Origin of the sequence: Flavobacterium sp. 11 (assembly GCF_002754315.1) — a bacterium.
GTDB lineage: Bacteria > Bacteroidota > Bacteroidia > Flavobacteriales > Flavobacteriaceae > Flavobacterium > Flavobacterium algoritolerans.
This window is the reverse complement of sequence record NZ_PEFE01000001.1, coordinates 2133844-2364529: the sequence shown is the minus strand read 5'-3', so window position 1 is coordinate 2364529 and position 230686 is coordinate 2133844. Positions and strand designations below refer to the sequence as shown.

Here is a 230686-nt window from a genome sequence, read left to right as displayed (position 1 = left end):
TCCACAATAGAGCCCAGCGGAAAAGTATTTTCCAATTGGCTTTATACGCAGAAAAAGATAAAAATGGATATCTCAACCTAAAACTTCAAAAAGCGGATGGTAGAAAGAAAGAAATCACCTCATTTACTTCTTTACAAGAAGGCAAAAATGCGTTGTTCAGAATAACTTCTCATTATAATTTGTGCCAAAAACTTACCGGTTTATATGTTTCTAAAACAAACTGTTTTCAGTACAGCATAAAAGAATGTGACGGGGCTTGCATTGGCGAGGTTTCTGCCGAAGAATATAACGCAAGAGTTCAGGGATTTATAGATAAAAACAGTTTCGAAAATCAAAATATGGTATTGGTTGACCGAGGAAGAACCATCAATGAGCGCAGCGCTGTTTTGATTGAAAACGGAATCTATAAAGGCTATGCTTTCTATGACTTAAATTATCAAATCAACAACATCGAAATTCTTAAAAACATTATCATCCCCATGCAAAACAATAGGGATGTACGCAATATTATTCAAGGTCATGTTCGAAAAAGCAAAACGTTGAAAATCGTAAAATTCTAATCGCATGCTAATAATTACAACATAATTATGCAAAGATTAAAGTCAAAATTTGACACTTTTAGACATAGAACCAATGTCGTAATTTACGGTACGAATACCGCTTCAGGAAGATTATTTGACCTTATTCTTTTAGGCGTTATTCTGTTGAGTGTTATTATAGTTATGCTCGAAACGGTCAAAGGTTTTGATACAAAATACCATTATGAACTCATAGTATTAGAATGGATTATAACCATTTTCTTCACCTTAGAATACCTTCTTAGAATTATATCGATCAAAAAGCCATTGAAATACATCTTTAGTTTTTATGGAATAATTGATTTGATAGCAACATTACCAATGTATTTCTCTTTATTTATTGTTGGAACCAGCGTTTTAACCGTTGTCAGAGCTTTACGATTGTTGCGATTATTTAAGATTTTAAAACATCCAAAATTCTCAAGTCAATCCACTCATCTAAAAGAAGCCTTAATTGCCAGCCGAGGAAAAATACTTATTTTCATTTATTTCATGTTAATCAGCAGCATCATAATAGGTTCTATAATGTACATCGTCGAAGGGAAAGAAGGTGGTTTCACCAGTATTCCCATCAGTATTTATTGGACCATCGTGACACTCACAACAGTAGGATATGGAGATATTTCGCCCATAACCCCGCTAGGACAGGCCATTGCCTCGATAGTAATGATTATGGGTTACGGCATCATTGCGGTTCCTACAGGAATTGTTTCAGCTGAATTTGCAAACAACAATCGCAAAAAAACAAGAGAAGAAAGAATTGATCCGTGTGCTAATTGTGGTACCGAGGGACATGAACATAATGCAAAATACTGCTATCATTGCGGTAAAGATTTAAAATAATATTAATTTGAAGCAATTCCAGCTGTACACTTTAACTCCTCGTTATTCCAGTTGTTTTTCTAAGGCATAAAAGGAGCTTATCCCGAGACTTCGGGAGTCGCTCTTTTACACCAAGAAAAACTAACTTTCATAACTCCGGGGTTTTCGTTTCCATCTGGGCTAAAAAACATGAAATACTTAATCACCATTATCGGACCCACAGCCATAGGCAAAACTTCCCTGAGTATTGTATTAGCTAATTATTTTAAATGTGATATTATTTCCTGTGACAGCAGACAGTTTTTCAAGGAAATGACCATTGGAACAGCTGTACCAAACAAAGCCGAATTAGCAGCGGCTACCCATCATTTTATACAAAACAAATCTGTATTCGAAAATTATACTGTTGGTGATTTCGAGAAAGAGGCTATTGCTAAACTTGACGAATTATTTTTGACCAATGATTACGCCATTTTAGTTGGTGGTTCCGGATTGTATGTTGATGCAATTTTAAAAGGTTTTGATGAATTTCCAGAAATAGACACTTCAGTCCGAACTGAAATAAATACGAATTATGAAAAACTGGGAATTGGATATTTGCAACAAAAACTCGAAGTTTTAGATCCAGATTATTATAAAAGCTTGACTATCGAAAATCCACAAACCTTGCAAAACCCACAACGAATGATGCGTTTCGTGGAAGTGTGCCTGGGTTCCGGAAAACCGTATTCTTCTTTTTTAAACCATAAAAAAAATAGCCGAAGCTTCACTCCTATTTTAATTGGTCTGGAAGCTGACAGAAAAATCATTTACAACCGAATCAATCAACGCGTTGATATTATGATGAATGAAGGACTTCAGGCTGAAGCAAAAACGTTATTCCCAAACAAAGAGTTGAATGCACTGCAAACCGTGGGTTACAGAGAATTATTCAGCTATTTTGACAGAGAAATTTCATTGGAATTTGCCATAGAAGAAATAAAGAAAAACACGCGAAGATTTTCAAAACGTCAATTGACTTGGTTCAAAAGAAATGAAAACACCAAATGGTTTGATTTTGAAACTCCGTATGAAACTATTGTAGATTACATCCATTCTGGAAAAAAAAATAAACAATAAATCTTATATCTAAGAATACAAATTCATAATTCATAATTCATAATTCATAATTATTTATATGCCTATCTCTCCAAATTTCACTTCAGTTTTAAGCAAAGATTGGGAAATCAATTTTACACAATGCGCGCCAAATGGATTTTTAAAATACACTGATTTGTGTAATATCTTGCAGTTAACTGCTGCTACACATTCAGAAACTGGCGGCATTAGTTTTACTGATATGCAGGAGTTTGACCAAGCATGGGTTTTGAGCAGAATGCGTGTTGAAATCACTAAATTACCAAAATGGGGAGATACTGTAACCGTAAAAACCTGGATCAATTCCTTGGAAAACTCCCGTTCAGTACGAGCGCTAGAAATGCATGTAAATGGAGAAAAAATTGTAGGTTCTGAGACTTTCTGGGCTGTATTTAACACTAAAAAACGTCGTCCGGAAGGATTGGCTTTGCCGTTTGAACATTTTGAATTATATCCCGAAAAAAGAGCTACGCTAGAGGGTTTTTCTAAAATCAATTTCAATCATGAGAAAGAAATAGTTTTCGAAAAAAGTGTGTTTTTATCTGATTTAGACATTGTGAATCATGTCAATAATGTCAAATATCTGGAATGGTGCTTGGATTTGGTTGATGAACAATTAATCTTGAAACAAAAAATTAAAAGTTTTGAGATGAATTTCTTAAAGGAATTATCACTAAAAGATAAAGTGATTATTCATGAAAGTATTTCTGAGAGCGAAACAGTTTTTAGCATTACAAAAGATGATAAGACGAGTTTTGCTTTACAATTGAACTGGAAATAAAAACGTCCTGTCGCTCCAAAAAAAAGCCTCAATTTCTTGAGGCTTATATCTATTTATTCTGCTACTTTATTCTTAACAACTAATCTGAATCCTTCTCCGTGGATGTTTAAAATTTCAACATCTTCATCAAGTTTCAAATATTTTCTCAACTTAGCGATGTACACATCCATACTTCTTGAAGTGAAATAGTTATCATCTCTCCAAATTTTTGTCAAGGCCAATTCTCTTGGCATCAAGTCATTTTCGTGAAGAATCAACATTTTCAATAATTCATTTTCTTTTGGAGATAATTTTATTGGTTCATCATTATTAAAAGTTAAAAAACGAAGTTTTGAATTCAAATGAAATTTACCAATATTAAATTCAAATTGTACTTGTTCTGCTTTAGTATCAGATGATTTTCTTTGGATTATTGCCTTGATTTTCATCAACAATACTTCAGAATCAAAAGGTTTATTCAAGTAATCGTCAGCACCTGCTTTATACCCTTTCAACACATCTTCTTTCATAGATTTAGCTGTCAAGAATATAATTGGCACTTCATTATTTTTTTCTCTGATTTCTTTTGCCAAAGTATAACCATCTTTGTAAGGCATCATTACATCCAGAATACATAAATCATAAGTATCCTTTTTGAATTTTTCGAATCCTTCCATTCCATTTTTGGCTAAAGTAACATCAAAATCATTTAGCATTAAATAATCTTTTAAAACTGCACCAAAATTAAGGTCATCTTCGACTAGAAGTATTTTTTTATTTACATTTTCCATATTCTAATTTATTAATGGTAATTTTATTATGAAGGTACTCCCTTTTCCCTTTTCACTTTCAACATATACTTGACCGTTATGGTCGTCAACAATTCTTTTTACGTAAGCTAATCCTAACCCGTGTCCTTTAACATTATGAATGTCTCCAGTATGTTCTCTATAGAATTTTTCGAAAATTCTTTTTTGAGCTATTTTACTCATTCCCAGACCACTATCTTTCACTTTAATAATGACCATATCTTTGATATTTTCAGTGAAAATTTCAATTTCAGGAACATTAGGCGAGTATTTTATCGCGTTTTCTAAAATATTCACAATGACATTGGTAAAATGAACATCATTGATTAAAACTGTGGTTCTAATGGCTTTAAAATGGCAGGTAATTGTTCCTTGCCTGTCTTCTAAAATCAAATTCACATGATCTATTGCATCTTCAATAATTTCATGAATATTATTTGATTCCTTAGTAATATCTAATTCTTTCTTTTCTAATTTAGAAATTCGAAGCACATTTTCTACTTGTGCATGCATGCGTTTATTTTCATCCTTAATCATTTGAAGGTATCGCAAAACCTTTTCTTTGTCATCTATTATTTTTGGATTTCTAATCGCATCCAAAGCTAAATTGATAGTTGCAATTGGCGTTTTAAATTCATGTGTCATATTATTAATGAAATCATTTTTGATTTCAGAAATTTGACGTTGACGAATCAATTGATTCAATGCACTTGTATACGCAATTAAAATAATCAGCGTAAAAACAATAGAAAGAACTGTTATACTAACGAGTTCTGACAATAAAAATTTCTTTTTGAGAGGAAATGTAACCAGCAATTGGTATTTACTATTTCCTTCATTATCTGTAAAAATAGGAATTGAATACGTAGCTTCTTTATCATATTTAAAGGCATTTGATTTAATTTTGGTTGCTAAATTATTGCTGTAAATACCAAACTCAAATCTTGTTTCAATACCATATTCTCCTAATTCTTTTTTAATCAGTTTCTGTAAAACATCACTGGTAACGCGTTCTTCGAGCGGCATTGCCGATAGAACATCCTTCGCAGAAATTTCAAAAAGAGCGTCATCCAAAATATCAAGGTTACCTGATTTTTCAATTCTAACATCAGGAATCAAACTTTGACTCACTCCTGATTTATCCATCGAATTATTGTTATAAACTTCAGTTACCCTTTTGGAACTAAAGCTTTTAAATTTTTCACTATCAAATTTTTTATCAAAGAACGTTGGTGAAATATTATAATCTTCAGAAATTATACTGTTAGAATATATAATTGTTTTATTTGTTCTTGGATTTTTTTGAACATAATAAAACTCTAATATATCATCCTTTTCAGGCACTTTTCCGGTGCTGTCTTTATAATGATTTATTTTATCATAAAAACTATATGTTTCTTGCTTTTGAATCTTATCTGCCACATTACCAATTACTTGCTTAACATGGAATTTAAACTGCTCATCATTGTTTTTGAATGAGGTATTAAACCAATACACTTGAACAAGAATTATCCCTATTAAGGAAAGGCTCATCAATAAAACAAGTAATCTAAAAAAAAGTTTATTCATCGAAACAAATTTAGTATTTTAACAATATATTAAATAATAGATTAACCAAACATTAACACCTATACCACATTTTGTTTAATCTTTAAAATTTTAAGAATTTTAACAACTTCTAATTTTGTAGTTTCCATAGAAGTATTTTCTATGATGAAATCGCTTTTTGAGATGCGTTGTTCATCAGTCCATTGTGCATTTATTCTTTTCAAAACAAGTTCGCGTGTCGTTTTATCACGTTCAACAACTCTCTGAATCCTTGATTCTATTGGCGCTGTGACAGTTATAATCAAATCGCAGTTTTTATAACTTCCACTTTCAAATAAAATTGCAGCTTCGTAAATAACATAAGGAGCTGCAGTATGTTGTAAAAGCCATTGCTCAAAATGTTTTTTTACAGCAGGATGAACAATATTGTTAAGTTTTTCTAATTTTTCGGGGTTATTAAAAACAATTTTGGCTAATTCTTCTCTGTTCAACTTCTCATTTTCAAAGACTTCATCCCCAAATACGTTTTTAATAGCGCTTATAATCTCTACAGATTGCATTATTTTTCTGGCTTCGTCATCAGCAATGTACACTGGAATGCCAAATGATTTAAAATAATTTGCAATGGTGGTTTTCCCACTTCCGATACCGCCAGTTAAACCAATTATTTTTGTCATATTAAACTTTGAAAAATAATTCAGGGAAAGCTTCTTGAGGTTTTTGCTTCAAAATGATAATTTTAAAAAAGGATACAATAAAACCAGTTCCGTAACCGTAAAATTGTTTCCAAACAGCTATCAATGATAAATACCCTATTTTTAAGCTCTTATTTTGATAAGAAGACACCAAAAACAGTACCAAAAAGTAAGCAAAATACAATTGAAGCAGTAAATCAAAATTAAAAATTAACATCAATAAAAAGGAAATAAAAAATCCAATTATAAATACCGAAGGAAAGAAAAAAGTAAGCTTATTGTATTTAGGATACCAACTATTTAGAATTGGTCGTGCTTTTCCAAATTTGTTTACTTGAGTCGAAAACTTATCCCAATCAATTCTTCTCTTGTGATATACAAATGCATTAGGAAACAGTTTAGTCTCAAAACCTAAATTCCACAGTCGAATTGACAAATCTGGATCTTCACCGGGATGAATATTTCCGAAACCTTTTGATGCTTCAAAAGCTTTGCGAGACAATCCCATATTAAAACTTCTAGGCTGAAACTTATCTATTTTTTCAGAACCACCTCTGATTCCTCCCGTGGTCAAAAAAGAAGTCATCGCAAAATTAATTGCTTTTTGTATATCCGAAAAACTGTCTAAAGCCTTATCTGGCCCACCAAAACAATCTACATAATTCTGTTTTAAAGCTTTATCAACCTCTGATAAATATTCTTTTGGAATAATACAATCCGAATCGAAAATGATAAAATAATCACCTCTGGCTTTTTTCATTCCGTAATTTCTGGAATCCCCAGGTCCAGAATTTTCTTTGTAGTAGTATGAAATATCCAATCTGTCACCATATTTTTGAGCTACATCTTTGCACACTATGGAAGAGCCATCTTCAATAAGAACAATTTCAAAAATTTCGTTAAACGTTGAATGAGACAAGCTCTCTAAAAGTTCATCAACTTCATCCGGGCGATTGTAAACTGGTATAATTAGGGAAAATAACATAAATTATGACTGTGGTATTAAAGATCTTTTTTTAGGCTCAAAAAATTTTAACAAATATAATCTTTATCCATAAAAAAACCATCAACTATTAATTGATGGTTTTATAAATATTTAATTTAGTAATTGGGATTAAGCAATACTTTCGATGTTTACCAGTTCGTTAGCATCTGCTTTATAATCTACTCCTGCAACGTCAAAGCCAAATAGATTGTAAAAATCTTTTCTGTATCCTTCTAAATCTCCTATTTCAGATAAATTTTCAGTTACAGCTTCAATCCATAATTTAGCTACTCTCTCTTGAACATCAGGACGCATTTCTAAATCGTCAATACGGATTCTTCCTTTTTCATCAACCGGAACTTCATTTCCAGTATATAATCTTTCTTGATACAAACGTTGAATTTGTTCGATACAACCTTCGTGAATTCCTTCTTCTTTCATTATTTTATACAACAAAGAAATATACAATGGAATAACCGGAATGGCCGAACTTGCTTGTGTAACCAATGCTTTATTTACCGAAACGAATGCTTTACCATCAATAGCAGCTAAACTGTCAGTGATAGCAAATGCTGTCGCTTCAAGATGATCTTTAGCACGACCAATTGTACCTTTTCTATAAACGGCTTCAGTCAATGATGGCCCAATATAAGAATAAGCAACAGTTGTAGCCCCTGGAGCCAGTAGATTTTGAGCTTTTAAAGCATCAATCCACATCGCCCAATCTTCACCACCCATTACGGCAATAGTATTTTCAATATCGTCACCACTACAAGGCTCAATTGAAATTTCTGAAACTTTACCAGAATGGAAATCAACTGTTTTATTGGTAAAAGTTCCTCCGATAGGTTTCAATACTGAGCGATGCAAAACTCCAGTAACCGGATGCATACGAACAGGAGAAGCCAAACTGTAGATTACTAAGTCTACTTGCCCTAAATCAGCTTTTATAAGATCTAAAGTTTGTTGCTTTACTTCATTTGAAAACGCATCTCCATTGATACTTTTTGCATATAAACCCGCTTTATGCGCTTCAGTTTCAAAAGCTGCAGAATTATACCAACCTGGAGAAGCTGTTTTACCTTCTGTTGGAGGTTTTTCAAAAAATACACCAATAGTTCCTGCATCAGAACCAAAAGCACTTGTAATTCTTGAAGCCAAACCAAATCCGGTTGAAGCTCCAATTACCAATACTTTTTTAGCCCCGTTTATAGGTCCTTTTGATTTAATATATTCTATTTGATTTTTAACATTTTGTTCGCATCCTTTTGGGTGAGATGTCGTACAAATAAATCCTCTCATTCTAGGTTCTATAATCATATTCTTGGTTATTCGTTTTTTATTTATTCGTGTAATCGTTTTATTGCTGCTACAAAAGACTTGCTTTTAAAGGAAACAAATATAAAGTAAAAAATTAGTTCAGCAAGGCTTTAGCATGATTTAAGGCCGAATCAGAAACAACAGTTCCAGATAACATTTGAGCAATTTCAACCAGTCTTTCCTCTCCATTTAACAACTTCAATTCAGACAGTGTGTCTTCGCCAACAGTTGATTTAAACACTTTGAAATGTGCATTTCCTTTTGCTGCAATTTGAGGTAAATGGGTAATGGCAAAAATTTGCATTTCCTGACTCATCTCTTTCATGATTTCCCCCATCCTAATGGCGATTTCTCCGGAAACACCAGTATCAATTTCATCAAAAATTAAGGTTGGTAATTTTGAATATTGTGCCAATATCGCCTTAACAGCAAGCATAATCCTTGACATTTCTCCACCGGAAGCCACTTTTTTCAATAAACCAAAATCAGTTCCTTTATTGGCCGAGAATAAAAACTGAAGCTCATCTTTTCCATTTTGAAAATAAGTTTCAGTAGTAGTAATATCAATATTAAAGCGAACATTTGGCATTCCCAAAGTTTCTAAAATGGTAATCAACTTTTGAGATAAAACTGGAATCGAATCTAATCTATTCGTATGAATTATAGTCGAAAAAGCATCTAATTCAACTGTTTTTTGTTCGATAGAAATCGTCAGTGCCGCAATTTCTTCTTCCATATTGCCTAATGCTAAAACTGAATTTTCCAGATTAGCTTGAATTTCCAGTAATTCCTCCACAGAGGAAACCTGATGTTTCTTTTGCAAATTAAAAATCACTTGCAATTTTTGACTGATTAAATCCAATTGCTCCGGATCATTAATCAGTTTCTCTGAACAGCGATTCATTTCATCTGAAATATCATCAAACTCAATTGTTAAGCTTGAAATTCTCTCTAACAAAGAATGATATTCCGTCGAAAAAGATGCAATTCTTTGCAATGAAGCCTTAATTTCATTCAAATTATGCATGACACCTATTTGCTCTTCATTGGCGATAGCCAAAGATTTATCAATAGATTCTTTTATAATCTCAACATTATTCAACTTCTCAAAATCAGCCTCAAGAGATTCTTGTTCACCAGCTTTCAATTGAGCCGCAACTAATTCATCCAATAAAAAAGTATTGTATTCTTGCTCTTTCTTAGATTCGCTTTGTCTTTTCAACAGCGAATTTAATTTGGATTTATCCGATTTATAACTTTTTAATAGAGATTGATATTCCAGAATTGTTTCTTTATTATTGGCAATTGCATCAATAATTTCGAACTGTACAGTTTCATCCGAAAGTTCTTGGGTTTGCTGTTGCGAATGAATATCAATCAAGAACAAGCTCAATTCCTGCAATTCCTGAAGATTCACAGGACTATCATTTATAAAAGCCCTGGATTTTCCCGAAGGAAGAATTTCTCTTCTAATTATGGTATCATTTTCATAATCTAAATCATTTTCTTCAAAAAAGGGAAGCAAATTATATTTAGAAATTTCGAAATGGGCTTCAATGACACACTTTTCTTCTTTATTTTTCAAAGAAGTTAAGTCGGCTCTTTTTCCTAAAACCAAACCTATTGCGCCTAATATTATCGATTTTCCAGCTCCGGTTTCTCCTGTAATTATTGAAAATCCTTTTGAAAAATCAATAGACAATTTTTCTATTAAGGCATAGTTTTTTATCGAAAGTGACGTTATCATTTACTATATTGTTTTGTGATGTGAGGCTGAATGAAACTAAAAATTGAAAATCAATTAATATTTCATCAGCATCCATTTACTTGAATTCAAAGGAGAAATTTTATTCAGATTATCGACTAAATCTGAGATTGTAATACTTGGTCCGCCAGAAAATATAGAAACTATTTCATCTGATTTAGCATCGAAAAAAACGCGGGTTAAAAATGCATTAGGTCTGGAAGCATTTAATTTAGTCAAATCGATTAATGATCCTTTTATTTTTTCTTTAGATGCTTTTAAATCCTGGTTCATTACATCTAAACCAGTATGATAATCAAGCATGGTTTGACGTATTTGTTTGAATGCCGGGGATAAAATATCATTTATCAAAAAGTAGCGATTTTGGTTTCCATCAGCTTGACTCCATCCTTTAGAACCGCCTTGTTGAGCGACATTTGAAATGTTTTGAGCTGTTTCAAAATAAGAATTTCCCGATTCAGAAACAAAAGTATCTGCATCCATTCCTAAAATCATATAACTGTAAAAAGCCAAAACTGAAACTAAATTAGAATCGAATGTAGTTGGGTTAAAAATTAGATTTTCAAACTCAGTATATCTAAAATTAAAGTCTTTATCGTTATAATTTAATACTGGAGAGGAATAAGAGGAATTAAAAATAGGTCTTGAAGATTGCACTTGAATAGTTGCAGTAAATTGGTCGGAATTGTTTGAAGAAACAGTAATATACATCGAACAATTAATTTTTTCATTCTGCTTTACAGCTTGTCCAGTCCAATCCGTTTTATTTACAAACTCACTTATAGAAGTTTGCAATGTTTTAAAAACCTGCTGATTTGTAACACTTAATTTTTGTGAATCAACCGTTACCGTACAGTTTAATTGTTGCGCTTGTGTAAGCCCAAAAGTAAAAAGCAGAAAAAAAATAATTATTTTATTCATCTGTAGATTTGTATTGTTTCTTAACGGTTAACAATAATTCAAAAATTGCATTTGTATTACAAATCCGTTACCCTATTTCATAAAATGTACTTTCACCTTTTCTAGAATATCATCAGCAACAGCTTCTTTCGATTTCAATTCCATTGGTTCAATATTGAAATACTTATCAATAAAGGTAACTTTATTCGTTGCTTTACCAAAACCAGCACCTTGATCTTGAAGCGAATTTAAAACAATCAAATCTAAGTTTTTTTTCTGAATTTTCAAGATTGCATTTTCAATTTCATTTTCTGTTTCTAAAGCAAAACCTATCAAAAACTGATTTTTCTTTTGTTCCCCCAAAGAAGCTAAAATATCCTTCGTTTTTTCGAGTTCTATTGTAAAATCATCAGCCGCTTTTTTTATTTTTTGATGCGCAACATTCTTGGGTTTGTAATCTGCAACGGCCGCAGCTGCAATCGCAACATCCACATCAGCATAAAACTGATGACAAGCCACATACATTTCTTCTGCAGACACAACATTAATCACATTGATCAATGGATTTGAAACTTTACAATTTGTAGGTCCCGAAACCAAAATCACCGAAGCACCCAGATTTGCAGCGCTAATCGCTATATCAAAACCCATTTTTCCCGAAGAATGATTTCCTATAAAACGCACAGGATCTATTGCTTCGTATGTGGGACCGGCAGTAATTAATATTTTTTTTCCTTTAAGAGGCAATTTACTGTTTAAATCTGCTTCCAGAAAAGCGATAATGTTTTCAGGTTCCGCCATTCTTCCTTCACCGGATAATCCGCTTGCCAATTCACCGCTTTCAGCAGGAATCATGACATTACCAAACTGAGTCAGAGAAGAAAAATTAGCAATAGTAGAAGGATGTTTGTACATGTCTAAATCCATTGCAGGAGCAAAATATACTGGACATTTTGCTGATAAATAAGCCGCAATCAGAAGATTATCACAAGTACCATTTGTCATTTTAGACAAAGTATTTGCAGTTGCTGGAGCAATAACCATCAAATCAGCCCAAAGCGCTAATTCAACATGATTATTCCATTTTTCGTTCTCGTCGTCTTGATTATAAAAACTGGAATGAACAGGATTTTTGGATAACGTAGATAACGTAAGAGGAGTTACAAAATCCTTAGAAGCAGGTGTCATTATCACTTGGACATGTGCACCTGCTTTTATGAAAAGTCGTACTAATGTGGCTGTTTTATAGGCTGCAATTCCACCAGAAACTCCAAGTAGAATTTTCTTACCGCTTAAAACTGACATAGTAACTATTATTTATTTGAATCTCTGTGGTAGATTTTTCCGTCTAACCATTCTTGAACTGCTAAAGCGTGTGGCTTAGGTAGTTTTTCGTAAAATTTTGAAACCTCAATTTGCTCTTTGTTTTCAAAAACTTCTTCAAGACTGTCATTATATGTAGCAAATTCTTCCAATTTCTCAGTCAATTCTTTTTTAATTTCAGAATTAATTTGGTTTGCTCTTTTAGCCATAATGGTTATCGCTTCATACACATTACCAGTAGGTTCTTCAATAACAGTTTTGTTGTATGTTATTGTATTTACTGGAGCATTCGTCTTCTTTAAATCCATGACTTTATTTATTAAATTGTTGTAAATCTTTGTCTATTCGAGCTAACATTTCGTTTGCTACTTGCTTGTATTTAGTATCCGCTTTAAATTTAATCAAGTTCAATTGAGCGGCTTTTGCAACATTTAATCGGTCTTCCATTTTTGATGGAATACTATTAATTGCCAATTGATAGGCTGAATCTAACTTGTAATATAAAGCATCTTCTTTGAATGGAGTTCCCGGATAATCTGCTACAAAATTGTCTAAAGCAACAATTGCTGATTTATAATCCGAAATCGTATTGTATCCTTTAGCATTCTCGAAAACCTTTTGTTCTATTTTCTCGCTCAAAACTTTTACAGTTGCATTTGCTTCTGCCAAGTACTGAGAATTAGGATTATTATCAATAAATGTTTGTAACTTATCTAATGCTTTAGTAGTATCCGTTTGATCTAAACTGTAAACTGGCGATAACATAGAATAGCTTTTTGCTCCCAAATAAGCTGCTTCTTCCAGTTTTTCACTTTTTGGATATCCTGAAACAAAACTCTCAAATTGATATCCTGCCAAGTAATATTGTTTTGTTTTGTAATACGATTGAGCAAACATATAAAACAATTTTTCAGCTTGAGGTTTCCCTCTGTACGCTGGAGCAATTTGTTCAAAAATACGAATCGCTTTAGAATATTTCTCTGCGTCGTATAATTTAGTGGCCATTTCAAATTTAACAGCGACATCTTCGGTTTTTAATGCTTTTTGGTATTCACTACAAGAACTGAATAAAGCTACAAGAAGCAATAGAGATATTATTTTTTTCATTTTTTTACTTTTTTTATGATTTCTTGGTTGAAACAACCCATAAAATCATACCGAAGTTTCGGTGGCAAATTTAGTTATTAATTTAGCGACTTCAAAATATATTTTTTGTTTAAAAAAAGACTCTTTTTTTATCCTTGTTTATTGACTTTTTTGACAAATTGATCAATTCTTTCTGCTAATGAATCATCTACTTTTACTAATGGTAAACGTACTGTGTTTTCTGAAATTCCCAGTGATAGAAACACTTGTTTGATTCCTGCTGGATTTCCTTGTTCAAAAATCATATCAATACAATCTGCTAAAAGGTATTGTGATTTGAATGCTTCGTCCACTTTACGATTCAATCCTAATCGAATCATTTCAGAAAATTCTTTAGGAAAACCTTGTCCAATTACAGATATAACGCCTGATCCTCCTGCTAAAACCATTGGCAAAGCGATCATATCATCTCCTGAAATTACCAGAAAATCTTTTGGTTTATCTTTCAGCAATTGCATCGCTTGAACAATATCACCGGCAGCTTCTTTTATGGCTACGACATTTTCAAAATCATTAGCCAAACGGATAACGGTTGAAGGCAACATATTGCTGGCTGTTCTTCCTGGAACATTATATAAAATAACTGGAATTGGTGATGCTTCGGCTACAGCTTTAAAATGCTGGTAAATACCTTCTTGTGTAGGTTTATTATAATACGGAGAAACCGATAATATTGCTGTAAATGCAGACAAATCTCTTGTTTTCAACTCTTCTACTACTCTTAAAGTATTGTTTCCTCCTACTCCAAGCACCAATGGCAAACTTCCATTATTAGCTTCGATTACGGTACTAATAACTAATTCTTTTTCTTCTGAAGACAATGTTGCATTTTCGGCAGTTGTACCCAAGACTACAAGATATTCAATTCCTCCGTCGATTGAAAAATTCACAATTCTTTTTAATGCTTCGGTGTCAATTGAAAAATCTTCTTTAAACGGGGTTACAAGAGCAACACCAGTACCTATTAATGATTGCATATTAGATTTATATTTTGTTTAATATTTTTAAATATTTGAATAGCTCACTTACAAAAAGTGTATAATTATCGACATCTGTTTTAATCATAAAATGATTTAGTCTTTTGTCTATTGATGAAAAACCAACTTTAAATTGCGCTTTTGAAATATGAGTGATTTTTAATAAAATTGCTTTTTCTATGTCGTAATAACTGATTAACAAATCAAATTTTTCAGTGACAAAATCATTTACTTCCGAAGAAGAAATTTCTCCATTCCAATTTAAATCTCCTGAATTAAATACAGGATATGTTCGCTCTACTGTTTTTTTAAGTTTATCTCTGTATACAATTGTTGTTATATTTTCTGGTGCAATTCCGTTTGCTATGAGCTGTTGAATTAATAATTCCGTTTCAGCAAAACGAGTGGCATCAACCAGTAAACCAATTGTTTTTACAACATTAACTGACTCAATATTTTTTAAATTTTGAAAGCTTTTTTTTAATGTTTTTTTTACAAAAAAATCCTTTATATAATTCAAAAACATATTACTTTTACTTGATTACAAAATTAATTAATTAAGTCGCATTTAAAATGGTAAATCTAAAAAAGTATAACGATGTTTCTAAACTTTTTGTTATATTCTTAACATTTTTTTTTGTTGCTTCCTGCAGCAAACAAAATTACTACGTTACTAAGATAGAAGGCAAACGAATTCCAATCACCGAAAAGGAAATTCAAGTCCCTCAAATTGAAAATTTTATCAAACCTTACAGAGAACACATCAATAAAGATTTAGACAGCGTTCTAGCGTATTGTCCGGAAACATTAGACAAAAGCACTGGGAAATGGCAAACTACAATTGGTAATTTGATGGCTGATGTTACTTTAATGAAAGGAAACACTGTGTTTCAAGCGAGAGAAAAAAAGAACATTGATATTTGCTTACTCAATAGCGGGGGAATTCGTTCCATACTTCCAAAAGGAAATGTAACAGCACGAACGGCTTTTGAAATTATGCCTTTTGAAAATAGTTTGGTTGTAATTGCTTTAAAAGGAGAGCAAATTCTTGAAATGGTCGATTATTTTATCGCCGAAAAAAAACCACATCCTCTCGCTGGAATAACTTTTACCATTGACAAAAATAATCTTCCAAAAAACATATTAGTACAAGGGAAACCTGTTCAAAAAGAGACTATTTATTACGTAGGAACCAATGATTATTTGTCTAATGGTGGTGACAATATGAATTTCTTTAAAAAAGGGGTTCAGAAATTTGATTTAGACTATAAACTACGAAATATTCTTATTGATTATTTTAAAGAAGTAGATACAATTCCTGTGATAAATGATGTTAGAATTACGGTTGAATAAGTAATTTGAATAACAAAATAGTTTTAGAAAACATAAAGCCCTAGCCCCGAGTGAAGTGAAAATCATTTTTTATCGTTTTTCTCGATAAAAAATATTGCAACGAAAAGCGGGAAATAGCTCCTGATTGCTTCGTTCCTCGCAATGGCAATTGGATTAAAAATAAATATAAAATGAAAAGAAGAGAATTTATAGAAAAAACAGCTGCGAGTTCAGCTTTACTAAGTTTAGGTTTATCATTAAGCAGCTTTGAATCTTCACAAAAAAGACATCTTACTATTTTACATACGAATGATGTGCACAGTTACATTGATCCATTTCCTGCGGATCATCCCAGAAATGCAAATATGGGTGGCGTGGCACGAAGAGCAGCCTTGATTGAAACGATTCGAAAAGAGAATCCAAATGTATTATTACTGGATGCAGGCGATATTTTTCAAGGAACGCCTTATTTTAATTATTATGGTGGAGAGTTAGAATTCAAGTTAATGAGCATGATGCAATATGATGCTTCTACGATAGGAAATCACGATTTTGATAACGGTGTTGAAGGTTTGCATGCGCAAATGCCACATGCTAAATTTGAGTTCCTATCTGCCAACTACGATTTTAAAAACACCGTGATGGATGGTTTTGTAAAACCGTATAAAATATTCAACAAAAATGGTATTAAAGTGGGTGTTTTTGGACTTGGAATAGAGCTTGAAGGATTAGTTGATAAAGGAATGTACAAAGAAACCGTTTACAACAATCCAGTCGAAACGGCTCAAGATATGGTTCGGATTTTAAAGAAAGAACAAAAGTGTGATTTAGTGATTTGCTTGTCGCATTTAGGCTATAAATACAGAGACGAACCCAATAAAATATGTGATTTGAAATTAGCGGAACTAACACAAGACATTGATTTGATTATTGGTGGACATACACATACTTTTCTAGAGAAACCTACTGTTGTAAAAAACCTTGCCGGTAAAGAAGTTCTTGTAAATCAAGTGGGTTGTTACGGTATAAATCTGGGAAGAATTGATTTTTATCTGGATAACGATAAAGCTAAAGCATTTGAAGGGAAATCGATTATTGTGTAACAGTAATCGATTCTTTTTTTGCATTTATCGCTTCTGCATCAATCACAAATCTATAAAAGGAATAATAGCTTGTGACATACAAAATCATTGCCAGTGGCCTGAAATATGTGGGTGGCAGATTAGACAAAAAGCATTTTTCAATAAAAACTGTAAAATAGAGCGCAGTAGATAATAATCCAAAAATAGCCAGCCAGGGCGAATTATTAGTGTCGTTCATGAAATAATTAGACAAAATAACACCGGCAAGAATCGATACTAAAATATTTTGACCTACCAAAGGATAATAACTGCCTTTTGGAATTTCATCCGAAATAGAAAGCAAATAGGAAAAAATAAAAACAAAAGGAATAATTGCTATTAGTATTGGTACAAAATCCTTAATCTTATTCAACTTTATAATATAAAATATAAGTAAAATTCGATGCGTAAAAATACCTATTAAGCCCAAAATCAAAAAAAGTATTGATTCAAAAAGAATGAAAATACTGGTAAGGAGTAAAAAAAATACGGTCATATAAAAAAGCACATTTCTTTCCTTAGAAGTGACCCAATAAAGATAAATTAGCATTATGGCTACCAAAGGTCTAAATGCAAACAGAATTACTTTGAATGAAAATAATTCTGCTAGAACTTCAATAATTGAAAAAGAAAACAGCAAACCAAGGATTGCATTTTCCTGTAAAAAATTATACTTTTTAGTCAGTAGCTGCATTAGCGTTATTAATTAGATTCATAAAATCATCTTCGGAGATTATTGGTATGTTCAACTTGGTTGCCTTATCTAATTTTGCAGGTCCCATATTATCTCCAGCAACAACATAATCCGTTTTTGCCGAAATAGAACTTCCCACTTTTCCTCCATTATCTTCGATTGCCTTTTTTAAATCATCTCTTGAAAATTTCTCAAAAACTCCTGAAACAACAAATGTTTTCCCAGAAAGTTTATTTGTGGCGTTAGGATTTATATGTTCAACAATTTCAAATTGAACACCAAAACTTTTTAGTCTTTCAATTATAATTCTATTTTCTTGATTTTCGAAAAAGTCAATTACACTTTGCGCAATTCGTTCTCCAATTTCGTCCACTAAAATCAAATCCATCAATGTAGCCTGACGCAATGCATCAATGTTTTTATAATGTTTGGCTAGTTTTTTGGCAACCGTTTCACCGACAAATCGAATTCCAATAGCGAACAAAACGCGCTCAAAAGGAATATTCTTTGAATTCTCTACACCTTTCACTAAATTTTCAGCAGATTTTTGAGCCATTCGTTCCAAAGGAAGAATTTGATCCACAGTCAGTTCATATAAATCGGCATAATTATGAACCAATCCATTATTAAAAAGCAAAGCAACAGTTTCGCCTCCTAAACCTTCAATATCCATTGCTTTTCGAGAAATATAATGCTGAATCCTTCCTATAATCTGCGGTGGACAACCATAAAAATTAGGACAATAATGATTTGCTTCGCCTTCGGTTCTCACTAATGCCGTATTACATTCCGGGCAATGCGTGATGTATTTTGTTGGTTCTGTATTTTCTGGACGCTTACTCAAATCAACAGCAATAATCTTAGGGATTATCTCCCCTCCTTTTTCTACAAAAACAGTATCTCCTACACGAATATCCAATTTCTCAATTTGATCAGCGTTATGTAAAGAAGCTCGTTTCACAATGGTTCCTGCTAATTGTACCGGTTCTAAGTTCGCCACAGGAGTAATGGAACCCGTTCGTCCTACTTGATACGAAATTGAATTTAATTGTGTAGAAACTTGTTCTGATTTGAATTTATAAGCAATTGCCCAACGCGGAGATTTGGCTGTAAAGCCCAATTCATCCTGATAGTGGAAAGAATTTACTTTTACCACAACACCATCCGTTTCATAGGGAAGGTCATGTCTGTGAATATCCCAATAATCTATAAACTCGAAAACTTCGGTTAAATTACTGGCTAATTTTGCTTCTTTTGGCACTTTGAAACCCCAATTTCTAGCCGTTTCCAATCCTTCAAACTGAGATTTGAAAGGAAGATTATTTCCAATTAAAAAATACAACAGGCAATCCAAAGGCCGTTTTGCAACTTCAGCACTATCCTGTAATTTTAAACTTCCCGAAGCTGTATTTCTGGGATTTGAATACGGTAATTCTCCAATTTCGATTAAATCCTGATTCATTTTTTCGAAACCGGCAAAAGGCAAAATGATCTCACCACGCACATCAAAAGTAGCAGGGAAATTCCCTTTTAATTTTAACGGAATGGATTTTATAGTTTTGATATTATTAGTCACATCGTCTCCTTGAAAACCATCTCCACGCGTTACCGCACGTTTTAATTTTCCGTTTTCGTAAGTAATACTAATAGATGCACCATCGTATTTTAGTTCACAAGTATATTCTAATGGAACATCTCCTAAAACTTTTTGAACACGTTTTTCCCAATCCATCAATTCTTCCTTAGAATAGGAATTATCAAGAGAATACATACGGTGTTCATGCGGAACGGTTTGGAAATTTTTTGTAATCGTACCTCCTACTCGTTGAGAAGGCGAATTTTCGTCAAAGTATTCCGGGTATTTATTTTCTAAATCCTGAAGTTGTTTTAATTTTAAATCAAATTCAAAATCGGAAATTGTGGGTGTATCTAACACATAATAATTATAGTTGTGCTGATTTAATTCTTCCCTTAATTTTTGAATCGTATTTTGAATATCCATAGAAAATAAAAATTGGCTATTTTAGTTTTGAAAAAGTGTACTAAAATAACCAATTAAAAATAAATAGCAATACAATTAGGATGCTATAATAGTATTTATTTGCTGGTATAAAAGGCCGTCGCTCAAAAACGAACCTTGCTGTATCAATTCAAAAATGGAAGCATTACGCTCATCCGTAAACTCTTTTTTCCCTACTTTCATTTCAATAGTATCCGTAAACATATTATCGCTAAGCCATTGCAATCCATCTTTAGTTAAAAAATCCACTTCAGGAACCAATGATTTTAAAACTATAGATTGAACATGGGTATCAAAACAATGAAAAAGGAAAATATGATTTTTAGAAAAATGTTCTAAATACGTTGCTTTCGAAAGAACTCCTTCCCAAATTAAATCAGAAAAAACGTCTAATTCTTGTTCGGCAACTTCTGGTTTTTCAGCTTTTATTTTATCCCACTCTGCTTTATCAATTGCTTGAGTTGCTAAAAAAGTACTGAATTCCTGATTCAATTCTTCAAATTGTTCTTTTGTCAATCTTGAGTATTTCATTATTGTATTTTAATATTTAACTTTTGTCTTAACTCTCTTTTGAAATTTTTAAATCAAAAAAAAGCCCTCTCAAATGAGAGGGCAAATTTAATCTATTTTTATCTTTTTTTTAGAAAATATATCTAACTCCAAACTGTGCTTGCCATCTTGACAATAAACTTGCATCATAGTTGAACGTTTTAGTTTGAGTTCCGTTAAAAGTGTATGTTGGTATTTTTGTAGTTTGATCTACAGATACACCAATTGGTTGAACACTTGTTGGTACTTGAACCAATCCCCAATCAGAATTAATCAAATTTCCTAAATTCAATACATCGATACTAAATTGAATAGTGTTTGTTTTAGTAGAAGCAGAAGAAACTTTAAAGTTATAATCTTGCATTACTTTAAGATCCCATTTCCCTCTCCATGGAGATAAAGCTCCGTAACGCTCTGCATACTGACCTCTTCTTTCATTCAAATAATCATCTTGACTGATAAATGCATCAAAAGCCGCTCCTTGTCCTGCTCCAGAAAAAGCCATAGCACTGATTTCAGCAGTTGTTGGAATATAAATCAAATCGTTTGTTCCTGACCCATCATTGTTGATGTCTCCACCATAAATATAGTTAAAACGACCTCCTTGAGCATATTCAAAGAAAGTAGATACAGTAGTCGCCCATTTGTCATTACCATATTTCCATTTTTTTGAAGCTACACCAATAAAACGGTGTGTATCTCCATATTTAGAATCAGATAAAACGGCATTATTTACGTTTCCTAAGGCTGGGTTAAAAGCGAAAGCATCACCTGTAATTTCCGCCTCAATTGAATTCACATCTTGAGATTTCAAATAGTTATACGCTAAACTTGCGAACAATCCGTTATCAAAATTCTTTTGTACTTTGATAGAAGAGTTAAATGCACTTCCTTTATCAGAATTTGTCATTACGTAAGCACTGTTACTTTGCTTATCAGAAGCATTGTCATAAATTAACCTGTTATCAACACCTGCAAGAGTTCCTGAAGGCGTTCTTAAACCCCAGTTTTGCACGTGAACTCCATTGATATCTTTGTTATAAGACATGTCAACAGTGACAATGTAATTGCTTTCAAATTTATGGTCAACACCTAAACTTGTTCTCCATACTTGCGGCCATTTATAATCTGGATCCATAATTTGGAAAAAACTATCATCAGCACCGCTCACTTGATTTCCTAACCAAACAAAAGGAATTCTTCCTGTAAAAATTCCGGTTCCTCCACGAATTTGTGTAGTTTTATTTCCATTAACGTCCCAGTTAAATCCAAGTCTTGGAGACCAAAGTAATTTATCACTTGGTAATTTTGTTGATATTAAAGGAACTTGATTTCCTGTTTCCGGGTCATAATACTGAGTCGCATTATTTCTCGTAGCACCATTATCTGTATCAATATACTTTTGAATCAAATCAGCTGTATTAAAATACAATGGTTTATCTGCTCTTAAACCAAAAGACAGTTTAAAATTATCGTTAACACTCCAGTCATCCTGCATGTAGAATGCAACTTGACCTACGTTTAATTCTGATAATTTCCATCCATTATCTTCTCCTACTCCAAAAGAGTTTTTAGCTTCAAATTGATTTTGCGCATAAAGTAAATTCTGAGCAATTATACTTGTTGCAAAAGGCTTAGCTGCATCAGCTAAAAATGCTGCTACATTTGAATATGGTGTATAAAAAGTTCCTGCATAACCATTAGGATTACCAAAATTATCATAACCAGCTAAGTTAAATGAATTCTGAAATTGAAATTTTTCAAATGATGCACCAAAAGTAAAAGAGTGATTCCCTACAGTATAATTTAAGTTATCTGTAATTTGAAAAACTTTTTGATCTAATGTATTATTGATAGAAAATGGCTCATGCCCTGCAATAATATAATTTGATCCTGCTCCGTCTTGAATATTAATTACTGGAGCCGGTGAAGAAAATGGATTTCTAAAGTCATCAAAATGCGTGTAACCAGCCTGTAATTTATTAGATACTTTTTCATTAATCTTAGAGTTCAACTCTAACAAGAAAGAACTCAATTTATTATTGATTTGATATCCTGAATTTTGAAATTGCAAAGTAGAAGCATTCGGACCTCTAAATCCTAAAGCTGACGGGTGAGCCGGTTTGTCTTTGGAAGCATCCAAAAAGTTATAAATAACGGCTAATTTATTATTATCATCAATATTCCAATCTAATTTTACAATTCCTTTTCTTGAATTTGAATTATGAGAGAAACCTTGATAAGCACCCGTATTATATCCTAATGAAGACAACGCATTTGAAACATTGATCAAATCTGTCTCTAAAACTCTTGATTCGTTAACACCTGTAACAGCATCACCGTTATTAGCCACAAAGTTTGACCCAAAATCACTTCTTTCGTCAATTTCAAAATTGGTAAAGAAGAATAATTTATTTTTAATAATTGGTCCACCAACACTAAAACCTGCTTGTGTTTGCTCTAATGAAGGCACAAATATCTTTTCTCCTTTTATTTTATTACCCGTCATGTCTTGATTTCTATAGAAAGCATAAGCTGTACCATGAAACTCATTTGAACCGGATTTAGTAACTGCATTCACAGAAGCTCCAGTAAAACCAGATAAAGTAACATCATAAGGAGCAGTCGCCACTTGAATTTGTTCGATTGCATCCAATGAAATTGGCTGAGAACCAGTTTGTCCACCAGGAGTTGCAGCATCTAATCCGAAAGGATTATTGAATATTGCACCATTTAATGAATAATTATTGTACTGATCATTTCTTCCTCCAAAAGAACCTCCACTTGCAGTTGGCTCTAAACGGGTAAAATCATCGGCTGATCTTGAAATAGAAGGTAATGCAGATAATTCTCTACGTCCAATTGTTGTTTCTGCACCAGTTCTTCCACTTTGAAAAACTTTATTTTTGGTTCCAACAACTTTTACTTCTTCTAATTTCTGACTTTCATCTTTTAAAAGAACATCTAAACTGAATACTTTACCTAAATCAAGGTAAACATCATTGAATTCTTCACTTTGATAACCTACAAAAGTTACTGTAATTTTATATGGACCACCAATTCTCATGTTCAAGATACTGAATCTTCCATCTTCATTCGATAAAGCGGAATACTTAGATCCTGTTGGAGTATGAACTGCCAATACTGTTGCTCCGGGAAGCGTCTCATTATTAGAACTTTTAACAATCCCTTTAATACTAGAAGTAGTCGTTTGCCCAATGACTGAGTAAAAACTACTAAAGATTAGTAATAATGTAATAATTTTTTTCATTTGTTTGAATATGTGTTATTTGTGGGTCAAAATTAGACAAAAAAAAAAATCACTCCTAAGAGTGATTTTTATATTTTATTAACAAAATGTTAACCAAATGTTATTTTTCAGCAACGATTTCGTAGTCTAATTCAACGATAACATCTCTGTGTAAACGAACACTAGCAGTATATTTACCAGTACGTTTAACGATTCCGCTAGTAATGAATTTTCTTTCGATTTGTTGTCCACCTTTAGCTAAAGATTCAGCGATATCAATATTCGTGATTGAACCGAATAATTTTTCACCACCTGCTTTTGCAAAGATTTTAATTTCGATAGCTTTCAAAGCTTCAGCTAATGCTTTTGCATCTGCTACAACTTTAGCTTCTTTGTGCGCTCTTTGTTTTAGGTTTTCAGCTAATACTTTCTTTGCAGAAGATGTTGCTAAATGTGCATGACCTTGAGGGATCAAAAAGTTACGACCGTAACCATTTTTTACCGTTACAATATCATCTTTAAATCCTAAATTTTGAACGTCTTGTCTTAATATAAGTTCCATGTTGTTGTCCTTTGTTATAGAAGTTAGGTTTCATGTCTCAGAAAACCAACAACTGAGTTTTAATTATTATTTTAGTAAATCTGCCACATATGGCATTAAAGCTAAGTGACGCGCTCTTTTTACAGCTACAGACACTTTTCTTTGGTATTTCAATGAAGTACCTGTTAAACGACGAGGAAGAATTTTCCCTTGCTCGTTTACGAATTTCAATAAGAAATCAGCATCTTTATAGTCAATATATTTGATACCTGATTTTTTGAAACGACAATACTTTTTAGTTTTGTTAGTTTCTATGTTCAAAGGCGTAAGATATCTGATATCCCCGTCTTTTTTTCCTGAAGCAGATTGTTGTAATGTTGCCATGATAATTAAGCTTTTTGAGATTTAAGTTTTGCTCTTCTTCTTTCAGCCCAAGAGATAGCATGTTTGTCAAGACTTACAGTTAAGAAACGCATAACTCTTTCGTCACGTCTAAATTCAGTTTCAAAAGCGATAAGAACTTCTCCTGATACTTTAAATTCGAACAAATGGTAAAAACCACTTTTCTTGTTTTGGATTTCGTAAGCCATCTTTTTAAGACCCCAGTCTTCTTTAGATACCATTTCTGCTCCTCTACTAGTAAGAAAATCTTCAAATTTGCTTACTGTTTCCTTTACCTGAACTTCAGATAAAACGGGATTTAAAATGAAAACAGTTTCATAATGATTCATAAATATATATTTATTTGTTATTTTGGGTGCAAAAGTAATCAATTAATCTGATTAAACAAGTCTTATTTCATTTTATTCGACGTAAGGTAAAAAAATCCGCCCAATTAGTTTTTTTTAAATAAAAAAGTAATATATTTACTCAGCCAAATCTAAAATACTAAAATTATGAAACTAAACTGTGTTGTAGTAGATGATAGTTCTATTCAAAGAATGATTATCGCAAAGTTAGTTAATAATCATCAAAATTTACACTTAATCGGTGATTTTTCTAATGCAATCGAAGCCAGAAGCTGTATGTCTATACACAATGTAGACCTTATCTTTTTGGACATCGAAATGCCGGTAATTAGCGGCTTTGACTTTTTGGATGGTTTAAAAGTAAAACCTCAAATTATTTTCATAACCTCAAAAGCTGAGTATGCTATGAAAGCGTTTGATTATGATGCTACGGACTACCTTCAAAAACCAATTGCAATCGACAGATTCAACGCTTCGGTAAAAAGAGCTATTGATTTACATCTACTTAAAAAAGAAAACAAAGAAGAAGAAGGAGAACATATTTTCATTAAAAGCAATTTGAAAAAATTGAAAATATTTACTTCTAAAATAAAATGGATTGAAGCTTTTGGTGATTACGTAAGAGTAGTTACAGAGGAAGACAGCAATCTGGTACTCTCTACCATGAAATCTTTTGAAAATGACTTATCAAAAGAAAAATTTGTACGTGTACACAAGTCCTATATTATCAACATTGATAAAGTAGAACGTTTCAACAGTAAATTTGCCGAAATTGGAGTTACAAAAATTCCTTTAAGCCGACATAAAAAAGAAGATTTAGTAAAAGCACTTGCCTTTTCATAGGCAACTGAATTTTAGTAAAAATCGACGTTTGACGTAACTTTTATAGCTCTGTATTGAGCAACAGCTTCAAAACTATTCAACATTTTCTGGATAGTTTTTTTTGTGCTTACAATTGATGCATTCTGAGGAATCTTTATTATAATCGTACGAATGTATTCGTTTCTAATTCTGCTGATTGCAGGCTCTTCAGGTCCCAGCACTGGCATATTAAGATTCTGGCTCATCACTTGATACAACCACATCGAACCTTCTTTTAATTTATCAAAATCACGTTGTTTCAAAGTAAGCTTTATAATTCTGAAATACGGCGGGTATTTATATATCTGGCGGTCATACAATTGTTCTTTATACATGCCCAAATAATCATTATTAGTAACTTGCTGTATTGTATTATGATTCGGATTATACGTCTGGATAACAACTTTTCCTTGTTTTTCTGAACGTCCAGCTCTTCCCGCAACTTGAGTCATCATTTGAAAACTCCTTTCGAAGGCCCTAAAATCAGGATGATACAACATATTATCCGCATTCATGATTCCTACCAAACTCACGTTATCAAAATCCAATCCTTTGGCCAACATCTGAGTTCCTACTAAAATATCCATTTCTCTATTCTTAAAGCTATCGATAATTTTTTCGAATCCAAATTTCCCTCGAGTCGTATCCTGATCCATTCTTCCAATTTTAGAATTTGGAAAAATAGATACTAACTCTTGTTCAATTTGTTCGGTTCCAAAACCTTTTGTAGTCAAATCAACACTGGAACAGGAATGACAATGAGTAGGTTTTGCCATTGTATATCCACAATAATGACAGCGCAACTGATTTTTATGTTTATGATAGGTCAAACTCACATCACACTGCTGACATTGCGGTACGTGGCCGCAAGTCATACATTCTATTACCGGAGAATACCCACGTCTGTTTTGAAATAAAATGACTTGTTCACCCAATGACAAAGCAATATTGATTTCTTCAATTAAAACATCACTAAAATGTCCCGTCATTTTTTTGCGAAAGTATTTATCTTTCAAATCCACCAATTCAATATTCGGCATCATGACATTTCCAAATCGCTCCGAAATTTCGACTAAACCAAATTTATCCGATTTGGCATTGAAATATGTTTCAATACTTGGCGTAGCCGAACCCAAAAGTACTTTTGCTTTATGCGAATGAGCCAAAACTATAGCCGCATCGCGAGCATGATAACGCGGTGCAGGATCTACTTGCTTAAAAGTTTGTTCATGTTCTTCATCTACAATTATGAATCCTAGATTATAAAATGGTAAAAACAAAGATGACCTCGCCCCTATTACCACTTGCGCTTTTTCTGAATTCACCAAAACTTGATTCCAAACTTCGATGCGTTCATTATTATTATATTTCGAATGAAAAACAGCTACTTTATTTCCAAAATAAGTCCTTAATCTCCCCACTAATTGAGTAGTCAAAGCAATTTCCGGCAATAAATACAAGATTTGTTTTCCAGTTTCCAAATACTCTTCGATGAGTTTGATATAGATTTCTGTTTTTCCGCTCGAAGTGACACCATGCAACAAACACACTTCTTTTTGAGTAAAACTTTCTTTGATTTCCTCAAAAGCTTTTTGCTGAGCCAAACTCAACTGCAATTGATCCTCGCGTATTTTTCCTGTAAAATTTACTCGGTCTTCCTGAAGAAAATAATCTTCGAATATTTCTTTTTCAATTAAAGCCTTTACAACTGCCGAAGAAGAATTAGCCGCTTCTACCAGTTTTTTTACGGTAATAGGTTTTTTCTCCACAGCACTCAATTGAAAATAATTCAATACGATTTCTTTTTGCTTGTTGGCACTTTTTAGTGTTTCGAGTAATTCGCTCAATCCCTCGTTTGATTCATATTTAGGATGCAAACGAACATAACGCACTAACTTAGGTTTGTAGGTTTCCTGTATTTCTTCCTGAAGCACTAATATGTTTTTGTCTATCAATTTTTGAATAACAGGAAAGATATTCTTCTTATTTAAAATAGCCATTATATCCTGGACTTTCAAGGAACTTTGCTGTTGCAAGGCTTCATAAACCAAAAATTCATCATCCGAAAGCAGACTTGCATCAATAACCAAATCTGTTTTTTGAGAAATTATGGTTTCGCTTTCCAGCAAAAGTGCACTTGGCATGGCACCACGATATACATCACCAATAGCACACATATAATAGGAAGCAATCCATTGCCAGTGTGCAATTTGGATTTCAGTCACAATGGGTTTTTCATCCAGAATTTGATGAATTTCCTTGGCTTCGTATAAAGTGGGTTTGTTTTGATGAATTTCAATAACTAATGCCGTGTAAATTTTACTTTTCCCAAAAGGAACAGCCAACCGCATTCCAATTTTTATATAATGGAACTCCGCTTCAGAGACGCTATAGGTAAAGGTTTTGGCTAAAGAAAGGGGTAAAATTACTTCGACGAAATGCATTTTTATTTTATTATGAGTTTTGAGTTATGGTGATTCTTTACTTTGAACTCATAACTCACAATTTATAATTATTTTACTCTATTCCAGGTTTGTGTTCTTCCAAATAATGCTACACCTATATATCCGCGTACTTTTAACTTGTCATTTCCTTCGAGAGCCAAAAAGCATTTGTATAATTTACCTGATGTTGGGTCAAGAATTTTTCCTGAATTGTATTCATTGCCATCTTTTGTCAGTCCTTTAATAATGACAAGACCTAGAACTGGTTTGTTTTTTTCGTCACCGGGACAATTTACGCATAAGTTCTTTTTCTTTTCAGCATCTAAAATGTCGATGATTTTTCCATAAATTTTTCCGGAACGCTCGTAGATTTCCACGATCGATTTGGCTTTCCCACTCTGATCATCAATAGTTTTCCATTTGCCAACAACAGTATGGTTTTGACCATAAAAAACCATCGAAATAAATAATGCGAGTATTGTAATGCTATTTTTCATTGTTGTCATTTTTTAGCCCTGTTAGACGTAGTAACCCAATCATTGCTAGGAACGAATAGCAGGAAATAGCTCCTAATTTTGAAACTATTTTGATTTAAAAAATCATTCTTTTTTTGCTTTCAATTTATTTACTGTAGCATTCAATTCGAAACCCAACAGCAATATCATGCAGTTAATCCAAATGTAAAACATCAAAATCAACAATGTTCCTATCGACCCATATAATTCATTGTACTTAGAAAATTTTATGACCCAAATACCAAAAGCATACGAATCCAAAAGAATCAATATAGTAGTGAATACGGACCCTATCGATATAAATGCTCTGTTTTTATCGTGTTTTGTACCAAACTTGAAAAGTATAGACGTTGTTCCTAAAATCATTAAAATTACAAATGCATATCTTCCTAAAACAATTAACGCTATTTGATCACTCAGTATTGTTTTTTGAATAAAAACTTCAAAAACTACTATTGTTGCCACAGTTACAATCAATAAAAAGGACAACAATAAGGACATTCCCAAAGCCACTAAATATTGCCTGATAAACCCTCTTTTTATGAGAACATGACGGGACGATTCAAATCCTCCAAGGATTCCGTTTAAACCGTTTGCCATCAACAAAATAGACAATAAAAACCCATAAGATACTAATCCTGAGTGACTGTTATTAAGAATATCATTGATGATTTTATAAATAGCATCATACGTATTGGGCGGTACACCTTCCTTTACAAACAGTAAAAAATCATCTTGAAAACCTTCAATAGGAATGTATGGAATAAGGTTTAAAATGAACAGCGCAAAAGGAAATAAAGCCATGAAGAAACTAAATGCAATCGCACTGGCATGATATGTCAAAGCGCTTTCGACAATTCCTAAGCCGTATAATTCCAATAAATCATATAACGACAATCCTTGTAACCAAGGAAGCTCGATTTTTTTTAGCACATTAACCAGATTCCGTACTATTGGAATTCTTTGTAATTTAACTTCTATTTCTTTACTCATATCGCTTTTAAGCTCAAATCCATGTTATAAATAGAATGTGTCAATGCTCCTGATGAAATATAATCTACGCCACATTCTGCATAATGGCGAATGGTGTTTTCATTAATATTTCCCGAAGATTCTGTTTGGCATTTATCGCCAATCAAAGCTACTGCTTTTTTAGTGTCGTCATAATTAAAATTGTCTATTAAAATTCTAAAAACACCTTCACTTTCCAATATTTCTTTGATTTCATCCAGGTTTCTGGCTTCGACAATAATTTTTAAATCCAGATTATTTTCTTTTAAGAAAGCTTTGGTTTTGGCTATAGCCAAAGTAATTCCGCCGGCAAAATCGTTGTGATTGTCTTTGAGCATAATCATGTCATACAAAGCAAAACGATGATTTTCGCCTCCGCCAATTTTCACCGCCCATTTCTCACAAGCTCTGAATCCCGGTGTGGTTTTACGAGTGTCGAGAATTTTAGTTTTGGTTCCTTCTAATAAACGAACGTATTCCTTGGTTTTAGTGGCAATGGCTGACATTCGCTGCATTGAATTCAAAACGACACGTTCCGATTTCAAAATGGATTGTGAACTCCCCGAAACATGAAAAACAACATCTCCTTTTTTTACTGGAGTACCATCCTCGATAAAAGTTTCTATTTTCAAATTAGGGTCTACATATTCAAAAATCATTTTAGCGAAAGCCACTCCTCCAATTATGCCATCTTCTTTTACAAGCAACTTCGCTTTTCCATTTGCTGTAGCTGGAATACAAGCTAAAGAACTGTAATCGCCAGGACCTACATCTTCCCGAATGGCATTTTGTATTAGTATGTCTAACTCGTTTTTAAACTGTATGTCGCTAATCATTTTATAGGAAATTTATGGAATGCTAAAGTAAGATTTATTTTGTGGATTTGAAAATATGTATGCTTGGTTCTTTGAAAAAAAGAGGTAAATCAATGTGTTTTAACAGAGTATTACATTTTAATTAAGATAAGAATATCGGTACTATTAATTTAACACCTATTCTTATATTTTCATCCAATAAAATCAATTCTTTTATACTGTGGTGTATTATTTAAAATCTTATATTTGAACTAGTAACTAAAACGCTGATTATGAAATCTTTTTTAAGCCTTCTTTTTGTATCTTCGATACTAATGACTTCTTGCAAAAAAGAAGTTGAACCACAAAATACCGCAACTCCTACAAATGTAGTTCCCTTTACTGAAGTTGGTAAACAAATGAAGAGCGAAACTTCGACGGCAACTCAGGTTCAACAAACTACAAATACTATAAATCCAAATAATGCAGTGGCTACTTCCGGTCCTGTAGCTGCCGGAATGAATCCTGCGCACGGTCAGCCATCGCACCGTTGTGATATTCCTGTAGGTGCTCCATTGAATTCTCCACCAGCCGCAACTACAAACAAAACAGCTGTTCAGCAACAGAATCAACCCGTTCCTACATCCACTGTAACTACGACAACACCAGTTGCTACGACACCTACTCCAGAAGGAATGAATCCACCACATGGTCAAGCCAATCACCGATGTGATATTGCTGTGGGTGCGCCATTGCCTAAATCATAATTTGAATTACAAAAGCATTCATGCAAAATTGGTGTAAATCCGTTTGAAAATAAAGATTATGGCTATGGAAACCAAATACTTCGCAAAAGCCGAAATGTTAATTAGAAAACCCATTGAACTTGTTTTTCAAGCATTTATAAATCCCGAAATCACGACTAAATTTTGGTTCACTAAAAGCTCCGGAAAACTTGAAGAAGGAAAAGAAACAGAATGGACTTGGGAAATGTACAACCATTCTATTGTGGTTAATACTAGAACCGTAGAACTGAATAAAAAAATTGTGATTGAATGGGGAAGCCTCGATGAAATTTCAACGGTGGAATGGACATTTAAAAATTTAGGAGAAGTTGGAACTTTTGTAAGCATCGTTAATACCGGATTTCATGGAGAAACAGAAAAAATTATCTCACAAATACGGGATTCTACTGAAGGATTTACATTAGTTTTAGCGGGTTTAAAAGCCTACTTGGAACACAACATTCAGCTAAATTTAGTTCTTGACAGATTTCCAAAAGAGCTTAATGAATAAATACTAAGAACTATTACTTCAGCTAATTGCTTAAAGGTTAAAGAAAAAATTCCTCAAAAATTCTAAATAAACAATCTTAAATAGCTTTTTCTTCAATCAAATACAATGTCAATTTTCTATCTTTGCGCCTCTGAAATCCAACAAAAATGAACATCAAATTGATTGCTATCGGTAAAACCGATAACAAAGCCTTACAATCTTTAATAGACGATTATACTAAGCGATTGTCTTTTTATATCAAGTTCGATTTGGATATCATTCCTGATATCAAGAACGTAAAAAACTTATCTGAAAGTCAACAAAAAGAGAAAGAAGGCGAATTGATTTTGGCAAAAATTACACCAACGGACCAACTTATTTTATTGGACGAAAACGGAAAAAATTTTTCCAGTGTAGGTTTTTCAGAGGAATTACAAAAGAAAATGAACTCTGGAGTAAAAACTTTGGTTTTCGTAATTGGTGGTCCTTATGGTTTTTCGGAAACGGTTTATGCCAAAGCGCAAGGAAAAATATCGCTGTCTTTAATGACTTTTTCGCATCAAATGGTGCGGTTGTTTTTTATCGAACAATTGTATCGTGGTTTCACGATTTTAAGAAATGAACCGTATCATCATCAATAATTGTTCTGTTTGAAGTTTAATAAATAAATTCTTGAGTGCTTTTCATTTCTACTTTTAAACTTTCAATAAAAATTTTATTTTGAATATAACCTCCAAAAGTTAGGTTTTTATCAAAGCAAAAAACATATTGGTTTAAGGTGTTACTTGGTAATCTATTTAAATACGTTAATAATTCTTCTCTTTTCACTTCAATAGAATCTACTAAAATTTCATTGTTTTTGGCAAAAAAGACAACTATTCCTGACTTTGATTTTTCCAGTTTGTAATACACATTGGTAAAAGGAATAAAAGCGAGATTTTTACCAATCGTATCTGCGTAGGAATAATAATTTTCGGCCTTTTCATTCTTGTGTGCTTTCTCAGTACGCTTTTTCTCCTGCAACTTCATGATTTCCGGAATGGCAAGTCGCAACGGTAAACGTTTGTCAACATTTAGAATCCAATTAGTTGAAATAATACTGTTTTTCCTGTTTACTTCAGCTAGCGTATCTTTTCCTTTTGTTCTAAAAAAAATATAGATTGGAGAGAGATCATCTACATTTTTGACAATTGTTGTATTGGCTTTTGGTAATAAAATATCCTCTTTGTTCCCACAAGAAAACAAAGTAAAAAGAACAATCAGAGTGAAATATTTCATCGTTATAAATTGATTTTATTGAATAATGCAACACATTCCATGGCTTCTTTTACATCGTGGACACGAAGGATTTTTGTTCCTTTGGTCAATGCCAAAGTATTCAAAACCGTCGTTCCGTTTAACGCATTTTCTATAGTCGTATTCAGCGTTTTATAAATCATCGATTTTCTTGAAATTCCAACAAGAAGTGGCAGTTCCAATATATTTAACAATTCCATTTTCTGGAAAACTTCATAATTTTGATCTATTGTTTTGGCAAAGCCAAAGCCCGGATCGATAATCAAATCATTGATGCCAAAACTTCTGGCCTTGGCAACTTTTTCAGAAAAATAGAACAACATTTCTTTTACAATATCATTGTAATCCGTGAGTGTTTGCATCGTTTGTGGATTGCCTCGCATGTGCATCATAATATAAGGAACATTGTATTTTGCAATTATCTCAAACATTTTTTCGTCCAGATTTCCTGCTGCAATATCGTTGATGATTGCTGCACCGCTTTCTATCGAAGCTTTTGCCACTTCACTTCTAAAGGTGTCAATCGAAATTATCGTTTCTGGAAAATGTTTTAAAATCAAATCTACAACAGGAACAATTCTCGCAATTTCTTCTTGTTCCGAGACAAATTCTGCACTTGGTTTACTGGAATAAGCGCCAATATCTATAAAAGTAGCTCCTTCAAGTACCATTTTTTCGACTTGCGAAAGGATTTCGGTTTCATTCTTATACTTTCCACCATCAAAAAAAGAGTTGGGCGTCACATTCAAAATCCCCATAACTTTGGGAGTTGATAAGTCAACAAGTATTCCTTTGCAGTTAATAGTCATTCGTTTACAGTTTTAAAGACTTCAAAATTCTACATTCAAAAAAATTATCTTATTTTTGAAAAAATTTGAATACAAATATACACCAATAATGAAGAATACTTCAAAAGAATACGATACTGTGATTGCGACTTGTCGTACGCTGTTTATCAATAAAATGAAAGATTACGGATGTGCTTGGCGAATTTTAAGACTGCCTTCGTTGACCGATCAAATCTATATAAAAGCCCAAAGAATTAGAAGCTTACAAGAAAATGAAGTCCGCAAAATTGATGAAGATGAAACAGGTGAATTCATCGGAATTATCAATTATTCTATCATGGCGTTGATTCAATTGGAATTAGGTGTTGCTGACCAACCCGATTTAGAAGTTGCAAAAGCAACCGAATTATACGATGCCAAAGTTAAACTGACCAAAGATTTAATGGAAGATAAAAATCATGATTACGGTGAAGCTTGGCGCGACATGCGTGTGAGTTCACTAACAGATTTGATTTTACAAAAACTACTTCGTGTCAAACAAATTGAAGACAACAAAGGAAAAACATTAGTTTCTGAAGGAATCGATGCGAATTATCAGGATATGATTAATTATTCGATTTTTGCCTTGATTCTAATGGGTTTTGGAAATAAATAATAAAAAGCAATAACTAAAAATGAAATCGCCAGGATTCCAAAATCACAAACTGGAATCAAGAATGGAGATATCATATTCCATTAAAAAACAAATATTATCTTCATATGAAAAATATAATTACTCAATTTTCTAGAATTTTCGTTGGAATCCTATTTATTATCTCCGGATTAATCAAACTGAATGACCCAATCGGGTTTTCATACAAACTGGCTGAATATTTCAGTGAGCCGGTTTTCAACATGCCCTTTTTCGTTCCGTTTGCACTAGGAATTGCTTTGTTTTTAGTAATTCTTGAAGTGGTTTTAGGTATTATGTTGCTCATTGGTTACAAAACCAAATTCACTATCTGGAGTTTATTAATCTTGATTGTACTGTTTACTTTCCTGACTTTTTATTCCGCTTATTTTAATGTGGTAAAAGACTGTGGTTGTTTTGGAGACGCTTTAAAACTGACACCTTGGCAATCTTTTACAAAGGATATTGTTTTACTTTTCTTTATTCTGATATTATTTTTTAATCAAAAATTGGTAAAACCGTTGTTTAGCAATAACGTACAAAACATAGTTATTTATGCCAGTATTGTTTTATCATCACTTATGGGAGTTTGGGTTTTAAACCATTTGCCATTAATCGATTTCAGACCTTATAAAGTAGGGAATAATATTCAAAAAGGAATGCGAATCCCTGATGGAGCAGAAAAATCTGTGGTAGAAATGGTATTTATTTACAAAGTTGGTGGTGTCGATAAAGAGTTTACCGAAAAAGATTTGATGTCAATTCCTGAAGGTGCCGTATTTGTAGACCGAAAAGACAAGGTTATCACAGAAGGTTACGTTCCTCCTATTCATGATTTTACAATGGAAAAAGACGGTTCAGATTACAAAGATGAGTTTTTAGAAGAACCAAAATTGATGTTGATTACAGCGTATGATTTGGTTAAAGCCGATCACAGTGGAATGGCAAAATTAGAAAAACTGAGTCAGGATGCTAAAGCCAAAGGATATAAAGTAGTTGCAATGACAGCTTCTTCACCAGAAGAAATAGCTGCTGCAAAAAAACAATTCGGATTAACATTTGATTTCTATTTTTGCGATGCTATAACTGTAAAAACAATCGAAAGAGCCAATCCAAGTATTGTACTAATTGAAAAAGGAACAATAAAACAAAAGGTTCATCACAATGATATTGCAGATTTAAAATTCTAAATAAACTATAAAACTTTAAAGTCGTAAAGTCCGAAACAGGAAACTTTACGACTTTTTACTTTAAAAGAATGATAAATGCTTTCTAAATAAATCGGCGGATCAAAATCATTCCATTATTTTTAAACTATAACGATATTGCTTTGTCATTTTCGAATAATGCTTTCAAAATTTCTTAATCCGTATAACGCATTCAAATTGTTTGTTTAACTTTGTTTAAAAACATTTCTATAATGAAAAAAATAATAGTATTACTTATTGCGGTTGTAACATTGTCTTGCACATCAAATGCGCAAAAAACTAAATTCTCCAAAGAAGCTTTATCTGAAACCCTTTTAGCCACTGATGGAAGTCAAGTTGCTTTTAAGGACATTTTACAAAAACACAAAGGAAAAACCCTGGTAATAGAAGTTTGGGCTTCCTGGTGTGGGGATTGCGTGAAAGCAATGCCAAAACTAAAAGAATTACAAGCTAATAATCCTGATGTTGGTTACTTATTTATTTCAATGGATAAAACTGCCGATAAATGGAAAGCCGGAATCGAAAAACACGAATTGAAAGGGGATCATTTCATGGCAAATGACCAAATGAAAGGGGTATTTGCAAAAGCCGTTGATGTGGATTGGATTCCAAGATACATCGTTGTTGACAAAAACGGAAAAATTGTTTTATACCGCGCCATAGAAACTGATTTTGATAAAATCAATGAAACGCTTAAAAATTTAAAATAATTCATTGCAATATTGAAAAACATAACCAAAAACTAAATATAATACGACTAAAATGAGAAAGAAGATTGTTGCCGGAAACTGGAAAATGCATAAAAATGCAGAGCAAACTGAAGATTTATTGAATGAATTAATAGCAAAAATACCAACTGACGCAAAAGCACAAGTAATTGTTGCTCCAACATTTGTAAACTTGGCTTCTGCAGTTGACCATTTGGAATTCACTAATATCGATGTTGCTGCACAAAACGTACATCAAGCGGAAAGCGGTGCTTTTACAGGCGAAATTTCAGCTGATATGTTAAAAAGTGTTGGTGTTGATATTGTAATTCTGGGACACTCAGAACGCAGAGCTATTTTTCATGAATCGGATGCTTTGATTGCTAATAAAGTAAATACAGCTTTAGAACATGATATGATGGTTATTTTTTGCTTCGGAGAAGAATTAAAAGACCGTCAATCAAAAAATCATTTTAATGTGGTAGAAAACCAATTGCGAGATGGTTTATTTCATATTGAATCAAAAGACTGGGACAGTATTGTTTTGGCCTACGAGCCAGTTTGGGCAATTGGAACTGGAGAAACAGCTTCACCGGAACAAGCACAAGAAATGCATGAATTTATCAGAGAAACAGTTCGTAAAGCTTTTGGAAGTGAAATCGCTGAAAACGTATCTATCCTTTATGGCGGAAGTGTAAAACCTGAAAATGCTAAAGAAATATTCTCAAAACCAGATGTAGACGGTGGTCTTATTGGTGGTGCTGCCCTAAAAGCAGATGATTTTTTAGCAATTGTAAATGCTATCTAAATTTTATAATTAAACTTCATAAAAAAAGCGGTGATTTATTTCACCGCTTTTTTTTTAAATTCCTATTTCTACCTGAAAACGCAAATACCAATTATTCTTGGTTCTGCCGTCAAAATAATTTAAAGTATCAAAAGTCAATTCGCTTTGTAATTTAAAAGTATGTTCCCAAATATACTTGGTTACACCAACAGTATATTGTTTAGAATTTGGAGCCAAAGTCCTAATATCCTCTCCTACTTTTTGAGTGGAATATCGCCCAATAATTTCATAGTTTGAAGGGAAATTATAACTCAACTGATGATCAAATCCGTTCCCTACATAAGCATAATTAGATTGTGTAATATCATCCGGATTTACAGTAACAGCATTTCTGGAAGTCGTTCTAGACATGTAACTTGACATTGCGGCCCAGCCATTATATTTCAACATAGCATCCAGCATAACTGATTTCATAGTGCGTTCTTCAAACAAATCGTTTCCTAATTGCCCTTGCACTCTTTTGGCATGATTATTTTGCTGAAAAGCTCCAGAAAGCATCAATTTTGGCTTTTTCTCTCTTACAATATCTCCTTCAAAATAAGTTCCATCTTTAGAAAATGAACCAAAAGGCAACAACTCCACTTTTCCGGTTACAGCAACTCCAGCATCAGCATTTCCTGTAATATTACGTCCTTCACCTGTGGATATAGCTGTTTTTAAATTATAAGAAAATTTATCTTTGAATTCATTCATATTATGAACTTGAAAACCAAAATCCCTATCGATTGTAAATCTGGCATTATTGATGGATCTATCAGTTAACTGTAATCCTCCGGATGAATTCACACGCTGACGATTTCCTGGCAATTTAGTTTGTCCAAAACTGATATTCCAATGTTTATTAGGTCTGTAAAAAACTACCGCATCACGAATAATATTGATATTTTCTCCTTCTTGAATTTCGCCCACATCGCCCGGTGCAAATGACAATTGAACTGCATATAAAAACTTTGGACTTCCAACATATCCATCAAATCGCAAGCGCAAACGTCTGATTTGTCCGTCGTAAACACCATCTTCACCTTCATTTTCGGTATATGTTACCCTGTTTTGCATTCGAAAACGAATATTCAACTGATATAAACTATCTGGAGAAGTAATTCCAATTCCTTTACCAAAACTATAATATGGAAGAGCTGATAATTTCAGGTCATTATCCTGTTTACTTTGTTTAATATTCTCTTGAGCATTCCCTAAAATACCAGAAAGAATAACAAAAAATAAAATAATCTTTTTCATGTAGTTGTTATGTGTTTGTTGTGCAAATGTAAAATAAAATTTGATTTACAAATGCCGTTTAAATAGTGATTACTACCTTTGCAAAAAAAATAAGTATGTCAAACATTTATATTGGGTATCATTTTACTATTGAGCCTAAAGACTCGAGCAGTAGCGAACAGGCGAAGCAATTAGGTTCTGAAATATTAATCGCAGAATTAGGAGAAAGAGCATTTGAGAGTTTTACAGAAACTGAAACGGGTATTTCTGCTTTTGTACAAAAGGATTTATGGGATGAAATGATTCTTGATGACATTCATATTTTACAATCTGAGGAATTTACAATCGATTATACATTTGAAGAAATCGAGCAAGTAAACTGGAATAAGGAATGGGAAAAGAATTTTGAAGCAATAGATGTTGATGGAAATTGTCATGTACGTGCGCCTTTTCACCCAAAAACGGATGCCGAATTTGATATTGTAATCGAACCAAAAATGAGTTTTGGAACTGGACACCATGAAACGACACACATGATGATTCAGCATTTATTAGAAATAGATGTTACCGGAATGAAAACCCTTGATATGGGATGCGGAACAGCCATTTTAGCAATACTTGCCGAGATGAAAGGTGCGCAACCAATTGACGCAATTGATATTGATAACTGGTGTTATTTGAATTCTATAGAAAATGCACAACGCAATAATTGTAAACACATTACAGTTTATGAAGGTGAGGCAGCATTACTGGAAGGCAAAAAATACGATTTGATTATTGCCAATATCAACAGAAATATTTTGTTGAACGATATGCAAAGTTATGTAAACAGTTTAAATCCTAATGGAACACTGCTTTTAAGCGGTTTTTATCAGGAAGACATACCATTTATAGATGCTTCTTGTACTGAAAAAGGATTAACGTATGTTAAAAAATTTGAAAGAAACAATTGGGTGTCTTTAAAATATGTAAATTAGTAGTAATATTTTTTTTATTAATTACGAAAGTACAAAAACCTACAAAATGAGTACTAAAGAAAAAGTAAGAGAAAGAGTAAGTGTAAAGGAATCAATCAGTTTAGATAATGAAATAGTAGTTTACAATGATGATGTAAATACTTTTGACCACGTTATTGAAACATTGATTCGCGTTTGTGATCACACTCCGGAACAAGCGGAACAATGTTCATTAATTGTACATTATAATGGGAAGTGTACCGTAAAAACGGGTCCTTACGAAAAATTAAAACCACAATGCACTCAATTATTAGAAGCAGGATTAAATGCGGAGATAATTTAAGAATAGTTAAACTTCCCTTTTAAAAATAAATTACTGTGAATAATTCAAAAACATTCTCTTTTATTCTATATTTGAATAAAAAAAAGTGTTTTTATGGAAGAATATGGTAAAATTTTAGTTTTTGTAATGCCTATTTTTTTGATTTTAATTATTATCGAAAAAATATACGGGCATTACAAAGGGGAAGACACTGCGCCAAACATGGATTCTGTTTCGAGCGTAAGTTCTGGAATGGTTAATTCCTTAAAAGATGTTTTAGGACTCAGCATAACACTGGTTTCTTACGACTGGATTGTCTCTAAAATAGCTTTATTTGATCTTCAAGCAAGCTTTCTAACTTATTTTATTGGATTTATAGCTATTGATTTTTATGGCTATTGGAGTCATCGTTTGTCTCATCAAATTAATTTTTTATGGAACAAACATGCCATTCATCACAGTAGTGAAGAATTTAATCTGGCCTGCGCACTTCGCCAACCGATATCCAGTTTTGTGAATCTGTTTACCTTTTTATTGATACCGGCCGCTCTTTTAGGAGTTCCTTCCAAAGTGATTGCAATAACGCTTCCTATTCATTTATTTCTTCAATTTTGGTATCATACGAAGCATATTAAGAAAATTGGTTTTCTGGAGAACATACTGGTTTCGCCATCACATCATAGAGTGCATCATGCCATCAACCCAGAATACATGGACAAAAACCATTCTCAAATATTCATCATTTGGGATAAATTGTTTGGTACTTTTCAAGCAGAATTAGAAACTGTCCCACCCGTTTTTGGAATCACAAGACCAGCGAGAACCTGGAATCCCATTCGGATTAATTTTCAGCATTTATGGTTATTGATTACAGATGCTTGGCGCGCTGAAAACTGGAAAGACAAATTCACAATTTGGTTTAAACCAACAGGCTGGCGTCCAGAAAATTTTGAAGAAAAATATCCCGTAACCAAAATTACCAATGTTTATGATTTTGAAAAATATGGTATTCAACATTCTAAAAAATTGATGTATTGGTCCCTTTTTCAAGCTATTATCACCTTACTACTCATTAGTTACCTCTATAATTCTATTGCTCTGATAGGTTTACCAAATGTATTTATTTACGGCGCATTCATCTTCCTGACCGTTTATAGTTACACAGAATTAATGGATACCCGTAAAAGTTCTATATTCTGGGAAAGCATGCGTTTTGCATTTGGAATTGGACTAATTTTCTATTTTGGCGATTGGTTTGGCATGAATCAGCTATTTCCTTTTGCGAGTTACGTCATGCTAAGCTATCTCATTTTGTCATTGATAGTAACCCTTTATTTTGTCAGCAGTAATTTTGAAAAAGAAACAATGATTGTAGCTCAATCTTAAAAACAACATATGAAAAGCGATATAATATTAAAGAGTTTTATTGGGTTTAGTCTTTTTTATCTTTCGTTTCTATTATTTGGGAATGAAAATACAGTTTGGTTTTTGAAACCCTATTTATTGCCATTTTTAATTCTCGCTGTTTATTTTCATGAAAGGTTTATTACCAAAAAAATTCTTTTAGCGGCTTTGACTTTGTCATGGATAGGCGATATTATTTTGATGTTTGCTGACAAAGGAGAATTGTATTTTATAGCAGGATTGATTGCTTTTCTTCTATCACACATTTCCTATATCACACTGTTTAGCAAACAATTAAAGATTTATTTAAAGAAAAGTAAAATCATCTTCTGGGTAGGAGTTACAGCAATTGCCTTTTATTTAATAGTAATGATGTTGATTTTACTGCCAAGTCTGGGAGACTTAAAAATTCCTGTTTTTGTTTATGCCTTGACTATTTCAATTATGCTGTTATTTGCATTGAAAGGCTTTTTAAACTGGCAAAAACCTGCCAACATCTATATTTTAATTGGCGCTATTATTTTTGTAGCCTCAGATAGTATTTTGGCGTTTGACAAATTCTATACTCCATTGCAATACAGCTCATTCCTGATTATGGCAACCTACTTAACCGCACAATACTTGATTGTTACCGGTATTTTAAAATTAAACAAAAAAAAGTAGCATTTTCATAAGAGAATGCTACTTTGATTTCAGATGTATTTCGATTAGTGAGGTAATTTATTTTTTAATAATCCATATAAATAAGTTCCCAAAAGAGCTCCGAAAAGCACTATCAGAACGGTCCAAAAACCGGCTCCAAGCAAAATAAATATAGGACCTGGGCAAGAACCTACCAATGCCCAACCCAATCCAAAAAATAAACCGCCAATCCAGTAGCGAGCAGATCCTTTTTCTTTATCCGGAATTTCAATTGATTCTCCTTTGATGTCTTTTATATTGTTTCGTTTTATGATTTGAATACCAATAATTCCTGTCAAGATAGCCACAGTAATAATTCCGTACATGTGGAATGACTGAAATTGAAACATTTCATAAATGCGATACCAAGAAACTGCTTCAGATTTAGTCAGTACAATTCCGAAAACAAATCCAACCAACAGATATTTTATTATATTTTTCATGCTTTTGCTTTTAATGTTAAGTTTATTCTGGTTGCCTTACAATTTTATTTTACAATTAATGGCAATAAAAAATGCGCCATTATCAATCCACCAATGAAAAACCCGATAACCGCTTTCAAAGAAGGAATTTGTAAATTACTCAAACCTGAAATAGCATGTCCTGAAGTGCAACCACCAGCATAACGAGAACCAAAACCTATCAAAACGCCACCGATAAGCAGTATAAAAATACTTTTTGGAGATTCTAAAATAGATATCCCAAAAAGAGCATCTGGCATTAGTTTTCCGTTTGGAGCTTCAATACCAAGTTGTGCTAATTCTGCAATTGTTTTAGGATTAATAGCCACATTTGAAGCATCTCCCATAAAATGAACGGCAACAAAACCGCCTAACATAGCTCCAAGAACGACTACTAAATTCCAGCGTTGTGCTTTCCAATCAAAATCAAAAAAGGCTACTCGTTTTCCTAAACCAGCCATAGAACACAATGAACGTAAATTAGAAGACATCCCGAAAGACTTCCCGAAATAAATCAAAGAAAGCATAATCATACCAATCAAAAACCCAGAAATATACCAGGACCATGTTTGAAAAATAATATCCATATTGTTTTTTGTGCAAAGATAAGAAGCATTTGATGAGATTTTGGAAGAAATGCGACATTCGGTTAAAAAGTGCTAATCCAAATTATTACGGGAACTCGCATTAAGGTCTAAAGTTCTGTTTATATTTGTATTATTTAAATTACACGGTATTGTAATTGCTATATAAATTTCACCTGATAAATTTACACTGAACATGAACAAATCAATCTTTTTTATTGCTTTACTAATCGGTATGGCTTCCTGCTCAAGTACACAATCTACTTTGAAAAACACCGATGATAACGCGCCAAACCTTACCCTTTCAAAAGACAATACTTTTGTGATTACTGAGTACAGTAAAGACAAAAAATATGGCTATGACAAAGATTATCCCATCAATATTTTCTTTAACAACACCAAAAATGAAACCATCAATCAGCAACGTTTTTTTAATGCTCTTGCCGGACCGAATGGCGAAGCCATAACCTATACGAAATTAGAAAACTGTTGTCCGTTTCCAACAAAAAGAAGCGAATTAGGTGCCGGTTTTTTGGATGTTTATAAAGTAAAGTGGGAAGGTCAGAAAAAACCCGTTACGCTATACGTGAACATTTACGAAAAAGGAATATTGATGGTTCCTGTGGGACTTTCATTGAAAAAATAATAGCTCTAGAATCCCAAAATATCCTTGCAAACCAATCCCCTAGCCCTGATGGTCCCGAAGCGTCGGGAGAAATCCTCCCGTTTTTTCGGGAGATTGCAACGTACAGCGGGAAAAAGCTCCCAATAAAACGTTAATCCAAGAAATTATTTGCAAATCATAAATAGTAAATCGCAAATCATAACTACCTTTGCATCTTTAAAAAATTCATATTATGAACCTACAACATATTCCACAAATTAAATATACTGACAGTGGTAATTTCTTTCTGCTAGCTGGTCCTTGTGCCATTGAAGGTGAAGAAATGGCAATGCGAATTGCCGAAAAACTAGTTGGTATTACTGATAATTTACAAATTCCTTTCGTTTTTAAGGGATCATTCAAGAAAGCTAACCGTTCTAGAATTGACAGTTTTTCAGGAATTGGTGACGAAAAAGCATTAAAAATCCTTAGAAAAGTTTCTGAAACATTTAAAGTTCCTACTGTTACTGATATTCATACGAACGAAGATGCGGATATGGCTGCTCAATATGTTGATGTATTGCAAATCCCTGCTTTTTTAGTGCGCCAAACCGATTTAGTAGTGGCTGCTGCCAATACCGGAAAAGTGGTAAACTTGAAAAAAGGACAATTTATGAGTCCAGAAAGCATGAAACATGCGGTTCAAAAAGTATTGGATTGTAATAATGAAAACGTAATGGTTACGGATAGAGGAACGATGTTTGGCTACCAAGACATGATTGTTGATTTTAGAGGAATTCCTACTATGCAACAATACGCTACAACTGTTCTTGATGTTACACACTCATTGCAACAACCCAACCAAACCGCTGGTGTGACTGGAGGAAGACCAGATATGATTGAAACCATTGCCAAAGCTGGTATTGCTGTAGGTGTGGATGGAATTTTTATAGAAACTCATTTTGATCCTGCTAATGCAAAAAGCGATGGAGCAAATATGTTGCATTTAGATTACTTTGAATCATTAATGACCAAGTTAGTTGCCATCAGAAAAACAATAAATACATTTTAAATTTAGGCCCCAAATTCATTGAAACATTTTTTTTTATTTTCAGCATTCCTAATTATACTATTTACTAATACTACAATTGCACAGGAAAAAACAGTAATACAAGATCGATACACCAGCCATAATAAAGGGAAATTTTTTATTTCATGGGGAGGAAACAGAGATAGTTATACTAAATCTGACATCACTTTTAGTGGAAAAGACTATAACTTTACTCTGGATAATGTACAAGCGCATGACAAACCAAAAGGATGGCATGTTGATTATCTCAATCCAGCAAGGATGACTATTCCCCAAACTAATTTAAAATTGGGGTATTTTATAAATGATCATTATAGTGTAGCAATAGGCGTTGACCACATGAAATATGTGATGACACAAGATAAGGCCGTAAATATTGATGGTTTTTATCCTAATCCGGGATCATATGATGAGTTGTTACCTAACGATCAGGTGCTTTTGACGGAAGAATTTTTAACTTTTGAGCATACCGATGGTTTAAATTATGTACACACTGAATTTTCAAGACACGATGATATTTCTTCTATTTTCAAAATTAAAAATACAGACAAAATTCAAGTTAATCTAACTGAAGGAGTAGGTTTTGGTCTTTTGTATCCAAAAACTAATACAACATTATTAGGAAAAGAACGTCATGATGATTTTCATGTTTCCGGTTATGGAACTTCTTTGAAAGCAGGTTTGAACATCACTTTTTTCAAGCATTTTTACCTTCAAGGAGAACTTAAAGGCGGTTATATCAATATGCAGGATATACGAACTACAACAAGCTCCGAAGATACTGCTTCACAGGACTTTTTCTTCTTTCAAAGAATTATTGCTGTGGGAGGAATATTCAAAATATAATAGCACACAAATAATAATAAAAACGAGGCTGCCTGTAAATTGACAGCCTCGTTTTGTTTAATCTAATTTTTTATTTTAATGAATCAGATGCTTCAATTTTAATTATAAATTTGTTTCTTGCATCGCTTTTATTATAAGTATTTATTAGCTAAATTTGAATATTAAGTTTTTTCCAAAAGAACAAAAGTAAAGAATTCATAAAATTTGTATTTGCCCAAAATCCGAATGATAAGTAACCTCTAAAATCAATGACTGTAAAAAAAAGTAATCCTGATTCAGAAGGGATCTATCACTTTGATAATTTTTTTAATATCTCCGCTGATTTTATTTGTATTGCAGGATTTGACGGCTTTTTCAAGAGAATAAATCCCGCTGTTTCAAAATTATTAGGCTTTTCTGAAGAGGAATTATATGCTAGACCTATAAGTAGTTTTGTTTATACTCCAGACCTTAAAATCACAATCGAAACCAGAGAGCAAGTATATAAAAACAAGCCCCTTTTAAATTTCGAAAATCGGTATTTAACGAAAAGCGGAGAGATTGTTTGGCTATCTTGGACATCTATGCCAGTTGAATCCGAAAAATTAGTGTATGCAATTGCCAAGAACATCACTCACAAAAAGAAAGTAGAAGAAGAGCGCAATTTACTTCTTGCAAATCTTACACAAATCAACAAGGAACTTACTGTTTTATCACACAAAACTTCCCATGATTTAAAATCACCTATCAATAATATGCTTTCGGTTTTTAGTCTTATTGATGTTTCTAAAATCAATGATCCGGAAACACTGGAATTGATTAATATTCTTAAATTAACCAGTGAAAATTTAAAAGAAACATTAAACGAATCTATCGATGAATTGGTAGAAAATGAGAATATAAATACTCAAATTGAAGAAATAAATTTAACCGAATCACTTGCTGAAGTCCTTGCATCCATAAATTCCTTGGTAAGCGATTCAAAAGCAATTATTAATGTTGACTTTTCAGCTTTTGAGAATGTTACTTTCAACAAGGCCTACATTAAAAGTATTTTTCTGAATTTACTAACCAATTCCATTAAATATTCAAAACCACATCAAGTACCAGTAATTACTATTCAATCTAGAAAAAATAATGGCGTGAACCAATTAATTTTTTCTGATAATGGGTTAGGTTTTGATATGGATAAAGTGAAAGACAAGATTTTTGGTTTATATGAAAAATTTCACAGTAACGTTGACAGTAACGGTATAGGATTGTATCTGGTTTACAATCACATCACAAGTTTAGGTGGCCGAATAGCGGTAGAGAGCAAAATAAATGAAGGTGCTACATTCACTATTTCCTTCAAATATTGAAAAAAATAGCATGTAGCACCTTCACAAATTAGGGTGTTTTATTTTACAATTCCATTCTGATCTATCAAATACATCAGTGAAGCCATAGTTGCCGCTCCTAATTCTAATTCTCTTTTATTGATAGCATCAAAAGTATCATTTGCAGCATGATGGTAATCAAAATAACGTTGTGAATCTGGTTGTAATCCAGCTTTTACGATATGATTTGATTTCAATGGACCAATGTCAACACCAGAATGTCCTTTTACAAATTTATGAACTAAATACGGTTCGAATAAAGTTGCCCAACTACTGATTTTATTGAAATTTGCTTCATCAGCATCAATTGAAAAACCTCTTGGTGAAAATCCTCCTGAATCACTTTCTAAAGCAAAAATATGGTTCTCTTTGTTTTTGTTGGATTGATCTTCATATTCTTTTCCGCCGCGAACACCGTTTTCTTCATTCATGAACAATACCACACGAAGTGTATTTTTAGGTTTATATCCTATATTTTTAAAGATATTCAATACTTCCATACTTTGCACACATCCAGCGCCATCGTCATGAGATCCGTCCCCTAAATCCCAGGAATCAAGATGTCCTCCAACGACCATTATTCTATCTGGATGTTCAGAACCCGTTATTTCTCCCACAACATTATAAGACAAAACATCATCAAATGTCTGACACGATTGTTTTAAATAGAATGGAGCGTTTGGTTTTTCTTTTAAACTTTTACTTAAAAGTTCAGCCCCATTTGTACTAATAGCAGCAGCCGGAATTCGTTGTTCTTTTGAAATTTCTCCATAATTGGTTCCTCCAGTATGTGGCAAATCATCCAATCGTAAATTCATCGATCTCACAATTACGGCTAATGCACCCAGTTTTCCCGCTTCTCTTGCTCCTGATGATCTTTGGTCGACACAACTGCCGTATGCTTTGAAAGTTTCAATAAATTCAGGGTTCATAGGTCTGTTAAAAAAGATTATTTTCCCTTTTACTTTTTCTTCCCCTAATGCTGTTAATTCCTCTATACTTTTTACTTCAATTACAGTCGCTTGTACTCCTTTTTTGGGAGTGGCAACAGAGCCGCCGAGCGCGCATATTGGAAAACTGATTTTTTGATTTCCAAATTGTAAATACGCAATTTCTTTTTCGCCTCTAACCCATTTTGGAACCATCACTTCCTGAAGATATACTTTATCTAATCCAAGTGTTTCTAATTGCGCTTTGGTATACAAAACTGCTTTTTCGGCTCCGGTTGTACCCGATAATCGAGAGCCAATTTTATTGGATAAATGTTCTAGCCAAGGATAACATTTGGCATTCGTTAAGGATGATTTATAAATTTCCTTCAAGGTTTGTTCTTCTTTAGTTTGTGCAAAAAGAACAATTCCGTTAAGGAATAGTGCAACACATAAAATTAATTTTCTCATAATTTAATTCGGTGATGGTTTGAATTTTTTGGCTTCAATAGGAACGGCAATTTCGTGATTCTTAACGAATATTTGATACCACATTCAAAAAAAATCTTGAAAATTATTTTTTCTGAATTTATAAAAAACAAATAAAGCCATTAATCTTCGTGACGTTTTTATAAACACACTTTTTTATAAAAAAAAACCCTTCGATATAAATACCGAAGGGCTGATCATAAATAAACAAACCAAACATTTACTTAATCAACACAAAATCAACTTTATTGTCAGTGCTGGAATCCGTGCCTACAAAAACTTGAAAAGCACCCGGTTCAGCAATAAATTGTAAATCAGAATTATAGAATTTTAATTCTTCAACAGAAATTTCGAAAGTTACTGTTCGTTTTTCTCCTTTTTTAATGGATACTTTTTGGAATCCTTTCAATTCTTTTAAAGGTCTTGTAACCGATCCTACTAAATCTCTTATGTACAATTGAACTACTTCTTTCCCGTCAAAATTTCCAGTATTTGTAACGTCAACGCTAACCATTACTTTTTCGTTGAAGTTCATTTTATCAGATGAAATTTTCAAGTTTGAATAGCCAAAAGTGGTATAACTCAATCCAAAACCAAAAGGATATAAAGGTTCATTTCTTTCGTCAATATAATTCGATCTGAATTTTTCAAATTTCCCTTCCTTGTTTGCAAGAGGTCTTCCGGTATTTTTTTGATTGTAATAAATCGGCACTTGTCCTACGCTTCTTGGAAATGTAGCTGTTAATTTTCCGGAAGGATTTTCATTTCCAAACAAAACGTCAGCGATTGAAGCTCCTGCTTCGCTTCCTGCAAACCAAGTATTCAATATTGCTGGAACAGTTTTATGTTCCTGAACCAATACCAATGGACGGCCTGTAAACAAAACCAAAACAACTGGTTTTCCTGTTTTCAACAATGCTTGTAATAAGTCTTTTTGAGCTTGTGGAATCTCCAAATTAGTTCGACTGCTGCTTTCTCCTGACATTTCTGCTGATTCCCCTAAAGCCGCAACAATTACATCTGATTGATTGGCTATTTTCAAGGCTTCCGCCAATAATTCCTCGGTAGTTCTGCTATCACGGTGCAATGTTTTTCCGAACATAGTTGCTTTTTCTTCGAAAGCAGCATCATAATCTAAATTGCTTCCTTTGGCGTAAAGCACTTTTGTAGCATCACCGGCAACTTCTTTGATTCCTGCTATTAATGAAATGGATTTATCCATATTAGTAGCCACACTCCAAGTCCCCGCCATATTTTCTTTGGCATCAGCCAATGGTCCAATAACAGCAACTGTTCCTGATTTTTTGAGCGGAAGCAATTGATTGTTGTTTTTCAATAAAACCAAAGATTGCGCTGAAATAGCTCTAGCTTCTGCTCTGTGGTTTTTTGTAAAAACTTCTGTTTTAGCTCTTTTTTCATCACAATATTTATACGGATCATGGAACAATCCCAAATCATATTTGGCATTCAAAATAAGGCGAGCCGCATTATCAATTTGTTCGATACTCACTTTTCCTTCCTCCAATGATTTCTTCAAAGTAGTAAGGAAACCTTCACCCACCATATCCATTTCAATTCCGGCATTTAATGCCAAAGCTGATACCGTTTGTAAATCCCCCATTCCGTGTTCTATCATTTCAGGAATTCCTGTAAAATCAGTCACTACAAAACCATTGAAACCCCATTGTTTTCTCAACACATCAGTCATTAACCATTTGTTTCCGGTAGCGGGAATCCCATCAATTTCATTGAAAGACGCCATAACCGAACCAACTCCGGCATCAATAGCGGCTTTGTAAGGAGGAAAATAATCGTTGTACATTTTTATTCGGCTCATATCAACCGTGTTATAATCACGTCCTGCATCTGGCGCGCCATACAAAGCAAAATGTTTCACACATGATAAAATGGTATTGTTCTTCGACAAATCATTTTGTTGATATCCATTGACCATTGCTTTTGCAATTTGGCTTCCCAAAAATGGATCTTCACCCGAACCTTCAGAAACTCTTCCCCAGCGTGGATCACGAGAAATATCAACCATAGGCGAAAAAGTCCAGTTGATTCCATCGGCACTGGCTTCCTGGGCTGCAATTTGAGCACTTCTTTCAATCAATTTCATATCCCAAGTACAAGACAATCCCAGCGGAATAGGAAAAGTAGTTTCATATCCGTGAATCACATCCATTCCAAAAAGCAACGGAATCTTCAATCGGCTTTTTTCGACAGCAATTTTCTGTACTTCTTTTATTTTCTGAACTGATTTGATGTTGAATAAACCGCCAACTTTACCTTCTTCGATATTCTTCGCCACATTAGAACTACTGGCAGCACCAGTTGTAATATCACCAGAGGTCGGCAAATTCAATTGGCCAATTTTCTCTTCCAAAGTCATTTTCGAAAGTAACTCAGCTACGAATTCTGTTTTGGGTTTAATTTTAACTGCCTTTTTAGTTGTCTTTTTTTGGCTGTAGCCAAAAAGTGAAAAGCCAATAAGGAATATAATAAGTTTAATTTTCATTTTGTCTGTTTTTTGTTTGTTTGAACATCCAATCATAAATTTCTTGGTTGTCATATACTCTTGTCCAACTATCGTGATTTGCATCATCAAAAATCGTTAGTGCCACATTTGTATTACAGGTTTTCAATTTTTTATACATCGCAATCGAATACTCTACATTCACGACATCATCCAGTAAACCATGGAAAATCCGAGTTGGAATGGCTGCGATTTTACAATTCTCTATCATCGGAATTCTATCCACATATCCTGCAATAGGAACAAATGCAGCAAAGGTTTCAGGATGTGCAAAAACTAGATTCCAAGCGCCCCAAGCACCCATACTAAGACCTGTAAGATAAATTCTGTTGCTATCGATATTGTTCTCTTTTTGAATTTTTAAAATCAAACGATAGAGCACTTCTTCATTCCAATATTCATTCTCAGGACATTGCGGTGCCAGAACATACGCATCTAAGTCGTGACTTTTCAAATACTTGAATGGCCCATGCGCTTTTACTTTTCCGATATCGGTTCCTTTTTCACCAGAACCATGAAGAAAAATAATCAGCGGCTTTTTTTCTTTAGTATTCTTTGGAATATGCAAAGCAAAAGTTAATTCGCGTTTTTGCACGATTTCGGTTTTTATTGAACCAATTTCATCCCTTTGAGCAAGAGAAACAATGGAAAATAATAACGTGACTATTGCTAATTTACATTTCATCTAAAAGTTTATTTTAAAATCCATATTGAGTGGACGAAAAACCTAATGTTTTCAAACCCACTTTTACCTCAGGTGCCTGCATAAATAATTTCCAAATCAATCCCGTACGATGATTTTCAATCATGGGAACAATTGTACCTTGATCAATGGCTAAATAACGTGGAGTCACCCAATTATAATGAGGCGAAAAGGCATCATAAGGCCCTGCAACCCCAACTAAAGAGCTCTTTTTTTCATCATACAAATAATGCAAAAATTTCATGCTTTCCGCTGGTGTAAAGGGGAATGAAGATAAAGCTGCCGTAGGCGAAATTACTCCCGTATCATTCAACGGTTGATGTGCCGTATATCCTGTAGAACCATCGGGATTTCTGGTGTAACTAGCTGTTAATCCCCAACATTTATCGGAATAACCCGCCCATTGTTTTGGATTAGCAATACAATATTGATTGATGATTTTAGAATGGTTCTGTGTCACTGTCCAATAATTTGCATACGCATCCGTTAGTCCTCGAGGATCCATTCCCAAATAAGAATATTGTGCCCAAAACAAAGGCCCAACATTTCCTGTAGCCCCGTTATAATTAAAAATTACCGGTATTCCATATTGAGAACTTCCGTTTGCAATTGCACCGTTACGAGCCCAAGCTTGATGATACGCTGCTGCTGGAATTGGATGTGTTGGAGAAGCTGCACCCATAACATAAGTAATCAAACATTCGTTGTAACCTTCTAATTTGAAATTCATTTCCCAACCATAATTAGGAGACCAGTGCCAATACATGGCATTTTCACCTTTTGTGTACCAATCCCACTCTACACCTTTCCACAAATTATCTGCTTTGGCAGCAAGCACTTTTTCTGCGGTATTTCCGTTTTTAAAATATTCTCTAACGGTTAACAATCCTTGGCATAAAAAAGAAGTTTCAACAATATCCCCACCATTATCTTTTGTTCCAAAAGGGATTACTTTTCCTGTTGTTCCGTTTATCCAATGCGGCCATGCACCATGAAAACGTTCCGCATTTTCCAAAAAAGTCATTGCTGTTGTAAGTCGGGAAACGGCTTCGGCTCTTGGTACAAAACCTCGTTCCACACCTACAATAAGTGTCATTAAACCAAATCCTGAACCTCCAGTTGTAATAATATTAGCTTCAAAACTGGGATCTTCAGTAAGGTAACGTTCCCGTGCCAATTTTGAATTGGTTTCGGCATATTCCCAAAAATATTTGATAGCATCTTTTTGGACTTGATCCATCGCTTCCGTATCAGTTAAAGGAACTGTGGGCACTGTCGGACTCGTTGGCAATGGAGTTCCGCCACCTTTTCCTTCAGGAGATGATGAGGAACAAGAAATAAAAAGATTTAAAAAAATTAGTCCGTATAAGTACTTTTTCATTTTTATAAAATAAAAGTATTAATAATTCAAAAAACACCTAGTCTATGGAAAACTAGGTGTATAAGAGTGCTTTTTATCTGTTGTCTTTTTCTAATTTAAATAAAGCGACAACTTCATTATCAGAAAGAGCTGCATTGTATATTCTGAATTCATCCATCATACCGGTATAATTCAACATCCAACCATCCGGAGCACCCCATGGAGTACCTAAATGTTGTTGAAATCCTCCAATAATGAATTTTGAAACATTCGAATTGGCAAGATCCCCATAACCAACACCTCCGGTAAGAGGATCACTTGCATATCTCTTCGAGATTGAAGCGGGTAAATCAAGCTTTTGTCCATCAATGTACATGCTGTAAGTAGAACTAGCTCCACTATAAGTCCACACAACATGTTTCCATTTTCCAAACATATTCGTTAAAACATTTGTGCCTCCATGCTCAATAAACTGACCAGACCATGCAATACTTGGCATTACATCTTTTTGAACGTGATTTTTCACTAACATTGTTGTTGCTGGACCTGTACCTTCAATTAATGAGAAAATATTTCCCCAGAAATCAGTTGTTTTTGGCAACATAAATAATGACTGTGCTCCTCCTGTGTGTGGATTTGTATTGATCCACATAGAAACGGTAATGCTTTTTACATCGACCAAAGAACTCGCCACTGCATTGTAAGCAATAAAAGAACTTGAAGATCCTTTATAAGCCATTCCTTTGATTCCGTTTCCATAAGTTACATTTGTACCTACTCCACCAGTTATTCCATTTTTTGAATCTGCAATACTGTTCTCAAAACTAAATTTAGTAACTAAATTAGCGGCAGCAACGTCATCTGAACTTTCATACCCACCAATTGCTTCATAAGCAATTGGGGCATTAACTTTATCTATACTATCCTCGTTACAGCTCACAAAAAATGGTGAAGCTAAAACAGAAGCAAATAAGAAAATATATTTATTTTTTTTCATTTTACTGTTTTTTTAAATTAATAACCAGGATTTTGTGTTGACAATCCACCTGCTTGTGTAATGAAAGCTTGTGGCAATGGAAACAATTCATGTTTGCCTGCAACAAATGTTTTTCCATCAATAGCAAAAGCAGCTACAGCTTGTCCTGTACGAACTAAATCAAAGAATCTATCATGCTCAAATGCCATTTCTACTCTTCTTTCTTTCCAAATTGCAGTTTTTACATCGCCTTGAGAAACAGCAGTTGTGTTCCCTAATCCAGCTCTTGTTCTGATTTGGTTCAACAAAAGAATCGCAGCAGGAGTTTGATTCAATTCATTAAGTGCTTCGGCTTTCATTAATAACACCTCAGCATATCTCAAATATTTGATATTCACATCGGTTTCCCAACCATCTGTGAAAGCAGATGAATACGCTTTATAGTTGTATCTTGGATTTTCAACAGTCAATGGTACTACTCTACCATCGTATAATGTAGTTCCTGCAAAAATGATTGTTGCATTTTTTCTGACATCACCTGTTTCATAAGCATTTACTAAACTTTGAGATGGTGTGTTGAAACCCCAACCCCAACCACCGGCACCACGAGCACCTTGTGTATTAGAATATCCTGAAATTCCTTTGGCTGGCACAGAACCTGTTCCTTGGATTTCAAAGATAGATTCGGCATCATTCTCTCCTGCCAATTTATACATAGAAGCATAATCAGAAACGATAGCATATCCTGTAACCAGGTTACAGTTGTCCACTACTTTCTGCCAGTTCTTTTGGTATAAATTTATTTTTGCCAATAAAGCGTAGGCAGCTCCTTTTGAAGCTCTTCCTTTTTCAGAAGCCGCATATTCTGATTTGTTTGGCAATACCGCAATAGCATCATTCAAATCACTTTCGATATAAGCATATACTTCGTCACTTGATTTACGTGTTAATTGCATAACTCTATCTTCTTCTGAAGAAGGATTTGGTAAATGATCGATAATTGGAACACCACCATAGGTTTTCACCAAAGTAAAATACATAAAAGCTCTCAAAAACTTAGCTTCTCCCAATAATCTTGCTCGTAAAGCAGGATCTGCTTTATCTAATTGCGGGATAATACTTAATGCTTGATTGCATCTGTTAATTCCTTCGTAATTAGCTGCAAAAATCTCACTTGTAGATGGCGTTGAAGCGTTATAGGTTAAGGCATCCATTAAATCTTTATCGGAACCTGTATCTCCTGGAGACGATCCTTTGTCAGCATCATCAGAAGCAATACTTGACAACCCAATCCAAGAAAATGAAGTCATGTTCCAATCTAAAAACTTACTGTAGATTGCTGTTACAAAAGTGGCTGCTCCTGCATCATTATTGAATAATTCAATGTCTTTTGTAGAAATAGATTCTGTTTGATCCACATCTAAATAGTCGTTTGAACATCCCGAGAAAAAGTATGCGGATAGCGCAAAAATTGATATATATATCTTTTTCATTGTATTAAAATTTTAAATTAGCACCAATAACAACTGATCTTAATGTTGGGTATGCATCCAACTCAATACCTTGTGTTCCATAAGGATCTCCATTACCATTTAGTTCCGGAGAGAAACCTGAGAATTTTTGAGTGATAAATGGATTTATAGCATTTACATATATTCTGCAAGAATTTAAAAATTCTCCTTTCAAAGGAATTTTATATCCTAAAGTAATATTGTTGATTCTAAAGAAATCCCCAGATTCTAAATAGTAAGTAGATGCTACAGGAACTTGGTTAAACGGACCAGGTTTTGAAGCAGTTGTATTGTTTACTGTCCAAAAATCTGTTGCTAATGAATCTTCAATATTTTCTCCTGTAAAACGTTGTGCTTTTTTACCATTGTACACTTTAGCACCAGAAGTACCGTATCCGTCCACGGAGAAATCAAAGTTTTTATAGTTTATTCCTAAAGTAACACCATACGTTGAATTTGGTAAAATAGAACCAACGTATTTTTTATCAGCATTCGCATCTAAAGCATCTTGAGTCACTTTGGCTCCTGTTGCAGTATAGTACAACATTTTCCCATTTGTAGCATCAAAACCAGCATACTCATACATATAGAAACTACCTAATGGTTTCCCAACAGAAGTATTATCTAATAATTTTGTCCATTGTCCATTTCCTAAATCTCCACCTGTAATTGGCGCAAGCGTAGCATCTTTCAAACCTGTCAATTCATTTTTGTTGTTAGAGAAATTCCCCCCAACCCAGTAACTTAAATTATCGGTTAATTTATCGTCCCAACGCAAAGCAATCTCATATCCTTTATTAGACACTTCTCCAACATGTGCCGGTGAAGAATTACTTATACCTGAAGTTATGTAAGGTCTTGTGTTTAAAATAACATTTGTTGTTGTTTTATCATACACATCAAATGATCCTTTCAATCTGTTGTTCAATAATTCAAAATCTAAACCTGCAGACGTTTCCTCGGTAATTTCCCATGATAAACTTGGATCTACTTGAGAATTGATTGTAGTTCCTTCATTCAATATAGAACCTCCTAAATAATACGTAAGACCAGAACTATATGCTTGGTTATTAAGAGGAACATTTTGGTTTCCTAATTTACCCCAGCCTCCTCTTAATTTCAATAAGTCTATTCCTTTTGCGTTAGCCATAAACTCTTCTTTGGTGATAACCCATCCTAAACCAAAGGCCGGAAAAGTTCCCCAACGATAATCTTTACCAAAATTTGATGAACCATCACGTCTGATTGTACCTGTAAATAAGTATCGGTCCATTAATTTGTATTGGAAACGACCAAAATAAGAAGCTATTTTATTTTCATTAAAAACCTCATCTCTGTAATTAACAACCGTTCCTACATAATCAACACCTGCTAATGACCAGTAATTTGAATCTGCATTTACATTTTTTCTGGCAACAGTCAATTGTTCTCTGGCTCCTCTAACTGAAGTTTCGATACCTGCTGTTAATTCAATATCATGAATATCAGCAAAAACTTTATTGTAAGTCAGGTAATTAGATAGGTTCCAATTGAAATATTGATTTCTGCCTTTTGTCAATAAATTAATATTTTTATCCGCTGGATAAATAATACTGCTTAACTGCCCCGGATTATTGTTTGACTGCCAAATTGTTTTAGTGTCTTCGAAATTGTAATTTTTCCAAGAATAATATTCCCCGTTAAATTGTGACGTGAATTTTAATGATTTTAAAATATCATAATCTAATTTCAAACCACCTTGTAGCGTTATGCTCCTTTGCTCTTCATCAAAATAATCCAATTGTGCTACAGGATTTCCAACATTGTTAAATGAAGAACCTGAAGTGCCAGCAAAACCGTCAGCCCCAACGTAAGAAACGCCGTATTGTCCATTTGAAAAACGAACTGGAACAATTGGAGATTGTTTGTAAGCGTTTGTAAAAGCACTTAATGGTTTTGGTGTTGAATTTGCTGAACCAAAACTGAAATTTTGATTTAAAGTCAGTTTTTTAGAAATTTTGAATTCGTTATTGCTTCTAAAAGTAGTACGACTGTAATCCAATCCGTTAAGAATTGCTTTCTCTTGATAATTTCCTAAACTGAAGAAGTATTTAATATTCTCCGATGCTCCAGAAACTGAAACGTTATTTTGAGTATATGAACCTGTTCTGGTAATGGCATCAAACCAATCTGTGTTAACAGGTTGATCCTGTGAAAAAGTTGTGGTTTGTAAAGCAGAATTCGAATAATGTGAGTACTTATTACTTCCTGCCATTTTTACTTTTTTCAAAGGCGCTCTAAAACCTGCAAAACTTTCAAATTCTACAGAAACTTTGTCTCCTTTACCTTTTTTAGTTGTAATAATGATTACACCATTGGCAGCTCTGGTTCCATAAATTGCTAATGCAGATGCATCTTTCAAAATTTCGTACGAAGTAATATCATTCGTATTAACGTTATTGATATTCTCCGTAGGCATACCATCTACAATATATAAAGGAGTTCGTCCACCTAAAGCGGTACCCAAACCTCTAATAATTACTGAAGGAGTACTTCCTGGTAAGTCTGACGAAATTACCTGAACACCCGCCGCTTTACCTTGTATGGCTTGCGAAGCATTCAATACTTTAGTTTTAGATATTTCCTCTGCTTTTAATGAAGTAATTGCCGTAGTATTATCAATTTTTTTTCTGGTTCCATACCCAATGATAACCACTTCTTTTAATTCAGTGTCTTTGGATTCTTGCAATTGTATGCTCATGGGTGCAGCTGTTGCAGGAACTGATAATGCATCAAAACCTACCATGCTAATTTTTAATACCTCACCTACTTTGGCATTGATATTAAAATTACCGTCAAAATCGGTATCAGTTGAAGTTTTAGAATCAGCCGCAACTATCATGGCTCCAGGAATCCCAATTCCATCCTTATCTAATACTTTTCCCTTAATTACTTGTCCAGACATGTATGCCGGTAGTAAAATGAGTGCTAAAAAGCTAAAAATAATATTTCTCATATAATAATGATTTGTTAAAGTTAGTGGAGCCAAAGTAAATAATTACAACGTTATAGTAAGCAAAACGGCGATACTACACGAATACATCAAAACAGCAAAACAAGATCATAAATCTATGTATTACTGCCTATAAGAGCGGTTATGAGATACTACACTACATCTATATGATGTAGTAATGATGTGTTGTAATTCCGTAATAAATACACTGAAATAATATATTATCTATAAAAAATAAAGCTTATTTATACAGTTAATAAAAATTTAGAGAGATTTTCGTCCTGAACAAGGTTTAATTTCTTTCTTAAGCGGTAGCGATGAAGTTCTACACCTCTAAAAGAAATATTCATCATGGGTGCAATTTCCTTGGACGAAAGATTCATTTTTAAGTAAATACAGAGCTTAATATCCTTCGAAGTTAGGTTTGGATATTTTTTTGAAAGGTTAATTATAAATTCATTGTGAATTTGATTCAAATTTGTTTCAAACGTTTCCCATTCATGTTTGTTAACAGCATTGATTTTTATGGCTTTTTTGATTTCACTTTTTAGTTTATTAAAATCCATATCTGAATCCAGAATACTTTGAATATTCTCAATCATTTCACTTTGTTTCGCAATCGAAAGTGATTTTCCAGCAACCTCTGAAGACTTCGATTGCAATTCCAGTTCTAGAATATGTTTTTCATATTCTTGAATATTCAATTCGTTTTCGGCCTTTAATTCCATCTCCAGAATTTTCTTTTGATGTTTTAATTCTTCATCACGCAACTCCAGTTTCTGAATGTATCGCATTTTATTCCATTTGTAATACAGATACAATATGCCTCCAATCACTATCAGATATAATAAAATCATCCAAATAGAAAAATACCATGGTTTAGCCACAATAAATTGAAAGTTGGAAATTTTATCATAATTCAATCCGTCGTGAAGGTAAACCGTAATCTCATTGGAACCGCTATTTAAATTATTCAAAACAATCAAACCTTCATTTACAGGAATAAATTCTTTGGCACCATTTATTTTATAAAATAAATTAGGTCTTGTTGCTCCAAAAACACCTGATATTACATGTATGCGAAGCTCCGAATTGTATGGAATCTTTGAGTTATTTTTAACCAAATCATCATTTACAAAGGCTTCAACACTTATATTTGATGCTTTCTTGTTTGCATATTTTAATTGCAACGAGATAAAACCATCATCCAGATTCAACAGGTAATTATCTTTGTTTTTGAAAACTTTTACATTGTCATTAATGATTTTTCCCTTGTAATATTTCTCTTGAATAATAGTGCGGATGAATTTATTGTCATGCGCATAAATATGATATAAAAGCCCTTCTTGCAGTATCAGAAAGTGATTTTCATCAATAGAAACGATGTTTGATACATTTTTAAAATTAGTATTAAACAATTCATTTTCTTCTAATTGATTGGTAATTGAATTATAGGTGTACCACGATTTATTGATTAAAAACAAAATTTCATTTCTGAACTCAAATATTTTCACTCCAAAATCATTGCTTATTTTGCTGTGCTGGGTGACATTCTTGATGTTAGTTGTTTCGTATGCATCATTATACAGAATTCGATACAAACCTCTATTGTTATCGGCTGCCCATATTTCATTTTTTCGGTTTTGCGCAACATATTTGATAGGTTTCAATATTCCTTTTATAACTATCTTTTGATTCAAATCATTACTGTCATTATAAATGATTACACCGCTGTATGTTGCTTGTAAATAGGAATTATTAATGCTGCTTTTGACTAAATTCCAACCTCCGTTTATAGTACTTAATTTAGAAAACAACCCATTCTCGTATATAAAAGTGCCTTCGTTATGACCTATGAGGTATTTATTATTTATTTTACTGATGTTCCAAGCTTGCCCTTGCGTATTAGGAATTAACGATAGCACTTTGTCTTCATATTTAAAAACACCATGATTGGAAGCCATCAAATAGCCTTTTGGAGTACTTGCCACGGAATAAACGGAACCTAAAATCCCTGAATTATCATAAAAAATAGAAATAGGGGAATTAACCTCGATATGAGCAATTCCGTTGTCTAAGCCCAGCCACAAATCATTTTCTTTGTCCAGGCCGATACTCAAAATGGAATTGTTCATCAATACATTATTTCGATTGATGTTTTTATACGAGCCAGAATTCAAATCAAAAATATAAACCCCTTTATTAGCCGTTCCTATGATTAATTTATTGTTTTTAATGAACTTGGCAACGTTGATATTTGCTGCTTTCAAGATATCATTTAATGCACTTTTCCAAGTGCTGAGAATACCATTTTCTTCCACATAAACCCCATTTTTTTTAGTAAAAAAATACGTTTTGTTTTGGTGTTTTTCAATAGCATGGATGACGTTATTCTCTAAAACGGACCATCCTTCTATCTTTTCAAACTTGGAATTCTTCATTTTATAAATTCCTTTTTCTACCGAAGCAACCAATAGTTCATTACCAACCGGAAAGCAATAGGAAACCAGAAAATCAAATTTACTTTCTTTAATTACTTTTCCGTCAAACTGGAAAAGCCCATTAAAAGACTGAAAGTAGATTTTATTATTGAATTTAAATATCTTCCAAATTTCTTCATTATCACTGTCGTCAAAAACTTTAGTTTTATTGGAGTTGGAAATAGAAACATAATGCATCTTACCTTCTTTTCGGAACCAATACCCAAATTCTTTATAAGAACCGGTATAAATGCGGTCACCGTCAACCATTACGGAGCGAATGATTGTTTTGTTTGGCAAGCTGTTTTTCTCCCACTTTACGCCGTCATACCGCAATAAATAATAATTATTGGCAAAATACATGGCGTTATCATTTCCTTGTGCAACACTCCAAATCTGATTATCACCTTGATAATTTGATTTGCTGTAATTCTCTACAAAAGGGAGTAATTCCTGTGAATAAAGTTGGAATGAGATAAAATAGAGTAGGATTATTGATGTAATTCTTGCTTTCAAAATGTGGTATTTTATATCCAAATATAATTAGATTTATCAAATAAAAGGCATAAAAAAAGCCTCTGCTTACAGAAGCTTTTTTTGAGTTGGTCATTTTCTTAATTCGTCAGTAATTCATATACCTGATTGGCAATTTCAATTTCTTCATTGGTAGGAATGACTAATATTTTAGTCTTTGAATCTGGTGTGTTTATTTCTCTAATTTCTTTCGAACGGATTTCATTTTTGGATGCATCCAATGCTATTCCGAAATAATCCATATCCGTACACACTAATTTTCGGATGTACGAAGAATTTTCCCCAATTCCAGCCGTAAAAATAATGGCATCGAGCCCATTTAAAACAGCCGTATACGAGCCAATATATTTCTTTATTCGATAGGCATTCATCGCTAAAGCCAATTGACAATCCGCATTTCCGTTCTCTGCATTGGCTTCAATATCCCTCAAATCACTGTAACCGGTTAGCCCCAACATTCCACTTTGTTTTTGCAACATCGTATTTACCGCTTCAAGCGAATAACCCAACGTATTTACCAGATAAAAAATCACAGATTGATCCACATCTCCGCTTCGGGTTCCCATAATTAATCCGTTCATTGGACCAAAACCCAACGTATGATCAATACTTTTTCCGTCTTTTACAGCGGTCATACTGCAACCGTTTCCTAAATGTATCGTGATAATTTTAGAACCTATATTCTGAGAATTTTGCTTCAAATAATGAATCGCATTTTCCGAAACGTATTTGTGACTCGTTCCATGAAAACCGTAAACGCGTATTTTATTTTCCGTCAAAAGGTAATTTGGTACCGCATATTTGTGCGCTACAACAGGAATCGTTTGATGGAATGCCGTGTCAAAAACAGCCACTTGCTGTGCTGAGCTAAAAATTTCTTCGGCAACATTTATTCCTTCTAAATTTGCAGGATTATGCAAAGGTGCCAAATCAAAAAGCTGTCTGATTTTATCTTTTACTTCATTGGTAATAACTACCGTATTAGAAAAAGCGCTTCCGCCATGCACCACACGATGCCCAACAGCTTCTATTTCATCCGTACTTTTAATCACCCCTACTTTTTCATCCATCAGTAATTTGGCAATTTTTTCTAAACCAATTTTATGGTTTGCAATAGGTAACGTTTCTTCTAATTTAGTCGTATACGTTACATACGTTAGGTTTGAAGTTTCGAGTCCTATTCTATCAATCATCCCTGAACAAATAACTTCATTTGCCGGCATGTTAATCAATTGGTATTTTATGGAGGAACTTCCTGAGTTTATAATTACTATTTTCATTTTATAATCCTTGTGCTTGAATCGCCGTAATCACGACTGTATTTATAATATCATCTACCGTACAACCACGGCTTAAATCATTTACCGGTTTGTTCAATCCTTGTAACATCGGACCAATTGCTAATGCACCAGTCTCTCTTTGCACAGCTTTATAGGTATTATTTCCTGTATTTAAATCCGGAAAAATTAGAACGCTGGCTTGCCCTGCCACTTCTGAATTTGGCATTTTACTTTTTCCAACAGCCATGTCAACGGCTGCATCGTATTGAATAGGGCCTTCAATTTTTAAATCGGGACGTTTTCTTCTCACTATTTCAGTTGCCGCTCTTACTTTATCTACTTCATCTCCTTTTCCTGATGAACCAGATGAATACGAAAGCATGGCAATTTTTGGTTCAATACCAAAAGCCAAACTTGAATCGGCAGAGGAAATGGCAATTTCTGCTAATTGTTCCGCAGTAGGATTTGGATTAATGGCACAATCTCCAAAAACAGAAACTCTGTCCTCTAAACACATGAAAAATATCGACGAAACCACAGAGGAATTGGGTTTGGTTTTAATGAATTGCAAAGCAGGCAAAATAGTATGTTGTGTGGTATGTGCCGCTCCGGAAACCATTCCGTCCGCATGCCCTTTATACACCATCATGGTTCCAAAATACGAGACATCTTCCATTAAATCCTTAGCCATTCCTATGGTTACATTTTTTGCTTTACGCAACTCATAATACGTATTTACATAATCATCATAATGCTCGGATTCTATCGGATTAATGATTCTTATTTTAGAAAAATCGAAAGGAAGTCCCAACTCCGCCACTTTATTTTCAATTTGTTTTTTGTTGCCAATAATCGAAATATCAACCACATCCATCGTCAATAATTGTGAGGCTGCAATAATGATTCGTTCGTCATTTCCTTCCGGTAAAACAATGTGTTTCCTATGTTGTCTGGCTCTTTTTACTAAATTATATTGAAACATTTTTGGTGTCATTCCTTCCGCTTCAAAAGTGATTAGCTTTTCAGCCAAGTTGTCTAAGTCGACATATTTTTCGAAAGTAGTGATAGAAATTTCAATCTTCTGCTTGTTGTTTGCGTAAATTTTGGATTTAATGGAACCTATTTTATTGGTAATATAATACGTTCCTTCTTCTACCGCAATAATTGGAACAATGGTAGAGAGTCCTTCTATCAATTTCAAAATACTAATTTCAGGCAAGATATTTCCTGTCAAAACAATTCCCGAAATGGTCGGATAATTTACGGATTCATTGGCCTGCAATGCTCCTAGAATAATGTCTGCTCGGTCTCCGGGCGTAATCACCAGACTATTCTCTTTCAAATGCAACAAATAATTGCACAATTGCATGGCCCCTACACTAAAATTTCCAGTTTGATTGTTCAAGTGTGCCGATCCAAATAAAACTTTGGCATCCAACTCATTTACTATTTCCTGTACGGTTGGGTTATTCAATTTATGAATCAAAGGAATAGAATTCACCAATATACTTTTGGGTAAACTTTTCTTTAGACCGTTAGTAACCAATTCAATATTCTCTGGCTGCACTTTATTGGCGATTACAGCCAAAACCTCAACATCTTTGACTTTAAAAGAATCGTAAGCTAAGTAAAGACTATCTATCAATTCCTCTAATGTTTTACCCACTCCGGAGCCCACTATAATAGTTGGAATACCCAAATTTTTGGCAATCAGAACATTCATATCTAATTCGATAACAGTTCCTTCCCCTGTAAAACTGGTTCCTTCAACCAAGACAAAATCGAAACGCTCTTCTAATTTCTTGTATTTTTCAATAATCAAATCGAGAACCTCACCTATTTTTCCTTTGTTCTTCTTTTTGATTAATTTACTTTTTGTAATGGCATACGCATCTTCAAATTCAATATCCATCCCAAAATGACCAATCACGGTTTCAATGTGATTGTCAAATCCTCCTTCTTCAAAATCTTCCACTATGGGTCTAAAATAACCTACTTTGGCCATCTTACCAATAAGCATGCTCATCAATCCCAACGTAATAATCGACTTCCCACTATTTTGTTCGCTTGTTGCAATGTATATGGCCTTGTTCATTTTTTTATTTTTTAATTTAATTCTAAATGAATTGGATGTAATCCTTTTTTATTCCTAAAACCAACGGCGTTTTTTAAAATAAATAATCATTCCAACCACTATTAAAGACATAGCGCCCATAACGGTATGATAGCCATAATGACGTTTCAGTTCTGGCATATATTCAAAATTCATCCCGTAAACTCCCACAATAAAAGTCAGCGGAATAAATATCGCCGATACAATCGTCAGGGTTTTCATAATCTCATTCATCTTATGTGTTTGTGCCGAGAAAAAGAAATTAGACGCACTTTCCAAAGAACTCATATCAGATTCAATTTGTTCCAAAAGTTCTAAACTCTTTTGATGCAATCGGGCAAAAAAGCTAAAAGTATCTGCTTCCATAACATTAAATATGTTATCGTCTTTTATGCTTTTTATATCATACAAAGAATCCCTAAGCGGAATGATAGAACGTTTTAAAAAATTTAAATTATCTCTGTGTTTCTCTATTTTTTCTAAAATTATAGGATCTACACTTTCCTTGGTCAGATTGATCAATTCCTCTATTTTATCTTCCTCGCTTTCTAAAGTGATGTAGAAATTTTCCATGATGGCATCCAGAAGAATGTACAATAAGTAATCCGCTTTCTTAGTTCTTACAATTCCGGAATGCGTTCTAATGCGTTCTCGAATGTGAGTAAAAAAGTCACTTCGCTTTTCCTGAAAAGAAATCAGAATCCCATCTTTTAACAAAAAACTAATTTGTTCTACACTTATATTGTCCGAATGTCCTGTGGGTAAAAGTGATTTTATGTTGAAAAATAGAAAATCATGAGACTCTTCCAGTTTTGTTCTTCGGGTGGTATTTAAAATATCAGCCAGCATAAAATTATCGATATTAAAATAATTCCCAATCGATTTTAGCCACTCCACATTATTTAAACCGTGAATATTAATCCAGTTTGTTTTTTGTCCCTCAATATATTTATCTAAATCCGAAACCTTAAAATCCTCATACTCGGTAAGATCCAAATCATCATAAACAAACAACTGCAGCTCTGATTCCTTACTTTTATGAATACCAGTATATTCTAAATTATAAGGTTGTGTTTTCTTTCCTCTCTTGTACTTAATTTTTCTCATTCCAGCTGATTTAAGTAGTAATATTACAAAAAACTTTTACAAAAAAATCGTTTTTTGGCACTTTTGACATTCCTAAAAATGAAAAAAATAGGTTTAATTTAATATTTAAAAAAGCAAAGATACCTCGAAATAATAATTCCTTACATGAGAAAAATCATGTTATGACATGGAAAAAGCAATTAATAAACGATTGTTAATTATTGTTAATTATTTAAAATCGCACCTCAAAATGGTCTTTTTATAAAAAATATATCAATAAATTTGAACTTTAGTCGTAACAAAACACAAAAAAATACGACTTATAGACCATAACCAATTATAAACTTTATTAATACATTAACTAAATGGTGAAAAAAAAACTAACCCTAATTATTACATGTCTGTTATTTTGTTTTGCGCAAGGCACATTTGCACAAAGTAAAAAAAAGAAAAGAGCAGACAAGAATGCCCCTGCTAAAGTAGAAGCAAAAGCACCCGAATCTAAAGACGGTAAGAAAGAACCTAAACCGTACAAAAAAGTTATTGACTCAACCGCAGTAACACAAAAAGGATTAATTGACATTCATAAAATTAATGACAAATATCTTTTTGAAATTCCAGACTCCCTTTTAGGAAGTGAAATAATGACAATTACCAGATATTCTAAAACTCCAGCCGGAGGAGGAATTTTTGGAGGAGAAGAAATCAACAGACAAGTCGTTCGTTGGGAAAAAGGGCTGAACAACAACATCCTTCTTAGATCAGTTACTTACGTTATCATGTCTCCGGACGGTGACAAGCCAATGGCTCAAGCGGTTAAGAATTCAACTTCGGATCCAATTATTGGAAACTATGATATCTTGGCATTCAAAAAAGATTCAACCGGTAAAAATAATGCTGGATATGTGATCGATTTAACGAGCACTTTCGATGGTGATATTCAGACTTTTTCATTAGATCCAATTAAAAAACAATTGTTAAACATTGTAGCTTTTCAAAAGGATAAATCATTCATCTCAAAAATAAGCAGTTATCCAATAAATACTGAGATTAGAACTGTAAAAACATTTACAACTACTCCACCGCGTATTTCAATTACTCCAACACCACAAATTGGAGTTAATTTACCTTCTGCTTTAGATGCAGGAGTAGTAACGGTAGAGATGAATACTTCGATGATTTTATTGCCAAAAACACCTATGCGCAAAAGAGAATTTGACGCACGTGTAGGATATTTTGCAAACGAATACGGAGTTTTTGAAGAAGAATCTCAAAAATCAGACACTAAAACTTTTGCTGTAAGATGGCGCTTAGAGCCAAAATCTGCCGAAGATGCTGCAAAGCAAAAAAAAGGGGAATTAATTGAGCCACTAAAACCAATTGTATACTACATTGATCCAGCTACACCTGACAAATGGAAAAAATTCATTAAACAAGGTATTGATGATTGGCAAGTAGCATTTGAAGCTGCAGGATGGAAAAATGCAATTCGTGGCGAATATTGGCCAGAAAATGATCCAACAATGAGTTTGGAAGATGCCCGTTTTTCAGTATTGAGATATTTTGCTGCTGAAATTCAAAATGCATACGGACCAAATGTACATGATCCTAGAAGTGGTGAAATTTTGGAAAGCCACATTGGTTGGTACCACAATATCATGAGTCTTTTAAGAAACTGGTACTTGATTCAAACTGCGGCTGTAGATCCTGCAGCAAGAACAAAAAAGTTTGATGATAAATTAATGGGAGAATTAATCCGTTTCGTTTCTTCTCATGAAGTAGGACACACTTTAGGATTACGTCATAACATGGGAGCAAGCTCTGCCACTCCGGTTGAAAAACTGAGAGATAAAGCGTACCAAGATAAAAACGGACATACTTCTTCTATCATGGATTATGCACGTTTTAATTATGTGGCACAACCAGAAGATGGTGTTACTGCCTTATTCCCAAGAATTGGGGATTATGACAAATGGGCTATTAAATGGGGTTATTCTTATTTTGACGGAGCTAAAACTGAAACTGAGGAAAAAGCGAAGTTGAACGAAATGACTAAAGAAGCATACAAAAATAACCGTTTATGGTTTGGTACTGAAAGCAGTCCTTATGACCCAAGATACCAAACAGAGGATATTGGAGATAATGCGATGAGAGCTTCTGAGTACGGAATCAAAAACCTAAAAAGAATTTTGCCTAATTTATTAGAGTGGACTAAAGAAAACGGTGAAAGCTATGCTGAACTAGACGAACTTTACGGTGCACTTACTGGACAATTCAGAAGATATATGGGCCATGTTACTAAAAACGTAGGTGGAATCTATGATTCTCCAAAAACGTATGACATGACAGGAAATCAATTTGAAGTAGTTCCAAGAGCTATCCAAAAAGATGCTGTATTATTCTTGAACACTCAATTGTTCACCACACCAAAATGGTTATTGGATCAAAATATCCTTTCGAAAATAAACCCAGAAAGCGGTGTTGAAGCAATCAAAGGAATGCAAGATGCTACCTTATCAAGTTTATTGGCTGGAGATAGAATTGTTCGCCTTATAGAAACTTCTTCTATGAGTAAAAACAACTATACCGCTGATGAATTAGTAAGCGACTTAAAAAATGGAATCTTCTCTGAATTGAAAGGAAGCGGTTCCATTGATGTGTATCGCAGAAACATTCAAAAATTGTATGTTGACAAAATGATCGAATTACTTAAACCAGGTACAGCCATGGTTAGATCGGTTCCTGTAGGTGTTACTTACGGTTTCACGACAAGAAGAGTAAATCTTGCTCAAACTGATTTACCTTCTATTGCAAGAGGTCAATTGAATAGTCTGAAAAACGAGATGAAGTTAGCCTCATCAAGAATGACTGATCGAATGAGTAGATATCACTTACAAGATTTAATTTCTAGAATAGGACAAGCTTTAGATCCTAAATAATGAATTAAAAAAGGGAAAATGTTAACAACATTTTCCCTTTTTTTTTATGCTGTATTTGATGTTATTATACTGTAGAGACGCATTGTATAAATGCATTGTAGAGACGCACCGTATCGATGCGAATTTTATAAACGAAGATTGCATAAATGCACATTGAAAAATACACACGGTAGAGACGCACTGCAGTGCGTCTCTACAATGCGTCTCTACATAAATAATAATAATAATAATAATAATAATAATAATAAAACCCGACCCGTTTCTAAAACAGGTCGGGTTTTTTATTTAACCCATAAAAAAAACCGTTCACCAATGGCGAACGGTTTTCTAAATCAATAGTAGAGATGCACCGCAGTACATCTCTACGGAAAATTATTATTTTACTTCTTCGAATTCAACGTCTTCAACATTGTCTCCTTGAGCAGCATCCCCTTGAGGTTGTGCTTCACCTTGACCTTGTTCTCCTTGAGCATACATCGCTTCAGTTGCTTTTTTCCAAGCAGCGTTGATGTTGTCAAGAGCAGTTTGAATTGCAGGAATGTCTTGAGATTGGTGTGCCATTCTCAATTCAGTTAATGCATATTCTACAGCAACTTTGTTTTCATCAGATAATTTAGAACCTAATTCTTTCAATTGAGTTTCAGTTTGGAAGATCATTCCGTCAGCTTCGTTCAATTTTTCTGCTCTTTCTCTTAAAAGTTTGTCAGAATCAGCATTAGCTTCTGCATCTTTTTTCATTCTTTCGATTTCTTCAGCTGTTAATCCAGAAGAAGCTTCGATACGAATATCGTGAGATTTTCCAGTTCCTTTGTCAGTTGCAGAAACTTTGATGATACCATTAGCATCAATATCAAAAGTTACTTCAATTTGTGGAACACCTCTTGGAGCTGGTGGAATACCATCTAAATGGAAACGACCGATAGTTTTGTTGTCAACTGCCATAGCTCTGTCTCCTTGTAAAACGTGGATTTCAACTGTTGGTTGAGAATCTGCAGCTGTAGAGAAAACTTGAGATTTTTTAGTTGGAATAGTTGTGTTAGACTCAATTAATTTAGTCAGAACACCACCCATAGTTTCGATACCTAAAGATAAAGGTGTAACGTCAAGTAACAATACATCTTTTACATCTCCAGAAAGAACTCCACCTTGAATAGCTGCTCCAATTGCAACAACCTCATCAGGGTTAACTCCTTTAGACGCTTTTTTACCAAAGAATTTTTCAACTTCTTCAGCAATTCTTGGCATACGAGTAGAACCACCCACCAAGATAACTTCGTCAATATCAGAAACAGATAAACCTGCATCTTTCAACGCTTTAGCAACTGGTGCCATAGAACGTTTTACTAAAGCGTCAGTTAATTTTTCAAATTGAGCTCTAGTTAATTTTTTAACTAAGTGTTTTGGTCCTGAAGCCGTAGCAGTTACGTATGGCAAGTTGATTTCAGTTTCAGCAGAAGAAGACAATTCAATTTTTGCTTTCTCAGCAGCTTCTTTCAAACGTTGCAATGACATTGGATCAAGACGTAAGTCAATACCTTCTTCAGCTTTAAATTCGTCAGCTAACCAGTCAATAATTTCGTGGTCAAAATCATCTCCACCTAAGTGAGTATCTCCGTTAGTAGACAATACTTCGAAAACTCCGTCTCCTAATTCAAGAACAGAAATATCAAATGTACCTCCACCTAAATCGTAAACAGCAATTTTTTGATCTTTACCTTTTTTATCTAAACCGTAAGCAAGTGCAGCTGCAGTTGGTTCGTTGATAATACGCATTACTTTAAGACCTGCAATTTCACCCGCTTCTTTTGTAGCTTGACGTTGTGCATCATTAAAGTAAGCTGGAACAGTGATAACTGCTTCAGTAACAGTTTGACCTAAATAGTCTTCAGCTGTTTTTTTCATTTTTTGAAGTGTCATAGCTGACAATTCTTGAGCAGTGTATAAACGACCATCAATATCCACACGTGGCGTATTGTTGTCCCCTTTTACTACTGAATAAGAAACTCTTTTTGCTTCAGCTGTAATTTCTGAAAAAGAGTGACCCATAAAACGTTTGATAGAAGCAATAGTCTTAGTTGGATTAGTTACCGCTTGTCTTTTAGCAGGATCTCCTACTTTAATTTCTCCACCTTCAACAAAAGCGATGATAGATGGTGTTGTTCTTTTTCCTTCTGCATTAGGAATAACAACTGCTTCATTACCTTCCATTACAGAAACACAAGAGTTGGTCGTACCTAAATCAATTCCGATTATTTTACCCATTTTTAATATATTTAATTTTATTGTATACTTGTTTTAATGACTCGAAGTCGATAAGTCAATCTTTGTGCCAATACAAAACCAACTATTAAATTGTCAGTTTATGTTAAAATTGGCGTAAAAAAATCTGACAAGATGACATTGCAGAGGGTTTGTCATTCTGGCGGAAGTCGGAATCTGGAGCTCTTTCCCGCTCTCCGCTGTATCTTTATGTTCTTAAAGAAAGAACATAAAGGATGCCGCTGCTATCGGGGCTAGGGAATCTAATTCTTAAGTTCATTTGTTTTTATTCGATTACTTTAGAATTTCAATATCAATAATTCGTAATAAATTAATTACATTAGCAGAACGATAAAAAGCTATTTGTAGCGCAAAGTATCCCAATTTTGGGTGTATATCCGCTAGTTTGTAGCGATTATATACAAGTTGTACGCAATTATGAAGAACATCCTTTTTATATTAATCTTTCTGATTTTTCGCAATGGGCTTATTGCTCAAGAAATACCATTTAGTCAAGAGCAATGGTTTAAAAGTGGTCAAAAATATTTAAAAAAAGGTAAATTGGAAGTTGCTGTTTCCCAATTTTACATGGCAAATAAATATGGCAAAAATTCAGACATTCAAATATTAGCTCGCCAAAAGATTGATTCATTGTTACCTTTAATCCACAAAAAAATCATAAAACAATGGAAGGGTAATTGGAAAATGAAAGAGTTAAATTATAATCCGTATCCAGGAACATTTTCGGATCATATTCGTTTCGAGGATGATAAAATAGTTTTTTTTAAGAAAGATTCGGATGGGAAAGAAATAATAATACGTTCAGAGCTAATTAAATTTCTCCCGTACGATTCTTTTAATATTCGTAATGTGGCATTTAAAAATTCAGAAATTTGGAGTTTTGGTGTAGGAAAGAAAAATTCACAAAAAAGATTATATCCAAAACTCGTAAGAGATTCTTCAGGCATTAGAAAAATATTACTTGATGAACGAGGAATAATCATAGACAGAAAATTACGAAAAAGAGAACTGAAAAAAGAGATTTATACTTTTTATGTGAAGGCAGAATAAATGCGTACAACAGTTACTACAACGGATTTGGGATGATTTGGCAAATCCGAAAATAAGGCATAATTTAATCCCAAACCCGCTGTTGTAGCAAGACGTTAGCGGCCCTTGCAGAGCGACACCCAAACCAACAAATAGATAAAAACATCAATGCCAATTTGAACAATGAAAAAATATTTCTCACAAACGCGAGTTTTTACTTTTCTGACAATATTACTTTTTGCCACTGCCTGCAACGGACCAGCTAAAAAAGACGTACCAAAAGAAAAGGGAAGTGAATCAAACATACTATCTGTTGCACATCCCAAACTTATAAAAACCATAGGCTCGCCTAAATATGGCAATGTACAATCTGCGCTGCAGGACAAAGCCGGTAACCTTTGGTTTGGCACCACAGAAAATGGTCTTTATAAATATGACGGAAAATCCTTTACCCAATTTTTAGTGGCCGATGGTCTAAACAGTAATAATATTAATGCCCTTTTGGAAGATAAAGATGGAAAAATTTGGATAGGTACTCCAGCAGGAGTTTGCCTTTACGATGGTAAAACATTTGCTAAAATCCAGATTCCTTTACGAAAAAACCTGCCTCTCAATAAGTTTAGAAAAACGCAGGAGGTATTCAGTATCATGCAGGACAGAAACGGAAAACTATGGTTCGCAACTATCAATGGTGTTTACATCTACGATGGTAAATCTTTTACTCCGTTTATAATTGATGAAGGCGGAGTTGGCTATATGAGCAGTAACAATAATGCTGAATATATTTTAGAAGATAAAGCTGGTAACATTTGGTTTGGTGGACGAGGTAATAAAGGTGTGTTTCGTTACGATGGTATATCTATAACTAATCTTAAACCAAATGGCGACAATTGGGCTTGGCCCGCATTGCAAGACAAGAACGGAAATATTTGGTTCAGCAATTGGAGCGGTGCTTACCGTTATGATGGAAAATCATTTACAAGTTTTACAAAAAGCAATGGCTTGCTAAGTGATTCGGTTATGCGAATTATAGAAGACAAAAACGGAAATATTTGGTTTGGTGGCGGTGGTGGCATTTGCCGTTACGATGGAAAATCTTTCACTTGTTTTACAACAAAAGATGGACTAATTAATCAGGGGATTTGGGCAATTTTGGAAGATAAAACAGGAAATCTTTGGGTTGGTACGAGAGAAACAGGTCTCTACCTTTACGATGGAAAAACATTTATTAATTATTCGGAATATAAACACTAGCTTGTAACGGATAAACAAAATTTGCAACAACAGATAAAAATGAACAAAAACAACATCAATCACTAAAACCAACAATCATCATGAAACAACGTTCTAAGCATTTTGCAGTAAAGACAATCCTAATTGGTCTATTCATCCAGCTAATTACAATACCGGTTTCCTTTGGGCAAACCAAAACAGAACAAATCGATAAGTTAATGAACCTATATTCAGAATACGGGCAGTTTAACGGCTCCATTCTTGTCGCTGACGCAGGGAAAGTCATTTATAAAAAGGGATTTGGAATGGCAAACATGGAATGGAATATTCCGAACCAACCGGATACCAAACACCGATTGGGTTCCGTTACCAAACAATTTACCGCTATGTTGATTCTGCAATTAGTCGAACAGGGAAAATTAAAGTTAGATGCTCCTATTACAACCTATCTTCCTGACTATCCTAAAGCTTCAGGCGATAAAATCACTATTCATCATTTACTCACGCATACCGCTGGAATTCCTAATTATACTTCGTTTCCAAATTTCGTCAAAGATTTAAGTATCAATCCGTACAGCCCGGAAGCATTTGTAAAAAAATTCGCTGATCTACCGCTGGAGTTTACACCAGGCGAAAAATTTGCATACAGCAATTCCGGTTATTTTTTATTGGGATACATCATAGAGAAAGCTTCCGGTAAAACCTATGAGCAGTTTTTACAAGACAATATTCTTACGCCACTAAAGATGAATAATACTGGATTCGATCATCATGAAACGATTTTGAAAAACAGAGCTTCAGGTTATGAGAAAAACGGTAAAAACTTCAGCAATGCCAGTTATCTTGATTTATCTATTCCTTACGCTGCTGGTTCCTTGTATTCCACTGTAGATGATTTGTATTTATGGGATCAGGCACTTTACACCGAACAGTTACTTTCGAAAAAAAATAAAGAACTTTTATTTAATTCCTATATCCCTGCAGGACCGGGACATTATGGTTACGGATTGTTCATCAATAAGGCTTTCAATGGAGAAAAAAATGAAAGTATTATGGTCATTGAGCATGGCGGTGGAATAAATGGATTCAACACCTTGCTTTCCCGTATTCCGTCTGACAAAAATCTGGTGGTTTTATTAAATAATACGGGCGGTACCAACTTAAACGAGATGAATAAAGCGATTAGAAATATCCTTTATAATAAACCGTATAGTTTGCCTAAAAAATCATTGGCTACTGCTTTCGTAGACGTAATTATGGAAAAAGGAATTGCATCTGGATTAACTTATTTTAAAGAAAATAAAAATTCAAATACCTATGCTATCAATGAAAATGAAATGAATAGCGCAGGATATCAATTATTACAAACCGGAAAAGTAAAAGAAGCAATAGAAGTTTTCAAACTAAATGTTGAAGCGTTTCCGCAATCAGGAAATGCTTATGACAGTTTAGGAGAAGCCTATTTGAAAAACGGAGATAAAAAGCTTGCTATACTAAATTATAAAAAATCCGTAGAACTGGATCCAAACAATGAAAACGGAAAAAAAGTATTGGAAGAAATTTCAAAATCTTAAATTATTGAACATTGTAAAGTCCTTTACTCCCTGTGGTAAAGGACTACAATAAGACACTAACACGATTGTATAAAACCAGCTACTTTATAAAAACTATTGCCAATTGAAAAAATAGATTTACATTTACTGACTGATTAGTCAGTAATAGATGTATGTTTATTTAATTTCTTTATTCGTAATGAGTGCATTATCCTATTTAAAACAAGTAAAATTTGGTAAACTGCCTGCAGGCAAAAGATTGGAAAGAATTAAACAATCACCAAATTATAAAAACGGTTCTTTTCAAAACCAAAGCATCACACCTGACCTGACGGAAGGAGCAAGCTATTATACCGTTGGTAAAGAGTTCTTTTTCGGGCAGCATAAAAATGTTACACCAGTTGACGAAATTCCAACCAAAAAAACAGACCTTTTGAATGTAGACCTAAACGAAAATATTTTGGTTTGGTTTGGGCATTCCTCCTACTACATTCAAATTGATGGAAAACGAATTTTAGTTGATCCAGTTTTAAGTGGTGTTGCGTCTCCATTTTCATTTTCAACAAAAGCTTTCAAAGGAACGGATCGTTATACAACGGATGATATTCCCGAAATTGACTACCTTTTTATTTCGCACGACCATTGGGATCATTTGGATTACAAAACCATTTTAAAACTAAAGCCCAAAATCAAAAAAATTATCTGCGGTCTTGGCACCGGCGAACACTTTGAGTATTGGGGCTTTGACACCACTAAAATCATTGAAAAAGACTGGAACGAGAAAATAGTTTTGGACGAAGGTTTTACGGCACATACGGTTCCTTCAAGACATTTTTCGGGTCGTGGACTAACTAGAAACAAAGCGCTTTGGACCTCGTATGTTTTACAAACACCAACCATGCAAATTTTTCTTGGTGGTGATAGTGGCTACGACAAACATTTTGCTGAAATAGGGAAAACGTTTGGTGAATTTGATTTAGCCATTTTAGAAAACGGTCAGTACGATAAGAGTTGGAAATACATTCACCTGATGCCAGATGAAATTTTGCAAGCAGCAAAAGACTTAAACGCCAAACGAATTTTCCCCGTCCATTCTTCAAAATTTGCGCTCGGGAATCATCCTTGGTACGAACCTCTGGAATTGATAACCGAAAATAACAAACAAGAAAACCTAAACCTTATCACACCAATGATTGGTGAACAGGTAAATTTAAAAGATACCACACAACAATTTTCCCAATGGTGGAAAGGTGTAAAATAATCCCATCAATTAGTAGTGAATATTACGATTTACCCTTGACAAAATAAAATCTGAATAATGGACAAGAGAGAAAAATTACTGGCGGCGGCGCTCAAACTATTTGTTGAGTTTGGCTTTCACGATACACCCACGAGTAAAATTGCAAAAGAAGCAGGCATTGCCAGTGGCACTTTATTTTACTTTTTCCCAACAAAAGACGAATTAGTCAAAGCTTTGTACATTGACATTAAAAGCCGTCTGAATGAACACATTTCGGAGATAATTAAAGACGAAAAATCGTTGCAGGGAATCTTGAAAATTTATTATTCTGCAACACTTCATTGGGCACAAAAACACAAGACGGAATTCCGTTTCATGGAACAATTTAACTCTTCGCCTTACTTAAAACAAATTGCAGAAGAAGAAACTCAGAAATACATTAAACCAATTATGGTTATTTTAGAAAATGGAGTAAAGGACAAAATCATAAAGCTGATGGATGTTGAACTCATTTTTACACTCATCTGCGGACACACTTTTAGCGTCAATCAATATTTAGTTGCTAAAGACTTTTCAAAACCCGAACAAGACACCGTTATTAATAACACTTTTGACTTGCTTTGGGACATGATAACATAAAAACAAGCTAACAAATGGATTTAAAACAGCATTATACTGCGCTATACAACGAATCTATTGAAAAGATTGTGACGAACACCTATCAAATTGACAATCAAATCGATTCGCTTTCAGATCGCAGATTTGGCATTACTTTATTAATTCGACCTGATAGTCAAACCAAAAAAAACATACAGAACTTTTTAGACGAACTAAAGCAAATTGATCCGGAGCAATATTATTATCCCAGTTCGGATATTCACATCACTGTATTATCAATTATTTCTTGTTACGATGGTCTTGATTTGGAAACAATTTCGATTCCCGATTATATTGCAATTATCGAAAAAAGTCTTGTTGGAATACAGAATATAGTAATCAATTTTCAGGGCATTACTGCTTCCCCATCGGCAATAATGCTTCAGGGTTTTACCAATTCTAATTCCTTAGATAATTTAAGAAACAACTTAAGAACAAATTTCACGAATTCTGGATTAGAGGAAAGTATCGACAAACGCTATTCCATTAATACAGCTCATTCGACTGTAGCACGATTTCGAAAAGAAATAAGTCATACAGAAAAGTTGATTGCAGTTTTAGAAAAGTATCGAAATTTTGATTTCGGAAAATTCAAAGTTAAAAAATACCATTTAGTTTATAATGATTGGTACCAACGGAAAGAATTTGTCAAAGAATTGCACGAATTTCAATCCATTTAAAAAAGCAGCAAACAAAAGTTTGCTGCAAGTTACGTTTGTACACAATCCATTAATTTACTGCCTTAGTAGATTTTCCTACCGTCAAATAAATGTGATTATCAGGATACAGAAATTCAATTTTTGTATGCTGCTGGTTTACTCTCATTTCTACTTGTTCATTTTCATTTTCTAAAGTATAAAACGTGTAATTCCTATCCTGAGGTAAAATACCGGAGTCAACAATTTTATATTTCATTTTCGTAGCCGTGAGGAAGAAAACTACATCGCGCTTTTGAGTGTCTAAGAACACAAAAGAGTATTCATTTCCAGTAATATTACATTCGCCTTGCTTAAAAGGCTGCTCATCTATGCAATACCGCTGCACGTTAAACACTTGTTCTTGAGCATACATACCACTCGTTAGCAACAACAATACAATTATTTTTTTCATACACATGGTTATTTCTGTTATCCGGAATTAGACAATCTTTTTTTGTTATACAAAAGACACGCCACAATATTTTTTGAGATAAAATAATCCCCAAATAGTTCTTTTACATTTACTTGCTTATCATAAAAAAGCCTTAAAAAGCAATGTTTACCGTAATCAAATTCCGTTTTTATTTGTATTTTCGATTTTCTAAAACCTACCTGCTTTCATTGAAATACAATCCTGAAAGTGCCCTAAAAATAATTTTAAAATAAAACAACAATGACTTCATTTAGCAAAGAATTATCCTTCCGTTGGTCTGATCTCGACCCTAATTTTCATGTCCGACATAGTGCTTATTATGACTTTGGAGCACAGCACCGTATCGAAATTCTGGAAAATTTAGGTTTAACGATGAAAGTCATGCAAGCACAAAGTTTTGGACCTATTCTTTTTAGGGAAGAATGTGTTTTTAGAAAAGAAATAAAACTTTCTGACAAAATTTTTATGCATACCAAAACCTCAAAAGTAAATGCTGATGCTTCTCGTTGGTCTATTGTACATGAGTTTTTGAATGAAGACAACAAACTTTGTGCAACCATAACTGTTGATGGTGCTTGGATGGATACCAAACTACGAAAACTAGCCTCTCCAACTCCTGAAATTGCAATTGAAGCCCTGAGTATTTTCCCTAAAAGTGACGATTTTGTAAGCCTTTAAATAAAAGACAATCCTTTAAATTACGCTGGAAACCATGACAAAAAATAAGCAAACTGTACAAAAATATATGGAAGCCTTTATGGCTAGTGACCATGAAAAAATTTTATCCTGCTTAACTGAAGATGTTACCTGGGAAGTACCTGGAATGTTTCGTTTATCTGGGAAAGAAGCATTTGATAAGGAGATAGAAAACGACAATTTTATTGGTAGTCCAACCATACAAATTATTAGAATGATTGAAGAAAATAATATTGTAATCGTAGAAGGTGCGGTCCAATCTAAAATGAAAAATGGCGATTTACTGGACGCTGTATTTTGCGATGTTTTCCATATGCAAAGCGAGAAAATAAAACATTTAACATCCTATTTAATGAATAAATGAAACTTAACTACAATATATAACTCATCACACAATCTCATTTAAATAAGGTTTGTTTTGCGACTGATATCGTTTTTAAAATCAACTTACCTCATTTTGGATACAACTATAAGAGATTGGGTTACTTTTAAATTTAGTATCATACTGACATTTGCATTGTTAATTTAAATCTACAATTAAATAAAAAAGTATGAATACTAATAAAAAAATCGAACTGGGAAGTCAAGGACTTTTTGTTCCAAAAGTAGGATTGGGTTGTATGGGAATGACCCAAATTGCAGGAATGGATGTTTATGGAAAAGCAGATGAAACCGAATCTATCGCTACTATCCACCGTTCATTGGAACTAGGATACAACTTCCTGGACACTGCAGATTTATACGGCCCTTTACTAAATGAAAGGCTTGTCGCCAAAGCCATTAAAGGAAACAGAAATCAATATACCATTGCCACAAAATTTGGTTATGAAATTGATGACAAGGAACAACTGACTTGGCAATTCAACGGTACAAAAGATTATGTAAAAAAAGCAGTGGAGCGTTCACTTAAAAACTTGGGAACTGATTATATTGACTTGTATTACCTGCATCGTTTAGACCCAAAGACGCCTATTGAAGAAACTGTTGCGGCAATGGCTGAATTGGTAAAAGAAGGAAAAATTGGTCACATTGGACTTTCAGAAGTTTCATCGCAGACCATAAAAAAAGCCCATACTATTCACCCTTTGACTGCGGTGCAAACAGAATATTCTTTGTTTGAACGTGGCGTAGAAGAAACAGGAATTTTAAAAACACTTCAAGATCTTGGAATCGGATTTGTGGCTTACTCTCCATTAGGTCGAGGATTTATTTCTGGCGATATCAAAAGCCCTGATGATTTTCCTGAAACTGATTTTAGAAAAAGTTTACCCCGTTTTCAAGGCGAACAATTTTACAAAAATATTACCTTGGTAAATGAAATAAAAACATTGGCTACCGAAAAAGAAATAACACCTTCACAATTAGCCATTGCCTGGATTGTTTCAAAAGGTATTTTACCAATTCCGGGAACAAAACGTGTGAAATATATCGAAGAAAATAATGCTGCTGCCGAAATTAAATTAAGCATTGAAGACCTAAACCGTTTAGAAACCATTATCCCATTAGGAACGATTACTGGTGCTCGTTATGATGCTGCCAATATGGGCGCTATCGATCAATAAAATAACATTATTCAGTAGGAAAAGCTATCTTTACTATTCACTTTTCCTACTGAATTTATAATTCGCATCATGAAAAAAGAGACCCATTCTCCGTATAGTATCAATTCCATTTCTGAGTTGCATCGTTTATTGCAATTACCTAAACCAAAACACCCATTGGTTAGTGTCATTAATCTGAATGAAATAAAATGTCATTTTGATGAAAGCATAAAAAGTTTCGTTTATAATTTTTATTCGATTTGTACCAAAAAGGATTTTAAAGGTAAATTGAAATATGGACAAAACTATTATGATTTTGACGAAGGCATTATGACTTTTTTTTCACCGGGTCAGGTAATTTCGACTGTTGTTGATGAAGATATAGCACTTTCAGGGATATGGTTAGTCGTTCACCCTGATTTTATCCAAAATTATGCTTTGGCAAAAAGCATCAAAGACTATGGATTTTTCTCCTATGCTGTAAATGAAGCATTACATCTTTCGGATAAAGAAGAAGCAATGATTACGGACATTATGCAAAATATTGATGCCGAATATTGTTCTGTAATAGACGGTTTTAGTCAGGATGTTATACTCTCACACATTGAATTATTGCTCAATTATTCCAACAGATTTTATAACCGACAGTTTATTACCCGTAAAAATGCCAGTAATGATTTGTTGAGTAATTTAGAAAAATTGCTTTTGGATTATTTTAATGGCAACAAAGTTCAGGAACTTGGTCTTCCAACTGTTCTCTACATTTCAGAGCAATTGAATGTCTCGCCAAATTATTTAAGTGACATGCTCCGATCACTCACCGGACAAAGTACGCAGCAGCACATTCACGATAAGTTAATTGAAAAAGCCAAAGAAATTTTGACCACAACTTCTTTATCCGTTAGTGAAATAGCCTACCAATTGGGCTTTGAATACCCACAGTCTTTTAGCAAATTATTCAAAAGTAAAACCAATGTTTCGCCTTTAGAATTTAGAAGCTCATTCAATTAAGCCTAAAAATGTATTATTGATAACGCATTGTATTTGTAAAAAGGAATGATACATTTAGCGATTATTACATAGCACGAAAACAAAAAACATGAAAAATTCCATACTAAAGAACAGTCTTTTAAGTCTGATTATTTTAAGCTTCGTATCATGCTCATCAGGAAAAACAGCTACCGTTAGTGGGAAAGTTTCGGCTATTCAAAAAGGGAAAGATGGCTACACCGCGACAATTGAAAACACAAAAGGACGCACTTATTTTGGAACAATTAGTATTCCTAATATGAATAATAATCCCCAGTTATTCAAACAGGCGGAAATTGGAGATACAATTACCGTGAAAGGAGAAGTTTGGAAAATGGGAAAAGAAAAACAAATTACTGTCAGAGAAATATTGGAACTAAAAAAGAAGACCATTGCAGAAGCTAAAATTACCGGAATAGTTCAATCTATCGAAAAAGGAAAAGATGGCTATACTGCCAAAATAAAAACAACTGAAGGCGTAATTTATTTTGCTGTAATCAGTATTCCAAATCTTGGAAGCCCCGAAAAATACCGTGCATTTAAAACGGGAGAAAAGGTTACTTTGTTTGGAGAAATCTGGAAAATGGGAGACGACAACCGAATCACAGTTAGAAAAATTTTAGATTAAAAAATTCTTAATTTCATTCATAAGAAATCGCTTTGGTATCAAGTTCAGAATTGAAAAGTATAAAATCGGATACAACAGGATTACATTGAATTTTCATGAACGTACAAGTAACATCCCCGAAATAACTGGCTACCGCCACTTCTGATGCATCTTTACCATTCGCTATTTTTACTAATCCATTTGCAACAGCTAATTTAGTGGGGTCAAAAAACAGCCATTGTCCACCAATATACGCTTCAAAACAAGCATGGAAATCCGGTGGATTAAGATTATACGCATAGCCTGTAAAATAGCGTGCCGGTATGTCTAACGCTCGACATAATGCAATCCCTAAATGAGCAAAGTCTTTACAAACACCCACTTTATTGAGCAACGTATCGCAGGCTGAAGTACTGGAATTGGTAACACCGGTTTTGTATTCGACAGTATTGAAAATCCATTCCTTTATGGCTTTTGCTTTAGCATATTCATTGGGTAAATATCCAAATTCATTCGTGACAAATTCCAATAATTTATCTGATTCACAATGCCTGCTTGGAGAAATAAAAGGCAATACTTCGTGATCCAGATTTATGATTGGTATGGATTGCAAAAGCACTTTTTCATCATAAACGGAATAACTGACCTCTACCTCTGCTTCGTAAATTACAGTAAAAAATACGCCTTGTTCCACTTCCATTTTCACAAACCGTGTATCTGAATTTTTCAAAGTAAATTCTTCAAATTTTATGGAAGGAGTAACAATGAGTGTTTCTGAAATGATTTTTTGGTTCGCAGATTTAGCTGCCTGAATATTAAAAATAAAGGTAGTTGGAGAAAAAACTTCGTATGATAATTCACTGTATACTTTAAATCTCATTTTGTAAATATATAGTTTTACAATTAGCACTAAATGAAATTATTAGATTTATTATTGGCTGATTTCCCCTTTTATCAAATTCTTAAATCGGATAGAATCTATTTATGCAATTCCAAAAAAGTGATACTTTTTTTTATACTTTTATAAACACAACAAAAATTACGATCGGTTTTGAAAAAAGGATTCTAAATCGACATCCAAAAATAATAAAAGATGAAAACATTGGGACTTATTGGTGGGATTAGCTGGGTTTCTACTGCTGATTATTATAAACTTATTAATGAAGGAGTAAACGAGAAACTGGGAGGCATCAATTTTGCTAAATGCATAATCCATTCTTTCAATTATGCAGATATTATAAGAAACAATAACAACAATGATTGGGACTCAACATTTATTATGCTCTCAGAAGCCTGTGAAAACCTACAACAAAGTGGTGCTGAAGCTATTGTTTTATGCGCGAATACAATGCATCTTTTAGCTGATAGAATTGAGGAAAAAATGAAGATACCCGTAATTCATATTGCAACCGAAACTACTAAAGAAATAAAAAAATTGAATCTATCCAAAGTAGGGCTTTTGGGAACTAAATTCACAATGGAGCTGGATTTCTTCACCTCTAAACTCAGCAATGAAAACATTGAAACGTGTATACCGGAATCGGAAGACAGAGATTTTATTCAAGATACTATTTACCATGAACTGGGAAAAGGAATCATTAACCCCGATACGAAACAGCGTTACATCAGTATCATCAATAAATTAATAGAAAATGGTGCTGAAGGAATTATTCTGGGTTGCACTGAAATTCCGTTATTAATTCAACAAGAGGATATTGTCGTTCCTATTTTCGACACCGCCATAATTCATTCGGCAGCTGCAGTGGCATTTGCTGTAAGCTAAAAATATATTGCTATAATTTTTAACTAAACCAGAATTAAATATAAATCAAATAAAACATGAAAACAGGAAAATTACTATTCCTAGTGGTTATCGCCTTAGCCATTACCAGCTTTAAAACAATAACGTCTGATTCTAAAAACGCAGCGCCATCAAGAGAATTTTACCAAATAAAAACCTATATTTTCAAAACGGAACAACAAGTTGAAACCACTGAAAAGTATTTGAAAGAAGCATTTCTTCCGGGTTTGAAAAAACTTGGAATCAAAAATATTGGTGTGTTCAAACCAAGACCAAACGCTACCGACACGATAAAAAAAGTAATGCTGGTGATTCCATTTTCATCCATGACTCAATTTCTGGGATTGGAAGATAAACTGGCCAAAGACAAAACTTATTTGGCTGCAGGAGCAGCTTATTTAAACGCTTCCTATAAACAAGCGCCATATTTGCGTATCGAATCTATTTTATTGAAAGCTTTTTCAGATCATCCATTTTTGTCAACTCCCGTTTTAAACAGTCCAAGAGCAAATCGAGTGTATGAATTGAGAAGTTACGAATCAGCAACTGAGGCGATTTATAAAAACAAAGTCGATATGTTTAATGCTGGTGGTGAAGTAAAACTCTTTGACCGCCTTGCCTTTAATGCGGTTTTTTATGGCGAAGTTATTTCGGGAGCCAAAATGCCAAACTTAATGTACATGACCACTTTTGCAGATCAGGAAAGTAGAGATTCGCATTGGAAAGCCTTTGTTGATTCGCCGGAATGGAAAGGATTAATAGCTATGGAAAAATACAAAAACAATATTTCCCATATAGACATTACTTTTTTATACCCAACTGATTATTCCGATTATTAGTTTAACAAATCATAATTTTAATCCTAAACTACAACCCTTAAAAAGTTGTAGTTTTTTTATTTAAAACCTAAAATTTTTACTTTTTTCCGAACCAAAACAAGCACAAATACCTCATTAAGAAAAGATTAAATCATTAATTTTAAGTATCTTTAGTTCTATTTTTAACTATGGAAACCCTCAATATAATATTAAAACTTTCCGCCGGCGTGGGACTGTTCCTTTTCGCCATGTATCTTGTGGAGGAATCCTTAAAAAATCTTTCCGGAAGAAATTTCAAACTGTTTCTGCAGCGAATCACAAAAAACAACATTGGCGCCGTGGCAGGCGGAACAATAGTAACCGGTATTCTTCAAAGCAGTTCTATGGTTTCGTTGATGGTTTTAGCATTTGTGGGCGCCGGAGTTTTCACCATGAAAAATGCAATGGCTATTATTCTGGGAGCAAATTTGGGAACAACACTCGCCAGTTGGCTGGTGGCAACACTTGGTTTTAAAACCAATATAGAAGTGATTGCTTATCCGGCAGTTTGTTTAGGAGGTTTTCTCCTAATCCTTCTTGGAAATCGTAAAACCATAAAATATATTTCCTATTTTCTTCTGGGATTTGGTTTGATGTTTATCGGGCTTTCCTTCATGAAAACGGCTATGGAAACGCAGGTTCACTATTTTGATTTTTCACAATATGCCTCGAAGCCATTAGTAATTTTTTTGATAATTGGTTTTTTGATTACGCTGGTTGTTCAATCTAGCTCCGTAACTATGGCGCTTACATTGAGCGCACTTAACGCAGGAGCAATAGGGTTTCCCATGGCAGCGGCAATCGTTCTGGGTAGTGAAACGGGCACCATCATTAAAATAGTATTGAGCGCTATTGGCGGAAATGCTTCCAAAAAACGAGTGGCATTGGGTAATTTATTATTTAATATTTTCATTACTGCCATTGCTTTTATATTACTTAGACCTATTCTTTTACTGATAACCGATATTATAAAAATCAAAGATCCACTCATTGGGTTGGTTACTTTTTCGAGTTTAATAAATCTGTTGGCTATTGTATTATTTCTTCCTGTTTTGGATTTATTCACCTCATTTTTGGAACGTTTTTTCAAAAATACCGATGGTTCGACAGCAGCATTTATAAACCACGCATCAATTGCAGAACCAGAAACCGCTTTGGATTTATTCAGAAGAGAGACTCGATATTTCATCCATAACTCGATGCTTTTCAATTTGGAATTATTTAAAATCCAAACCCATGAACTTGACCAAGAAATTAATTACACGGAAATCAATGATAAAAGAAATTTTGATGCAAAAACTACTGAAGAAAAATATGAATTCCTAAAACAGTTGCAAGGCGAGTTACAAGCTTTTTATTTGAAATTAAGAGCCAAATTAAATAGTGATGAAAATTCAGAATTGAACCAATTAATTTCGGCAGTGCGAAGTTCCATGCATGCGGTAAAAAGTATAAAAGATATTGGAAGCAACATCACGAATCTCAGCAGTTCATCAAAAGAGATTAAATATCAATTTTTTCTGCATCATAAAAAAGAAACTCAAGAACTCTACATGAAATTAAATACATTTTTGAATACGGATAAAAAGTCGGGTTTTGAAGAGCTGAAGACTCAATTTGACACCATTCAAAAAAATTACACCTCAGCACTCAACACGTTTTATACTGAGGCACAACTTGCACCTATTGAAGATATTGACATTACAACCGTAATAAACTTCAACAGAGAACTTTTTACCTCAAACAAGGCAATGCTAATGGCTGTAAAAGACATTTTATTAGATGAAAAACAAGCTCAAAATTTTAATGAAATTCCAATATATAAAACATAAAAAACGCTTGATTAGCTTGTGATACATTGTAGTAATTTTGCAACATTCTTTTTGAATTTTATAATGTATTTCGTTTTCATTTTTTAATCTTTGTACGCAATCCCATTTGCAGACAAGATTGCAATTCTTATTTAAATTGGTTAATTTTAACCAAAAAATACACCTCATTTGAAAACATACGTAAAGAAAAGTTTAAAAATTTTCCTTTGGATAATAGGAATTATAATCCTGTTGTTCTTAATTCTTTTTGTTGCTATTCAAATTCCTTCTGTTCAGAATTATGCCAAAGATAAAGCAGTAACGTACCTGGAAGGAAAAATCAAAACCAAAGTAAGGGTTGATAGTCTTGAAGTTGAATTCCCAAAAAAAGTAATTCTTAAAGGCGTTTATTTTGAAGACCAAAAAAAAGACACTCTTTTTGCGGGAGAAAAGTTAGCTGCCGATATCAGTCTGTTTCAATTGATAAACAATAAAGTCGAAATCAATTCCTTAGAATTAGTGGGGATTTCGGCACATTTAAATAGAGATTCTAAAGCTGTTTTCAATTTTGATTACATCATAAAAGCATTTGCTTCGCCAGAGAAACAAAAGAGTGATTCGCCACCCATGCAGTTTTCTGTAGAAGAAATTAAGCTCGACCGCATCAAGTTTAAATATACTGATGCCGTCACAAAAAATGATCTTTACGCTAATCTAAAGCATTTTGAAACGAGAATTAAAACTTTCGATTTGAACGAAATGAACTTTGAAATCCCGAAAGCTAAAATCAATGGATTGAAGTTCAAATTAAAGCAAGGTTTGGTTCAGATATCCAATGCGACCAAAGCAGCAGCAATAAAAAACGAATCGGAATCCATTTTAAAATTAAAATTAGGCGAAATTGATTTTGCAAAAATTGATTTCGATTATGAAAGCGAAGAAACCAAGTTATCCACAAATTTTTATTTGAAAAAGCTACTTGCTAAAATTGACAAAATTGACCTTAACAATCAATTCGCAATTATAGAAAGTCTTGATTTAACTGGCGTAGAAGGCGCTTTGACTTTTGATAGATTAGATGTAATCAAACCTAAAAGCGAAGCTACAAATACCGAATCTAACAATTGGGACGTCAAAATAAAGAAAACGGAATTCAAACGGGTGAATTTCCGTTACGACAATAATAATGAGACTCCAGTTCAAAAAGGAATTGATTACAACCATTTGAATCTTACCAATCTAAACTTACAGGTAGACGAACTGAATTACAATTCCGAAAATATTTCCGGACTTGCCAATTCATTAACTGTTAAAGACAAAAGCGGTTTAAATATTCAATCCTTTAATGCGGAATTTTTCTACGGTAAAAAGAATGCTTTCCTTAAAAAATTATATTTAAAAACCCCACAAACGGAACTGAAAGATGAAATTAGAATTGGCTACCCTTCTATTGAATCTTTAGCTAAAAACCCGGGAGAATTAGGTCTTATTGCCAATTTAAAAAAGAGCAAGTTGGGGATTAAAGATATTTTACTTTTTGCACCAACTTTGAATAATACGAATCCGTTTATGAGCAATCCCAATGCGATATTGCTGATTAATGGAACCGTAAAAGGAAAACTAAAAAACATTGAATTTCCAAGTATAGAAATCAGTGGCATTGGAACTACAAAAGTAGCGGCAAGCGGGAGAATCATAGGCTTACCAGATGTAAACAAAGCCTATTTTGATTTGAATATTAAAGACTTGCAATCCGGTTCGAAAGATTTTGTTGGCTTTTTACCAAAAGGAACCATTCCAAATTCGATTCAGTTGCCGGCAAAATTCAGCGCCAAAGGAATTTTTAAGGGAACTATTGCTAATTTCAATACCAATATGAATATCGTAAGTAGTTTTGGAAATGCAAAAATCAAAGCTACATTCGATCAAAGCAGAAAAAATTACGAGAAATACGATGCCCAAACCGAACTTACTAATTTTGATTTAGGGAAATTTATCAAAAACGACTCCATTGAAAAAGTAACTTTAAAAGCCAGTATAAAAGGAACAGGATTTGATCCAAAAACGGCAACAGCATCTTTAAACGGGAATATTCTAAAAGCATATTATAATAAATATACCTACCAAAATGTAGCTGTAAAAGGAAATATTCGCAACGGAAATTTCAATGCAACTGCTTTCGCAAAAGACCCTAATCTAACTTTTGATTTGGTAAGCAGCGGAAGTTTTAAAGACAAATATCCTACCGGAAAACTAAAACTGAATGTGGATATCGCTGATTTGGAAAAACTGAATCTGCACGCTGGCCCATTGAAAATAAGAGGCGTTGTAGATGCTGATATTCAATCGGTAAATCTTGATTACCTCAACGGAACGGTACATGCGCACAACATTACCATAGTCAATGCCAAAGAAGAATTTGTAATTGATTCCATTAGCGCAGTGGCAACCTCCACCTCAGAGAAAAATACATTCGTATTGAAATCACCGTTTTTGGATGTGGACGCCAACGGAAAATACAAGTTGTCAAAAATAGGGACTGCTTTATCAAATTCTATTGCAAAGTATTATGACAGCAAACCAAGTTCCAGAAAAACAGCTGTGGAAAAACAAGAATTTGTTTTTAAAATTGGCGTAAAAGACAGTCCAATTCTATTAAAACTAATTCCTGAATTGAAAAGTCTGGAACCCATTAATATACAAGGAAGATACAACTCTGTCAACGACTCTATAGTTTTGAATGGTACAATTCCGAAATTAATTTATGGCGAAAACACCATTACAAATGCTGTCCTTAAAGTAGATACCAAAGATAATTCGCTTGTTTACAGTTTTATTGTGGATGACATTCAAAACAAACAAATTCAATTGCCACATACCAGTATTTCAGGCAAAGTGCAAAACAACATTGTGGATTATACGTTGCAATTAAAAGATTCAAAAGACAAAGAAAGATACTTAATTGCAGGTACATTAAAAGCTGCGAACGGCAATAATGACATCAATCTTGATCCAAATAATTTATTGCTGAACTATGAATCTTGGAAAATAACGCAAGACAATTTAATTCGCTTTGGCAAAAAAGGAATCTATGCAGATAATTTTGAATTGAGTAAAGATGGAAGCAAAATCCTGATACAATCACAGTCGCAGCAAGCAAATGCACCAATCGCAATTAATTTTAAAGATTTTGACATAAAAACCATTACCAGTATCGTTGAGAAAGATGATTTGCAAATGAGCGGTAAAATCAATGGAAACGCATTGGTCAAAAATATAAGTACCACACCGCTTTTTACTTCAGACTTAAACATTGAAAATTTTACTTTCAAAAAAGATACAATCGGAAACATCAGTATCAAAGTGAATAATGCAATTGCTAACCAATACGATGCTACAATTGCCATTACAGGTCAGGGAAATCAAGTCAATTTAGAAGGAAATTACAAAACGAGTGACAGCAGTTTTGACATGAATCTTGATATTGATAAATTGAACTTAAAAAGTATTCAGGGTTTCACTTTGGATAATATTACTGAAAGTACGGGATTCTTGACAGGGAATTTTAAAATAACAGGAAATACTACCCAACCCAAAGTAGTTGGCGAATTACAGTTCAATGAAATTGGTTTCAAAGTGAAGCAGCTTAATGCAAAATTCAAGTCTTTAAACGATAAAATTGTTTTTACACCTAATGCTATTCTTTTTGACAATTTTATAATTAAGGATGAAAAGAACAATGATTTAGCCATCAACGGAAAGATTGACAGTGAAAATTTCAGCAATTTTGGTTTTGATTTAGCCATCGATGCTGATAATTTCAAAGCCGTCAATTCTAAAGCAAAAGACAATGATATGTATTATGGTGAATTGTACTTGGACAATCATTTGAAACTATCCGGAAATCTAGACAATCCTGTTGTTGAGGGCAATATCAAAATTAACAAAGACACTAAATTCACTATTGTTTTACCACAATCAGATCCGTCAATTGCCGACAGAGAAGGAATTGTAGAATTCATTGACCAAGACAATCCGAAATTAGTCGAGACCATTGTTATGGATGAATTGGACAGTGAAATGGACATAAAAGGAATCAACGCTTCGGTAAATATTGAGATTGATAAAGATGCTGAATTGTCGTTGGTTATTGATAAAGCAAACGGGGATTTCCTAAAATTAAAAGGAGAAGCGCAATTGAACGGCGGAATTGATCCATCCGGAAAAACAACTTTGACAGGAAGATATGAATTATCTGAAGGTAGTTATGAAATGAATTTTAACGCTATCAAAAGAAAATTCGACATTAAAAAAGGAAGTTATATCCTGTGGACTGGTGAACCTACAACGGCTGACATCAATATCACTGCGGTTTATAAAACTGAAGCTGCTCCAATTGATTTGATAAATGATCAATTAGGAGATGTCACCGCCGAAGTGAGAAATACCTACAAACAAAAAATTCCTTTTGAAACCGAATTGAAAATGAATGGCGAATTGATGAAGCCAAACATTTCTTTTGACATCATTCTACCTGATGGAAACAATAGCGTTTCAACAGAAATTATCAATGCGACACAAGCTAAATTGACGCAATTGCGTCAGCAACCGGATGAATTAAACAAACAGGTTTTTGCCTTACTACTGCTGAATCGTTTTATTGGAGAAAACCCTTTTGCCAGTGAAACCGGAGGCACGAGCGTTTCGTCACTAGCAAGAGAAAGTGCCAGTAAAATTTTGTCACAACAACTTAATAATTTGGCGGGCGATTTGATTGAAGGTGTAGAACTTAATTTCGATTTAAATACTTCTGATGATTATACAACGGGTCAACGAGAAAATAAAACCGATTTGAGCGTAGGAATTTCGAAGAAATTATTGAATGACCGATTGAAAGTTACGGTAGGAAGCAGCTTTGGAATTGAAGGGCCACAACAAGTAAATCAAAACGCCAATAATATTGCCGGTGATGTATCGATTGATTATCAACTTTCAAAAGACGGTAGATATAAAATACGAGCGTACCGAATTAATAAATACCAAGTGGCGCTTCAAGGGGAAGTTGTGGAGACAGGAATTGCTTTTATCATCACTATGGATTACAATAAATTCAGTGAATTATTTCGCAAAAGTGAGGCAAAAAAAGCAAAGCGGAAAAATAAATAAAAGTTTTTGCACCATTAAGAAATTAAGAAAACAAACCAATTGATTTTCCTTAATGAAACTTAATTCCTTAATGGTTTAATTTTTTTTAATAAATAATAAATTGATGAACAAGAGCCATATACTATATTTTCTTTTTTTAGCATTGTTCGCTTCATCGTGTAGCAATACGAGATTTCTGCCCGAAGGAGAACTATTGTATACGGGTGCAAAAGTAACCGTTGAAGAAAAGGAAATGTCTAAAAAAGAAAAAAAAGCATTAAAAACGGCATTAAAAGAAGTTCTTAGACCAAAACCAAATTCTTCGATTTTGGGATTAAGACCGAAACTATACATCTATAATTTGGCTGGGACGCCAAAGAAAGAAAAAGGATGGCGCTACTGGTTGAGAACCAAAGTGGGCGAAGCTCCTGTTTTATACAGCCAAGTAGATTTAGAATACAACAAAAGTGTTTTGCAAAACTTTGCCGAAAACAGTGGCTATTTCAATACAAGAACTTCGGCAGATTCAACCCGACATGGTAAAAAAGCAACCGCAGAATACATTGTAAAACCCGGAAAACAATATAAAATTAAAGAAGTAAAATTCCCCACGGATTCTTCCATAATTTCGACTGCAGTTCGCAATACCAGACGAAGAAGTTTGTTAAAAAAAGAAGAAGGTTACAGTCTTGACGCCATCAAAGAAGAAAGAATTCGCATTGATGCCAGACTAAAAGAAAAAGGATTCTTCTATTTTAATCCTGATTATCTTAAAGTGCAAGTAGATACAACTGTTGCAGACCATCAGGTGGATCTTATTGTAAAAGTAAAAGACGAAGCTCCAAAACGAGCAGAGACACCATACAAAATCAATAAAATTATTGTTTATCCAAACTATTCCATTGGTTCTGACAGTGTAAAAAACAATATGGATTCTATCAAAAAATACAATGATTTAACTATTATTGATCCGGAGAATTTATTCAAACCCCGCATTTTTGACAGAGCATTGTATTTCAAAAAAAATGATTTATACAACCGTACCGACCATAATTTATCCTTGAATCGATTAGTAAATCTGGGGACTTTCAAATTTGTGAAAAATCAATTCAGAGTTTCTGATACCACAGGAAATTATCTGGATGCGTATTATTATCTGACGCCATTACCTAAAAAATCAATCCGACTGGAATTATTAGCCAAAACAAACTCCGCTAATTATACCGGAACGGAACTCAATTTAAACTGGAGTAATCGAAATACGTTTAGAGGTGCTGAATTGCTTACCATTTCTGCTTTTGGTGGTGTTGAAGTACAAGTTTCCGGGCAAAACAATGGGTTTAATGTATACCGTATTGGAACCGAAGCAAATTTAGTTTGGCCACGATTAGTAGCGCCTTTTAAACTAAATTCTCCAAGTGGTTTTGTTCCAAAGACGAAGGCAACATTAGGATATGAATTCCAAAACAGAACCAAATTATATTCCCTGCAAACCTTCAAAGGTTCTTTTGGCTATTTATGGAAAGAAAACGAACGAAAAGAACATTTATTCAATGTTACTGAGATTACATACGCCAGTCCGGAAAACGTTACTGCTTTATACCAAGAACAAATTCTGAAAAATGAATCTTTGGGAAAAGTAATTGAAAAGCAATTGATTTTTGGGCCAACTTATTCCTATACCTACACCAATACACTTCAAAAAAGAAAGAAAAATACCTTTTACTACAAAGGGAGTATCGACTTAGCAGGAAATGTGGCAGGAATTGTTTCGGGAGCAAATGTTCGAAAAGGCGATACCATTAAATTATTTGATGTTCCGTTTAGTCAATTTGTCAAAATAGAAAATGATTTTAGACATTACTATAAATTAGGCCCAGATTCTCAAATAGCCAGCCGAATAATTGCAGGTGCTGGATTTGCTTACGGAAACTCCCGTGAAATGCCTTTTATCAAACAGTTTTTCATTGGTGGAACCAATAGTCTACGAGCCTTTAGAGCACGTTCCATTGGTCCGGGAAGTTTTGATGGCGCATCAACCAACACCAATACTTTTTTGCCCGATCAATCCGGTGATATAAAATTGGAATTTAATACCGAATACCGTGCTAAAATTTACGGATTGGTGAAAGGTGCTTTGTTCTTAGATGCTGGGAACATCTGGCTATTGAATGAAAATCCTGATAAACCAGGAGCCAAATTTTCAAAAAAATTCCTGAACGAAATAGCCGTTGGAGCCGGAGCCGGATTGCGTTTCGATTTCTCGTTTTTGATTCTTAGAACAGACCTCGCCTTCCCTATTCGGAAACCATATTTGCCTGATGGCGATCGTTGGGTTTTGGATCAAATCAACTTTGGAAGTGGCGCTTGGCGAAAAGAAAATTTAATTTTCAACTTGGCTATTGGCTACCCTTTTTAAAACAATACAATCTGGATAAAAAAAAGAGCACGATAATTATCGTGCTCTTTTTGTATGATAAATATTCAAATTTTAGTCCACCAAGAATAATGCATTACTGAACAATAAATTTCCGTTTTCCCAGAAACCTCTAAACAATGGATTATCAACCATATAAATTACTTCGCCATTTTCTTTCTTATCGACAGCAAAGCTTACTGTATTATTCAATTTCTTTTTGATTTCATTACCAACAAAACCGTAACTCTTATAATCTTTAGGCACGTAAACAACATTTGTTGCCTTTTTCAATAATGAATAATGTCTGTCATCCGTTTTTAAGCTGAAATATTTATCTCCTAAACCAAAAGACATTGGATGTGTTTTATTCAAAAGATTCTCAATGATAGCCCCAGGAATCGATTTAGAAATATACCTGCGTTCAGTATCTTGGAAATCTAAGAATCGTTCTTTTAATTCATTTTCAGAGTCTTCTTTTTCAGAGCTAAGTTTGTCTTCATCCGTAGCAAAAGGACTCAAAGCATATCCTTCTTTTCCTTCAAATAAACTAAGGGCACTATTCATGGCAATCACTTTTCCACCATTTTTAACCCATTCTGCAATTTGTTTCTGTTGTTCTTCAGAGAAATTGTAATAGCCATCAGGCAATATCAATGTGTTGTAATTGTATAATTTTATTCTTTTAAAATTATCCGCATCCACAACACTTACCGGATAACCCACCGTTTCTTCCAGATAATACCAAACAGAACCAAATTCAGTAGAACCAACTCCTTTGCCTGACAATAAAACAATTTTTGGAGCTTTTAATAAATTGAAATTTTCACCACCAACATCTTTAGAATTCGAAGAAAAACCAGTTAAGATGTAATTAAAATCTGTTTTTATTTTCACAAGATCAGTAATCGTTTTTTCAAAGTCAACAACATTAGGATTGTCAGTTTTCGTAACCAGTAAACCTCCCGGCTCAACAGTTGTATCCCCAAAAATCGCTTTTTTCATCGCTGATCGCACCTTGATATTATTTTGGTGCAACAAAGATAAAACCTGAGCTGAGATTCTGTTATTCCACGGAATATGAAATGCATATACATTTTTAGGAATCGTTTTTTCCAGCGCTTCAATTGACGCTTTTGTTTTAATGGCTAAACTATTTTTTACCGCATATCCTTCAACTCCATACGCCAAAGGCAATGCCCAAGAGGTAATGTCATACGATAAACTGTCATTTAGTTTTTGGTTCGGTTCAAAAAGCACTTGTGCAAAAACGGCTTTTTGTTGGTCTACTTTTACAATCAAATCATTCGGTTCAATCGTAAAACCTTTCTCTGACTTAGTGTTGTAATTGAATCCCGAAGCTTTTTGACTAGCATCGGCATAACTGAATTCTACATTATTTTTTTTCAACAAATCCGCCATTTGAATTAATTTCGGATTGTTTTTCATCACATACATTTTATAATTTCCCTTAACTGTTTTTCGAGAATTATTCATAAAACCTCTGAATCCTTTCAACAAAACATCCGCTTGTGATGCCGCCGATTCCACAACCGTTAAAACAGCCGTTGCGTGATGCGTCAATCGGTCTTTAATAGTCAAATTGATTCCGTTACTCATCACAACTTCTCTTCCTGCTCCTATTCCTCCTTGCTCCAATGTCATTCCTACTGCTCCGTTATAAGTAGGATATGTATCACCATAACTTGGATAAAACAAATCAAAACGTTCCCCGGTATTGTACATCCAGTTTTGAGCATCGAATTTCTTAGAAATGTTTTTCCCTAAAGTGTAATGAAAATCTTTTTGATACTTTTCAATGTATTCGTGCAAAGGTTCTGCTGATGGGGGAAAGAAATACGGAGAATTATATCCCATTTCGTGCACATCAGTATGAACTTGAGGCATCCATTGGTTGTATAATGCAATACGCTGTTGGGTTTCCGGTTGTGTTTGCCACGCCCAGTCTCTATTTAAATCAAAAATATAATGGTTGTATCTACCACCTGGCCAAACTTCCATGTGTTCTCTGTCTGACAATTCAGGATGCGTTTTTTTACCTGAAATCTCTCTTAACCAATTTCCGTATCTGGAATATCCATCAGGATTAATGCATGGATCAAGGATTACAATCGTATTCTCTAGCCACTTTTTAGTTTCTGCATTCGAAGGATTTACTAATTCATAAGCCACTGTCATCGCGCTTTCGGTTCCTGCAAATTCATTTCCGTGAACATTAAAACTCAACCATACAATTAACTTATCGCCAATCATTTGAGATTTATTCTCGGATAAACCAATGGCGGCTAAATTGTTATTTCGAATTTGTTCTAAATTAGCCAAGTTATCCGGACTGGAAATAAAATACACATTCAAATCCCTTTGTTCCGGTGTTACACCATATTTCTGATGTTTGATAAAAGTGGACTTTTCCGTAAGATGCTTGAAATAATTTTCAGCCTGATGATAATAGGTAATTTGTTTTCCGTAATTGGGTAAAAATTGAGAAGGACTTTGCACTTGCGAATGAACACTTAGCACCAAAGTTAGCATTAGATAAAAAGAAAAAACGGTCTTTTTCATATTTTTTTGGGTTAGTTATGCTTCAAAAATAGCCATTTAACAAGTATTGCACAAGCTAAATTTCGGATTAGTGAAATATTGATTTTACTAATCCTCAAGTTTTTATTAATTCATTTTTTCTTGAAGAATAATAACAATACGGCAATATTCATTATTAAATAAACAATATTATTCTATTTTAGATTAGTATCATTGCTACATTCTATTATATTTGCAGACAACAAAATTCACACTACAGATGGAAGAATGTATCTCAGTTTTTGACATGCTAAAAATTGGTGTAGGACCTTCGAGTTCGCACACACTTGGACCTTGGAGAGCTGCAGAACGCTTTCTTAGTGAATTGAGAAACGAAAATTTACTTCATACTGTAAACCGGGTAAAAATAGATTTATACGGCTCCCTTTCGTTAACCGGAAAAGGACACGCCACGGATTTAGCCGTAATGCTGGGTTTAAGCGGGCAAGATCCGGAATACATTCCAGTGGAAAATATTGATGCAATCATTAAATCCATTGAATCCAAAAACGAAATCAATTTAGGAAACGAAAAACCAATTCCTTTTTATTTCCTCCAAGACATCGTTTTCAATAAAAACTTCCTTCCTTTTCATGCCAATGGAATGACTTTTACAGCTTATATGACGGATGATAGCGAATACGTTTCTACCTTTTATTCTATTGGTGGCGGATTTGTGGTCAAAGAAGAACGCATCAACGCCAAAAAGAAAATCCAGATAAAATGTGCTTTTCCGTATCCTATTGACAAAGCATCCGAACTATTGGATTATTGCAAAAAAGAAAACAAATCCATATCGGAAATCGTTTATGAAAACGAAAAATCGATGCGTACCGAAGCTGTTATCGATCATGAATTGATGCGCATTTGGAAAACGATGCTCGAATGCATGTACATTGGTTGCCATTCTGAAGGGATTCTTCCAGGCGGATTAAATGTGCGTCGCCGTGCTTTTGATATGCACCAAAACCTCATCGGTCTAGCCAATTATGATTCGCCTCAAAGCTGGCTCGAAGAAATTAGAAAAACAGAAGTGAAATTTCGCCAAATCCTGAAATGGGTTTCTTGTTTTGCCCTTGCGGTAAATGAAGTAAACGCTGCTTTAGGGCGCGTGGTTACTGCTCCAACGAATGGAAGTGCAGGCGTTATCCCAGCTGTTTTGATGTATTATTTAGTGATTGAAAACCACAATGCTGGAGAAAAAGAAATCAAACAATTCCTGATGGTTGCCGGAGAAATAGGCAGTATTTTCAAGAAAGGCTCTACAATATCCGCAGCAATGGGTGGTTGTCAAGCCGAAATTGGTGTTTCTTCCTCGATGGCCGCAGCCGCTTTATGCGAATTGATGGGCGGAACTCCTGAACAGGTTTTAATGGCTGCCGAAATTGCCATGGAACATCATTTGGGATTGACTTGTGATCCTATTGGCGGTTTGGTTCAGATTCCGTGTATCGAAAGAAATACAATGGGTGCCATAAAAGCCATTAATGCTGCTGAACTAGCTTTAGAAACCGACCCAAAAAACGCAAAAGTACCTTTGGATAAAGTGGTAGACACAATGTGGCAAACTGCCAAAGATATGAATAATAAGTACAAAGAAACTTCTGAAGGTGGATTAGCCATTGCCGTAAATCTGGCAGATTGTTAAATTTAATAATACAAATTTAAAACACTGATAATCTATAATTCAACTATTTACAGTATATTTAATACCTATTCTTAAACCGGAAATAATGGAAATTAATTGGATAATAGTCAGCATTGTAATCATTTGTGTGCTTATTTTGATTGTATTTCTTATTAGAAAAAATCAAAAAGAAAAAAAGAAATACACTCATTTCTTGAACAATGATTACAAAAAAGCAAAGGAAGAAGAATCAGACTTGAATGACGACACGTATTGATTTATATTGTTAAACTCTTTTGAAAATCCACAGAAATCATTTCACTTTTCATGAAACAAAATTCATTATTTCATGAAAAGTGAAACCAAAACTACTTTCTTCGGGTATCAATAAGATGAACGATTTTCCAAATGTTATCTTTTTTGAAAAGCGTAAAAGCATTCACCCCTTTATGACTTAATTTACCATTCATATAAAACTCATAAGGCGTCCAAGCGTGTGCCATAACGCCATCCACTTGAATGGAATAACTCATAATTTTTTCCTGAAACTTTAATTCAGCAGGAATAGAAGCTATCGATTTAAAAAATACTTGTGGCTTTTCATTGGATAATTTGGTGCCTTTAGCATTCTCGCTAATAGATTGTAAAATCATTGTATCCTCACAAAGAGCCTGTAATTTCAGAGTATCTTTGGCATGAAAAGCCTCGAAAAAAGTATCAACCACTTTTTGAATTTCTTGATTTTGAGCCTGAGAATTTGCCGAGATGAACAATACTATCAATACTACTATTTTACGCATAATTACTTTTTTAATAAATTGGTATTACAAATAACATTACTGTTACATTTTTGAGTTAAAAATATACATTTTATTACCTTTACAATCTTAAAACAACAAATATGTCTGTCGCAAAAAAAGATTATAAAAGGATTACTACAAAATCACTGATTGAGATGAAAGCTAATGGAGAGAAAATTTCCATGCTTACAGCATACGATTATACCATGGCAAAGATCGTTGATACTGCCGGAATTGATGTCATTTTAGTGGGTGACTCTGCATCGAATGTAATGGCCGGTCACGAAACGACTTTGCCAATTACTTTGGACCAAATGATTTATCACGCGTCATCTGTGGTGAGAGCTATAGAAAGAGCATTGGTTGTCGTGGATTTACCTTTTGGAAGTTACCAATCAGATCCTAAAGAAGCATTGCGTTCTGCCATCAGAATTATGAAAGAAAGTGGTGGTCATGCCGTAAAACTGGAAGGTGGTAAAGAAATTAAAGATTCAATCAAGAAAATATTAAACGCAGGAATTCCAGTGATGGGACATTTGGGTTTAACACCACAATCTATTTATAAATTTGGAACCTATACAGTTCGTGCCAAAGAAGAGGAAGAAGCAGATAAACTTATTGAAGATGCTAAATTATTGGAAAGATTAGGTTGTTTCGGATTAGTGTTAGAAAAAATTCCTGCTCATTTAGCCGAGAAAGTTGCCCAAAGTATTTCTATTCCAGTAATTGGGATTGGTGCAGGTGGCGGAGTTGACGGACAAGTTTTGGTGATTCACGACATGTTAGGAATGAACAATGAATTTAGCCCGCGTTTCTTAAGAAGATACATGAATTTATACGAAGGAATGACAACTGCCATCGGTCAATATGTTGCCGATGTGAAATCAAGTGATTTTCCTAATTCAAGCGAGCAATATTAAAATTAGACTTCTTAGATTATTGGATTGTTAGACTAAAAAAAGTAGAAATGCATCGATTTAAGGATTTAGAGATTTGGAAAAAAAGTAGATTTTTTTTGTTCTAAAATTTATAAAGTGACTTTGTCTTTTCCTAACGATGAAAAATTTGGGCTAACAAATCAATTAAGAAGAGCTGCTGTTTCTATTCCGTCTAATATTGCTGAAGGATCATCAAGACAATCTAATAAGGACTTTGCACGATTTTTAGAAATTGCCATCGGTTCAGCTTATGAAGTTGAAACACAAATTCTTATTTCATCCGATTTAGGTTTTATCACTCCCGAAGATTTAATAGAATTATCAAATATGCTAAACGAAATTATTAAAATGACTTCAAGATTTAGAGCAACTTTATTATAGACTTTCTTAGATTTTCAGACTGCAAGACTTGTTTAAGAATCTAACTATCTAAAAAGTCTAACTTGTCTAAAAATCTAAGAAGTCTAAAAATCTAAAAATCCAAATGAAAATAGTTTCGAATAAAAACAACCTTCAAGTGCTACACGAAGACAATCACCTTATTGTGGTAAACAAACGTGTAGGCGATATTGTGCAGGGTGATAAAACGGGTGATAAACCATTGTCTGATGTGGTGAAAGAATACATCAAAGATAAGTACAACAAACCTGGAGAAGTATTTCTGGGTGTGGTGCATCGTTTGGATAGACCGACAACTGGAATAGTCGTTTTTGCCCGAACGAGTAAAGCGTTGACGAGAATGAATGAGTTGTTCAGTAACCGTGAAACCAAAAAAACGTATTGGTGTATTGTCAAAAATAAACCTTCAAAGCCTGAGGATAAATTGGTTCATTTTCTAAAAAGAAACGAGAAGAACAACACTTCAAAAGCACATTTAAAAGAAGTTCCCGAAAGTAAACTTGCCAGTTTAGATTATAAAATCATTAAGGAACTCAATAATTATTTTGCTCTGGAAATCAATCTTCACACGGGGAGACACCATCAAATTCGGGCTCAACTTTCTGCAATTGGTTCACCGATAAAAGGCGATTTAAAATATGGTTTTGACCGAAGTAATCCTGATGGCGGCATTCATTTGCACGCCAGAAAACTAGTTTTTGTACATCCTGTTACCAAAGAAAATATAGAAATCATTGCACCAACACCTGATGATGTGATTTGGAATGCTATTTAGAAAACTAATTTCATCTAAAACTGTTGTTACATCTCTCACTATATAAAAACCTAACTAGAATGGTCTACTACGATTTTCCAGCCTTCTTTAAATTTTTCGACTAATAAAGTAAAAAATCCTTTTTGTTCCCCTTTTTCCATTTGCAAATTCCAACCTCCTAAAACGAAAGCATATTTTTTATCAATCATTTTAATTTGTATGATATCAAAAGTTAGGTTACCCATAGCGGCTTTGTCAGGATAGACTTGCTGATAGACTTGTAAGTTTTTTTCCCAGCCGTAAAACGGTCCTGTTTTTCCAACAAATAGTAAAGAATCGGATTTTAAATAACCTTGCATATATCCAATCATATCCCCATTATTCCAATCTAAACGTTGCTTTTCTAGGACTGCTTTAATTTCTTTCTCTTGAGCAATTGATAAATAACTACAAAACAAGAGCATTATTGATAAAATATTTTTTTTCATTTTTTACGATTTGTATTAACTTTAATTTTATTAGAGATAACCTTCATCCCTTTTCATCAATCAAATATATTCAAAACATCGCGTTCATTCCCACTTAATTTTATGAAACATTGTAATATAAAAATACTTGAACTGCTTTTTATTCTTTTTTATATTTTACCTTAAAAAAATGTAGCATTAACTAATTATTCCTGTTTTTTTTGTTTTTTTATTTCGGATATAGAGTGGGTTTAAAATAATATTTATGTAATTTTAAATTAAAATCATCCAATGAAGTATCATACAGAAATTGCTTTCCGAAAAGAGTCCCTTAAAAAATTATTGCACAACATTATAGAAAATGAAGAGGCAATAATCAAGGCTTTGTATGATGATTTTAAGAAACCTGCATTTGAAGCCGTTTTAACTGAAACTAATTACGTCATCAGTGATTTAAAAGAGACGATAAAAAACATCGATTCTTGGGCGAAGCCAAAAAGAGTTTTCCCTTCATTTTTAAATTTCCCTTCTTCTGATTACGTCTACAGTGAACCTTACGGCAATGTTTTAATACTTTCACCGTGGAATTATCCGTTTCAATTGGCTTTATGTCCCCTTGTTGCCGCTGTTGCCGCAGGGAATAAAGTGACTTTAAAACCATCTGAACTCACTCCGAATACTTCGAATATCATTTCTAAAATTATCACTGAAACGTTTGCTGTAAAAGATGTTGTGGTTGTCACGGGAGATGCCACAATTGCACAGGAATTATTAAATCAACGCTGGGACTATATTTTTTTCACGGGAAGTGTCGCTGTTGGAAAAATAGTGGCAAAAGCAGCTGCCGAAAACTTAACGCCCGCTACCCTGGAATTAGGCGGAAAAAGTCCTTGCATAGTTGACGAAACCGCTAATTTAGAATTAAGCGCGCGACGCATTGTATGGGGGAAAATCATAAACGCCGGACAAACCTGTGTTGCACCTGATTATATTTTGGTACACCAAAAAATGAAAGATACTTTCGTAAAATTATTAATTCAAGAAATTCAAAAAGCACTTGGAACAAACCCGGAAGAATCATCTGATTTTGCGAGAATCATCAATTTTAAAAATTGGGAACGTCAATTACGTTTATTGGAAAATCAAGAAATACTTTTTGGCGGACAATCTAACAAAGAGACATTATACCTTGCTCCCACTTTACTTGACGAGCCAAAAATGGATAGTTTAGTGATGACAGAAGAAATTTTTGGCCCAATACTCCCAATACTTTCTTATGAATCAAAAGCTGATATTGAAAAAATAATTTCGAGCTTCGAAAAACCATTATCCCTGTATTTATTTTCCCAAAACAAATCCTTTATCGATGAAGTGTTGCAAAAATATTCTTTCGGTGGTGGTTGCATCAATGATACCGTAATTCATTTGGCCAATAATCGCCTGCCTTTTGGCGGTGTTGGAAATTCCGGAATGGGAGCGTATCATGGAAAATTAAGTTTTGATATTTTTTCCCATAAAAAAGCAATTGTAAAAAAAGGGACTTGGCTCGATTTACCGATGCGTTATGCGCCCTATAAAGACAAATTAAAAACCATTCAAAAAATATTAAAATGGTTGTAACCAATGAAAAATCAGTAAGTGAGGCCATAAAATACAGGCGATCCGTTCGGGTTTTTAAAAACGAAGCTATTGATGAGCAAAAAGTAAAAGAATGCATTCAATTAGCGACTTTGGCACCCACGAGCAGTAATATGCAACTTTGGGAATTCTACCATATTGTTTCGCCAGAAATAATACAAGAAATAGCAAAAGCCAGTTTTGATCAGAATGCTGCAAAAACAGCACAACAAATAGTGGTTGTTCTGGCGAGGAAAGATTTATGGCGCAAAAGAGTACAATCGAATATTGCACATCTAAAAACTCAATATGGTAATAAGCCCGAAGCGGATTATTCGAAAAGAGAAAAATTTGCTTTGAATTACTATCAGAAAATTATTCCGACCCTTTATTTTGATTTTTTTTAGGAATTATCGGCATGATAAAATTTCTTGTTTTTCAAGTTATTGGAATATTCAAACCCATCTACAGACAAGCCAGACAAAGCGACATGCGCATTGTAGCACAAAAAAGTGCGGGACTTGCAGCACAGAATTTTATGATAAGCATGGCGGCCATAAATTATGATACGTGTCCAATGGAAGGTTTTGATTCGCTGAGAATTAAAAAAATATTACATTTACCGGCTCGTTCAGAAATAAACATGATTTTAGGCTGCGGAATAAGAGAAGAACAAGGCGTTTACGGGGAACGATTTAGAGTTCCTTTTGAAGAAGTCTATTTTAAAATATAAAAAACTAACAAACCAAATAATACCAAAACCAAATGATTAAAACTACACAAGACCGTATTGAGGAAATAAAAAAGAATGGATACACCTTAGATTTTGGAAATGTTTTCAACCATGCATTCGAAAATTATAAAAAAATTGCAGTGTATGGCGGTTTAATATTTTTTGTTTTTGCAATAGTCATGAGTCTTTTAGCTCTTGTTGTACTCTTCTCCATTTTTGACGCAGAAACTGTTTTAGAAAAATTAAAACCAGAAAATTTACAGCCGGAGAATTTAAGTTTAGACTCCATGTTAATTTTCTCAGGAGTCTCTCTTTTAATAACGTGTTTGCTTAGCCCTTTTTCTGCTGGTTTAATAAAAATGGCATATTGTGCCGAAAGAGACGATGAATTTCATGTATCAACAATGTTTGAGTATTACAAAGCACCTTATTTCAAGGAACTGTTTATAGCAACATTTTTGATTACTATCGTTAACTCCATACTATCAGGTATTCTAAATTATATACAAATACCAGTTCTTGAAGTTGTTTTTTCAGTAACGATTGCCTTGTTTACCATCTTAATGATTCCACTAATCATTTTTGGAAAGCTGAAAGCTGTTGAAGCAATCCAAGCCAGTATTGTAATTGTTTCTAAACAACCTTTAGTAATATTGGGACTACTTGTCATTGGAGTTATAGCATCTTTGGTAGGATTTATAGGATGTTGCATCGGAATCGTTTTTACAATCCCATTTATGTACTCATTGTATTATGCTCTTTACAGCGAAATAATTGGGTTTGATCCTGAAACTGAAGTTGAAAATAGAAACTAAAAACATTTTTTATAGCTAAAAACCAAAATTTAATTTTACTGAATTTTGGTTTTTATTTGAAATTAATCCTTACATTGAAATCAATATCAAGGTAGAACCCCAAATCTAGTCATTCAAATCTAATCAAAATACTTCTATGGTGTTATACTGTAGCCTATTGACTATTTACAACTCAAAATTAGTTTTATTTTGGGCTTCTAATCTTTTAACGATGAATACTCTTTTATGGCTAATAATTGCTGCTTTATTTGTTTTTTTGGGGTATAAAATTTATACCATCAAATCTACTTTAAGAAGCAAACTTTTAAAAAAAGGAGTTGAAACGGTTACAAAAAGCAAAGAATACCAACTTTATTTACTCTTTTTAGGCATCATCCTTCCTGCAATAGAAGTGATTTTTGAAATTTTTAAAATTAGACCTGTAAGTCTATTAGTGCCAAACTGTACTATTGGCTTTTCTTTAATTTTATTGTATTTCATAAGTACCAGATCTATTATTGTATTTAGGCACATCAAACAAATTTTCATTGCGCTGTTCATAATCTATTTTTGTTTTATAGCCCGTAATCTAATTTATTCGCCAAGTGATGTTATCCCTATAACCGCTTTTGTAGTTTGTTTTTACTTTGCGTACAATGTATTACGACCTATAAAAGTGTACTGGTTTTTTGTTACATCCGTTTTTATCTTCATAGGTATCTCTTATGTTTTAGAAGCAATACCGTTAAAAACTAATATTGCACTATTTATTTATTGTTCTATAATTCTGATTATAAATTACATTCATCACGTATCATTATTAAATATTGATGTTGAATTTCGTTTTAACAATCAAATTATCAATAAAGGAAATTCACTTATTCTGGCAACAAATAAAAAAGGTGAAATTGTTTTTTGCAGCGAAAATGTGGAAACTATTTTAGGATATACCGTTGATCAGGTTATGGGATTGGGTTACTGGAAACTAACCGAAGACCCTGAATTTTATGGGGAAGATTATCACACTAAATTTAAGGTTGACAGAATGTTTATCCGAAAAATTAAATGTAAAAATGGAGAATACAAGCACATACAATGGAATGACAAAAGATTTTCAGACGATTTAATTATAGGTATTGGTCAGGATGTAACCAATGAAGTTCATTTGCAAAGTCAATATGAAAATTTAATTCAAAATGCTATTGACCTTATTTTTGAGGTAGATGAAAATGGCAATTTTACCTTCATTAATGAATTTACAATCAAAACTTTAGGTTTCAAAAAAAAAGAAATACTAACCAGACATTATTTAGAATTCATACGCGAAGATTACTGCAACAGCATCATGGATTTTTACCAAAACCTGTTAGAAAATGAGCAAAACTTCCCTACGATTGAATTTCCATTATTGAAGAAAAACGGAGAAGAAATATGGGTTTCCCAAAAAGTAATCATTAATCGAAATGACACTGGAAAAATAATAGGATACTCCGGTATTGCTAGAGATATTACAAAATTCAAGGATATTGAATTTGAAAATAAAATTCGTCAGAAAAAAGTAGAAGAATACAACAAAACGATTAAAAAACTATCGACTACAAACTTTAGTAATTACAAAAATCTAGACCTTAGCATAATGCAAATCATTGAATCTGCTGCAAAAGTCAGTAAATGCTCTCGCGTTAGTTATTGGAATTATACCGAAGATGTAATTACTTGTAAAAATTTATATGAATTAGAAACCAATACCTATAGCAAAGGATATGTTTTAGAAAAAGAAAATTATCCTATTTACTTTGAATCCATAAAAAGTAAAAAGCAAATTTGTGCGCCAGATGTTTTAGACAAATGGGAATTATCTGAATTTATAGAAAATTATTTTCTAAAATACGATATCAAATCACAACTCGATATTCCGATTTTTATCAATGGGGAATTAATGGGAACCATCAGTTTTGAAACTTCAAAACATAAAAGAAATTGGGATAATGACGATATTATTTTCGCCAGAACAATTTCGGACATTGTATCATTGACCATAATTTCGCACAGTAGATATGAAGCTGAGAAAAAATTAGAATACAAGAGCGACCTTTTATCAGCAATGGCACTGTGTACAGAGAAGTTTTTAAACAGTAAAGATATAAATGATATTTTCTCGGATGTACTCATTATTATGGGAAAAGCAACAAAAGCCCATCGAGCCTATTACTATGAGAATGATGAAGATACTGGATTAATAAGTCAAAAATACCGTTGGATAATACACAATATAAAACTAACTGAGAATAATGTAAAGCTTCAAAATTTACCATACGAGTACTTTGAAGAGCTAATAACACCACTTTTAAACAATAAAATATACAGAGCTATAATTCCTAAAATTGAAAATATTTCTTTGAGGAATAAATTAGCAAATGTAGATGTGGTTTCATTGATTCTTTTTCCAATTTTTGTGAGAAACAAATTCCATGGTTTTTTAGGATTTGATGATACCCAAAATGAACGAGTATGGTCAGAGGATGAAGTTAATATTTTACAAACATTAGCCAGTAACATCGCCTCTTCTATTGAGCGTCTTGCTAACGAGACAGCTATAAATGAAAGTGAAGAAAAGTTCCGATTATTAGCCAATAATATTCCCGGAACCGTTTATTTATCTAATTATGATGAAAATAACACTAAAATTTACATTAATGATGAAATTGAAAAACTAACAGGATATGCAAAATCAAATTTCCTGAATGATCAATTATCTTTCATTGACTTAATTCATCCAGAAGATAAAGCAATTACAATTGCAGCACAAAAAAATGCCATAGAAAACAAAAGAGCCATTCACTTAACGTACCGAATTATACATAAAGACAATCATATTGTTTGGGTAGAAGAGTTTGGGGATGCAATTTACAAAGAGGGAAAAATTGCATTTATTGAAGGTATTTTTATTGATATTACGGAGAGAAAAAAAACAGAAACCGTTGTACAGCAAAAGGAATTAGCTGAAGCAGCCAACAGGGCAAAATCAGAATTCTTGGCAAATATGAGCCACGAAATTAGAACGCCTTTGAACGGAATTATTGGTTTTACTGATTTATTGATGAATACGAATCTGGGAGTAACCCAAGGGAAATATATCACCACGGTAAATCAATCGGCACATTCTTTATTGGACATCATCAATGACATTCTGGATTTTTCAAAAATTGAAGCCGGAAAACTGGATTTATTTATAGAGAAATATGATATTGGAGAAATGTTAGGTCAAATTATTGATTTAATATTATATGAATCCAATCAAAAAAGATTAAACTTAAAACTCAATATAGCCTCCGATATTCCTAAATATTTTTGGGTAGACAGCGTACGTTTAAAACAAATATTGATTAATCTGCTTGCCAATGCAGTAAAATTCACAGAAAAAGGTTCGATACAATTAGATGTAACCGTCATTGAAAAAATAGACGATTCTAATGCTAAAATTCGTTTTGCAGTAATTGACACCGGAATCGGGATTTTAGAACAGAATAAAAAGAAAATATTTCAGGCATTTTCCCAAGAAGACAGCTCAACGACCAGAAAATTTGGTGGTACGGGATTGGGATTAACCATTTCGAACCAATTATTAGGTTTAATGAATAGCCATTTACAACTAGAAAGCGAAATTGATACCGGCAGTACTTTTTATTTTGATTTGAATTTAAAAACCAGCAACGAACCAGAAGAAAAAGGTAGCCTATTTGAAACTGATTTCGATTCTATTAAAGATATAGTCGTTAAAAGAAATATCAGTATCAAAAAAATCAAAATAATGATTGTTGAAGATAACAAAGTCAATATGTTATTGCTAAAAACAATTATTAAAAACTTATATATAAATCCGGTTATTTCTGAAATTACAAATGGCAAAGATGCTGTAGATCAATTTGAAGCATTAAATCCAGATATTATTTTTATGGATATCCAAATGCCTATCATGAATGGATATGAAGCTACCCAATTAATCAGAACTTTAAAATCAGGGCAAAACGTACCTATTATTGCTATAACTGCTGGTACCGAAAAAGAAGAAAAAGAAAAATGCCTCAAAGCGGGAATGAATGATTATATCCCAAAACCAATTATAAAAGGAATCATTGAAGAAACAATTTCTAAATGGACTAGTTAACATCTTCTAAAAAAGAATATTTATCGTTTAAAATTTTATACTTTTATGTATATTCATTTTTTAACAACAACTAAAAATAACACAATATGAAATGGAGTGGTAGACGTTCAAGTGAAAATTTTGAAGACCGTAGAGGAATGTCTTCTGGGGGAAAAACAATTGTAGGAGGTGGAATTATAGGTATAATTATCTTGTTATTGAATGTTTTTGGAGGAGAAAATGCCCAAATGCTGACGCCAATTTTAGAACAAATGAATCAAGGAAATGGCGCACCTACTGAACAAAGAGCCTTAACCGCAGGGGAAATTGAAGAAGGCAAATTCATAGAAGCTATATTAGTAGATACTGAAGATGTTTGGGGGAAAATATTTCAGGAAAATAACATGCAATATGAAAGACCAAAATTAATATTATTTTCCCAAGCTGTAGAAACAGGGTGCGGTAATGCTACCTCTGATTCCGGACCTTTTTATTGTCCTGGGGATCAAAAAGTATATATGGATTTGGCTTTCTTTGAAGAACTGAAAACTAGATTTGGAGCCCAAGGAGGTGATTTTGCTACCGCTTATGTAATTGCTCACGAAATAGGACATCATGTACAAACCTTATTAGGAACTTCTGCAAAAATGAGACAAATGCAAGAAGGAAAAAGTGAAGCCGAAGCCAATAAATTATCTGTGGCTTTAGAATTACAAGCTGATTTTTATGCGGGTGTTTGGACGCATTACAATCAAAAAATGAACAATTTCTTGGAAGAAGGCGATATTGATGAAGCTTTAAGTGCGGCTCATGCGGTGGGTGATGATGCCATTCAATCTAAAATTCAAGGACATATTGTTCCTGAATCTTTTACGCATGGAACTTCGGCACAACGAAAAGCATGGTTTATGAAAGGGTATAAATCCGGTGATATCACCCAAGGAAATACTTTTGCAGATTTAGAATAAAAATTTATTTGAAAAACATTCAGATAAAAAATAGGGCAAATAGTCCTATTTTTTTGTTTCTAACAGATTAAAACGAAGAACTTTGATTTTATCTAAACAAAATCAAGCAATCAAAAGCACATCAAAAAATTAGCAGTACCTTTGCGCCCACTTAAAGAAGTAAACTAAATAATAGTGTTTGCTTCATAAACACCATTTATGTCATTCAACTCATTAGGCTTATCTGATGCTTTACTAAAAGCCATCAGCAAAAAAGGATATACAACACCTTCTCCAATACAACAAAAAGCAATTCCGCCAGTTTTAGAAGGAAAAGATGTATTAGCATCTGCACAAACAGGAACAGGTAAAACAGCCGGTTTCACACTACCCATATTACAATTGTTATCGCAAGGAAAACACTTAAGCCATAGACCTGTTCGTGCCTTAATATTGACTCCAACACGAGAATTGGCCGCACAAATACTTGCCAATATAAAAGAATACAGTGAATTCTTAGATTTACGCAGCGCAGTAATATTTGGAGGCGTAAACCAAAAACCGCAAGTTGCGCAATTGCGCCAAGGAGTTGATATTTTAGTGGCAACGCCTGGTCGATTAATCGATTTGCAAAATCAAGGTTTAATATCGCTTGCAAAAGTAGAAATCTTAGTTTTAGATGAAGCAGACCGTATGCTGGACATGGGTTTCTTACGTGACATTGAACGAATCTTGAAAGTATTGCCAACAAAAAGGCAAAACTTATTGTTTTCGGCAACATTTTCTAAAGACATCAAGAAATTGGCAATGGGTATTTTGCACAACCCAGTTCATGTTGAAGCAACCCCAGAAAATACAACCGTGGATGCTATTATCCAAAAAGTATATCCTGTTGCCAAAGAGAAAAAAACAGAACTGATCATTAAATTGATTACGGAAGGAAACTGGAAGCAGATTTTGGTTTTTACCCGTACCAAACAAGGTGCCAATAAACTGACGGAAAGCATGATTAGCGCCGGAATCAAAGCAGCTGCCATTCACGGAAATAAAGGCCAAGGCGCACGAACCAAAGCATTAGCGGGTTTCAAAGACGGAAGCCTAACCGCTTTAGTCGCCACTGATATTGCAGCGCGAGGATTAGATATTCCGTTATTACCGCACGTGGTTAATTTTGAATTGCCTAATATTCCCGAAGATTACGTTCACCGAATTGGTAGAACAGGAAGAGCCGGAGCAAGTGGAGAAGCTATTTCGTTATTCAGTCCGGACGAAACTGTCTTTTTACGTGATATAGAAAAATTGGTAGGCTTGAAATTACCAATAGAAAATATCAAAGGTTTTGAGCCAGACCCTAACGCTTCCAAAGAACCGATTAAACAAGGGCAAGGAAGACAACAGCGCGATTCAACTCCGCGAAAACCAAAAACAGACACCTCAAACCGAAGCAGCAATAACAGTTTTGGCCCAAGACGCCCGAGTCAAAATAATGACCGACGCTCTAATAGATAATTAATTTTTATTGTTTTTTAGGAGCAGAATAAGTTCGTTTCTTAAGAACGTATTTCCCGCTATACATTACAAACCTTCTTAGGGCTGAACACCAGCCCTAAGAAGGTTTTTCATTTCAAACGAAGTTCACTGAACTCCACTTAAAATAAAAGCTAAGTGAAGTAATCGGGGCTATTTAGAGCGTTTTTACTTTCATAATACCATTTTGTAAGTTCAAAGAGCTAGATGAATTGTAAGAAAAAATCAATATATTTGAAGTAAATAGTATGAACGTTGTCATACCCATCTATCCTAAATTGGGTGGCTTGGTATGATTTTGTCATACATGTAAACTAGTTAGTGGCTATATTAACGTAGAAAAAATAACTTATGACAGAAATTGTATATAAATTTTTACCAAAAGAACGAATAGCATATTTAGATGATGAGCTTCTAAGAATAACTCAACCTGCCGAATTAAATGATCCTTTTGAATTTCTGCCTGCCATACCTACGATAGATGATTTTCTTGAAATACTTAAAAAAATCTACACTGAAAACATTGCATTGATTGAAAAATCTCAACTTGAAAAATCTAAAAAGTTCGAGTTGAAAAACGTTCAACTAGGAGAATATAAAACGCAAGTTAAAAAGTTGAAAAATAATGACGTAGGAAATGTAAAAACACACTTTCTTGAAAACGCAATTAAAAATCTCAACACCCATTTAGGTATTCTTTCTTTGACAAGAAGATGGGATAGTACGTTAATGTGGGCACATTACACAAATTCACATAAAGGCCTTTGCATTGGTTTTAATTCACAAGATCCTTACTTTAGTCTATATAAGAAAATAGCAAACGTAGAAAAAATATTTATGCCTGTAATTTATAGTGATGCAAGAATTAAAGTTCCACTTGAAAAAGGCGTTTCAATTGACTTTCAAGTTGTATTATCAAAATCCAAAGATTGGGAATACGAAGAAGAAGAGAGACTTTTAGTTATGCTTAGACAAGCGGATAAAGTAATATCAACCAAACCATATGACATTTGTCTTTATAAAGTGCCACATACTTTGATTAAAGAAATAATAGTCGGTGTAAATTTTCCAAATGACGAATTTGAAAACGTCAAAAACTTTTGTTTTGAAAATGATATAGAGCTTTATAAATGCAAAATATCGGAAGAGAAATATGATATGGAAAGAGAAAAATACAGCCACTAACACACGCTACAATCAATTTGGGGATTTGGCTTAATGGAAAAATTGGTTTGTATTTGGAAGATTTGGCAAATCCGAAAATTAACGCTGATTTAATCCTAAACTGCTTGTAGAGCGGGAACGTTAGGCGTAATATTTAACAAAGTAAACTTAATAAACAATAATTAACGAAAATATGGAATATCCCCCCGCTGCCGCACGAATCCTTTCGTGTGGCACATTGTCGATTTAGCAGAGATAAATATCTGAAATCTAAATAGTTGATAAAAAATATAAAATCTGTTGTTTCCAAATACAACAATAATGTAAAGCATTACTTTACAAATTAGTATTCTATTCATAGGTATTCAAATCTAGTTTAAGAATAGTACCTACTCTACTAAACTCTTCATTAATCTTTGCATTCAAGATAAGTGGTTCATTTGTTATGGGATGATTAAAAATTAACTGATGTGCATGAAGCATCATTCCTTTCAGTTCAAAATTTTCCAACCATAATTTATTTTGTTTGTTACAACCATGTGGCCGACTTCCTAAAATGGGATGAAAAATATGTTTAAAATGTTTTCGTAATTGATGCATACGTCCCGTTTCAGGAATCGCTTCTACCAAACAATATCGTGACGTTGGTTTATTGTTAAATTCTAACTCAATTTGGGTAGTTTGCAATCGATGAAAGTAGGTTATTGCATTTTGTATAATGCCATCATCATTGGTTAAATCATAATCAATCGTTAGTTCTTCGGGTGACCAACCACGTAAAATTGCTAAATACTTTTTTTCGACTTCGCGTGTGGCAAAACGATCATTCATAATTTTTAAAACGTCCTTGTCCAACGCAAATAACAAGACACCAGATGTTTTGCGATCTAACCGATGAATAGGATAAACATGTTGCCCTCCTATTTGATTTCTCAATTCTTGAATCGCATAAACTTTTGCATCACGCGCATAAAATGATTTGTGGACCAGCAATCCACTTGGTTTATTAATTGCAATAATATATTCGTCTTGGTACAGAATTTCTAACATTTGGCAAAAATAAAAGAGATTCCTATCGAAATCTCTTTTTTGACGTATTTATTTCTATACTTTTCTTTTTTCCCCGCTAGCGCGAGCGTATTCTCAATTTTGCAGCTGTTAAATATCTAAAATCAAATATCGTTAATCAAAAACCTGAAATCTATTTTAGCCCAACCAACCATCTCTATCCAAACTTCTATACTGAATTGCCTCTGCAATATGGCTCGAAATTACTGTAGGAGCTGCGTCCAAATCGGCGATTGTTCTGGCTACTTTCAAAATACGATCGTAGGCCCTAGCGGAAAGATTCAATCGTTCCATGGCCGTTTTTAGTAATTGCTTGGAAACATCGTCCAAGGCACAATATTCCCGAATGTGTTTGGTATTCATTTGCGCATTGTAATGGATGTTTTCCATTTGCTCAAAGCGTTCGGTTTGAATTTCACGAGCTGAAGTCACTCTTTTTCGAATGTCAACACTGCTCTCTGCTTTTTGGTCATCAGATAATTTTTCAAAAGGAACTGGAGTTACTTCGATATGAATATCAATTCTATCCAATAAAGGTCCTGAAATCTTACTCAGATACCGTTGCATTTCGTGAGGCGAAGAAGTTTGTGGAGAATCAGGATCATTGAAGAAACCACTTGGACTCGGATTCATACTCGCTACCAACATAAACGAGGAAGGATAAGTAACCGTAAACTTAGCTCTGGAAATTGTCACTTCTCTATCTTCCAAAGGTTGACGCATTACTTCCAAAACATCTCTCTTAAATTCCGGCAACTCATCCAGAAACAAGACCCCGTTATGCGCCATAGAAATTTCGCCGGGCTGTGGATAACTTCCTCCTCCAACAAGCGCCACATTCGAAATAGTATGATGAGGACTTCGAAACGGACGTTGATTCATCAACCCTACTTCCTTTAATTTTCCGGCAACACTATGAATTTTAGTTGTTTCTAACGCTTCACGCAAGGTCATCGGCGGTAAAATACTGGGTAATCGTTTGGCTAACATTGTTTTTCCTGCACCTGGTGGACCAATCAAAATAATATTATGTCCGCCGGCTGCTGCAATTTCCATGCAACGCTTGATACTTTCTTGTCCTTTAACATCACTAAAATCGAATTCTGGAAAATCTAATGTTTTATAAAATTCGGCTCTGGTATCAATTGTTGTTGGTTCCAGCGTTCCTTTTCCTTCGAGGAAATCAATAACTTCCTGTACATTTTCGATTCCATATACATCTAAACCAGCCACAATCGCCGCTTCTTTTACATTTTGCTTTGGAAGAAAAAAGCCTTTAAAACCTTCTTCTTTGGCTTTTATGGCAATTGGCAAAGCACCACGTATCGGCTGAAGGCTCCCATCAAGGGAAAGTTCTCCCATAATGATGTATTTATCAATATCCTCTGCTTTGATTTGCCCGGATGCTACTAAAATTCCAATTGTTAAAGTCAAATCATACGCAGAACCTTCCTTGCGCAAATCAGCAGGCGCCATATTGATGGTAATTTTTTTTCCCGGCATGGCGTATCCATTATTTTTGAGTGCCGCCGCAATACGATAACTACTTTCTTTGATAGCATTGTCTGGCAAGCCAACTAAATGATATCCAATACCTTTATCAATATTTACCTCTACGGTAATTGTTGTGGCTTCCACTCCAAAAACAGCACTACCAAAAACTTTAACTAGCATATTTACTTATTTGATTCTAAAATTAGCTAAACATTTTTTAATTATTATAATTATTCCTACAAAATTTAAAAATGATACAGAATAGTAGAAAATTATGTCAAAATAATTAGAATAATATTACGGAGTCGCTCGATTTGTTTTTTTTCTTCAAAAAACAAATGTTAAAATCTAAAAAAAATAATGCTTAACATATTCCTTTTTTTACTTTTAGAGAATAATTAGAAACTATACTATGAAAAAAATCTTACTTCTACTGTATTTCAGTGTTTTATTACCAAAAACCTACGCACAAGAGTACTTTCCCAATAATGAAAGTGTTCAAAACAAAAACACCAATTTTACCGCTTTTACAAATGCAAAAATTTATGTTACACCAACACAAATTATTGAAAAAGGGACTTTATTAATCCAAAACGGAAAAGTTATTGGTGCAGGAAATAACATCGCTATTCCTAAAAACTGCATGACAATTAACTTAGAAGGAAAATCAATTTACCCTTCCTTTATTGATATGTACACCAGTTTTGGAATCGAAAAACCAAAAGGAATCAGCAGTACTGAAAGAAATCCTTTGTATGACACCAAAAAAACAGGGCATTACTGGAATGAAAGTATTCGTTCAGAAGTAAATGGATATGAAAGCTTTAAATACGACCAAACGAAAGCCGAAGAATTATTGAAAGCAGGATTTGGTATCGTAGGAACTCACGTTCAAGACGGAATTGCTCGCGGATCAGGAACACTGATTGCCTTGAATAATTTTGAAAAAAGCAATCAATTATTATCTGATAAAGTAACCAATCATTTTGCATTTACTAAAAGTGCCACAACAAATCAAGCCTATCCAAGTTCTTTGATGGGAATGATGGCATTACTTCGTCAAATGTATTTAGATTTGGATTGGTACAAAAAAGGAAACGCCACAACCAAAGATTTATCCTTGGAAGCCTTATCCAATAATGAAAAACTAGTTCAAATATTTGCTTCAGAAGACAAATTAAACAGTTTGAGAGCTTCCAAAATAGCGAAAGAATTTGGTTTAAATTACATCTTGAAAGGAAACGGAAATGAATTTGAACGAATTGAAGAAATCAAAAAAACAAATTCGAAATTTATTATTCCAATCAATTTCCCGGAAGCTTATGATGTTTCTGACCCAAACCAAGCCAATCAAATGGAATTGAAAGATTTGCGTTTTTGGAATCAAGCACCAACCAATCTTAAAGTTTTATCTGATAATGGAATTGTTTTCGCTTTGACGACTGACAAGTTAAAAAAGCTGGAAGATTTTAGACCGAACCTATTAAGAGCCATTAAATACGGATTTGATAAAACGAAAGCATTAGAAGCTTTGACAACTATTCCTGCTTCAATTTTAGGAAAAAGCAATGAAATAGGAAGTTTGAAAACAGGAAGTTTAGCCAATTTTATAATTGCATCCGGTGAGATTTTCAATGAAAAAACAATATTATATGAAAACTGGATTCAAGGGAACAAATTTGTAATTAACGATATTACAATTAAAGATATTCGTGGAAATTATGATTTAACCATTAACACTGAAAAATACAAATGGAAGATTGATGGCGAAGTTTCAGCACCAAAATCTGAAATAACAACTGTTGACAACAAAAAAATAAAATCGAAACTTACTTTTACCAATAACTGGATTTCAACGGTAATCAAACCTATCGATTCTACTAAAACCAGCTTCACAAGATTAATTGGATATGTTGAAGACAATCAGACTCTTTCAGGAAAAGCGGTTTTATTCAATGGAAATGAAGTGAAATGGTCAGCAATAAAAACAGCTCCTTTTGTAAAAGCTATCGATTCCTCAAAAATTGAAAAGAACAATGCAATTATGCCTACAACATTTCCAAATGTTGCTTATGGTAATTTGAAAAAACCAACTACACAAACACTTTTATTTAAAAATGCTACCGTTTGGACCAATGAAAAAGACGGTATTTTAGTAGAAACTGACGTATTGGTCAAAAACGGAAAAATTGCCTCTATTGGAAAAAATATTGCTGACGCTTCAGCAACAATTATTGATGCGAAAGGCAAACATTTAACCAGCGGAATTATTGATGAGCATTCTCATATTGCAATTTCTAATGGTGTAAATGAAGGCGGACACAATTCCAGTGCCGAAGTAACCATCCAAGATGTAGTAAATTCTGAAGACATTAATATATACAGAGATTTAGCCGGTGGAGTTACCATTTCTCAATTATTACACGGTTCAGCAAATCCAATAGGTGGACGTTCTGCAATTGTAAAATGGAAATGGGGCGCTTCTGCAGAAGAGATGCTTTACAAAGATCAACCTGGTTTTATCAAGTTTGCTTTGGGAGAAAATGTAAAACAAGCAAACTGGGGAATCACTAATCCTACTCGTTTTCCTCAAACCAGAATGGGTGTGGAACAAGTTTTTACAGATTACTTTCAACGTGCTAAAGAATACGATACCGCTTGGAAAAATTACAATGCAACTGGTAAAAAAGCAAAAGCGAAAGCTCCAAGAGTGGATTTAGAACTACAAACATTAGCTGAAATATTAAATAAAGAGCGTTTCATTACTTGTCACTCTTATGTACAATCGGAAATTTTGATGTTAATGAATGTAGCTGATAAATTTAATTTTAAAGTAAATACATATACCCATATTCTTGAAGGATATAAAGTTGCCGATAAAATGAAAGAGCATGGTGTAGGAGCCTCAACTTTCTCAGATTGGTGGGCTTATAAATTTGAAGTAAATGATGCCATTCCTTTCAATGGACCTATTATGCACAATGCTGGACTTGTGGTAGCCTACAACTCTGATGATGCTGAAATGTCAAGAAGATTGAATCAAGAAGCAGCAAAAGCAGTAAAATATGGTAATATTTCAGAAGAAGACGCATGGAAATTTGTAACCTTGAATCCTGCTAAATTATTACATATCGATGATAAAGTAGGAAGTATAAAAGTAGGTAAAGATGCTGATATTGTATTGTGGAATGCCAATCCGTTATCTATTTATGCAAAAGCTGAAAAAACGTTAATCGAAGGTGTAGTCTATTATGATGCTCAAAAAGATGCAGAACAAAGAGTAGCTATTGCTAAAGAACGAAATGAGTTGATTGGTCAATTATTGCAAGAGAAAAATAAAGGGATGATCACTCAAGAACCTAAAAAAACAGAGAAAAAAGAATACCACTGTGATACTATGGAAGAATAGCGGAATAATTTGAATTTCAAAAAACCGAGCTTTTACAAAAAAGCAAAGCAATTTTTAAAAATATATAAATATGATTAGTAAAAAAATATATCTTTTAGTGTTAGTCTGTAGCATCTCAATACTTGCAAGAGCACAACAAACACCAGCCGTTAAGCAATCAAAATCTATTTTGATTCTTAATGCTACGGCACATTTAGGAAATGGAGAAATAATCGAGAACAGCGCAATAGGATTCGTTGACGGAAAAATTAATTTGGTAGCAGATGCCAGAGTGATTCGGCTTGCAGAAGGCGCGTATGATCTCACTATTGACGCCGCAGGAAAACATGTTTATCCCGGCTTTATTGCCCCAAATTCAACACTGGGTTTAGTAGAAATTGACGCCGTAAAATCTTCTGATGATGAAGACGAGATTGGGACCATGAACCCTAATGTTAGAAGTATTATTGCCTATACGGCTGACTCTAAAGTAATAGAAACTGTTAGACCAAACGGCATTTTGATGGCTCAAATCACACCACGTGGCGGAACAATATCTGGTTCTTCATCAATTGTTCAACTGGATGCTTGGAACTGGAAAGATGCACTTATAAAAGAAAATGATGGAATTCATGTTAACTTCCCTACTACTTTTAGAAGATCAGGTTCCCGATTTGAACCAGGAGGTATTGAAACCAATAAGGATTATGCAAAACAAGTTTTAGAGCTGTCTGCTTTTTTAGCTAATGCCAAAGCCTATTTAGGGGATGGTTCAAAAGATCGAAATTTGGTTTTAGAATCTACTAAAGGATTGTTTGATGGAAGCCAAACATTATTTATTCATGCCGATGAAGAAAAACAAATTATCGATGCAGTACAATTTGCAAAAGAAAATGGAGTTAAGAAAATGGTAATTGTTGGTGGATACGAAGCCTACAAAACAGCCGAATTATTGCAAAAAAATAATATTGGCGTATTACTTAAACGAGTTCATGAAATGCCAGAAAATGATGATGATGATATTGACTTACCATACAAATCAGCTAAATTATTGACAGACAAAGGTGTTATGGTAGGCTTAGAAAATAGTGGTGCACATGAAAGAATGAACACTAGAAACTTACCGTTTTTAGCGGGAACATGTGCTGCATATGGTCTAGACAAAGAGCAAGCTTTGCAATTAATAACATCAAATACTGCCAAAATATTGGGAATTGATGCTCAATGTGGCACCTTAGAGCAAGGAAAAGATGCTACTTTATTTATATCCGAAGGTGATGCTTTAGACATGAGAACCAATAAATTGACCAATGCTTTTATTCAAGGAAGAACGATTAGTCTGGAAACGCATCAAACAAAGCTGAACGAAAGATATAAAACAAAATACAATCAAAAATAAATTAAAATAATGGGACTATTTAATGCCATCTTAGGCAATGCATCTGAAGTAAACATTGAAAATGTTTCAAAAGAATTTGAGCCAATCTTAATTGATGGAGAAATAATTGAGAAAGCATTCAAACTCATCCGTGACATGTTTGTTTTTACTAATAAAAGGCTGATTTTAGTCGAAAAACAATTGGTTGGAACCAAAGCTGATTATGTATCAATCCCCTATTCCAGCATCAAGAAATTCTCTAAAGAAAGTGCCGGTATAATGGATTTGGATGCAGAATTAAAAATTTGGTTAAACAACGATAATACACCAATTGTCAAACAATTTGGTAAAGGAGGAAACAACATCAATGAAGTGTATAAAATTCTAAGCCAACATCTTTTAAAATAAAGACATAATTCATTAACTTTAACTTTAAAAAATTGCATCAATTGTATTCATTTCGATTGGTGCATTTTTTTTAATGATATTCAACTTTTAGTATAAAAAACAGAAGCGTTAGGATATAGACTTACTAATTCTTAAAATAATTGTTATATTATCTCCTAAAAAGATAATTTCTCTTAACCTTACTTTAACAAATTGCAAATTTTAACTTTAAATTATAATATACCCATAATGAAATAGGGTCTAGATTAAAAAAATGACAAAAATAAAACATTAAGTCATATTTTTAAAGGGGCTTATTAATGATTTTTATATTTTTATCGAAATTTAAAACTAAAAAACAATGCGAAAAATTATTTTAAGTGTGATATTAATCACGATTTTGGTATTAACCCTTTGTTCAAATTATTTCATAATTGACAGCCCTGCTCCAACAGAAGCTGTAAAATTTGATACCGGCGACACAGCTTGGATGATTGTTGCAACTGCACTTGTATTGATAATGACACCAGGTCTTGGTTTTTTCTACGGGGGAATGGTAGGAAAAAAGAATGTCATCAGTACTATGCTTCAAAGTTTTATGGCAATGATAATTGTTACTGTTTTATGGGTAGTTGTTGCCTTTGGTTTATCATTTGGTCCTACAATAGGAGGAATAATTGGTAATCCGTTACCTAATTTGTTTTTTCAAGGTGTTAATACAAATACCGCATGGAGTCTTGCTCCTACAATACCTTTTATGTTGTTTGCTTTATTTCAAGCAAAATTTGCAATCATTACACCTGCCTTAATAACAGGAGCTTTTGCAGAAAGAATTCGTTTCTGGGCTTACCTATTATTTATGGTATTATTCATATTACTTGTTTATGCTCCATTAGCACACATGACTTGGCATCCAGATGGTGTTTTCTTTAAAATGGGAGTATTAGATTTCGCTGGAGGAACTGTAGTTCACATGAGCGCTGGATGGGCTGCACTAGCCGGAGCAATTTTCTTAGGAAAAAGAAAAATACAAAAAGTTAACCCTGCACGTATTACTTACGTATTGTTAGGTACTGGTTTATTATGGTTTGGATGGTTTGGTTTCAATGCAGGTTCAGCATTAGGATCTAATGGTTTAGCTGTACAAGCATTAGGTACAACAACTGTAGCTGCTGCTGCTGCTGGAATGGCTTGGGTATTTCTTGATAAAATTCTTGGACACAAACTTTCTGCAATGGGAGCATGTATTGGTGCTGTTGTAGGTTTAGTAGCTATTACGCCTGCTGCAGGTTTTGTAACTATTCCTCATGCAATGTTCATCGGTATATTTGCCAGTATTGTTAGTAATCTAGTGGTTAGTAAATTCCCTAAAGGTAAAATTGATGATGCTTTAGATGTATTTGCTTGTCACGGTGTTGGTGGTATGGTTGGTATGCTATTAACAGGTGTATTCGCTTCTAAAACTGTTAACTCAGTAGTAGGAGACAACCAAGGACTTATCTTTGGTGATGCTACATTATTTTTAAATCAATTAACTGCTTTAGTTATAGTTTCAGTATTTGCATTTTCAGCATCTTATTTCCTTTTCTTTATTGTAAATAAAATAACTCCACTAAGAGTAAGTGAAGAAAAAGAAGAATTAGGTTTAGATATTTCTCAACACGGTGAGTTTCTATAAATCGATTTTTATACAATAAACTAAAAAACACTCTGAGCATTCAGAGTGTTTTTTTTTTGCTTAAAATCAAAGAAACATATTGAATTTCTTTTCCATCTTCAAACTTTATTTTACCATTAAGTAAAACATGTATGGTTTTCTAATAAAACGAAACATCTCTCTTATTTACCTTAATAAAATCTATCCATTACAAACAGTAGACTCCATTACAAACAAGTTCATTTAGGCTTTCAATGTATTAATTACTTCAATAGAAATTGAATTGAAATCATTTCATTGGAACCTTAGACGTAACCATTAAATATTATAAATTTCCTTTTTCAAAGAACTAAAATTCTAAAAACAATAAAATTAGTATATAAAAAAACTCCATCCCAATTAATATTGAAATGGAGTTAATTTAAACCTGTAATTAAAATGAGCTTTATTGTTTTATCAGTCTCACTGTTTTTTGTTGAGTACCCTGATTGATAATCGCAATATACGAACCTGATGAAAGCTCTTCACCAAACTTGATTTCTTTGCTATCACTATTTTGAATATGTTTCACCATTCTTCCTAATATATCATATACAATCACTTCTGTTTTTTCATTGGTACCGCCTTTTATGTCAATAATAAAATATTGCGCAGAAGGGTTTGGATATGCTGTTATAGCGAATGGCACAATTTCTGGGGTTTTCTCAACAATTACCACTTTTGCAGCTCCATTTTTCTTCACTTCATGTATTACTATAGAACCACCACCAATTGCTGTTGTTGCATCGGCATTATCCGCAGCACCAGTCTGATTATCATATACAACCCCTGCTCCATTCCAGATTTTTATTCTAAATTTATCTGTTACACCAGCTGATTTCTTTTCACCATCTATTGCAGATACCATAAAGCTATAGCCTGGAACTCCGTTTATAGTTCCTTTGCCTTTGTATGTAGCTTGTGCTCCTGCAATTACTAGTGACATTGCATCATGCGAACTACTTTTGAAGTTAAGATTTCCAGTCTGAAATTGAAACTCTGTATTTCCATCCACCTCATTGTTTCCTTTTTTGTATTTGGCTACAAATCCAAAGTTTGCTTTTCCTGCAAGAGTTAAAGTTGTTGCGTTTAAAGCATAAGCACCAGCCGGAGACATAATCCATCCTCCACCAGTTACAAATCCTCCATTAGGATCATATACAGGTAAGTAGGCTACTGATGAAGTACACCCAGTACCAGCTGTAGCGGTTATCAAATACACATCTACTGGCAAGTTAATTGGTGAGCTAATAGCTAAACCACCTACAATCGTTACTGCCTGATAAGTAGTTATGCCATTAGCACTACCATTATCAACTGTAAATAAAACTGTTACGCCTTCAGCTGGAGGAGAAACGGTAGCACGAAGTGTAACGGGCGAACCTAATGCAACAGGAGTACTACTTGCGCTGGCATCAATTGTAACGCAAGTAATAGTTAGATTTGATGCAATATAAGTTAATTGATAATTTGCACTCAAACTTACTGTACCTTGGTTGATTTGATAAATTCCACTACTTTCACCTACAATTCTTGAAAGACTTCCCGTAAAAGCATCAACTGAAGTATTTGCTGCTAATGCTGTATTAACTACAAGTGTACCATTTACTTGGTAAGTCAACGGAGGATCAACTTGTCCGCTATACTTATATTTAGGATCAGCTGTGATGGTGATTGCACGCTTGCTAATAGCATTATTAACAGTTCCGCTGGTTGCAGCGTAGTTATTATTACCTGCAAAACTCCAAACATCTCCATTATAAGTAGCGGCATTGATATGCGTAGTTGCGCTTACATTCATTAACGTTGTAAGATCCACAGGAATTGCTTCTACTCCGACTGCTGTAAATGTAGCCGTATGAGGATTTCCGTCATAAGTAACATTGTAAGGCGCTACTGTAATATTCGCAATTGCTTTATTGATTACTATTGCCACACTTCCGGATTCATCCATATAATTTATTCCTCCTTCGAAAGTCCAGTTTGCTGTACCTCCGGGAACATTGGTAAATGTTGCTCCTAAGCTTAATCCTGAACTTAAGTTGTCTGAACCAATTCCTGTAGCACTTCCTGTAGCTCCGTGTGCCAATCCATCGTATGTCCCTGTATAACCTGTTACAGTTACCAAAGCATCTGCTTGTGATATGACAATTTCAACACTTCCGGATTCATCTAGATAATTTGTTCCACCTTCGAAAGTCCAGTCTGCTGTACCTCCGGGAACATCGGTAAATGTTGCTCCTAAGCTTAATCCTGAACTTAAGTTCTCTGAACCAATTCCTGTAGCACTTCCTGTAGCTCCATGTGCCAATCCATCGTATGTTCCTGTATAACCTGTTACGTTTACAACTGCATTTGCTTGTGATATGATAATTTCAACACTTCCGGATTCATCCATATAATTTGTTCCGCCTTCGAAAGTCCAGTTTGCTGTACCTCCGGGAACATTGGTAAATGTTGCTCCTAAGCTTAATCCTAAACTTAAGTTGTCTGAACCAATTCCTGTAGCACTTCCTGTAGCTCCATGTGCCAATCCATCGTATGTTCCTGTATAACCTGTTACAGTTACAAAAGCATCTGCTTGTGATATGATAATTTCAACACTTCCGGATTCATCCATATAATTTGTTCCGCCTTCGAAAGTCCAGTTTGCTATACCTCCGGGAACATCGGTAAATGTTGCTCCTAAGCTTAATCCTGAACCTATGTTTACTAAACCAATTCCTGTAGCACTTCCTGTAGCTCCGTGTGCCAATCCATCGTATGTCCCTGTATAACCTGTTACAGTTACCAAAGCATCTGCTTGTGATATGACAATTTCAACACTTCCGGATTCATCTAGATAATTTGTTCCACCTTCGAAAGTCCAGTCTGCTGTACCTCCGGGAACATCGGTAAATGTTGCTCCTAAGCTTAATCCTGAACTTAAGTTCTCTGAACCAATTCCTGTAGCACTTCCTGTAGCTCCATGTGCCAATCCATCGTATGTTCCTGTATAACCTGTTACGTTTACAACTGCATTTGCTTGTGATATGATAATTTCAACACTTCCGGATTCATCCATATAATTTGTTCCGCCTTCGAAAGTCCAGTTTGCCGTTCCTCCGGGAACATTGGTAAATGTTGCTCCTAAGCTTAATCCTGAACTTAAGTTGTCTGAACCAATTCCCGTAGCACTTCCTGTAGCTCCGTGTGCCAATCCATCGTATGTCCCTGTATAACCTGTTACAGTTACCAAAGCATCTGCTTGTGATATGACAATTTCAACACTTCCGGATTCATCTAGATAATTTGTTCCACCTTCGAAAGTCCAGTCTGCTGTACCTCCGGGAACATCGGTAAATGTTGCTCCTAAGCTTAATCCTGAACTTAAGTTCTCTGAACCAATTCCTGTAGCACTTCCTGTAGCTCCATGTGCCAATCCATCGTATGTTCCTGTATAACCTGTTACGTTTACAACTGCATTTGCTTGTGATATGATAATTTCAACACTTCCGGATTCATCCATATAATTTGTTCCGCCTTCGAAAGTCCAGTTTGCCGTTCCTCCGGGAACATTGGTAAATGTTGCTCCTAAGCTTAATCCTGAACTTAAGTTGTCTGAACCAATTCCCGTAGCACTTCCTGTAGCTCCGTATGCCAATCCATCGTATGTCCCTGTATAACCTGTTACGTTTACAACTGCATTTGCTTGTGATATGATAATTCCAACACTTCCGGATTCATCCATATAATTTGTTCCGCCTTCGAAAGTCCAGTCTGCTGTACCTCCGGGAACATTGGTAAATGTTGCTCCTAAGCTTAATCCTGAACTTAAGTTCTCTGAACCAATTCCTGTAGCACTTCCTGTGGCTCCGTGTGCCAATCCATCGTATGTTCCTGTATAACCTGTTACAGTTACCAAGGCATCCGCTTGTGATATGATAATTTCAACACTTCCGGATTCATCCATATAATTTGTTCCGCCTTCGAAAGTCCAGTTTGCCGTTCCTCCGGGAACATTGGTAAATGTTGCTCCTAAGCTTAATCCTGAACTTAAGTTGTCTGAACCAATTCCCGTAGCACTTCCTGTAGCTCCGTGTGCCAATCCATCGTATGTTCCTGTATAACCTGTTACGTTTACAACTGCATTTGCTTGTGATATGATAATTTCAACACTTCCGGATTCATCCATATAATTTGTTCCGCCTTCGAAAGTCCAGTTTGCCGTTCCTCCGGGAACATTGGTAAATGTTGCTCCTAAGCTTAATCCTGAACTTAAGTTGTCTGAACCAATTCCCGTAGCACTTCCTGTAGCTCCGTGTGCCAATCCATCGTATGTCCCTGTATAACCTGTTACAGTTACCAAAGCATCTGCTTGTGATATGACAATTTCAACACTTCCGGATTCATCTAGATAATTTGTTCCACCTTCGAAAGTCCAGTCTGCTGTACCTCCGGGAACATCGGTAAATGTTGCTCCTAAGCTTAATCCTGAACTTAAGTTCTCTGAACCAATTCCTGTAGCACTTCCTGTAGCTCCATGTGCCAATCCATCGTATGTTCCTGTATAACCTGTTACGTTTACAACTGCATTTGCTTGTGATATGATAATTTCAACACTTCCGGATTCATCCATATAATTTGTTCCGCCTTCGAAAGTCCAGTTTGCCGTTCCTCCGGGAACATTGGTAAATGTTGCTCCTAAGCTTAATCCTGAACTTAAGTTGTCTGAACCAATTCCCGTAGCACTTCCTGTAGCTCCGTGTGCCAATCCATCGTATGTCCCTGTATAACCTGTTACGTTTACAACTGCATTTGCTTGTGATATGATAATTCCAACACTTCCGGATTCATCCATATAATTTGTTCCGCCTTCGAAAGTCCAGTCTGCTGTACCTCCGGGAACATTGGTAAATGTTGCTCCTAAGCTTAATCCTGAACTTAAGTTCTCTGAACCAATTCCTGTAGCACTTCCTGTGGCTCCGTGTGCCAATCCATCGTATGTTCCTGTATAACCTGTTACAGTTACCAAGGCATCCGCTTGTGATATGATAATTTCAACACTTCCGGATTCATCCATATAATTTGTTCCGCCTTCGAAAGTCCAGTTTGCCGTTCCTCCGGGAACATTGGTAAATGTTGCTCCTAAGCTTAATCCTGAACTTAAGTTGTCTGAACCAATTCCCGTAGCACTTCCTGTAGCTCCGTGTGCCAATCCATCGTATGTTCCTGTATAACCTGTTACGTTTACAACTGCATTTGCTTTAGTTATTGTCACTGAGACTAATGTTCTAGTTGCACTTACACAACCAGTAGTTATATTTCTAGCTTCTGCATAAGCTGAATATACGCCAACATTTGTTCCTGATGGAGCACTTGTTGGATTCCCTCCTGATAAAGTAGTGTACCAGTCAATAGTCTCTCCAGCACCAGCGATAGCTGAACCAACATGTGGTAAACCATCATACGCTCCACTATAATTTCCAGCATTTGGTGCTACAGGTAATGCATTTACCGTAACATCAATTTTTGCTCTAGGACTTTCACAACCTACTGTTTGGCTTACGTAATAACTTGTGGTTCCAGACAAAGAAGTTGTTGGTGTCGGCGCAGTAACGTTGCCTATTCCTCCTGTTGCAACTGTATACCATAACAAATTGCTACCTGTTGCTGTTAGAGCATTTGCTGTCGCTCCTTGGCAATAATTAACAGGACTTGATATTGTTGGAGCTGAAGGTTGGGTACATTGAGCTGAAGACACAATTAACCTTCCACTCTCTGTATCAGAAGTTACACCATTAACGTGTGGAGTTGAAGCAGTAACATTAAATATCTGTCCTGGAGATAATATAACCGGAGTATTTATCCCAGTAGTTAATGTTAAAGTGAATTGAGCAGTATTATTTCCATTTATAGAAATACTTTGTGGACTGAAAAGCACTCCAGTAGGCAATCCTGTAACATTTAATGTAATAATAGCTGTATTATTATTATTCGCGACTATTTTTATAGAACTAGCATAATTGACCTGAGTTACATTTCCTGATGTAGGTATAATTGACTGCACACCAATAGTAAGTTCAGACAATTGACCATCCGTAAAATTCCTTGTTGCAATTAATCCTGAGGTTTGTCCTGTTGCTGTTAGCAAAAAGGCGACTCCAATATGGTTGATTTTTATTAAAAATTGATTGTTATAAATATTACCGCTGGAGTCAGCTACAGCAGTCATGTCATGCGGAAGAAGACATGTTGCCGGCTTAGGTGTTTCATCAAAATGCAATGTTACGGTCTCGCCCGGTGTCCATCCTGTTCCAGTAATAATTACATACTCTCCGGGACCATAATCATCCTTGTCGGTAGTTACCGTTGCTTGACCAAAAGCAACACTTGCAAAAAATAAATTTGCAGCAAGAAAAACAATCGTTAAAAAATGTGATTTGAGTAGAAATGTTTTCATATTTATTTAATTTAAGTAATAAAATAACGGATATTATACGCCTAACTATAAAATGCAGAACCAATAGAATATGTCCCTAATAGCCAAAGTTTTTTAATAAAAAGCATCATTACAATTGTCTAATTTTCAAAAACTTAAACACTAAATTATATAATTAAGAATACATTAATCTTATTTTTAATACATTTTCGATTAAAGGAATAAAAAAAACTACCAACTACATCTTTTATATTTTTTTAGAAGAAATAAAAAAAATAATTAAAAAAACAGTGCCCTTTTATGACTGTTTTCTGTTTCAATTAATAAAATTTGATGAAACAAATTACAGCAAATCACTTTAGAATTATAAATAAAAAAAGGCTGCCTTTACAGACAGCCTCATTTGAATTTTGATATTTATTTTACTTTTAGTCTTTATTTTAAAACCGTAAACTCAATTTTTGAATCATTATAAATTCTATGCGTTTGTTTCTGAAAATCCTCTGGTTTAGCATAAAATATATTGTCTACAAACGTTTGCGGATTCAAATCAATTAACGGAAACCAAGTACTTTGAACTTGAATCTGGATTTTGTGTCCTTTTTTGAACGTATGAAAAACATCTTGCAATTTGATATTTACTGCCGTTTTCTCATTGGCAACAAGAGGCTCTGGTTTTGAAAAACTATTTCTGAAACGACCTCTCATTACTTCACTGCGCACCATCATATGGTAATTACTCATCTTTAAATAAGGAGCAACTTCTTTTGTTTCCGGTTCATCATTCGGGAAAACATCAATCACTTTTACAATCCAATCTGCATCAGTTCCTGTAGTGGAAACTTGCAATTTAGCCAAAATTTCTCCAGCCAATGTAGTGTCATCAGCCAAAACCTCAGTTTCAAAAACTAGCACATCAGGACGTCTCGCCGCAAAACGCTGATCATCCGTCATGTATTTTCTTGGCGTAAGCCCTTGCTGTTTAATATCCTCAGAATAAGGAACCGGTTTTTTAGGATCACTGATAAATTCTTCAAAGGCAAAATTCTTCTTTGCCATTTTTGACAATCGGTTATCTTGCAAAAAGAAATCTTGCTTTGCCGTATTTTGAGGAGGCCAAACTGCAAAAGTCTGCCACTCTTTTCTACCAGTATCAAAAACATAGGCTTCCGGTAATTTGTTTTCACCTTTCCCATTATTTTTCAAGAAATGACGGAAGAAATTAGCTTCAATATTTTTTTGATAATATCCGGAAATACTGTCGCCAAAATTAATATTACCAATCACTTGTTTTGCAGAATTTCTAGCCCAATCTCCATGACTCCAAGGTCCCATAACGATTGTATTATAGTTTTTACTACTCTTTTCAATGGTACTATAGGTATTTAAAGGACCGTATAAATCTTCTGCGTCAAACCAACCTCCTACTGTCATTACTGCTGGTTTGATATTTTTTAAATGTTGTAGAATTCCACGTTTTTGCCAAAAATCATCATAACTGGAATGGTCTTTCAGCTGCTGCCAAAATTCATCTTCCTTACCGTAATACTTGTCTAAATTAGACAAAGGTCCTGCATCCAAGAAAAACTGGTAGTCATCATTAGTACCTGTATTCGTGAATTTATACCAAGGTTCCGTAGTACGTTTTGTTTTTTGAGGTCCAAATAATGGCGTTACTTTCCAATAACTCAACAAATATGCTCCATTATGATGAAAATCATCAAAAAAGAAATCAGCAATACACGCCTGTGGAGAAACTGCTTTTAATGCAGGATGATTACTCAATAAAGAATAAGTGGCATAAAATCCAGGGTAAGAAATCCCCAAGTCCCAACATTCCCATTATTATTAGCCACATTTTTAACCAGCCAATCAATCGTATCATACGTATCCGAAGCTTCATCGGTATCTTTTTTTCCTTTTTTATTTGGAATAAAACCACGCATATTATCGTATAAACCATCGCTCATGAACCTGCCACGAACATCTTGATAGACAACAATATATCCTTCTTTCATCATGGTTTCACTTGGAGAAATACTTCTCTTGAACTGATTTTCTCCGTAGGGTCCTGAATTATAAGGCGTTCTTTGCATTATAATTGGATATTTTTTAGAAACATCTTTAGGGGTGTAAATCGAAGTAAATAATTCTGCTCCGTCACGCATTTTGATATGCACTTCTTTTTTGGTGTAATTATCCGCAACATAATTTGCTGCTTTATCTTGGGCAAAAAGAATTGCGCCAATAAAAAAAAGAGAAATGCTAAGTAGTTTTTTCATAAGTTTTCTTGGATTAAATAATTTTTAAAGATAAAAAATCTCTCCAAATAAAACCTACATAAATATAATTTTATATGCTATAAAAGCAACGTTTTAAAATATCTTTAAAGTCCAAATCAGGAACAAAAAAAAGGCCTATTCGGCCTTTTTAAATTTGTCAATTCCTTCTCTTAACCAACCTTTGTATGTATTGATGTCTGAGTTATAACTTTCTGGTTTGTCAGATAACATATTTCCTTCCTTGTCTAATATGATGTAATACGGTTGTGCATTGGCTTTAAATTTAGTGATTTGAAAATCACTCCATTTGTTTCCGACACTTACAATTTCTTTACCCGTTTCTTTGGATACATATTGCTCGCTTTTTGGTAATTCTCTTTTATCATCAACATACAAAGAAATCAAAACTACTTCATCTTGTAATATTTTTAAAATCGCAGGGTCTGACCAAACGTAATCTTCCATTTTTCTGCAATTCACGCAAGCATATCCTGTAAAATCAAGCAAAATAGGTTTGTTTACTGATTTGGCATAAGCCAATCCTTTTTCATAATCTTCAAAAGCAATAAGATCGTGTGGTCCTAAATGTGCGCCTTCCGGCAAAATTTGGGCTGATGCATTCGAACCACCTTTTGAGTTTCCTACACCGTATGGACTTTCACTATACGTCATTGGAGGTGGAAAACCAGAAATTAATTTTAGAGGTGCTCCCCAAATTCCGGGAATCAAATATATTGTAAAAGCCAAAACTACTAATCCCAAAGACAATCTTCCTACCGAAATATGATTCATAGGGCTATCATGCGGAAGCGTAATTTTTCCGAATAAATAAAATGCCAGTGTTCCAAAAATAGCAATCCAAATTACCAAGAAAACTTCTCTTTCCAAGAAATGCAATTGCAATACTAAATCTGCATTTGACAAAAATTTAAATGCTAATGCCAATTCTAAAAATCCTAAAACCACTTTAACAGTATTCAGCCATCCACCTGATTTTGGCAATGAATTCAACCAACCCGGAAACATCGCAAACAACATAAAAGGTAAGGCTAAAGCCAATGAAAATCCTAACATTCCAACAATTGGCGCAATTCCCCTTTAGAAGCAGCTTCAACCAAAAGTGTTCCTACGATAGGTCCTGTGCAAGAAAAAGATACAATTGCTAATGCCAAAGCCATGAATAAAATTCCAATTATTCCGCCTCTGTCTGCTTGATTATCGACTTTATTAGCCCAAGAATTAGGCAACATAATCTCAAAAGCACCCAGAAATGAGGCAGCAAAAACAACTAACAGAATAAAGAAAATAATATTAAACCAAACATTCGTAGACAACGCATTCAATGCATCAGCACCAAAAATCCAAGTCACTAAAAAGCCTAAAACTACATAAATAAATATGATGGCAATTCCATAAATAATAGCATTTCTTATTCCTTTCGCTTTTGTTTTACTTTGTTTTGTAAAGAAACTTACCGTCATAGGAATCATCGGGAAGACACATGGCGTAAGCAATGCAGCAAATCCAGATAAAAAAGCAATGAAGAAAATAGACCACAATCCTCTTTGTTTTGAAGGTTTAGAATCTAATACAGGAACTTTTTCAGGAGTAACAGTTCCTTCCCTAATTACATCTGTATTTACAACTGCAGTGTCAACTTTGGCTGAATCTATTGCAGTTAAATCAGATGCTACAGAAGCTATTTCTGCTGTTTTGGAAGCTGCGGGAATCGTAAAGGTGAAACTTTTCTCCATATTGATGCACGCTTCTTTACAAACCTGATAATTCAAATTGACTTCAATTTTAGTAATCTTTGGGTTTGTAATTGTAATTTCTTGTTGAATTTGAGCCTTTTTCTCAAAGTATGTTTCATTAACTTCAAAAATATCATTGAAAGCTGTAGTTGTTTTGCTTTCTTTGGCTTTGCCAACTAAATTAAAGTTACCTTTTTGATTTTTGAAAATAATTTCCAAAGGCAAAGATCCGCCTTCAGCTGTAAATTGGGAATACATATGCCAATCTTTTTCTATGATGGCATTAAAAGTAAGTATATAATTATTCTCTGATTTTTTTTCTATTTTGGTGGTCCATTTTGCAGGATCAAGAATTTGGGCATTTCCATTGGCAAAAGCCAAAAAAGCAATAAGTATAAATAGTAGTTTCTTCATTATTCTAATTGTATTTTAAGTATATTCTTTGTTGTATTATCTATTCTAAAGCGTTCATCTTGACGAACATTAATAATCCACACTATTTTATCATTCGAACATAAAAGCCAGGTGTTTTCCTTTTCCAGTAATGATAATTTTTCATCTTTAAAAAGCTTGCTCACTTTCTTCGATTTACCATTCATCCCAAAAGGTTGAAAACTATCTCCCTCGCTCCAATGGCGCAAAATCAATGGATATTTTAATTTATCAGCGTCCACAAAGATAGTTTTATTTGAAACGATACTAATGTCAGCTACTTTACAAAATGAAAGATTTAAGGGAATATTAACTTCTTTTTGATTTTCAGCAATAGAATATTCCTCCTTTTCATTTGCAGAATTTATCGGGCTTAGGATTAAGGAATCTCTGTCTTTCAATAATCGGAATTCAGAAGAAAAAACGTATTTCCCAGATTGGCTTTCAACCAAATCATAAATATCATCCCAAGCCGAAAATTCAAATTCTTTCAGCCATTGGTATAAATACGATTTATAATTTGGTAATTTTTTTAATTGCTGCAAATCAAAATAAATAGCTTCATTATCTTGCTTTGCAACTTGCTGATAAATCATGATAGAAGCATCTTCAACCATAACTTGTGCTTCTTGCAAATAGGTTTGCGTTTTATGAAAGGAAGAAAGAAAATTAGGATTCAATTCCTTTAACATTGGAACCAGATGATGACGAATCTTATTACGAAGGTATTTATCCGATGCATTACTGCTGTCTTCGCGCCATTGAATGTTATTTATTCTGGCATATTCTTCCATTTCCTCTTGGCTAAATGCCAAAAGTGGACGAATTACTTTTTCGTTCTGTTCCGGAATCCCAATCAAACCTTCTAAACCTGTCCCTCGACTGAGGTTGATTAGGAAAGTTTCCAGATTATCATCGGCATGATGCGCGGTAAGAATATAATCGAATTTTTCGGTTTCCAATAATTCATAAAACCAGTTGTAACGCAACTCACGGGCCGCAACTTGTGTAGATATTTTATAATCTTCTGAGAAAGCTTTGGTATCAAATTGTGTTATAAATACTGGAATATTATTTGTAGCAGCATAGTCCTGAACAAAATTCTGATCTTCAAAACTTTCCATTCCACGCAATTGAAAATTACAATGTGCGATTCCTATTTTATAATCTAATTGCTGCAACAAATGAACCATAACCATACTATCTTTCCCGCCGCTTGTGGCAAGAAGTATTTTTTTTCCGTTCAAGAACTGAAAATTATGAAGAAGATGGTTTTGGAATTTCTGTAGCATGTTCAAATTTAATTAATTCATTTTGATTTAACTTAAAACTTCTCGCATAGCTTTTGCTTTAAGCAAACATTCTTCATACTCGTTTTCAGGAATTGATTGTGAAGTTATTGCACTCCCAACCGAAAAAGAAACATATTTTTTTTCTTGATTGTATAAAATGCTTCGGATAACCACATTGAAATCGAAATCTCCGTTTGGTACAAAATACCCTACTGCTCCACTATATAAGCCTCGTTTTGTTTCTTCCAGCTGCTCAATGATTTTCATCACCGAAATCTTTGGAGCACCAGTCATACTTCCCATCGGGAAAGTAGTTTTTAAGGCATCTACAGCAGAATATTGAGCATCTATTTTTGATGTTACCGTTGATATCATTTGATGGACTTGCAAAAAAGAATAAATTTTACATAACTCTTGTACTTCAACGGAACCTTTTTGTGCCGTTCGAGACAAGTCATTCCGAACTAAATCTGTAATCATAATGTTTTCGGCTCTTTCTTTTGGGTCTAAAGCCAATTGCATTTTTGATTTTTCATCTTCAATTGGATCTGAAAAACGTTTAGCAGTTCCTTTAATCGGTTGTGAAATAAGTAGCTCTCCTTCTTTTTTTAAATAGCGTTCCGGTGTTGCCGAAAGTAAAAAGTGTTTGTTGTTTTTAAAAAAAACAGCAAATGGAGGCTGAGAAATTTCGTTGAGTTTTATAAATTTTTTAATTGGATTAATGATAGCATTTTCGGCAAAAAACTCCATACAAAAATTAGCTTCATAAATATCACCTTGATGAATGTGTTCTAATATTTTCGAAACCTTTTCAAGATAATTCTCTTTTGATATTCGTTGTTGAATTTTTATTGTAGCTTCAGCTTCGACTTTTGACTTTAGGCTTTCGACAATTTCTTCAAAATCTTCCTCAACTTCATCGTCACACATATTGAGATATCGAATTTCGAGTTGATTTCCTTTCAATAAAAACAGCTTCTTAGGTTGAAAAAAATACAAATCGGGAAAATCTAAGCCGTCAAAATTAGTAGATTGTAACTGCTCGATATCATTTTTTAAATCATACGATAAATAGCCAAAAAGCCAGTCTTTGGTAATTTGCTGGTATTGTTTTAAATCTTCAAAAGCATTGTGATAATCCGTCTTTATTGCGGTAAAGGCATCAACGGCAAGAACACAATCATAACTGGAATAGTTTTGCGGATAATCATTACTGTCTAAATAAATGATTTCTCGAAACTGTTGAGACCAAAATAAAAGTTGCTGTTTAAACAATTTTGGATCAGAAATAGACTTGTAAATTGAAGTTCTCAAAAAGTATTGGTGTTTAAAATTCAAAATTACAATAAAAAATAAACCTTCAATAACTGATTATACTAAAATTAGTTTATTTTTTTGTAAATTTGATAGTGCATGATAAATTTTGGCTTCTTTTAATCGTCTAATCATTCTCATTATGGCTTCAAAAATTTTCATCAATTTAGCTGTTAAAGACCTAAAAAAATCAATTGATTTTTTTACTTCACTTGGATTTTCTTTCAATCCACAATTTACTGATGAACAGGCTACTTGTATGATTATAGGAGAAAATATTTTTGCTATGCTAGTGACAGAGCAACGATTTAAAGACTTTACCAAAAAAGAAATTTGCAATGCCAATAAAAATACCGAAGTTTTACTTGCAATGGATGCCGAGAGCAAAGAAAAAGTAGATGAAATGGTCAAAAATGCAGTTGATGCAGGTGGTTCAATTTACATGGAGCCACAAGATCATGGATGGATGTATGGACATAGTTTTGCCGATTTAGACGGGCATCAATGGGAAATTTTCTATATGGATGAAAGTGCTATTCCCAAATAATAATTCTCAAATGTGTAACCTCTAAAAAACCATATACTATGAAAATTGCAATTATTATTATCCGAACTTTAATTGGACTTTTGCTACTTTATGCGTCTGTAAGCTTCTTTCTAAAACTAGCACCAGAACCAGAAGTTACTGGAAATTTCAAGGCTTTTAATGTGGGCTTAGTTGCGTCTACTTATTTGATCCCTTTGGCAAAATCAATGGAATTCCTTTGTGGATTATCCTTTATTACCGGACGGTATGTCACATTAGCCAATATCTTAATATTACCAATAACCATAAACATTTTATTTATTAACTTTTTCTTATCCCCGGAAGGAATACCAATCGCTGTGTTCTTATTTTTAGGGAATCTGTTTTTAATTTATAGTCATTGGGAAAACTATAAAGGTTTATTTATAGCTAAAGGCTAAGTAAACTCAACTCATAACAAATAAAGAAACCCGTTCAATTGAACGGGTTTCTTTATTTTTAAAAGAGAATTAATCTCTCAATTTAGACTTTCTAATTATACATGCAAAGCTCTATTATCCGTAGCGGCTAATGCAGCTTCTTTTATCGCTTCTGCAAATGTTGGATGTGCATGTGACATTCTTGAAATATCTTCAGCAGATGCTTTGAATTCCATTGCTGTAACTGCCTCAGCAATTAAATCCGCACAACGGGCTCCAATCATGTGAACTCCTAAAACTTCATCCGTTTTAGCATCAGCAAGAATTTTTACAAATCCGTCTAAATCTCCACCTGCACGAGCACGTCCTAAAGCTTTGAAAGGAAAACTTCCTGCTTTGTATTCTACACCAGAAGCTTTCAATTGCTCCTCAGTTTGCCCTACTGCAGCCACTTCTGGCCAAGTATAAACAACACCGGGAATCAAGTTATAGTCAATATGTGGTTTTTGACCCGCTAATATTTCAGCAACCATTGCTCCTTCTTCTTCTGCTTTGTGCGCTAACATAGCTCCACGAACAACATCTCCAATAGCATAGATATTAGGAACGTTAGTTTGTAAATGATCATTTACTTCAACCATTCCTCTATCTGAGATTTTCACTCCAGCTTTATCAGCATTCAATCCATCAGTAAACGGACGACGTCCCACAGAAACCAATGAATAATCTCCTTCAAGAGTAATTGTTTCTCCTTTTGCATTTTCAGCTTGAACAACAACACCTTCGCCATTTCTTTCTACTGATTTCACTTTATGAGAAACGTAGAATTTCATACCTTGTTTCTTCAATACTTTTGTCAGTTCTTTAGACAATGAAGCGTCCATTCCAGGAATGATTCTGTCTAAATATTCTACTACAGAAACTTGCGCTCCCAATCTTAAATACACTTGACCTAATTCAATCCCAATTACTCCACCACCAATAATCACTAAATGTTTTGGTACTTCTTTAAGTTTTAAAGCTTCAGTAGAAGTGATGATTCTTTCTTTATCAATTTTGATAAAAGGTAAAGAAGAAGGCTTTGAACCTGTAGCGATAATGATATTTTTAGCTTCGATAGTTTCAGAAGTTCCGTCTGCTTTTGCAACAGCAACATGCGTAGCATCTACAAATGAACCCAATCCTTCCAGAACTGTAATTTTATTTTTATCCATTAAAAATTTTACACCACCTGAAGTTTGATCAACAACAGCTTGTTTACGTGCAATCATTTTTTCTAAATTCACTTTTACTTCACCGGAAACTTCAATTCCGTGATCTGCAAAATGAGCAATTTCACTGTAATGATGCGAAGAAGCAAGCAATGCTTTTGAAGGAATACAACCTACATTCAAGCAAGTTCCTCCAAGAGTGGAATATTTTTCAATAATTGCTGTTTTGAAACCCAATTGTGCACAACGAATTGCTGATACATATCCGCCTGGTCCAGAACCTATAATGACTACGTCAAATGAACTCATAGTATATTTTTTTATTGTGTTTTTATAAAATGTTGCACAAAATTAAGGAATTAAGTTTTGTTTAAAGTTTAATTCAGAAGGTTTTTTGTTACGAATTTTTAGTAATTAACATTTACTTATCATTGAATACCGCTTTAAATTCACATTTATTCTAAATATCAACAACTGTCGTGTTTTTTACTTCACTAATCATGAATGTGCTGTGTGTACTTCCAATATGTTCCAATGTGGTTAATTTTGTAACCAAAAACTCCCGATAAGCTTCCATATCTTTAACTACTATTTTTAGTATATAATCATAATCACCACTCACATGATGGCATTCAAGGACTTCTTTAAGTTTTACCACTTCACTTTCAAATTTGGTAAGAAACTCTTTGGTGTGTTGTATTAACTTAAGATGACAGAAAACCACAAAACCTTTTTCGACTTTCGAACGATTGATTAACACGACATATTTATCGATAATCCCTTCTCTCTCCAGTTTTTTAATGCGTTCGTAAACGGCAGTAACTGAAAGATTAAGTTTTAAAGACAATTCCTTAGTTGTTTTTTTGCTGTCGGATTGCACTAAAAAAAGTAATTTTTTATCGATGGCGTCTAATGTCATTTTTATTGAAATTTGAATTGAAATAAAATCTATATAAATCCTTTTTGAGAAGCTAATTTAGAAAATTAAATCATATAATTTAAATTTAGTAGTTTTAAAATCTAATATTAAGTAATAGTATTGATTATTAATCTATAACACTGTTATTTTGAATAGATTTTATTCAGACCGAAATCGCATAGCCCTGATAGCAGCGACATCCTTTTATTCGCCACGGCGAATAAAAGATATAGCGAATAGCAGGAATAGCTTCAAATAACAATAAAAAATAATTATGAAAAATTTCAATCCCGCAGACAACATTCAGGATTTACAGTACTTTGGCGAATTTGGTGGCGTAAATCCATCCATTTCAGACTCCTCAACCTATACCTTTTTATCGGCAAAAACAATGTTCGATACTTTTGAAGGCAATATGGAAGGCTGTTACTTGTACTCACGTCATTCCTCCCCGAGTAATTTATACTTAGACAAAGCATTGGCAGCGATGGAAGGAACGGAAACCGCAAATGTTTCAGCATCAGGAATGGGGGCGATTACTCCTACGTTATTGCAATTGTGCGGCTCGGGAGATCACATCGTTTCCAGCAGAACTATATATGGCGGAACGTATGCTTTCTTGAAGAATTTTACGCCAAGATTGGGCATCAAAACTACTTTTTTAGACATCACAAAATTAGACGTTGTGGAAGCTGCAATTACTCCAGAAACTAAAGTTTTATACTGCGAGACGGTGAGTAATCCTTTACTGGAAGTAGCTGATATTGCCGGTTTGGCAAAAATTGCCAAGAGACATAATTTGAAATTGGTTGTCGATAATACTTTTTCACCATTATCAGTTTCTCCTGCAAAGTTAGGTGCTGATATTGTAATTCACAGTTTAACGAAATACATTAACGGAAGCAGTGATACAGTGGGTGGTGTAACGTGTGCTTCGCGAGAATTTATTGATAGTTTAAAAAATGTGAATAGTGGTGCCAGTATGTTACTTGGTCCAACAATGGACAGTTTGCGATCTGCCAGTGTGATGAAAAACTTACGCACATTACATATTAGGATGAAACAACACAGTCACAATGCGATGTATCTTGCAGAGCGTTTTGAAAAAGACGGACTAAAAACGGTTTATCCTGGTTTGAAAAGTCACCCAAGCCATGAATTGTATTCGTCAATGATTAATCACGAATATGGTTTTGGTGGGATGATGACCTTAGATGTTGGTACTTTGGAAAAAGCAAATGCACTGATGGAATTGATGCAAGCTAAAAATTTAGGCTATTTAGCAGTGAGTTTAGGATTTTATAAAACCTTATTCAGTGCTCCAGGAACTTCAACTTCTAGCGAGATTCCTATGGATGAACAAATAGAAATGGGATTGACTGATGGTTTAATTCGATTTTCTATAGGTTTAGATAATGATATTGAAAGAACATATCAAATGATGAAGAAATGCATGATGGAATTAAATGTACTCACATCAGAATCAATTTTGACAGAATAGTTATTTATTATATAATTTGAAAAAGCAGCAAAATATTTTGCTGCTTTTTTGTTGCTTAATTATTAGTAAACAAGCAATAAATTAAGAGTAATCAGGTTTGAATAAAATCATTGAAAATAATTCTCTTCAATTCTCTCTTTGATATAATCAACCTCTATGTAAATTATTCTAGAGATTCTTAATTTTACTCAAGCAGTAACTCACTTAAATTCAATGCTATATAAATAAAAACTAATTACAATATGCGACTCATTTGAATCTTCATTCCTATTTGAATAGTTTATAAAAATTCAACCTTATCAAACACAAAAAACCCTTGTCACATATATGATTAGGATTTAAAAGAATCCAAAACAAGTTCAGATTAAAGAAAGGCAACGAGTCGAGGCGTTAGCCGAACACGTCTTACCGCTGTAAAACAAAAAATCCTCATCAAATGAATGATGAGGATTCTTCAAAGAAAGGCGACGACATACTCTCCCACATAACTGCAGTACCATCTGCGCAGGCGGGCTTAACTACTCTGTTCGGGATGGGAAGAGGTGAGCCCCGCCGCAATAACCACCTTAAGAGGTTATAATTGCTTTGGGCAATTATTGTAACAATTAACAATTTATCATTGATAATTAATTACATAATATCTTAACATACTGAGATAAAGAAAATAAAAAGTATTAGAAAGTTTCTTCTCCCGTCCCGAAAGACGGGAGAAAAGCGTACATAAGCTTACGGGTTATTAGTACTACTCGACTATGACATTACTGCCTTTACATCTATAGCCTATCAACGTGGTCATCTCCCACGACCCTTAAAAGAAATCTCATCTTGTGGTGGGTTTCGCGCTTATATGCTTTCAGCGCTTATCCCTTCCAAACGTAGCTACTCTGCGATGCCACTGGCGTGACAACAGATACACTAGAGGTTTGTCCAATTCGGTCCTCTCGTACTAGAATCAGATCCACTCAAATTTCTTGCGCCCACAGTAGATAGAGACCGAACTGTCTCACGACGTTCTGAACCCAGCTCGCGTGCCACTTTAATGGGCGAACAGCCCAACCCTTGGGACCTTCTCCAGCCCCAGGATGTGACGAGCCGACATCGAGGTGCCAAACCCCCCGTCGATATGAGCTCTTGGGGGAGATCAGCCTGTTATCCCCGGCGTACCTTTTATCCTTTGAGCGATGGCCCTTCCATGCGGAACCACCGGATCACTATGCTCTACTTTCGTACCTGATCGACCTGTATGTCTCTCAGTCAAGCTCCCTTATGCCATTGCACTCTACGCACGGTTACCAAGCGTACTGAGGGAACCTTTAGAAGCCTCCGTTACTCTTTTGGAGGCGACCACCCCAGTCAAACTACCCACCAAGCAATGTCCCCCGCAAAGCGGGGTTAGGCCTCAGATAAACAAAGGGTTGTATTTCAACAATGACTCCACAACGCCTAGCGACGCCACTTCACAGTCTCCAACCTATCCTACACATCATTTATCCAAGGTCAATACTAAGCTATAGTAAAGGTGCACAGGGTCTTTTCGTCCCACTGCGGGTAAGCGGCATCTTCACCGCTACTACAATTTCACCGAGCTCATGGCTGAGACAGTGTCCAGATCGTTACACCATTCGTGCAGGTCGGAACTTACCCGACAAGGAATTTCGCTACCTTAGGACCGTTATAGTTACGGCCGCCGTTTACTGGGGCTTCAATTCAATGCTTCTCCGAAGATAACATCTCCTCTTAACCTTCCAGCACCGGGCAGGTGTCAGGCCCTATACTTCATCTTACGATTTTGCAGAGCCCTGTGTTTTTGATAAACAGTCGCCTGGACCTCTTCACTGCGGCCAGCATTGCTGCTGGCGACCCTTCTCCCGAAGTTACGGGTCTATTTTGCCTAATTCCTTAGCCATGAATCTCTCGAGCACCTTAGGATTCTCTCCTCGACTACCTGTGTCGGTTTGCGGTACGGGTACTTATTACCTGAAGTTTAGAGGTTTTTCTTGGAAGCCCTTAGGCGCACTATCTCTTTGTCCGAAGACTCCGAGTACTATCGTATTTCCCCAAGCCGCGTGGATTTGCCTGCGCAGCTTATAGGTAGGTACTTCAACGAACTATTCCGTCAGTTCGCGGCGCTTTCATCACTCCGTCACCCCATCACAGTAATAACTAGTACGGGAATATTAACCCGTTGTCCATCGACTGTCCCTTTCGGGTTCGCCTTAGGTCCCGACTAACCCACAGCTGATTAGCATAGCTGTGGAAACCTTAGTCTTTCGGTGTGCGGGTTTCTCGCCCGCATTATCGTTACTTATGCCTACATTTTCTTTTCTAACCAGTCCAGCATGCCTTACGACACACCTTCTACCCTGTTAGAATGCTCCCCTACCACTTGTAATAAATTACAAATCCATAGCTTCGGTAATATGTTTATGCCCGATTATTATCCATGCTCGTCCGCTCGACTAGTGAGCTGTTACGCACTCTTTAAATGAATGGCTGCTTCCAAGCCAACATCCTAGCTGTCTGGGCAGACAAACCTCGTTCTTTCAACTTAACATATATTTGGGGACCTTAGCTGATGGTCTGGGTTCTTTCCCTCTCGGACTTGGACCTTAGCACCCAAGCCCTCACTGTTATGAAACATTATATAGCATTCGGAGTTTGTCAGGAATTGGTAGGCGGTGAAGCCCCCGCATCCAATCAGTAGCTCTACCTCTATATAACTTTACGCATAACGCTGCACCTAAATGCATTTCGGGGAGTACGAGCTATTTCCGAGTTTGATTGGCCTTTCACCCCTACCCACAGGTCATCCGAAGACTTTTCAACGTCAACCGGTTCGGACCTCCACACTGTGTTACCAGCGCTTCATCCTGCCCATGGGTAGATCACACGGTTTCGCGTCTAACACTACTGACTAAAGCGCCCTATTCAGACTCGCTTTCGCTACGGATCCGTGGCTTAACCACTTATCCTTGCCAGCAACGTTAACTCGTAGGCTCATTATGCAAAAGGCACGCCGTCACCCCACTAAAGGGCTCCGACCGCTTGTAAGCGTATGGTTTCAGGATCTATTTCACTCCGTTATTCACGGTTCTTTTCACCTTTCCCTCACGGTACTGGTTCACTATCGGTCTCTCAGGAGTATTTAGCCTTAGCGGATGGTCCCGCCAAATTCAGACAGGGTTTCACGTGCCCCGCCCTACTCAGGATACCACTATCGTTATCTTCTATTACTTATACAGGGCTATCACCTTCTTTGGCTCTACTTTCCAGTAGATTCTAATTCTATCCGCAACAAATAACGTGGTCCTACAACCCCAACATTGCCGTAACAACATTGGTTTGGGCTAATCCGCGTTCGCTCGCCACTACTTACGGAATCACTTTTGTTTTCTTCTCCTCCGCCTACTTAGATGTTTCAGTTCAGCGGGTTTGCCCACCTATCGGTGTACTATGTCTTCAACATAGTGGGTTGCCCCATTCAGGTATTTACGGATCGTATCGTGTGTGCCAATCCCCGTAACTTTTCGCAGCTTATCACGCCTTTCATCGCCTCTGAGAGCCAAGGCATCCCCCATACGCCCTTATTTTGCTTATTGTACCAATCTCGTTAATTAAAACGAGACCGTTTCTTTACTTGTCTAATGATAAACAAGTAAAAATGCTTTCTACTTTTTATTATTTTCTTATCTCAATATGTCAATGAACTTTTTTCTAGTGATTAGCCCTTAGTAATTAGTGATTAGTTTTTGACTAATTACTTTTTACTCTTTACTATTCACTCGAATAGTGGAGAATAACGGAGTCGAACCGTTGACCTCCTGCGTGCAAGGCAGGCGCTCTAGCCAGCTGAGCTAATCCCCCAATCTAATTATGAATTGTGAATTATGAATTATGAATTTATATTTCATAACTCCTCAACTCTAGAATTTCTTCTTTTATTTAAGTCTAAAATAGTTGTCTCGGACAGACTCGAACTGTCGACCCCTACATTATCAGTGTAGTACTCTAACCAGCTGAGCTACGAGACACTCTTATTCTTAAATGGTATTATTTGAACTAACAGCAAGAGTAATAAAACGTTGGGGTTTGCTTCCAACTTGAACTTTCGTCTTCTTTCTTTAGCGTGCATATAGCTAACACTAAAGCTCTAGAAAGGAGGTGTTCCAGCCGCACCTTCCGGTACGGCTACCTTGTTACGACTTAGCCCTAGTTACCAGTTTTACCCTAGGCAGCTCCTTGCGGTCACCGACTTCAGGCACCCCCAGCTTCCATGGCTTGACGGGCGGTGTGTACAAGGCCCGGGAACGTATTCACCGGATCATGGCTGATATCCGATTACTAGCGATTCCAGCTTCACGGAGTCGAGTTGCAGACTCCGATCCGAACTGTGACCGGTTTTATAGATTCGCTCCTGGTCACCCAGTGGCTGCTCTCTGTACCGGCCATTGTAGCACGTGTGTAGCCCAAGGCGTAAGGGCCGTGATGATTTGACGTCATCCCCACCTTCCTCTCAGTTTGCACTGGCAGTCTCGTTAGAGTTCCCGACATGACTCGCTGGCAACTAACAACAGGGGTTGCGCTCGTTATAGGACTTAACCTGACACCTCACGGCACGAGCTGACGACAACCATGCAGCACCTTGTAAATTGTCTTGCGAAAAGTCTGTTTCCAAACCGGTCAATCTACATTTAAGCCTTGGTAAGGTTCCTCGCGTATCATCGAATTAAACCACATGCTCCACCGCTTGTGCGGGCCCCCGTCAATTCCTTTGAGTTTCATTCTTGCGAACGTACTCCCCAGGTGGGATACTTATCACTTTCGCTTAGCCACTGAAATTGCTTCCAACAGCTAGTATCCATCGTTTACGGCGTGGACTACCAGGGTATCTAATCCTGTTCGCTACCCACGCTTTCGTCCATCAGCGTCAATCCATTAGTAGTAACCTGCCTTCGCAATTGGTATTCCATGTAATCTCTAAGCATTTCACCGCTACACTACATATTCTAGTTACTTCCTAATAATTCAAGTTTAGCAGTATCAATGGCCGTTCCACCGTTGAGCGATGGGCTTTCACCACTGACTTACTAAACCGCCTACGGACCCTTTAAACCCAATGATTCCGGATAACGCTTGGATCCTCCGTATTACCGCGGCTGCTGGCACGGAGTTAGCCGATCCTTATTCTTACAGTACCGTCAAGGTTCTACACGTAGAACTGTTTCTTCCTGTACAAAAGCAGTTTACAATCCATAGGACCGTCATCCTGCACGCGGCATGGCTGGATCAGGCTTGCGCCCATTGTCCAATATTCCTCACTGCTGCCTCCCGTAGGAGTCTGGTCCGTGTCTCAGTACCAGTGTGGGGGATCTCCCTCTCAGGACCCCTACCCATCGTTGCCTTGGTAAGCCGTTACCTTACCAACTAGCTAATGGGACGCATGCTCATCTTTCACCGTTGTGACTTTAATTATAAAGTGATGCCACTCTATAATACTATGAGGTATTAATCCAAATTTCTCTGGGCTATCCCTCTGTGAAAGGTAGATTGCATACGCGTTACGCACCCGTGCGCCGGTCTCTAGTTCCGAAGAACTATACCCCTCGACTTGCATGTGTTAAGCCTGCCGCTAGCGTTCATCCTGAGCCAGGATCAAACTCTTCATCGTATATTGTGTGAGATCAGATAAATCTTCTCTCTTTGTTTATTCGACTAAATTCTAGTGGTTTTTTCAAATCTCTCGATTCTATTACTCTCATTCTTTTGTTTTGAAATCTCTTTCAAAACGGCTGTCAATTCAATATGTCTAGGAACGTGTTCTTCTTTGTTTTTCCCTTCGTTAACACTACTTAAAGTGTTTCTCGAAGCGGGTGCAAAAGTACAACTTCTTTTTTAACTGGCAAGAAAATTTTGAAGTTTTTTTTTGGAAATTTTTATCTCCGTTTTACTACCGTTTTCTTATCAGCTTGTCAAGGAACTTTGCGCGTTTTGCGGGGTGCAAATGTAATAAGCTCTTTCTAATCTCACAAGCTTTTCTGAATCTTTTTTTGAAAATAAATTCCCTCTCTCAATCCAGTTTACTTGTCAGTCTTCTAAAGAACGTCTGCGTCATTGCGGGTGCAAAAGTAGCACCTTTATTCGCTTTTACAAGCTTTTTTAAACCTTTTTTTTCATGTTTTTACAACCCAATCTTTAACTCGCTGAAAACATGATTCTTGAAACACAAAGTTTTTTATACTATTCAACAATCTTACAGCTGATTAATGGGATTTCAAATCAAAACCACCTATTCCAATAAAGATGGGCAACTTTCAACTGCCTTTCCCTTCTTTATAAAATCTTAGGGAATTATCGCTTTATTGCCTTTTCTACAGCTCTTCGATGCGTTTTTATCCTTGGAAACAGCTTACCTTACTAGTACGCTAACAAAAAAAATGTCTGGATTAATAAAATGGTTTTATGCTATACCTTATATAATAACAATCTTTTCTTTTCTCTCCTATATATAAGGACACAAAATATACATCAAAACAACAAAAAGCTCTACTTATCCAAAGTTCGCGTTAGGGATAGCAGCGAAAAGCCCACAGTCCCGCCTTTTTTTGGCGGGACGAGGACTTGTAGCGAATAGCCCGACTCCTTAATATAAAGAAAGGCGATTCTCTTAGTTGAGAGTCGCCTTTCTTTATATTATGGAGGAACGCACAAATTGTTTTATTAACCACTCTTTGTTTCCATACTTTCTAATGTCCTATTAGAAAGTACAGATTTATCTTGTTGCAAAACATCTTCATCATTTGCATATTGATCTTTTGACTTTATCAAAAGCCATGTATTCTCCTGTTTGGTTTTTAATTTTACTAAAGCAAATTCACCTTTCAATTTTTTCCCATTAAGAATAAAACTAAGATGTCCTTTTTGTAAATCGGATTGTAATTTATGTTCGTCGATACCTGACCTATCTTCGCCAGCTAAAATATACGTTCCATTGTCCCAAACAATAACATTCCCTGCGCCGTAATTTCCCTCCGGAATAGTACCTTCAAAATCTTTGTAACTATAAGGATGGTCTTCTACCATAATAGCCAATCTTTTATTATCCGGATTCATAGACGGCCCTTTTGGTATTGCCCAACTTTTTAACACACCATCCACCTCCAAGCGAAAATCATAATGCAAATGAGAAGCCGCATGTTTTTGCACCACGAAAATTAATTCAGTTGACGATTGCTTCATTTTCCCTTCAGGTTCTAAAGTGGATTTAAAATTACGCTTTTGATTGTATTCCGTTAAAGACATGATTAATTAGATTGGGATTTAAAATTTACGACAAAACCTTCTACTAAATTTTATCTCCAGAATTCTCATCTAAATTACTATGATTGTCGCCACCTATACTATAATGATTATTTTCTTCATCTTCATTTCCCGAGTTTTCCAATTCATCATCTAATTCTGAGCCAGGAACATCTAAATCTCCACCAGAAACATCCTCCTCAAAATTTTTTTCATTCAATTCCGTGACATTATTGATTTCAACAGGGACTTTATTTTTAGAAATATCTTCCGGATCTATTTCCATTTCTTTATGGAATTGACTGTATATATCTTCACTTGGTGGATATAAAAGAGAATCCGGGATTGCATTTTTATCCTTTTTACCCGGTTTTCTTTTATCAAAATTCAATTTATCGTTTCTATTATTCATTTTACACTTATTTAATTGATTTTCAGAACACTAAGTTAAACATTTTTAAATAAAAATAGATTATATAAGTATAAAAGAATACTCTATTCTTACACTTCATCAGAATAGGGTATTTTCTATTTAAAACTTTACAGTACACCTTTTTAAGTACCCCAAATTCTATTTTTTAAAAGGTCAAATGTTTGTCTTAAATGCTGATTAAGCAATAGAAAAATAACCACAATAACCATTAGATAACCAATAGCAGTAAAGATTTCCATATTGGACAATAAAACCGATTGTTTTGAAACCGAACTGATAATTTGTTTCATCGCTAATGTATTGGAGTCATCCACAGTATAGCCTTTAGTCATAAAACTTCGGGTGAGTTGTTCGACACGCATTTGCGTTTCTGGACTTTCGGGAAGAACAAATTGTCTGAATTTTGTAAAATGGGTACTCTGTAAAAACAATCCTGCGTTTTGAATCATGGCAAAACCCATTATACTTCCCCAAAAACGCCCTGCAACTCCCACTACTCCCGCAAACGGAGCATAATGCGTAGGAACAGCAGATACGGTGAACAAGACTAACGGAACAAATATTATTCCGACAGCCACTCCCTGTAACATATACGGAATTGCAATGTCCGACAGGGAAGCATCCGGCACAAAAAGAAAAGTAAACCAGAAATGAAATAGCGCAAAAATTGAAAATCCTAATATAAAAATATAGCGCGAAGCAACTGATTTAGACAAAAACACCACAGTCAAAATCATCCCAATTACATTTCCTGTCAAATTCAAATACTGCACATGCGCCACTCTTGAAGGCTCCCAATTCCAGACAACTGCCATCGTACTATGACAAATATTCAATGTTGCTCTGGCAATGTAGAAAACTACGGATAACAACAATCCGGTCCTTAGATTCGTATAGCGAAAGACTCGCATATCAAAAGTAGGTCTCTTCACCAGCATTTGTCGGGCAATAAAAAAACCTCCTGTTAGCAAGGCAACAATGAGTACTGCAACAATTTGGGGGGATTCAAACCAATATTTTTTTTGACCATAAACCACAAAATAACTACCGCACAAAATAGCGGTAAGCACAAGAATAAAACTGACCCAATCAATCTGATACAACGGAATTTTTTTATGAAACCGATTGTTATTAAAGGTAATCATAACCAAAGCCACACACACAATTTGGAAAAAAGCGGAACCATACGCCATATATTTCCAATCGTAATTCTCCAGCAACCACACCGCAATATTCATTATAAAAGGAGAAGCCAGCATCAAGGCTCCATAATTAATTGTAAAAGCAATAATCACGGCATTTTTAGACTTAAACCGTGCAATCAAAAATTGTCGTAAGGGTAAAACTGGTAATGCCATCAGAATTCCTTCGGCCATTCTTAGCATAATAAACAAATAAAAATTTTCTATGTAAGCCGTTAGTATAAATGTTAAAGCTGCCAAACTATAAATAACCAGAAAATATTTCTTGGTTGGAAAAAACTTAAAAAACCGACTTTCGATAAGAATGGTAGCTAAAAAAGTCCCATAGGTAACACACATCGAAAACTGTAAATCTTCGACTTCTACATCCAAAAAACTTGCTGCATACGTCACATTAGAAGTATATACTCCTAATAAAACCATGGAATGCAACATGCAGAAAAATATTATAGCAATAATGGCCCAGTTAGGAACCCAAGATTTAAAAATACTTGTTTTTGACATTGGATTATTTGTGTTCGGCAATAACGGTAACATTCATACCGGCTCTAAGAAAGTCCGTTTGTGCATCACTTTCTTTTAATTTTATTCGAACCGGAATTCTTTGCTCTATTTTTATAAAGTTACCCGTTGCATTATCAGGAGGCAATAATGAAAAACGTGCGCCACTGGCTGGCGATAAAGATTCAATAGTTCCTATAAATTCTCTTCCACTTATTGCATCTGCTTTCAGCTCCACTTCTTGGCCAATGGATAAATATTGCAGTTGTGTTTCCTTGAAATTAGCCGTAATCCACTTTTCCTTGCTAACGATAGAAACTAAGGTCTGCCCTTCTTTTATCATTTGTCCCGGTTGCATGATTTTTTTACCAACCCAACCATCATAAGGAGCTGTAATTACAGTATAGGAAAGAAACAAAGTAGCATTGTCAGCAACCGCTTGCTTGGACTGAATTATAGTCTGAGCCGTAGGGATTTTAGCCGAAGCTTCTGAGGTGTTCAATACCGCCGATTGAATCGTGTTTACTATTTCCTGATAATGCGCTTGAGCCAATTCATAATCCGCTTTTACTTTTTCAAGCTGTTGTTCAGTAGCCGCTTCTTGGCTTACTAATCCTTTATAGCGATTGTATTCCAATTTTGTTTTCCAAACTTCTGTTTTTGCAGCTTGTAACTGAGCTAGTCTAACGGAAGTTACATTAGAAGTTGTTGCGACATTTTTTTCAATCACAATGCTATTGCTTTTTGCATTTTCAACATCGGCCAATGCCATGTCTAAATGCGCTTTGTATTCCCTATCGTCAATTACTAGTAATGTATCGCCTTTGTGAACAAATTGATTTTCATTATAGCGCACTTCAGTTACATACCCTGTAATTCGAGCCATAATTGGCGTTACATATTGATCCACCTGGGCGTCATTAGTTTCTTCGTGATTTTTATTAAAAATATAAAACCAAATCCCTAAAACAATTCCGCCGAGAACCAGCATACCGGATATCACGGTAATTAATCTATGAAATGATCGATGAGCTCTTGACGAATTATGAACTTTTACCATATAAATTTGAAACTAAATTATATTAAATTGAATTATTATTTGTTGAGTAATCCTGCCGTATGGAGCAATTCATACTGTTTCATAACCATATCTATTCTAGTGGAAACTTTGTTGAATTTTGCCTGAAGCAACGCATTATCCGCATCGACCATTTCCGTAATCAAAACCAGTTGGTTAAGGTATTTTACTTTTACAATGCGATAATTTTCATTGGCTAAATCCAATGCTTTATCTGTAACCGGTAACTTGTCCAGTATTTCCTGATATTGGGTATGCTTTCTAAACACTTTATCCACCATTTCATTTTTCACAAGCTCCGATTCATTTTCTTGCAAATCCACTTTTAAATTGGCAACCTGAACTTTGGCTTTATTTTTATATAAACCCGACAAATTATAAGTAGCCTCTACTCCTATTTGCCCTATGGTATAGAGATAAGAACGATTCAGCGTAAACAACATGTAGTCAGGATATTTTAGATTATAATTTCCAAATAAGCTCACCTTAGGATAATAATTCCCTTTCATCATTTTTAACTCTGTTTTTTTAACGTCCACTTCCCTATTTGCGATACGCATTTCTTCGTTTTGAAGCGTCTCTTTAAAATAGAAATCATAGTCTTTCAAAGGAGCGATATCGAGTAATCCTGTTGTATCAATAGCAATTTCAACTTCCTCGGGCAACTGCAATACTGTTTTTAACTCTTGAAGTGCAATTTTGATGTTTTTTTTATTCGTTAACGAATTAAGCTCACGATCTGAAAGTTGCAACTCAGAACGCAACACTTCGTTTTTAGTAACCGTTCCAAAGGTTTTAAAAGCTTTCACTTCTTTCAATCGTTCCTGTTCTTCTTTAATGCTTTCGCCAATGATTTTCTGGAGTTCCATCATTTTATAAATGCCCAAAAAAGTAGCTATCACCTGTAATTGAATGTTATTCTGCGTCTTCTCTACCTTGATTTTGGCAATTTCGTTTTCCTCTTTCGACTTTTTAATCGCATTATTGATTTTATTACCAGCATAAAGCGGTACATCAAATTTTGTAACGACATCATATAGTACGGTTCCAGGTTCAGGAGTATAGGTATGTTTGTCTGAGAAAAAACCACCTTCGTATTCCGTTAAGTCAGATAATCGGGAATACATCGCATTAAAATTAACTTCCGGCAAACGAAGATTTTTTGTCACGGCAATCTCCTTTTCTGAAATTCGCAGTTCAATATGAGATTTATGAATCGTCTTATTATTTTCTTTAGCGATTTTTAAAGCATCATTCAAAGAAATTGTGGAAACTTGTTGTGCCTGTAATGAAGTGAATCCATGAAAGAGGAGGAATAGCAACAAGTAATTTTTTGAAAAATTAATTTTCGCTTGGTTCAAAAAAACCTGATTTTTAAGAAACATAATATAGATAAAGGAATAGAATACAAAGTTCCCAAATTTAATCCATGCCGTAAAATCAACAAAAGCCAACTATTTATCCATTTCAGACAATTATAAAACAAGGACAAACACTATAACGATTGCAGAAAATGAGTGCTGTGAAAAACTACTTTTTTAATATTTCAATCCCTTTTAAATAATCCGAAGGACGTTGTCCTAAAATCTTGAAAAATGTGTTGCTAAAAGTTGGAACGCTACTATATCCTACAGCTTGCGCCACTTCATTAACAGATAGATTTTTTTCGAGTAACAATTCAATTGCTTTTAAAATTCTCCGAATCGTGAAATATTGAATGAATGACATGCCCAAATCTTTTTGGAACAAACGATACAAAGAGCGCTCGCTAAAACCAAATCGATTGGCCAAATCAGAGAACAAAATAGTTTCTCCCAAGTTTTTATCTAAATAACTAATGATTTTATTCAGGCGAATATCCTTTGGCAAAGGCAACGATAACGGTAAATTAGTCAGACAGATTTCTGGTAAAATGGCTTTTATTGCATTGGCAATACTAAAATTTCTAGTCCCCTTTTTTAGATTTCCGTTCCATCGGTTTGTGAAAAGCATCATTTGCAGCAATAAATCGTTAATGGGATAAATGCCTTCTTTTTCATAAAAAGGATCTTCATTCGAATCTATTGGAAAATACAAATTCCGCATCATGACATGCTCAGAATTGGGATGAATACTATGTTTTATTCCGCCTGGAATCCAGATAAAATGACGCGCAGGAAGAAAATAAGATTTGGTTTCAGTGGTGACGTGAACAATCCCACCTTCAGAATAGAGCATTTGAGCTTTTTCATGCTTGTGAGTTGGAATTAACAATTCACCCATCAAATCATGGTGGCAATAAATACTTTTTTTATCGGTATCAACCTCTTTTATATAATATTTCTCTTCTAAAGTTTCGAATGGACTCATTGTGGCTGAAATGAATATTTTTATGACTTATTACGATATTTATCCAGTTCTTAATTTCACTAAAATTGTATGTGATATAAATCAAAATCTAAAAATTGATTTAATTCATTATCAAAACATCAATTTTTGGTTATTTTTTTATTAAAAACACATAATTATGCAGTCGGATAGAATTAGATTTCAAAGTTACAAAGACAAAGTTATTTCTGCACAAGATGCCGCTTTATTTTTCAAAGACAAAATGACTATCGGAACCAGTGGATTTACAAAAGCTGGTGACAGTAAAGCCGTTTTACCTGCTTTTGCCGAAAGAGCAAAATCAGAAACTATTGGAATCACATTAATTACCGGTGCTTCTTTAGGGCATACCACAGATGCGGACTTAGCTAACAATAACGCTTTGTACAAAAGAATGCCATTTCAGGTTGATGCTACTTTACGAAAAAAAATAAACGAAGGAAAAGTACTTTTTATAGACCAACATTTAAGTGAAACAGCCGAATTATTAGAAAACAAACACCTTCCAAAAATTGACATTGCTGTAATTGAGGCCACGTACATTGATGAGAATGGAAATGTAATTCCAACAACCTCAGTTGGAAATTCAGCTACTTTTGCGCATGCGGCCGATAAAATCATCATCGAAATAAATACTTCCATACCATTTGAATTCAAAGGGATTCATGATATTTATATTTCAAAAAATTATCCAAATCGAGACGTTTTAAACATCACAGCTGCAGATGAAAGAATTGGAACCGATTATATCACGATTGATCCTGACAAAGTCATTGGAATTGTTTTCACAGAAATTCCTGATAGTCCGGCACAAGTAACTGCAATAGATCCCAAAACGGCTGCCATTGCCAATCATTTACTGGCTTTTTTTGAAAATGAAATCAAAGAAGGACGCTTAACCAAATCATTAATGCCGTTACAAGCGGGAATAGGAAAAGTAGCTAATGCGGTCATGTCTGGCTTTGCCAAAGGAAATTTTGAAAATTTAGTAATGTATTCCGAAGTCTTGCAGGACAGCACTTTTGAACTAATTGACAGCGGAAAATTAGATTTTGCATCGGCTTCTTCCGTAACCGTTTCTGAAAATTACTATAAACACATTCTTGATAATTTCGAAAAGTACAAGGACAAAATTCTACTTCGACCGCAAACCATCAGCAATTCAGCCGAAGTGATACGAAGATTGGGAGTTATAGCCATAAATACAGCCATTGAATTTGATATTTATGGAAATGTAAATTCAACCCATATTTCTGGAACCAAGATGATGAACGGTATTGGTGGTTCGGGTGATTTTGCCCGAAATGCCTATTTGAGTATTTTTGTTACCCAATCATCTTCAAAAGAATATAATGCCATTTCTCATGTTTTACCAATGGTTTCACACGTGGACCATACGGAACATGATGTTGATATTTTAATCACCGAACAAGGAATTGCCGATTTAAGAGGACTTGCACCCAGAGAACGCGCCAAAGTTATCATTGAAAATTGTACGCATCCGGAATACAAAGACGAATTATCAAATTATTTTAATCGGGCTTGTTTGCGCGGCGGACATACACCTCACATTTTAGAAGAAGCGTTCAAACTACACTCCAGATATATTGAAACCGGCAGCATGAAACAAAACTGTTCAGTTGAATTACCCTTGCATTAGTAATTATATATATTTTTAAACATCCCTAAACATGCTTTTTGTTCAGGGATTTTTTTATTGAATCAATTCATTTTTGAAAGTTAAAAATTTTATTTTTTTTCATTTTTATAAAACATAAATTACTAACTTTAAGCTACTTAATTCAAAATACAACTCAATTACTAATTATAAAAAATAAAGACATGAGTGTACTAACTGATAATGTAATCCCGGGTAATCATGGCAAAATTTTTGGGACAAATGCTATAGAAGATATTGATTTAATAGAAATAAAATCTAGCCTATTAGAATTAGACGGAATAAAAGAAGTTGTATTGAATACTGAAATTTTCCCAAGAGAATTTACAGTACACACTTCCAAAATGATACCTATAAGTGATATTGAAAATCGAGTTAAACTAGTCGGATTTCATGCTATTCCAAAAGATCTATTTGAGCTTTGATATTTTGGAATAAATTCCCCCAAAGCTTTCCCTTTTACAATTTTTATTAAAATAAAGAAAAACTCAAATTATTAAAAAGACAAAAAAATGGAAACTAAAAAAACAATTTATGAATTACACGAAGAACATAAAACGTGGCTAAACAAACTTTTGTTCTATAAAGATGAGCTTAAAATTATGGCTGATCGAATTACGGAGGTTGCAGAAAAGAATACTTCAAATGAGGTACGCTCCCTGGCAGATTATTTTCATAATCAGCTGATTATTCAAAAGGAACAGATAGATATCTTAAATCACGATATTAAAAGTCACGAATCGTATCTTAAGGCAGCTGTACAAAAGAATCCAAATGCAATTGATCAAGAAAAATTTTCAGACCATAAAAAGCACCGAGAAAGTATTGCCGTTTTTGAAAAACTTTTTAGAGAATTGAGAGAAGAACTGATTGATTTTCTATCGAAATGGATGTGAATTTTGAATGACTTTTAAAAATTTACTATTCTAAATTTTGTTTTTACATATCTATATCGTAATATTGCAATATAAATATATAACGATGGGAATTACTAAATCAGAACATTTTACAGACGAGCAAAACGAATTGGCAACTTTAGCGAAAGCCATAGGCCATCCTGCACGTATTGCTATTATACAACACCTCATCAAAGTAAACAGTTGTGTGTGTGGCGATATTGTAAACGAACTGCCACTAGCCCAACCTACTATTTCGCAGCATTTGAAAGAACTAAAAAATGCCGGACTTATAAAAGGCAATTTTGAAGGAAATGCCATTTGCTATTGCCTTAACGAAGAAGGTTTTAATAAAATAAAGGGCTTTTTTCAGCACATCAATACCTATTTAGAGAACAAGAAAAATCAATGTTGTTAATTTTTAAATTACAAGAATCATGAAATTATCAGAAATTAAAAAAGAGTTGAGCACGTTAGAAAACGTTGTTTTTGTATTACCAAACGGAACCTATGTTCCAGAACATTTTCACGTAACTGAAGTGGGCTTAATCACCAAAAACTTTATTGATTGCGGTGGAAAAGTAAGAAAAGAAACTGTAGTAAATTTCCAATTATGGGATGCTAATGATTTCGAACACCGATTAAAGCCAAAAAAACTTTTGGATATTATCGCTCTTTCAGAGAAAGTATTAGGAATCGAAGATTACGAAATTGAAGTAGAATACCAAGCCGAAACGATTGGTAAATATGACTTAGGTTTCAATGGAAAAGTATTCACGCTTTTGAATAAACAAACAGCTTGTTTAGCTCAAGACCAATGTGGCATTCCAGTAGAAAAACAAAAAGTAAAATTATCTGAAATTTCAAGCCAAACTAATAGCTGCACACCCGGCGGAGGTTGTTGCTAATTTTAAAACTATAAAATGACACTAACCAAAACCATTCTATTTCCAGAAATTGAAAAAATAATCTCTGCTTTTGATTTTGAAAGTATATCATCAGAGCGAAAAATTATTTTGCAACCGCTAATTGATTTTATTCAAGCAAAAACATCGAATCAGCAAGAAATCAGGCTGAACTTGATTTGTACCCATAATTCCAGAAGAAGCCATTTATCACAGGTTTGGGCACAAACTGCAGCCGCACATTTCAATATAAAAAATGTATTTTGTTATTCTGGCGGAACCGAAGCCACGGCATTATTTCCTATGGCTGCCAAAACATTGGAACAATCTGGCTTTAAAATCAAAATCATTGCAGCAGGTAATAATCCCATTTATGCCATAAAATATGCGGAGAATGAACATCCTATTATTGGTTTTTCAAAAACCTATGATGATGATTTTAATCCCCAAAGTGAATTTGCAGCGATTATGACTTGCTCACAGGCTGATGGCGGTTGTCCGTTTATTGCAGGTGCAGAAAAACGTATTCCCATCACATTTGAAGATCCAAAAGCATTTGATAATACGCCTCAACAAGCAGAAAAATATCAGGAACGCAGTTTGCAAATTGCAACTGAAATGTTCTATGTATTCTCCAAAATAAAATCATACTAATGGCATTACATAAAAAAAGATTAAACTTCCTTGATAGTTACTTGACACTTTGGATATTTCTGGCAATGATAATTGGCGTTTCCATTGGCTATTTTATACCTTCCAGCAGCGGCTTTATCAATTCCTTTTCAAGCGGAACGACCAATGTTCCTCTGGCAATTGGATTAATAGTGATGATGTATCCACCTTTGACTAAAATTGATTTTTCAAAAATTTCTTTAATGTTTGAAAAGCCAAAATTACTCACCGCCTCTTTCTTCATCACTTGGATTATTGGTCCGTTTTTAATGTTTTCATTGGCAACATTCTTTTTAAAAGATTATCCGGAATACATGACGGGTTTAATCATAATTGGGATTGCTCCTTGCATAGCCATGGTGATTGTCTGGAATGAATTAGCCGAAGGAAATAGGGAATTAACAGCGGGCTTAATCGGAATTAATAGTTTGCTTCAAGTGTTCTTTTTTGGATTGTATGCGTATTTTTATTTGGAAATCATGCTGCCATTATTTGGAATAAAAGGCTTGGAATTAAATATTACGGTTGCCCAAATTGCCACAACTGTTGGAATTTATTTAGGCATTCCATTTGCATTAGCAATCATTAGCCGCTATGCCATCAAGAAATTCATTGGCGATAAATGGTTCAATCAAAAGTTTATTCCGTTTGTTTCTCCCATTACTTTGATTGCTTTGCTTTTTACAATCGTTGTCATGTTCAGTCTAAAAGGCGAAATGATTGTTGATTTACCTTTGGATGTGGTTAGAATCGCCGTTCCACTTGTGATTTTCTTTGCTATTATGTTTTTCCTGATGTTTTTTGTTTCCAAAAAAATTGGAGCCAATTATAGAGATGCCGTTGCGCTTTCCTTCACCGCATCCGGAAATAATTTTGAATTAGCAATTGCAGTTTCTATTGGCGTTTTCGGAATCAATAGCGGACAGGCATTTGCAGGAGTCATTGGGCCATTAGTAGAAGTTCCAGCTTTGATTATTCTAGTAAATGTTGCTTTTTGGCTAAAGAAAAAATATTATACTAAAACAACTTAAAGTACAATCCCAATGCACAAAATTCTGGATGTTATTGTTATTGGTGGCGGACAAAGCGGATTGGCTTGCGGGTATTATTTACGACGCCATAAAATAAACTTCCTCATATTGGATAAAGAAGAAAAGTGCGGTGGTTCCTGGCTTCATGCTTGGGACAGTCTCACGCTTTTTTCTCCTGCCGAGCATAGTTCTTTGCCGGGTTGGCTGATGCCAAAATCTGAAAATCTGTTTCCTTTAAAACAAGAAGTAATCGATTATTTGTGCCAATATGAAAAGCGTTACGAACTACCGATAGAGCGCTCCGTTACTGTAGAAAACATAACTTTTGAAAATAAAATATTCAAAGTTTACACCAATGAAGGAATCTATTTTTCAAAAGCAATAATTGCTGCGGCAGGAACTTGGAACAATCCTTTTATTCCAAAGATTAAAGGAATAGAAACTTTCAAAGGAATTCAAATCCATTCTGCTAATTATAAAAATCCGGAAGAGTTTAGGAATTTAAAGGTTCTGGTTGTTGGCGAAGGAAATTCGGGTGCGCAAATTGTAGCAGAAGTTTCTAAAGTCACCACCGTGAAATGGTCAACCAGAAAACTACCGCACTATTTACCGGATGAAGTAGACGGATTTTATCTTTTCAATGTGGCAACTGCCAAATACAATGCTGAAAAAGAAGGAAAACCATTTAATGCCGCCAATTATGATTTGGGAAATATTGTAATGGTGCCGCCAGTAAAAGAAGCTCGATCCAGAGGAATTCTGACTTCAAGTGGTAGTTTTGAAAGCATATATGAAAACGGTGTACTTTGGTCTGACGGAACCCAAGAAGATTTTGATGCTATAATATGGTGTACGGGTTTTGGTTATACTACGTCTTTTTTGAAAAATATTGTTTCAGCAGATGAGCGCGGCATTGTAAAAACCGAAGAAAGCAAAGCAACTGAAATTTCCGGATTATGGCTAGCGGGTTACGGCAGTTGGACTGGCTATGCATCAGCAACACTCATTGGAATCAACAGAAATGCCAAACAAACTTGTAACGAAATCATAGAATATCTGCAGCAAATCTAAATCAGTTTATCACAAAAATCCGTTGATTCTAGTGGTTTAAATGAATTTATTGTCTCTTATAAATTTCAACAATGTCCGTTTTGAATTTGTTTTTGACCCATGGAATCAAAACGATAATATAATATAAATAAACCCACACAAAGGACTTTTTTTTAATTATCGCTAATGGGTTTTGAAACGAATTCATGAATTTATTAGATTACACATTACTCAAAACCTAATACAAGATTAAACACACTAAAGCGATATTTTTACGAATACCGTTTTTTTATATTTTAAATTTTAAATTATTGACAAAAAACATCAAAATAAGAGATTTTACACGCATAATCTCCTTTAATTAACATTTTATTTGGATATTTGACTAGCTAATCTTAAATAATCCAAAAATGAAAATTAATTTGAAGCATTTTTTGAGTTTACTCATTGTACTGACTGTACAATTGACATTTGCTCAAGAAAGTACATTGTCAGGTAAAGTTACTGACATGGGTGGACTGCCCGTTCCTGGCGCAAATATTATTGTAAAAGGGACCAACATTAGTACCCAAACTGGATTTGATGGTGATTTTACCATTAATGCTAAAAAAGGCCAACTATTGATTGTCAGTTTTGTAGGAATGAAAACTATTGAGGTTCCTGCATCTTCTTCGATGTTAATTAAATTGAGTGATGCCTCAAATCAATTAGAAACAGTTGTTGTAGTAGGTTACGGTACTCAAAGTAAAAAGAAATTAACCGATAACATTGCCCGCGTTACAGCAAAAGACATCCAACAAATTCCAGTATCCAATGTTCAAAATGCCTTAGTTGGTAAATTAGCCGGAGTACAAATCACACAGACAAATGGTAAAGTTGATGGAGGAATAAATATTCGTGTTCGTGGTGCTGCAAGTATCAGCGCAGGAACACAACCTTTATATGTATTAGATGGAATTCCTTTAGTTACTTCAAACGAATCAAGTAATGGAGCGCCAACTAACCCATTATTGACTTTAAGTACTAACGAAATTGAATCAATTGACGTCCTTAAAGACGCATCTTCTGCCGCAATTTACGGTGCTAGAGGTGCAAATGGAGTTGTTTTGATTACTACCAAAAGAGGAAAAGAAGGAAAAGGAACGTTTTCTATAAACCTTTCACAAGGCGTTAGTCAAGCTACTAACAAAAGAAAATGGTTGAATGCAGATCAATATGTAGAGTTATTCACTGAAGCATCTATTAATGGACTTGGTGATGCCGCTGAAGCTGAAGATACTTTTGATTTCTTAGCTCAAGGTACAGACTGGAGAAACAGAGAAGTAGATACTGACTGGCAAGAAACTGCATTCCAAGACGGATTCAATACTGATGCTGATTTTTCAGTATCCGGAGGTGATGCCAATACAAAATATTTCTTTTCTGGAGCTTATAACAATACAACTGGTATTATAAACAGTAATGCACTAGAAAGAGTTACCGCAAGAACAAACGTGTCACACAAAATATCGGATCGTTTTACTGCTGGTATGAATTTAAGTTTCTCCAGATCAGAAATTGACCGTGTGCAGGATGACAACTCCTTTACTACTCCTTTACAGGCTGTCGCACAATCACCATTATCTCCTGCTCGTTTAGATGACGGAACGGCAAATCCAAATACATTGTATGCCAACTTTTTATTGGCTATTGACAATTCGTTCTGGAAAACAATCATGAGAAGAGTTACCGGTAAAGCATATGGAGAATTTAAAATCATTCCTTCTTTAAAAGTAAATTCTGATTTCTCCTATGACTTGTTATCACAAACGGAGGATGCTTGGTATGGTAAAAACTCCCCTTTTATGGCAACTGACGGAGAAGTTTTTGCTACTTCTGTAAACAATGAAACTTATATTTACAGTAATTACCTGACTTTTGACAAAACCTTTGGTGAAAAACATGACGTAAATGCGGTTGCTGGTATGGAGTTTAATAAATTCAACCGTAGGTTTCAAAGTGTAACTAGTATCTATTTCCCAAATGATTCTTTCCAAACTGTTGATGGAGGTGCAGAAGTATCTGGTGGTTCAGGAAATGAAACTGATTATACATTTGTATCACAATTTGGTAGAGTTACCTATTCATATGATGACAAATACATCTTCAAAGCGAGTATCCGTCGTGATGGTTCTTCCCGTTTTGGTAAAAACAATAGATTTGGTACTTTTCCGGCATTTTCTGCAGGATGGATCATGTCTGAAGAAAGCTTCTTAAAAGATAATCCTACTTTGACTTTCTTAAAATTAAAAGGAAGCTGGGGTAAATTAGGTAATGCCGAATTGGGTAATTTTGCTTCACGCCAATTGTACGGATCAAATCCTTATAACTTAAAATCAGGACTTTCTTTCTCTCAAGCTGGGAACGATGATCTTACTTGGGAAAAATCTACTCAAGTTGATTTTGGTGTTGAATTTGGTTTGCTAAACCGCATCAGCATTGAAGCCGATTATTACAAAAAAAATACGGATGGCTTACTTTTTAGTGTTCCATTATCAATAAGTTCCGGAGCAACTACAATCAACCAAAATATTGGAGAAGTACAAAGTAGCGGAGTCGAATTTACATTGAATACAAAAAATATTGATTCAGATAATTTAAAATGGAATACTAGCTTTAATGTAACTACCAACCAATCTGAAGTATTGTCAATGCCAAATAACAATCAAGATATTGTGAGCTCATTTACGATTAACAGAGTGGGAGAAAATATATCTTCCTTTTACTTGGTAGAATATGCTGGAGTTGATCCTGCGAATGGAGATGCCCTTTTTGTAAAAAATACCGCTAACGCTGATGGATCTTTGGATAAATCAACAACTAACGATTACTCTGAAGCAAAAAGAGTGGTTTCAGGAAATCCTTTCCCTACATTGATGGCTGGTTTAACCAATACAATTAATTACAAAGGGCTTGATTTTTCTTTTACATTCCAAGGAGAATGGGGAGCTAGTATTTACAACTCTGCCGGTAAATACCAATCGGTTGCAGCTGACTATTTTGACAATCAAACCATAGACCAATTAAACCGTTGGCAAAATCCGGGTGATATTACTAATGTTCCTCAAGCCAGATTATACGGAAGTAACGGAACACAAGAATCAACTCGATTTTTAGACAAGTCTGATTTTGTTCGTTTAAGAAACTTAACAATAGGATATTCTTTACCAAGTAACACGGTAAAAGATTTAGGAATGAGCAGTGTACGCTTTTACGCTACAGGAGTTAACTTACTTACTTTTACAAATTATTCTGGTTATGACCCAGAAGCAAGAAGAGATGATACAGGTATTGGAGAAGAATTTTACTCAGCTCCACCATCCAGAACTATTGCTTTAGGAGTAAATATTAATTTTTAAAAATTAAAAAAATGAAATCAAATAAATTAATCCTATTTATTCTCTTCGCTACTTTTTTTGCAAGTTGTGACAATGAATTAGAAATAGATCCCAAACAAAATGAAGATGCTTCAGTAACATTAACTACTGAAACAGGCATCATTAACATATTAACAGGTGCCTATGCTACAGCTGCAGATGGTGATGTATATGGTGGTAGAATATTGACCTCTGCCGATTTATTGGCACAAACTGGTATAACAGCGACAACTGATTTTAGATGGAGAGGTACTTTTGGCGAATGCCGACAAATGTATTCTAAAACTATTTTAGTTAACAATACTTTTGTTCAGCAAATTTATACTCGAAACTATCAAATAATCAATGCTGCCAATACAGTTATTGAAAACATAGATAAAGTTCAAGATCCCGAAAGACAAACTACAATGATTGCCGAGGCTACTTTTTTAAAGTCAATGGCATACTTTGATTTGGTTCGATTTTTTGCAAAACCATATGAAGCAGGTCAAGCAAATACCCAATTAGGTGTTGTTATCAGACCAAATGCAATTTATGATTTCACTATTGATTTAGCAAAAGAAAGAAGCACTGTAGATGAAGTTTATGCGCTAATAATTTCAGGTTTAAACTTGGCTTACAATGATCTTCCGGAAGACAATAGTTTTTATGCTGATAAATATGCAGCCAAAGCTTTATTAGCGAGAGTATATTTGCAACAAGGAAATTATCCTGCTGCCAGAGATGCTGCTCATGATGTAATTGAAAATAGCGGACGTGCTTTATCTCCTAAATATGCAAATGCTTTCAATCATGATGTCAATCAGAGTGAGGATATTTTTGCTATACAAATCACTAAACAAACAGGAGAAAATGAAGTGACAAATTTATATGCTTCCGAAGACAATGGTGGACGTGGTGGCGATATCGAAATAAGATCTACTTATTTAGCTAAATTTACTGACCCAGCTGACGAAAGACGTAATTTTAATTACATCAACCCAGACAACGGAAGAAGATTGACTTCTAAATACACCGATCAATTTGGAGATGTTCCTTTAATTCGTTTGGCTGAGATGTACCTTATTAGAGCCGAAGCAAATTTCAGAGCTGGAACTTTTGTTGGTAACACTCCGGTGGCTGACATCAATTTACTGAGAACACGTGCAAATGCGACAAATTTCATAACCGTTACCTTAGCTACTATTTTAAGAGAACGCGAATTGGAATTAGCAATGGAAGGCTTTGCAATTCATGATTTAAAAAGAACAAAAGGTTCTATTGATGTTTTTGCTGATGGATCTGAATTGATTCCATATAATGATAACACTTTAGTATTCCCAATTCCATTAAGAGAAACGGATACAAATAGTAAAATCACGCAAAATCCTGGATACGGAAGTTAATCCTTTTAAAATATCCTTTTAAAAAACCATTAAATAAAAAGCCCGAAATCTAAAATTTGATTTCGGGCTTTTCTATGTATTAAAAAAAATAAACTATTCAATAGGAAGAACAAGTGTTGTCGTTATAGCTTCCAAAACCTCAAAAGCAGTTTCTGCCATTTTATTTCCTTTGGTGTCCAATAAAGGATTTACCTCCACAAATTCAATGCAAACAACTTTTTTTGTTTGGATAATTTGATTGATAATTGCTATGATTTCGTACTGATCAAAACCTTTGGGAACCGGTGTACCTGTTCCATAAGAAATCATATCACAATCCATGGAATCCACATCAAAAGAAATATACAAAACTTCACAATGCGTTAATTTTGACAAAGCTTCAGCGACACACGTTTCCAATCCTCTGTAACGCACTTCATCAACCTTATAATTCTTGATATTCAATTTTTCAATTTGCTTATCTTCCTCATCTTCAGTATCACGAACTCCAAAATAAATCAGATTTTCAGCCAAAACTTTTGGCCCTTTATACCCTATATTTTTCATTTCCTCCCAATGTTGTTTGGTTTCTGGAGCTACATCATTATTCTGGCAACTCAAATTATCATCCGCAAGAGCCGCTGATAATGGCATTCCATGAATATTTCCCGATGGTGAAGTGTAAGGCGAATGCAAATCAGCATGGGCATCAATCCAAAACACACCAATATTTTGCTCCGGAAAAGTTGCTTTTATTCCACTTAAAGTCCCTAATGCTGAAGAATGATCTCCTGATAAAACAATTGGAAAATAATTCCCTGCTAAATTTTTCTTTACCGCATTACAAACTCTGGTGCACTGCTCTACAACATGCTCAATTCTTTTAGCAGAAGTACTCCGATTTTTATCATAAATGGATTCGTTGTGTGTTTTTACATCTTCAAATTCAAATTGATTAAAATAATCACTGTTTTGATTAATTGCAGCGATTTCGATAGCATCAATCCCCAAGTCAGAACCTCGCGTACCAGCACCTATATCAGATCTGTTTTTTATTAATTTTATCGCTTTTCCCATTATCGCTTAAATTATCTGAAATCGTTTAAAGCTCTTTCGATAATACCCAAACACTCATAAATCTGAGATTCAGTAATTACTAATGGCGGTGCTAAACGAATTTTATTACCATGTGTTGGTTTTGCCAATAATCCGTATTCGCTGAATTTCATACAAATATTCCAAGCCAAATCAGATTCTTCATCACAATTGATAACAATGGCATTCAATAATCCTTTTCCTCTAACCAATGTAATTAATGAATTTCTGGAAGCAATCTCGTTAAGTCCTGTTCTTAAAACTTCGCCTAAGTAAGCCGCATTTTGTGCCAAATTCTCCTCTTTTACCACTTCAAGCGCTGCAATAGCAACAGCTGCCGCAATAGGATTTCCTCCAAAAGTAGAGCCGTGTTGTCCCGGTTTAATGACATTCATAATGTGATCATTGGCTAAAACTGCCGAAACAGGATACACACCACCAGAAATTGCTTTCCCTAAAATAAGAATATCAGGTTTCACTTCTGGTTTACCTTCACATCCTTTTTTACACTCACAATTTCCACAAGTTGCCAATAATCTTCCTGTACGTGCAATTCCTGTTTGCACTTCATCAGCAATAAATAAAACATTGTGTGCTTCACAAAGCGCTTTAGTTCTTGCCAAATATCCTTCGGTAGGAACATACACTCCTGCTTCACCTTGAATAGGTTCCACTAAAAATCCTGCTATATTTGGTGTTGATTTTAATACGTTTTCCAAAGCTTCGACATCATCGTATGGAATTTTTATAAATCCGGCCGTGAATGGTCCAAAGCTTTTACGAGCAGTTTCATCATTCGAAAATGAAATAATTGTTGTTGTTCTTCCGTGAAAATTGTTTTCACAAACGATTATTTGCGCTTGATTTTCAGGAATTCCTTTTACCTCATACGCCCATTTTCTACATAATTTCAAAGCAGTTTCCACTGCTTCAGCACCAGTATTCATAGGTAATACTTTATCAAAACCAAAATACTTGGTTACATATTCTTCATACGGTCCTAATTGATCATTATGGAAAGCACGTGAAGTCAAAGTCAATGTTTGCGCTTGTTTTATCATGGCACCAACAATTTTTGGATGACAATGTCCTTGATTTACGGCAGAATATGCCGATAAAAAATCATAATATTTTTTTCCGTCTACATCCCAAACATAAACACCTTCGCCTTTTTCTAAAACTACAGGTAAAGGATGGTAATTGTGAGCTCCGTATTGATTCTCTTTTGCTATCAACGCTTCAGATTTTGAAGAAAGGTTTTGTTCTGTATGTGTCATGATGTTTCTATTTTAATATAATAAAGTACAAAATTACTATTTTTTTTTAATTTACCAATAAAAATAAATATTTTGACTTTTATAAAGATACTATTTGAAAATATTTTCTTAATTTAGATTAAAAATAAGTCATTTTTAAATTTACAATTCAATTTACAGATGCATTTCGAAATAAATAAAAATAAGTACTTTTATACAAATACAAAAGCATCATTTATAATCAAACCAACATGGATATATTAGACGAATTCGACATCAATATTATCAAAGAATTAGAAAAAGACGGAAGAATGGCGTATTCAGCCATAGCTACTAATCTAAAAATATCAAATACAATGGTGCATCAACGCATCAACAGATTAATGGAACAAGGAATAATTACAGGGATAAAGCCTGTAATCAATGAAAAAAAAGTGGGTTACGATTGGGGCTCTTTTACTGGAATTACCTTAAATAAAGATCAAGATTCTGACAGGATTATTGAAGAACTGAAAAACATTCCAGAAATCACGGAATGCTATTACATCACCGGATCTTTTACTCTTTACATAAAAATTATTGCCAGAGATCACGAACACATGCGCAAAGTTCTATATGAAAAAATAGATAACATTCCCGGTATTGCCAAAACGGATTCTATAATCGAATTGGGTTGCGCTTTCAAAAGAAATGTAAGTCTCTAACATAATATTCCATAAAATGAAATATTTCAAGAATCATTTGCTGCTTACAATTCTAGTTTTTTGTTTTAGTTTCTCCATGTTTTCACAAAAGATATCAAACCAAGAAATAGCAAGACTAAAAAAACTCTCGCAACAAGTGACCATTATCCGAGACAATTGGGGAATTGCGCATGTATATGGCAAAACCGATGCTGATGCCGTTTTTGGAATGTTGTACGCGCAATGTGAAGACGATTTCAAACGGGTAGAAATGAATTACATTGAAAAATTAGGACGCCTTTCCGAAATCAAAGGACAATCGGTTTTATACAATGATTTAGAAATTAAACTTTTAATTGACACCGAGGAAGCAAAAGCCGATTATAAAAAAGCAGCACCTTGGTTGAAAAAATTATTAAACAGTTATGCGGACGGAATCAACTTTTACCTGCACAATCACCCCGAAGTAAAACCCGCTTTATTGACTCATTTTGAACCTTGGTTTCCATTACTTTGGACAGACGGAAGTATTGGGGCAATCAGTACCGCTGATCTTTCAACCGGAGAATTGAAAGCTTTTTATTCCGGAAACACGGATAAAGTGGCCTACATAGAACGTGAAAAAGACGTACAAACTGGTTCCAACGGATTTGCAATTGCTCCTTCTAAAACAGCATCGGGAAATGCGATTTTATACATTAATCCACATACCTCTTTTTATTTTCGCCCCGAAATACAGATGAGCAGTGAAGAAGGATTGAATGCCTACGGAGCAGTAACATGGGGACAATTTTTTATATACCAAGGATTTAATGAAAACTGTGGTTGGATGCATACCTCATCAAATGTGGATGTAGCCGATATGTATGCCGAGAAAATCGTAACCAAAAACAACAAACTATTTTACGAATACGATAATAAATTAGTTCGGATTATCGAGAAAAAAATAACCATCAAGTATCTTGAAAACGGGAAACTGGTCCCTAAAACATTCAACACCTATTACACCAATCACGGTCCAATCATGGCCAAAAGAGACGGAAAATGGATTAGCTTGAAATCGAATAATCGCTCGATGAAAAGTCTGGAACAAAGCTGGGTGAGAACAAAATCAAAAAGTTTTGAAGAGTATAGAACGGCAATGAATTTGAAAGCCAATACCTCAAACAATACTGTCTATGCGGATAAAGAGGGAAATATTGCCTACTGGCATGGGAATTTTATTCCTATTCGAGACAAAAAACTGAATTGGTCAAAAGTGATGGACGGCACAACACCGGCAACGCAATGGAAAGGATTGCACGAAGTTTCAGAAACAGTTCATTCCTATAATCCCATAAACGGCTGGTTGCAAAACTGTAATTCTACGCCTTATACCGTGGCTGGTGACAATAGTCCAAAAGAGGAAAACTATTTGCCTTACATGGCGCCAGATGGAGAAAGTTTCAGAGGATTGAATGCGGTTCGACTATTAAGTAAAGGCAATACCTATACATTGGACAAAGTAATTGCCGACGGTTATGACACGAAACTGACGGCATTCGAATTTTTAATTCCATCTTTAATTTCCAGCTTCGAAAAAAACATCAGTGCCAATAATCCTCTTTACACAGAACTGTCAGAACCAATAACGATATTGAAAAATTGGGATTATTATGCCAAAGAGAATTCTGTCGCGACAACCTTAGCTGTGGAATGGGCTTATAGATTAAACCCAATTATTCAAAAAGTATATACTAATGAAGGCGAAATGGACCAAGTGGAAAACACGCGTAATTTTGTAAAAAATGCAACACCAGACCAAGTGCTTCCTCAACTACAAACAGTTATAAACGAATTGAAAATGAAATTTGGAACCTGGCAAATTACTTGGGGAGAAATCAATCGTTTCCAGAGAACTTCAGGCGAGATTGCTATGAATTATAATGATGCCCTGGAAAGTCTACCTATTGGATACGGACCCGCGCTTTGGGGAAGTTTACCCGCCTTCAAAAGCAATTATCAAAAAGATACCAAAAAGCGTTATGGCACTAACGGTAATAGTTTTGTATGCGCAGTAGAATTTGGAACAAAAATAAAAGCAAAATCTTTACTGGCAGGCGGAAACAGCGGAGATCCAAAATCGAAACATTTTTATGATCAGGCTGAAATGTACCGAAAAGGACAATTTAAAGATGTATTATTTTATAAAGATGATGTTCAAAAAAATGCCGAAAAAAAGTATCATCCCGGCGAATAGTTTTTTAACTCTTCATCATAAAGATTAAATATACAGTTATAAATTAAAAAAATCAAAGCCCTAATTTTTGGACTAATTAATTGAGACATTTGTAAAAATAAAAACACCCAATATGAAAAATATCTTCTTTGCTTTATTAGGATTTCTATTGCTTTCCAATGGCGCATTTGCACAATTGAAAGCAGTAAAGTACACGGATGGAAATCAAAAATTAAATGGTTTGTCAATTGCACCTAAAAAAGGAAGCAAAACTAAACCTGGAATCTTAATCCTTCCCGCTTGGAAAGGAATTGATACGCATTCAAAACAATCTGCAGAAAAATTGTCAAACATGGGCTATTATGCTTTTGTAGCTGATATTTATGGTGAAGGAAACTACCCAACAAACACGCAAGAAGCCGGAAAACAAGCTGGTATTTATAAAAATAATGTAGCTGATTATCAAAGACGCATTCAACTTGCTCTAGACCAATTAGTGAAAGCAGGTGCAAATCCAGATAATATTGTTGTCATAGGTTATTGTTTTGGGGGAACTGGCGTACTTGAAGCTGCAAGAGCAGGAATGAAAATCCAAGGAGCAGTTTCTTTCCATGGTGGTTTAGGACGAGATGCTGCAAGAGTAAATAATCCAATTGCTGCAAAAATTTTAGTGCTTCACGGTGCTGATGACCCTTATGTTCCAGCTACAGAAGTAACTGCTTTTCAACAAGAAATGAGAGATACAAAAGCGGATTGGGAAATGATTTATTACGCTAATTCAGTACATGCTTTTACAGAACCTGAAGCTGGGAATGATAATTCTAAAGGAGCCGCTTACAACGAAAAAGCTGCTAAACGTTCATGGGAACGTATGAATGCTTTCTTAAAAGAAGTTTTGAAATAATTTTTTAAATATATTTTTTAAAAACAGTATAAGTTCGGTTTTTTTGTTAGTTTTATAGATTAAAATTTAACAAAATTCTAGAATTTATACTGTTTTTTTTATGTCAAAAAGTAAAATCAGAAACGACAAAACGTGTCTTAATTGCAGATATGTGGTTGAAAATAGATTCTGCCCTAATTGTGGGCAAGAAAATACTGATACCCGAAAGACGTTTCATCACCTCTTTGTTCATTTTTTTGAAGATTTAACACATTATGAAAACGCTTTTTGGAGAACCATAAAAAATCTTTTATTCAAGCCTTCTGCACTAACTAAAGAATACCTTTCCGGAAAACGATTGTCTTATTTGGCTCCTGTCAGATTGTACATTTTTATAAGTTTTATTACGTTTCTATTGATTGCCATTTTTCCTAGTGAAATCAATTCTTCAGAAAAAACTACCGAAAAGGAAGCTATCTTTACCACCAAAAACAAATCATTTCAAAATACTATATCCAAAAATGATTCCGTTAAAAAAAGTAAAACTGATCCAAAAGACGAGGATGAATTGATCAATTTTGGATATGATTCCGTCGAACAATTAGACTCTATTCAAAAGCATGCTCCTGAGTCAGAAAAATTATCTGATTTCAGTTATTGGATGAATAAAAAAATCCAAATCGTTAAAGAAAATAATACCCAAAGCGAAATTATTGAAAAATTCATAAGCTCCTTTACCCATAATTTACCCAAAGTTCTATTTGTATTCATGCCAATTTTTGCTTTTTTTCTGTGGCTTTTCCACAACAAAAAACGCTGGTATTACTTTGATCATGGTATTTTTACCTTACATTATTTTTCATTTTTGTTATTGCTGTTTTTGTTATTGTTTTTAATTAACAAAGGATTGACTCCATTTTCAGAACTAGGTCTTGTAACTTTCATACAGGTAATCACTAATTTCGTAGGAATTGGATGGATGGTTTATTATTTCTTTCCGGCGCACCATCGTTTTTATGGAGAAACCCGCTTTATCTCCTTTCTAAAAAGCAGTTTACTATTTTTCATCAACTTCATATTAATCATTATTATATTATCAATTTTTGCCATTTATACATTTATCAATTTACATTAAAAAACATGAAAAAAATCCCTTTATTAGGTCTAATGGTTGTTTTAACCATGAGCTGTACCACTCAAAAAATCAGTATAGCAAATACCGACCCTACAAAATATATGAATACAATTACTGCTGACGAATTAAAAACACATCTTTACATTGTCGCTTCGGATGAAATGGAAGGCCGTGAAACAGGATCTGCAGGACAAAAGAAAGCAGGTGTTTACCTCATCGATCAATACAAGAAAAACGCCGTTCCTTTTCCAACTGCCGCTTCTGACTATTACCAAAAAATCCCAGCAGCTTTCTTAAATGCCAAACGCAATGAAAACTTACCGGATTCCGAAAACATTTGGGCCTATATCGAAGGTTCTGAAAAACCAAATGAAGTTCTTGTAATTTCTGCCCATTACGATCACGTAGGTGCAAAAAATGGAGAAATTTACAATGGTGCTGATGATGATGGCTCAGGAACTGTTGCGCTTCTTGAAATTGCACAAGCATTCCAAATCGCTAAAAAAGAAGGTCACGGTCCAAAACGCTCTATCCTGTTTCTTCACGTTACCGGCGAGGAACACGGTTTGCATGGTTCCAGATACTATTCAGAAAACCCTTTGTTTCCATTAGCAAACACCATTACCGACATCAATATTGACATGATAGGCCGTCGTGATGAAGCTCATGCGGGCAGCAACAATTATGTATACGTTATTGGCGCAAACCGCTTATCGACTGATCTAGATAATATTTGTACCATTGCAAACGCTAAATACACTAATTTGGATTTAGATTATAAATACAATGATCCTAAAGATCCAAACCATTTCTATGAGCGTTCTGACCATTACAACTTTGCTAAAAATGGCGTTCCGTCTGTATTCCTTTTCAACGGAGTTCATGCTGATTATCACAAACCAACAGATAGTCCTGACAAAATTGAATACGATGCATTAACAAAAAGAGCCAAATTTGCATTTGTAACCGCTTGGGAACTGGCAAACCGTACCGAAAGACCTATTGTAGATAAAAAATAGATAGAGCATTTGGGCACATTCACGCTTTCGCTAGCGCTACAGCGTGGTCGGGCTATACGTTACAATCTTTATTGTCACGTTAAAAAACGAGACAATAAAGGATTTCCACTGCTATCCCTTGTGCAAACCCCATAAAAAAAGAGCTTCGAAGTAATCCGAAGCTCTTTTTTTTATCATTTAATCAATTAAACCCTTTCGTCAAATTCTATTTTATCAACGCTATCAATTTTATGCAAAGGTTCCTCAAGAGGCAATGTGAAATAAAAAGAAGAACCAATTCCTTCCACACTTTCAACCCATATTTCCCCGTCATTTTTTTCTAAAAATCCTTTCACTAATAACAATCCAATTCCGGCACCTTTGTTATCTTTCCTTGCTTTAGAAAGCGTACTCATTTGTGGGGTAAAAAGTTTGCTTTGCACGTCTTTGGACATTCCAATTCCAGAATCCTTTATCTGAATTAATACTTTTTCAGCTTCAATTTTTGCCAAAACGATAATTTCTCCTCCAGGTAAAGAATGCTTGATAGCATTAGAAATTATATTTTGAAAAACAGAAAGCAACATTTTCCCATCTGCAAAAACACTGATATTAGGTCCTATTTCATTACGGAGATTTATGGAATTCAAAGCAGCTGCGTCATGCAATGATTCAAAAACTTTTTGTGCATAATCAAAAAGCTCAATTTTTGCTGGAGAGAACACTTCCGATGCATATTTTATTCTGGCCCATTCCACTAAATTATCTAGCATGTTTAACTCATCTACTGCCGTTTTATGAAGTAAATCAAGCATTTCTTTTGCCTTTGTGGATTCTAATCGGTCCAGATTTGTTTTCAAATATTCTGCCGTTCCGATAATTCCGGACAACGGACTTCTTAAATCATGAGAAACAATTGCAAGAACATTCTCTTTATGTGTATTAAGGTCTTCCAGTTCTTTTACATATTTCTTTATGGCATCCTCTGATTTCTTTCTCTCAGTCAAATCTCGTAAGATTTTAACATAACCCAACATCTCTCCATCAATTCCAGTAAGTGGAAAAACTAAACCATAAGCATAAAAAATACTTCTGTCCTTACAAATGTGCCATCTGTTATCCGTAGCTCTTCCCTCTACTAATGCAGCTTGAATTTCTGTTTGCGGAATACCATTTTGTATGTCTTCTTCAGTAAAAATAACATCAAAATGCTGTCCTATAATTTCGTCTGGTTCATATCCAAATATTTTGGTTGAACCTGAACTCCAGCTATTAATTACAAATTCATTATCAAGAGTAAAAATTGAATAATCTTGTAAACTATCAATTATTTGGCTATAAAACTCGGCTGTTGGAATGTAATTACTTTTAAGAATTTTAGAATTGATTTTCTCGTTTTCCATTAAATTATGTAAATAATATTTAAAGTTTTGAAAGCTTATTTTAGGTTGATTTAACTATGCAATGCGTCCAAAGATACACAAAAGAAAATACGAAGTATCTAAAACAAATAATATAACCCCTAACAGTAATTTATGTCCGAAAAGTTATATCCTTAATTGGTTTAATCCTAAAATCCCAAAAGACTTCTTCTATTCCACTCTGATACTATTTCCCATTTACAATTTTCAAGCCAATAAAATAGTGTCTACTATCTCACGAAACTTTATCCCACAAAAAAAGCCTCGAATTTCTTCGAGGCTTTTGCCTTTTGGGTGGATGACCGGGTTCGAACCGGCGACCCTCGGTACCACAAACCGATGCTCTAACCAGCTGAGCTACAACCACCATTTGCTTAGCGGTGGCAAATATACGACATAAGTTTACTTCTGCAAATATTTTTTTTAAAAAATTACATGAAATTTATATCAAATCTCCTAAGCTATTGACTGCCAAATATCTTTCTACGGTAAAACCTTCCGCATGATCTACTCCTGTAAGCCTTCCTAAATCTCTGGAACGGTAATTCAGGCTTTCCAGAAAGTTTTTACTGGTTATTGGCGACTCTGGTTCATTAGAATTTGCATCGTAAAACTGAGAACCGTACGCCAAAATAGATTCAATTTTTTTATCGGTGAATCCTGTAATGTCGACCACAAAATCCGGTTCTATATTTTTCCACTGTATGTAATGATAGACTAATTTTGGTCGCCAAGCCGTTTGTTTCTCTCCTTCTAATATAGTTTCAATCTTCATTAATCCGGATAAAAAACAAGCGTCAGACACTAGCTTACTCCCTTTTGCATGATCAATATGACGATCATCGATTGCATTACACAAAACAATTTCGGGTTGGTACTTGCGAATCATTTTTATGATCTCTAATTGGTGCTTTTCATCATTAACAAAAAAGCCATCTCTCATTTCTAAATTTTCACGCGCTGAAACACCTAGAATTTTAGCAGCAGCATTCGCTTCTTGATCTCTGATTTCGGCTGAACCTCGAGTTCCTAATTCGCCACGTGTCAAATCAATAATTCCAACTGTCTTCCCCAAAGAGATTTCTTTTAAAATGGTTCCTGCACAACCCAATTCCACATCATCAGGATGCGCACCAAAAGCAAGTATATCTAATTTCATTTCATTTCATTTATTTTTTTAATATTTAAGCCCTAATGATATTGAAACTACATTCGTTACAATACCTTTTTCATTGTCATTGATTTATTGACGCTTTCCTTCCATTCATGCTCTGGAATACTGTCTTTTGTGACACCACAACCCATATACAAATGCGCTTTTGTCATTGTGGGGTCCGAAGCAATCTTAATTTGCATACATCGTAAGTTTACAAACAAGTCTGTTTTTGATTTTTGAATATCAATTCCTTTTTTATTCAACTCACCCAAAAATCCCGAATAGTATTCTCTATTATAACCTTCATTTTCAAAAATAAATGCTTTAGCTTTATCTTTAGGAAGTCCACAAACAGCGGGAGTTGGATGCAAAATAGAAACCACTTCTTTCAAATTTGAATTGGCATCTATTATCCCTTCAATATCAGTTTTAATGTGCAACAAATTACCTGCTTTTAATGTGTAGGGACTTGAGATTGTCACTTCAGATGTTACACTTTCTAGATTATTCAAAATGAAATCCGTTACAAATTGCTGCTCCTCTTTCTCTTTTTTCTCCCAAACAATATCTGATGAACCTTGAAAAGTTTGCGTTCCCGCCAAAGCCATCGTGTAAAATTTATTTTTATTGGCTTTCAATAATTGCTCTGGCGTAGCGCCCATCCACAAGCCAATTTTTGGGTGAAACCAGCAATAGGTAAAAGCTGATGGATACGATTGAAGCAATTTTGTAAAAACAGAAACCAAATCAAAATTAGGCACAGCAACAATTTCCTCTCTCGACAAAACCACTTTATTTAAAAGCCCTTTTTTGATGGCATCAACACCTTTTTGAACTAACGTAATAAAATGTTCTTTGGCTTCTTCATTTTCTGGAAACGCAACACCCGAATGGAAACTTTCTTCAAAAGAAGGCAACTCTGCATCCCATTTTACAGATTGTTCTTTTGGCATCAGTATCATTTGATTACCGTCAAAAGGAGCGAAAACAAATCCCATTTCATTGAAATTTTCAGCAAAATACAAGTGGTCATTTTTTTGAAAATAACCAATTAATCTACTTGTATTAGGCTTTCGATATATAACGAAAGGTAAATGTTGCGTTTCTTGTTGCTTTACTTTTATAAAAAAATCAATCATATTCAATTTATTTAAAATATAAATTTCATTAAAACATCAGGTATTCTTATTTGTTGGATTTTTTCAAAACCATATTAGTCAATTTTTCCAGAAGCTGTCTTATGGCTTTAGCTACAATTGCTTCCCTATTTAATCTCTGCTTTTTCTTTTTGGTAAAACCATATTCGTAAGCTTACAAAGTGAGATTAAATTATTGTTTTCATCAGTAATTCGTATTTCCCAAAGATGTATACTTCGGCCCTTGTGGACAATTTTGGCGGTTGCCGTTACAATTCCGTCCCGTTTTGCTTTCAAATGATTGGCTGAAATCTCAATTCCCCGCACTTCGCTTAGTTCAGAATTTACATAAAGCATAGAAGCGGCACTGCCCACACTTTCTGCCAAAGCCACAGAAGCACCGCCATGCAACAATCCCATTGGTTGATGTACGGACGGATTCACGGGCATTGTGGCTACTAAAAAATCTTCTCCTGCATCAGTATATTCAATATTCAGAGTTTGCATTAAGGTGTTTTTAGAAATGTGATTGCAATACTGAAGTATTTTTTCTTTGTCGAATGTCATGTTATTAGCTTTTAAAATGTAAAAATAAATAAAAGATAAGTCACAAAACAGTAATTGCAATTGTTATTGTAAATACAAATCTAAAATCGGCTACATTAATATTAGATTTTTCCTATTTTTACAAAAAATCTAACTAAATGCGTCCCATTACATTACTGCTTTTTATTGGAATAGTGCTTTCTGTTTTTTCCTGTCGTTCCGATTTTGAGACCGTAGCAAGTACTGGTGATTTGACATTTTCGAAAGACACCATTTATTTAGATACCGTTTTTACTAACATAGGTTCCAGTACATACCGACTCAAAGTGTACAACAAAAGTAAAAACGACATTACCATTCCAAGCATTAAATTAGGAAAAGGATTGAGCTCAAAATATAGAATGACCGTTGATGGAATGCAGGGAACTGACGGGAAAATTTTCAATAATGTGGATCTTTTAGCCAAAGACAGTTTGTATATTTTCATAGAAACAACCGCTAATATTACTGATGCAAATCCAAATGATTTTTTATACACGGATCAAATTCAGTTTGACAGTGGCGAAAATCTTCAAAATGTGGAACTGGTAACGCTGATTCAAGATGCAGTTTTTCTTTATCCAAAACGTTTTGCTGACGGAACCACAGAAACACTTCCTATTGGAGACGAAAAAATTGATGGATTTTTTCTTGATGAAAACGATCCTGTAAATGGGAATGAATTGCAGTTTACCAATGACAAGCCTTATGTTATTTATGGTTACGCAGCTGTTCCTTCGAATAAGACTGCCACTTTTGAAGCAGGAACCAGAGTTCATTTCCATGCAAATTCCGGGCTTATTGTAGCCAATAATGCCTCAATAAATATCAATGGAACATTATCAACAACGGATAAGCTTGAAAACGAAGTCATTTTTGAAGGCGACCGTTTAGAACCGGATTTTTCAGATGTGCCGGGACAATGGGGCACCATTTGGCTTACTGATGGCAGTACAAATAATACATTGAATCACCTAACGATTAAAAATGCAACCATTGGTTTGTTAATTCAAAACAATGATGGCACAACAGTTTCTATCAAAAATACCCAAATCTACAATAGCAGTAACTACGGAATTTTGGCGCAAACCGCAAAAATCAAAGGCGAAAATTTAGTTATCAATAATGCCGGACAAGCCAGTTTAGCGTGTTCTTATGGCGGAAATTATTCGTTTACACATTCCACCTTCAACAATAACTGGAACAGCTCACAACAAGTGGCGGTTTTGGTAAGCAATTATATTTTGGGAGCAGTTCCGGAAGTGAAAGATTTAACCGCAGCCACATTTAACAATTGTATCATTTATGGGTCGTACTCAAACGAAATGAGTTTAAACAAGAAAACGGGGGCTGCTTTTGAATACCAATTCAACAATTGCCTGATTAAATTTGATAACGTATCCAATCAATTTACGACGAATCCCGATTATCAATTCAATACTGACACCACACATTACAATGCTATAATTTTGAACAAAGACCCGAAATTTTTCAATACATCACAGAACAAATTCAATATTGACGAAACCTCAGCAGCTTTCGCAAAAGGGAATTCGGCGTATTTGATTCCGCTTGATATTATAGGAAACACAAGAACTTTACCGCCAGATTTGGGTGCGTATCAAAACAAAGTTTTTCCAAAATAAACACCATTGCTTTAACTCCAATTCCAATTTTCATTTCTGTTTTCTTCTAAAGTAAGAGTAAAACTACTTTCCTTAAAATGTTAATAATTATGTTAAGAAAATCTTAATTAACTTCATAATTTCTTAACATAACCCATCATAAAAGTTATAAATTTGCGCGTCTTCAGTATTTTAAGATTTGAAAATCAAGTTTTTAAAAACCGAAACTAACCCCAATAACCAAAACAAATTTAAATTATGAAAAAAATCTACTCTGCCTTATTATTACTGTTTGTCACTGCTGCGATAGCCCAAATACCAAGTGGCTATTATAACACCGCCACGGGATCTGGCTACACCTTGAAAACACAATTATACAACATCATCAAAGGACATACTGATAACGGATATGCAGGTTTATATACCATATATCAAACATCCGACAGGGATTATTACTTTGAAAATGACGCCACAATTTTAGACATGTATTCTGAAAATCCAACCGGAACAGATCCCTATAATTACTCCGCAGGAACTACACAAAGATGTGGAACCTATAGCGTAGAGGGCGATTGTTACAATAGAGAGCACATTATTCCGCAATCTGTTTTTAGCGAACAATCACCAATGGTTTCGGATGCGCATTTCATCACACCAACTGACGGAAAAGTAAATGGACAACGTTCTAATTATCCACACGGACCGGTAACTTCTCCAACTTGGACTTCATTAAACGGAGGTAAACTTGGAGCAAGTACAACTTCTGGTTATTCCGGACCTATTTTTGAACCTATCAACGAATTCAAAGGTGATATCGCACGTATGTATTTCTATTTTGCCACACGTTATGAGAATACTGTTGCCGGATATTCTTATGCAATGTTTAATGGTACCAGTAATCAAGTTTTCACTACTGCTTTTTTAAACCTATTGATCACTTGGCACAATCAAGATCCAGTTAGTACTCGAGAAATCGCTCGTAACAATGCTATTTATACGGCTCAAAACAATAGAAATCCATACATTGACCACCCAGAATATGTACAGTCGATTTGGAACCCAACCGCTGATGCACAAGCCCCTACTACTCCAACTAATTTAGTAGCTACCGGAACAACATCAAACTCCGTTTCATTAAGCTGGACGGCTTCAACTGACAATATTGGAGTGACTGGATATAATGTATACATGAACAGCGCTTTAAAAACAACAGTAACCGGAACAACGACTACTATCACTGGATTAACAGCTTCAACAGCCTATACGGTTTATGTTGTTGCCAAAGATGCAGCAGGAAATTCTTCGGCTTCAAGTAACGTAGTTAATGATACAACTGCTGCCGGAACATCAATTACGTATTGTGCTTCTCAAGGAAACAGTACTGCCGATGAAAAAATAGGAAAAGTTGTTTTTGGTTCTATAAATAACACCTCTACCGGAACTGCAGGTTATGAAAATTTCACTGCATTAACTACAAATGCAACTTCTGGAACGGCAAATACCATTACCATTACACCGTCATGGACAAGCTCTGTTTACAGCGAAGGATATGCGGTTTGGATTGATTATAACAAAAACGGATTATTTACAGATGCAGGAGAATTAGTTTGGTCGAAAGCCACTTCTACAACAACTCCGGCAACAGGAACAATCACGATACCAGTTTCGGCTGCATTAGGAACTACCAGAATGAGAGTTTCCATGAAATACAATGCCATTCCAACTTCTTGTGAAGCTATTCCGTATGGTCAAGTAGAGGATTATACGGTAAATATAGTTGCCGGAACTGCAGATACAACTGCTCCATCAGCACCTACAACTTTGACAGCTTCTGGAACAACTCAAACTACAACCACTTTATCTTGGACTGCTGCAACGGACAATGTTGGAGTAACCGGATACAACGTATATAGAGGAACTACATTATTAGGTACCGTTTCAACGACAACGTATAATGTTACGGGATTAACTGCTGCAACAGCCTATACTTTTTCTGTAAAAGCTAAGGATGCAGCCGGAAATATTTCTGCTTCAAGCAATGTTGTCAATGTTACTACAACTAGCGGTGGCTCCACTGCAACAGATTTATTATTTTCTGAATATATTGAAGGTTCGTCAAACAATAAAGCGTTGGAAATTTCAAATGCAACAGGCGGAGCGATTAATTTATCGATTTACAGTATCAAAAAACAAACCAACGGTGCCGGTGCTTGGAGTACTGGACTAGCCTTAACCGGAACGCTGAATAACGGAAGTAAATTCACGATTGTAAATAGTTTGATGGCATCCACTTGTTATCCTATAAGTTCGGCTAATCTTTCTACATCAGCAACTGAAATGGCTTTTAATGGAAATGATGCTGTAGGTTTATTCAAAAATGGAGTCCTAATTGACATCATTGGAACTTTTAACGGCGGAACAGCAAACTTTGCAGCTGATGAAACAATCAGAAGAAAAGCAACCGTTACGTCTCCAACTACCACTTTCAATAAAACAGCACAATGGGACTCTTACACTTCAGACACCTGTAACAATTTAGGAAGTCGTATGGTTGAAAAAACACCAAAAACCAGTGTTGCTCTTGACATAAATGATATTGCTATCTATCCAAATCCATCTAATGGAAATTTTTCTATCAACAATTCGAATAAAATGTATGCTATCGAAATTTATTCTATAATTGGTCAGAAAATTTTCGGAGAAGAAAACAGTACCAAATCAGAAATTACGCTGCCAAATATTGCAAAAGGAACGTACTTAGTTCGAGTTACCATCGATTCAAATTCGGTCATCAAGAAATTAATAATCAACTAATTAAGAAAGCGGCAAATTGCCGCTTTTTTTTTACCCAAAATTTAATCTTAATTGACTAAATTTGCACCGCAATACAACAAACTACATAACAATGATCCATTTCTTTGAAAACCAAAGCAAAACTGTTTTTGCCGTACATACGCAAAACGAAATTTCGGCTCAAGACATTTCAAAACTTAACTGGCTTTTTGCCGATTCAAATAAAATAGAAAAATCCGTACTGACGGATTTTTTTGTTGGTCCTCGCGCCACAATGATAACGCCGTGGAGCACTAATGCTGTGGAAATCACCCAAAACATGGGAATTTCTGGAATCATTAGAATCGAAGAATTTCAGAAAGCAACAGCTGATTTTTCTGATTTTGACCCGATGCTTTCGCAAAAATACGCTGAGTTAAATCAAGATATTTTCACTATCAACGTGCTTCCGGAAGCCATTTTGGACATCGATGATATTGCTGCTTACAATGCAAAAGAAGGATTGTCTTTAAGTCCGGATGAAGTGGAATATTTAGATAATCTAGCGATTAAATTAGGACGAAAACTAACAGATTCTGAGATTTTTGGTTTTTCACAAGCCAATTCAGAACACTGTCGTCACAAGATTTTCAACGGAAAATTTATAATTGACGGAGAAGAAAAAGAATCTTCTTTATTCAAATTAATCAAGAAAACATCTCAGGAAAACCCGAACGATATTGTTTCGGCTTATAAAGACAACGTTGCTTTTGTAAAAGGGCCTCGTGTACAACAATTTGCACCAAAAAGTGCTGATAAGCCTGATTTTTATGAAGTAAAAGAATTTGATTCGGTTATTTCATTAAAAGCAGAAACGCATAATTTCCCAACAACAGTAGAACCTTTCAACGGAGCTGCAACTGGTTCTGGAGGAGAAATTCGCGACCGTTTAGCAGGTGGACAAGGTTCGTTGCCAATGGCTGGAACGGCAGTTTATATGACTTCATATTCTCGTTTAGCCGAAAACAGACCGTGGGAAAACGGTATGACCGAAAGAAAATGGTTGTATCAAACCCCAATGGATATTTTGATCAAAGCCTCTAACGGAGCTTCTGATTTTGGAAATAAATTTGGACAACCGTTAATTACAGGTTCTATCCTGACTTTCGAACACGAAGAAGACGCTCGCAAACTAGGTTTCGACAAAGTGATTATGCAAGCGGGTGGAATTGGGTACGGAAAATTAGACCAAGCGATTAAGAAAAAACCACAAACAGGCGATAAAATTGTCATCCTTGGTGGGGAAAATTATAGAATTGGAATGGGTGGAGCTGCAGTTTCTTCAGCAGATACAGGTGCTTTTAGTTCAGGAATTGAATTGAATGCCATCCAACGTTCGAACCCAGAAATGCAAAAACGTGCTGCCAATGCCATTCGTGGTTTGGTAGAAAGCGATATTAATCCAATTGTCTCTATTCACGATCACGGAGCTGGAGGACATTTAAACTGTCTTTCGGAACTAGTGGAAGATACTGGTGGATTAATTGATTTAGATAAATTGCCAGTGGGAGATCCTACCCTTTCGGCAAAAGAAATAATTGGTAACGAATCTCAGGAAAGAATGGGATTGGTTATTGGTAAGGAAAACATCGATTTATTGCAAAAAATTGCCGACCGTGAGCGTTCTCCAATGTACCAAGTGGGAGACGTAACCGGAGATCACCGTTTTACTTTCGAATCAAAATCAACTGGAGCTAAACCAATGGATTTTGCCTTGGAAGACTTTTTTGGAAGTTCTCCAAAAGTGGTTATGACAGACAAAACAATCGAAAGAAATTATACTGATTTAACATACGACAAGAAAAACATTTCAACCTACTTAGAGCAAGTACTTCAACTGGAAGCAGTGGCTTGTAAAGACTGGTTGACCAATAAAGTAGACCGTTGTGTGGGTGGTAAAGTTGCCAAACAACAATGTGCGGGTCCATTGCAATTGCCATTGAATAATTGTGGTGTAATGGCTTTGGATTACCAAGGAATAGAAGGAATTGCCACTTCGATTGGTCACTCTCCTGTTGCAGCATTAATTGATCCTGTTGCGGGAAGTAGAACTGCTATTGCAGAGGCATTGTCTAACATTGTTTGGGCGCCAATAAAAGATGGTTTAGCTGGACTTTCATTGTCTGCTAACTGGATGTGGGCTTGTAAAAACGAAGGGGAAGACGCTCGTTTATATGCAGCTGTACAAGGTTGTTCGGATTTTGCAATCGAATTGGGAATCAATATTCCAACCGGAAAAGATTCACTTTCCATGAAACAAAAATATCCAAATGAAGAAGTAATCGCACCGGGAACGGTAATTATTTCGGCAGGTGGAAATTGTACCGACATTAGAAAAGTAGTAGAGCCTGTGTTACAAAGAGACGGCGGTTCTATTTATTACATCAATTTGTCGCAAGATGATTTCAAATTAGGTGGTTCTTCGTTTGCACAAACCTTGAACACTATTGGAAATGAAGTGCCAACAATTAAAGACGCTGCATTTTTCAAAAGAGCTTTCAATACCATTCAAGAATTAATTTTAGACAACAATATCCTTGCAGGACACGACATTGGAAGTGGTGGTTTGATCACAACCTTATTAGAAATGTGTTTTGCCGATGTGAATTTAGGAGCTAAAATAGACTTCTCCGTTTTCGAAGAAAAAGACATCATCAAATACCTTTTTGCTGAAAATATTGGAATTGTTTTCCAAGCAAAATCAGATGCTGAAGTGGAATCTAAATTAAATACCAATAATGTCTCTTTCTATAAATTAGGAACAGCTACAAATGAAGCGACTTTAGATTTTGGTCCTTGTACATTAGACATTGCTAAATATAGAGATGTTTGGTACAAAACTTCCTTCTTATTAGACCAAAAACAATCTAAAAACGGAACAGCTCAAGCGCGTTTTGACAATTACAAAAACCAAGCGTTACACTATACTTTTCCAACACATTTTACAGGAAAAAAACCAGTTATCGACAATTCTAAGCCAAAACCAAAAGCAGCTATTATCCGTGAAAAAGGAAGTAACTCGGAGCGTGAAATGGCAAATGCAATGTACTTAGCCGGATTTGATGTAAAAGACGTTCACATGACCGATTTGATTTCAGGTCGTGAGACTTTGGAAGATATTCAGTTCATTGGAGCTGTTGGTGGATTCTCCAATTCAGATGTATTGGGTTCTGCCAAAGGTTGGGCGGGAGCATTTTTATACAATGAAAAAGCAAAAACAGCTTTAGACAATTTCTTCAAAAGAGACGACACATTGTCTGTTGGAATTTGTAATGGTTGTCAATTGTTTATGGAATTGGAAGTGATTAATCCAGAGCATGAAGTACACGGAAAAATGTTGCACAACGAAAGTAACAAACACGAAAGTATTTTTACATCGGTAACGGTGCAAGAAAACAATTCGGTGATGCTTTCTTCATTAGCAGGAAGTACACTAGGGGTTTGGGTTTCGCATGGTGAAGGAAAATTCAATTTACCAATGGGTGAAGAAAATTATAACATTGTTTCTAAATATGCCTATGAAGGCTATCCTGCTAATCCAAACGGTTCTCATTTTGACGTTGCGATGCTTTGCGACAAAACAGGACGTCACTTGGTTATGATGCCACACATTGAGCGTTCTACGTTCCAATGGAACTGGGCACATTACCCAAAAGATAGAGATGATGAAGTTTCGCCTTGGCATGAAGCTTTTGTCAATGCCAGAAAATGGATGGATAAAAAATAATTTTTTGATTTACTATATGAAAGCGTTCCTGAAAAGGAGCGCTTTTTTTATGGAATGAATTTAAAAGCCATTTTGATGATTTGTAAGATAATAATTAAAGTGTATATTTGAAAGTAATACGCTACGCAGTAGCGCCTATCCACCCAAAATGAGATGTATATGCGCTATTTTGTAGCGCCTATATACAACTTACCAGCAACCAATCCGACAAGAAACTATAAATACAACTATGATATTTGGAAGAGTAAAAACTGAAGAACAAAAAGCAGAAGAAGAATTGTGGTTTAAAGCAGAAATGACACATCGACAAATTCTAGCTTTAGCGCATAAGCTTAATAATTCAGACATTGAAAACGAAATTATCAATCTCGCCTTTTTCAAAAAATAGTTCCCGCCAAAACTATCGATTTAACTGAAATTGAAAAATGGTTAAATAATGCGTGGAATACTGAAAATATCTTATGTTCTAACCACGCAATAATTGACAATAGCGGACAAGGATTTGCACTTCAATGGGCTTTTCCACAAGCTTACTATTCAGTTTTTGGAACTTTGCTTGCTCATTTCAATGCAGTAGGTTATACAGAAAAAAGTCATACAAGTGTTTTGAGAAAATTTGGTCAGCTTACACAAGAAAATAGATTGCCTGAATCTATTTGCTTTCATACGAACGGAGCAAAAAAGCATTTAACATATCACGGAATCGAGAAGCCTGAAAATCTTCAAGCGATTGATTTGGATACTGAAAATCCTGAAACTATTGATAATCAAATTTGTCAATTTTTAAAATCGACTAGAGAAATGAAACTTGCAGAGCGAGCGCCAGATATTATAAAAAATTTAAAACTTAAAACGGCTAGCGGAGCGTATAAAAAGAATTTATCCCCTTTCGATTGGCAAAAAGTTTCATCATCTATCGGAATCACATCAATTTTGGACATCCTTTACAGAAAAAGAATAAAGGCTAATTATCAGGACGTTGATGTTTTTACATATGAAAAGCTAAAAGGTAAAGATGTATTAGAAAACTTATGTAGTGTTGTTGATAGAATGAATTTGGTAAACGAAACATATGTGGCTAAAGCAATTGGTCTCGATAAATATAACGAAATCGTAAACAACCATTTAAAAAGAACACCAAATACATCGTTGGAAAAAAGATATGAAATAGTCTCAGCTATAATTAATGCATAAATTAGCAGCTGGTAACAGCCACTACAACGGATTTGGGATGATTTGCTTCGCCTGTTCGCTATCGCATTCTATGATGAAAAACAAGTAAAAATTGTTAAAACTACGATGCAAATTTATACGTGTTTATATATGAAGTTTCTCTGTTAATGACAGCAAAAACCCTGCTTATAAGTTTGCATCTAATATTGTTTAAAACAAGCATAGAATTTTTTCCTTCAGCCTTTTTCTTATTGTAATATTCTTTTAATTGAGGATCATACTTCAATGTGGTCATAGCGCACATTTGCAGCAAGGATTTTATTTTTTTATCAGCCATATGATTTACTTTAGTCCTGCCTTTTATACTAGAGCCGGAGCTGCATTCAAATGGGGCAACTCCAGAATAACAGGCAAATTGTCTCCAATTTTTAAAAGCCGTAAATCCTTTTGTGGCAATGATTAAATATATGCTGGTTTGTTCCCCTATTCCAGGAATGGTTCTGATGAGTTGAGTCTGTTTGTTCAACTGAGCATTTGCTTTGATGATTTCTTTCATCTTGGTTTCTATTTTGCGGATAGCATTTCTAATGGTTTTGGTTAAACTTTGATTGATTGATGATACTTCCTTGAAAACTTCTTTACTTGCAAAACCCTTATTTTCCTTAGTTGTTTCTAAAAGCAATAATGATTTAAGCATTTTTTCTCTTTCGGTATACAGAATTTTTAGTTTTTGAATGTCTATAGCTGTCAAAGTAAAAAGTTTGAGTTTGTCAATATTTCTATAGCTGTAATAGGCAATATCTTTAGCGTCTGATTTATCGGTTTTTCCTCTTGAAATCCCCTTTGATCTTTTTATTTCAACGGCTGGGACAATCCATAAATCTAACTTTAAATCCATTGAAGCAGACGAAAGATGATTGGTATAAACCCCTGTGTTTTCACAACAAAAAAGAGTTTGATTTATGTCAATCTTCTTGCTTAGATTTTTGACAAACAGACTAATGCTTTTTATGTTGTTTTCAACAACAAAATGTTCCGATTTCAAAGAAGAAACATCAAGAATAGTGATATCTAATTTTAGTTTTGAAATATCAATACCCACATAAAATAAATAGTTTTTCATAACTTTGGATTTAGGATAAACAAAAATGTTGAACTTCTTTAGAGCCTTTATTAGACCTTGATGTCTATCATTCTATTTGAAGCAATTCAACGGGTTCAAGGAGAAGGCAGAGGACTAATGCGATAGTTAAGTCTTAAGCTTAGCTCGGGTGAAAGTTCACCTCTGCTTTCCTTTGAATAAATTTAATGTTTTTTACTCTAACACAAAGTAAAGGCTCGGGTAGCAAATCCGAATAATGGACTTAATTTAATCCCAAACCCGCAGTACTGCCAAGACGTTAGCAACAATTATAAAACCAACAATATGACAAACACTGGTATAAAGATTTTATTCAAAGTAAGAAATTTATTTTTGGTTCTTCTAACATTTCAATTCTCAGCCTGCACAGGACAAGTAAAAGAAAAATCTGTTATTGATTCAATAGAAAAACAAGTAAACACCCAACCACTCATTTTAAAACAAAGCACGACCTTTCCGCAAATTCACACCAACTTAAATGGTATGGTAAGAGAGTTTGTAAGGACAATGTATCAAGACAAAAAAGGGAATTATTGGTTTGGAACAAATGGAAATGGGATTATCCGGTATGATGGGCAAACACTTCAAAAAATTTCAATCGAAGGACTTCGCCCATTGAAAGTTGTTTATGAAATTGTTGAAGACAAGGCTGGCAATGTTTGGTTTGCAACTTCTACTGGACTAGTAAAATTTGATGGTGAGAAATTTGCGACATACTCGACAGAAGTCGGTCTTCAAAAAGAGGAAATCTTTAGTATTTGTATTGATAAAAAAGGTTTGATTTGGGTTAGTAATGGCGAAGGCGTCAGTCATTTTGATGGTAAAAAATTCACACCTTTTATTTTACCTGAAACAAAGGTCGAAAATCCAAAACCTATGTTATCTGATAAATTGGTTTTTCAATTTTTAGAAGACAAAAATGGAACGATGTGGTTTGTTACCGATGGAAATGGAATTTTCAAATACAAGAACGGGGAGTTTACTCATTTAACTACTAAAAATGGACTTACCGACAATAATGTCTTTGATATTTTAGAAGACAAGCAAGGAAATATTTGGATTGGTACTTTTAATGGTGGTGTGAGTAAATATGATGGTAAAACATACACTAACTTCACAAAGGAAGGAATTATTGAAGGTCTAGAAACATATAATTTTTGTGAAGATAGCAAAGGTAATATATGGTTTACGGCAGAAGGTTATGGCGTGTATCGTTTCGATGGAACAAATTTCACCCAATTCACAACTAAAGACGGATTAACCACAAACGTGGTTCAAAGTATACTTGAGGATCACAAAGGCCAACTTTGGTTTGGTACTTGGCAAGGAATAAGTATTTATGATGGACAAAAAATTATGAATGCTAAAGAAAAAGAACCTTGGACGAAGTAAAAATAACTGTTGCTAACAGCCGTTTGGCAAGATTGCGAATTTTGCGATAAATTCACGTTTGCGTTCCGCAAGAAATTTTATCTTTATTGGAAAATAAACGGTTACGAAGTTCGCAACCTCGCCAAGCGGCGAAACGTTAGCAGTACTATTTCCTCTGCTCAGCAAAAGAGTGAAACTTAAAAACCTTTGAATCTGAACTATGAATTTTATAGTAGAAAATGAAAAATTGGAAATCCAATATATTCCAGGAAACGGTGCTTGGACTTACCATCTTATTATACCAAATACTAAAAATATAAAAGGAAAATGGGGCGATTTAAAAGTGTCAGGAAAAATTGATGATTACGAAATAAATAGTAAAAACTTAGCACCTTTAAAAAATTCAGACAAAAAAATGTCTTTGAACTCGGAAATTAGAAACTTTATAGGGAAAAGCGGTGGAGAATTCGTAAACGTCACGCTTTATCTTGTAAATGAAAACACTGAAAAAAAGAATGAAAATGAAATGATTTTTGAATGTTTTAAAGATGCACAAGTTTTAAATATATTCAAAAAACTCAAAATTGAGGAACAAAATGAAATAATTCAAAACATAAATTCATCTGCTACTGAAAATCAGAAAGTGGAAAAAATTGTGAAATTTATTGCAAAACTTGAACAGTCAAATTAAAAAAAACTGATCCTAAACCTTTGTTAGCACTAATTTTAAGAAAAAAAAATCGTAAATTTATAACTTTAATAAAAGAATCGTTTATGATGACATTTTGGATAATTGCAATATTTATTTTTGCTGCTTCAACGTACATACTGTCGAAATTTACTTTGAAAGAAAACAGAAAAGAAACTGGTGAGAAAGTTTGGAAATATGGGTATGGAAGATCTACGTATTGGCGACTTCTTTGTTTATGTAGTTTCGGAATAACAGTTGCAATAATGCTTGTAATGCATTGGATAGGAATTCCTATCCTACCGCGTTGATATACCACAATCGTTAGCGCAGTTTTGTTGCTAAATAAAAACTTCAGTATCAGTTCTTCTTTTTCAAAACCTCATTTATTTTTCTTTAAACCGTAAAATAATTGTATTTTTAGCAAAATTTTATGTCAAAAACCTAAGACATGACCCAAGAACTACAAAAACTTCATTCGGTTTGGATTAGTACTCAAAAAAGAGCCAACGAGAACACTTTATTACCACAAATAAAGTTTGACGAAATTGCCAGTTCGATAATAAGCTCTGGTCCGTTTTATTATTACATCATTGATTTTTATGATATGTCTTTATCGAACGTTAGTCCAGCTATAACAGATATTCATGGATTTGACCCGGAAACCGTATCTTTTAATGATATTCTTGGAACAATACATCCTGACGATGTTGACTTCATAGTAAAAGCCGAAGCTTCAATACTTAATTTTTTTTATACTAACATAGGTCCGGAAAGATTGACTAACTATAAAATGAATTACAGTTTTAGAAGTCGAATGAAAAATGGGGAGTATTGCATGCTCAATCATCAAGCCATAATACTTACTTTAGATCCAAAAGGTGGATTTGGAAAATCATTGAATATTCATACCAGAATCGATCATTTGAGCAAAAACAATACCTACCAATATTCCATGATAGGGCTAAAAGGCGAACCTTCCTACATGAATATTGATGTTTTTGAAGATACCCAATGCTTTTCAGAATTTTCAAAAAGAGAAATTGATATCATTAAGCTAATTGCAGAAGGTTTTGACAACAATGAAATTGCCGAAACACTTTTTATCAGTGTCAATACCGTAAAACAGCATCGCAAAAATATTTTAAAGAAATCCAACTCCCGAAATACCGCCCAATTAATTAGAAAAAGCACATTGCAAGGCTTATTATAAACTCTATTAGATTTATCTTTAAAGCCGAGCTATTAGGAAAAATAGAATAATTCCCAACGCTTTAAGTTGTGGGATTGTTTACAAAATACATTTTCATCGTCCCTCTGTTTTTAACTTCAATTTCACCTCTGTAATCACAATCAAAGCGGTCTTTAATGAGTTCATACGTGTTTTCGGATACATTAATTTTCCCGGGCTCTGAATTAGATTCCATGCGGGAAGCAATGTTTACCGCATCTCCCCAAATATCATACGCAAATTTCTTGGTGCCGACTACTCCTGCTACCACGGGACCGGAATTAATTCCGATGCGAATTTCAAAACGAGTATGATTTAAAGGATTATTATTTTTTGAATCTCTGACAAATGTGGCAATTTCAAAAGCCGCTTGTACCATTTTAAAAGCATGGTCTTCTGTTGGAAAAGGCAAACCTCCTGCGCACATGTAACAATCGCCAACTGTTTTGATTTTTTCTAAATCATATTTTTCCATGATTTCATCAAATTTAGAAAAATAGTAGTCCACACTTTCCACTAATTTTTCTGGCGGTAGTTTTTCTGCATATTGGGTAAATCCCTCAAAATCGGTAAATAATACCGAGACCGATTCGAATTTTTTGGCGAGTACTTTGCCATTTTGTTTCAACTCATGAGCCGTTTCTTCGGGAAGAATATTTAACAACAAGCTGTCTGACCGATTCTTTTCCTCTTCAATAATGACATTGGTTTTCTTTATGAATTTATACCTTCTGAACATTCCAAAAGCAAGTAAGAAAACCAGTCCCGATGAAATCGCGGATGAAATGGCAATAATCTGTCGGTTTTTTTTTCCTTGGTTGAGCAAATCGACTTCAATCTGTTTCTGGGAAACTTCAAAATTCGTTCGCAAATCAGCCATTTGCTGAACCGATTTGAGATTGGTGACGCTATCCCGATAAAGAATATGATTCTTATAATGCTTAAACGATTCAACGGGATTACCTGATATTTGATACAGCTCTGAAAGTTTAAGATTTGAATTACTGATCTGGTCTTTCAATCCATATTTTTGAGCTAACTCTAGGCTTCTCAGCGCATAATTGAGCGCAACAGTCTGATTATTTTGTTTCAAATAGATAGCTGACATATAGGTCAGGTAATCTGAAATCGCATAATAATCCTTTAGTTCTTCCAGAATTTTTATGGCTTTACTCATGTATTTCATGGCCAAAACGTCTTTTCCCTGCTCGGCATAGACCATTCCAATATTTCCTAAATTATAGGCAGTTCCAATCAAATAATCAGCTTTCTTGAAAATTTCACCGGACTCTTTAAAATTCCTTAATGCCAAATCATATTTCTTGTTTTTAAAATATTCATCGCCCATGTTTAATAAAGCAGACGCTAACCCTATGGAATTATCCGTCTTTCTTAATAATTTGATTGCTTTATTGTAGTAGATATAGGCATTTTTAGAATTCCCCATAACCGAATATACATCGGCAATAGAGGAATAAGCAGTTCCTTGACCCGCACTATATTTTGCTTTGCTTGCTGCGGCCTCACTTTTAAAAAAAGCATCAAGGGATTTATTCAAATCTCCAATAAGTCTGAGTTTATTTCCTTTTTGAAAATACCCTCTGTGCAGGTATAAATAGTTGTTTTCTAACTTTGACAGCGCAATAAGTTCCTCTGCATATCTTAGCGACAGCCTGAGATTATTCACTTCATTGAAAGATAAATTCCGGAGTAATTCTAATTTTTCAGCATTTTCAATATTCCCTCTCTGATAAATTTTCACAAGGCTATCAGCGACTTTTTGCTCCTGGGCTAAAATACTTAAGTGCACAAAAAAAACAAAAAGAGCAATTTTAAAAGAATATTTAAAATTCAATTCCATTACGGATTTATGGCTAATTTAGGATCTATGCTAAATGTTTTTGAAGAATTACCGGAATCATAAACGCTAAAATTGATGTTGTAAATATCCAACTTACCAAGCAAACTAGAATCATTTTTGACATTGGCAGATGCGTTTCCGGACCTTCCTCCCGATCCATAAATAGTAGGACTGTCAAAAAAATTAACATCATTGGATTTGGATTCATAATCAATACTGTTGATTGCCACAGAGTATCCCGAATCCCTTGAAACACCGACCCACTTTACATTATTATTGATAAATACATAGGATTTAAAATCTTCTGGAGTTCCATTTGAAGAACTTCCGGAATTATCATCCGATAATGTGCAACAACCATCAATTTGAGATTGTGATGGAGCATTCATTCCATAAAGATTAGCAGTTTGAACGGTCAATGTGATTACTACAGGCTTTGCCATGATTACTATATTTAAAGGTTAATAAATTCTGATTCAGAAAACTATTAATTTAAAAATGGCTGGGGAAACCAAAGAATCGATATTTTGAGGTAACAATCTAATTATAAGGTAAATATAATATTTATTTTTTAAAATAAAGTAGTATATTTAAAGGATTTTAATCCAAATTCATTCTTATGAATATTGACCACCAACCCATTGACTGGAAAGAAATATTTCATCCAAAAAATATAATTCTAAATTTAGTGGGCGTAGTATTCATTACATTGGCACTAAAGGGATTTATGATACCCAATAAATTTTTGGATGGCGGTATTATAGGGATTTCGATACTTGTACATGAAATTACCCATCTGCCATTTGGAATTCTTGTCTTGGGTTTAAACATACCGTTTTTGTTTTTAGGAAAAAGATTATTGGGAAAAACATTTGCATTACAAAGCTTGATGACTTTTTTATTACTAGCCGCCAGTATGACTTTTATTCATATTGAAGCAGTTACCACAGACAGACTTTTAATTGCTTTATTCGGCGGTTGCCTTATTGGTATCGGGATGGGTTTGTGCATTCGGAGTGGTTCCACTGCTGATGGTGTAGAAATCTTGGCTTTATTAACTACCCGAAAAATCGGGCTCAATGTATCCGAAGTTATCTTTGGGATGAATACTTTATTGTTTTTGGCTGCAGCTTGGTCTTTTGGTATTGGCACAGCATTGTACTCAATTGTCACTTATTTTTCGGCTATAAAATCCCTCGATTATATAACGCACGGCTTAGAACAATACACTTCCTTACACATCATTTCATCCAAAAGTGAAATTATTAAATCATTAATTGTGAAAAAATTCGGGAAAGGAATTACAATAATTAAAGGGGAACGGGGTTATTTACCTGATACTTTCGATTTAAAAACAGATTGTGACATTATCATCACTGTAGTAACGCGACTTGAATTGCTTAGAATCAAAGATGAGATACGGAAATTAGACCCCAATGCTTTTATGTTTATTCAATACATCAAAGAAGCCAGCGGCGGAATTTTAAGAAACAAACAAAAACACTAGTATCGAAAATCCATGAAATGAAAATCTCACAGAGATGCTTTCAGGACCTATACCCTATTTTTAAATTTAATTGTGCTGTAAATATGAAAAACTGGAATCTTTTGTATACCAATGTCATGGATTGTTTAAAAACACAATTGTCTCCTTTTCTCATTTATCACCATTGGAAACACACGCAACATGTGCTGGAAGCAGCGGAATATATTGCGCAACAAGATAATACAACTGAGGAAGATATACTGCTTGTTAAAACGGCGGCATTGTTTCATGATGCGGGATTTATCAACGGAATTAATGAGGGGCATGAAGAAGAAAGCATTCGGTTTGCTGAAAAAAAGTTGCCAGATTTTGGATATACCAAAAAAGAAATTGAAATCATTGCCGGCATGATACGAGCCACGATAATTCCGCAACAACCAAAAACCAAATTAGAATGTATACTTGCAGATGCCGATGTCGAATACTTGGGTACCAATCATTTTGAGCGCATCGGAAATAAACTCTATTTGGAATTGAAACATTATAATCCAAATCTCAGCTTGGAAGAATGGAACGACATGCAAATTAATTTTCTCCAATCGCACTTTTATCATACCGACTATTGCATTCAAAATAGAACTGCCGTAAAAAAAAAGAATCTTAAAGAACTGATTGAAAGGAAAAAATTAGAAAAGAGATAAAATCGACTTAGTTGGTATTCCTAAATGAATGGCTGTAATTTTATTTTAAATGCAGGTCTAAAAATAATTCTGAACGAATAGTATCATTGCGTGACGAAGTTTTTACTGTAAAATAGTCCTAATATTTGCTTAAAAACTTACGATTAGTTAGATTTGAATGCAATACTTAATTCGCATTAACTCCCGAAACTAATTTAGCAGTTATCCCATGAAAAAAATATTCCTATTTGCCTTACTCTACAGTTTTTCTTTTACCCAAGCACAACAAAATTTAGTAAAATATGTTAAGCCAATCATTGGTACCGAAAAAATGGGGCATACTTATCCTGGTGCAACAGTTCCTTTTGGAGCAGTGCAACTAAGCCCGGAAACGGATACTATTTCATACGAACTTAATGGCAAATACAACGGAGACGTTTATAAATATTGCGCCGGTTACAAATATGAAGACAAGACTATTGTAGGTTTCAGTCACACGCATTTAAGTGGAACAGGACACTCTGATCTTGGAGATTTTCTAATTATGCCAACACAAGGAAAATTGCAGTTGAATCCTGGAACTGCTGCAAACCCAAAAAGTGGATTTCGCTCCGCGTTTTCTCATGCTAACGAAAAAGCCGAAGCCGGCTATTATAAAGTTAAACTGGATGATGACGGTATTTTAGCCGAAATGACTGCTACAACTCGAGTTGGTATGCATCAATATACTTTTCCAAAATCGGACGAAAGTCATATCATTTTAGACTTAATGGCCGGAATTTATAATTACGATCAAAAAGATGTTTGGACCTATGTGAGAGTTATTAATGACACTTTGATTACCGGTTACAGACAAACGAATGGCTGGGCAAGAACCCGAACGGTTTATTTTGCCATGTCATTTTCTAAACCTTTTAAAGAATATGGTCAAAAAAATTATGATGCTAAACAGCCGTATAGAGGATTTTGGGGCAAGTTCGACCAAACCAAAAATTTCCCTGAAATAGCCGGAAAAAAAATACGAATGTATTTTGATTTCAAAACAGAAGAATCCGAAAAAATAAAAATAAAATTCGCTTTATCCTCGGTTAGCCAAGAAAACGCATTGCAAAATATGCAGGCAGAAATTAAAGATTGGGATTTTGAAAAAGTAAAAGACCAGGCACAAGCAATTTGGAACAAAGAATTGAATAAAATCAATATCACTGCATCAGAAGATACCAAAGTGAATTTTTACACCGCCATGTATCATACTTTCATAAATCCAACAACTTACACGGACGTAAACGGACAATACAAAGGACTGGATCAAGGAACTCACCAAGCAGACGGTTTTACCAATTACAGTACTTTTTCACTTTGGGATACCTATCGGGCATTGCATCCTTTTTTCAATATAATCCAACCCTCACGTAACAATGATATGGTAAAATCCATGCTGGCACATTACAATCAAAGTGCCTTGCACATGTTACCCATTTGGTCTCATTATTCCAATGATAACTGGTGTATGAGCGGCTATCATAGTGTTTCTGTAATTGCGGATGCCATTATAAAAGGAACTTACAATGGAGATGAAAACCAAGCTTTGGAAGCCTGTATCACTACAGCAAACCACCGCAATTATGAAGGCATAGGCAGCTATATTGATTTGGGTTACATTCCTGCCGAAAAAAGTGGCATATCTGTTTCAAACACATTAGAATATGCTTATGATGATTGGTGTATTGCACAAATCGCCAAGAAACTAAACCGAACTGATGTATACAATGAATTTATAAAACGCTCCGGAAATTGGAAAAACAATTTTGATAAAACAACTGGTTTTATGCGTCCAAAATTAGCTGATGGTACCTTCAAAAAAGAATTTGACGCTTTGAGCACCCACGGTCAAGGTTTTATAGAAGGCAATAGCTGGAACTACAGCTTTTTTGTACCGCAGGATCCAACTCAATTAGTCACTCAAATGGGTGGCAAAAAATCTTTTGCATCACGATTGGATACCCTGTTTTCAATGTATTTGCCAGATTCATTTTTTGCAGAAACCGAAGATATTACCCGAGAAGGAATCATAGGCGGTTACGTTCATGGCAATGAACCTGCGCATCATGTGGCTTATTTTTACAATTGGACAGACGAACCTTGGAAAACGCAATCCCAAGTGCGTAAAATTTTGAACATGCAGTACAAACCTACTCCCGATGGTTTAGGAGGAAACGATGATTGCGGACAAATGAGTGCTTGGTATATATTCTCTTCACTGGGTTTCTATCCTGTAGCGCCGGGATCTGATGAATACAGTTTAGGCTCGCCATTGGTAAATAATGCAACCCTGACTTTAGAAAATGGAAAAACATTTACTGTGGAAGCGATGAACCAAAGTGATAAAAATGTTTATGTGAAAAAAGTGCTGTTGAACGGAAAACCATTAAACAGTTTATTTATCAAACATGCTGACATTACCAACGGTTCAAAAATCACTTTTTATATGAGTCCAAAGCCAACAAAAAAATAAAGCTAATGGCACCGAATCCAAAAAAAACTATTTGTTGAAAAACCAAAACTATACGAAATGACAAAATTAGTTACCGTATTTATAATTCCATTAATTCTATTTGTAGTCACTGCAAATGCTCAGAATAAAGTTGAAAAAATAACCGCCAAAGACGGAATGCATTATATTACCACAAACATTGATTATCCCATAACGGGAACCTATCTTTTTGAAGGCCTTACAGAACCTATCGTACAATTAGACCCCGATGGAACCGGTGTTTTTCAGGTATTGGATTTATCAAAAACCACTATCCTTTGGGGAATGGAATGTTTTGAAAATGGCACTCCGAAATACCAAAAAGGATTTAACTATGCGGTATACACGCTTTGGTACAAAAACAAAGACACAAGTTCAGAAATGGAAACCTCAGAAGATTGGACAAATGCCCATTTTTCTATCCATTTTCAAAAAAAGAAAATGTTCATCTTAGGAGACAGAAGCAAAGATTATGTAGAGTAATCTATTAATCCAAAATTCATATGGTATGAACATTTTAGCTTAAAATCAGTATCTTAAACTTTATTTCAAGAAAACGTTTTCGTAAAATGGAATAATTCTGGTTTAATTTTCCATTTAATTTTTGAAAATTAATAATTATTATTAATTTTTATTTAATTTGCGAGTCAATTCAACATTCGAATAATGACTTCTATAACCAGACTTTTTGATTTTCCCTATTATCAACAAGATAAATATACTTCAATTCCAGATGCTTTAACAACTAAGCAAAATGGAGTTTGGATAAAAACTTCTACTCAAGAATACATCGCTAAAGCCAATGCTGTTTCGAGGGCGCTCTTGAAAATGAATGTTCAAAAAGACGATAAAATTGCCATTATTTCTACTAATAATAGAACCGAATGGAATATTATGGATATTGGTGTGTTACAAACCGGCGCGCAAACCGTTCCTATTTACCCAACCATTTCCGAAGATGATTATGAATATATCCTGAATCATTCCGGTGCCATATATTGTTTTGTATCGGATGCCGAAGTACTGCGCAAAGTAAATTTGATTCGAAATAAAATTCCGAATGTAAAAGAAGTCTATTCGTTCAACGAAATTGAAGGTTGCAAAAACTGGAATGAATTATTGATTCATGGTGTAGACACAGGCAATCAAAGTGAAGTTGAAGACCGTAAAAACAATGTAAAAACAGAAGATTTAGCGACTATAATTTATACTTCGGGAACCACCGGAAAACCGAAAGGAGTTATGCTTTCGCATAAAAACATTGTCTCAAATGTGCTGGACAGTGCTTCCAGAATTCCTTTTGAAGCTGGAAAAAGCCGTGCGTTGAGTTTCCTTCCTATTTGCCATATTTTCGAAAGAATGATTTTGTATTTATACCAATATTACGGAGTTTCGGTATATTTTGGGGAATCAATTGATAAAATTAGTGACAATCTAAAAGAAGTTAGACCAACAGTAATTACTGCGGTTCCAAGACTTTTGGAAAAAGTATACGATAAAATTTATGCCAAAGGAACGGAATTAACCGGTATCAAAAAGAAACTATTCTTTTGGGCGATTGATTTAGGATTAGTCTATGAGCCTTATGGCAAAAATGGATTTTGGTATGAGTTCCAACTCAAAATTGCCCGCAAACTGATTTTCAGTAAATGGAAAGAAGGTTTGGGTGGAAACCTTGATTTGATGGTTTCTGGAAGTGCCGCTTTACAACCTAGATTAGCGAGAGTTTTTGCTGCAGCAGAAATTCCGGTAATGGAAGGCTATGGTTTAACCGAAACGTCACCTGTAATCTCTGTTAATGATATGAGAAATCACGGTTTCAAAGTAGGAACTGTGGGTAAAGTAATTGATAATGTAGAAGTGTTAATTGCGGAAGACGGTGAAATCCTTTGTAAAGGACCAAACGTAATGATGGGCTATTACAAAGACGAAAAACTGACCAATGAAGTAATTACTGACGGCTATTTTCATACTGGCGATATCGGAATTTTTGACGAAGAAGGATTCTTAAAAATTACGGACCGTAAAAAAGAAATGTTCAAAACCTCTGGAGGAAAATACATTGCGCCACAATTAATTGAGAATACGATGAAACAATCTCGTTTCATTGAACAAATAATGGTAATTGGTGACGGACAAAAAATGCCGGCAGCTTTCATTCAACCAAGTTTTGATTTTATTAAAGAATGGGGTGTTATCCATGGAATTGATGTTGGAAAAAGCAATGAAGAAATCGTCTCAAACGAAAAAGTTATTGCTCGAATTCAAGAAGAAATTGACAGCTTAAATGAAAAATTTGGAAATTGGGAGAAAATAAAACGTTTTGAATTGACACCGGATATTTGGTCTATTGAAGGCGGACAGCTTACTCCTACTCTAAAACTAAAACGAAAAATAGTGATGGAGAAATACATTGATTTATTCCATAAAATCTACAACTAGCCTTTGAAAAAACCGCTCTATTATGAAACTAAAAGTCTTAATTTGCTCTGTTATAAGTGTGTTCTTTTTTTCTAATTGTAAAGAAAAACCAAAGGAAGATTCCATAAAGGCAAATTATTTAGACTTTTCCAAACGAGACGACCAGCTGACTGGCGGTATCAAAATGATTCCGATTAAAACACCAAAAGGGACCTTCAACGTTTGGACAAAAAGAGTGGGCAATAATCCGAAAATAAAAGTGTTGTTGCTTCACGGTGGACCGGGATTGACGCATGAATTATACGAATCTTTTGACGGCTATTTCCCTAACGAAAGCATTGAATACATTTATTACGACCAGTTGGGTTCGTATTACAGTGACCAACCCAATGACAATAGTTTGTGGACCAATGAACGTTTTGTGGAGGAAGTGGAGCAAGTACGTATCGCATTAGGCTTGGACAGTTCTAACTTTTACTTGATGGGACAATCTTGGGGCGGAATCCTCGCAATGGAATACGCTTTGAAATACCAAAAAAACCTGAAAGGCTTAATTATCTCCAATATGATGGCGAGTGCAGCGGAATATAACGCTTACGCAAAAGACGTGCTGGCACCGCAAATGGATCCTAAAATCCTAAAACAATTGCAGGATATCGAGAACAATAATGATTTTGATAATCCAAAATACAGTGAATTGCTTTTCAAACATTACTATACCGAACATATTTTGAGAATGCCACTGGAGAAATGGCCAGAATCCATCAACAGATGCTTCAAACACATTAACCCAAATGTATATGTGTATATGCAAGGCCATAGTGAATTTGGTATCACTGGAAACGCTACACTTAAAAATTGGGATGTCAAAGCCAGACTAAAAACCCTGACGGTTCCTACCTTGAGTATTGGTTCTAAATACGACACGATGGATCCCGAACACATGAAATGGATTGCTAACGAAGTTCAAAACGGACGTTTCCTGTTTTGCCCTAACGGAAGTCATCTTTCGCAATACGATGACCCAAAAACCTATTTTCCGGGCGTAATCAAGTTCTTGAAAGATGTGGATAGCGGGGAGTTTAAAAAAGGATAGACTTTATTCGAAATAATACAAACTCATCAATTGCTGATGAGTTTTTTTTTTAATCTAAAACAAAAACACAACCACTTATTTCATATTCAATTGTTTTTTAACACTTTATCTGTTATTTTGTTATTTTTTAATACCTTTATTGTATTAACCAATAAAACCAAACATTATGAATGTAAAAAACTTTTTAGTTTCGGGTATTGTAGGTGGTATCGTCGAATTTCTATTAGGATGGTTGTTTTACGGAATTCTATTTAAAAACTCATTCCCTACTAATGGAAATGAAAACATGCTATTCATATTTTTAGGATGCATGACTTTTGGATTTTTCGTCTCTTACATTTTTACGAAATGGGCAGGAATTTCGAATGTAGCGACAGGTTTAAAAGCCGGAGCCGTTATTGGGTTATTCATGTCCCTATACAGTAATTTCTTTATGAATTCTATGACAGCTGAAATCAATTATCAAACTATGGGGTTAGATGTTGTAATCACTGTTGTTATGGCCGCATTAGTAGGCGCAGTAATTGCTCTGGTTAATGGGAAACTAAAATAAAATATAAAAACACACCAGTAAACTCCTCATTTTATGGGGAGTTTTTTAGTTTAAATAAAAAATCACAAAAAAATATTTCAATATATTATGCATGCATAGTATTTTTTTTATTATATTTGAAATCGATATAGTTACTTATGAAAGATAAAACGATAGATTATATTTTACGTGCCACCTGGCAAGCGGTAGCCAGAATGTACAATGAAGAAGCTTCAAAATACGATGCGAGCATGGCAACAGGTTTTGCTTTGTTGAGTATTGACAAAGAAGGTGGGACGCCATCCACTTCTTTGGGGCCAAAAATGGGAATGGAAGCCACCAGCTTGACCAGAACCTTAAAATCTATGGAGGAAAAAGGATTAATCATCCGAAAAAAAAATCCTGAAGATGGCCGTGGCGTATTGATTTACCTGACTGATTTTGGTAAAGAAAAAAGAGAATTATCTAAAAATACGGTGCTGAAATTCAATGAAACCGTAAAACAACACATCTCTGAGGAGAAACTGCAACATTTTATTGAAGTGGCCGAAACCATCAACGAATTAATTCTAGACAAAAATATATTTAATCACACGAACGCCAGCGAACTGGCGGAGCAAACTGAAAAAACAAATACAAACGAAGTATGAAGCGCACAATTAAAAAAGTTGCAGTAATAGGATCCGGAATTATGGGTTCAGGAATTGCCTGCCATTTTGCCAACATTGGAGTTGAAGTGTTACTGTTGGACATTGTTCCAAGAGAACTTACTGAAGCAGAAGCTAAAAAAGGCCTCACTTTAGAAAGCAAAATTGTAAGAAACCGATTGGTGAACGAGCATTTGGCCAATTCATTAAAATCGAAACCATCCCCTATTTACAATCAGAAATTTGCCAGCAGAATCACTACGGGAAATACTACTGATGATATGGCAAAAATTGCCAATGTAGATTGGATTATTGAAGTTGTGGTAGAACGTTTGGACATCAAAAAAATGGTTTTTGAGCAAATTGAAAAATTCAGAAAACCGGGAACTTTGGTAACTTCAAACACATCTGGGATTCCGATTCACTTTATGAGTGAAGGACGAAGCGACGATTTCCAAAAGCATTTCTGTGGAACTCACTTTTTTAACCCTGCGCGTTATTTAAAATTATTCGAAATCATTCCTGGTCCACAAACAGCTACGGAAGTTTTGGATTTCCTTACTGATTATGGTTCTAAATTTTTGGGTAAAACTTCGGTCGTTGCCAAAGATACTCCGGCATTTATTGGGAACCGAATCGGGATTTACGGAATTCAGAGTTTGTTTCATTTGGTAAAAGAAATGGGATTGACAATTGAAGAAGTAGATAAATTGACTGGTCCAGTTATTGGAAGACCAAAATCGGCTACTTTCAGAACGGTTGACGTAGTTGGATTGGATACTTTGGTACACGTTGCCAACGGAATCTATGAAAACTGCCCAAATGACGAGCAACACGAGTTGTTCAAACTTCCTGATTTTGTCAACAAAATGATGGAGAACAAATGGTTGGGAAGTAAAACTGGTCAAGGATTTTATAAAAAAGTAGACAAAGATATTTTGTCTTTAGACTTAGATACTTTAGAATACCGTCCGGCTAAAAGAGCTTCTTTTACCACTTTGGAACTGACAAAAACGATTGATAAACCAATTGACCGTTTTAAAGTTTTGGTAAAAGGAAAAGACAAAGCAGGAGAATTCTACAGAAAAAGCTTTTCAGGAATGTTTGCTTACGTTTCGAACAGAATTCCTGAAATCTCAGATGAATTATACAAGATTGACGATGCTATGAAAGCCGGTTTTGGATGGGAAAATGGTCCATTCGAAATTTGGGATGCCATTGGTGTCGAAAAAGGAATCGAAATCATGAAAGCGGAAGGTCTTGAACCAGCTGCTTGGGTAACTGATATGTTGGCTTCCGGAAGTTCTAGTTTTTATACTATTAAAGAAGGAGCAACTTTTTTCTACAATATTCCAACAAAATCACAAACTAAAGTTCCAGGTCAGGATGCCTTTATTATACTGAACAACATTCGCGAAAGCAAAAAAGTGTGGAGCAATAGCGGAGCGAATATACAAGATTTAGGTGATGGAATCTTGAATTTAGAATTCCAGTCTAAAATGAATACGATTGGTGGTGATGTTTTGGCCGCTATCAATAAAGCGATTGATTTATCTGAAAAAGAATACCAAGGTCTAGTTATTGGAAATCAAGCAGCGAATTTCTCTGTTGGAGCCAATATCGGAATGATTTTCATGATGGCAGTCGAACAAGAATATGATGAGTTGAATATGGCAATCAAAATGTTCCAAGACACGATGATGCGCGTGCGTTATTCTGGAATTCCAGTGGTCGTTGCGCCACACGGAATGACTTTTGGCGGTGGTTGCGAAATGAGTTTGCATGCCGACAAAGTTGTTGCTGCAGCGGAAACGTATATGGGATTAGTGGAATTTGGTGTTGGAGTAATTCCCGGCGGTGGCGGATCGAAAGAAATGGCATTGCGTGCAGCGGATTTATTCCATAAAAATGATGTGGAGTTGAACGTTTTGCAAGAATATTTCTTGACTATCGCTATGGCAAAAGTATCTACTTCAGGTTATGAAGCTTTTGATACCGGACTTTTACAACAAGGGAAAGATATCATTGTAGTGAACAAAGACCGTCAGATTGCGGAAGCAAAAAAACACGCTTTACTAATGGCCGAAGCCGGTTACACACAACCGATTCGCAGAAGCGATGTGAAAGTTCTTGGAAAGCAAGCTCTTGGAATGTTCTTAGTAGGAACGGACCAAATGGAAGCTGGAAAATACATCTCGGAACACGACAAGAAAATCGCTAACAAACTGGCTTATGTTATGGCTGGTGGTGATTTATCAGAGCCAACTTTAGTAACCGAACAATATTTATTGGATTTAGAGCGTGAAGCTTTCTTGTCATTATGCACAGAAAGAAAAACATTAGAAAGAATTCAGTTTATGTTGACCAAAGGAAAACCGCTAAGAAATTAATTTTAATTATAAATTATGAATTATAAATTATGAATGAGCTTCATTTAAAATTTACAATTCAAAATTCAAAATAATAGTCATGAAAACAGCCTATATAGTTAAAGCATACAGAACAGCCGTGGGTAAAGCCCCAAAAGGTGTGTTTAGATTTAAACGTCCTGATGAATTGGCAGCAGAAACGATTCAGTTTATGATGAATGAGTTGCCTGATTTCGACAAAAAACGCATTGATGACGTGATGGTAGGAAATGCAATGCCGGAAGCGGAACAAGGGTTAAACGTGGGACGATTAATCTCTTTGATGGGATTGAAAATCGAAGATGTTCCGGGTGTAACCGTAAATCGTTATTGCGCGTCAGGATTAGAAACAATTGGTATGGCAACAGCCAAAATCCAATCTGGAATGGCGGATTGTATCATTGCCGGTGGTGCCGAAAGCATGAGTTTTATTCCGATGGGAGGTTACAAACCAACTCCGGATTATGCTGTTGCAAAAGCGGGTAACGAAGATTACTATTGGGGAATGGGACTAACTGCGGAAGCGGTAGCCAAACAATTCAATGTATCTCGCGCGGATCAAGATGAGTTTGCTTATAACTCACACATGAAAGCCCTTAAAGCGCAAGCCGAAGGTAAATTTGACAAACAAATTGTTCCTATTACCGTAGAACAAACGTTTATCAATGAAAATGGTAAAAAAGAAACAAAATCATACGTAGTAAATAAAGATGAAGGACCTAGAGCAGGAACTTCTGTAGAAGCTTTAGCAGGTTTAAGACCGGTTTTTGAAGCGAACGGAAGCGTGACTGCAGGAAACTCTTCTCAAATGAGTGATGGAGCAGCTTTTGTTCTAATCATGAGTGAAGAAATGGTAAAAGAATTGAACCTTACTCCTATCGCCCGTTTGGTAAACTTTGCTTCAGCAGGAGTTGAACCAAGAATCATGGGAATTGGACCTGTAAAAGCAATTCCAAAAGCCTTGAAACAAGCTGGTTTAACATTGAATGATATTGATTTAATAGAACTTAACGAAGCTTTTGCGTCACAAGCATTGGCAGTTACGCGCGAATTAAACCTAAATCCTGATATCATCAATGTCAATGGTGGAGCGATTGCATTAGGTCACCCACTGGGTTGTACCGGAGCAAAATTGTCTGTTCAATTATTTGACGAAATGGAACGCAGAGGAAGCAAATACGGAATTGTAAGTATGTGTGTGGGAACTGGACAAGGAAGTGCAGGGATTTACGAGTTGCTTTAGAATTATTTAAAAAAGGAAGAAAGAAACAAGAAGCAAGATTTTAAGATATAATTTTAGTAGGAATTAGAATTAAAAAAGGCAAATGAGACACAATTTCAAGAACTTGAAGATTTGGAATTTAGCAATGGATATCACGAATGATATTTATAAACTTACTTCTATATTTCCAAAATCTGAAATATATGGTCTAGTTAGTCAAATGAATAGATGTTCAGTTTCAATGCCATCAAATATTGCAGAAGGTTCGAATAGAGGGGATAAACATTTTCAGCATTATTTAAATATCAGTTTAGGTTCATCATTTGAATTACAAACTCAATTGCTAATTGCTAGTCAAAATGATTATTTATCGAAAGAAAAAACAGACGAAATAGAAAATAAAATAATTGAATTTCAAAAGATGACAACAGGTTTCATAAATAAGTTAGACAATAATCTTTCTTCTTGATTCTTTCATCTTTTATCTAAAAACAAAAAAAATGAGCGACAAAACTAGAGGAGGTCAATTCCTGGTAAAAGAAACAAAATGCGAAGATATCTTCACTCCAGAAGATTTTTCGGAAGAGCAATTAATGATGCGTGACTCTGTAAAAGAGTTTGTGGACAAAGAAATTTGGCCAAATAAAAATCGTTTTGAAAGTAAAGATTACGCATTTACAGAAGAAAGTATGCGTAAAGCTGGTGAACTTGGACTTCTTGGAGTTGCAGTTCCTGAAGCTTACGGTGGATTAGGAATGGGATTTGTTTCCACAATGCTTGTGTGTGATTATATTTCGGGAGCAACGGGATCCTTCTCAACCGCTTTTGGAGCACATACCGGAATTGGAACAATGCCAATCACTTTGTACGGAACAGAAGAACAAAAACAAAAATACGTTCCTAAATTAGCTTCTGGCGAATGGTTTGGTGCCTATTGTTTGACAGAACCAGGCGCAGGATCTGATGCTAATTCTGGAAAAACAAAAGCAGTTTTATCTGAAGATGGAACGCATTATAAAATTACAGGACAAAAAATGTGGATTTCGAATGCAGGATTTTGCTCTGTATTTATCGTTTTTGCACGTATCGGTGATGATAAAAACATTACAGGTTTCATCTTAGAAAACACCGCTGATAACGGAATTTCTATGGGTGAAGAAGAGCATAAATTAGGGATTCGTGCATCTTCTACGCGTCAGGTTTTCTTCAGTGAAACTAAAGTTCCTGTTGAAAACATGCTGTCAGAAAGAGGAAACGGTTTCAAAATAGCAATGAATGCTTTGAATGTAGGTCGTATCAAATTGGCAGCAGCTTGCTTAGACGCTCAAAGAAGAGTGATTGCAAGTTCTGTACAATATGCTAATGAAAGAATCCAGTTCAACACTCCAATTGCTCAGTTTGGCGCTATTCGTGCAAAATTAGCAGAAATGGCAACGAGCTGTTATGCAGGAGAAAGTGCTTCTTACAGAGCAGCAAAAGATATTGAAGATAGAATCATAGCTCGCGAAGGAGAAGGATCTTCTCATCAAGAAGCAGAACTAAAAGGAGTTGAAGAATATGCTATTGAATGTTCTATCCTTAAAGTGGCAGTTTCTGAAGACATTCAAAACTGTGCCGATGAAGGAATTCAAATCTTTGGTGGAATGGGATTCTCTGAAGACACTCCGATGGAAAGTGCTTGGAGAGATGCCAGAATTGCTCGTATTTACGAAGGAACAAATGAAATCAATAGAATGCTTTCTGTAGGAATGTTGATTAAAAAAGCAATGAAAGGACATGTTGATTTACTTGGACCTGCATCAAAAGTACAAGAAGAATTAATGGGAATTCCATCATTTGAAACTCCTGATTATTCTGAGTTATTTGCAGAAGAAAAAGAAATGATTGGCAAATTGAAAAAAGCTTTTTTAATGGTTGCTGGTGGAGCTGTTCAAAAATACGGTCCGGATTTAGATTCACACCAACAATTATTGATGGCAGCTTCTGATATTTTGATTGAAATCTATATGGCTGAAAGTACTATTCTTAGAACCGAAAAATTAGCCAAAAAAGAAGGTGAAGCCAAAGTGCAAGAGCAAATTGCAATGGCAAAATTATACTTATACAAAGCGGTAGATATCGTTACTCAAAAAGGAAAAGAAAGTGTAATCTCTTTTGCTGAAGGTGATGAACAACGCATGATGTTAATGGGATTACGTCGTTTTACAAAATACACAAACATGCCAAATATTGTAGGATTAAGAGAAATAATCACTTCAAAATTAGTGGCTGAAAATGAATATTGTTTTTAATTAGAAGATAGTTTTTAGTAATTTTATTTGTTAAAAAAACCGCCTTGTTCCTGAAAACAAGACGGTTTTTTTTTATTGCTTCCGTAGTTAAACTACTTCGCTTCTATTTTCTCAATTGCTGTAATATCGCCATTATATGAAATCGTACTTCGGTTATTGGAACTAATGGAAAGTGTTGCACTGCCCTCAAAGAAAACAGAAAGTAACAACGTATAGGTATCCTTCTCTCCTCTGACAACTACTTTTATCTGATAGGATTTTTTACCTTTCTCAACACTAAATTCTTTAGGCGTTCCTTCAAAATGTAATCCTACATCACTTCCATAACCAACTCCACTAAATGCTCTGCCAAAAAAAGGCATCTCGCTCTTGATATTATCAGGACGAAATTGTACATAATTAGGATTCGTAGTCAAATCCATTGTTCTAAACCCCTGAGGTAAAGCTGTTCTGCCAACAAAAACAAACTCTTTAGAATCAACCAAAGCCGCTGTTTGTTTTTGCTTCTCTATTTTGCGCTCTTCTCTTAATTGTTTCTTACTTTTTTCTTGGCTGTAACCAACAGTCATTATAAGTGACAAAAAAATTACTGAAATAGTTCGTTTTATTTTCATGACATTCATTTTTAATGTTTTGACAGTAATGTTTCAAAAACCAATATTAAATATATGCTAATAGGTTCTGAAAAGCAGGTTAAACTAAAACTCTAAATTTATTTTTTCTCAAAACGCATCATAGCGATATCGCCCATGATAAAATTTAAAGTTTTTCCATCTTCTGAAATGGAGTAAGAATCAATTTTCTCTAAAGTTGATATGTACACACTTTCACCTTGACCATCAAGACACATCATTCTGGTTACCGCCATTGGCTCTTTGAAACTGATTGTATTTCCATTAACACTTAATTTTCCCGTGTAATTGTTACAACTGGTATTTCCTGAAAAACGATTTTCTTTCAAGTCAAAGATAATAGTTGGTTTTTTATTTGGGTACAATCCATTAAAAGCTATTCTTGGTCCTGTAACATAATTCAATTCCCAAGTTCCTTCAAGTGAAGCTGTTTTACCTGTGATTGTTTTAACCGAATTGCAAGAAATAAATGCTAAACATATAACCGTAAGCGACAGAATTATTTTTCTCATGTGATCCATTTTTGATTTTTATATTTTTTTCTATAGTTCAAAAACATTGCCAATGTGTCTTTTTTCAAAAAAAAATACAAAAAAAGAGTCTTACAAAAACTATCTTTTAAAGCCATCAAACCTTAAAGTCAGAAATCAAAATTTAACTCTTTTTCACCTCCACAACTTCTACCTTAATTGCGACAGCATACCCATTCGGAATAATTTTATTTCCATGCGCATTAGCATATACTTTAGTGAATTCAGCACCAAAATATAGGATTATTGCCGAATAATACACCCAAATTAAAATGATGATAATGGAACCCGCTGCTCCGTAAACAGTTGCAACAGTTGAACTTCCTAAATAAAATCCAATGGCAAACTTACCAAACATAAAGAAAAACGAAGTGAAACTGGAACCTATCAAAGCATCTTTCCAGTCTATATTTCCATCAGGCAGCGTTTTGAAAATAATTGAAAACAGAATTGTAGTTGTTGCAAATAAAATTAATACATTAAAAATATAAAATATATAAACCGTAGTATCAGGAAAGTAAACAAGCAATCGCGTGTTTATAACATCCATGACGGTATTAACCATCAAACTCACCATCAGTAAAAAACCAACAGAAGCAATCATCGAAAATGACATTAGTCTATTTTTAATAAATTTCATGACTCCTTTATTGGGTTTTGCTTTTAAACCCCAGATAAAGTTGATGGAACTTTGTATTTCGGCAAACACTCCTGATGCGCCTATAAGTAGCATAATCCCTCCAAAAACAGCCGCAAATGTATTGCTATCAGACAATTCAATATTCTTAATTGTTTCTTGAATTTGGATTGCAGCTTCATTCCCAACCATCCCATTAATTTGTCCAAAGAATCTTCCTGTGACCGCTTCTCTTCCAAAGAAAAAGCTGAAAATTGACAAAATAATAATTAACAATGGAGGCAACGAAAAAATCGTATAATAGGACAATGAGGCACTTAATTTTATGGCATTGTCATCATCAAATTCCTGATAGGTACGCTTCAGTAAACTCCAACTTGTCAAGGCTATTTCTTTATGTTTCATTTTTATATTTTTATATTCTTTCAAACGAAAAAATTCAGACATTCTGATTTTCATTTATTTACAAAAAACAGAATCCCTTTTTAAGGCTATCCGATTTGAGTGTGTTCCCAAAATTACAAAGATATTTTATATAAATCTGAAATGATATTTACATAATTCCTATACATTTAAGGTGTTTCAAATATGTTGTAAACAAAAAACTAACCAAATTTTAAGTCTTTATTAACCCATCCCTATGTTTTAATGTTTAAATTTATGTCCTACTTTAATAACCTTTTTAGGATAAATTTTCAACCTATGGAAAATAATAATACACGAAGAAATTTTTTAAAACAAACAGCAATACTTTCGACAGGAACAATCATTGGTTCTAGCTTATTTAATACTGCTTTTGCATCTGAAAACCCTTTAAAATTAGAAAATCAAATATCGGAATTAGACACTCTCGATTTTCAAGGAAACTATAGCCTACCAAAATTACCTTACGCTTACGATGCTTTAGAGCCTCATATTGATAAAATGACAATGGAGATTCACTACAGCAAACACCATCAAGCTTATGTGACAAACTTGAACAAGGCGATTGAAACTTTGGATAAAAACTTAGTTGAACATTCTAAATCTCTGGAAAGTATCTTCGGAAAAATGTCGAAATTTCCAGAAGCGATTCGCAATAATGGTGGTGGACATTACAATCACAGTTTGTTTTGGAGTTTAATGAAACCAAATGGCGGTGGTACTCCAAAAGGGAAATTAGGCGACGCAATAACTGCTACTTTTGGTTCTTTTGATGAATTTAAAAAACAATTCAGTGATGCTTCCATGAAACGATTTGGTTCCGGTTGGGCTTGGCTAGTAGTTCAAGATGGCAAATTAGTTATCGGTTCAACGCCAAATCAAGACAATCCATTAATGAGTTTGCGTGGCAAAGGATTAAAAGGAAAACCTGTTTTAGCTTTAGACGTTTGGGAACATGCATATTATCTAAAAAATCAAAACCGCAGAGCTGATTATGTTGCTTCTTTTTGGAATGTAGTCAATTGGGATGCCGCTGAAGCTTTATTCAATTCTTAAATACCAATAGAAGCCCTGTTTTAATAGTAATTCAGGGCTTCTTATTATATAGACACCTCTTGTATCAAAATCCTATTTTTATTAATATCCATTGTCAATCATTGCAATGGAAATACGGCTTGATTCTGAGTGTTTTTCATCAAAAATTATAACAATTAAATTTATCTTGTTTAAAACTAAAAAAACAATACTAATTAATTGTAGTATCTGTGTTAAACTAAAAAGCACCGTTAAAACTACCGCAAAAAAGTATAGCTTTGTACCTTCAAATTAAAGCAATGATTAACCCTTCGGCATCAGGTTGGATAGATAAATTTTTTATTGAACAAAAAATTTCAGAGAAAACGGTTTCTAAAACTACGGATACATTTTATCAAAAAGTTAGAGAAACAGGATTTATTTATGGCCATATAATCACATTTGATACCGTAAATACAATTGAAACCAAAGGTTGGTTTAAAGAAGAGATTTCTAAAGTTGCACTATTAAATACTTTATACGGTGTTTTTTGCTTGACCAATGACGAAATCAGTTCCGAGAATTTCATTAAACAAACAGTTACGTTTTACAATCAAATGAATCCACAAGGTTTCAATTTGTTTAAAAAAATACTGCCTAAAAATTCCCTTTCCTTAACGCTGGAAAAAATAATTGATGAGCGTGTCCAAACGAACGATAGTATCATCAGTAAAAACTTCTCCCATCTGGTAACCAATGCGTTGCTTTTTATAGATGTTTTGGCTTTTCGCCAATACTTAATACATGGCGAAATTCCGGAAAAATACCTAAAGAAAATTGAAGAGACAATTGTAAATATTGTGACACTCGCTTTAAAAATTAAATCTAAAAAATCACAATACGATGATTTATTGATAAAACTTTTTGAAGCTTCAATACGCTACAGTAAATTTTCCCGAATCTCTGTACAAAGTCTGGAAACGCTGCAATTGGATTATTTTACGAATGAATTAGAACAATATTATTTGATAGATATTGCCGGAATGGCTTTATGGAGTGATGGCAAAATAGAGAATAATGAGGCTTACTTTTTGCATTCATTGGCTGAAACAGTATCGGTTTCAGATGATTTTGTAAAGCAAAGCATAGAGAGCACCGATGCATTTATAACGAAACATAAAAAAGAAATACCGTATTTCAACTATTCAAATCCTGTCAAGCATTTTTACGATCAAACGACTCAAAGTGTTGTTACGCTCATAAGCCGTAATAAAAATAGATTGATAAAGGAAATTGTGCAAAGCAAAGAGTTAATGGTATTATTAGCCTATTCTACTCGAAGAGATTTGGACGAAAAAGAAAAGAAAAAAGTCAAAAAACAACTGTTGGAAATTTGTAAAACCGTTCCTTCGTTGACCATATTTTTACTTCCCGGAGGTAGTTTATTGTTGCCTATTCTAATCAAATTCATACCTACTCTATTGCCATCTGCTTTTAATGAAAATCTGGATTTGGATAACGAATAAAAAAAGCCGCTAAACGCGGCTTTTTTTATTAGAATTTCAGTTGGTATACTTCGTCCAAATCTTTATCGGAACTGATGTTAACATCTAAATCCGTTACAAAACCAGAATTAAGTCCGTAAGCCCATCCGTGTAAGGTTAAATCCCGACCGTTCTTCCAAGCAGACTGTACAATTGATGTTTTGGCTAAGTCAAAAACCTGCTCTTTTACATTTAGTTCTACAAAAGTATTAAAACGCTCCGTTTCATCTTCGATAGAATCCAAATATGATTGATGCAAACGATATACGTCTTTTATATGGCGAATCCAGTTATCAATAATTCCAATAGAATCATTCCCCATTGCTGCCTTGACACCTCCACAACCATAGTGGCCACATACCAGCACATGTTTTACTTTCAAGACATTCACGGCGTAATCCAATACGCTCAACATATTCATATCACTATGCACCACCATATTGGCAATGTTTCTATGTACAAAAACTTCTCCTGGTTTTGCTCCTACAATTTCATTGGCAGGAACCCTGCTGTCTGAACAACCTATCCATAATAATGGCGGAGTTTGACCTTTGGCAAGATCTTCAAAATAATTTGGGTCGCTCGCTAAAGAAGTTTCGACCCATTTTTTATTATTCTCTAATATTTTTTTATAAAAATCGCTCATAATTATTTTGATTGTTAATCTGATTAATTTTGAATTGTTTAGAATATACAATCAAATTCAAATATATGAAATTTTAAAATATTAATGTCTCAATTCCGCTATTGTGAAACCTAGATTTTCATCATCTTTAATGTATTGAACATCATCATAGAAAACAACTTCACCTGTTTCTATATTATGCATAGCTCCAATTATTCCTATCTCACCATTTTCAACCATTTGCTCCAAAATAAAACTTCTTTCAATAATGTTTTTCACACTACGCTTTACGTTAATTTGAGCAACATTCTCTACAAATGAAGGGTTTTTAGCATTTCTTTCAGTTAAAGTTTCCTTTTCTTGATAAACTGCTGGTTGAATTTTTGATAACAATTCAGTAAGATTTCCCATTTCTACATGGTCGCAAGCACCTTTTACAGCACCACATTTGCTATGTCCAAGAACAACAATTAGCTTAGAACCTGCTACTTTACAGGCAAACTCCATACTTCCCAGAATATCTGTATTTACAATATTACCAGCAATTCTTACCGAAAAAACATCACCTAAACCTTGATCAAAAATGAGTTCTGCAGAAGTTCTACTATCAATACAACTTAAAATTGTTGCAAAAGGCCATTGACCATCACGAGTATCATTAACTTGTTCGAGTAAATCTCTATGCGCTTTTAGATTATTTACAAATCTGTTATTTCCTTCTTTTAATATTTCTAAAGCCTTTCTTGGTGTAATTGCAGATTGCAATTCTTTATTTAATGTCTTCATTTTTTAAAACTTTTATTTATTATTTATGCTCAACAAAAACGTGTTTTCCTTCCTCTCCAGTATTCTCTAACTGGTAGGCTTTTTTAAATCCTTTGAGCTTCACTTTTATATTATTATCTACTGCTCTGGTCGTTTTAAATTCATGGATTAAATCCAAAATATCATGCGCAATATAAACCGTATCTTTTGCATCAATTATTACCTTAGAATTTTCCGGAATATTGTTTAATGTCTGTTTGATTGCAGCTTTATTCAAGAAAGAAACTTCCTGAGCCAAATCAATATGAATCACATCGCCATCAGCGTATTCTTCTTTTCTAAAATAGTAGGCTCTCTTTAGATTTCCTTTTAAAACAAAAATAATACTGATGAAAATTCCAAGAGCAACACCTTTCAATAAATCCAAAAATACAACCGCTAATAATGTGGCAATAAAAGGTACAAATTGATACTTTCCTTTTTCCCAAAAATGCTTGAATGTAGCTGGTTTAGCCAGTTTATATCCAACTAAGATTAAGATTGCTGCTAAAGTAGCCAACGGGATTTTATTCAAAATCACTGGAACAGCAAGTACACTCACTAATAGTAATGATCCATGGATAATAGTAGACATTTTAGATTTGGCTCCTGAATTACTGTTTGCTGAGGAGCGCACAATTACAGATGTCAATGGTAAACCTCCTAAAAGTGAACTCGCCATATTACCAATTCCTTGCGCTTTCAATTCCATATTAGTATCTGTATAGCGTTTTTGAACGTCCATTCTATCAGCCGCTTCAATACTTAAAAGCGTCTCAATCGAAGCTACAATAGCAATTGTAAATGCTACAACCCAAACCTTTGGATTCGTTACTCCAGATAAATTAGGCGTTACAATAATCGATTTAAATTCTTCAAAAGATGATGGAACCGGTAAAGAAACCAAATGCTCTTTTCCAATAGCCAAAGCACTTCCTGTACCAATGAAAATCTCATTCAAAATAACACCAAGAGCAACAGCAATTAAGGCTCCGGGAACTAATTTTAATTTTTTTAAAAATGGAACTTTATCCCAAGAAATCAAAATCGCCATAGATACCAATGTAATAACAATTGAGCCTATTTGGATGTAATCAAAAATACTAAACAGCGCAGAAAAGGTATTACTACCATCTGATTGTGAAAATGCTTGATCGCCTTCAAAATCGTTATCGTAGCCAAATGCGTGCGGCAATTGTTTCAGAATAATAATAATTCCAATACCCGCTAACATTCCTTCAATAACATTCGTTGGAAAATAATTAGAAATACTTCCTGCTTTGGCAAATCCTAAAATTAATTGTAACAGACCTGCAATAAAAACGGCAGTTAAAAAAATATCAAAAGCACCTAAATCTGTTATTGCAGTAAGGACAATTGCAGTTAAACCTGCAGCAGGTCCAGAGACACTTATGTTAGACGTACTTAAATAGCCTACTACTATTCCTCCGATAACTCCTGAAATAATTCCTGAAAATAAAGGAGCACCTGAAGCCATTGCAATACCTAAACACAATGGTAGCGCCACCAAGAAAACCACTAAACCAGATGCAAAATCAGATTTAAGGTTAGCAAAAAGATTGATTTTTTTTGTCATAATACCGAACTAAAAATTGAATACAAAGAAATACTCCACATGATGTATGTGAAAATTGATTTTAAAAATTAAAATCGAAAACTGTATTAAACTTCGTTGGGCGGGGGAATGAATATCGAGGAAGTGATATTATCGTGTTTCGATAAATTCTCAGATAAAATAGCGCTAGATGATAATCTCGATGAAATAACAACTTCAGCAGGAGATTCTAAATAAAAAAAGGTCTTGATTTCTTTGTGCGCATGCTCTTCTTCGGAAACACTATAGAAAATGGAAATATCTGCACTTTTCTCAATCACAGTAACTATTGTTGGAGTGATGAGAAAAGTGATAAATAGAATTAAAAATATTTTAGATATCATTTTCATTTGCGCAAAAATAGAATTAAGTTTATTAAATAAGCAATCGTTTTTCTAAATTTAAAAAAAAATTAACATTAAATAAAAGTGAAAAACACTAAATCCATTCCATTTTTTTTAAATTCTTATAAAACTACAAACTTTCTTCTAACCAAGCTTGCATCATCCAGATGGTCTTCTCTTGTTCTGATATAAAATCGCTCATCATGGAATTTGTTCCTTCATCATTTATTTCTCCTGCTTTGTTAAGAATCTCTCTTTCTATTTTTAACAAATGGGACAATGAAGTAACAATTAAATGCACTGCTTTTTCATCATTTGAAATATTTTTACCTACAACTAACTGATTATTATTTATGTAATCCTCAAAAGTATGCAGTGGTGTTCCGCCAACAGTAAGAACTCTTTCTGCAATTAAATCAATTTTTATTTGGGCATCCGTATATAACTCTTCAAACTTTACATGCAAATCAAAAAAGCGTTTCCCTCTAATATTCCAATGAATTCCTCTTAGATTTTGGTAATAAACCTGAAAATTAGACAACAAAACATTCAATTGACCAACTATCAGTTCTGATTCTTTTACCGGCAATCCTAAAATATTTGTTTTCATGATTTTTATTTTCAGTAAATTTAGATAAGAAAACATCTCTTTACACTATAAGTTAAATTGATTGTTTTTATATTTGCATCAGATATTACTATAAAAGATGACAATCACTCAATTAAAATATGTTCTTGCAGTAGCAGAACATAAAAATTTCACTCTAGCTGCCGAAAAATGTTTTGTAACTCAACCAACATTGAGCATGCAAATTCAGAAAATAGAAGAAGAATTAAGTATTCAGATATTTGACAGAACCAAAAAACCGATTCAACTTACTGATATTGGTCAAAAAATTGTAAATCAAGCAAAAAACATCGTCAATGAAGCCGATAGGATTCAAGACATAGTAGAACAACAAAAAGGATTTATCGGTGGCGAATTCAGATTAGGAATAATCCCAACCATTATGCCTACGCTATTGCCAATGTTCTTGAATAATTTCATAAAAAAATATCCTAAAGTAAAACTCATAATCGAAGAGTTGAATACGGAAGAAATTATAACAAAACTAAACAACGGTCATCTCGATGCCGCCATTGCCGCCACACCTTTGATGGAGGAAAAAATAAAAGAAATTGTATTGTATTACGAACCTTTCGTAGCGTACATTCCGGAGAGCCATCATCATTTTCAGAAAGAAGAAATAGAAGTTTCAGACTTAAATTTAGATGAAATCTTGCTATTACAAGACGGACACTGTTTTCGAGACGGAATTTTAAATTTATGCAAAAATGTGAGTAAAAATGAAACGAGTCGTTTTCAAATTGAAAGCGGAAGTTTTGAAACTCTTATAAAATTAGCCGACGAAGGTTTAGGGACGACATTGCTTCCTTACCTACATACACTAGATTTGAAAGAAACCGACAAATTAAAACTACGCCACTTTAAGGAACCTAAACCTGCCAGAGAGGTAAGTCTTATATTCCCTAAGAGCGAATTAAAAATACAGATAATTGATGCGCTTCGAAATACAATTGCAGGAGTTGTAAAAGGTGCTATCGTATTTCAAAATGTTCAAATTATAAGTTCACTACCTAAAAAATAAAAAAAGGAACCGTTTTGCGGTTCCTTTTTTTTATGAATTTACGATTAGTAAACATTGTTTTAATTCTGGTTTTCCAATTGTGAAATTTAATAACCATTCTCTCAATTGCTCCATTTCGTATGGTAATAATGTTTTGATGGCTTTTTCTAATTCCTTGCAAAAAAGCAATGGATCAAAACTCACTCTTTCCAAAATTGATTTTGTATAATCATACATGATTTTTGACATAGTAAACATTGATTTTAGTTAGATTTGGATTCTAAAGTGTTGTAAAAATACATTATTTTTTATTACAACATAACTATTTAACGTAGTTTTAATTTTTTTATTTTTAATTCATGGATTTTGGATTAAAAAAAATAAATCACTGAAAACAAACTACTTAAATAAAAAGTCTCAGCTTTTTCTAGCACGAAACATTTCTCTTTTTCCAGGCGGTCCGGCAAGTTTTTCAACAGTAAAGCCCACTTCAATCATACTCCTTTTTACAACGCCTCTAGCGGCATAAGTAACCAGCACACCATTCGCTTTAAGCGCCTTATACATCCTCTCAAAAATAGCGGTACTCCACAATTCAGGTTGTACTCTATATCCAAAAGCATCAAAATAAATCAAATCGAATTGATCAATATCATCAATTTCTTCAAAAAACTGTTTCCTTTTTATTAGTGAAAAATCATCTCTCAAATCAATTTTTTCGCCCCAATTACTTTCGTGCATTTTATCAAAAATTGCACTTTCTTGACTCGCATTTAATTCTGTGACATAATTCATCGATAAAACTTCATCTACTGAAATTGGATAGGCTTCTACTCCGACATAATCAATCGATTGCTGCAATTTTTTTGCCTCCAACAAAGTGATAAAAGCATTTAAACCGGTGCCAAATCCTATTTCCAAAATAGAAACATTTCTGTTTGGAAATAATGAAAGACCGTTTTTAATAAATACATGCTGTGCTTCTTGTATGGCACCATGTTTAGAATGATAACATTCGTCCCATTCTGCTATGTGAATGGTAGTTGAACCATCAAGTGTTTGGATTATTTCTCTTTTCAAAATCGGATTTTGAGATTATAATGGATTAAAAGCTATAATGTTTGTCCAAAATTAATCAAAATCTAATACGTTTGCCTCTGAAAAATCTATATTTATTGTATAATCAATAGAAATGGGCATGATTTTTTTGGTTTTTTTAAAATGTAAACAAATCTTAGTTAAGTGCTATAATTAATAGTTTTTTGACAAGTCTTTTGTTGATTTTTATTTAATTTTGCAAAGATTAAACTTCAACTTATAGAAATCCAGTTTTTTAAGCTCTAGTTTGTCATTTAAAAAAAATCAAAAAACAATACATTACTATGAGTACTACTCAAACTAACAAAATTGAAACAATAAAAGCGACCTCTTCAAAAATAAATGAAGTTGATTTTTCAAACTTAAGCTTTGGTTCTGTTTTTACAGATCATCTATTTGAATGTGATTATAAAAATGGGGAATGGCAGAAACCAGTCATTAAACCCTACGCACCATTTTTGTTAGACCCGTCTACAAGAGTTTTTCATTATGGTCAAGCGATTTTTGAAGGCATGAAAGCTTATAAAGATGATAATAATGACGTTTGGCTTTTTAGACCTGATGAAAACTATAAGCGTTTTAATACCTCTGCAGTGAGAATGGCTATGCCGGAAGTTCCTGAAGAGATATTCATGAGCGGTCTGAATCAATTATTACAATTAGACGAAGCATGGATTAAAAAAGGAAAAGGAAATTCTATGTACATCAGACCATTTATGATTGCAACTGGTACAGGAGTTATTGCTAATCCTTCTGATGACTATAAATTCATGATTATATTATCGCCAGTGAGTTCTTATTATTCTGGTGATGTAAAAGTACTTATTGCGGAACATTTCAGTAGAGCTGCAAATGGAGGAATAGGAGCTGCAAAAGCTGCCGGAAATTATGCCGCTCAATTTTACCCAACTAATTTAGCAAATAAAGAAGGTTTCCAACAGGTAATTTGGACTGATGATGCAACGCATACCAAACTGGAAGAAGCGGGTACTATGAATGTATTTTTCAGAATAAATGATACATTACTAACTGCTCCTACAAGCGAAAGAATTCTTGATGGTGTGACTAGAAAAACACTTATTGATTTAGCAAAAAGTATAGGTATAAATGTAGAAATTCGTTCTGTTTTAGTATCTGAACTTGTTGAAGCTGCTAAAAACGGAAGTTTAAAAGAAATTTTTGGTGCAGGAACGGCTGCTGTAGTAAGTCCAATTTCTGGATTTTCTTATCAGGATGTTTATTATGAATTGCCAAAAATTGAATTCACAATGGCTTTACAACTAAAAACTAAATTGGAAAACATTCAAAATAAATTAGAAGAAGATACTTTTGGATGGACTGTTAAAGTATAATTCTAAGGTTTTATAATATTAAAAAAAGCGATTCTCATATTGAAAATCGCTTTTTTTAATGTCTTGTAAGTAAATAAATCTTGAAACACTATTCTCCTTTCTCCAATATTTTAGAGAAATCTGGTTTAAAATAATTAGGCCCTTTCATGACTTTTCCATCTTCACGATAAATAGGTTTGCCATCTTGCCCTAACTTACTCATATTACTACGTTGAATTTCGTCGAAGACTTCTTCAATTTTATGCTGCAAACCATGTTCGATAATGGTTCCGCAAAGGATGTACATCATATCACCCAATGCATCCGCAATTTCTATTAAATCATTGTTTTGAACTGCTTCAAGATATTCTTCGTTTTCCTCTTTCATTAAGTTGTAACGAAGCGTGTGTTTACTTTCCCCTAAATTAGCTGTAGGAATTTCACTGTGACCAATTTTAAAAGCCGTATGAAATTCTTTAACTGAGTTTATCTGTTTTTGCATCTTTTTATTTTGTTAAATGAAAAGGCAAATTAGCAACTATTTCTAAACTATTACCTAAATTTGCCGGAAATAATTTAAACTATGTTTAGTCAAGGTCAATTAGTGTTTGCAGGCTTATTTTTTGTTGCATTTGTTATTGCTGCAATTTATGCCTATAGAAAAGATTTAAAAATCCATAAAGAGTTTTATAAGGGGAATTACAAGATTCTAATAGGATTTGTAATTTTTATTGGAATTTTATTTTTAATAAAAGTATTTTTCAAACGTTAGTTTTTTCAAACCAAACAAATGATGTCCACTATTTAGTGGACTTTTTTATTTAATTTAATACACTAAACAACAAATACTTAATAAATAAAACCACTATCCTTATTTAGTTTTTTATTCGAAAAAGAATCCGTTAAAAAGAATCGAAAATTGTAAATCCTGCTTTAAATTCAAACCAAAAACAAACAGACAAACATCCCTTGTTTAGAAAATAATCCATATTTATTTAACACTTTCGATGACTTGTAAATAAAATCTTTAACTTTACAAAAATTAACAAACCTGTATATTATGAGGATTTTAAAATACTTATTTCTTTTACTATTGCTAAGTTTTGTGGCGCTATCCATTTTTGTGGCAACTCAAAAAGGAGATTTTACCGTAGAAAGAAGTCAAATCATAAATTCTCCAAAATCAACCGTATTTAATTTTGTTAATGATTATAGAAACTGGGAAGATTTTAGTTCCTGGATTGTTGAAGATCCTGAAATGCAAATTACCTATCCTAAAAAAACAATTGGTCCCGGAGCTTCCTTTTCATGGGAAGGAAAAGAAGGCACAGGTGATATGTTGACCCTTTTTGTAAAAGAAAATGACAGTATTTCTCAAAAAATGAATTATGATGGAACTTCATCATCTGTTTTTTGGAGTTTTAAAGATACAATCGGCGGAACAAAAGTAACATGGAAAACTACTGGAAAAATGAGTTTCACCATGAAAGTTTATACCGCTTTTAATGGAGGTATAAATAAAATTATAGGGAAAACATATGAAAAGAGTTTAGCTAACTTAGACAAAACTCTTGATTTTGAAATTAATACTTATGCCATAAAAGTAAACGGATTGGTAAAAAAACTTGGAACGTTTTATCTGAGACAAACCTTTACCAGTGAAATTTCAAAAGTCATTAAAAATGCTCAAATCGTATTCCCAAAAATGATTACTTTTTGCGAACAAAATAATATCGAACTAAACGGAAAACCATTTATAATTTATCACACTTATGATCCCGTAAAAGGATTGACTAAATTATCGTTTTGTGTACCTATAAAAACCCAAATCTTAACAAGTTCAGGAAGTGATATTTTAACCGGAAAACTAGAACCATTCGAAGCCATTAAAACTACTTTAACCGGAGATTATTCGCATACGAAAAAAGCTTTGGATAAAGCAAAAACACACATTAACACCAATCGAATTGTTCTTGACCCTACATTTTCTCATTTAGAGAATTTCACCATCAGCAAAACAGAAATTAAAAACCCTTCAAAATGGGTTACAGAAATTTACTATCCAATAAAACCCAAAGTAATTCCTGCAACAACTTTTACTCCTGCTGCTGTCAAGAAAGAAGAGGCCGTAAAAACGCCTGCACCAGTAATAAATAAAGAAGAAGAACAATCTGAATTTTAATCTTTTATAAATAGATTAAACCTTTTTGATAAATTCTATTCTAACTCTTAAATAATCGCTTTGCAAGAAGAACAGGAATTTATAAATCAATTGTTAAACTCTAAAACGCAAAATCAAGCGTTTCAGCAGTTATTACAGGATTATCAAAGACCGTTATACAATCATATTCGTAACATCGTTTTGAATCACGATGATGCTGATGATGTATTGCAAAATACTTTTATAAAAATATTTCAAAATCTGAAAAATTTCAAAGGAGAAAGCAAACTTTTTTCATGGATGTATCGCATAGCAACTAATGAATCCTTGACATTTTTGAAACAAAAATCAAAAACGAGTGGTATTTCATCAGAAACTTTACAAAACAAAACTATTGATAATCTGGAAGCCGACGTGTTTTTTGACGGAAATGAAATTCAAATAAAATTACAAAAAGCGATTGCATTATTGCCTGAAAAGCAACAATTGGTTTTTAAAATGAAATATTTTCAAGAACTGAAATACGAAGAAATCTCAGAAATTCTGGGAACCACTGTTGGTGGATTGAAGGCATCTTATCATCTTGCCGTAAAAAAAATTGAAGCTTTTGTTTCGACAAATTAAACCTTTTAGCTGTAACACTGTCTAAAACATATTATGAAAACATTTAAATTAGAGAACGAACCTAAAATTGAAACTGGATTTAAAACTCCAGACCATTATTTTGAAAATTTTTCAATCAAAATGATGGAGCAATTACCTAAAAACGAGCCGAAAGTAATTTCTATTTTCCAAAAAAGAAAAACTTTAATTATGATGGCAGTAGCAATTTTAGTACTTGCTTTGATGATTCCAATTTTAAGTCCTTCTTCGACAAACACAAAAGAATTAGACGCTGCGGCTTTAGAAAATTACATTACGTATCAATCTAATGTAAACCAATATGACTTGATAAGTGTACTAGAAACTGAAGATATTAATAACATAAAAACCGGTATTGTTTTAGGAGATGATGCGATTGAAGATCATTTGTCAACAAATTCAAACTTAGAAAATCTTATTTTAGAATAAACTAGACTGTAAAGCTTTCATCCAAAGCTATAATTAAATAAATACGAAATGAACATAAAAAAATTATTACCAATACTATTACTATTCGTTTCTTTTAACTTTTACGCTCAAGGCGAAAGTATGAAAGAGAAAAAAGAACAAATAAAAGCTTTAAAAGTAGCTTTTTTTACGACTGAATTAGACTTAACAACTAATGAAGCCGAAAGATTCTGGCCAATATATAATACATTTGATGACAAACAGTTTGAACTGAGACATCAAAAAATGAAAACGTATATGAGAAGAATGAATGATGGCTCGCTGGATAAAATAACTGAAAAAGAAGCAAATACCTTTTTGGCCCAAATTGAAGATACTGAAGAAGAGTTATTTTTATTGCGAAAAAAATTCATGCAAAATGTGAGAACAATTTTACCAGCCGTAAAAATAGTTAAACTAAAAAAAGCTGAAGAAGATTTCAATAGAAAATTGTTACAACAATACCGTAACAAAGGTCAAAAAAAATAATCTTTTTTATTTTTATTAGTTCAAAAAAAAACACCCTAAGCTCTGATTATATTAGACTTAGGGTGTTTTTCATTATTTAAAACTGATGCGAATCATTTTATTTTGTCCCGCTGCAATTGCTGTGTGGTTATCTATAAACCTTATTGTATTAAGAGTAGAATCGGTAGAAAATTGTTTCCATGAAGTACCACCATCCGAGGAATAGTATATACCTGAGAAACCAACTGTTACCAGCCCTTTACCGTTACTTCCAGGAACATATTGCACACAAGAAGCATATCCAAAACCTTGATTTTCTGCTATTAGCTTCCATGTTTTTCCACCATCAGCAGTGATTGCTTTATTAGAAAAATTTTGATTTCGCACTTCATAATCTCCTCCGGCAACAAATCCAGTTTGAGCATCATAAAAATCTGCCGTAAAAATTCCGGTCATTGATTTCCCCTGCACTATTGGAGTATCATATACTTTCCATGAATTTCCTTTGTCAGGAGAATAAAAAACTCTAGATTTTTTTCCACCGGAAACAATCCATGCATGATTTCCTTTGATTATAATATTAGTATTGCTTGCCGCAAAAGCTGCTTCTCCGTCCATCACTTTTGGCAATTTATCCGATGGGACTTTATTCCATGAATTTCCGCCATCACGAGTAATAATTACGTTCAGACAATCAGCAATTGGGTCTCCCATCGCTATCCCTTCTTTATCATTCCAAAACTGCATACTATCAAAAAACACTTTCTCGTGATTTTCCTGATACACTAATTTTGTTTCTTTTCCGTCTTTTGAAATTTGATATAACAAAGCTGGATTCCCAACATTTAGAATAAAAATATGCTTTTTTGTTTTGGCATTACTTCTAAACTCAAGCTTCAAGGAATCTTTGATAATCTTGCTTTCAAATTTTTGATTATTATCCAAATTAAAAAAACCAAACCTCCCTTTATCAGCTGCAAACCAAATTTTATTTGCATCAATTAAAACAGCCCTGATACTTATTTTATCCTGAAATAATGTATCTACCACAATAGACTTAAATTCAGCATTAGCATCATTTTTTACAACAAAATCAGCTGTTTTACAGGATGTCAAAACAGTTGAAATCAATAGAATCAAAAAAAAGGTTCTCATTTTCTTATACATTTTAGGGCTAATTTACAATTAATAATAAGAATAGTAAACATGGTTTAAATTAATTGGCACAGTAATTGGATAATCAAAAATAAGGATAAACTTAATTCAATTAATTATGAAAACGAAACTACTACTATTGAGTTTATTGACTACTGTTTTCGCAACTCAAATACAGGCGCAAGATAGAACATCAGTAAATGCAATGAATAATGAAATCAGTGACAATCTTGATCTGAGAGCTGTTGCTTCTATTTTTGGTGACTCTAGAAATCTACAAGATTTTGAAAGACGCCTGAATGACCCCGAACTACAAATATCAAATTTAGATTTGAATAATGACAATGAAGTTGATTATTTGAGAGTTATTGAAACTGTCGAAAATCGGACTCACGTAATCATCATTCAATCTGTTATAGATAGAGACGTATATCAAGATGTTGCTACAATTGACGTTGAAAAAGATAGAAATAACAACATTCACGTTCAAGTTGTAGGAGATGTATACATGTATGGTCAAAATTATATTTATGAGCCTGTATATTATAGTACTCCACTAATTTATGCTTCATTCTGGTCTGCTAATTATCGTCCTTATTACTCTACATGGTATTGGGGATATTATCCTTCCTATTATTATGCATGGAATCCATTTCCAATATTCAGATATAGAAATAACATCAACATTAGCTTGAACATTAACAATAATTACAATTATGTTAATTACAGAAGAAGTGAGCGCGCAATTGTTCTACACAGCTCTAGACGTTCAAATGGTTATGAAAGACAACACCCGAATTATTCCTTCTCCAGAAGAAATGCTAATGTAACTAACCGTTATGAATTAGATCAAAGAAGAGGTTCAAGAAACGAGGTTGGTTACTCTAACAGAAGAACAGGAAATCAAAGAGATTATTCTCAAAACAGAACTGGTTCATCAAGAGAAACAACTCCACAAAGATCAGGTTCATCAAGAGATTACTCTCAAAATAGAACTAATCCTTCTAGTCAGGCAACGCCACAAAGAGGAAATTCTCAAAGAGATTATTCTCAAAACAGAACTAATCCTTCTAGTCAGGCAACGCCACAAAGAGGAAATTCTCAAAGAGATTACTCTCAAAACAGAACCAGTCCTTCTACTCAGGCAACGCAACAAAGAGGAAATTCTCAAAGAGATTACTCTCAAAACAGAACCAGCCCTTCAACTCAGGCAGCGCCACAAAGAGGAAATTCTCAAAGAGATTATTCTCAAAACAGAACCAGCCCTTCTACTCAGGCAGCGCCACAAAGAGGGAATTCTCAAAGAGATTATTCTCAAAACAGAACCAGTCCTTCTACTCAGGCAGCGCCACAAAGAGGAAATTCTCAAAGAGATTACTCTCAAAACAGAACTAGTCCTTCTACTCAGGCAGCGCCACAAAGAGCAGAATCTCAAAGCAGAGGTAATTCCTCAAGAGAATCAGCACCACAAAGAAGTGAATCTCAAAGAGGAAATTCTTCAAGAGAGAACAATAGAAGATCTTAAAAAAACTTCAATAGAAAACTTTAAAAACACGGCTCATAACGCCGTGTTTTTTTTATTGTATAAAAAGCGTTAATTTATTTTAAAAGTGTAAATTTGACCAGTTTTTTAAAAATTTTTCATGAGCACTTCACACAAAGACCTCCATAGTAAATGGACATTAGGTGGATTATTAATTTCATTAGGAATAATTTACGGTGATATTGGAACTTCACCATTATACGTAATGAAAGCCATACTTGGGGATCATGTTATTAATGCTGATATTGTTTTAGGCGGAATTTCATGTGTTTTTTGGACACTTACTTTACAAACCACTATAAAATATGTCATCATTACACTAAGTGCTGACAATCATGGAGAAGGTGGAATTTTTGCTTTATACGCTTTAGTCAAAAAGACAAAAATCCAATGGCTAATAGTCCCCGCAATAATCGGTGGAAGTGCATTACTTGCTGATGGAATTATCACTCCTCCTATCTCAGTATCATCTGCAGTTGAGGGAATCAGAACCTATTACCCTGAAATTAATACAATCCCAATTGTTATAGGCATCCTATTTGTGCTTTTTACCATTCAACAATTTGGGACCAAATTAGTCGGTAAATTTTTTGCCCCAATGATGATGATTTGGTTTGCAATGCTTGCAGTTCTTGGAATCTCACAAATTTCTCAAAATACCGAGGTTTTAAAAGCCATCAATCCGTATTACGCATATCATTTATTGACCATTCATCCAGAAGGCTTTTTTGTTTTAGGCTTTGTATTCCTTTGTACTACCGGTGCTGAAGCATTGTACTCAGATATGGGACATTGCGGACGAAAAAACATCAGAATCAGTTGGATTTTTGTAAAAATCGCTTTAGTACTTAATTATTTTGGTCAAGCCGCTTATTTAACACACCACGAAGGGGAAACATTACAAAGTTTGGGCGGGAAAAACGGAAATCCTTTTTATCTAATAATGCCAGACTGGTTTCAACCTATAGGAATTGTAATAGCTACGCTTGCTGCTGTAATTGCTTCACAAGCATTAATCAGTGGATCTTTTACGTTGATAAATGAGGCAATGCGATTGAATTTTTGGCCAAAAGTAAAAATCAAATATCCTACTGAATTAAAAGGGCAATTGTACATTCCGTCAATAAACTGGTTATTGTTTTTTGGTTGTGTCGGAATCGTATTGCACTTTGAAGAATCCAGTAATATGGAGCATGCTTATGGTTTAGCAATCATCTTATGCATGATAATGACCACTATTTTACTTAATTTTTATTTGATAATGAAAAGAGTAAAATTATATTTCATTGTACCACTGATTACCATTTACTTAATAATCGAATTTAGTTTTCTGGCAGCAAATATCACTAAGTTCGCTGATGGTGGTTATGTAACGCTTTTTATAGCTATTGCATTGATATCAGTAATGACTATTTGGTATTTGGCTAAGAAAATCAACAAGAGTTATACTAAAATTGTTAAAATTGAAGATTACAAAAAAGTACTTGTTGAATTAAGTGCTGATTTATCAATCCCAAAATACGCCACCCATTTAGTGTATATGACTAATGCTGGAAGAGTGGATGAGATAGAAGAAAAAGTGATGTATTCTATTTTACAAAAAAGACCTAAAAGAGCTGATATTTATTGGTTTGTCCATGTGAATATATTGACTGAACCCTATAAAACCGAATATAAAGTAACCGAAATTGTTAAAGATGATTTGTATCGTGTAGACTTTAATTTAGGATTTAGAGAACCTACAAAAATTAACTTGATGTTTAAGGAAGTAATCAAGGATATGGTTCAAAAAGGAGAAATGGATATTACCAGCAGATACGAATCTTTGAATAAAAACAATATCATAGGTGATTTCAAATTTGTATTATCTGAAAAATTCCTTTCTAACGATAGTGACTTAAGATGGCATGAAAAAATAATTATGAACTCTTATTTCTTAATAAAAAAATTAAGTTTATCAGAAGAAAGAGCATTTGGTTTGGACAGTAGTTCCGTAAAAATAGAGAAATTCCCAATGGTACTTCATGCACCTGAAAAGATAGGTTTGACAAGAATTAAATAATTATACCATATAATTAAAGTACAGTGCTAAAAACTGTGCTTTAATTATCTTTTCTTCATTAATTACTGTTAATTTATTCTAAAATAGTAACTTTGAAAAGTTTTTTAAAAATTTTTCATGAGCACATCGCATAAAAACATACACAGTCAACTTTCTGCTGCTGGTTTATTGATTACTTTAGGAATAATTTATGGCGATATTGGTACTTCACCATTATATGTAATGAAATCCATTATTGGAGAACATGCCATAAACAGTCAATTAATATTAGGTGGCTTGTCGTGTATATTGTGGACATTGACTTTACAAACTACACTAAAGTATGTAATCATTACCCTTAATGCGGACAATCATGGTGAAGGTGGAATTTTCTCGTTATATTCTCTAGTCAAAAAAACTAAAATACAATGGCTAATTGTCCCTGCCATTATTGGGGGAAGTTTATTATTAGCCGAAGGCATCATAACACCTCCTATTTCCGTTTCTTCCGCAGTTGAGGGATTGCACATTTTTAAACCAGATATCCCAACAATCCCAATTGTAATCGCGATACTTTTCATACTATTCAGTATTCAACAATTTGGAGCTAAGCTGGTAAGTAAGTTTTTTTCGCCTACCATGTTAGTATGGTTTTCTATGCTTGGAATTTTAGGATGCATCCAAATTTTTAAAAATGTTGAAATCTTCAAAGCCATTAATCCGTATTATGGCTATAAATTATTAACCTCAGATAAAGGTGGCGAAGGATTTCTAATTCTGGGAGCGGTATTCTTATGCACAACTGGAGCAGAAGCATTGTACTCGGATATGGGACATTGTGGACGACGTAACATCAGAGTGAGTTGGATTTTTGTAAAAACTACTTTAATCCTTAATTATTTTGGACAAGGAGCATTTTTACTGATGCACGAAGGAAAAACATTAGCACAATTAGGAAGTTCCAATCATAATCCGTTTTATTTAATCATGGCCGATTGGTTTCAACCCATTGGAATTGTAATTGCCACATTTGCTGCAATTATTGCTTCGCAAGCCTTAATAAGCGGCTCATTTACATTGATTAATGAAGCCATGCGTTTGAATTTTTGGCCAAAAGTAAGAATCAATTACCCAACAGACGTAAAAGGACAATTATACATTCCTTCCATAAACTGGTTGCTTTTTGTAGGATGTGTAGGGATCATTTTATATTTCAAGGAATCTAAATATATGGAGCATGCCTATGGCCTATCCATAATTTTAGGAATGATGATGACCACTACGCTATTAAATTATTATTTGATAATGAAAAGGGTCAAATGGTATTTTATGACGCCATTAATTACATTATACGCTACCATAGAAATTGGCTTTTTGTATGCTAATGTCTCTAAATTTATGGAAGGTGGCTATGTAACTTTATTTGTGGCAATATTCATGATTTTTATAATGAGCACTTGGTTTTTAGCCAAGAAAATCAGTAAAAATTACACGCAAATTGTTAAAATTGACGATTATATAAAAGTACTTGGCGAGTTGAGTCATGATGAAACAATTCCTAAATATGCGACGCATTTAGTGTACATGACAAACGCAACCCGATCCGATGAAATCGAGGAAAAAGTAATGTACTCCATACTTCGAAAAAGACCAAAAAGAGCTGACATCTACTGGTTTATACACGTAAATGTGTTAAACGAACCTTATAAAAAAGAATACCGAGTTACAGAAATCCTGAAAGACGATTTATATAGAGTTGATTTTTACTTGGGCTTTAGAGAACCAACTAAAATAAACTTAATGTTCAAAGAAGTAATCAAGGACATGGTTAGCAAAGGCGAAATGGATATTTCCAGCCGTTACGAATCCTTAAATAAGAACAATATTATAGGTGATTTCAAATTTGTTTTATCCGAAAAGTTTCTTTCTAATGACAGCGATTTAACTTTCTTTGAAAAAATTGTAATGAATACTTATTTCGTTCTGAAAAAATTCAGTTTATCCGAAGGAAAAGCTTTTGGTTTAGACAATAGCTCCGTAAAAGTGGAACAATTTCCTATGGTCCTTCATCCACCGGAAATTATCAATATGAAAAGAATAGAAAAGTCTAATCCTAATATGTAATTTCCAGTATTTTCTTTTCCTTAAATCTCATTTCAAAAAAGTTTTTTTCTTTATCAGAAAAAAACTTTTTTGTTTTTATGTATTGCATAACTATTTCCAAGCAACACTCTTGTAAACTCCTAAACCACAAATACAAAAACTCACATAAAAAAAACCTACCTTTGCACCTCAATTATTCAAAATGAGATTACACAGAAATTTAGTTTACACAACAATAGATGCATTAAACGCCATTTTTAACGAAGGCGAATATGCTGATAAAGTGGTAGCAAGATCCTTAAAAAAAGACAAACGTTGGGGAAGCTCTGACAGAAAGTTTGTTGCCGAAACCATCTACGAAATTGTACGTTGGAAAAGATTATACGCAGAAATAGCCGAAGTAAAAGAACCTTTTGACAGAGACAATCTTTGGAGAATGTTTTCTGTTTGGGCAGTATTAAGAGGCTATCCTATTCCGGATTGGCGTCAGCTGGAAGGAACTCCTGAAAGAAAAATAAAAGGACGTTTTGACGAACTTTCAAAAGTGAGAGCTTTAAAAGAATCTA

At 34.3% G+C, this 230686-nt stretch carries 185 protein-coding genes, 3 tRNA genes, 3 rRNA genes and 2 pseudogenes (2 of these 193 running past the window's edge); 106 read left to right on the top strand and 87 right to left on the bottom strand.

The window, feature by feature from the left end:
- From CLV00_RS10235 to CLV00_RS10220, 4 genes are all read left to right on the top strand, one after another.
- A protein-coding gene (locus tag CLV00_RS10235) for an exonuclease domain-containing protein (protein ID WP_099715109.1) crosses the window boundary here: on the top strand, nucleotides 1–560 show its final stretch. Its footprint begins 802 nt before the window's first position; the window shows 560 of its 1362 coding nt (coding positions 803–1362); its start codon lies off the left edge, out of view; its stop codon occupies nucleotides 558–560.
- A 27-nt stretch (nucleotides 561–587) separates the two neighbouring features.
- Nucleotides 588–1421 (top strand): ion transporter, encoded by an 834-nt coding sequence (locus CLV00_RS10230; RefSeq protein ID WP_099715108.1) that lies wholly within the window; start codon nucleotides 588–590, stop codon nucleotides 1419–1421.
- A gap of 168 nt (nucleotides 1422–1589) precedes the next feature.
- A complete protein-coding gene (miaA, locus tag CLV00_RS10225; RefSeq protein WP_099715107.1) occupies nucleotides 1590–2519 on the top strand; it encodes a tRNA (adenosine(37)-N6)-dimethylallyltransferase MiaA in 930 nt (309 codons plus the stop codon).
- 58 nt (nucleotides 2520–2577) lie between these two features.
- Nucleotides 2578–3318 (top strand): acyl-[acyl-carrier-protein] thioesterase, encoded by a 741-nt coding sequence (locus CLV00_RS10220; protein WP_099715106.1) that lies wholly within the window; start codon nucleotides 2578–2580, stop codon nucleotides 3316–3318.
- A 53-nt stretch (nucleotides 3319–3371) separates the two neighbouring features.
- Here the strand turns inward: CLV00_RS10220 and CLV00_RS10215 are convergent, their stop codons facing one another.
- The 12 genes from CLV00_RS10215 to CLV00_RS10160 all read right to left on the bottom strand — a co-directional run bounded on the left by CLV00_RS10215 (nucleotide 3372) and on the right by CLV00_RS10160 (nucleotide 15291).
- Complete coding sequence (locus CLV00_RS10215; RefSeq protein WP_099715105.1) at nucleotides 3372–4088, bottom strand: response regulator transcription factor; 717 nt, start codon at nucleotides 4086–4088, stop codon at nucleotides 3372–3374.
- A gap of 3 nt (nucleotides 4089–4091) precedes the next feature.
- The gene (locus tag CLV00_RS10210; protein ID WP_099715104.1) at nucleotides 4092–5675 is read right to left on the bottom strand and encodes a sensor histidine kinase KdpD; all 1584 of its coding nucleotides are present in this window, start codon (nucleotides 5673–5675) and stop codon (nucleotides 4092–4094) included.
- Between the two features lie 59 nt (nucleotides 5676–5734).
- Nucleotides 5735–6331, bottom strand: a complete 597-nt coding sequence (coaE, locus tag CLV00_RS10205) for a dephospho-CoA kinase (RefSeq protein WP_099715103.1) — start codon at nucleotides 6329–6331, stop codon at nucleotides 5735–5737.
- A gap of 1 nt (nucleotide 6332) precedes the next feature.
- Complete coding sequence (locus CLV00_RS10200; RefSeq protein WP_099715102.1) at nucleotides 6333–7334, bottom strand: glycosyltransferase family 2 protein; 1002 nt, start codon at nucleotides 7332–7334, stop codon at nucleotides 6333–6335.
- Between the two features lie 129 nt (nucleotides 7335–7463).
- Complete coding sequence (gene fabV, locus CLV00_RS10195) at nucleotides 7464–8654, bottom strand: enoyl-ACP reductase FabV (protein WP_099715101.1); 1191 nt, start codon at nucleotides 8652–8654, stop codon at nucleotides 7464–7466.
- A gap of 94 nt (nucleotides 8655–8748) precedes the next feature.
- Nucleotides 8749–10401 (bottom strand): DNA repair protein RecN, encoded by a 1653-nt coding sequence (gene recN / locus CLV00_RS10190; protein ID WP_099715100.1) that lies wholly within the window; start codon nucleotides 10399–10401, stop codon nucleotides 8749–8751.
- Between the two features lie 54 nt (nucleotides 10402–10455).
- Nucleotides 10456–11340: a DUF4835 family protein gene (locus tag CLV00_RS10185; RefSeq protein ID WP_099715099.1), complete on the bottom strand. Its 885-nt coding sequence runs from the start codon at nucleotides 11338–11340 to the stop codon at nucleotides 10456–10458.
- A 72-nt stretch (nucleotides 11341–11412) separates the two neighbouring features.
- The gene (coaBC, locus tag CLV00_RS10180) at nucleotides 11413–12624 is read right to left on the bottom strand and encodes a bifunctional phosphopantothenoylcysteine decarboxylase/phosphopantothenate--cysteine ligase CoaBC (protein ID WP_099715098.1); all 1212 of its coding nucleotides are present in this window, start codon (nucleotides 12622–12624) and stop codon (nucleotides 11413–11415) included.
- Nucleotides 12625–12632: 8 nt separating this feature from the next.
- Nucleotides 12633–12950, bottom strand: a complete 318-nt coding sequence (locus CLV00_RS10175) for a DNA-directed RNA polymerase subunit omega (protein WP_026709525.1) — start codon at nucleotides 12948–12950, stop codon at nucleotides 12633–12635.
- A 4-nt stretch (nucleotides 12951–12954) separates the two neighbouring features.
- Nucleotides 12955–13749 (bottom strand): outer membrane protein assembly factor BamD, encoded by a 795-nt coding sequence (locus CLV00_RS10170; protein ID WP_099716309.1) that lies wholly within the window; start codon nucleotides 13747–13749, stop codon nucleotides 12955–12957.
- 128 nt (nucleotides 13750–13877) lie between these two features.
- Entirely contained in the window at nucleotides 13878–14765 is an 888-nt protein-coding gene (gene dapA / locus CLV00_RS10165; RefSeq protein ID WP_099715097.1) for a 4-hydroxy-tetrahydrodipicolinate synthase, read from the bottom strand.
- Between the two features lie 7 nt (nucleotides 14766–14772).
- Nucleotides 14773–15291, bottom strand: a complete 519-nt coding sequence (locus tag CLV00_RS10160; protein WP_099715096.1) for a hypothetical protein — start codon at nucleotides 15289–15291, stop codon at nucleotides 14773–14775.
- Between the two features lie 47 nt (nucleotides 15292–15338).
- Between CLV00_RS10160 and CLV00_RS10155 the strand changes: the two genes are divergently transcribed.
- A complete protein-coding gene (locus tag CLV00_RS10155; protein ID WP_099715095.1) occupies nucleotides 15339–16118 on the top strand; it encodes a 5'-nucleotidase C-terminal domain-containing protein in 780 nt (259 codons plus the stop codon).
- 170 nt (nucleotides 16119–16288) lie between these two features.
- Nucleotides 16289–17200 carry a bifunctional UDP-sugar hydrolase/5'-nucleotidase gene (locus CLV00_RS10150; RefSeq protein ID WP_099715094.1) on the top strand — a complete coding sequence of 304 codons (912 nt, stop codon included), beginning with the start codon at nucleotides 16289–16291 and terminating at the stop codon, nucleotides 17198–17200.
- On the opposite strand, the gene CLV00_RS10145 is transcribed toward CLV00_RS10150, so the two are convergent.
- From CLV00_RS10145 to rpsF, 7 genes are all read right to left on the bottom strand, one after another.
- Nucleotides 17190–17912 (bottom strand): hypothetical protein, encoded by a 723-nt coding sequence (locus CLV00_RS10145; protein WP_099715093.1) that lies wholly within the window; start codon nucleotides 17910–17912, stop codon nucleotides 17190–17192. The two genes, CLV00_RS10150 and CLV00_RS10145, sit on opposite strands and share 11 nt — an antisense overlap.
- The gene (gene ligA / locus CLV00_RS10140) at nucleotides 17896–19914 is read right to left on the bottom strand and encodes an NAD-dependent DNA ligase LigA (RefSeq protein WP_099715092.1); all 2019 of its coding nucleotides are present in this window, start codon (nucleotides 19912–19914) and stop codon (nucleotides 17896–17898) included. The genes CLV00_RS10145 and ligA overlap by 17 nt, the downstream gene beginning before the upstream one ends.
- Nucleotides 19915–19989: 75 nt before the next feature.
- Nucleotides 19990–20463: a DUF6495 family protein gene (locus CLV00_RS10135; protein WP_099715091.1), complete on the bottom strand. Its 474-nt coding sequence runs from the start codon at nucleotides 20461–20463 to the stop codon at nucleotides 19990–19992.
- A 109-nt stretch (nucleotides 20464–20572) separates the two neighbouring features.
- Complete coding sequence (locus CLV00_RS10130) at nucleotides 20573–23752, bottom strand: carboxypeptidase regulatory-like domain-containing protein (protein WP_099715090.1); 3180 nt, start codon at nucleotides 23750–23752, stop codon at nucleotides 20573–20575.
- 100 nt (nucleotides 23753–23852) lie between these two features.
- Nucleotides 23853–24293, bottom strand: coding sequence for a 50S ribosomal protein L9 (gene rplI, locus CLV00_RS10125; protein WP_099715089.1), 441 nt, complete (start codon nucleotides 24291–24293; stop codon nucleotides 23853–23855).
- Nucleotides 24294–24359: 66 nt separating this feature from the next.
- Nucleotides 24360–24656: a 30S ribosomal protein S18 gene (rpsR, locus tag CLV00_RS10120; protein WP_007138295.1), complete on the bottom strand. Its 297-nt coding sequence runs from the start codon at nucleotides 24654–24656 to the stop codon at nucleotides 24360–24362.
- A 5-nt stretch (nucleotides 24657–24661) separates the two neighbouring features.
- Nucleotides 24662–25003 (bottom strand): 30S ribosomal protein S6, encoded by a 342-nt coding sequence (gene rpsF / locus CLV00_RS10115; RefSeq protein WP_077370382.1) that lies wholly within the window; start codon nucleotides 25001–25003, stop codon nucleotides 24662–24664.
- 165 nt (nucleotides 25004–25168) lie between these two features.
- Between rpsF and CLV00_RS10110 the strand changes: the two genes are divergently transcribed.
- Entirely contained in the window at nucleotides 25169–25864 is a 696-nt protein-coding gene (locus CLV00_RS10110) for a LytTR family DNA-binding domain-containing protein (RefSeq protein ID WP_099715088.1), read from the top strand.
- 11 nt (nucleotides 25865–25875) lie between these two features.
- Here CLV00_RS10110 and priA read toward each other — a convergent pair whose 3' ends face one another.
- The 4 genes from priA to nadC form a co-directional block, all read right to left on the bottom strand.
- Nucleotides 25876–28326, bottom strand: a complete 2451-nt coding sequence (priA, locus tag CLV00_RS10105) for a primosomal protein N' (protein WP_099715087.1) — start codon at nucleotides 28324–28326, stop codon at nucleotides 25876–25878.
- Between the two features lie 68 nt (nucleotides 28327–28394).
- The gene (locus CLV00_RS10100; RefSeq protein WP_099716308.1) at nucleotides 28395–28823 is read right to left on the bottom strand and encodes a DUF2147 domain-containing protein; all 429 of its coding nucleotides are present in this window, start codon (nucleotides 28821–28823) and stop codon (nucleotides 28395–28397) included.
- A gap of 102 nt (nucleotides 28824–28925) precedes the next feature.
- Nucleotides 28926–29834, bottom strand: coding sequence for a YihY/virulence factor BrkB family protein (locus tag CLV00_RS10095; protein ID WP_099715086.1), 909 nt, complete (start codon nucleotides 29832–29834; stop codon nucleotides 28926–28928).
- Nucleotides 29831–30688 (bottom strand): carboxylating nicotinate-nucleotide diphosphorylase, encoded by an 858-nt coding sequence (gene nadC / locus CLV00_RS10090; protein WP_099715085.1) that lies wholly within the window; start codon nucleotides 30686–30688, stop codon nucleotides 29831–29833. The genes CLV00_RS10095 and nadC overlap by 4 nt, the downstream gene beginning before the upstream one ends.
- Nucleotides 30689–30939: 251 nt before the next feature.
- Between nadC and CLV00_RS10085 the strand changes: the two genes are divergently transcribed.
- From CLV00_RS10085 to rlmH, 3 genes are all read left to right on the top strand, one after another.
- Entirely contained in the window at nucleotides 30940–31413 is a 474-nt protein-coding gene (locus tag CLV00_RS10085) for a hypothetical protein (RefSeq protein WP_099715084.1), read from the top strand.
- Between the two features lie 58 nt (nucleotides 31414–31471).
- Nucleotides 31472–31942 carry an SRPBCC family protein gene (locus tag CLV00_RS10080; protein WP_099715083.1) on the top strand — a complete coding sequence of 157 codons (471 nt, stop codon included), beginning with the start codon at nucleotides 31472–31474 and terminating at the stop codon, nucleotides 31940–31942.
- A gap of 146 nt (nucleotides 31943–32088) precedes the next feature.
- Nucleotides 32089–32562: a 23S rRNA (pseudouridine(1915)-N(3))-methyltransferase RlmH gene (rlmH, locus tag CLV00_RS10075; protein ID WP_039109797.1), complete on the top strand. Its 474-nt coding sequence runs from the start codon at nucleotides 32089–32091 to the stop codon at nucleotides 32560–32562.
- 16 nt (nucleotides 32563–32578) lie between these two features.
- On the opposite strand, the gene CLV00_RS10070 is transcribed toward rlmH, so the two are convergent.
- The gene (locus CLV00_RS10070) at nucleotides 32579–33199 is read right to left on the bottom strand and encodes a hypothetical protein (protein WP_099715082.1); all 621 of its coding nucleotides are present in this window, start codon (nucleotides 33197–33199) and stop codon (nucleotides 32579–32581) included.
- Nucleotides 33200–33201: 2 nt separating this feature from the next.
- Nucleotides 33202–34026, bottom strand: coding sequence for a dihydropteroate synthase (gene folP, locus CLV00_RS10065; protein WP_099715081.1), 825 nt, complete (start codon nucleotides 34024–34026; stop codon nucleotides 33202–33204).
- 88 nt (nucleotides 34027–34114) lie between these two features.
- Here folP and CLV00_RS10060 point away from each other — a divergent pair, with 88 nt between their 5' ends.
- The 4 genes from CLV00_RS10060 (at nucleotide 34115) to tpiA (ending at nucleotide 37398) form a co-directional block, all read left to right on the top strand.
- Nucleotides 34115–34660 carry a DUF1599 domain-containing protein gene (locus CLV00_RS10060; RefSeq protein ID WP_099715080.1) on the top strand — a complete coding sequence of 182 codons (546 nt, stop codon included), beginning with the start codon at nucleotides 34115–34117 and terminating at the stop codon, nucleotides 34658–34660.
- Between the two features lie 104 nt (nucleotides 34661–34764).
- Nucleotides 34765–35865 carry a BT_3928 family protein gene (locus CLV00_RS10055; RefSeq protein ID WP_099715079.1) on the top strand — a complete coding sequence of 367 codons (1101 nt, stop codon included), beginning with the start codon at nucleotides 34765–34767 and terminating at the stop codon, nucleotides 35863–35865.
- 230 nt (nucleotides 35866–36095) lie between these two features.
- Nucleotides 36096–36593, top strand: coding sequence for a TlpA disulfide reductase family protein (locus tag CLV00_RS10050; RefSeq protein ID WP_099715078.1), 498 nt, complete (start codon nucleotides 36096–36098; stop codon nucleotides 36591–36593).
- A gap of 52 nt (nucleotides 36594–36645) precedes the next feature.
- On the top strand, nucleotides 36646–37398 hold the full coding sequence (gene tpiA, locus CLV00_RS10045) for a triose-phosphate isomerase (RefSeq protein ID WP_099715077.1): 753 nt from the start codon (nucleotides 36646–36648) through the stop codon (nucleotides 37396–37398).
- A gap of 54 nt (nucleotides 37399–37452) precedes the next feature.
- Here tpiA and CLV00_RS10040 read toward each other — a convergent pair whose 3' ends face one another.
- Nucleotides 37453–38676, bottom strand: coding sequence for a porin (locus CLV00_RS10040; RefSeq protein WP_099715076.1), 1224 nt, complete (start codon nucleotides 38674–38676; stop codon nucleotides 37453–37455).
- Between the two features lie 95 nt (nucleotides 38677–38771).
- Between CLV00_RS10040 and prmA the strand changes: the two genes are divergently transcribed.
- From prmA to CLV00_RS10020, 4 genes are all read left to right on the top strand, one after another.
- On the top strand, nucleotides 38772–39632 hold the full coding sequence (gene prmA / locus CLV00_RS10035; RefSeq protein ID WP_099715074.1) for a 50S ribosomal protein L11 methyltransferase: 861 nt from the start codon (nucleotides 38772–38774) through the stop codon (nucleotides 39630–39632).
- Between the two features lie 46 nt (nucleotides 39633–39678).
- The gene (locus CLV00_RS10030) at nucleotides 39679–39954 is read left to right on the top strand and encodes an ATP-dependent Clp protease adaptor ClpS (protein ID WP_099715072.1); all 276 of its coding nucleotides are present in this window, start codon (nucleotides 39679–39681) and stop codon (nucleotides 39952–39954) included.
- A gap of 93 nt (nucleotides 39955–40047) precedes the next feature.
- Nucleotides 40048–41319 (top strand): sterol desaturase family protein, encoded by a 1272-nt coding sequence (locus CLV00_RS10025; RefSeq protein WP_099715070.1) that lies wholly within the window; start codon nucleotides 40048–40050, stop codon nucleotides 41317–41319.
- 9 nt (nucleotides 41320–41328) lie between these two features.
- Complete coding sequence (locus tag CLV00_RS10020; RefSeq protein ID WP_099715068.1) at nucleotides 41329–42000, top strand: lysoplasmalogenase; 672 nt, start codon at nucleotides 41329–41331, stop codon at nucleotides 41998–42000.
- 44 nt (nucleotides 42001–42044) lie between these two features.
- Here CLV00_RS10020 and CLV00_RS10015 read toward each other — a convergent pair whose 3' ends face one another.
- Both CLV00_RS10015 and CLV00_RS10010 read right to left on the bottom strand, forming a co-directional pair.
- Nucleotides 42045–42461 carry a DUF6691 family protein gene (locus CLV00_RS10015; RefSeq protein ID WP_099715066.1) on the bottom strand — a complete coding sequence of 139 codons (417 nt, stop codon included), beginning with the start codon at nucleotides 42459–42461 and terminating at the stop codon, nucleotides 42045–42047.
- A gap of 44 nt (nucleotides 42462–42505) precedes the next feature.
- A complete protein-coding gene (locus tag CLV00_RS10010) occupies nucleotides 42506–43066 on the bottom strand; it encodes a YeeE/YedE family protein (protein WP_099715064.1) in 561 nt (186 codons plus the stop codon).
- A gap of 193 nt (nucleotides 43067–43259) precedes the next feature.
- On the opposite strand from CLV00_RS10010, the gene CLV00_RS10005 reads away from it, so the two are divergent.
- The 4 genes from CLV00_RS10005 to CLV00_RS09990 all read left to right on the top strand — a co-directional run bounded on the left by CLV00_RS10005 (nucleotide 43260) and on the right by CLV00_RS09990 (nucleotide 46943).
- Complete coding sequence (locus tag CLV00_RS10005; RefSeq protein WP_099715062.1) at nucleotides 43260–43709, top strand: 2-dehydro-3-deoxyphosphooctonate aldolase; 450 nt, start codon at nucleotides 43260–43262, stop codon at nucleotides 43707–43709.
- A gap of 211 nt (nucleotides 43710–43920) precedes the next feature.
- Nucleotides 43921–44739 carry a 3-deoxy-8-phosphooctulonate synthase gene (kdsA, locus tag CLV00_RS10000; protein WP_099715060.1) on the top strand — a complete coding sequence of 273 codons (819 nt, stop codon included), beginning with the start codon at nucleotides 43921–43923 and terminating at the stop codon, nucleotides 44737–44739.
- A gap of 18 nt (nucleotides 44740–44757) precedes the next feature.
- The gene (locus CLV00_RS09995; RefSeq protein WP_099715058.1) at nucleotides 44758–45603 is read left to right on the top strand and encodes a hypothetical protein; all 846 of its coding nucleotides are present in this window, start codon (nucleotides 44758–44760) and stop codon (nucleotides 45601–45603) included.
- A gap of 248 nt (nucleotides 45604–45851) precedes the next feature.
- Nucleotides 45852–46943 carry a PAS domain-containing sensor histidine kinase gene (locus tag CLV00_RS09990; protein WP_099715056.1) on the top strand — a complete coding sequence of 364 codons (1092 nt, stop codon included), beginning with the start codon at nucleotides 45852–45854 and terminating at the stop codon, nucleotides 46941–46943.
- A gap of 38 nt (nucleotides 46944–46981) precedes the next feature.
- Here CLV00_RS09990 and CLV00_RS09985 read toward each other — a convergent pair whose 3' ends face one another.
- The 11 genes from CLV00_RS09985 to corA all read right to left on the bottom strand — a co-directional run bounded on the left by CLV00_RS09985 (nucleotide 46982) and on the right by corA (nucleotide 65974).
- Nucleotides 46982–48361, bottom strand: coding sequence for a M28 family peptidase (locus CLV00_RS09985; RefSeq protein ID WP_099715055.1), 1380 nt, complete (start codon nucleotides 48359–48361; stop codon nucleotides 46982–46984).
- A 238-nt stretch (nucleotides 48362–48599) separates the two neighbouring features.
- Nucleotides 48600–50900 (bottom strand): beta-glucosidase BglX, encoded by a 2301-nt coding sequence (bglX, locus tag CLV00_RS09980; protein ID WP_099716307.1) that lies wholly within the window; start codon nucleotides 50898–50900, stop codon nucleotides 48600–48602.
- Entirely contained in the window at nucleotides 50890–51603 is a 714-nt protein-coding gene (locus CLV00_RS09975; RefSeq protein ID WP_099715054.1) for a prolyl oligopeptidase family serine peptidase, read from the bottom strand. Before CLV00_RS09975 ends, bglX begins: the two co-directional genes overlap by 11 nt.
- Nucleotides 51604–51616: 13 nt before the next feature.
- Nucleotides 51617–53002, bottom strand: a complete 1386-nt coding sequence (locus CLV00_RS09970; RefSeq protein ID WP_099715053.1) for a glucoamylase family protein — start codon at nucleotides 53000–53002, stop codon at nucleotides 51617–51619.
- 73 nt (nucleotides 53003–53075) lie between these two features.
- Nucleotides 53076–53978: a LamG-like jellyroll fold domain-containing protein gene (locus CLV00_RS09965; RefSeq protein ID WP_099715052.1), complete on the bottom strand. Its 903-nt coding sequence runs from the start codon at nucleotides 53976–53978 to the stop codon at nucleotides 53076–53078.
- A gap of 17 nt (nucleotides 53979–53995) precedes the next feature.
- The gene (locus CLV00_RS09960; RefSeq protein WP_099715051.1) at nucleotides 53996–55450 is read right to left on the bottom strand and encodes a RagB/SusD family nutrient uptake outer membrane protein; all 1455 of its coding nucleotides are present in this window, start codon (nucleotides 55448–55450) and stop codon (nucleotides 53996–53998) included.
- A 4-nt stretch (nucleotides 55451–55454) separates the two neighbouring features.
- Nucleotides 55455–58463 carry a SusC/RagA family TonB-linked outer membrane protein gene (locus tag CLV00_RS09955; protein WP_099715050.1) on the bottom strand — a complete coding sequence of 1003 codons (3009 nt, stop codon included), beginning with the start codon at nucleotides 58461–58463 and terminating at the stop codon, nucleotides 55455–55457.
- A 242-nt stretch (nucleotides 58464–58705) separates the two neighbouring features.
- The gene (locus CLV00_RS09950; protein ID WP_233206882.1) at nucleotides 58706–61456 is read right to left on the bottom strand and encodes a histidine kinase; all 2751 of its coding nucleotides are present in this window, start codon (nucleotides 61454–61456) and stop codon (nucleotides 58706–58708) included.
- Nucleotides 61457–61554: 98 nt separating this feature from the next.
- Entirely contained in the window at nucleotides 61555–62754 is a 1200-nt protein-coding gene (locus tag CLV00_RS09945; protein WP_099715048.1) for an acetate/propionate family kinase, read from the bottom strand.
- Nucleotide 62755: 1 nt separating this feature from the next.
- On the bottom strand, nucleotides 62756–64849 hold the full coding sequence (pta, locus tag CLV00_RS09940) for a phosphate acetyltransferase (protein ID WP_099715047.1): 2094 nt from the start codon (nucleotides 64847–64849) through the stop codon (nucleotides 62756–62758).
- Between the two features lie 54 nt (nucleotides 64850–64903).
- A complete protein-coding gene (gene corA, locus CLV00_RS09935; RefSeq protein ID WP_099715046.1) occupies nucleotides 64904–65974 on the bottom strand; it encodes a magnesium/cobalt transporter CorA in 1071 nt (356 codons plus the stop codon).
- Nucleotides 65975–66318: 344 nt separating this feature from the next.
- Between corA and CLV00_RS09930 the strand changes: the two genes are divergently transcribed.
- The gene (locus tag CLV00_RS09930) at nucleotides 66319–68892 is read left to right on the top strand and encodes a zinc-dependent metalloprotease (protein ID WP_099715045.1); all 2574 of its coding nucleotides are present in this window, start codon (nucleotides 66319–66321) and stop codon (nucleotides 68890–68892) included.
- Nucleotides 68893–69267: 375 nt separating this feature from the next.
- Here the strand turns inward: CLV00_RS09930 and dnaK are convergent, their stop codons facing one another.
- Nucleotides 69268–71154: a molecular chaperone DnaK gene (gene dnaK / locus CLV00_RS09925; RefSeq protein WP_099715044.1), complete on the bottom strand. Its 1887-nt coding sequence runs from the start codon at nucleotides 71152–71154 to the stop codon at nucleotides 69268–69270.
- Nucleotides 71155–71589: 435 nt separating this feature from the next.
- Here dnaK and CLV00_RS09920 point away from each other — a divergent pair, with 435 nt between their 5' ends.
- The 6 genes from CLV00_RS09920 to CLV00_RS09895 all read left to right on the top strand — a co-directional run bounded on the left by CLV00_RS09920 (nucleotide 71590) and on the right by CLV00_RS09895 (nucleotide 77564).
- On the top strand, nucleotides 71590–72222 hold the full coding sequence (locus CLV00_RS09920; RefSeq protein ID WP_099715042.1) for a hypothetical protein: 633 nt from the start codon (nucleotides 71590–71592) through the stop codon (nucleotides 72220–72222).
- A gap of 162 nt (nucleotides 72223–72384) precedes the next feature.
- On the top strand, nucleotides 72385–73455 hold the full coding sequence (locus tag CLV00_RS09915) for a two-component regulator propeller domain-containing protein (protein WP_099715040.1): 1071 nt from the start codon (nucleotides 72385–72387) through the stop codon (nucleotides 73453–73455).
- An 80-nt stretch (nucleotides 73456–73535) separates the two neighbouring features.
- Nucleotides 73536–75008, top strand: coding sequence for a serine hydrolase (locus CLV00_RS09910; RefSeq protein ID WP_099715038.1), 1473 nt, complete (start codon nucleotides 73536–73538; stop codon nucleotides 75006–75008).
- Nucleotides 75009–75186: 178 nt separating this feature from the next.
- Entirely contained in the window at nucleotides 75187–76248 is a 1062-nt protein-coding gene (locus CLV00_RS09905; RefSeq protein WP_233206881.1) for an MBL fold metallo-hydrolase, read from the top strand.
- Between the two features lie 57 nt (nucleotides 76249–76305).
- On the top strand, nucleotides 76306–76866 hold the full coding sequence (locus CLV00_RS09900) for a TetR/AcrR family transcriptional regulator (protein ID WP_099715034.1): 561 nt from the start codon (nucleotides 76306–76308) through the stop codon (nucleotides 76864–76866).
- A 14-nt stretch (nucleotides 76867–76880) separates the two neighbouring features.
- Entirely contained in the window at nucleotides 76881–77564 is a 684-nt protein-coding gene (locus CLV00_RS09895) for a 2'-5' RNA ligase family protein (RefSeq protein ID WP_099715032.1), read from the top strand.
- 49 nt (nucleotides 77565–77613) lie between these two features.
- Here CLV00_RS09895 and CLV00_RS09890 read toward each other — a convergent pair whose 3' ends face one another.
- Entirely contained in the window at nucleotides 77614–78000 is a 387-nt protein-coding gene (locus CLV00_RS09890) for a hypothetical protein (protein ID WP_143394888.1), read from the bottom strand.
- Nucleotides 78001–78255: 255 nt separating this feature from the next.
- Here CLV00_RS09890 and CLV00_RS09885 point away from each other — a divergent pair, with 255 nt between their 5' ends.
- The 5 genes from CLV00_RS09885 to CLV00_RS09865 all read left to right on the top strand — a co-directional run bounded on the left by CLV00_RS09885 (nucleotide 78256) and on the right by CLV00_RS09865 (nucleotide 81909).
- The gene (locus CLV00_RS09885) at nucleotides 78256–78693 is read left to right on the top strand and encodes a thioesterase family protein (RefSeq protein WP_099715028.1); all 438 of its coding nucleotides are present in this window, start codon (nucleotides 78256–78258) and stop codon (nucleotides 78691–78693) included.
- Nucleotides 78694–78727: 34 nt separating this feature from the next.
- A complete protein-coding gene (locus CLV00_RS09880) occupies nucleotides 78728–79075 on the top strand; it encodes a nuclear transport factor 2 family protein (RefSeq protein ID WP_039110543.1) in 348 nt (115 codons plus the stop codon).
- Between the two features lie 187 nt (nucleotides 79076–79262).
- Nucleotides 79263–80273, top strand: a complete 1011-nt coding sequence (locus CLV00_RS09875; RefSeq protein WP_099715026.1) for an aldo/keto reductase — start codon at nucleotides 79263–79265, stop codon at nucleotides 80271–80273.
- Nucleotides 80274–80342: 69 nt separating this feature from the next.
- Nucleotides 80343–81263 carry an AraC family transcriptional regulator gene (locus CLV00_RS09870; protein ID WP_099715024.1) on the top strand — a complete coding sequence of 307 codons (921 nt, stop codon included), beginning with the start codon at nucleotides 80343–80345 and terminating at the stop codon, nucleotides 81261–81263.
- Nucleotides 81264–81351: 88 nt separating this feature from the next.
- Complete coding sequence (locus CLV00_RS09865) at nucleotides 81352–81909, top strand: hypothetical protein (protein ID WP_099715022.1); 558 nt, start codon at nucleotides 81352–81354, stop codon at nucleotides 81907–81909.
- Nucleotides 81910–81922: 13 nt separating this feature from the next.
- Here CLV00_RS09865 and CLV00_RS09860 read toward each other — a convergent pair whose 3' ends face one another.
- Nucleotides 81923–82768, bottom strand: coding sequence for a transglutaminase family protein (locus CLV00_RS09860; protein ID WP_099715020.1), 846 nt, complete (start codon nucleotides 82766–82768; stop codon nucleotides 81923–81925).
- Between the two features lie 213 nt (nucleotides 82769–82981).
- Between CLV00_RS09860 and CLV00_RS09855 the strand changes: the two genes are divergently transcribed.
- The 5 genes from CLV00_RS09855 to CLV00_RS09835 all read left to right on the top strand — a co-directional run bounded on the left by CLV00_RS09855 (nucleotide 82982) and on the right by CLV00_RS09835 (nucleotide 93921).
- Nucleotides 82982–83671: an aspartate/glutamate racemase family protein gene (locus CLV00_RS09855; protein WP_099715018.1), complete on the top strand. Its 690-nt coding sequence runs from the start codon at nucleotides 82982–82984 to the stop codon at nucleotides 83669–83671.
- Nucleotides 83672–83727: 56 nt separating this feature from the next.
- Nucleotides 83728–84528 (top strand): NIPSNAP family protein, encoded by an 801-nt coding sequence (locus tag CLV00_RS09850; protein WP_099715016.1) that lies wholly within the window; start codon nucleotides 83728–83730, stop codon nucleotides 84526–84528.
- Between the two features lie 167 nt (nucleotides 84529–84695).
- Nucleotides 84696–86378 carry a Na/Pi cotransporter family protein gene (locus CLV00_RS09845; protein WP_099715014.1) on the top strand — a complete coding sequence of 561 codons (1683 nt, stop codon included), beginning with the start codon at nucleotides 84696–84698 and terminating at the stop codon, nucleotides 86376–86378.
- 168 nt (nucleotides 86379–86546) lie between these two features.
- The gene (locus CLV00_RS09840; RefSeq protein WP_099715012.1) at nucleotides 86547–91523 is read left to right on the top strand and encodes a translocation/assembly module TamB; all 4977 of its coding nucleotides are present in this window, start codon (nucleotides 86547–86549) and stop codon (nucleotides 91521–91523) included.
- 103 nt (nucleotides 91524–91626) lie between these two features.
- On the top strand, nucleotides 91627–93921 hold the full coding sequence (locus tag CLV00_RS09835; RefSeq protein WP_099715010.1) for a BamA/TamA family outer membrane protein: 2295 nt from the start codon (nucleotides 91627–91629) through the stop codon (nucleotides 93919–93921).
- Nucleotides 93922–93993: 72 nt separating this feature from the next.
- Here the strand turns inward: CLV00_RS09835 and CLV00_RS09830 are convergent, their stop codons facing one another.
- Nucleotides 93994–96501 (bottom strand): M14 family zinc carboxypeptidase, encoded by a 2508-nt coding sequence (locus tag CLV00_RS09830; protein WP_099715008.1) that lies wholly within the window; start codon nucleotides 96499–96501, stop codon nucleotides 93994–93996.
- Nucleotides 96502–96739: 238 nt separating this feature from the next.
- Here CLV00_RS09830 and CLV00_RS09825 point away from each other — a divergent pair, with 238 nt between their 5' ends.
- Nucleotides 96740–98167, top strand: a complete 1428-nt coding sequence (locus CLV00_RS09825) for an L-serine ammonia-lyase (RefSeq protein WP_099715006.1) — start codon at nucleotides 96740–96742, stop codon at nucleotides 98165–98167.
- An 85-nt stretch (nucleotides 98168–98252) separates the two neighbouring features.
- Nucleotides 98253–98423 carry a hypothetical protein gene (locus CLV00_RS16465; RefSeq protein ID WP_199074790.1) on the top strand — a complete coding sequence of 57 codons (171 nt, stop codon included), beginning with the start codon at nucleotides 98253–98255 and terminating at the stop codon, nucleotides 98421–98423.
- Between the two features lie 91 nt (nucleotides 98424–98514).
- Here the strand turns inward: CLV00_RS16465 and CLV00_RS09820 are convergent, their stop codons facing one another.
- Nucleotides 98515–98946: a 3-methyl-2-oxobutanoate hydroxymethyltransferase gene (locus tag CLV00_RS09820; RefSeq protein ID WP_099715004.1), complete on the bottom strand. Its 432-nt coding sequence runs from the start codon at nucleotides 98944–98946 to the stop codon at nucleotides 98515–98517.
- 101 nt (nucleotides 98947–99047) lie between these two features.
- On the opposite strand from CLV00_RS09820, the gene panB reads away from it, so the two are divergent.
- The 3 genes from panB to CLV00_RS09805 all read left to right on the top strand — a co-directional run bounded on the left by panB (nucleotide 99048) and on the right by CLV00_RS09805 (nucleotide 101058).
- On the top strand, nucleotides 99048–99866 hold the full coding sequence (gene panB / locus CLV00_RS09815; protein WP_099715002.1) for a 3-methyl-2-oxobutanoate hydroxymethyltransferase: 819 nt from the start codon (nucleotides 99048–99050) through the stop codon (nucleotides 99864–99866).
- A gap of 114 nt (nucleotides 99867–99980) precedes the next feature.
- Entirely contained in the window at nucleotides 99981–100265 is a 285-nt protein-coding gene (locus CLV00_RS09810; protein ID WP_367881666.1) for a four helix bundle protein, read from the top strand.
- Between the two features lie 103 nt (nucleotides 100266–100368).
- The gene (locus tag CLV00_RS09805) at nucleotides 100369–101058 is read left to right on the top strand and encodes an RluA family pseudouridine synthase (protein WP_199074788.1); all 690 of its coding nucleotides are present in this window, start codon (nucleotides 100369–100371) and stop codon (nucleotides 101056–101058) included.
- 50 nt (nucleotides 101059–101108) lie between these two features.
- Here CLV00_RS09805 and CLV00_RS09800 read toward each other — a convergent pair whose 3' ends face one another.
- A complete protein-coding gene (locus CLV00_RS09800; protein ID WP_099714998.1) occupies nucleotides 101109–101525 on the bottom strand; it encodes a nuclear transport factor 2 family protein in 417 nt (138 codons plus the stop codon).
- Between the two features lie 270 nt (nucleotides 101526–101795).
- Between CLV00_RS09800 and CLV00_RS09795 the strand changes: the two genes are divergently transcribed.
- The 8 genes from CLV00_RS09795 to CLV00_RS09765 all read left to right on the top strand — a co-directional run bounded on the left by CLV00_RS09795 (nucleotide 101796) and on the right by CLV00_RS09765 (nucleotide 112454).
- A complete protein-coding gene (locus CLV00_RS09795) occupies nucleotides 101796–103124 on the top strand; it encodes an aldehyde dehydrogenase (RefSeq protein ID WP_099714996.1) in 1329 nt (442 codons plus the stop codon).
- Nucleotides 103115–103528 (top strand): nitroreductase family protein, encoded by a 414-nt coding sequence (locus tag CLV00_RS16670; protein ID WP_369800935.1) that lies wholly within the window; start codon nucleotides 103115–103117, stop codon nucleotides 103526–103528. The genes CLV00_RS09795 and CLV00_RS16670 overlap by 10 nt, the downstream gene beginning before the upstream one ends.
- Nucleotides 103529–103539: 11 nt before the next feature.
- Nucleotides 103540–103854 (top strand): nitroreductase family protein, encoded by a 315-nt coding sequence (locus tag CLV00_RS16665; RefSeq protein ID WP_369800934.1) that lies wholly within the window; start codon nucleotides 103540–103542, stop codon nucleotides 103852–103854.
- 32 nt (nucleotides 103855–103886) lie between these two features.
- A complete protein-coding gene (locus CLV00_RS09785; protein WP_233206880.1) occupies nucleotides 103887–104669 on the top strand; it encodes a hypothetical protein in 783 nt (260 codons plus the stop codon).
- Between the two features lie 211 nt (nucleotides 104670–104880).
- The gene (locus CLV00_RS09780; RefSeq protein ID WP_158234596.1) at nucleotides 104881–108816 is read left to right on the top strand and encodes a PAS domain S-box protein; all 3936 of its coding nucleotides are present in this window, start codon (nucleotides 104881–104883) and stop codon (nucleotides 108814–108816) included.
- A gap of 86 nt (nucleotides 108817–108902) precedes the next feature.
- Nucleotides 108903–109763 (top strand): neutral zinc metallopeptidase, encoded by an 861-nt coding sequence (locus CLV00_RS09775; RefSeq protein ID WP_099714992.1) that lies wholly within the window; start codon nucleotides 108903–108905, stop codon nucleotides 109761–109763.
- Between the two features lie 198 nt (nucleotides 109764–109961).
- Nucleotides 109962–111251, top strand: coding sequence for a DEAD/DEAH box helicase (locus CLV00_RS09770; RefSeq protein WP_099714990.1), 1290 nt, complete (start codon nucleotides 109962–109964; stop codon nucleotides 111249–111251).
- A 369-nt stretch (nucleotides 111252–111620) separates the two neighbouring features.
- Complete coding sequence (locus tag CLV00_RS09765; protein WP_099714989.1) at nucleotides 111621–112454, top strand: DUF2971 domain-containing protein; 834 nt, start codon at nucleotides 111621–111623, stop codon at nucleotides 112452–112454.
- Nucleotides 112455–112784: 330 nt separating this feature from the next.
- Here CLV00_RS09765 and CLV00_RS09760 read toward each other — a convergent pair whose 3' ends face one another.
- Both CLV00_RS09760 and CLV00_RS09755 read right to left on the bottom strand, forming a co-directional pair.
- Complete coding sequence (locus tag CLV00_RS09760) at nucleotides 112785–113483, bottom strand: pseudouridine synthase (protein ID WP_099714987.1); 699 nt, start codon at nucleotides 113481–113483, stop codon at nucleotides 112785–112787.
- 156 nt (nucleotides 113484–113639) lie between these two features.
- Complete coding sequence (locus CLV00_RS09755; RefSeq protein ID WP_099714985.1) at nucleotides 113640–115175, bottom strand: YifB family Mg chelatase-like AAA ATPase; 1536 nt, start codon at nucleotides 115173–115175, stop codon at nucleotides 113640–113642.
- Nucleotides 115176–115407: 232 nt separating this feature from the next.
- Here CLV00_RS09755 and CLV00_RS09750 point away from each other — a divergent pair, with 232 nt between their 5' ends.
- The 4 genes from CLV00_RS09750 (at nucleotide 115408) to CLV00_RS09735 (ending at nucleotide 121826) form a co-directional block, all read left to right on the top strand.
- On the top strand, nucleotides 115408–118404 hold the full coding sequence (locus CLV00_RS09750; protein ID WP_099714984.1) for an amidohydrolase family protein: 2997 nt from the start codon (nucleotides 115408–115410) through the stop codon (nucleotides 118402–118404).
- A 70-nt stretch (nucleotides 118405–118474) separates the two neighbouring features.
- On the top strand, nucleotides 118475–119782 hold the full coding sequence (locus tag CLV00_RS09745) for an amidohydrolase family protein (protein ID WP_099714983.1): 1308 nt from the start codon (nucleotides 118475–118477) through the stop codon (nucleotides 119780–119782).
- 9 nt (nucleotides 119783–119791) lie between these two features.
- Nucleotides 119792–120169, top strand: coding sequence for a PH domain-containing protein (locus tag CLV00_RS09740; protein ID WP_099714982.1), 378 nt, complete (start codon nucleotides 119792–119794; stop codon nucleotides 120167–120169).
- A gap of 340 nt (nucleotides 120170–120509) precedes the next feature.
- Nucleotides 120510–121826: an ammonium transporter gene (locus CLV00_RS09735; protein ID WP_099714980.1), complete on the top strand. Its 1317-nt coding sequence runs from the start codon at nucleotides 120510–120512 to the stop codon at nucleotides 121824–121826.
- 424 nt (nucleotides 121827–122250) lie between these two features.
- On the opposite strand, the gene CLV00_RS09730 is transcribed toward CLV00_RS09735, so the two are convergent.
- The 5 genes and pseudogenes from CLV00_RS09730 to CLV00_RS09710 form a co-directional block, all read right to left on the bottom strand.
- Nucleotides 122251–128286, bottom strand: coding sequence for a T9SS type A sorting domain-containing protein (locus tag CLV00_RS09730; RefSeq protein WP_099714978.1), 6036 nt, complete (start codon nucleotides 128284–128286; stop codon nucleotides 122251–122253).
- Between the two features lie 414 nt (nucleotides 128287–128700).
- Nucleotides 128701–130547, bottom strand: a pseudogene (locus CLV00_RS09725) (CocE/NonD family hydrolase).
- Nucleotides 130548–130682: 135 nt separating this feature from the next.
- Nucleotides 130683–132715, bottom strand: a pseudogene (locus CLV00_RS09720) (cytochrome c biogenesis protein CcdA).
- Nucleotides 132715–134025, bottom strand: a complete 1311-nt coding sequence (gene tilS, locus CLV00_RS09715) for a tRNA lysidine(34) synthetase TilS (protein WP_099714976.1) — start codon at nucleotides 134023–134025, stop codon at nucleotides 132715–132717. Before tilS ends, CLV00_RS09720 begins: the two are co-directional and overlap by 1 nt.
- Before the next feature lie 27 nt (nucleotides 134026–134052).
- Complete coding sequence (locus CLV00_RS09710; RefSeq protein WP_099714974.1) at nucleotides 134053–135339, bottom strand: anthranilate synthase component I family protein; 1287 nt, start codon at nucleotides 135337–135339, stop codon at nucleotides 134053–134055.
- A 142-nt stretch (nucleotides 135340–135481) separates the two neighbouring features.
- Between CLV00_RS09710 and CLV00_RS09705 the strand changes: the two genes are divergently transcribed.
- Together CLV00_RS09705 and CLV00_RS09700 are read left to right on the top strand one after the other, a co-directional pair.
- On the top strand, nucleotides 135482–135886 hold the full coding sequence (locus CLV00_RS09705; RefSeq protein WP_099714972.1) for a VOC family protein: 405 nt from the start codon (nucleotides 135482–135484) through the stop codon (nucleotides 135884–135886).
- 38 nt (nucleotides 135887–135924) lie between these two features.
- On the top strand, nucleotides 135925–136305 hold the full coding sequence (locus CLV00_RS09700) for a DoxX family protein (RefSeq protein WP_099714970.1): 381 nt from the start codon (nucleotides 135925–135927) through the stop codon (nucleotides 136303–136305).
- A 95-nt stretch (nucleotides 136306–136400) separates the two neighbouring features.
- On the opposite strand, the gene lpdA is transcribed toward CLV00_RS09700, so the two are convergent.
- Together lpdA and CLV00_RS09690 are read right to left on the bottom strand one after the other, a co-directional pair.
- The gene (gene lpdA, locus CLV00_RS09695; RefSeq protein ID WP_099714968.1) at nucleotides 136401–137804 is read right to left on the bottom strand and encodes a dihydrolipoyl dehydrogenase; all 1404 of its coding nucleotides are present in this window, start codon (nucleotides 137802–137804) and stop codon (nucleotides 136401–136403) included.
- Between the two features lie 151 nt (nucleotides 137805–137955).
- Nucleotides 137956–138414 carry an Lrp/AsnC family transcriptional regulator gene (locus CLV00_RS09690; protein ID WP_099714966.1) on the bottom strand — a complete coding sequence of 153 codons (459 nt, stop codon included), beginning with the start codon at nucleotides 138412–138414 and terminating at the stop codon, nucleotides 137956–137958.
- Nucleotides 138415–138688: 274 nt separating this feature from the next.
- Here CLV00_RS09690 and CLV00_RS09685 point away from each other — a divergent pair, with 274 nt between their 5' ends.
- Complete coding sequence (locus CLV00_RS09685) at nucleotides 138689–139915, top strand: aminotransferase class I/II-fold pyridoxal phosphate-dependent enzyme (protein ID WP_099714964.1); 1227 nt, start codon at nucleotides 138689–138691, stop codon at nucleotides 139913–139915.
- Nucleotides 139916–140374: 459 nt separating this feature from the next.
- Here the strand turns inward: CLV00_RS09685 and rrf are convergent.
- The 11 genes from rrf to CLV00_RS09630 form a co-directional block, all read right to left on the bottom strand.
- Nucleotides 140375–140484 (bottom strand): 5S ribosomal RNA (gene rrf, locus CLV00_RS09680).
- Nucleotides 140485–140631: 147 nt separating this feature from the next.
- Nucleotides 140632–143514: ribosomal RNA gene (locus CLV00_RS09675) — 23S ribosomal RNA — on the bottom strand.
- A gap of 191 nt (nucleotides 143515–143705) precedes the next feature.
- Nucleotides 143706–143779 (bottom strand) — tRNA-Ala (locus CLV00_RS09670).
- 93 nt (nucleotides 143780–143872) lie between these two features.
- Nucleotides 143873–143946, bottom strand: a tRNA-Ile gene (locus CLV00_RS09665).
- A 123-nt stretch (nucleotides 143947–144069) separates the two neighbouring features.
- Nucleotides 144070–145583, bottom strand: a 16S ribosomal RNA gene (locus CLV00_RS09660).
- Together the 16S, 23S and 5S rRNA genes with 2 tRNA genes alongside form the textbook arrangement of a ribosomal RNA operon.
- A gap of 1049 nt (nucleotides 145584–146632) precedes the next feature.
- Complete coding sequence (locus CLV00_RS09655) at nucleotides 146633–147214, bottom strand: DNA polymerase ligase N-terminal domain-containing protein (protein WP_099714962.1); 582 nt, start codon at nucleotides 147212–147214, stop codon at nucleotides 146633–146635.
- Nucleotides 147215–147257: 43 nt separating this feature from the next.
- A complete protein-coding gene (locus CLV00_RS09650; RefSeq protein WP_099714960.1) occupies nucleotides 147258–147623 on the bottom strand; it encodes a hypothetical protein in 366 nt (121 codons plus the stop codon).
- A gap of 143 nt (nucleotides 147624–147766) precedes the next feature.
- Complete coding sequence (locus CLV00_RS09645; protein ID WP_099716305.1) at nucleotides 147767–149350, bottom strand: MFS transporter; 1584 nt, start codon at nucleotides 149348–149350, stop codon at nucleotides 147767–147769.
- Nucleotides 149351–149354: 4 nt separating this feature from the next.
- Nucleotides 149355–150407: an HlyD family secretion protein gene (locus CLV00_RS09640; protein WP_099714957.1), complete on the bottom strand. Its 1053-nt coding sequence runs from the start codon at nucleotides 150405–150407 to the stop codon at nucleotides 149355–149357.
- A gap of 35 nt (nucleotides 150408–150442) precedes the next feature.
- Nucleotides 150443–151747, bottom strand: a complete 1305-nt coding sequence (locus tag CLV00_RS09635) for a TolC family protein (protein ID WP_233206879.1) — start codon at nucleotides 151745–151747, stop codon at nucleotides 150443–150445.
- 208 nt (nucleotides 151748–151955) lie between these two features.
- Nucleotides 151956–152774 (bottom strand): AraC family transcriptional regulator, encoded by an 819-nt coding sequence (locus CLV00_RS09630; protein WP_099714953.1) that lies wholly within the window; start codon nucleotides 152772–152774, stop codon nucleotides 151956–151958.
- Nucleotides 152775–152931: 157 nt separating this feature from the next.
- On the opposite strand from CLV00_RS09630, the gene CLV00_RS09625 reads away from it, so the two are divergent.
- From CLV00_RS09625 to CLV00_RS09580, 10 genes are all read left to right on the top strand, one after another.
- Nucleotides 152932–154452 (top strand): succinate CoA transferase, encoded by a 1521-nt coding sequence (locus tag CLV00_RS09625; RefSeq protein ID WP_099714951.1) that lies wholly within the window; start codon nucleotides 152932–152934, stop codon nucleotides 154450–154452.
- 182 nt (nucleotides 154453–154634) lie between these two features.
- Nucleotides 154635–154895: a hypothetical protein gene (locus tag CLV00_RS09620; protein WP_099714949.1), complete on the top strand. Its 261-nt coding sequence runs from the start codon at nucleotides 154635–154637 to the stop codon at nucleotides 154893–154895.
- Nucleotides 154896–154982: 87 nt separating this feature from the next.
- The gene (locus tag CLV00_RS09615) at nucleotides 154983–155366 is read left to right on the top strand and encodes a hypothetical protein (RefSeq protein ID WP_099714947.1); all 384 of its coding nucleotides are present in this window, start codon (nucleotides 154983–154985) and stop codon (nucleotides 155364–155366) included.
- Between the two features lie 85 nt (nucleotides 155367–155451).
- Nucleotides 155452–155784, top strand: a complete 333-nt coding sequence (locus CLV00_RS09610) for a helix-turn-helix transcriptional regulator (protein WP_099714945.1) — start codon at nucleotides 155452–155454, stop codon at nucleotides 155782–155784.
- A 19-nt stretch (nucleotides 155785–155803) separates the two neighbouring features.
- Nucleotides 155804–156274: a DUF6428 family protein gene (locus CLV00_RS09605; protein ID WP_099714943.1), complete on the top strand. Its 471-nt coding sequence runs from the start codon at nucleotides 155804–155806 to the stop codon at nucleotides 156272–156274.
- Nucleotides 156275–156289: 15 nt separating this feature from the next.
- The gene (locus tag CLV00_RS09600; protein ID WP_199074786.1) at nucleotides 156290–156925 is read left to right on the top strand and encodes a low molecular weight phosphatase family protein; all 636 of its coding nucleotides are present in this window, start codon (nucleotides 156290–156292) and stop codon (nucleotides 156923–156925) included.
- A complete protein-coding gene (arsB, locus tag CLV00_RS09595) occupies nucleotides 156925–157974 on the top strand; it encodes an ACR3 family arsenite efflux transporter (protein ID WP_099714941.1) in 1050 nt (349 codons plus the stop codon). Before CLV00_RS09600 ends, arsB begins: the two co-directional genes overlap by 1 nt.
- Nucleotides 157975–157986: 12 nt before the next feature.
- The gene (locus CLV00_RS09590; protein WP_099714939.1) at nucleotides 157987–159045 is read left to right on the top strand and encodes an ArsO family NAD(P)H-dependent flavin-containing monooxygenase; all 1059 of its coding nucleotides are present in this window, start codon (nucleotides 157987–157989) and stop codon (nucleotides 159043–159045) included.
- Between the two features lie 389 nt (nucleotides 159046–159434).
- Nucleotides 159435–162422, top strand: a complete 2988-nt coding sequence (locus CLV00_RS09585; protein ID WP_099714937.1) for a TonB-dependent receptor — start codon at nucleotides 159435–159437, stop codon at nucleotides 162420–162422.
- An 11-nt stretch (nucleotides 162423–162433) separates the two neighbouring features.
- Complete coding sequence (locus CLV00_RS09580; RefSeq protein WP_099714935.1) at nucleotides 162434–163825, top strand: RagB/SusD family nutrient uptake outer membrane protein; 1392 nt, start codon at nucleotides 162434–162436, stop codon at nucleotides 163823–163825.
- Nucleotides 163826–163918: 93 nt separating this feature from the next.
- Here the strand turns inward: CLV00_RS09580 and CLV00_RS09575 are convergent, their stop codons facing one another.
- Both CLV00_RS09575 and rocD read right to left on the bottom strand, forming a co-directional pair.
- Nucleotides 163919–164881: an arginase gene (locus CLV00_RS09575; protein WP_099714933.1), complete on the bottom strand. Its 963-nt coding sequence runs from the start codon at nucleotides 164879–164881 to the stop codon at nucleotides 163919–163921.
- A gap of 11 nt (nucleotides 164882–164892) precedes the next feature.
- The gene (gene rocD, locus CLV00_RS09570) at nucleotides 164893–166176 is read right to left on the bottom strand and encodes an ornithine--oxo-acid transaminase (protein ID WP_099714931.1); all 1284 of its coding nucleotides are present in this window, start codon (nucleotides 166174–166176) and stop codon (nucleotides 164893–164895) included.
- Nucleotides 166177–166406: 230 nt separating this feature from the next.
- Between rocD and CLV00_RS09565 the strand changes: the two genes are divergently transcribed.
- From CLV00_RS09565 to CLV00_RS09545, 5 genes are all read left to right on the top strand, one after another.
- Nucleotides 166407–166859: an Lrp/AsnC family transcriptional regulator gene (locus tag CLV00_RS09565; protein WP_099714929.1), complete on the top strand. Its 453-nt coding sequence runs from the start codon at nucleotides 166407–166409 to the stop codon at nucleotides 166857–166859.
- 16 nt (nucleotides 166860–166875) lie between these two features.
- The gene (locus CLV00_RS09560; protein WP_233206878.1) at nucleotides 166876–169077 is read left to right on the top strand and encodes a penicillin acylase family protein; all 2202 of its coding nucleotides are present in this window, start codon (nucleotides 166876–166878) and stop codon (nucleotides 169075–169077) included.
- A gap of 112 nt (nucleotides 169078–169189) precedes the next feature.
- Complete coding sequence (locus CLV00_RS09555) at nucleotides 169190–169960, top strand: dienelactone hydrolase family protein (protein ID WP_099714925.1); 771 nt, start codon at nucleotides 169190–169192, stop codon at nucleotides 169958–169960.
- 100 nt (nucleotides 169961–170060) lie between these two features.
- Complete coding sequence (locus CLV00_RS09550) at nucleotides 170061–171074, top strand: DUF3667 domain-containing protein (protein ID WP_099714923.1); 1014 nt, start codon at nucleotides 170061–170063, stop codon at nucleotides 171072–171074.
- A gap of 5 nt (nucleotides 171075–171079) precedes the next feature.
- Nucleotides 171080–172093 (top strand): M28 family metallopeptidase, encoded by a 1014-nt coding sequence (locus CLV00_RS09545; protein WP_099714921.1) that lies wholly within the window; start codon nucleotides 171080–171082, stop codon nucleotides 172091–172093.
- Nucleotides 172094–172278: 185 nt separating this feature from the next.
- Here the strand turns inward: CLV00_RS09545 and CLV00_RS09540 are convergent, their stop codons facing one another.
- The 5 genes from CLV00_RS09540 to CLV00_RS09520 all read right to left on the bottom strand — a co-directional run bounded on the left by CLV00_RS09540 (nucleotide 172279) and on the right by CLV00_RS09520 (nucleotide 176352).
- Nucleotides 172279–173475, bottom strand: coding sequence for a PAS domain-containing sensor histidine kinase (locus CLV00_RS09540; RefSeq protein WP_099714919.1), 1197 nt, complete (start codon nucleotides 173473–173475; stop codon nucleotides 172279–172281).
- A 311-nt stretch (nucleotides 173476–173786) separates the two neighbouring features.
- Nucleotides 173787–173860, bottom strand: a tRNA-His gene (locus tag CLV00_RS09535).
- A 75-nt stretch (nucleotides 173861–173935) separates the two neighbouring features.
- Nucleotides 173936–174652 carry a bacillithiol biosynthesis deacetylase BshB1 gene (bshB1, locus tag CLV00_RS09530; protein ID WP_099714917.1) on the bottom strand — a complete coding sequence of 239 codons (717 nt, stop codon included), beginning with the start codon at nucleotides 174650–174652 and terminating at the stop codon, nucleotides 173936–173938.
- Between the two features lie 56 nt (nucleotides 174653–174708).
- Nucleotides 174709–175788 (bottom strand): isochorismate synthase, encoded by a 1080-nt coding sequence (locus tag CLV00_RS09525; RefSeq protein ID WP_099714915.1) that lies wholly within the window; start codon nucleotides 175786–175788, stop codon nucleotides 174709–174711.
- A 129-nt stretch (nucleotides 175789–175917) separates the two neighbouring features.
- Entirely contained in the window at nucleotides 175918–176352 is a 435-nt protein-coding gene (locus CLV00_RS09520; RefSeq protein ID WP_099714913.1) for a PaaI family thioesterase, read from the bottom strand.
- A gap of 137 nt (nucleotides 176353–176489) precedes the next feature.
- Here CLV00_RS09520 and CLV00_RS09515 point away from each other — a divergent pair, with 137 nt between their 5' ends.
- From CLV00_RS09515 to CLV00_RS16455, 5 genes are all read left to right on the top strand, one after another.
- The gene (locus tag CLV00_RS09515) at nucleotides 176490–178016 is read left to right on the top strand and encodes a hypothetical protein (protein WP_099714911.1); all 1527 of its coding nucleotides are present in this window, start codon (nucleotides 176490–176492) and stop codon (nucleotides 178014–178016) included.
- Between the two features lie 237 nt (nucleotides 178017–178253).
- A complete protein-coding gene (locus CLV00_RS16660) occupies nucleotides 178254–180809 on the top strand; it encodes an endonuclease (protein WP_369800933.1) in 2556 nt (851 codons plus the stop codon).
- Between the two features lie 91 nt (nucleotides 180810–180900).
- Nucleotides 180901–184554 carry a phosphoribosylformylglycinamidine synthase gene (gene purL / locus CLV00_RS09500; RefSeq protein WP_099714909.1) on the top strand — a complete coding sequence of 1218 codons (3654 nt, stop codon included), beginning with the start codon at nucleotides 180901–180903 and terminating at the stop codon, nucleotides 184552–184554.
- 229 nt (nucleotides 184555–184783) lie between these two features.
- Nucleotides 184784–184942: a hypothetical protein gene (locus CLV00_RS16460; RefSeq protein WP_199074783.1), complete on the top strand. Its 159-nt coding sequence runs from the start codon at nucleotides 184784–184786 to the stop codon at nucleotides 184940–184942.
- A gap of 218 nt (nucleotides 184943–185160) precedes the next feature.
- Nucleotides 185161–185748, top strand: coding sequence for a hypothetical protein (locus tag CLV00_RS16455; RefSeq protein ID WP_199074781.1), 588 nt, complete (start codon nucleotides 185161–185163; stop codon nucleotides 185746–185748).
- Nucleotides 185749–185848: 100 nt separating this feature from the next.
- Here CLV00_RS16455 and CLV00_RS09490 read toward each other — a convergent pair whose 3' ends face one another.
- On the bottom strand, nucleotides 185849–186850 hold the full coding sequence (locus tag CLV00_RS09490) for a transposase (RefSeq protein ID WP_099714043.1): 1002 nt from the start codon (nucleotides 186848–186850) through the stop codon (nucleotides 185849–185851).
- A gap of 303 nt (nucleotides 186851–187153) precedes the next feature.
- On the opposite strand from CLV00_RS09490, the gene CLV00_RS09485 reads away from it, so the two are divergent.
- The 3 genes from CLV00_RS09485 (at nucleotide 187154) to CLV00_RS09470 (ending at nucleotide 190140) form a co-directional block, all read left to right on the top strand.
- Nucleotides 187154–188260: a two-component regulator propeller domain-containing protein gene (locus tag CLV00_RS09485; RefSeq protein ID WP_099714907.1), complete on the top strand. Its 1107-nt coding sequence runs from the start codon at nucleotides 187154–187156 to the stop codon at nucleotides 188258–188260.
- A 199-nt stretch (nucleotides 188261–188459) separates the two neighbouring features.
- Nucleotides 188460–188930 (top strand): DUF1905 domain-containing protein, encoded by a 471-nt coding sequence (locus CLV00_RS09480; RefSeq protein WP_099714905.1) that lies wholly within the window; start codon nucleotides 188460–188462, stop codon nucleotides 188928–188930.
- A gap of 448 nt (nucleotides 188931–189378) precedes the next feature.
- Nucleotides 189379–190140, top strand: a complete 762-nt coding sequence (locus CLV00_RS09470; protein WP_099714901.1) for a LuxR C-terminal-related transcriptional regulator — start codon at nucleotides 189379–189381, stop codon at nucleotides 190138–190140.
- 61 nt (nucleotides 190141–190201) lie between these two features.
- On the opposite strand, the gene CLV00_RS09465 is transcribed toward CLV00_RS09470, so the two are convergent.
- A complete protein-coding gene (locus CLV00_RS09465; protein ID WP_233206877.1) occupies nucleotides 190202–191920 on the bottom strand; it encodes an adenylate/guanylate cyclase domain-containing protein in 1719 nt (572 codons plus the stop codon).
- Nucleotides 191921–192018: 98 nt separating this feature from the next.
- Entirely contained in the window at nucleotides 192019–192462 is a 444-nt protein-coding gene (locus tag CLV00_RS09460) for a hypothetical protein (RefSeq protein WP_099714897.1), read from the bottom strand.
- A 176-nt stretch (nucleotides 192463–192638) separates the two neighbouring features.
- Here CLV00_RS09460 and CLV00_RS09455 point away from each other — a divergent pair, with 176 nt between their 5' ends.
- From CLV00_RS09455 to CLV00_RS09400, 12 genes are all read left to right on the top strand, one after another.
- Nucleotides 192639–193526 carry a YitT family protein gene (locus CLV00_RS09455; protein ID WP_099714895.1) on the top strand — a complete coding sequence of 296 codons (888 nt, stop codon included), beginning with the start codon at nucleotides 192639–192641 and terminating at the stop codon, nucleotides 193524–193526.
- 83 nt (nucleotides 193527–193609) lie between these two features.
- The gene (locus CLV00_RS09450) at nucleotides 193610–194206 is read left to right on the top strand and encodes an HD domain-containing protein (RefSeq protein ID WP_158234595.1); all 597 of its coding nucleotides are present in this window, start codon (nucleotides 193610–193612) and stop codon (nucleotides 194204–194206) included.
- 208 nt (nucleotides 194207–194414) lie between these two features.
- Entirely contained in the window at nucleotides 194415–196700 is a 2286-nt protein-coding gene (locus CLV00_RS09445) for a GH92 family glycosyl hydrolase (RefSeq protein ID WP_099714891.1), read from the top strand.
- 57 nt (nucleotides 196701–196757) lie between these two features.
- Complete coding sequence (locus CLV00_RS09440) at nucleotides 196758–197201, top strand: hypothetical protein (protein ID WP_099714889.1); 444 nt, start codon at nucleotides 196758–196760, stop codon at nucleotides 197199–197201.
- Between the two features lie 183 nt (nucleotides 197202–197384).
- Entirely contained in the window at nucleotides 197385–199160 is a 1776-nt protein-coding gene (locus CLV00_RS09435; protein WP_099714888.1) for a long-chain fatty acid--CoA ligase, read from the top strand.
- Nucleotides 199161–199182: 22 nt separating this feature from the next.
- Nucleotides 199183–200235: a proline iminopeptidase-family hydrolase gene (locus CLV00_RS09430; RefSeq protein ID WP_099714886.1), complete on the top strand. Its 1053-nt coding sequence runs from the start codon at nucleotides 199183–199185 to the stop codon at nucleotides 200233–200235.
- 166 nt (nucleotides 200236–200401) lie between these two features.
- A complete protein-coding gene (locus tag CLV00_RS09425; protein WP_099714884.1) occupies nucleotides 200402–200788 on the top strand; it encodes a hypothetical protein in 387 nt (128 codons plus the stop codon).
- A gap of 137 nt (nucleotides 200789–200925) precedes the next feature.
- A complete protein-coding gene (locus tag CLV00_RS09420) occupies nucleotides 200926–201417 on the top strand; it encodes a MarR family winged helix-turn-helix transcriptional regulator (protein WP_099714882.1) in 492 nt (163 codons plus the stop codon).
- A complete protein-coding gene (locus CLV00_RS09415) occupies nucleotides 201414–203804 on the top strand; it encodes a 3-hydroxyacyl-CoA dehydrogenase/enoyl-CoA hydratase family protein (RefSeq protein WP_099714880.1) in 2391 nt (796 codons plus the stop codon). The genes CLV00_RS09420 and CLV00_RS09415 overlap by 4 nt, the downstream gene beginning before the upstream one ends.
- 79 nt (nucleotides 203805–203883) lie before the next feature.
- Nucleotides 203884–205065 (top strand): acetyl-CoA C-acyltransferase, encoded by a 1182-nt coding sequence (locus CLV00_RS09410; protein ID WP_099714878.1) that lies wholly within the window; start codon nucleotides 203884–203886, stop codon nucleotides 205063–205065.
- A gap of 82 nt (nucleotides 205066–205147) precedes the next feature.
- A complete protein-coding gene (locus tag CLV00_RS09405; protein WP_099714876.1) occupies nucleotides 205148–205513 on the top strand; it encodes a four helix bundle protein in 366 nt (121 codons plus the stop codon).
- A gap of 31 nt (nucleotides 205514–205544) precedes the next feature.
- Nucleotides 205545–207335 carry an acyl-CoA dehydrogenase family protein gene (locus CLV00_RS09400; RefSeq protein ID WP_099714874.1) on the top strand — a complete coding sequence of 597 codons (1791 nt, stop codon included), beginning with the start codon at nucleotides 205545–205547 and terminating at the stop codon, nucleotides 207333–207335.
- 92 nt (nucleotides 207336–207427) lie between these two features.
- Here CLV00_RS09400 and CLV00_RS09395 read toward each other — a convergent pair whose 3' ends face one another.
- The 3 genes from CLV00_RS09395 to CLV00_RS09385 all read right to left on the bottom strand — a co-directional run bounded on the left by CLV00_RS09395 (nucleotide 207428) and on the right by CLV00_RS09385 (nucleotide 209539).
- Nucleotides 207428–207949 (bottom strand): DUF4251 domain-containing protein, encoded by a 522-nt coding sequence (locus CLV00_RS09395; RefSeq protein WP_158234594.1) that lies wholly within the window; start codon nucleotides 207947–207949, stop codon nucleotides 207428–207430.
- A gap of 98 nt (nucleotides 207950–208047) precedes the next feature.
- Nucleotides 208048–208479 (bottom strand): META domain-containing protein, encoded by a 432-nt coding sequence (locus tag CLV00_RS09390; RefSeq protein WP_099716302.1) that lies wholly within the window; start codon nucleotides 208477–208479, stop codon nucleotides 208048–208050.
- Nucleotides 208480–208621: 142 nt separating this feature from the next.
- Nucleotides 208622–209539: a YihY/virulence factor BrkB family protein gene (locus CLV00_RS09385; protein WP_099716301.1), complete on the bottom strand. Its 918-nt coding sequence runs from the start codon at nucleotides 209537–209539 to the stop codon at nucleotides 208622–208624.
- Nucleotides 209540–209965: 426 nt separating this feature from the next.
- Here CLV00_RS09385 and CLV00_RS09380 point away from each other — a divergent pair, with 426 nt between their 5' ends.
- Complete coding sequence (locus CLV00_RS09380; RefSeq protein ID WP_233206928.1) at nucleotides 209966–210613, top strand: superoxide dismutase; 648 nt, start codon at nucleotides 209966–209968, stop codon at nucleotides 210611–210613.
- Nucleotides 210614–210891: 278 nt separating this feature from the next.
- Nucleotides 210892–212097: an LETM1-related biofilm-associated protein gene (locus tag CLV00_RS09375; protein ID WP_099714868.1), complete on the top strand. Its 1206-nt coding sequence runs from the start codon at nucleotides 210892–210894 to the stop codon at nucleotides 212095–212097.
- 28 nt (nucleotides 212098–212125) lie between these two features.
- Here CLV00_RS09375 and can read toward each other — a convergent pair whose 3' ends face one another.
- From can to CLV00_RS09350, 5 genes are all read right to left on the bottom strand, one after another.
- Complete coding sequence (gene can, locus CLV00_RS09370) at nucleotides 212126–212761, bottom strand: carbonate dehydratase (protein WP_099716300.1); 636 nt, start codon at nucleotides 212759–212761, stop codon at nucleotides 212126–212128.
- A gap of 81 nt (nucleotides 212762–212842) precedes the next feature.
- Nucleotides 212843–213526, bottom strand: coding sequence for a carbonic anhydrase family protein (locus tag CLV00_RS09365; RefSeq protein ID WP_099714866.1), 684 nt, complete (start codon nucleotides 213524–213526; stop codon nucleotides 212843–212845).
- A 19-nt stretch (nucleotides 213527–213545) separates the two neighbouring features.
- Complete coding sequence (locus CLV00_RS09360) at nucleotides 213546–215141, bottom strand: SulP family inorganic anion transporter (protein WP_099714865.1); 1596 nt, start codon at nucleotides 215139–215141, stop codon at nucleotides 213546–213548.
- An 86-nt stretch (nucleotides 215142–215227) separates the two neighbouring features.
- Nucleotides 215228–215509, bottom strand: a complete 282-nt coding sequence (locus tag CLV00_RS09355; RefSeq protein WP_199074779.1) for a hypothetical protein — start codon at nucleotides 215507–215509, stop codon at nucleotides 215228–215230.
- Nucleotides 215510–215633: 124 nt separating this feature from the next.
- Nucleotides 215634–216113, bottom strand: coding sequence for a Dps family protein (locus CLV00_RS09350; protein WP_099714864.1), 480 nt, complete (start codon nucleotides 216111–216113; stop codon nucleotides 215634–215636).
- A gap of 97 nt (nucleotides 216114–216210) precedes the next feature.
- On the opposite strand from CLV00_RS09350, the gene CLV00_RS09345 reads away from it, so the two are divergent.
- On the top strand, nucleotides 216211–217152 hold the full coding sequence (locus tag CLV00_RS09345) for a LysR substrate-binding domain-containing protein (protein WP_099714862.1): 942 nt from the start codon (nucleotides 216211–216213) through the stop codon (nucleotides 217150–217152).
- A 30-nt stretch (nucleotides 217153–217182) separates the two neighbouring features.
- Here CLV00_RS09345 and CLV00_RS09340 read toward each other — a convergent pair whose 3' ends face one another.
- Together CLV00_RS09340 and mnmD are read right to left on the bottom strand one after the other, a co-directional pair.
- Nucleotides 217183–217380 (bottom strand): hypothetical protein, encoded by a 198-nt coding sequence (locus CLV00_RS09340; RefSeq protein ID WP_099716298.1) that lies wholly within the window; start codon nucleotides 217378–217380, stop codon nucleotides 217183–217185.
- A 168-nt stretch (nucleotides 217381–217548) separates the two neighbouring features.
- Entirely contained in the window at nucleotides 217549–218211 is a 663-nt protein-coding gene (gene mnmD, locus CLV00_RS09335) for a tRNA (5-methylaminomethyl-2-thiouridine)(34)-methyltransferase MnmD (RefSeq protein ID WP_099714861.1), read from the bottom strand.
- Between the two features lie 302 nt (nucleotides 218212–218513).
- Here mnmD and CLV00_RS09330 point away from each other — a divergent pair, with 302 nt between their 5' ends.
- Complete coding sequence (locus CLV00_RS09330; protein ID WP_099714860.1) at nucleotides 218514–219581, top strand: branched-chain amino acid aminotransferase; 1068 nt, start codon at nucleotides 218514–218516, stop codon at nucleotides 219579–219581.
- A gap of 88 nt (nucleotides 219582–219669) precedes the next feature.
- On the opposite strand, the gene CLV00_RS09325 is transcribed toward CLV00_RS09330, so the two are convergent.
- Nucleotides 219670–220062, bottom strand: a complete 393-nt coding sequence (locus tag CLV00_RS09325; protein WP_099714859.1) for a nucleoside triphosphate pyrophosphohydrolase family protein — start codon at nucleotides 220060–220062, stop codon at nucleotides 219670–219672.
- Nucleotides 220063–220620: 558 nt separating this feature from the next.
- On the opposite strand from CLV00_RS09325, the gene CLV00_RS09315 reads away from it, so the two are divergent.
- From CLV00_RS09315 to CLV00_RS09300, 4 genes are read left to right on the top strand one after another with little or no spacing between them, the layout of a single operon-like run.
- Entirely contained in the window at nucleotides 220621–221742 is a 1122-nt protein-coding gene (locus CLV00_RS09315; protein ID WP_099714857.1) for an SRPBCC family protein, read from the top strand.
- A 60-nt stretch (nucleotides 221743–221802) separates the two neighbouring features.
- Entirely contained in the window at nucleotides 221803–222345 is a 543-nt protein-coding gene (locus CLV00_RS09310) for an RNA polymerase sigma factor (protein ID WP_099714856.1), read from the top strand.
- Between the two features lie 33 nt (nucleotides 222346–222378).
- Nucleotides 222379–222792 (top strand): hypothetical protein, encoded by a 414-nt coding sequence (locus CLV00_RS09305; RefSeq protein WP_099714855.1) that lies wholly within the window; start codon nucleotides 222379–222381, stop codon nucleotides 222790–222792.
- A gap of 48 nt (nucleotides 222793–222840) precedes the next feature.
- Nucleotides 222841–223299: a sensor of ECF-type sigma factor gene (locus CLV00_RS09300; protein ID WP_099714854.1), complete on the top strand. Its 459-nt coding sequence runs from the start codon at nucleotides 222841–222843 to the stop codon at nucleotides 223297–223299.
- A gap of 72 nt (nucleotides 223300–223371) precedes the next feature.
- Here CLV00_RS09300 and CLV00_RS09295 read toward each other — a convergent pair whose 3' ends face one another.
- Complete coding sequence (locus CLV00_RS09295) at nucleotides 223372–224433, bottom strand: oxidoreductase (RefSeq protein WP_099714853.1); 1062 nt, start codon at nucleotides 224431–224433, stop codon at nucleotides 223372–223374.
- Nucleotides 224434–224551: 118 nt separating this feature from the next.
- Here CLV00_RS09295 and CLV00_RS09290 point away from each other — a divergent pair, with 118 nt between their 5' ends.
- From CLV00_RS09290 to CLV00_RS09275, 4 genes are all read left to right on the top strand, one after another.
- On the top strand, nucleotides 224552–225958 hold the full coding sequence (locus CLV00_RS09290) for a hypothetical protein (RefSeq protein ID WP_099714852.1): 1407 nt from the start codon (nucleotides 224552–224554) through the stop codon (nucleotides 225956–225958).
- 118 nt (nucleotides 225959–226076) lie between these two features.
- Nucleotides 226077–228038 (top strand): KUP/HAK/KT family potassium transporter, encoded by a 1962-nt coding sequence (locus CLV00_RS09285; RefSeq protein ID WP_099714851.1) that lies wholly within the window; start codon nucleotides 226077–226079, stop codon nucleotides 228036–228038.
- Nucleotides 228039–228155: 117 nt separating this feature from the next.
- Nucleotides 228156–230141 carry a KUP/HAK/KT family potassium transporter gene (locus CLV00_RS09280; protein WP_099714850.1) on the top strand — a complete coding sequence of 662 codons (1986 nt, stop codon included), beginning with the start codon at nucleotides 228156–228158 and terminating at the stop codon, nucleotides 230139–230141.
- Nucleotides 230142–230322: 181 nt separating this feature from the next.
- Nucleotides 230323–230686: the start of an RsmB/NOP family class I SAM-dependent RNA methyltransferase gene (locus CLV00_RS09275; protein WP_099714849.1), read on the top strand. Its footprint extends 902 nt past the window's final position; the window shows 364 of its 1266 coding nt (coding positions 1–364); its start codon is at nucleotides 230323–230325; the stop codon falls past the right edge of the window.

Excerpts from the sequence above, each read along its gene's own strand:
- CLV00_RS10230 (WP_099715108.1), top strand. The coding sequence starts at position 588 with ATGCAAAGATTAAAGTCAAAATTTGACACTTTTAGACATAGAACCAAT.
- miaA (WP_099715107.1), top strand. The coding sequence starts at position 1,590 with ATGAAATACTTAATCACCATTATCGGACCCACAGCCATAGGCAAAACT.
- CLV00_RS10220 (WP_099715106.1), top strand. The coding sequence starts at position 2,578 with ATGCCTATCTCTCCAAATTTCACTTCAGTTTTAAGCAAAGATTGGGAA.
- CLV00_RS10215 (WP_099715105.1), bottom strand. The coding sequence starts at position 4,088 with ATGGAAAATGTAAATAAAAAAATACTTCTAGTCGAAGATGACCTTAAT.
- CLV00_RS10210 (WP_099715104.1), bottom strand. The coding sequence starts at position 5,675 with ATGAATAAACTTTTTTTTAGATTACTTGTTTTATTGATGAGCCTTTCC.
- coaE (WP_099715103.1), bottom strand. The coding sequence starts at position 6,331 with ATGACAAAAATAATTGGTTTAACTGGCGGTATCGGAAGTGGGAAAACC.
- CLV00_RS10200 (WP_099715102.1), bottom strand. The coding sequence starts at position 7,334 with ATGTTATTTTCCCTAATTATACCAGTTTACAATCGCCCGGATGAAGTT.
- fabV (WP_099715101.1), bottom strand. The coding sequence starts at position 8,654 with ATGATTATAGAACCTAGAATGAGAGGATTTATTTGTACGACATCTCAC.
- recN (WP_099715100.1), bottom strand. The coding sequence starts at position 10,401 with ATGATAACGTCACTTTCGATAAAAAACTATGCCTTAATAGAAAAATTG.
- CLV00_RS10185 (WP_099715099.1), bottom strand. The coding sequence starts at position 11,340 with ATGAATAAAATAATTATTTTTTTTCTGCTTTTTACTTTTGGGCTTACA.
- coaBC (WP_099715098.1), bottom strand. The coding sequence starts at position 12,624 with ATGTCAGTTTTAAGCGGTAAGAAAATTCTACTTGGAGTTTCTGGTGGA.
- CLV00_RS10175 (WP_026709525.1), bottom strand. The coding sequence starts at position 12,950 with ATGGATTTAAAGAAGACGAATGCTCCAGTAAATACAATAACATACAAC.
- CLV00_RS10170 (WP_099716309.1), bottom strand. The coding sequence starts at position 13,749 with ATGAAAAAAATAATATCTCTATTGCTTCTTGTAGCTTTATTCAGTTCT.
- dapA (WP_099715097.1), bottom strand. The coding sequence starts at position 14,765 with ATGCAATCATTAATAGGTACTGGTGTTGCTCTTGTAACCCCGTTTAAA.
- CLV00_RS10160 (WP_099715096.1), bottom strand. The coding sequence starts at position 15,291 with ATGTTTTTGAATTATATAAAGGATTTTTTTGTAAAAAAAACATTAAAA.
- CLV00_RS10155 (WP_099715095.1), top strand. The coding sequence starts at position 15,339 with ATGGTAAATCTAAAAAAGTATAACGATGTTTCTAAACTTTTTGTTATA.
- CLV00_RS10150 (WP_099715094.1), top strand. The coding sequence starts at position 16,289 with ATGAAAAGAAGAGAATTTATAGAAAAAACAGCTGCGAGTTCAGCTTTA.
- CLV00_RS10145 (WP_099715093.1), bottom strand. The coding sequence starts at position 17,912 with ATGCAGCTACTGACTAAAAAGTATAATTTTTTACAGGAAAATGCAATC.
- ligA (WP_099715092.1), bottom strand. The coding sequence starts at position 19,914 with ATGGATATTCAAAATACGATTCAAAAATTAAGGGAAGAATTAAATCAG.
- CLV00_RS10135 (WP_099715091.1), bottom strand. The coding sequence starts at position 20,463 with ATGAAATACTCAAGATTGACAAAAGAACAATTTGAAGAATTGAATCAG.
- CLV00_RS10130 (WP_099715090.1), bottom strand. The coding sequence starts at position 23,752 with ATGAAAAAAATTATTACATTATTACTAATCTTTAGTAGTTTTTACTCA.
- rplI (WP_099715089.1), bottom strand. The coding sequence starts at position 24,293 with ATGGAACTTATATTAAGACAAGACGTTCAAAATTTAGGATTTAAAGAT.
- rpsR (WP_007138295.1), bottom strand. The coding sequence starts at position 24,656 with ATGGCAACATTACAACAATCTGCTTCAGGAAAAAAAGACGGGGATATC.
- rpsF (WP_077370382.1), bottom strand. The coding sequence starts at position 25,003 with ATGAATCATTATGAAACTGTTTTCATTTTAAATCCCGTTTTATCTGAA.
- CLV00_RS10110 (WP_099715088.1), top strand. The coding sequence starts at position 25,169 with ATGAAACTAAACTGTGTTGTAGTAGATGATAGTTCTATTCAAAGAATG.
- priA (WP_099715087.1), bottom strand. The coding sequence starts at position 28,326 with ATGCATTTCGTCGAAGTAATTTTACCCCTTTCTTTAGCCAAAACCTTT.
- CLV00_RS10100 (WP_099716308.1), bottom strand. The coding sequence starts at position 28,823 with ATGAAAAATAGCATTACAATACTCGCATTATTTATTTCGATGGTTTTT.
- CLV00_RS10095 (WP_099715086.1), bottom strand. The coding sequence starts at position 29,834 with ATGAGTAAAGAAATAGAAGTTAAATTACAAAGAATTCCAATAGTACGG.
- nadC (WP_099715085.1), bottom strand. The coding sequence starts at position 30,688 with ATGATTAGCGACATACAGTTTAAAAACGAGTTAGACATACTAATACAA.
- CLV00_RS10085 (WP_099715084.1), top strand. The coding sequence starts at position 30,940 with ATGAAATCTTTTTTAAGCCTTCTTTTTGTATCTTCGATACTAATGACT.
- CLV00_RS10080 (WP_099715083.1), top strand. The coding sequence starts at position 31,472 with ATGGCTATGGAAACCAAATACTTCGCAAAAGCCGAAATGTTAATTAGA.
- rlmH (WP_039109797.1), top strand. The coding sequence starts at position 32,089 with ATGAACATCAAATTGATTGCTATCGGTAAAACCGATAACAAAGCCTTA.
- CLV00_RS10070 (WP_099715082.1), bottom strand. The coding sequence starts at position 33,199 with ATGAAATATTTCACTCTGATTGTTCTTTTTACTTTGTTTTCTTGTGGG.
- folP (WP_099715081.1), bottom strand. The coding sequence starts at position 34,026 with ATGACTATTAACTGCAAAGGAATACTTGTTGACTTATCAACTCCCAAA.
- CLV00_RS10060 (WP_099715080.1), top strand. The coding sequence starts at position 34,115 with ATGAAGAATACTTCAAAAGAATACGATACTGTGATTGCGACTTGTCGT.
- CLV00_RS10055 (WP_099715079.1), top strand. The coding sequence starts at position 34,765 with ATGAAAAATATAATTACTCAATTTTCTAGAATTTTCGTTGGAATCCTA.
- CLV00_RS10050 (WP_099715078.1), top strand. The coding sequence starts at position 36,096 with ATGAAAAAAATAATAGTATTACTTATTGCGGTTGTAACATTGTCTTGC.
- tpiA (WP_099715077.1), top strand. The coding sequence starts at position 36,646 with ATGAGAAAGAAGATTGTTGCCGGAAACTGGAAAATGCATAAAAATGCA.
- CLV00_RS10040 (WP_099715076.1), bottom strand. The coding sequence starts at position 38,676 with ATGAAAAAGATTATTTTATTTTTTGTTATTCTTTCTGGTATTTTAGGG.
- prmA (WP_099715074.1), top strand. The coding sequence starts at position 38,772 with ATGTCAAACATTTATATTGGGTATCATTTTACTATTGAGCCTAAAGAC.
- CLV00_RS10030 (WP_099715072.1), top strand. The coding sequence starts at position 39,679 with ATGAGTACTAAAGAAAAAGTAAGAGAAAGAGTAAGTGTAAAGGAATCA.
- CLV00_RS10025 (WP_099715070.1), top strand. The coding sequence starts at position 40,048 with ATGGAAGAATATGGTAAAATTTTAGTTTTTGTAATGCCTATTTTTTTG.
- CLV00_RS10020 (WP_099715068.1), top strand. The coding sequence starts at position 41,329 with ATGAAAAGCGATATAATATTAAAGAGTTTTATTGGGTTTAGTCTTTTT.
- CLV00_RS10015 (WP_099715066.1), bottom strand. The coding sequence starts at position 42,461 with ATGAAAAATATAATAAAATATCTGTTGGTTGGATTTGTTTTCGGAATT.
- CLV00_RS10010 (WP_099715064.1), bottom strand. The coding sequence starts at position 43,066 with ATGGATATTATTTTTCAAACATGGTCCTGGTATATTTCTGGGTTTTTG.
- CLV00_RS10005 (WP_099715062.1), top strand. The coding sequence starts at position 43,260 with ATGAACAAATCAATCTTTTTTATTGCTTTACTAATCGGTATGGCTTCC.
- kdsA (WP_099715060.1), top strand. The coding sequence starts at position 43,921 with ATGAACCTACAACATATTCCACAAATTAAATATACTGACAGTGGTAAT.
- CLV00_RS09990 (WP_099715056.1), top strand. The coding sequence starts at position 45,852 with ATGACTGTAAAAAAAAGTAATCCTGATTCAGAAGGGATCTATCACTTT.
- CLV00_RS09985 (WP_099715055.1), bottom strand. The coding sequence starts at position 48,361 with ATGAGAAAATTAATTTTATGTGTTGCACTATTCCTTAACGGAATTGTT.
- bglX (WP_099716307.1), bottom strand. The coding sequence starts at position 50,900 with ATGAAAATTAAACTTATTATATTCCTTATTGGCTTTTCACTTTTTGGC.
- CLV00_RS09975 (WP_099715054.1), bottom strand. The coding sequence starts at position 51,603 with ATGAAATGTAAATTAGCAATAGTCACGTTATTATTTTCCATTGTTTCT.
- CLV00_RS09970 (WP_099715053.1), bottom strand. The coding sequence starts at position 53,002 with ATGAAAAAGTACTTATACGGACTAATTTTTTTAAATCTTTTTATTTCT.
- CLV00_RS09965 (WP_099715052.1), bottom strand. The coding sequence starts at position 53,978 with ATGAAAAAAAATAAATATATTTTCTTATTTGCTTCTGTTTTAGCTTCA.
- CLV00_RS09960 (WP_099715051.1), bottom strand. The coding sequence starts at position 55,450 with ATGAAAAAGATATATATATCAATTTTTGCGCTATCCGCATACTTTTTC.
- CLV00_RS09955 (WP_099715050.1), bottom strand. The coding sequence starts at position 58,463 with ATGAGAAATATTATTTTTAGCTTTTTAGCACTCATTTTACTACCGGCA.
- CLV00_RS09945 (WP_099715048.1), bottom strand. The coding sequence starts at position 62,754 with ATGAAAATAGTAATTATAAACTCAGGAAGTTCCTCCATAAAATACCAA.
- pta (WP_099715047.1), bottom strand. The coding sequence starts at position 64,849 with ATGAACAAGGCCATATACATTGCAACAAGCGAACAAAATAGTGGGAAG.
- corA (WP_099715046.1), bottom strand. The coding sequence starts at position 65,974 with ATGAGAAAAATTAAGTACAAGAGAGGAAAGAAAACACAACCTTATAAT.
- CLV00_RS09930 (WP_099715045.1), top strand. The coding sequence starts at position 66,319 with ATGGTGAAAAAAAAACTAACCCTAATTATTACATGTCTGTTATTTTGT.
- dnaK (WP_099715044.1), bottom strand. The coding sequence starts at position 71,154 with ATGGGTAAAATAATCGGAATTGATTTAGGTACGACCAACTCTTGTGTT.
- CLV00_RS09920 (WP_099715042.1), top strand. The coding sequence starts at position 71,590 with ATGAAGAACATCCTTTTTATATTAATCTTTCTGATTTTTCGCAATGGG.
- CLV00_RS09915 (WP_099715040.1), top strand. The coding sequence starts at position 72,385 with ATGAAAAAATATTTCTCACAAACGCGAGTTTTTACTTTTCTGACAATA.
- CLV00_RS09910 (WP_099715038.1), top strand. The coding sequence starts at position 73,536 with ATGAAACAACGTTCTAAGCATTTTGCAGTAAAGACAATCCTAATTGGT.
- CLV00_RS09905 (WP_233206881.1), top strand. The coding sequence starts at position 75,187 with ATGAGTGCATTATCCTATTTAAAACAAGTAAAATTTGGTAAACTGCCT.
- CLV00_RS09900 (WP_099715034.1), top strand. The coding sequence starts at position 76,306 with ATGGACAAGAGAGAAAAATTACTGGCGGCGGCGCTCAAACTATTTGTT.
- CLV00_RS09895 (WP_099715032.1), top strand. The coding sequence starts at position 76,881 with ATGGATTTAAAACAGCATTATACTGCGCTATACAACGAATCTATTGAA.
- CLV00_RS09890 (WP_143394888.1), bottom strand. The coding sequence starts at position 78,000 with ATGTGTATGAAAAAAATAATTGTATTGTTGTTGCTAACGAGTGGTATG.
- CLV00_RS09885 (WP_099715028.1), top strand. The coding sequence starts at position 78,256 with ATGACTTCATTTAGCAAAGAATTATCCTTCCGTTGGTCTGATCTCGAC.
- CLV00_RS09880 (WP_039110543.1), top strand. The coding sequence starts at position 78,728 with ATGACAAAAAATAAGCAAACTGTACAAAAATATATGGAAGCCTTTATG.
- CLV00_RS09875 (WP_099715026.1), top strand. The coding sequence starts at position 79,263 with ATGAATACTAATAAAAAAATCGAACTGGGAAGTCAAGGACTTTTTGTT.
- CLV00_RS09870 (WP_099715024.1), top strand. The coding sequence starts at position 80,343 with ATGAAAAAAGAGACCCATTCTCCGTATAGTATCAATTCCATTTCTGAG.
- CLV00_RS09865 (WP_099715022.1), top strand. The coding sequence starts at position 81,352 with ATGAAAAATTCCATACTAAAGAACAGTCTTTTAAGTCTGATTATTTTA.
- CLV00_RS09860 (WP_099715020.1), bottom strand. The coding sequence starts at position 82,768 with ATGAGATTTAAAGTATACAGTGAATTATCATACGAAGTTTTTTCTCCA.
- CLV00_RS09855 (WP_099715018.1), top strand. The coding sequence starts at position 82,982 with ATGAAAACATTGGGACTTATTGGTGGGATTAGCTGGGTTTCTACTGCT.
- CLV00_RS09850 (WP_099715016.1), top strand. The coding sequence starts at position 83,728 with ATGAAAACAGGAAAATTACTATTCCTAGTGGTTATCGCCTTAGCCATT.
- CLV00_RS09845 (WP_099715014.1), top strand. The coding sequence starts at position 84,696 with ATGGAAACCCTCAATATAATATTAAAACTTTCCGCCGGCGTGGGACTG.
- CLV00_RS09835 (WP_099715010.1), top strand. The coding sequence starts at position 91,627 with ATGAACAAGAGCCATATACTATATTTTCTTTTTTTAGCATTGTTCGCT.
- CLV00_RS09830 (WP_099715008.1), bottom strand. The coding sequence starts at position 96,501 with ATGAAAAAGACCGTTTTTTCTTTTTATCTAATGCTAACTTTGGTGCTA.
- CLV00_RS09825 (WP_099715006.1), top strand. The coding sequence starts at position 96,740 with ATGGAAGAATGTATCTCAGTTTTTGACATGCTAAAAATTGGTGTAGGA.
- CLV00_RS16465 (WP_199074790.1), top strand. The coding sequence starts at position 98,253 with ATGGAAATTAATTGGATAATAGTCAGCATTGTAATCATTTGTGTGCTT.
- CLV00_RS09820 (WP_099715004.1), bottom strand. The coding sequence starts at position 98,946 with ATGCGTAAAATAGTAGTATTGATAGTATTGTTCATCTCGGCAAATTCT.
- panB (WP_099715002.1), top strand. The coding sequence starts at position 99,048 with ATGTCTGTCGCAAAAAAAGATTATAAAAGGATTACTACAAAATCACTG.
- CLV00_RS09805 (WP_199074788.1), top strand. The coding sequence starts at position 100,369 with ATGAAAATAGTTTCGAATAAAAACAACCTTCAAGTGCTACACGAAGAC.
- CLV00_RS09800 (WP_099714998.1), bottom strand. The coding sequence starts at position 101,525 with ATGAAAAAAAATATTTTATCAATAATGCTCTTGTTTTGTAGTTATTTA.
- CLV00_RS09795 (WP_099714996.1), top strand. The coding sequence starts at position 101,796 with ATGAAGTATCATACAGAAATTGCTTTCCGAAAAGAGTCCCTTAAAAAA.
- CLV00_RS16670 (WP_369800935.1), top strand. The coding sequence starts at position 103,115 with ATGGTTGTAACCAATGAAAAATCAGTAAGTGAGGCCATAAAATACAGG.
- CLV00_RS16665 (WP_369800934.1), top strand. The coding sequence starts at position 103,540 with ATGATAAAATTTCTTGTTTTTCAAGTTATTGGAATATTCAAACCCATC.
- CLV00_RS09785 (WP_233206880.1), top strand. The coding sequence starts at position 103,887 with ATGATTAAAACTACACAAGACCGTATTGAGGAAATAAAAAAGAATGGA.
- CLV00_RS09780 (WP_158234596.1), top strand. The coding sequence starts at position 104,881 with ATGAATACTCTTTTATGGCTAATAATTGCTGCTTTATTTGTTTTTTTG.
- CLV00_RS09775 (WP_099714992.1), top strand. The coding sequence starts at position 108,903 with ATGAAATGGAGTGGTAGACGTTCAAGTGAAAATTTTGAAGACCGTAGA.
- CLV00_RS09770 (WP_099714990.1), top strand. The coding sequence starts at position 109,962 with ATGTCATTCAACTCATTAGGCTTATCTGATGCTTTACTAAAAGCCATC.
- CLV00_RS09765 (WP_099714989.1), top strand. The coding sequence starts at position 111,621 with ATGACAGAAATTGTATATAAATTTTTACCAAAAGAACGAATAGCATAT.
- CLV00_RS09760 (WP_099714987.1), bottom strand. The coding sequence starts at position 113,483 with ATGTTAGAAATTCTGTACCAAGACGAATATATTATTGCAATTAATAAA.
- CLV00_RS09755 (WP_099714985.1), bottom strand. The coding sequence starts at position 115,175 with ATGCTAGTTAAAGTTTTTGGTAGTGCTGTTTTTGGAGTGGAAGCCACA.
- CLV00_RS09750 (WP_099714984.1), top strand. The coding sequence starts at position 115,408 with ATGAAAAAAATCTTACTTCTACTGTATTTCAGTGTTTTATTACCAAAA.
- CLV00_RS09745 (WP_099714983.1), top strand. The coding sequence starts at position 118,475 with ATGATTAGTAAAAAAATATATCTTTTAGTGTTAGTCTGTAGCATCTCA.
- CLV00_RS09740 (WP_099714982.1), top strand. The coding sequence starts at position 119,792 with ATGGGACTATTTAATGCCATCTTAGGCAATGCATCTGAAGTAAACATT.
- CLV00_RS09735 (WP_099714980.1), top strand. The coding sequence starts at position 120,510 with ATGCGAAAAATTATTTTAAGTGTGATATTAATCACGATTTTGGTATTA.
- CLV00_RS09730 (WP_099714978.1), bottom strand. The coding sequence starts at position 128,286 with ATGAAAACATTTCTACTCAAATCACATTTTTTAACGATTGTTTTTCTT.
- tilS (WP_099714976.1), bottom strand. The coding sequence starts at position 134,025 with ATGCTACAGAAATTCCAAAACCATCTTCTTCATAATTTTCAGTTCTTG.
- CLV00_RS09705 (WP_099714972.1), top strand. The coding sequence starts at position 135,482 with ATGGCTTCAAAAATTTTCATCAATTTAGCTGTTAAAGACCTAAAAAAA.
- CLV00_RS09700 (WP_099714970.1), top strand. The coding sequence starts at position 135,925 with ATGAAAATTGCAATTATTATTATCCGAACTTTAATTGGACTTTTGCTA.
- lpdA (WP_099714968.1), bottom strand. The coding sequence starts at position 137,804 with ATGAGTTCATTTGACGTAGTCATTATAGGTTCTGGACCAGGCGGATAT.
- CLV00_RS09690 (WP_099714966.1), bottom strand. The coding sequence starts at position 138,414 with ATGACATTAGACGCCATCGATAAAAAATTACTTTTTTTAGTGCAATCC.
- CLV00_RS09685 (WP_099714964.1), top strand. The coding sequence starts at position 138,689 with ATGAAAAATTTCAATCCCGCAGACAACATTCAGGATTTACAGTACTTT.
- CLV00_RS09655 (WP_099714962.1), bottom strand. The coding sequence starts at position 147,214 with ATGTCTTTAACGGAATACAATCAAAAGCGTAATTTTAAATCCACTTTA.
- CLV00_RS09650 (WP_099714960.1), bottom strand. The coding sequence starts at position 147,623 with ATGAATAATAGAAACGATAAATTGAATTTTGATAAAAGAAAACCGGGT.
- CLV00_RS09645 (WP_099716305.1), bottom strand. The coding sequence starts at position 149,350 with ATGTCAAAAACAAGTATTTTTAAATCTTGGGTTCCTAACTGGGCCATT.
- CLV00_RS09640 (WP_099714957.1), bottom strand. The coding sequence starts at position 150,407 with ATGGTAAAAGTTCATAATTCGTCAAGAGCTCATCGATCATTTCATAGA.
- CLV00_RS09630 (WP_099714953.1), bottom strand. The coding sequence starts at position 152,774 with ATGAGTCCATTCGAAACTTTAGAAGAGAAATATTATATAAAAGAGGTT.
- CLV00_RS09625 (WP_099714951.1), top strand. The coding sequence starts at position 152,932 with ATGCAGTCGGATAGAATTAGATTTCAAAGTTACAAAGACAAAGTTATT.
- CLV00_RS09620 (WP_099714949.1), top strand. The coding sequence starts at position 154,635 with ATGAGTGTACTAACTGATAATGTAATCCCGGGTAATCATGGCAAAATT.
- CLV00_RS09615 (WP_099714947.1), top strand. The coding sequence starts at position 154,983 with ATGGAAACTAAAAAAACAATTTATGAATTACACGAAGAACATAAAACG.
- CLV00_RS09610 (WP_099714945.1), top strand. The coding sequence starts at position 155,452 with ATGGGAATTACTAAATCAGAACATTTTACAGACGAGCAAAACGAATTG.
- CLV00_RS09605 (WP_099714943.1), top strand. The coding sequence starts at position 155,804 with ATGAAATTATCAGAAATTAAAAAAGAGTTGAGCACGTTAGAAAACGTT.
- CLV00_RS09600 (WP_199074786.1), top strand. The coding sequence starts at position 156,290 with ATGACACTAACCAAAACCATTCTATTTCCAGAAATTGAAAAAATAATC.
- arsB (WP_099714941.1), top strand. The coding sequence starts at position 156,925 with ATGGCATTACATAAAAAAAGATTAAACTTCCTTGATAGTTACTTGACA.
- CLV00_RS09590 (WP_099714939.1), top strand. The coding sequence starts at position 157,987 with ATGCACAAAATTCTGGATGTTATTGTTATTGGTGGCGGACAAAGCGGA.
- CLV00_RS09585 (WP_099714937.1), top strand. The coding sequence starts at position 159,435 with ATGAAAATTAATTTGAAGCATTTTTTGAGTTTACTCATTGTACTGACT.
- CLV00_RS09580 (WP_099714935.1), top strand. The coding sequence starts at position 162,434 with ATGAAATCAAATAAATTAATCCTATTTATTCTCTTCGCTACTTTTTTT.
- CLV00_RS09575 (WP_099714933.1), bottom strand. The coding sequence starts at position 164,881 with ATGGGAAAAGCGATAAAATTAATAAAAAACAGATCTGATATAGGTGCT.
- rocD (WP_099714931.1), bottom strand. The coding sequence starts at position 166,176 with ATGACACATACAGAACAAAACCTTTCTTCAAAATCTGAAGCGTTGATA.
- CLV00_RS09565 (WP_099714929.1), top strand. The coding sequence starts at position 166,407 with ATGGATATATTAGACGAATTCGACATCAATATTATCAAAGAATTAGAA.
- CLV00_RS09560 (WP_233206878.1), top strand. The coding sequence starts at position 166,876 with ATGAAATATTTCAAGAATCATTTGCTGCTTACAATTCTAGTTTTTTGT.
- CLV00_RS09555 (WP_099714925.1), top strand. The coding sequence starts at position 169,190 with ATGAAAAATATCTTCTTTGCTTTATTAGGATTTCTATTGCTTTCCAAT.
- CLV00_RS09550 (WP_099714923.1), top strand. The coding sequence starts at position 170,061 with ATGTCAAAAAGTAAAATCAGAAACGACAAAACGTGTCTTAATTGCAGA.
- CLV00_RS09545 (WP_099714921.1), top strand. The coding sequence starts at position 171,080 with ATGAAAAAAATCCCTTTATTAGGTCTAATGGTTGTTTTAACCATGAGC.
- CLV00_RS09540 (WP_099714919.1), bottom strand. The coding sequence starts at position 173,475 with ATGGAAAACGAGAAAATCAATTCTAAAATTCTTAAAAGTAATTACATT.
- bshB1 (WP_099714917.1), bottom strand. The coding sequence starts at position 174,652 with ATGAAATTAGATATACTTGCTTTTGGTGCGCATCCTGATGATGTGGAA.
- CLV00_RS09525 (WP_099714915.1), bottom strand. The coding sequence starts at position 175,788 with ATGATTGATTTTTTTATAAAAGTAAAGCAACAAGAAACGCAACATTTA.
- CLV00_RS09520 (WP_099714913.1), bottom strand. The coding sequence starts at position 176,352 with ATGACATTCGACAAAGAAAAAATACTTCAGTATTGCAATCACATTTCT.
- CLV00_RS09515 (WP_099714911.1), top strand. The coding sequence starts at position 176,490 with ATGCGTCCCATTACATTACTGCTTTTTATTGGAATAGTGCTTTCTGTT.
- CLV00_RS16660 (WP_369800933.1), top strand. The coding sequence starts at position 178,254 with ATGAAAAAAATCTACTCTGCCTTATTATTACTGTTTGTCACTGCTGCG.
- purL (WP_099714909.1), top strand. The coding sequence starts at position 180,901 with ATGATCCATTTCTTTGAAAACCAAAGCAAAACTGTTTTTGCCGTACAT.
- CLV00_RS16460 (WP_199074783.1), top strand. The coding sequence starts at position 184,784 with ATGATATTTGGAAGAGTAAAAACTGAAGAACAAAAAGCAGAAGAAGAA.
- CLV00_RS09490 (WP_099714043.1), bottom strand. The coding sequence starts at position 186,850 with ATGAAAAACTATTTATTTTATGTGGGTATTGATATTTCAAAACTAAAA.
- CLV00_RS09485 (WP_099714907.1), top strand. The coding sequence starts at position 187,154 with ATGACAAACACTGGTATAAAGATTTTATTCAAAGTAAGAAATTTATTT.
- CLV00_RS09480 (WP_099714905.1), top strand. The coding sequence starts at position 188,460 with ATGAATTTTATAGTAGAAAATGAAAAATTGGAAATCCAATATATTCCA.
- CLV00_RS09470 (WP_099714901.1), top strand. The coding sequence starts at position 189,379 with ATGACCCAAGAACTACAAAAACTTCATTCGGTTTGGATTAGTACTCAA.
- CLV00_RS09460 (WP_099714897.1), bottom strand. The coding sequence starts at position 192,462 with ATGGCAAAGCCTGTAGTAATCACATTGACCGTTCAAACTGCTAATCTT.
- CLV00_RS09455 (WP_099714895.1), top strand. The coding sequence starts at position 192,639 with ATGAATATTGACCACCAACCCATTGACTGGAAAGAAATATTTCATCCA.
- CLV00_RS09450 (WP_158234595.1), top strand. The coding sequence starts at position 193,610 with ATGAAAAACTGGAATCTTTTGTATACCAATGTCATGGATTGTTTAAAA.
- CLV00_RS09445 (WP_099714891.1), top strand. The coding sequence starts at position 194,415 with ATGAAAAAAATATTCCTATTTGCCTTACTCTACAGTTTTTCTTTTACC.
- CLV00_RS09440 (WP_099714889.1), top strand. The coding sequence starts at position 196,758 with ATGACAAAATTAGTTACCGTATTTATAATTCCATTAATTCTATTTGTA.
- CLV00_RS09435 (WP_099714888.1), top strand. The coding sequence starts at position 197,385 with ATGACTTCTATAACCAGACTTTTTGATTTTCCCTATTATCAACAAGAT.
- CLV00_RS09430 (WP_099714886.1), top strand. The coding sequence starts at position 199,183 with ATGAAACTAAAAGTCTTAATTTGCTCTGTTATAAGTGTGTTCTTTTTT.
- CLV00_RS09425 (WP_099714884.1), top strand. The coding sequence starts at position 200,402 with ATGAATGTAAAAAACTTTTTAGTTTCGGGTATTGTAGGTGGTATCGTC.
- CLV00_RS09420 (WP_099714882.1), top strand. The coding sequence starts at position 200,926 with ATGAAAGATAAAACGATAGATTATATTTTACGTGCCACCTGGCAAGCG.
- CLV00_RS09415 (WP_099714880.1), top strand. The coding sequence starts at position 201,414 with ATGAAGCGCACAATTAAAAAAGTTGCAGTAATAGGATCCGGAATTATG.
- CLV00_RS09410 (WP_099714878.1), top strand. The coding sequence starts at position 203,884 with ATGAAAACAGCCTATATAGTTAAAGCATACAGAACAGCCGTGGGTAAA.
- CLV00_RS09405 (WP_099714876.1), top strand. The coding sequence starts at position 205,148 with ATGAGACACAATTTCAAGAACTTGAAGATTTGGAATTTAGCAATGGAT.
- CLV00_RS09400 (WP_099714874.1), top strand. The coding sequence starts at position 205,545 with ATGAGCGACAAAACTAGAGGAGGTCAATTCCTGGTAAAAGAAACAAAA.
- CLV00_RS09395 (WP_158234594.1), bottom strand. The coding sequence starts at position 207,949 with ATGAAAATAAAACGAACTATTTCAGTAATTTTTTTGTCACTTATAATG.
- CLV00_RS09390 (WP_099716302.1), bottom strand. The coding sequence starts at position 208,479 with ATGAGAAAAATAATTCTGTCGCTTACGGTTATATGTTTAGCATTTATT.
- CLV00_RS09385 (WP_099716301.1), bottom strand. The coding sequence starts at position 209,539 with ATGAAACATAAAGAAATAGCCTTGACAAGTTGGAGTTTACTGAAGCGT.
- CLV00_RS09375 (WP_099714868.1), top strand. The coding sequence starts at position 210,892 with ATGATTAACCCTTCGGCATCAGGTTGGATAGATAAATTTTTTATTGAA.
- can (WP_099716300.1), bottom strand. The coding sequence starts at position 212,761 with ATGAGCGATTTTTATAAAAAAATATTAGAGAATAATAAAAAATGGGTC.
- CLV00_RS09365 (WP_099714866.1), bottom strand. The coding sequence starts at position 213,526 with ATGAAGACATTAAATAAAGAATTGCAATCTGCAATTACACCAAGAAAG.
- CLV00_RS09360 (WP_099714865.1), bottom strand. The coding sequence starts at position 215,141 with ATGACAAAAAAAATCAATCTTTTTGCTAACCTTAAATCTGATTTTGCA.
- CLV00_RS09355 (WP_199074779.1), bottom strand. The coding sequence starts at position 215,509 with ATGAAAATGATATCTAAAATATTTTTAATTCTATTTATCACTTTTCTC.
- CLV00_RS09350 (WP_099714864.1), bottom strand. The coding sequence starts at position 216,113 with ATGAAAACAAATATTTTAGGATTGCCGGTAAAAGAATCAGAACTGATA.
- CLV00_RS09345 (WP_099714862.1), top strand. The coding sequence starts at position 216,211 with ATGACAATCACTCAATTAAAATATGTTCTTGCAGTAGCAGAACATAAA.
- CLV00_RS09340 (WP_099716298.1), bottom strand. The coding sequence starts at position 217,380 with ATGTCAAAAATCATGTATGATTATACAAAATCAATTTTGGAAAGAGTG.
- CLV00_RS09330 (WP_099714860.1), top strand. The coding sequence starts at position 218,514 with ATGAGTACTACTCAAACTAACAAAATTGAAACAATAAAAGCGACCTCT.
- CLV00_RS09325 (WP_099714859.1), bottom strand. The coding sequence starts at position 220,062 with ATGCAAAAACAGATAAACTCAGTTAAAGAATTTCATACGGCTTTTAAA.
- CLV00_RS09315 (WP_099714857.1), top strand. The coding sequence starts at position 220,621 with ATGAGGATTTTAAAATACTTATTTCTTTTACTATTGCTAAGTTTTGTG.
- CLV00_RS09305 (WP_099714855.1), top strand. The coding sequence starts at position 222,379 with ATGAAAACATTTAAATTAGAGAACGAACCTAAAATTGAAACTGGATTT.
- CLV00_RS09300 (WP_099714854.1), top strand. The coding sequence starts at position 222,841 with ATGAACATAAAAAAATTATTACCAATACTATTACTATTCGTTTCTTTT.
- CLV00_RS09295 (WP_099714853.1), bottom strand. The coding sequence starts at position 224,433 with ATGAGAACCTTTTTTTTGATTCTATTGATTTCAACTGTTTTGACATCC.
- CLV00_RS09290 (WP_099714852.1), top strand. The coding sequence starts at position 224,552 with ATGAAAACGAAACTACTACTATTGAGTTTATTGACTACTGTTTTCGCA.
- CLV00_RS09285 (WP_099714851.1), top strand. The coding sequence starts at position 226,077 with ATGAGCACTTCACACAAAGACCTCCATAGTAAATGGACATTAGGTGGA.
- CLV00_RS09280 (WP_099714850.1), top strand. The coding sequence starts at position 228,156 with ATGAGCACATCGCATAAAAACATACACAGTCAACTTTCTGCTGCTGGT.